The sequence below is a fragment of the Bacteroides sp. Marseille-P8574 genome (assembly GCF_902825465.1).
Taxonomy (GTDB): domain Bacteria; phylum Bacteroidota; class Bacteroidia; order Bacteroidales; family Bacteroidaceae; genus Bacteroides; species Bacteroides uniformis.
In genome coordinates this window covers 1,038,090-1,268,775 of record NZ_CADEBE010000002.1, presented here as the reverse complement: position 1 = coordinate 1,268,775, position 230,686 = coordinate 1,038,090, and the positions used below count along the sequence as shown (strand labels likewise).

At 46.0% G+C, this 230,686-nt stretch carries 172 protein-coding genes and 5 pseudogenes (2 of these 177 only partly in view); 79 read left to right on the top strand and 98 right to left on the bottom strand.

The window, feature by feature from the left end:
- The 6 genes from HUX74_RS17935 to HUX74_RS17910 form a co-directional block, all read left to right on the top strand.
- On the top strand, nt 1–574 hold the 3' portion of the coding sequence (locus HUX74_RS17935; protein ID WP_057097540.1) for a 6-phosphogluconolactonase. Its footprint begins 158 nt before the window's first position; only the last 574 of its 732 coding nucleotides appear in the window; the start codon falls outside the window, past its left edge; the stop codon is at nt 572–574.
- 53 nt (nt 575–627) lie between these two features.
- Nucleotides 628–1,893: an MFS transporter gene (locus HUX74_RS17930; protein ID WP_016272970.1), complete on the top strand. Its 1,266-nt coding sequence runs from the start codon at nt 628–630 to the stop codon at nt 1,891–1,893.
- A gap of 15 nt (nt 1,894–1,908) precedes the next feature.
- Entirely contained in the window at nt 1,909–3,633 is a 1,725-nt protein-coding gene (locus HUX74_RS17925) for a glycosyl hydrolase family 18 protein (RefSeq protein ID WP_117600062.1), read from the top strand.
- 253 nt (nt 3,634–3,886) lie between these two features.
- Nucleotides 3,887–6,997 (top strand): TonB-dependent receptor, encoded by a 3,111-nt coding sequence (locus HUX74_RS17920; protein WP_174647144.1) that lies wholly within the window; start codon nt 3,887–3,889, stop codon nt 6,995–6,997.
- 21 nt (nt 6,998–7,018) lie between these two features.
- Nucleotides 7,019–8,581 carry a RagB/SusD family nutrient uptake outer membrane protein gene (locus tag HUX74_RS17915; RefSeq protein WP_005827028.1) on the top strand — a complete coding sequence of 521 codons (1,563 nt, stop codon included), beginning with the start codon at nt 7,019–7,021 and terminating at the stop codon, nt 8,579–8,581.
- A gap of 627 nt (nt 8,582–9,208) precedes the next feature.
- Entirely contained in the window at nt 9,209–10,438 is a 1,230-nt protein-coding gene (locus HUX74_RS17910) for a site-specific integrase (protein ID WP_174647143.1), read from the top strand.
- Nucleotides 10,439–10,503: 65 nt separating this feature from the next.
- Here HUX74_RS17910 and HUX74_RS17905 read toward each other — a convergent pair whose 3' ends face one another.
- The 20 genes from HUX74_RS17905 to HUX74_RS17815 all read right to left on the bottom strand — a co-directional run bounded on the left by HUX74_RS17905 (nt 10,504) and on the right by HUX74_RS17815 (nt 38,068).
- On the bottom strand, nt 10,504–10,806 hold the full coding sequence (locus HUX74_RS17905; RefSeq protein ID WP_002562202.1) for a helix-turn-helix domain-containing protein: 303 nt from the start codon (nt 10,804–10,806) through the stop codon (nt 10,504–10,506).
- Nucleotides 10,807–10,809: 3 nt separating this feature from the next.
- The gene (locus HUX74_RS17900) at nt 10,810–10,974 is read right to left on the bottom strand and encodes a helix-turn-helix domain-containing protein (RefSeq protein ID WP_081768158.1); all 165 of its coding nucleotides are present in this window, start codon (nt 10,972–10,974) and stop codon (nt 10,810–10,812) included.
- Between the two features lie 306 nt (nt 10,975–11,280).
- Entirely contained in the window at nt 11,281–12,057 is a 777-nt protein-coding gene (locus HUX74_RS17895) for a DUF6047 family protein (protein ID WP_254592887.1), read from the bottom strand.
- A gap of 6 nt (nt 12,058–12,063) precedes the next feature.
- Nucleotides 12,064–12,384 carry a hypothetical protein gene (locus HUX74_RS17890; RefSeq protein WP_002562199.1) on the bottom strand — a complete coding sequence of 107 codons (321 nt, stop codon included), beginning with the start codon at nt 12,382–12,384 and terminating at the stop codon, nt 12,064–12,066.
- 11 nt (nt 12,385–12,395) lie between these two features.
- Nucleotides 12,396–13,112 (bottom strand): DUF6047 family protein, encoded by a 717-nt coding sequence (locus HUX74_RS17885; RefSeq protein ID WP_174647142.1) that lies wholly within the window; start codon nt 13,110–13,112, stop codon nt 12,396–12,398.
- Nucleotides 13,113–13,289 carry a hypothetical protein gene (locus HUX74_RS17880; protein WP_002562197.1) on the bottom strand — a complete coding sequence of 59 codons (177 nt, stop codon included), beginning with the start codon at nt 13,287–13,289 and terminating at the stop codon, nt 13,113–13,115.
- A gap of 5 nt (nt 13,290–13,294) precedes the next feature.
- The gene (locus HUX74_RS17875; protein ID WP_117917887.1) at nt 13,295–14,242 is read right to left on the bottom strand and encodes a DUF6047 family protein; all 948 of its coding nucleotides are present in this window, start codon (nt 14,240–14,242) and stop codon (nt 13,295–13,297) included.
- Between the two features lie 110 nt (nt 14,243–14,352).
- Entirely contained in the window at nt 14,353–14,988 is a 636-nt protein-coding gene (locus tag HUX74_RS17870; protein ID WP_117917886.1) for an RteC domain-containing protein, read from the bottom strand.
- A gap of 185 nt (nt 14,989–15,173) precedes the next feature.
- Entirely contained in the window at nt 15,174–16,472 is a 1,299-nt protein-coding gene (locus HUX74_RS17865) for a sigma-54 dependent transcriptional regulator (RefSeq protein WP_174647141.1), read from the bottom strand.
- A complete protein-coding gene (locus HUX74_RS17860; RefSeq protein ID WP_174647140.1) occupies nt 16,444–18,852 on the bottom strand; it encodes a hybrid sensor histidine kinase/response regulator in 2,409 nt (802 codons plus the stop codon). The genes HUX74_RS17865 and HUX74_RS17860 overlap by 29 nt, the downstream gene beginning before the upstream one ends.
- A gap of 85 nt (nt 18,853–18,937) precedes the next feature.
- Complete coding sequence (locus HUX74_RS17855) at nt 18,938–19,291, bottom strand: sensor histidine kinase KdpD (RefSeq protein WP_256379973.1); 354 nt, start codon at nt 19,289–19,291, stop codon at nt 18,938–18,940.
- 691 nt (nt 19,292–19,982) lie between these two features.
- A complete protein-coding gene (locus tag HUX74_RS17850) occupies nt 19,983–22,325 on the bottom strand; it encodes a glycoside hydrolase family 3 C-terminal domain-containing protein (protein WP_254592912.1) in 2,343 nt (780 codons plus the stop codon).
- Nucleotides 22,326–22,432: 107 nt separating this feature from the next.
- Nucleotides 22,433–26,140 (bottom strand): glycoside hydrolase family 2 TIM barrel-domain containing protein, encoded by a 3,708-nt coding sequence (locus HUX74_RS17845; protein ID WP_174647137.1) that lies wholly within the window; start codon nt 26,138–26,140, stop codon nt 22,433–22,435.
- Between the two features lie 141 nt (nt 26,141–26,281).
- The gene (gene xyl3A / locus HUX74_RS17840) at nt 26,282–28,885 is read right to left on the bottom strand and encodes a xylan 1,4-beta-xylosidase (protein WP_174647136.1); all 2,604 of its coding nucleotides are present in this window, start codon (nt 28,883–28,885) and stop codon (nt 26,282–26,284) included.
- A gap of 324 nt (nt 28,886–29,209) precedes the next feature.
- A complete protein-coding gene (locus HUX74_RS21095; protein WP_371808736.1) occupies nt 29,210–29,608 on the bottom strand; it encodes a DUF4469 domain-containing protein in 399 nt (132 codons plus the stop codon).
- A 96-nt stretch (nt 29,609–29,704) separates the two neighbouring features.
- Nucleotides 29,705–30,010 (bottom strand): DNA-binding domain-containing protein, encoded by a 306-nt coding sequence (locus HUX74_RS21090; protein ID WP_371808735.1) that lies wholly within the window; start codon nt 30,008–30,010, stop codon nt 29,705–29,707.
- Between the two features lie 280 nt (nt 30,011–30,290).
- Entirely contained in the window at nt 30,291–31,967 is a 1,677-nt protein-coding gene (locus tag HUX74_RS17830; protein WP_174647135.1) for a DUF5010 domain-containing protein, read from the bottom strand.
- A gap of 119 nt (nt 31,968–32,086) precedes the next feature.
- A complete protein-coding gene (locus HUX74_RS17825; protein WP_174647134.1) occupies nt 32,087–32,851 on the bottom strand; it encodes a DUF3823 domain-containing protein in 765 nt (254 codons plus the stop codon).
- Nucleotides 32,852–32,873: 22 nt separating this feature from the next.
- Nucleotides 32,874–34,901: a RagB/SusD family nutrient uptake outer membrane protein gene (locus HUX74_RS17820; RefSeq protein WP_174647133.1), complete on the bottom strand. Its 2,028-nt coding sequence runs from the start codon at nt 34,899–34,901 to the stop codon at nt 32,874–32,876.
- Between the two features lie 17 nt (nt 34,902–34,918).
- Nucleotides 34,919–38,068, bottom strand: a complete 3,150-nt coding sequence (locus HUX74_RS17815) for a TonB-dependent receptor (protein WP_174647132.1) — start codon at nt 38,066–38,068, stop codon at nt 34,919–34,921.
- Nucleotides 38,069–38,335: 267 nt separating this feature from the next.
- Between HUX74_RS17815 and HUX74_RS17810 the strand changes: the two genes are divergently transcribed.
- Nucleotides 38,336–39,397 carry an IS5-like element IS1169 family transposase gene (locus HUX74_RS17810; RefSeq protein WP_174647131.1) on the top strand — a complete coding sequence of 354 codons (1,062 nt, stop codon included), beginning with the start codon at nt 38,336–38,338 and terminating at the stop codon, nt 39,395–39,397.
- 235 nt (nt 39,398–39,632) lie between these two features.
- Here the strand turns inward: HUX74_RS17810 and HUX74_RS17805 are convergent, their stop codons facing one another.
- The 7 genes from HUX74_RS17805 to HUX74_RS21085 all read right to left on the bottom strand — a co-directional run bounded on the left by HUX74_RS17805 (nt 39,633) and on the right by HUX74_RS21085 (nt 55,405).
- A complete protein-coding gene (locus HUX74_RS17805; protein ID WP_174647130.1) occupies nt 39,633–41,180 on the bottom strand; it encodes a family 43 glycosylhydrolase in 1,548 nt (515 codons plus the stop codon).
- Nucleotides 41,181–41,361: 181 nt separating this feature from the next.
- Nucleotides 41,362–43,983, bottom strand: a complete 2,622-nt coding sequence (locus tag HUX74_RS17800; protein WP_174647129.1) for a BTAD domain-containing putative transcriptional regulator — start codon at nt 43,981–43,983, stop codon at nt 41,362–41,364.
- A 316-nt stretch (nt 43,984–44,299) separates the two neighbouring features.
- Nucleotides 44,300–46,555 carry a GH92 family glycosyl hydrolase gene (locus HUX74_RS17795; RefSeq protein ID WP_174647128.1) on the bottom strand — a complete coding sequence of 752 codons (2,256 nt, stop codon included), beginning with the start codon at nt 46,553–46,555 and terminating at the stop codon, nt 44,300–44,302.
- Nucleotides 46,556–46,834: 279 nt separating this feature from the next.
- Nucleotides 46,835–47,854, bottom strand: coding sequence for a family 43 glycosylhydrolase (locus tag HUX74_RS17790; protein WP_174647127.1), 1,020 nt, complete (start codon nt 47,852–47,854; stop codon nt 46,835–46,837).
- Nucleotides 47,855–47,888: 34 nt separating this feature from the next.
- Nucleotides 47,889–51,503 carry a glycoside hydrolase N-terminal domain-containing protein gene (locus tag HUX74_RS17780; RefSeq protein ID WP_371808734.1) on the bottom strand — a complete coding sequence of 1,205 codons (3,615 nt, stop codon included), beginning with the start codon at nt 51,501–51,503 and terminating at the stop codon, nt 47,889–47,891.
- A gap of 39 nt (nt 51,504–51,542) precedes the next feature.
- The gene (locus HUX74_RS17775) at nt 51,543–54,794 is read right to left on the bottom strand and encodes a glycoside hydrolase family 2 protein (protein ID WP_174647126.1); all 3,252 of its coding nucleotides are present in this window, start codon (nt 54,792–54,794) and stop codon (nt 51,543–51,545) included.
- 479 nt (nt 54,795–55,273) lie between these two features.
- Nucleotides 55,274–55,405 (bottom strand): hypothetical protein, encoded by a 132-nt coding sequence (locus HUX74_RS21085; protein WP_371808750.1) that lies wholly within the window; start codon nt 55,403–55,405, stop codon nt 55,274–55,276.
- A 560-nt stretch (nt 55,406–55,965) separates the two neighbouring features.
- Here HUX74_RS21085 and HUX74_RS17770 point away from each other — a divergent pair.
- From HUX74_RS17770 to HUX74_RS17745, 6 genes are all read left to right on the top strand, one after another.
- A complete protein-coding gene (locus HUX74_RS17770) occupies nt 55,966–56,982 on the top strand; it encodes a sensor histidine kinase (RefSeq protein ID WP_174647125.1) in 1,017 nt (338 codons plus the stop codon).
- An 11-nt stretch (nt 56,983–56,993) separates the two neighbouring features.
- Nucleotides 56,994–57,740, top strand: a complete 747-nt coding sequence (locus tag HUX74_RS17765) for a LytTR family DNA-binding domain-containing protein (protein ID WP_174647124.1) — start codon at nt 56,994–56,996, stop codon at nt 57,738–57,740.
- 154 nt (nt 57,741–57,894) lie between these two features.
- Nucleotides 57,895–59,007, top strand: coding sequence for an efflux RND transporter periplasmic adaptor subunit (locus HUX74_RS17760; RefSeq protein ID WP_254592886.1), 1,113 nt, complete (start codon nt 57,895–57,897; stop codon nt 59,005–59,007).
- Nucleotides 59,004–62,126, top strand: coding sequence for an efflux RND transporter permease subunit (locus HUX74_RS17755; RefSeq protein WP_174647123.1), 3,123 nt, complete (start codon nt 59,004–59,006; stop codon nt 62,124–62,126). The genes HUX74_RS17760 and HUX74_RS17755 overlap by 4 nt, the downstream gene beginning before the upstream one ends.
- Nucleotides 62,127–62,149: 23 nt before the next feature.
- On the top strand, nt 62,150–62,794 hold the full coding sequence (locus HUX74_RS17750; protein WP_174647122.1) for a flavodoxin: 645 nt from the start codon (nt 62,150–62,152) through the stop codon (nt 62,792–62,794).
- Nucleotides 62,795–62,798: 4 nt separating this feature from the next.
- Entirely contained in the window at nt 62,799–64,157 is a 1,359-nt protein-coding gene (locus tag HUX74_RS17745; protein WP_174647121.1) for an efflux transporter outer membrane subunit, read from the top strand.
- 184 nt (nt 64,158–64,341) lie between these two features.
- Here the strand turns inward: HUX74_RS17745 and HUX74_RS17740 are convergent, their stop codons facing one another.
- From HUX74_RS17740 to HUX74_RS17725, 4 genes are all read right to left on the bottom strand, one after another.
- Complete coding sequence (locus HUX74_RS17740; protein ID WP_174647120.1) at nt 64,342–64,548, bottom strand: 4Fe-4S binding protein; 207 nt, start codon at nt 64,546–64,548, stop codon at nt 64,342–64,344.
- Nucleotides 64,549–64,628: 80 nt separating this feature from the next.
- Entirely contained in the window at nt 64,629–65,471 is an 843-nt protein-coding gene (locus tag HUX74_RS17735) for a helix-turn-helix domain-containing protein (RefSeq protein ID WP_174647119.1), read from the bottom strand.
- A 31-nt stretch (nt 65,472–65,502) separates the two neighbouring features.
- Entirely contained in the window at nt 65,503–66,348 is an 846-nt protein-coding gene (locus tag HUX74_RS17730; RefSeq protein WP_174647118.1) for a GNAT family N-acetyltransferase, read from the bottom strand.
- Nucleotides 66,349–66,368: 20 nt separating this feature from the next.
- The gene (locus HUX74_RS17725) at nt 66,369–66,821 is read right to left on the bottom strand and encodes a GNAT family N-acetyltransferase (protein WP_174647117.1); all 453 of its coding nucleotides are present in this window, start codon (nt 66,819–66,821) and stop codon (nt 66,369–66,371) included.
- 634 nt (nt 66,822–67,455) lie between these two features.
- Between HUX74_RS17725 and HUX74_RS17720 the strand changes: the two genes are divergently transcribed.
- The 6 genes from HUX74_RS17720 (at nt 67,456) to HUX74_RS17695 (ending at nt 72,563) form a co-directional block, all read left to right on the top strand.
- Nucleotides 67,456–67,710, top strand: a complete 255-nt coding sequence (locus HUX74_RS17720; protein WP_174647116.1) for a hypothetical protein — start codon at nt 67,456–67,458, stop codon at nt 67,708–67,710.
- Between the two features lie 32 nt (nt 67,711–67,742).
- A complete protein-coding gene (locus tag HUX74_RS17715; RefSeq protein WP_174647115.1) occupies nt 67,743–68,759 on the top strand; it encodes a fusion protein in 1,017 nt (338 codons plus the stop codon).
- A gap of 64 nt (nt 68,760–68,823) precedes the next feature.
- Nucleotides 68,824–69,414, top strand: a complete 591-nt coding sequence (locus HUX74_RS17710) for a hypothetical protein (RefSeq protein ID WP_151265490.1) — start codon at nt 68,824–68,826, stop codon at nt 69,412–69,414.
- A 25-nt stretch (nt 69,415–69,439) separates the two neighbouring features.
- Nucleotides 69,440–71,374, top strand: coding sequence for a ParB/RepB/Spo0J family partition protein (locus HUX74_RS17705; protein ID WP_174647114.1), 1,935 nt, complete (start codon nt 69,440–69,442; stop codon nt 71,372–71,374).
- 128 nt (nt 71,375–71,502) lie between these two features.
- Nucleotides 71,503–71,742, top strand: a complete 240-nt coding sequence (locus HUX74_RS17700) for a hypothetical protein (protein ID WP_060386384.1) — start codon at nt 71,503–71,505, stop codon at nt 71,740–71,742.
- A gap of 359 nt (nt 71,743–72,101) precedes the next feature.
- The gene (locus HUX74_RS17695) at nt 72,102–72,563 is read left to right on the top strand and encodes a hypothetical protein (protein ID WP_117899539.1); all 462 of its coding nucleotides are present in this window, start codon (nt 72,102–72,104) and stop codon (nt 72,561–72,563) included.
- Between the two features lie 21 nt (nt 72,564–72,584).
- Here HUX74_RS17695 and HUX74_RS17690 read toward each other — a convergent pair whose 3' ends face one another.
- The 22 genes and pseudogenes from HUX74_RS17690 to HUX74_RS20960 all read right to left on the bottom strand — a co-directional run bounded on the left by HUX74_RS17690 (nt 72,585) and on the right by HUX74_RS20960 (nt 86,711).
- Nucleotides 72,585–73,496 (bottom strand): M48 family metalloprotease, encoded by a 912-nt coding sequence (locus HUX74_RS17690; RefSeq protein WP_174647113.1) that lies wholly within the window; start codon nt 73,494–73,496, stop codon nt 72,585–72,587.
- A gap of 156 nt (nt 73,497–73,652) precedes the next feature.
- On the bottom strand, nt 73,653–74,114 hold the full coding sequence (locus tag HUX74_RS17685) for a TraQ conjugal transfer family protein (RefSeq protein WP_174647112.1): 462 nt from the start codon (nt 74,112–74,114) through the stop codon (nt 73,653–73,655).
- 26 nt (nt 74,115–74,140) lie between these two features.
- Nucleotides 74,141–74,731: a conjugal transfer protein TraO gene (locus tag HUX74_RS17680; RefSeq protein ID WP_008781898.1), complete on the bottom strand. Its 591-nt coding sequence runs from the start codon at nt 74,729–74,731 to the stop codon at nt 74,141–74,143.
- A gap of 18 nt (nt 74,732–74,749) precedes the next feature.
- Complete coding sequence (gene traN, locus HUX74_RS17675; protein ID WP_174647111.1) at nt 74,750–75,649, bottom strand: conjugative transposon protein TraN; 900 nt, start codon at nt 75,647–75,649, stop codon at nt 74,750–74,752.
- 4 nt (nt 75,650–75,653) lie between these two features.
- On the bottom strand, nt 75,654–76,040 hold the full coding sequence (traM, locus tag HUX74_RS21080; RefSeq protein WP_008781896.1) for a conjugative transposon protein TraM: 387 nt from the start codon (nt 76,038–76,040) through the stop codon (nt 75,654–75,656).
- A gap of 30 nt (nt 76,041–76,070) precedes the next feature.
- Nucleotides 76,071–76,907: a conjugative transposon protein TraM gene (locus tag HUX74_RS17665; protein ID WP_174647110.1), complete on the bottom strand. Its 837-nt coding sequence runs from the start codon at nt 76,905–76,907 to the stop codon at nt 76,071–76,073.
- A complete protein-coding gene (locus HUX74_RS17660; RefSeq protein ID WP_174647109.1) occupies nt 76,891–77,181 on the bottom strand; it encodes a hypothetical protein in 291 nt (96 codons plus the stop codon). The genes HUX74_RS17665 and HUX74_RS17660 overlap by 17 nt, the downstream gene beginning before the upstream one ends.
- Nucleotides 77,171–77,794: pseudogene (gene traK / locus HUX74_RS17655) on the bottom strand (conjugative transposon protein TraK). The gene HUX74_RS17660 and the pseudogene traK overlap by 11 nt, the downstream one beginning before the upstream one ends.
- Before the next feature lie 49 nt (nt 77,795–77,843).
- Entirely contained in the window at nt 77,844–78,857 is a 1,014-nt protein-coding gene (gene traJ / locus HUX74_RS17650) for a conjugative transposon protein TraJ (protein WP_117988503.1), read from the bottom strand.
- A 27-nt stretch (nt 78,858–78,884) separates the two neighbouring features.
- Nucleotides 78,885–79,514 carry a DUF4141 domain-containing protein gene (locus tag HUX74_RS17645; protein WP_174647108.1) on the bottom strand — a complete coding sequence of 210 codons (630 nt, stop codon included), beginning with the start codon at nt 79,512–79,514 and terminating at the stop codon, nt 78,885–78,887.
- A gap of 3 nt (nt 79,515–79,517) precedes the next feature.
- The gene (locus HUX74_RS17640) at nt 79,518–79,793 is read right to left on the bottom strand and encodes a hypothetical protein (RefSeq protein ID WP_070752222.1); all 276 of its coding nucleotides are present in this window, start codon (nt 79,791–79,793) and stop codon (nt 79,518–79,520) included.
- Nucleotides 79,794–79,925, bottom strand: a complete 132-nt coding sequence (locus tag HUX74_RS20930; protein ID WP_005655090.1) for a hypothetical protein — start codon at nt 79,923–79,925, stop codon at nt 79,794–79,796.
- Between the two features lie 6 nt (nt 79,926–79,931).
- Nucleotides 79,932–82,451, bottom strand: a pseudogene (locus tag HUX74_RS17630) (TraG family conjugative transposon ATPase).
- Nucleotides 82,452–82,454: 3 nt separating this feature from the next.
- A complete protein-coding gene (locus HUX74_RS17620) occupies nt 82,455–82,775 on the bottom strand; it encodes a DUF4133 domain-containing protein (RefSeq protein WP_008781886.1) in 321 nt (106 codons plus the stop codon).
- A gap of 23 nt (nt 82,776–82,798) precedes the next feature.
- A complete protein-coding gene (locus HUX74_RS17615; protein ID WP_005682322.1) occupies nt 82,799–83,098 on the bottom strand; it encodes a DUF4134 domain-containing protein in 300 nt (99 codons plus the stop codon).
- Nucleotides 83,099–83,345: 247 nt separating this feature from the next.
- Nucleotides 83,346–83,792 carry a hypothetical protein gene (locus tag HUX74_RS17610; protein WP_174647107.1) on the bottom strand — a complete coding sequence of 149 codons (447 nt, stop codon included), beginning with the start codon at nt 83,790–83,792 and terminating at the stop codon, nt 83,346–83,348.
- Between the two features lie 21 nt (nt 83,793–83,813).
- Nucleotides 83,814–84,269 (bottom strand): hypothetical protein, encoded by a 456-nt coding sequence (locus HUX74_RS17605; RefSeq protein WP_008781884.1) that lies wholly within the window; start codon nt 84,267–84,269, stop codon nt 83,814–83,816.
- 325 nt (nt 84,270–84,594) lie between these two features.
- A complete protein-coding gene (locus HUX74_RS17600) occupies nt 84,595–85,506 on the bottom strand; it encodes a hypothetical protein (RefSeq protein ID WP_008781883.1) in 912 nt (303 codons plus the stop codon).
- A 3-nt stretch (nt 85,507–85,509) separates the two neighbouring features.
- A complete protein-coding gene (locus tag HUX74_RS17595; protein WP_118433623.1) occupies nt 85,510–85,938 on the bottom strand; it encodes a DUF3408 domain-containing protein in 429 nt (142 codons plus the stop codon).
- A gap of 2 nt (nt 85,939–85,940) precedes the next feature.
- Nucleotides 85,941–86,351, bottom strand: coding sequence for a ParA family protein (locus HUX74_RS17590; RefSeq protein WP_165854361.1), 411 nt, complete (start codon nt 86,349–86,351; stop codon nt 85,941–85,943).
- Nucleotides 86,352–86,414: 63 nt separating this feature from the next.
- Nucleotides 86,415–86,609: a hypothetical protein gene (locus HUX74_RS17585; protein WP_025867500.1), complete on the bottom strand. Its 195-nt coding sequence runs from the start codon at nt 86,607–86,609 to the stop codon at nt 86,415–86,417.
- 9 nt (nt 86,610–86,618) lie between these two features.
- Nucleotides 86,619–86,711 carry a ParA family protein gene (locus HUX74_RS20960; protein WP_138342084.1) on the bottom strand — a complete coding sequence of 31 codons (93 nt, stop codon included), beginning with the start codon at nt 86,709–86,711 and terminating at the stop codon, nt 86,619–86,621.
- Between the two features lie 740 nt (nt 86,712–87,451).
- On the opposite strand from HUX74_RS20960, the pseudogene mobA reads away from it, so the two are divergent.
- The 8 genes and pseudogenes from mobA to HUX74_RS17540 all read left to right on the top strand — a co-directional run bounded on the left by mobA (nt 87,452) and on the right by HUX74_RS17540 (nt 98,780).
- Nucleotides 87,452–87,886 (top strand): annotated as a pseudogene (gene mobA, locus HUX74_RS20845) (conjugal transfer protein MobA).
- 106 nt (nt 87,887–87,992) lie between these two features.
- Nucleotides 87,993–89,207, top strand: coding sequence for a conjugal transfer protein MobB (mobB, locus tag HUX74_RS17570; protein WP_272713394.1), 1,215 nt, complete (start codon nt 87,993–87,995; stop codon nt 89,205–89,207).
- Nucleotides 89,208–89,254: 47 nt separating this feature from the next.
- Nucleotides 89,255–91,276, top strand: a pseudogene (gene mobC / locus HUX74_RS17565) (conjugal transfer protein MobC).
- 265 nt (nt 91,277–91,541) lie between these two features.
- The gene (locus tag HUX74_RS17560) at nt 91,542–92,837 is read left to right on the top strand and encodes a DUF3945 domain-containing protein (RefSeq protein ID WP_117870317.1); all 1,296 of its coding nucleotides are present in this window, start codon (nt 91,542–91,544) and stop codon (nt 92,835–92,837) included.
- Between the two features lie 104 nt (nt 92,838–92,941).
- Complete coding sequence (locus HUX74_RS17555; RefSeq protein WP_117917775.1) at nt 92,942–93,385, top strand: DUF1896 domain-containing protein; 444 nt, start codon at nt 92,942–92,944, stop codon at nt 93,383–93,385.
- Nucleotides 93,375–93,554 carry a hypothetical protein gene (locus HUX74_RS17550; RefSeq protein WP_008781871.1) on the top strand — a complete coding sequence of 60 codons (180 nt, stop codon included), beginning with the start codon at nt 93,375–93,377 and terminating at the stop codon, nt 93,552–93,554. Before HUX74_RS17555 ends, HUX74_RS17550 begins: the two co-directional genes overlap by 11 nt.
- 153 nt (nt 93,555–93,707) lie before the next feature.
- Nucleotides 93,708–97,676: an N-6 DNA methylase gene (locus tag HUX74_RS17545; protein WP_254592911.1), complete on the top strand. Its 3,969-nt coding sequence runs from the start codon at nt 93,708–93,710 to the stop codon at nt 97,674–97,676.
- An 81-nt stretch (nt 97,677–97,757) separates the two neighbouring features.
- The gene (locus HUX74_RS17540) at nt 97,758–98,780 is read left to right on the top strand and encodes a hypothetical protein (protein WP_174647106.1); all 1,023 of its coding nucleotides are present in this window, start codon (nt 97,758–97,760) and stop codon (nt 98,778–98,780) included.
- Between the two features lie 110 nt (nt 98,781–98,890).
- Here the strand turns inward: HUX74_RS17540 and HUX74_RS17535 are convergent, their stop codons facing one another.
- From HUX74_RS17535 to HUX74_RS17520, 4 genes are all read right to left on the bottom strand, one after another.
- Nucleotides 98,891–99,220 (bottom strand): hypothetical protein, encoded by a 330-nt coding sequence (locus HUX74_RS17535; RefSeq protein WP_005655143.1) that lies wholly within the window; start codon nt 99,218–99,220, stop codon nt 98,891–98,893.
- Nucleotides 99,217–99,522, bottom strand: coding sequence for a DNA-binding protein (locus HUX74_RS17530; RefSeq protein ID WP_005651667.1), 306 nt, complete (start codon nt 99,520–99,522; stop codon nt 99,217–99,219). Before HUX74_RS17530 ends, HUX74_RS17535 begins: the two co-directional genes overlap by 4 nt.
- Before the next feature lie 626 nt (nt 99,523–100,148).
- Nucleotides 100,149–100,952, bottom strand: coding sequence for a ThuA domain-containing protein (locus HUX74_RS17525; protein WP_005827023.1), 804 nt, complete (start codon nt 100,950–100,952; stop codon nt 100,149–100,151).
- A gap of 35 nt (nt 100,953–100,987) precedes the next feature.
- Nucleotides 100,988–103,453: a glycoside hydrolase family 9 protein gene (locus HUX74_RS17520; protein ID WP_174647105.1), complete on the bottom strand. Its 2,466-nt coding sequence runs from the start codon at nt 103,451–103,453 to the stop codon at nt 100,988–100,990.
- A gap of 421 nt (nt 103,454–103,874) precedes the next feature.
- On the opposite strand from HUX74_RS17520, the gene gdhA reads away from it, so the two are divergent.
- Both gdhA and HUX74_RS17510 read left to right on the top strand, forming a co-directional pair.
- Nucleotides 103,875–105,212, top strand: coding sequence for an NADP-specific glutamate dehydrogenase (gdhA, locus tag HUX74_RS17515; protein ID WP_057097530.1), 1,338 nt, complete (start codon nt 103,875–103,877; stop codon nt 105,210–105,212).
- Nucleotides 105,213–105,350: 138 nt separating this feature from the next.
- Nucleotides 105,351–106,514, top strand: a complete 1,164-nt coding sequence (locus HUX74_RS17510; RefSeq protein WP_005827001.1) for a Xaa-Pro peptidase family protein — start codon at nt 105,351–105,353, stop codon at nt 106,512–106,514.
- Between the two features lie 195 nt (nt 106,515–106,709).
- On the opposite strand, the gene HUX74_RS17505 is transcribed toward HUX74_RS17510, so the two are convergent.
- Both HUX74_RS17505 and ruvA read right to left on the bottom strand, forming a co-directional pair.
- Nucleotides 106,710–107,702 carry a DUF3843 family protein gene (locus HUX74_RS17505; RefSeq protein ID WP_009038001.1) on the bottom strand — a complete coding sequence of 331 codons (993 nt, stop codon included), beginning with the start codon at nt 107,700–107,702 and terminating at the stop codon, nt 106,710–106,712.
- 19 nt (nt 107,703–107,721) lie between these two features.
- Nucleotides 107,722–108,324, bottom strand: a complete 603-nt coding sequence (ruvA, locus tag HUX74_RS17500; RefSeq protein ID WP_005833022.1) for a Holliday junction branch migration protein RuvA — start codon at nt 108,322–108,324, stop codon at nt 107,722–107,724.
- A 195-nt stretch (nt 108,325–108,519) separates the two neighbouring features.
- Here ruvA and HUX74_RS17495 point away from each other — a divergent pair, with 195 nt between their 5' ends.
- Nucleotides 108,520–109,419 (top strand): diaminopimelate dehydrogenase, encoded by a 900-nt coding sequence (locus HUX74_RS17495; RefSeq protein WP_044467617.1) that lies wholly within the window; start codon nt 108,520–108,522, stop codon nt 109,417–109,419.
- A 132-nt stretch (nt 109,420–109,551) separates the two neighbouring features.
- On the opposite strand, the gene rseP is transcribed toward HUX74_RS17495, so the two are convergent.
- From rseP to tsaB, 7 genes are all read right to left on the bottom strand, one after another.
- A complete protein-coding gene (rseP, locus tag HUX74_RS17490) occupies nt 109,552–110,883 on the bottom strand; it encodes an RIP metalloprotease RseP (protein WP_117600508.1) in 1,332 nt (443 codons plus the stop codon).
- 112 nt (nt 110,884–110,995) lie between these two features.
- On the bottom strand, nt 110,996–112,141 hold the full coding sequence (locus tag HUX74_RS17485) for a 1-deoxy-D-xylulose-5-phosphate reductoisomerase (RefSeq protein ID WP_117600507.1): 1,146 nt from the start codon (nt 112,139–112,141) through the stop codon (nt 110,996–110,998).
- Between the two features lie 36 nt (nt 112,142–112,177).
- Nucleotides 112,178–113,035 (bottom strand): M23 family metallopeptidase, encoded by an 858-nt coding sequence (locus HUX74_RS17480; protein ID WP_117600506.1) that lies wholly within the window; start codon nt 113,033–113,035, stop codon nt 112,178–112,180.
- On the bottom strand, nt 113,032–113,568 hold the full coding sequence (gene rimM, locus HUX74_RS17475; RefSeq protein ID WP_005826980.1) for a ribosome maturation factor RimM: 537 nt from the start codon (nt 113,566–113,568) through the stop codon (nt 113,032–113,034). Before rimM ends, HUX74_RS17480 begins: the two co-directional genes overlap by 4 nt.
- Before the next feature lies 1 nt (nt 113,569).
- A complete protein-coding gene (murA, locus tag HUX74_RS17470) occupies nt 113,570–114,877 on the bottom strand; it encodes a UDP-N-acetylglucosamine 1-carboxyvinyltransferase (protein WP_117600505.1) in 1,308 nt (435 codons plus the stop codon).
- A gap of 98 nt (nt 114,878–114,975) precedes the next feature.
- On the bottom strand, nt 114,976–115,596 hold the full coding sequence (locus HUX74_RS17465; RefSeq protein ID WP_117600504.1) for a DUF4290 domain-containing protein: 621 nt from the start codon (nt 115,594–115,596) through the stop codon (nt 114,976–114,978).
- 121 nt (nt 115,597–115,717) lie between these two features.
- Nucleotides 115,718–116,410 carry a tRNA (adenosine(37)-N6)-threonylcarbamoyltransferase complex dimerization subunit type 1 TsaB gene (gene tsaB / locus HUX74_RS17460; RefSeq protein ID WP_174647104.1) on the bottom strand — a complete coding sequence of 231 codons (693 nt, stop codon included), beginning with the start codon at nt 116,408–116,410 and terminating at the stop codon, nt 115,718–115,720.
- Nucleotides 116,411–116,501: 91 nt separating this feature from the next.
- Here tsaB and HUX74_RS17455 point away from each other — a divergent pair, with 91 nt between their 5' ends.
- The 5 genes from HUX74_RS17455 (at nt 116,502) to HUX74_RS17435 (ending at nt 121,126) form a co-directional block, all read left to right on the top strand.
- Complete coding sequence (locus HUX74_RS17455; RefSeq protein ID WP_174647103.1) at nt 116,502–117,386, top strand: YicC/YloC family endoribonuclease; 885 nt, start codon at nt 116,502–116,504, stop codon at nt 117,384–117,386.
- Between the two features lie 10 nt (nt 117,387–117,396).
- Nucleotides 117,397–117,960 (top strand): guanylate kinase, encoded by a 564-nt coding sequence (gmk, locus tag HUX74_RS17450; RefSeq protein ID WP_117600502.1) that lies wholly within the window; start codon nt 117,397–117,399, stop codon nt 117,958–117,960.
- The gene (locus HUX74_RS17445; protein WP_117600501.1) at nt 117,957–118,193 is read left to right on the top strand and encodes a hypothetical protein; all 237 of its coding nucleotides are present in this window, start codon (nt 117,957–117,959) and stop codon (nt 118,191–118,193) included. The genes gmk and HUX74_RS17445 overlap by 4 nt, the downstream gene beginning before the upstream one ends.
- Before the next feature lie 25 nt (nt 118,194–118,218).
- Nucleotides 118,219–118,788, top strand: a complete 570-nt coding sequence (nadD, locus tag HUX74_RS17440; RefSeq protein ID WP_174647102.1) for a nicotinate (nicotinamide) nucleotide adenylyltransferase — start codon at nt 118,219–118,221, stop codon at nt 118,786–118,788.
- A gap of 133 nt (nt 118,789–118,921) precedes the next feature.
- Nucleotides 118,922–121,126, top strand: a complete 2,205-nt coding sequence (locus HUX74_RS17435) for a beta-N-acetylglucosaminidase (protein WP_174647101.1) — start codon at nt 118,922–118,924, stop codon at nt 121,124–121,126.
- 95 nt (nt 121,127–121,221) lie between these two features.
- Here the strand turns inward: HUX74_RS17435 and HUX74_RS17430 are convergent, their stop codons facing one another.
- Nucleotides 121,222–122,460, bottom strand: a complete 1,239-nt coding sequence (locus HUX74_RS17430; protein ID WP_117600499.1) for a GTP-binding protein — start codon at nt 122,458–122,460, stop codon at nt 121,222–121,224.
- A gap of 36 nt (nt 122,461–122,496) precedes the next feature.
- On the bottom strand, nt 122,497–123,225 hold the full coding sequence (locus HUX74_RS17425; protein WP_009038010.1) for a GntR family transcriptional regulator: 729 nt from the start codon (nt 123,223–123,225) through the stop codon (nt 122,497–122,499).
- Between the two features lie 157 nt (nt 123,226–123,382).
- Here HUX74_RS17425 and HUX74_RS17420 point away from each other — a divergent pair, with 157 nt between their 5' ends.
- From HUX74_RS17420 to HUX74_RS17370, 11 genes are all read left to right on the top strand, one after another.
- Nucleotides 123,383–125,110 carry a class I mannose-6-phosphate isomerase gene (locus tag HUX74_RS17420; protein ID WP_174647100.1) on the top strand — a complete coding sequence of 576 codons (1,728 nt, stop codon included), beginning with the start codon at nt 123,383–123,385 and terminating at the stop codon, nt 125,108–125,110.
- 33 nt (nt 125,111–125,143) lie between these two features.
- Entirely contained in the window at nt 125,144–126,247 is a 1,104-nt protein-coding gene (locus tag HUX74_RS17415) for an ROK family protein (protein WP_174647099.1), read from the top strand.
- Between the two features lie 72 nt (nt 126,248–126,319).
- Complete coding sequence (locus HUX74_RS17410; protein ID WP_227203895.1) at nt 126,320–129,457, top strand: GH92 family glycosyl hydrolase; 3,138 nt, start codon at nt 126,320–126,322, stop codon at nt 129,455–129,457.
- Between the two features lie 33 nt (nt 129,458–129,490).
- Nucleotides 129,491–131,842, top strand: coding sequence for a GH92 family glycosyl hydrolase (locus HUX74_RS17405; protein WP_174647097.1), 2,352 nt, complete (start codon nt 129,491–129,493; stop codon nt 131,840–131,842).
- A gap of 10 nt (nt 131,843–131,852) precedes the next feature.
- Nucleotides 131,853–133,442 carry a sulfatase gene (locus HUX74_RS17400; RefSeq protein ID WP_174647096.1) on the top strand — a complete coding sequence of 530 codons (1,590 nt, stop codon included), beginning with the start codon at nt 131,853–131,855 and terminating at the stop codon, nt 133,440–133,442.
- Between the two features lie 25 nt (nt 133,443–133,467).
- Nucleotides 133,468–134,643: a sugar MFS transporter gene (locus tag HUX74_RS17395; RefSeq protein ID WP_174647095.1), complete on the top strand. Its 1,176-nt coding sequence runs from the start codon at nt 133,468–133,470 to the stop codon at nt 134,641–134,643.
- Between the two features lie 511 nt (nt 134,644–135,154).
- Nucleotides 135,155–138,640: a glycoside hydrolase family 38 C-terminal domain-containing protein gene (locus HUX74_RS17390; protein WP_174647094.1), complete on the top strand. Its 3,486-nt coding sequence runs from the start codon at nt 135,155–135,157 to the stop codon at nt 138,638–138,640.
- A gap of 31 nt (nt 138,641–138,671) precedes the next feature.
- Entirely contained in the window at nt 138,672–141,755 is a 3,084-nt protein-coding gene (locus tag HUX74_RS17385; protein ID WP_117600491.1) for a TonB-dependent receptor, read from the top strand.
- A gap of 12 nt (nt 141,756–141,767) precedes the next feature.
- The gene (locus HUX74_RS17380) at nt 141,768–143,726 is read left to right on the top strand and encodes a RagB/SusD family nutrient uptake outer membrane protein (protein ID WP_229034688.1); all 1,959 of its coding nucleotides are present in this window, start codon (nt 141,768–141,770) and stop codon (nt 143,724–143,726) included.
- Nucleotides 143,727–143,750: 24 nt separating this feature from the next.
- The gene (locus HUX74_RS17375; RefSeq protein ID WP_117964149.1) at nt 143,751–144,482 is read left to right on the top strand and encodes a DUF3823 domain-containing protein; all 732 of its coding nucleotides are present in this window, start codon (nt 143,751–143,753) and stop codon (nt 144,480–144,482) included.
- A 91-nt stretch (nt 144,483–144,573) separates the two neighbouring features.
- Entirely contained in the window at nt 144,574–145,416 is an 843-nt protein-coding gene (locus HUX74_RS17370; protein ID WP_118696548.1) for an endonuclease/exonuclease/phosphatase family protein, read from the top strand.
- 214 nt (nt 145,417–145,630) lie between these two features.
- Here the strand turns inward: HUX74_RS17370 and HUX74_RS17365 are convergent, their stop codons facing one another.
- Both HUX74_RS17365 and HUX74_RS17360 read right to left on the bottom strand, forming a co-directional pair.
- Nucleotides 145,631–146,968 carry an NADP-specific glutamate dehydrogenase gene (locus HUX74_RS17365; protein ID WP_174647092.1) on the bottom strand — a complete coding sequence of 446 codons (1,338 nt, stop codon included), beginning with the start codon at nt 146,966–146,968 and terminating at the stop codon, nt 145,631–145,633.
- A 363-nt stretch (nt 146,969–147,331) separates the two neighbouring features.
- Complete coding sequence (locus tag HUX74_RS17360; protein ID WP_005826960.1) at nt 147,332–149,620, bottom strand: NADP-dependent malic enzyme; 2,289 nt, start codon at nt 149,618–149,620, stop codon at nt 147,332–147,334.
- Nucleotides 149,621–149,795: 175 nt separating this feature from the next.
- On the opposite strand from HUX74_RS17360, the gene HUX74_RS17355 reads away from it, so the two are divergent.
- Entirely contained in the window at nt 149,796–152,300 is a 2,505-nt protein-coding gene (locus HUX74_RS17355; protein ID WP_174647091.1) for a family 20 glycosylhydrolase, read from the top strand.
- A gap of 64 nt (nt 152,301–152,364) precedes the next feature.
- Here HUX74_RS17355 and HUX74_RS17350 read toward each other — a convergent pair whose 3' ends face one another.
- Nucleotides 152,365–153,645 (bottom strand): O-acetylhomoserine aminocarboxypropyltransferase/cysteine synthase family protein, encoded by a 1,281-nt coding sequence (locus tag HUX74_RS17350; protein WP_009038038.1) that lies wholly within the window; start codon nt 153,643–153,645, stop codon nt 152,365–152,367.
- 137 nt (nt 153,646–153,782) lie between these two features.
- Here HUX74_RS17350 and HUX74_RS17345 point away from each other — a divergent pair, with 137 nt between their 5' ends.
- Nucleotides 153,783–154,799, top strand: coding sequence for an N-acetylmuramoyl-L-alanine amidase (locus HUX74_RS17345; RefSeq protein ID WP_009038039.1), 1,017 nt, complete (start codon nt 153,783–153,785; stop codon nt 154,797–154,799).
- A gap of 6 nt (nt 154,800–154,805) precedes the next feature.
- Here HUX74_RS17345 and HUX74_RS17340 read toward each other — a convergent pair whose 3' ends face one another.
- Both HUX74_RS17340 and HUX74_RS17335 read right to left on the bottom strand, forming a co-directional pair.
- Nucleotides 154,806–155,702, bottom strand: coding sequence for a DMT family transporter (locus HUX74_RS17340; RefSeq protein ID WP_174647090.1), 897 nt, complete (start codon nt 155,700–155,702; stop codon nt 154,806–154,808).
- 340 nt (nt 155,703–156,042) lie between these two features.
- Nucleotides 156,043–156,900 carry a GyrI-like domain-containing protein gene (locus tag HUX74_RS17335; protein ID WP_034529538.1) on the bottom strand — a complete coding sequence of 286 codons (858 nt, stop codon included), beginning with the start codon at nt 156,898–156,900 and terminating at the stop codon, nt 156,043–156,045.
- A 193-nt stretch (nt 156,901–157,093) separates the two neighbouring features.
- On the opposite strand from HUX74_RS17335, the gene HUX74_RS17330 reads away from it, so the two are divergent.
- Nucleotides 157,094–157,801: a TIGR02757 family protein gene (locus tag HUX74_RS17330; protein ID WP_005832997.1), complete on the top strand. Its 708-nt coding sequence runs from the start codon at nt 157,094–157,096 to the stop codon at nt 157,799–157,801.
- A 4-nt stretch (nt 157,802–157,805) separates the two neighbouring features.
- Here the strand turns inward: HUX74_RS17330 and ung are convergent, their stop codons facing one another.
- Nucleotides 157,806–158,468 carry a uracil-DNA glycosylase gene (gene ung, locus HUX74_RS17325; protein WP_005832994.1) on the bottom strand — a complete coding sequence of 221 codons (663 nt, stop codon included), beginning with the start codon at nt 158,466–158,468 and terminating at the stop codon, nt 157,806–157,808.
- A gap of 213 nt (nt 158,469–158,681) precedes the next feature.
- Between ung and HUX74_RS17320 the strand changes: the two genes are divergently transcribed.
- Entirely contained in the window at nt 158,682–159,032 is a 351-nt protein-coding gene (locus HUX74_RS17320) for a helix-turn-helix domain-containing protein (protein ID WP_005832992.1), read from the top strand.
- Nucleotides 159,033–159,201: 169 nt separating this feature from the next.
- Here HUX74_RS17320 and HUX74_RS17315 read toward each other — a convergent pair whose 3' ends face one another.
- Nucleotides 159,202–159,486 (bottom strand): YtxH domain-containing protein, encoded by a 285-nt coding sequence (locus HUX74_RS17315; RefSeq protein ID WP_174647089.1) that lies wholly within the window; start codon nt 159,484–159,486, stop codon nt 159,202–159,204.
- 166 nt (nt 159,487–159,652) lie between these two features.
- On the opposite strand from HUX74_RS17315, the gene HUX74_RS17310 reads away from it, so the two are divergent.
- Nucleotides 159,653–159,928, top strand: a complete 276-nt coding sequence (locus tag HUX74_RS17310) for a putative quinol monooxygenase (protein WP_005826936.1) — start codon at nt 159,653–159,655, stop codon at nt 159,926–159,928.
- Between the two features lie 78 nt (nt 159,929–160,006).
- Entirely contained in the window at nt 160,007–161,866 is a 1,860-nt protein-coding gene (locus HUX74_RS17305) for an SLC13 family permease (protein ID WP_005832990.1), read from the top strand.
- 147 nt (nt 161,867–162,013) lie between these two features.
- Here HUX74_RS17305 and HUX74_RS17300 read toward each other — a convergent pair whose 3' ends face one another.
- The 12 genes from HUX74_RS17300 to HUX74_RS17245 form a co-directional block, all read right to left on the bottom strand.
- Nucleotides 162,014–162,976, bottom strand: coding sequence for a TIM-barrel domain-containing protein (locus HUX74_RS17300; RefSeq protein ID WP_254592885.1), 963 nt, complete (start codon nt 162,974–162,976; stop codon nt 162,014–162,016).
- A gap of 619 nt (nt 162,977–163,595) precedes the next feature.
- Nucleotides 163,596–164,801, bottom strand: coding sequence for an ABC transporter permease (locus HUX74_RS17295; protein ID WP_117964159.1), 1,206 nt, complete (start codon nt 164,799–164,801; stop codon nt 163,596–163,598).
- Nucleotides 164,802–164,812: 11 nt separating this feature from the next.
- Nucleotides 164,813–165,457, bottom strand: a complete 645-nt coding sequence (locus HUX74_RS17290) for an ATP-binding cassette domain-containing protein (RefSeq protein ID WP_119961338.1) — start codon at nt 165,455–165,457, stop codon at nt 164,813–164,815.
- Between the two features lie 41 nt (nt 165,458–165,498).
- A complete protein-coding gene (locus tag HUX74_RS17285; protein WP_131225378.1) occupies nt 165,499–167,052 on the bottom strand; it encodes a DUF4836 family protein in 1,554 nt (517 codons plus the stop codon).
- 22 nt (nt 167,053–167,074) lie between these two features.
- A complete protein-coding gene (locus tag HUX74_RS17280) occupies nt 167,075–167,773 on the bottom strand; it encodes a 16S rRNA (uracil(1498)-N(3))-methyltransferase (protein WP_117964162.1) in 699 nt (232 codons plus the stop codon).
- A 1-nt stretch (nt 167,774) separates the two neighbouring features.
- Nucleotides 167,775–168,359 (bottom strand): bifunctional nuclease domain-containing protein, encoded by a 585-nt coding sequence (locus HUX74_RS17275; protein WP_117964163.1) that lies wholly within the window; start codon nt 168,357–168,359, stop codon nt 167,775–167,777.
- A gap of 26 nt (nt 168,360–168,385) precedes the next feature.
- Nucleotides 168,386–169,642 carry a nucleoside permease gene (locus HUX74_RS17270; protein ID WP_117964164.1) on the bottom strand — a complete coding sequence of 419 codons (1,257 nt, stop codon included), beginning with the start codon at nt 169,640–169,642 and terminating at the stop codon, nt 168,386–168,388.
- Between the two features lie 314 nt (nt 169,643–169,956).
- Nucleotides 169,957–171,138 (bottom strand): class I SAM-dependent rRNA methyltransferase, encoded by a 1,182-nt coding sequence (locus tag HUX74_RS17265; RefSeq protein WP_057252363.1) that lies wholly within the window; start codon nt 171,136–171,138, stop codon nt 169,957–169,959.
- Nucleotides 171,139–171,177: 39 nt separating this feature from the next.
- A complete protein-coding gene (locus tag HUX74_RS17260; RefSeq protein ID WP_005826911.1) occupies nt 171,178–171,801 on the bottom strand; it encodes a 3'-5' exonuclease in 624 nt (207 codons plus the stop codon).
- 3 nt (nt 171,802–171,804) lie between these two features.
- Nucleotides 171,805–172,359, bottom strand: a complete 555-nt coding sequence (locus tag HUX74_RS17255; protein WP_057252409.1) for a DUF5063 domain-containing protein — start codon at nt 172,357–172,359, stop codon at nt 171,805–171,807.
- Between the two features lie 64 nt (nt 172,360–172,423).
- Nucleotides 172,424–174,514 carry a BT4734/BF3469 family protein gene (locus HUX74_RS17250; protein ID WP_174647088.1) on the bottom strand — a complete coding sequence of 697 codons (2,091 nt, stop codon included), beginning with the start codon at nt 174,512–174,514 and terminating at the stop codon, nt 172,424–172,426.
- Between the two features lie 96 nt (nt 174,515–174,610).
- A complete protein-coding gene (locus tag HUX74_RS17245) occupies nt 174,611–175,216 on the bottom strand; it encodes a hypothetical protein (RefSeq protein ID WP_229135054.1) in 606 nt (201 codons plus the stop codon).
- A gap of 199 nt (nt 175,217–175,415) precedes the next feature.
- On the opposite strand from HUX74_RS17245, the gene HUX74_RS17240 reads away from it, so the two are divergent.
- Nucleotides 175,416–176,285, top strand: a complete 870-nt coding sequence (locus HUX74_RS17240) for an IS982 family transposase (protein WP_117600471.1) — start codon at nt 175,416–175,418, stop codon at nt 176,283–176,285.
- A 180-nt stretch (nt 176,286–176,465) separates the two neighbouring features.
- Here HUX74_RS17240 and HUX74_RS17235 read toward each other — a convergent pair whose 3' ends face one another.
- Nucleotides 176,466–179,342 carry a transcriptional regulator gene (locus HUX74_RS17235; protein ID WP_117600521.1) on the bottom strand — a complete coding sequence of 959 codons (2,877 nt, stop codon included), beginning with the start codon at nt 179,340–179,342 and terminating at the stop codon, nt 176,466–176,468.
- Nucleotides 179,343–179,592: 250 nt separating this feature from the next.
- On the opposite strand from HUX74_RS17235, the gene HUX74_RS20840 reads away from it, so the two are divergent.
- The 7 genes from HUX74_RS20840 to HUX74_RS17200 all read left to right on the top strand — a co-directional run bounded on the left by HUX74_RS20840 (nt 179,593) and on the right by HUX74_RS17200 (nt 193,269).
- The gene (locus tag HUX74_RS20840; protein WP_254592884.1) at nt 179,593–180,060 is read left to right on the top strand and encodes a hypothetical protein; all 468 of its coding nucleotides are present in this window, start codon (nt 179,593–179,595) and stop codon (nt 180,058–180,060) included.
- Nucleotides 180,061–180,126: 66 nt separating this feature from the next.
- Nucleotides 180,127–181,188, top strand: coding sequence for an IS5-like element IS1169 family transposase (locus HUX74_RS17225; protein WP_174647087.1), 1,062 nt, complete (start codon nt 180,127–180,129; stop codon nt 181,186–181,188).
- Nucleotides 181,189–181,392: 204 nt separating this feature from the next.
- Complete coding sequence (locus HUX74_RS17220) at nt 181,393–182,796, top strand: DUF5125 domain-containing protein (protein ID WP_117964167.1); 1,404 nt, start codon at nt 181,393–181,395, stop codon at nt 182,794–182,796.
- Between the two features lie 46 nt (nt 182,797–182,842).
- On the top strand, nt 182,843–186,037 hold the full coding sequence (locus tag HUX74_RS17215; protein ID WP_117600469.1) for a TonB-dependent receptor: 3,195 nt from the start codon (nt 182,843–182,845) through the stop codon (nt 186,035–186,037).
- A gap of 31 nt (nt 186,038–186,068) precedes the next feature.
- Nucleotides 186,069–188,042, top strand: coding sequence for a RagB/SusD family nutrient uptake outer membrane protein (locus tag HUX74_RS17210; RefSeq protein WP_117600468.1), 1,974 nt, complete (start codon nt 186,069–186,071; stop codon nt 188,040–188,042).
- 200 nt (nt 188,043–188,242) lie between these two features.
- On the top strand, nt 188,243–190,840 hold the full coding sequence (locus HUX74_RS17205; protein ID WP_174647341.1) for a glycoside hydrolase family 2 TIM barrel-domain containing protein: 2,598 nt from the start codon (nt 188,243–188,245) through the stop codon (nt 190,838–190,840).
- A gap of 23 nt (nt 190,841–190,863) precedes the next feature.
- Nucleotides 190,864–193,269, top strand: coding sequence for an alginate lyase family protein (locus tag HUX74_RS17200; protein WP_174647086.1), 2,406 nt, complete (start codon nt 190,864–190,866; stop codon nt 193,267–193,269).
- A gap of 121 nt (nt 193,270–193,390) precedes the next feature.
- Here HUX74_RS17200 and HUX74_RS17195 read toward each other — a convergent pair.
- Nucleotides 193,391–194,019, bottom strand: a pseudogene (locus HUX74_RS17195) (transposase).
- A 150-nt stretch (nt 194,020–194,169) separates the two neighbouring features.
- Between HUX74_RS17195 and HUX74_RS17190 the strand changes: the two are divergent.
- The 5 genes from HUX74_RS17190 to trxB all read left to right on the top strand — a co-directional run bounded on the left by HUX74_RS17190 (nt 194,170) and on the right by trxB (nt 199,828).
- The gene (locus HUX74_RS17190; protein WP_081028737.1) at nt 194,170–194,439 is read left to right on the top strand and encodes a hypothetical protein; all 270 of its coding nucleotides are present in this window, start codon (nt 194,170–194,172) and stop codon (nt 194,437–194,439) included.
- 359 nt (nt 194,440–194,798) lie between these two features.
- Nucleotides 194,799–195,410: a winged helix-turn-helix transcriptional regulator gene (locus HUX74_RS17185; RefSeq protein ID WP_057252352.1), complete on the top strand. Its 612-nt coding sequence runs from the start codon at nt 194,799–194,801 to the stop codon at nt 195,408–195,410.
- A 271-nt stretch (nt 195,411–195,681) separates the two neighbouring features.
- Complete coding sequence (locus HUX74_RS17180; protein ID WP_174647085.1) at nt 195,682–198,186, top strand: DNA translocase FtsK; 2,505 nt, start codon at nt 195,682–195,684, stop codon at nt 198,184–198,186.
- A gap of 3 nt (nt 198,187–198,189) precedes the next feature.
- The gene (locus HUX74_RS17175; RefSeq protein ID WP_081028736.1) at nt 198,190–198,840 is read left to right on the top strand and encodes a LolA-like putative outer membrane lipoprotein chaperone; all 651 of its coding nucleotides are present in this window, start codon (nt 198,190–198,192) and stop codon (nt 198,838–198,840) included.
- Nucleotides 198,841–198,877: 37 nt separating this feature from the next.
- Nucleotides 198,878–199,828, top strand: coding sequence for a thioredoxin-disulfide reductase (trxB, locus tag HUX74_RS17170; RefSeq protein WP_138345285.1), 951 nt, complete (start codon nt 198,878–198,880; stop codon nt 199,826–199,828).
- Between the two features lie 83 nt (nt 199,829–199,911).
- On the opposite strand, the gene HUX74_RS17165 is transcribed toward trxB, so the two are convergent.
- Nucleotides 199,912–200,613: a Crp/Fnr family transcriptional regulator gene (locus tag HUX74_RS17165; protein ID WP_005832010.1), complete on the bottom strand. Its 702-nt coding sequence runs from the start codon at nt 200,611–200,613 to the stop codon at nt 199,912–199,914.
- A gap of 292 nt (nt 200,614–200,905) precedes the next feature.
- Nucleotides 200,906–203,095 carry a glutamine synthetase III gene (locus HUX74_RS17160; protein ID WP_005832915.1) on the bottom strand — a complete coding sequence of 730 codons (2,190 nt, stop codon included), beginning with the start codon at nt 203,093–203,095 and terminating at the stop codon, nt 200,906–200,908.
- 416 nt (nt 203,096–203,511) lie between these two features.
- On the opposite strand from HUX74_RS17160, the gene HUX74_RS17155 reads away from it, so the two are divergent.
- Nucleotides 203,512–205,833 carry a DUF5686 family protein gene (locus tag HUX74_RS17155; protein ID WP_117964174.1) on the top strand — a complete coding sequence of 774 codons (2,322 nt, stop codon included), beginning with the start codon at nt 203,512–203,514 and terminating at the stop codon, nt 205,831–205,833.
- Nucleotides 205,834–205,976: 143 nt separating this feature from the next.
- Nucleotides 205,977–206,807, top strand: a complete 831-nt coding sequence (gene coaW / locus HUX74_RS17150) for a type II pantothenate kinase (protein ID WP_117600456.1) — start codon at nt 205,977–205,979, stop codon at nt 206,805–206,807.
- Between the two features lie 3 nt (nt 206,808–206,810).
- Here coaW and HUX74_RS17145 read toward each other — a convergent pair whose 3' ends face one another.
- Nucleotides 206,811–207,632 carry an alpha/beta hydrolase gene (locus HUX74_RS17145; protein WP_174647083.1) on the bottom strand — a complete coding sequence of 274 codons (822 nt, stop codon included), beginning with the start codon at nt 207,630–207,632 and terminating at the stop codon, nt 206,811–206,813.
- Nucleotides 207,633–207,828: 196 nt separating this feature from the next.
- On the opposite strand from HUX74_RS17145, the gene rpsA reads away from it, so the two are divergent.
- The 6 genes from rpsA (at nt 207,829) to HUX74_RS17115 (ending at nt 213,143) form a co-directional block, all read left to right on the top strand.
- The gene (gene rpsA / locus HUX74_RS17140) at nt 207,829–209,625 is read left to right on the top strand and encodes a 30S ribosomal protein S1 (protein ID WP_174647082.1); all 1,797 of its coding nucleotides are present in this window, start codon (nt 207,829–207,831) and stop codon (nt 209,623–209,625) included.
- Nucleotides 209,626–209,800: 175 nt separating this feature from the next.
- A complete protein-coding gene (locus HUX74_RS17135; protein ID WP_174647081.1) occupies nt 209,801–210,592 on the top strand; it encodes a hypothetical protein in 792 nt (263 codons plus the stop codon).
- A gap of 34 nt (nt 210,593–210,626) precedes the next feature.
- Entirely contained in the window at nt 210,627–211,541 is a 915-nt protein-coding gene (locus HUX74_RS17130; RefSeq protein ID WP_117964177.1) for a ribonuclease Z, read from the top strand.
- Between the two features lie 135 nt (nt 211,542–211,676).
- Entirely contained in the window at nt 211,677–212,231 is a 555-nt protein-coding gene (locus tag HUX74_RS17125; RefSeq protein ID WP_117964178.1) for an RNA polymerase sigma factor, read from the top strand.
- A 47-nt stretch (nt 212,232–212,278) separates the two neighbouring features.
- Nucleotides 212,279–212,644, top strand: a complete 366-nt coding sequence (locus tag HUX74_RS17120; RefSeq protein WP_008665222.1) for a hypothetical protein — start codon at nt 212,279–212,281, stop codon at nt 212,642–212,644.
- Between the two features lie 25 nt (nt 212,645–212,669).
- Nucleotides 212,670–213,143, top strand: a complete 474-nt coding sequence (locus tag HUX74_RS17115) for a hypothetical protein (protein WP_009038074.1) — start codon at nt 212,670–212,672, stop codon at nt 213,141–213,143.
- A gap of 130 nt (nt 213,144–213,273) precedes the next feature.
- On the opposite strand, the gene mazG is transcribed toward HUX74_RS17115, so the two are convergent.
- The gene (mazG, locus tag HUX74_RS17110; protein WP_117964180.1) at nt 213,274–214,095 is read right to left on the bottom strand and encodes a nucleoside triphosphate pyrophosphohydrolase; all 822 of its coding nucleotides are present in this window, start codon (nt 214,093–214,095) and stop codon (nt 213,274–213,276) included.
- Between the two features lie 11 nt (nt 214,096–214,106).
- Entirely contained in the window at nt 214,107–215,153 is a 1,047-nt protein-coding gene (locus HUX74_RS17105; RefSeq protein ID WP_117964181.1) for a DUF3810 domain-containing protein, read from the bottom strand.
- 101 nt (nt 215,154–215,254) lie between these two features.
- On the opposite strand from HUX74_RS17105, the gene HUX74_RS17100 reads away from it, so the two are divergent.
- The gene (locus tag HUX74_RS17100; RefSeq protein ID WP_174647080.1) at nt 215,255–217,888 is read left to right on the top strand and encodes a valine--tRNA ligase; all 2,634 of its coding nucleotides are present in this window, start codon (nt 215,255–215,257) and stop codon (nt 217,886–217,888) included.
- A gap of 78 nt (nt 217,889–217,966) precedes the next feature.
- Here the strand turns inward: HUX74_RS17100 and HUX74_RS17095 are convergent, their stop codons facing one another.
- From HUX74_RS17095 to HUX74_RS17080, 4 genes are all read right to left on the bottom strand, one after another.
- The gene (locus tag HUX74_RS17095; protein WP_174647079.1) at nt 217,967–220,381 is read right to left on the bottom strand and encodes a glycoside hydrolase family 9 protein; all 2,415 of its coding nucleotides are present in this window, start codon (nt 220,379–220,381) and stop codon (nt 217,967–217,969) included.
- A 5-nt stretch (nt 220,382–220,386) separates the two neighbouring features.
- Nucleotides 220,387–221,316 (bottom strand): ThuA domain-containing protein, encoded by a 930-nt coding sequence (locus HUX74_RS17090; protein ID WP_174647078.1) that lies wholly within the window; start codon nt 221,314–221,316, stop codon nt 220,387–220,389.
- Nucleotides 221,313–221,807: a hypothetical protein gene (locus HUX74_RS17085; protein ID WP_174647077.1), complete on the bottom strand. Its 495-nt coding sequence runs from the start codon at nt 221,805–221,807 to the stop codon at nt 221,313–221,315. Before HUX74_RS17085 ends, HUX74_RS17090 begins: the two co-directional genes overlap by 4 nt.
- A 354-nt stretch (nt 221,808–222,161) precedes the next feature.
- Nucleotides 222,162–222,740: an RNA polymerase sigma-70 factor gene (locus HUX74_RS17080; protein WP_008665234.1), complete on the bottom strand. Its 579-nt coding sequence runs from the start codon at nt 222,738–222,740 to the stop codon at nt 222,162–222,164.
- A gap of 137 nt (nt 222,741–222,877) precedes the next feature.
- Between HUX74_RS17080 and HUX74_RS17075 the strand changes: the two genes are divergently transcribed.
- The 5 genes from HUX74_RS17075 to HUX74_RS17055 form a co-directional block, all read left to right on the top strand.
- The gene (locus tag HUX74_RS17075) at nt 222,878–223,891 is read left to right on the top strand and encodes a FecR family protein (protein ID WP_057255723.1); all 1,014 of its coding nucleotides are present in this window, start codon (nt 222,878–222,880) and stop codon (nt 223,889–223,891) included.
- Between the two features lie 235 nt (nt 223,892–224,126).
- Nucleotides 224,127–227,528, top strand: a complete 3,402-nt coding sequence (locus tag HUX74_RS17070; protein ID WP_174647076.1) for a TonB-dependent receptor — start codon at nt 224,127–224,129, stop codon at nt 227,526–227,528.
- Between the two features lie 12 nt (nt 227,529–227,540).
- Nucleotides 227,541–229,532: a RagB/SusD family nutrient uptake outer membrane protein gene (locus HUX74_RS17065; RefSeq protein ID WP_174647075.1), complete on the top strand. Its 1,992-nt coding sequence runs from the start codon at nt 227,541–227,543 to the stop codon at nt 229,530–229,532.
- A gap of 25 nt (nt 229,533–229,557) precedes the next feature.
- Nucleotides 229,558–230,274, top strand: a complete 717-nt coding sequence (locus tag HUX74_RS17060; RefSeq protein WP_117964186.1) for a DUF3823 domain-containing protein — start codon at nt 229,558–229,560, stop codon at nt 230,272–230,274.
- A gap of 71 nt (nt 230,275–230,345) precedes the next feature.
- On the top strand, nt 230,346–230,686 hold the 5' end (the start) of the coding sequence (locus HUX74_RS17055) for a glycosyl hydrolase family 28-related protein (protein ID WP_174647074.1). Its footprint extends 2,674 nt past the window's final position; 341 of the gene's 3,015 nt are visible here — the first part of the coding sequence; the start codon lies at nt 230,346–230,348; its stop codon lies beyond the right edge, outside the window.

Here is a 230,686-nt window from a genome sequence, read left to right as displayed (position 1 = left end):
ATATCCGTTTAAGGTGGATACCGTTACTTTCTTCGGATTGGATGAGGTAACGAATGTGCCGCGCGAATATGCCGGAGCATGCTACACGATGCTGAAAACGGAGTTGATGGATACATTGGGCATCAAGGAAGAGAATTTTTTGATGCTGCCTACCATTTCTGGTGATTTTGAACAGTCATGCAGGGATTTCCAGCAGAAAATTGCGAACCGTGGCGGTATTGATTTGCTGATTTTAGGGTTGGGTGAGAATGGACACCTGGGGTTCAACCAGCCGGAATCTCCCTTTGGCGGTGAAGCATGGGTGACCCGGATGAATGTGGAACTGGAAGAACGCATCCGTAGAGAAACGGGTACTCCTCCCGATAAAGAGTTGGGAGGGGCTACTTTGGGAATAAAGAACATTATGCAGGCACGCCGGATTGTACTGGTTGCCAAAGGGACTAATAAAGCGGATATTGTCAAGCGGATGCTTGAAGGGCCTGTGACAACAGATGTTCCTGCTTCCATCCTTCAGCTTCATCCCAACTGTGAATTTCTGCTGGATGAGGCGGCGGCAAGCATGCTTAACTGCTAAGTCGCCTTGCAGGCGACTGATAACTAATTATTTGAATTAATAATCAAAATACTATGACACAACAAGAAAAACAAATAAACTATATGGGGCCCTTCATCACGATGGTGTTCTTGTTCTTTATTGTAGGTTTCCTTACGACTGCCAATACTCAGTTTCAGGGTCCTCTGAAAGAAACTTTTCTTTCGGAAGTGGGCGGGTTGAAAAATACTTTTGCTACTTTGATTACTTTCTCCTGGTTCCTTGCTTATCCGGTTTGTGGAGGGGTAGGCTCGTCGTGGATTAGCAAATACGGATATAAAGGAACATTGATGCGTGGATTGCTGGTGATGATTGTGGGACTTGGTTTGTTCTTTGCCTCTTCCTATTTCACAGTACACTTTCCTGAAGCGAATTGGCATGCAGGAAATAATGTTATCCCTGGAGGGTTCTTGATTTTCTTACTGGGTTCTTTCGTGGTAGGGGCTTCGGCTACCATTCTGCAAGTGGTTATAAATCCTTATCTGACGGCTTGCCATGTCAAGGGTACCCAGTCCATTCAGCGTTTGGCTATAGGCGGTTCTGCCAATTCTGTGGGAACTACGCTTGCTCCTTATTTCGTGACTGGTGTCGTGTTTGGCGGTCTGTCTATGGAGGACATTCAGATTGACCAGCTGATGGTTCCGTTCCTTGCCTTGATGGCTGTTATTTCTTTGATTGTATTGTTGTTGATGAAATTGTCTTTGCCCGATATCCAAGGAACCAGGGTAGAGAAGGGAGAGAAGCTGGAAAAAAGTGTATGGTCCTTCCGTCATCTGACATTGGGGGTAGTGGCTATCTTCTTTTATGTGGGAGTGGAAGTCTGTATCGGAGCCAATATCAATCTGTACGCCATTGAGATGGATTATGCTTCTCCGGCACTGATGGCTACGCTCTATTGGGGTGGTATGCTTGTGGGCCGCCTGGTGGGGAGCAGCCTGAGCAGAATTTCTCCCCGCGTGCAGTTGACGGTTACTACGGTATCGGCAGGACTACTCGCCCTACTGGCCATTCTTCTGAATAATCCGTGGCTGCTCACGGCAGTAGGTCTGTTCCATTCCATCATGTGGGGAGCTATCTTTACTTTGTCCGTTGCCCATTTGGGAAAATACACTTCGGTGGCTTCGGGTGTGTTCATGATTGGAGTGGTAGGCGGTGCCATATTGCCCTTGTTGCAAGGAGTGCTTGCCGATGTTCTTGGAGGCTGGAGATGGTCATGGTTCATCGTTCTTTTTGGAGAAGCGTTTATGCTGTATTATGCATTGATAGGTTCACGGGTCCGTCAGACCTGCGATAATTTGTAATTAAAGATAGTACTTATGAAAAAAATTAGAATGATGATGGCTGCCGCTTTGGGCGTATTGGTTTCATGCGGTAGCGTTAAGCCGGGAGAAGAGGTCGTTGCGGCTTCCCGCGATTCGAAGGTTGTGGTTGCTTATGTTACTTCGTGGAGTGAGGTGATGCCCGACCCGCAGTACATGACGCATATCAACTATGCGTTCGGTCATGTAAACGAGAGCTTTAACGGTGTCAAGATTGATAATGAGGAACGTTTGAGACAGATTGTTGATTTGAGGAAACAGAAGCCGGAACTGAAAGTGCTGCTTTCCATCGGTGGCTGGGGAAGCGGACGTTTCAGTGAGATGGCTGCCAATGATGAATATCGCCGTGCTTTTGCCGCGGACTGTGCCCGTGTGGTGAAGGAGTTCGCTTTGGATGGCATTGACATCGATTGGGAATATCCCACCAGCTCTATGGCAAATATATCTTCGTCACCGGACGATACGGAGAATTTTACACTTCTGATGCAGGATATCAGAGCTGCCATCGGCAATGAAAAGGAACTGACACTTGCCACCGTAGCTTCTGCCCGTTACATTGACTTCAAGGCTATCTTGCCTTCCGTCGATTTTGTGAATATCATGGCTTATGACATGGCTTCTGCTCCCAAGCACCATTCGGCGCTTTATCCGTCGGGACATAGCGGTGACATTACTTCGGACGGTGCCGTTACTGCACACTTGAAAGCGGGCGTACCGCCTTCCAAGCTGGTGATGGGTATGCCCTTCTATGGTCGTGGAGGTGACGGTTATCCCAGCTTCCAAGACTATAATAAGGTAGGGAATACGGATACCCAATATACTGAAAAGTGGGATGAGGTGGCTCAAGTGCCTTATCTGGCCGATAAGAATGATACGTTGGTATTTGGTTTTGAGAATCCCCGTTCACTTGCCATCAAGTGTCAGTATATTCTGGATAAAGATTTGCTGGGAGGCATGTATTGGGATTATAGCGGAGACAATGAGCAGGGTGATTTGCGCCGTACAGTAGCAGAAAACCTGTTGGGCAAGCCGCACAAGGCGAAGGTACTGGTGTTGACGGAACGTGGCGGACAGCACGGAGGATTTACGGATGCCGGTTTGAGGTGGTTGGCGGCCGAAGGTGCAAAGGGGAATTTCAGTATTACCGAGATAAACAATGCCAGGAACATAACGGAGGCTTACTTGTCGCAGTTCAGCCTGGTTATTCAATTGGATTTCCCGCCTTATACTTGGCCGAAGGAAGCGGAAGATGCGTTCGTCAAGTATATAGAAGAAGGGCATGGCGGCTGGATTGGTTTCCATCATGCCACTTTGCTGGGCGAGTTTGACGGTTATCCCATGTGGCAATGGTTCTCTGATTTTATGGGTGGCGTGCGTTTCAAGAATTACATAGCTCCGCTGGCCGACGGTACGCTGATTGTAGAAGATGAGCAGCATCCGGTAATGAAGGGTGTTCCGGCCTCTTTCGTTGTGCCCGATGACGAGTGGTATATTTATGACAAGAGTCCGCGTCCCAATGTACATGTACTGGCCAATGTGGATGAGTCGAGCTACACGCCTGCGTCGGACATCAAGATGGGCGATCATCCGGTGGTTTGGGTCAATGAAAACAAAAAGGCACGCAATGTTTATTTCCAGATAGGGCATAGTAGTAAGTTGTACGAAACGGAAGGGTTTACGACCATGTTCAGAAATGCCATTAACTGGACTTTAGAAAGGTAATACTTTTTATAATCAATGGATTTGGAAGAAAACGGGTACGTACAGAAACGTATCCGTTTTTTTATGGGTTTAAACTTTATCACTTTAAGTTTAAAATAAAACGTTTTTTATGGATGTGTTAGTAAATGAACTCCTTATGAGAAATATTCAACTTCCATTTCTTGTTTAGTACGTAATTTCGCTTATCGAAGTATTGGAATTTGTATCAATACAATATGAATAACTTCCTATTTTATAAACTAATACTATTATCATGAAAAGAAAAAGAGTCCTTTTGCTGCTTTGCATTCTCAGTTGCACTTTGCAGCTCTTCGCACAACAAATTAATGTGCAGGGTGTCGTTTATGACCCTTCCGGAGAAACGGTTCCGGGTGCTAATGTCAGTATGAAAAGTAATCCGGCTGTGGGTACTGTGACGGATATTGATGGGAATTTCAGTCTGAAAGCTTCTGTGGGTGATGTGTTGGTCTTCACCTTTATCGGTTATGAGCCTATTGAGTATAAACTGACTGCTGCAGATACAAATCTGAAAGTCCGTTTTACTGATTCTTCTGAGTTGCTGGACGAGGTAGTTGTAGTAGGCTATGGTGTACAAAAGAAGAGTGTACTTTCGTCTGCTGTGAGCCGTGTTACCAGTGAAGAGTTGGATAAAGGTAATCCTACAAATATTCAGAATGCTTTGAAAGGTAAAGTTTCCGGTGTACAGATTATCTCTAATTCAGGTCAGCCCGGTGCGGAATCAAAGATTCGTATTCGGGGTACCGGTACGGTCAACAACTCCGATCCGCTTTATATAGTAGACGGCATGCCGTCTGAAAGTGGTATCAGTCATTTGAATCCTTCTGATATTGAGTCTATTGAAGTGTTGAAAGACGCAGCTTCCGCCGCTATTTACGGAGCCCGTGGTGCTAATGGTGTTGTACTGATTACTACGAAGAAGGGTACTAAAGGAAAGGCTACTTTGAACTATGAATTTACGTACGGTATTCAGAATCCTTCCAAGAAGGTGGATTTGCTGGGTAGTGCGGATTATCAGATGTTGATGAATGAAATGGCTGCCAATGCAGGTAAGGATCCTTATTTCCCGACTGTTTCCAGCGTCAATACCGACTGGCAAAAGGAACTGCAGAACAAGAATGCTCCTATTATGAACCACAAGGTTTCGTTGAGTGGCGGTACGGACAACTCTACCTATTATGCTTCTTTCGGTTATGTAAAGCAAGAAGGTATTTATGCTAAAGGACATGCTGATTATGAACGCTACAATGTACGCTTGAATTACAATAATGTATTACTGGACACGAAATCACGAAATTGGTTGAATAAGATTAGTTTTGGTGCAATTGCAAGCTATTCCAAGTCAATCCAGACAGGTAATACTATTGGCAACAGTGAAGCAGCAGGCTTGATTACTTCCATGAATATGTTGCCTCCTACCGAACCGGTTTATCAGACCGACCCTGCTATACTGGAGCAATATGCCGTAACTTATCCAAATCATGTCATTGCTCCCAACGGCCTGGCATACAATATCATCGAGATGCGTGAAATAACCAATCCGCTGGCAGCCATGCAGGTCAGTCATAACCAGAGGACTATGCCTCAGAATTTCGGTGCGAACTTTAACCTTGATGTGGACTTGTTACCGGGTTTGAAGTTCAAGACTACCTATGGTGCGGAATGGGTGTTCAATTCCATTAAGAATGTGACTCCAGTCTACGAGCTGAATGCTACCAGTAAGAATGCCACTTCCAAGGTAGAGGATAAGAAAAGGGAGTCTTCCTATTGGCAGTGGGAAAATGTACTGTCGTATACAAAGTCTTTCGGCCGTCATAATATAGGTGCACTGTTCGGTACGAGTATGTCTTCCTACCATTACTCCAATTTGGAAGCGGAAGATTATAATCTGCTGGTGGTGGATATAGACAAGGGATATATAGACACGGCCACAGCACCCGAAGAACAGTCCAAAGTATGGGGTGGGGCGGAAGACCACCGCATTGCATCCGTATTCGGACGTATCAATTATAATTATGATGAAAAGTATTTGTTCGAAGCGGTAGTGAGACGGGACGGTTCGTCAAACTTCAGTCGTGACCACCAGTATGCTACATTCCCTTCGGTTTCTTTGGGTTGGGTGTTGACCCGTGAGAAGTTCATGGAGAACAGACCTTCCTGGTTGGATTTTGCCAAGATACGTCTGAGCTGGGGACAGAACGGTAACGAACGCATCGGCTCCTTTGCCTATACAAGTATGATGAGTCAGGGTAAGAATGCAGTCATAAATGGAAAGGTATATACGGGCATGCTGCCCAGTGGCTATGCCAATGCTGATTTGAAATGGGAGACCTCCGAACAGACCGACTTGGGTATTGACTTGCGTTTCTTCAACAGTGCATTGACATTCTCTGCCGACTATTTCGTGAAGAAGACGAAGGACATGCTGCTTTCCATGCCGATTCCTCTTTATACCAGTTATGGCAGTATGACGGTCAATTCGGGTACAGTGAAGAACGAAGGTATCGAGTTCGAAGCGTCCTATCGCTTTAAGGTGGGTGAAGTGAATCTGGGTATCAATGGAAATGCTTCTTATGTGAAGAATACCGTAACAGACCAAGGCCCCGACCGCGTCGGTCTCAATAATATCGGTGGTGGTATGGGCGGTCAGGTCAGTTGGAGAGAGAACGGGCGTCCGTACGGCTTCTTCTACGGTTACTTGCATGATGGCATTTTCCAGAATCAGCAGGAGATAGACAGCTATACTTACGTAGATTCTAACGGAAAGACTCAGTTGATACAACCGAATGCCAAGCCCGGAGATATCCGTTTTAAAGATTTGGACGGTAAAAATGGTCTTAATGGCGATGACCGTACTATGATAGGTAAGCCGAATCCCGACTGGACATATGGATTTACGCTCTCTGCCGATTGGAAGGGGCTGGATTTCAGTGCATTCTTTCAAGGAAGTATCGGAAACGATATTTATAAACTGTACAGACGTTCCAACGTGACTTTTGGTAACTACGACAAATCCTGGTTGAACCGTTGGCACGGTGAAGGAACTTCCAATTGGGTACCACGTATCATAGATGGTGACAACAATAACTATCAGGTTTCAAACTTCTTTGTAGAAGATGGATCGTATATGCGTTTGAAAGTGTTGCAGATAGGTTACAGTCTGCCCGGCCAGATGTTGCAGCGTGTCGGCATCAAGGGACTGCGTTTCTTTGTGCAGGGCGAGAATCTGTTTACAATCACCAATTATAGCGGTTATGATCCGGAAGTGGGTACTCGCGACGGATTCGACGGTGGAACATATCCGCAAGCACGTACTTATACTATCGGTGCGAATATTACATTTTGATTAACCTAAAAATTAGATACAATGAATAAGATATTAAAGGTATTGGCTTTGGGTGCGATGGCTTTGTCGACCACAGCTTGTTCAGATTTTCTGGAAGTGAATCCGAGAACTCAGGTGTCAGAAACCGAATTCTATAAGACGGAAGACGATATGATGAAGGGCTTGTATGCCGTGATGAATGAAATGCAGACCCGTATGCCGGAGGTTTGGTCTTACTCTTCTTTGCTGGGTGATGAGTCCGAAACCGGTGGTGGTATCGGTGAGGGGTCTTACAAGACGAAATGGGATACTTTTACCTATGACGCGACTTCTTGTTTCGGTGCATGGGGATATGGTTCTTGGTGGAATGAGTGGGATTTTGGCTTGTTCAATGGAGTCATTGCTGCCAATCTGTTGATTGACAAATTGGCCGGATGCAACCTCAGTGCAGACTTTGTCAATTCCATTTCTGCCGAAGCGCGCTTTTACCGTGCCATTTTCTATTACCATCTGTTTATGGGGTATGAGCAATTCCCGCTTATCAAACATTATCTGGCAGCCAGTGAAATGTATAGCGTTGCCAAAGGAACCCGTGAAGAAATTTATGAGTTTATGATGGGTGACTTGGATGACGAAGTGACTAAGTATCTGCCCCAGCGCAGTGCTACACAGCAGGGACGCGTTTGCCGGGATGCTGCCAAGCTGCTTCGTGCCAAAATTATTTTGTTCCATCGTGATGAGACTAAATATCAGGTGGCATTGAATGACATGAAAGAAATAATCACCAGTGGAAGATACCGGTTGAACCCTGATTATCAAAACTTATGGGTGAAAGACGGAGAATGGTGTGCGGAATCTATCTTTGAGGTATGTTATGCCGGCAATAACTCCGGTGAAGGGTTTGGTCTTGCACGTTCTTTGGGTGGTCGTAACATTGTTGACCCGAGAAGTGCCGAGCAGGGCGGCTTGGGCGAAGGTTATGGGCAGAATACCATGCCGAGTACTGTTTACAACATGTTTAAGGAAGGTGATACGCGCCGTGAGGGAACAGTCATTGTCTATGCGGACGAGGCTAAAAAAGTGGCAGAAATGGTGGCCAAAGGTGAACTACCGGCAGGAAGTGCTTTCCAAGTCAGTGACCAGCAGGAAAATTACGAAGGCCTGGGGCACTATAAGATTCATCCGAGAAAGGAGACGACGTCTACGGTGAACCCTACGGATAACTATTATAACTCTTGGCGTATTTACCGTTATGCCGATGTTTTGCTGCTGGCTGTGGAGCTTGATGTACGCATCAACGGAACTGCCAGTGCCGATGCGCAAGGCTGGTTCGACCAGGTCAGAGACCGCGCTTTCAAAGACAAAGAGCATCGTATCAACTTGGCGGGAAAGAGCAAGCAGGAGTTGTTGGATATTCTTTTTGAAGAGCGTGGGTATGAGTTTATGGATGAAATGCAGCGTTGGTTTGACATTCTGCGTTTCGATAAAGGAACAGAGATTTTAGGTAATAAAGGTTGGACGGAGAAGTTCAGGTACTTCCCGATTGACCAGTCGGAAATGGATAGAGCTAAAGGTGGCTTGACACAGAACCCTGGCTGGTTATAAGTTTTGATTGTTTTTTTCTGAAGAGTCCCCGGTATTTCCTTGTGAATAATATCGGGGATTTTTTGTTCCTTCACAAAGTTTGTTTTGGCAAAACATCTGTCATGCTATCACGCAAATGGGTGTATTGTTTTGATTATAAATCAATTAAAGCGTGATAGATACCCGTGACAGATAAAAAACGTTACAACCATCTATCACGCTTTCCAATCTTTCTAAAAGATGATGCCTCCTATTTATTGGGTGAATCTAAAAGTGGCTATTGTCTTAGTTCTCAGCATGAAACTTTTAGTTTTGAGACTAAATACGAGAAGTTTTGATTGGGAAAATAATTGGTTTCATTGAGGGAAACCTTTAGTTTCTAATAGAAAAACACAATATTTCAATACGATGCGCAAAGATAATGTAACCATGCTAAAAATCAAGTGGTTATAAAACATCTTTTTTTAGCGAGGCCGGAAAAGGAAGCAAGAAAAAGCATATTTGGACGGGAGTTACGTTACCAAATCGTAACTCACTCCAAATGCCTCAAATGGAATCGTAATGGATTATATTACAATCATTTGCACACTTCTGCATAACTATAAATAACTCAGCAGTAATTAAATTTGTAACTAAAAAAGTTGAGTTATGAAAAGTACATTCAAAGTATTATTTTACGTAAAGAAACAGTCTGTAAAAAACGGAAAGGCACCGATTATGGGCCGTATCACCATCAATGGAACCCAAGCCGGTTTCAGTTGTAAGAAAGAAGTGTCCCTCGCTTTGTGGGACGTTAAAACCAACCGGGCCAGAGGCAAGTCCGAAGAAGCCCGTGCACTCAATCAGGAGCTTGATAATATCAAGGCGCAAATTACCAGACACTACCAGTACATTTGCGACCACGACAGTTTTGTCACGGCTAAGAAAGTCTACAACCGCTATGCCGGTTTCTCAGAGGAATGCCATACCCTTATGAACCTTTTCAGGGAACAGTTGGAATCGTATAAAAAGAAAATCGGCATAGAGAAAGCAGAAAGCACTTATCGCGGTCTGGTTGCCGATTACAAGAACCTTCTGCTTTTTATGAAAAGCAAAAAGAATACAGAGGATATTGTTATCGAAGAACTTGAAAAATCATTCATTGAGGATTACTACAACTGGATGCTCGGTACCTGTGCTTTGGCAAACTCCACTGCCTTCGGGCGCGTCAATACCTTGAAATGGCTGATGTATATCGCGCAGGAAAAAGGCTGGATACGAGTTCATCCGTTCGCATCATTCGAGTGTATGCCCGAATACAAGAGGCGATCCTTCCTTTCCGAAGAGGAACTGCAAAGGATAATCCGTCTGGAACTGAGATACAAACGCCAGCGTGCCATGCGCGACATGTTCCTGTTCATGTGTTTCACCGGTCTTTCCTACGCAGACCTGAAAACTATAACCTACGATAATATTCATACTGACTCCGATGGCGGTACATGGCTGATGGGCAACCGTATAAAAACGGGAGTGGCGTATGTCGTAAAATTGTTGCCCATTGCCATCGAGCTGATTGAAAAATACCGGGGTACGGATGAAAAGAAAGACTCTCCCGAATGTGTCTTTCCGGTAGGCGAATACAATGCCATGCGGCTCAGTCTTGGAATCATAGGCAGGAAATGCAACTGCCGGGTCGAGGTCACCCCGCACATCGGACGCCACACGTTTGCCGTTCTGGCCATACTCAAGGGGATGCCGTTGGAAACCCTTCAGAAAGTGTTGGGGCATAAGTCCATCCTCTCCACGCAGGTTTATGCCGAACTGATTAACCCGAAGGTAGGCGAGGACACCGACAGGATTTGCGAGAAAATCGGTCACGTTTACAAACTTGCCATGTAACACGACAATAAAAAAAGCGTCCGGAAGCCGATAGGCCGAAGGACGCTTTTTTATTACCTACTTGTCTATTTTCTGAACCGTCTGAAATCCCTGTAATTCTTTTTCAACACTTCGTATAGGGCACTCTCCGGGTAGAGCAGTTTCCCCCCGATAGTGGTATAAGGCACCAGCCTTTCATCTCTCAACGTCTGCAACGTCCGTCGTGAGATATGCAATAGGGTGCATATCTCATCCCCCGTCATGTAATGCTCGTCCGCAACCGTCGGGCGTATCCGTGCCGTAGCCTCTTCCACCGCTTTCCCCGCTTTTTTTATCCATCCGGCCAGTTCCTTGAACTCTTCCGAATCCCTTGTGATAATCTCCGCCATATCTTACTTCCTTTTGAACAGTCCGTTTTCCAGTATCTCCTGAATATCCGTTTCCCGGTAGAAGAATTTTCCCCCTACGTTCGAGTGGGGGATTAGCCCGTTGTCCCGGTAGTTTTGCAGGCACCGTTTCGATATGCCCAAAGCCAGACATACGTCCTGCGCATCCATTCACTTGTCCGGCGCAGGCGGTGCAATCTTTTTCTGGAAGTCACTCATTTGTACGGCCAGCGTACTGACCAGTTTTCTCAACTCCTGATACGCGCTTGTTTCAATAATCGTCAGTTCCATACTAAAATTCTTTTTAAGTTTCTGAATATGCGGCAAAGTAAAGCATATCCTATATCCTATCCAAACAGATCGTATCAGAGTCTTCCGTTGGCGTGCATTGGCGTATCCAACGATAAAAGAGAAGGGCCCGTCACCTGCATCTATGCGGCAACAGGCCTTCCATCCCCTTACTTGTTTTCCATAATCCTACATCTTCATGCCTTTGCTTTTCCGCACAGCCGCCTTTTCCTTCATGTCCGCTTTCTGCCGTGTTTCCGGAAAGTGCTCTTTCAACAATTTCCCTGCCAGTTTCTTCGCCTTCTCCTGCATCACATCATACACATCCCATCTGTTGCGGCCCAGCAGTTTGTTTTCTATCTTCTCGAATTTATCGTAAAAACTGAAGTTGTCCGGGTATTCATCTATCAGTCCGTCTCTCGGATAGCCTTTATCCATGATATACAGCAGTGTCATCCGGTCATAATTATACGGACTCCGAGTAAGGCCCAACCCCTTTCCGGAATCAGTCAGCCTATAATAGTTCTCCCATGTAGGAGCAAGATCATAACGCTCACTGTCCGTTATACTTTTCAATGCCGATTTGTCCACAAAAGCATCTGCCGGAATCTTCTCCAACGGCAACAAACAGCCGTAATCATCGCAACAGCGGTTTACTTTCCCTTCCATCAATGAAGGCCATCCCCGTAACTCATACACATTCAGATACTTTTCCTCAAAGTCCGGTTCAAAAAAACGCTTCTCTATATTCGTTGCCATAAAATCCCCGTATTGACGGTTTCCTACATAATCCCTACCGAACAGCAGCACCCCTTTACCCGTCTCAACACCTGTATAATACGTGTTCCCATGCTTCAAATCATCCTGCATCTCCGCTATCACTTCGGGTGGTGCGGACTTTATCTCCCGCCACATCTCCGGTGTAAGTTGTCGGGGATAGTTCTCGTCCCTTGAAAGCGGGTCCATGTACTTTCACAGGCAATACACCACTTCCGACAGAGCCAGGTATCTATGCGGCTTAATCCCATGTCCGTCCATCGCCTTTTCCAGTCTTCGCAGATAATCATCATTATTCCCTTCCCGCAAACGCGGAATAATCCTCATATCAGGCACATTATAGTACATCATGCCCATGGTAGGCATTTCCGTTTCCTTGAGCGCCTTCTCCACATCTTCCAGCATAAACTCCAGAAAACCTTCCTCACCCGTACCTTTCATACTGACATGCACCGGGTTGAGATGTCCGTCCACTGTGACATACACACTGCCACTGTTCGTATTCTCTTTTTCCATTCATCAAAAAATTAAATGTTCATTCCTTGTCCTTTTCTCTTTGCCGGAATCCGCACCCTCATTTCCACGTTCGGGAACCGTACATTATCCGGTCGTGCCACCAGTGACGAGACTATCCGTTCCTGTTCTCCGGTCAGCGGCATAGGCTGCCGTTGCAATTTTCTCAGCCTGTTAAAGTTCCTCAGCGTAGGTGCCATGTCGCAACATGCCACACAAATCCCATATCTCACCATATCCGAAGAAACCGTCTGCCCGTCACCTATTTTTGCCCGGAATGCGGCATTCAGCGGAGCCACCTCATAAAACCTCAAGCTCTCAGGTTTCCGCTTGCCGTCAAAAAAACGTTCGGCCAGCCCACTCAGAAACTCATCCAGCATCCTGTCCCCACCGTCTGTCTTGTCAAACAGCAATACCTTCCGCCCGTGTTCCACCGCCATGTAGGTGGGAAAAGCAGCCAGCCCACTGCGTATCACATCCCCGTCCATTCCGAAACGATGTCGCAGCCGCCTGTAATCCTCATTTTCCAGCAAAGCCGTATGTTCCGCTGATAATGACAGATGTACAATCCCCCGTTCCTCACAGAATGCCGCATCCCGGAGTCTCACCACCCCCGACGGATATATATTCTCCCGTTCCAGTACAGGACAGAGCCGTTCCAGATAATCCGCATTGTCCGTACCGAATATGGGAGGAATCAGACTTTTGTCTTTAAAGTCGAAACGGAACATTCAGTGGTCGGGAATAAATTCCCGACCGGTCGTATGAGACCGCACGTTGTTACTGATATAACGGGAAAATCCCTCTTCCCCCTGTCCGCGCATACTCAGATACACGGGTCTGTAAAAGGCGTCCAATGTCATATACAGACTGCCGCTTTCCACCGCTTGCTTTTTCTTTTCTTCCATAGATTTTATAGGATTAATTGTTTCTTCTCCTTCTTCTGTGGGGTAATGGAAGCTGCATGCTTCACCTGCCGTTGGCTGTCAGACATCCGCTGTTCAGGAGCTTCCTGCCTGTAGTGTGTTTCCGGTAACCCGCCGGTCTGTTCCTCTTCCGAATGCGGATACGACACCGGATGTGACATTTCCATCCTTTCTATTCGGCTTATCCGTGCGCCCAACCTGAACTCTCCATCCGTAATATGGAACTCCGATTGTAACAAATCCACCGCCATCTCCTTTGCCTCTTTCTGTAAGGCCGCATAGCCGAAGTCGTGTGCCGACAAAGGCGCGTTCATCCGTGCCCTCATGCTGTCTCCCAGCTTCTCCGCCAGTTCCCTGAACTCATACTCATAGCTGAACGGATGCACCTTGTCTGCCGCAACAATCCCGGCGTACCCGTTTTCCGAAATATACAGCAATGACGCTACATCATAGTTCCGGGGCGAGATACCCAAACCGAATTCTTTTGTCAGCCGGTCGAAGTTATGGAAATCGGGCCGCAGGTCGAACTTTGCCCTGCACACCCCGCCGTCCAGCACACTTCTATCCGCAAACTTGTCGGAGGTGAAGTTCACCACCGACCTGCGCAATTGTGCGTCTGTGCTTCGCAAATCCGCTTTGGACAGCTTTTCGATACAGTTGTCCGCCATCCCGGCCACCCGTTTGGTAGGCAGGTCAATCTCATATATCCGCAAAGTTTCGGGTACTTTGGTCACGTTGAAGAAGCCGTCGGCCAGATGTTGCAGATAGCTGTTCCGTGCCTTCATACCCTTGGGGGTGTCGGAAAACAGCATCACGCCCTCTTCCGTAACCACCGCATATACCCGGTTTTCCGTCCCGGAAGTTTCCGTTGCCGCCGCTTTCCGCCTGTCCGGTTTCCGGGCAATGCGGTTCCAAATATCATTCAAGATTGACATAGCTTGTATTTTTAGACATGATAACCGGCGACAAAGAAAAACATTCAGCCGCCAATCTGCAATACCTCATACATACGAGTCATCCGTTGGCGGCTGTTGGCGTACAACCTTTACGCCAGTCGTGCGTCCAGCATCCGGTTATAACTTTTGCGCAGGGAGTCGATGAACGGAGTGGTGTCCGTACAACGGTCGAACACTTTGCCACGCTTGGTGTACAGCGCATTGATTTTCAGATGGAACACTTCCTCGAAAACGCGGATAACATCCACAATTTTCAAATCCCGACCTTCGGCCGTACCTATCGCACCGGCTGCCATCAGTGCAGCCACCAGTTCAATCAGGTCGCTGTCCGTACCGTTCCATGTCAGTGTGACGGAAGTTTTCCTTCCGCTTCCACGCACCGCTTCCGCATGGAATCCGGCAGACACGGTACCATGACGAAGCATCTCCTTCAGTATTTCCGCTTCCGCATCCAGCAATGCCAGCGTCTTGTCGATGAACACGTCATACAGGATATTGCGGCAATCTTCAGCCATTCCGTTGCAGGCCTGCCGCATAAAGGCCAGCTCTATTTTTGTGTAGTTCAGACGACGTAGCTGTCCCGTCAGGTCCCCTGCCGATGAAAGCGTGGCAAGGCAGTTCACGAAATCGTTATAGGCGGCCGGCAACTCACCTGCCGCAGGTCCGGCACCGTTTGTATAAGAGGCGAACAGATTAAAAAGAGAGGTTTCCACCAATGTCTTCATCGTATCATGTTTTTAGGTTCCACAATTCAACTCTCCACTCATCCTGCCGGAATAAGGACAAGTGCCATGCCTGAAACAGTACACAGATAAAACATTGTAAATAAACCATATAGAAAGCAGTAAAAATGATGTGTACATAAAAGCATTGTGGATTGGACATGATGTGTCCGAATTTCGGACATATTCTAATCCAGACGATACTTCCTCAATTTCAGATAAAGCGTGCTCCGGCTGATGCCCAATAACCGTGCGGCAGCTTTCCTGTCATTGCCCGTTGCCTCCAATGCTTTCAGAATGGTTGTCCGTTCCGTCCGCTCGTCATTAAGTGAATACTCTCCCGGGTGCCTGCCTTTATCGGGAATGTCTATCTCCCCGGTGGTTATCCAATCATCTTTCGCCAATAAGGTGGCCCGTCTGACAACCATCCTCAGTTCCCGTATGTTTCCCGGCCACGAATAAGATTTCAACCGTTTCTGTACTTCGCGGTCAAAGCCTTTCACTTTCCTTGAGAACTCTTGATTGGCGGCATCCAGCATGAATTCCGCCAACGGGATAATATCCTCAATGCACTCTGCCAGCAATGGTACATGCAACGGAAATTCATTCAGACGATGGAACAGGTCTTCCCTGAAACGTCCTTCGGTTATCGCCTTCTCCAGGTCCTCATTGGTAGCGGCTACCAGACGGATGTCCGTCTGAATCTCTTCTTTACCGCCTACGGGACGGTAGCGTTTTTCCTGCAAGGCACGCAACAGTGCCCTTTGTACCTCGGCATTCAGATTGCCCACTTCGTCCAAAAACAGTGTCCCATGGTTGGCGGCGGCAAACATGCCCGTCTTGTTTTCCGTCGCTCCGGTAAAGGCACCCTTCACATGACCGAACAGTTCCGATGCCGCCAGTTCCTTCGGAAGTACCCCGCAATCCACTGCGATGAAAGATGCATCCGACCGACCGCTCAACACATGTATCTGCCGGGCCACATACTCCTTGCCTGTCCCTGATGCGCCACGTATCAGCACGGCTAGCGTATCCACCGGAGCCACCAGCCGGATATGCTCCTGCAATCTCAATGCCAAAGGGCTTTTGCTTGTATAGAATCTTTGTTTTGTATTGCCGTCCCTTCTCTTACGTTCCAATGCTTTCCGGATAATACCGAGTACCTTTTCTGTCTGTACAGGTTTGGGCAGATAGTCCACGGCACCTTTTTTAACCGCTTCCACGGCACCGGGTATATCCCCGTAACCTGTCATGATGAGGAAAGGAATACGATAGCCATGTGTATTCATCCATTCCAGCAGTTCCATGCCATTGCCGTTGTCGAGACGAAAATCCGACAATACCAGATCCACATCATGATTGTCCAAAAACTCCTTTGCATTGTTCACGGATAATACATAACGGGCATTGATACCGTTTTTCACCAGCCAGTTTGTGGTAGCACGTGCATACACACGGTCATCCTCTACTATCAATACAGTTTCCATATACTCTTTTCTTTATTCTTTTTGCTTTCTCTACAGCATGTTCCACAGCTTTAATCAGTTCCTCTATCCTTTTATCCGATAAGCCACCCCATTTTTCGAAAGGCATGGAAGCCATTTCCCTCAGTTCACTTTGGGGAATGTTTATACGGATCATTTCCCAAAGCGGTGCGGCTTTGTGTATGATACTCCCCAACTTCTTATAATCTCCCGTGGAAAAAGCGTCCCTTATTCCGGCAAGTTCATCCATGGTATCCTTTATGAACAGGTCCAGCATCTCTTCTACGTTTTCCTCTCCTTCCATGATGGCAGCAAAATCAGATCGATCCATCTGTGAAACTGCCGCCAGCAACTCTTTCTCAGAGAAAGGCTTATACAGACAGTCGGCAAAACCTGCGGTAAGATACTCTCCCTTTTTATCGGAACGTGCCGTGATGGCTATGACGGGAATCTCCCATGCCCGGGGAATGTTCGAGGTCCTCAACAGTTCAAGGACCGAGAAGCCATTCGCACCAGGCATCTGTATGTCGGTCAGCAGAAGGTCGTATTTCTGTTTGTTCAAACAATTCATCAGCTCCCGGACATCCGTGCAGCAGTCACAGTGAATCTGACTGCGGGAAAGCATTTTACTGATGACTTCCAGCTGGATACGGTTGTCATCAATGACCAGCACACGGATATCAACAGGCAATTCACAAACAGGAGAAAACTTCTCTTCCGGACAGACGGGGTGTCCGGCCGGTAGCATAGGCAGGAAAACAGAAAAACGGCTGCCCTCACCGGGTACACTCTCCACTTCCACATACCCCTGCATCAAGGATACGAGCCGGGCCGTGATTGCCAACCCCAACCCGAAACCGGGAATATTACGCGCATTGTCGAGCCTTTCGAAAGCTCCGAATATCCGTTTTTTCTCCTCAAGGCCTATTCCCATACCCGTATCCAGAACAGAAATGTGGAGATTTCCCGGCCGGTATTCCACCTCAAGGAGCACCTTCCCGTGGAATGTGAACTTCAAGGCATTGGACAGCAGGTTGCCGACTATCTGCCGGATATGCGAGCTGTCACAGTTGACCATAACATCCAGACCGGAGAAAGATACGGTGAACGCAAGTTTTTTCTGCCGGGCGGCAAGACGGTGGCTGTCCGCTATTTCTTCAAACAGAGTTTTCAAGCTGAAGAGTGTGTTTTTGGAGTACACCTCACCTTCATCCATCCGGTGATATTCCATCAGCGTGTCTACCAGAGAGAGCATATAATCGGACGAATGCAGGATATTGTTCAGATAACCGGCCCTGCAACTACCATCGCTTTCCGAAGATAACTGTTCCGCACAGCCTCTGATAGCTACCAGCGGAGCACGCAGGTCATGGGCCACCGAGGCCATCAGCTCCTTACGTGAACGGAGTAATTCTCTATTCCGATTGTTGGACTGTTCAAATTCCCTCTCATACCGGAGATGACGGTTCAAATCCCGGTGGATGAGGATATACAATACAATTGCCAGTAAAGAGATAGACAAAGCCAAGCCGGCTACCACATAGTAGGAGTTATTCCGTTCAAGGACAAAGGTTCTGTAGCGTGCAGTAAAACATTCGTTATTCTCCCGTTCAAATTCAGAGACTATGCTGTTCATCCTTTCGTTCAGTTCCATGCCGCCAACGTATAAGCTGTCCATCTGTGCCAGCAGCCGGGCCTGTCTTTCGGCCTGTTCCAGAGTGACCTTCTCATCCAGGGAGTGAAGCATGCGTGTTGTCATTCCAGCTGGAGAAGCGGAAGACAAGGACTGCCGTTTACGTTCGGCCTCTTCTCTCTGTTGCAGGTAAATGGACTTGTTCGCTCTTCTACGGAAAATGCTCCAGATATTTCTTTTCTTTTTAGGAGTATCTTCCGTACCGGGTCTCGGGGAAGTCATCTTTTCCTCTTGCTGTACAATTTGTTTCTGCACTGTCAAGATAATGGGCGGGATGCTTTCCTGTACAATACCACCTATACCTTGTAATTCATCAAAGGTATGCATCGTCTTGGAAAGAAGGATTTCTTTGTTCCAAAGCAGAAAGCACAACGAGTCGATATGGCTTTTCTGTAACGGAGTATGGACATATTCCTTTAGAAGTTGCAGACTGTCACAGACTCTGTGGCGTTTACGGCTGTATTCCCTCAGGGCGTCATCATCCCATGTGATGGCAATCTCCGCATGGGTGGAGAGGTCCAGCAGACCGATGTAACTCTTTTCCGTCAGACGGTGTATAGCCACCAGTTCCTTTTCCTCCTTACGCAACATATGTCTTTGCATCTGTTCCTGACGGTACTGATAGACAATGAAGACCGACAGCAGGACCAAGATGACATAACCGAAAAATATTTTTAACTTTAACCCCACGTTTCTAAGCATCTATATATCAGTTAATATTAAGTTGAAACTTTCATGACGCATTGCCTATATGTCATATTTTAAATATTACATATCAAACATTCCATTCCAACATTTCTTTGACTATTTCCAATCGTATTGAATCATCATCAATAATTATTTTTTGTGAGAGGCAAGAAATGCTATCAGTAGTATTTTCTATTTCTTCCACGATTGTCTTATTTGTTTGTGATATAGGCAATTGAACAGTAAAAATACTACCTTCCTTTAACTTACTTTCAACTATTATTGTTCCACATAGTAAATTTACCAATCCTTTTGTTATAGAAAGTCCTAATCTAAAGCCTTCCATATTTGTTGTATTGGAAGCTTTTTCAAAAGGAATAAAAATATTATGTGTGTTTTCTGTGTCCATACCTATACCGATATCATGAATAATAAGAATCAACTTATTGTCATCGCATTTTGTGTAAATTCAATTATTCTTGTATCCGTGAATTTTATAGCATTTGACAATAGATTGTTTATTACTTGCTTTATTCGATTTATGTCACCATAAAGATAGAAATCCGTTTGAGTTTTTTCTCTAAAGAATATTAGTCCTTTGTTATTAATAATTGAAGTAAACTCTATAATAATGTAATTGATAGGTCTATATAGTTTGAATGGAACATTATCTGCCATCTCTTTAGATTCACCCAATCGAAGAATATGTTTACCAGATGCTATGATATTTTCTATATATAATCTATTCTTTTTTGGGGCAATAATTCTAATACTAATTCAGCATTACCATCAATAATTGTCAATGGGTCTCGTATGTCATAAGATATGGTTAAAATCATTTTTTCGTATTTTCAGAATTTCTTTGTTCTGCATATTAATTTGTTACAGTAATATCCAACCTTTTTGATTGCTGTTTAATGTATCATTGAATGACAACAGATGAGAGTATTAGTAAAATGGCGGTACAAAACAATTCGTTTGTCATCCCAAAAGAAGTGGAATTATGCTATCAATCGTTCCTTTTGTGCTAAAGTTATTTTAATGTTTTAAGCATATTGGTGTCTGATAAGCATATTCAAATGCTTTATACTATGGTGTGGTAAATATTTTTAACGAACCTATACTCCTTACACTTATTTTACTTCAAATTTTCCACATAATCGAATATCTTCTGATGAGCTACCTGCCATCACAGTAAATATACCTGGTTCCACTACAAAATGGTTATCTTTGTTCCAGATTCCCAAATCTTGCGGTGTCAGTCTGAAATATACTTCTTTCTCCTCGCCGGGTTGCAAATGGATGCGTTCGAAACCACGCAATACTTTGACATAAGTAGTGACAGAACTTTGCTCGTCATGAAGATAGAGTTGCACCACTTCGTCACCTGCCATAGTGCCTGTATTCTTTATTTTGCAACTCACTTCTGTATTGCCCTGCCCCCCGATGACAGGCGAAGAAATCTTCAGGTCGGAGTAGGCAAAGGTAGTGTAGCTCAGACCATAGCCGAAAGGATATAAGGCGTGCGCCACACGGATAAAGCCACCCGTGTCGGAACCGGGCTTGAAGGGGAAAGCAAAAGGTATCTGACCGACGGATTTTGGGAATGTAACCGACAGTTTCCCACCGGGATTATAATCGCCAAAAAGAACTTTTGCAACAGCATCTCCCATAAACTCGCCCGGAAACCAAGCATGAACGATGGCAGGTACATGCTTCTCCGCCCAGTTGATAGAAGCGGCACGGCCATCAACCATGACTAAGACTATCGGTTTGCCTGTGGCATAGACAGCTTGTAATAGTTGTTGTTGGCGGCCGCAAAGGTCAAGATTAGTACGAGAATACTCCTCACGTACCGTTTTTTCGTTACCACCCAACACTATGATTACAACATCCGATTTCTGTGCCAATACAACAGCCTCGTCCTGCATCCGTTGTTCGTTAAAGTCCAACGGAATATCATACAGTTCGCTTTCAGGAAAATAGGGGTCAATAATGTCGGCTCCTTTGGCATAACGCACTTCCGCTTGAGGGAGATACTCTTGAATGCTTTTGTAAATACTCTTGATTGGAGCGTTGGCAGGACCGTAACGACAAATCAAATTGTTGGTTTCATCTGCGTTGGGACCAATGACCGCCACCCGTCTTATCTCTTTGGAAAGCGGCAACAGATTATCTTGGTTTTTCAGTAGGACAATTGATTCCAATGCGGCACGTAGAGAAACCTCCTGATGCTCTTGGCTGTGTACAATCTTTGTCACCGTTTGGGGATTACCTTTATAGGGATTATCGAAAAGCCCCAACTCGAATTTGACACGCAACACATCTCTAACACGGCTGTTCAAGGTCTGTTCTGACACCCATCCTCTACGGATAGCTTCTCGCAGAGGCAAGATAAAATTTTCTGGTGCGGTGAAGTTGGTACGCACATTGAGTCCGGCATTGATGACCATTGCGGCACCTTCTACTGCATCAGCTGCCACCTTATGCTTGCTGTACATAAATTCCACCGCTTCGCTGTCTGATACAACATAACCTCGAAAGCCCCATTCGTGTCGCAAAATTTCGGTCAGGAAGTGATAACTACCAGTAATAGGTATGCCGTCATAGTCATTATAAGAACTCATGATACCCTTTACTCTGGCCTCACATACCGCTTTACGAAATGGCTCCAGATAAAGTGTACGCATCTCACGTGGTGCCACGTGTGGGTCGGTGCGAGTCTGTCCGTCTCGACCTCCTACGGGGACACTATAGACGGCAAAATGCTTGGGGGTAGAAACCAATCCGTGCTCTTGCAATCCTAAAATCATCTGTTTGCCAAGTTCGCCCACCAAATAGGGATCTTCACCGTAACATTCCACAACGCGTCCCCAGCGTGGATCTTGCGCAATGTCCAGCAGTGGAGCATAGATATTGGTGTATCCCAAGGCATTGGCCTCTTCGGCGGTAACCCGGGCTATTTCTCGGATAAGGTCCTTGTCCCATGTGCTTCCTTGTCCACATTGTGCCGGGAACATCGTGGCACGATCATGATTCAATCCGCGGATGCCCTCGTTCGTGAAGTCCACGGGAATACCAAGACGCGTTTCTTCCACGAACCATCGCTGAATGACCTGTCGGTTTTCTATGCTGTGGATATATGGAAACGAAAGAGAAGAGCCGAAAGTCCCCAGCCCGTTTGCTTGTTCATCAATGTTGGCAATGCCGTCTTTCCAAATCTCATTTTTCCACTGTGGAGTGGGTAACGAGTCTTTCAGTACACGTCCCGAGCCGTAGAGGGTAACAAGCTGGCAGGTTTTCTCCTCTAAGGTCATTTGCGCAAGCAGATTGTCAATACGGGTTTCAATGGGCGCATGGGGATTTTCATAAATATCCATTACACCGTTTTTGTTGAAGTCTATCCATCCTTTTCGGTAGATGTCTTCCGATTTGTGTGCTTGTAAGTTTAAAACAGTTCCAAGCAGAAAAAACATACTTATTTTCCTATTCATACTACTATGATTAATTAATCTATAAAAAAAGAGGAAGAGACATTTGCTGTTCCAATGCCCTTCCTCTTTTCCTTATTGGACAAATGTTATTATTTTATCAATTCTTTCAGCATATTTGCCAACAAGTGGCCTGCTACGGGGTCGGTGTGTGCCTTTTCCGTACACATTGTGGAAACAATCGCTTCCCCTTTGCCGTCACGGATGCCGAGCAGTGTTAACCCGCGCATGGATTCAATACGAGCGATACGGTCTTCCGGTTTGCCTCCGTCAATGTAGGCATGAATTTTCATCTGACTTGCCAGCTCAGTAACATTTTCGTGTCGGATAGCTTTCAGGACGGCATTGCACGCTAACGGTATTTCACGGCGGTTGTTGTTGAAGTAACGCAATTCCAGTGTGCCGATACCGTCGAATATCGGTGCTTCAAGGCGTTCCGGAACAACGATGTCTCCTTCTGTGGGAATAAACCGTCCGATGATGTATTCGGGATACACTTTCAGAATGACATCTTTGCAATTGAGGAAAAGGAGTTTGCCTCCTTTGGCTTGGTAACCACGAAGCAGAGCGACTTCTTCATCGCTGCAATCGTCCAGACCGGAAACTATGCAAAGTGCGGCTTTTTGTTTCGGGTTTACCAACTCTTGGACGGAAGCTACCGGAATAGTAGGTATATTCAAGAAGTCGAGCACCGATTTCTCTCCATCTTTGTCCAGTATAAGTACTTTATTGCTTTGGGCAAAGGAGATTTTTCCGATGTTCCATTCCTTGCGAGCAAGCAACAGCTCATACTCGTTCTGCGAACGGACAGTACCATTTTCGGTAAGTGTCAGTTTCAGCTTGGCATTTGTCTTATCGGCAGGCAGGAACGCTGGCAGCTGTATGTCCGGTTCTATATATTTACGGCCATAATATGGAACAGCCGGGAAGGCGGTACTGCCCGATGCCAGTACTTTACCGTTTTCGTCTGTGACGCTCCAGCCTAAAGTCATGTCGGCAAGGTCGCGTCCTTGTTCGTCATCATTTACTACATAGATGCGAACGGGCAGTTTCTCACCGGCATAGAGATTGCGTCCCCATAGCTCGGCACTGACCAGTACTGGCTGCAAGGCACGTTGTAGGGCATAGTAAGTGGGCCAAGGCTGGATATTCTTGGAGTCGTAGCACTGGCGGAACCAGGTCATATAAGCAAAGTGCATGATACCCGATGTTTGGTCACCTGTGCGGCGTAAAGTTTCAGCGAGTTCGCCGGTAATGAATGATTGTACTTTCAGAAACGAGGCTGGGTCTGCCCAGTCGTAGGCTTCGTAGCCTATCAGCGTATATGGGTTCTGATGGATCAACTGGTAAGAGCGTGTCGGGTGCCCGGTTTCACCGTTGGGATAACCGGTACTCATTTCTTGGCTGATGAGCGGACGTCCCGGTGTCTTGAACTGCTTTTGAAATTCACCGTTGAAAAAGCGGAACAAGGAGAAATCATACCAATTGTAGTAAGCATGATTGTCATCTATATCCCCATCATCCACTGTCGCCATAAACTCTGCTCCGAAACGGTTCAGACCGTTGCGGCGCATATAGTTGGAATCAAAGCTAATGGGACGTGTGGGGTCTAATCCGCGCATCCGCTTCACGACATCGGAGATGATGCGGAACTTCTGCATGGCACGTTCCTTGTCGGCATCGAGGTCGTAGAACTTCATTTCATTGTTAATGGTCCAGAAGAAGAGCGAAGGGTGGTTCTTGAACTTGTTCATCACCTGCAACCACTCGTTCGCCCAAAGGTCGAGTACCCCTTTGTCTGGTATCGGTGTGGAGTGAATCATCAGCCATGACCAAGTGCCTTCAAAACTGATGGCAATGCCGTTGCGGTCGGCGGCAGACATCCACAGTTCGTTCCAAGGAGTCGTATGGGTACGGGTGGAGTTGACATTGCCAGCCCGCATCAGTTGCATGAACTTATCTGCCAGTTCCTTGTCGTTGGGACGAAGGGCAAACGGAATGTGATTGCCTCCGCGCAGCCAGTAGCGACGTCCGTTCAGATAGAAGAAGCCGTCTTCACGAGCTTCGAAAGTGCGGAATCCCGAAGTGATGATCGTGCAGTCCGCTTCTTTCTTCTTGCCTTCAATCAGACGGAACGTGAAATCATATAAGTTTGGAGTGGCTGGCTCCCACAGTTTGGGTTTCAGGCCATCCACACTGCACGTATAAGTCTGTTGCTGTCCGGCTGCAAGCAGATTTTTCACAGCCAGCGTACCGCTATAGAGATTTTCGCCCGTCTGTTTGTCGGTGATATCGGCATGGATGGTAAAAGTCCGTTTTTTGCTGTCTTTGTTTTTTACAGTAATGTCAAAAACTGCTCCTTGCAGGCTGGGTTTGATGAAGACATCCTCCACCTTCAGCGGGTCGCTGACGGTCAGCTTTACTGGTTGCCAGATGCCGGCAGGATTATCACCATAGAAACCGTGGGGAATATCGGTCAGCACAGCTTTGTTGGCCTCCTTGTCTTCCTTATTATCGTTTATGTCCCGACGTACAGAACCGTAATAGTTTTCCATTGCGTCGCTGGTCTGTGCGGCAGTTCCTTTGATGTCGCGTGTCACTTTCAAGGTGATGAGGTTGCGGCCTGCCCGGAGGTAGGGAGTGGCGTCCACCTGCCATTCGCCGAACATCCCGATGTGTGTAGCTACCTGTTTGCCGTTAATGTATATTTCGGCCATCTTGGATACAGCGTCAAAAGTCAAAGTCAGGTGTTTGCCTTTTACTTCAGCTGGCAGTTCCAGCCATTGCCTGTACCAGGCGGCACTCGTCTTGCGATAGTCGAAGGTGTAATTTTCGCAACGGCTGGTTTCCTGCTGGTAGTAAGTGTCGCTCACACCTTTGGGTTGTGGCCCTTTGGGCGAAGGCATCGTCTCGCCGTGCAGCCAAATGCGGATGGGCGTCCAGAAATTGGGGACGGACATCACGTGCCAATCTTGGTCATCGGCCTGTGGAGAGGTGGCAACGGTCTTGTCGCCCTGCTGGTATTCGGGCATGAAGAGCCAGTTGCCGTCCAGCGAAATCTCCGTACGGCTTCCTGTCAGGGTTGTCAGTCTGACGGGCGTATAGGCAGAACGTTCCCGGCGGCGTTTCTCCTCCTTTTGCTGGGGGGTAAGTTGTTGCTTGTATTCAGTGTCTTTGATGTTGGCAAAGGCATTGCTTGACAATGGAGTAACAACAAGATCATCGTATTCCGTTTCAATCCATCCTCCTCCCAACGAGATTTCACCTGTCGGAACAAGGTCACCGCCGTTTTTATCCGTCACATCGATGTGAGGCAACTGTTCGTCGCCTACAAAGACGCGGATACGATTGCCACATACTTCCACGCGCAACTTATACCACTCACCCGGCACGGGATGAAAGCCCAACGGACGAACCCCCATGAACTCGTCTGTGCCCATATATCCGGTGCGCATCAGATAAAGATCGTCTTGCAATCCTCCCTTGATGCCCACCACGTAGCGGTCGAAACGGTTGCGGGTGCGGAAACCTGCCCAAATTTGTACTTGCTCGGCATCTTTCGGAGCGCGGGCGCGGAAAGAAAAAGCATAGTCTTTCATTTCGGATGTACCGAACAGGGCGTATGAACCTTGCGAGCGGAACACCCCGTCGCGGATACTGCATGACCCTTGTCCTACGGTTCGGAATGTTTCGGTAGGATTGGAGAAATCATTGCTCCATTTGCCATTCTGTTGTGCTTGTGCCGCCATACTTATAGAGAGGACGGTACAAGCCAGTAGTTTTTTATTCACTAAATTCATGATATGATTTATAATTTAATTCTGAGCCCAAAAATAGTCGGTATTACTAAAAATAGCGTGAATATTTTGATTAATATAGAATTAATTTCCGCTTAATCAAAGGTAATTGAACAGATGCCGCTTTTATGGCTTGCCAGAAGTTTATAACAGCGTAATGGTCATTCGTTTTAGTTTGTTATTATCAGAGGTTCCACCGTACAGCAGTTCATACTGCCCGGAACGGATTGCCATTGCTTTTGTCTCTGGATCGTAAAACTCAAACGTATGTGCAGGGAGTTGTATTTGTATCGTTGCACTCTTTCCGGCTTTTACCGAAACCCGACGGAAGGCACGCAATGACTTGGCTGGTCCTTCGCTGTCAGATAATTGCCGGATATATATTTGTATCACCTCGTCACCGTCACATTTACCGGTATTCTGCAAGGGAATTGTCAATATAACTTCCTTTCCGGCTTTTATTTCAGTTGTTTCGAGAGTGGCATTGCCATATTCAAACGTTGTATAACTTAATCCGTGCCCGAAAGGAAACAGAGGTGTTCCTTTAAAATAACGGTAAGTGCGGTTTGCCATGCTGTAGTCTTCAAAGTCGGGCAAGTCGTCGGTCGAGGCATAGAAAGTGACGGGCAACCGTCCGGCAGGATTGTAGTCGCCAAAGAGTACATCGGCAACGGCAGTACCACCCGCCTGTCCCGGATACCACGCTTCCAATATGGCATCCGTATGCTCCACCTCCTGCGGTAAGGCTATCGCACTACCGGAGCAAAGCACGAATATCACGGGTTTTCCAATCTGCTTCAATGCTTTCAGCATCTCCTTCTGCACCTTTGGCAGGTCAATGTTCGTGCGGTCGCCTTTCCTGAATCCCGGTAGGTCCACCGGCATTTCTTCGCCTTCCAAGGTGGGAGAGATACCGCCTGCAAACAGAATAACGTCTGCATCGGCCACACGCCCGGCCACAGCCTGATAATCCAGCTGTTGCTTGTAGCCAAGGTCGAAAGCCAGTTCACCAACACCTCCGGCATTGTAATAATCTATTTGGATAGGATAGATTTTCCCTTTTTCGACAGTCAGTTTGCAACACTTTTCAGAAGCAGGACCATTCTTCCAATCGGAAATCAGTGACTCGTCGCCAACGGACAGACGGCAACCGTCGTCGGCAGAGAGGTAGAAGGTCACCTCGCCCGAACGGTCGGGCACAAAGAGAGTTTCAAAGCGGGCAGAGATATCGTGCAGCTCCACCCCGGCAGCAAAAGGAGTGCCCCCCGCTGTGTTCAGCCGGAGCGGATCGGCAAACTGTTGCACCAATACCGGTTCGCCCTCCATATCGCGATTGTTCCAGAAGGTTGCCTTCATGCCTTTCTTCCCATCCAGCGAACACTGGTCGAAGAAACTGTACATCACCTGGTCGTCCACGTAGTCGCACCCTTTCTCGTACACCACTTCGGCTTGCGGCACTTTGTCTCGGATGCCCTCCAGGATGGTTACGGTGTGGGAAGGGGTTCCGTTGTAGTTGCCCCACATCATTACGGAATCGGCGGCATTAGGCCCCACCACGGCAATCTTTTTCAACGTCTTGCCAAGCGGAAGTATTTGATTCTTGTTGGTAAGCAGTGTCATGCTTTTGCGTGCCATCTCCAGTGCTTTTGCCTGGTGTCCAGCAGAATTGACCACGGAGTAAGGAATCTTGTTCCAAACAATTGTGGCGGGGTCGTCGAACATTCCCAGTTGAAAGCGGGCACGCAACAGGCGAAATACCGATTCGTCAATCTTGGACTCGCTGATGATGCCTTTCTCCACCGCTTCTTTCAGCGAGCCATACGAACCGCCACAATTCAGGTCGGTGCCCGACAGGACGGCATCGGCCGAAGCCTCGGCAGCTGAAGCATGGGTACCGTGGTTCTTGGGTTGCGGACGATAGAAGTCGGAAATGGCTCCACAATCGGAAACGACGATATCGTCATAGTTCCACTCCTCACGGAGGATACGGATCAGCAGTTCCTTGTTGGAACAGCAAGGCTCTCCCTCAAAACGGTTGTAGGCACACATCACCTCTTTCACTTTTCCCTCTGTCACCAGTGCCTTGAAAGCAGGCAGGTAGGTTTCGTACAGATCGCGTGGGGCAATGTTCTTGGCATCGAAGCTGTGGCGGTTCCATTCCGGACCGCTGTGTACGGCATAGTGCTTGGCGCAGGCGTGGGTCTTGTCATACTTCTGCGTTCCGTCGCCTTGTAATCCCCTGACTACGGCGAGTCCCATCCGGGTGGTCAGATAGGGGTCTTCACCATAAGTCTCTTGGCCTCGTCCCCAACGTGGGTCGCGGAAGATGTTGACGTTCGGTGTCCAGAAAGTCAGTCCCTTGTAGCCGGTGCGTTCCCCCTTTTGCTGGAAATCGTTGTACTTGGCACGGGCTTCGTCGGACACCATGTCAAATGTTTCGTACACCGCCTGTTCGTCGAACGTGGCAGCCAGTCCGATAGCTTGCGGGAAGACAGTAGCGAGTCCGGCACGTCCCACGCCGTGCAAGGCTTCGTTCCACCAGTCATATTGCGGGATGCCCAGCCTTTCTACAGGGTCGGCACCGTTTTTCATCTGGTTGATTTTTTCGTCCAGCGTCATGCGTTTCAGTAAATCCCAAGCTCGTTCCGAGGGGATGAGGTCAGGATTCCGGTATGCCTCCTGCTGCGTACAGGCAACTAAGGCGAGCGAACTCAAGCAGAGAGTTCCGATAAAATGTTTCAGTTTCATGATATGGTTCGGTAATATCAATGAAGGTGTGTCAAAACATACTTATCGGTTTCTTTTGGCACGGATTACACGGATTTTCACGGAGAGGATAAAGAAAACTCTATGATTTTCCGTGTAATCCGTGCCTAAAAAGAAACAAAAAGTAAGCTGGGTTATGTTATGACACATCTTCATTGTATGGTTTAAAATGCAAATTAATGATGGATTAATTGCTTCTGAAAATTTTTAGTTAGTTCATTATTCATTGCGTTGTATTTGCATGGCACGCGCACGACCCAGTTTAGCGTTAAGCAACTCCGCTGTTCGGAATTCGCCTTGCACGTATCAGCCCAATGGATTTTCGCCTTGATCGCCATCACCGTCCGTAGAACCGCCACCGTCCGTGAAGCCACCGCTGTTCTGACCGATGTAGAGAGTCTGCGTGACGCTGCATGGCGCTTTCAGCAGACCACTGCCATTGAATTGCGTTGTCACCTTCAGCTCGTATGCACCGTCGGCCAGTCCGGAGGGGATGATGAACACCAGCTTGGCTGGCGTGTTGACGGCAATCATTTCGTCTGTCACGTGGGTCACGATGCCGCTCTGCGAAGTTAGGGTGATGCCCACCGAGGGGTCGGTATCTGCCAGTTTCAGTTTGGCACCCGTCAGCGTGTAGGGGCGTCCGGCAGTAGCGGTGAAACCTGGTGCACAGGTAGAGGCATCCTCGCCTCCTGCCACGTACATAGCACTGCCTTTCTCGCCGATGATGTTTACCGAGGTCTGACCGATGGCTTCGCGCAGGTCGGCACCTTGGGTGAAAGAGGCATAGATGCCGTTCTTCTACGAATCCCAGACGTTGCCTTCTACTACGCCTGTCAGCTTGGCAGCCACGCTATAGAGGCCTGTGTTGACACGGAAGCCTGTCAGGATGAGCTTCTTGAGTACACGCTGTTCAAGGTTGATGACAGCCTCCACCGTTTCGCGTTCCAGGCCGGGGTTTACTTCCATGATTTCGGAGATGAGACGCTGCTTGTCGGCGGTGCCTGCCGAAACAACAACGGCAATCTTCTCGTTCTTGTTGTCCACTGTCACCGTGTTGTCTGCCAATTGGGCGTTCAGCCGATATTTAATGTCTGCTGTTGCCATAATTCTTATAGTTTTAAAGTTAAATGATAGGGTGTCCAGTTCTACGTTCTCGTTTTCGACATTGATTTAACAACTTAATACGTTGATTATAAACTAGAACAGTGTTGTATTTAGGTGCAATTTTAACATGCGAAAAAGTGTTGCTAATTCATTAGATTAATATATCTTGAAGAAATATGATTATCAGTGCTTTGCAACTTGTATCATATCTATTTTGATCTAAAAACTGGAACATCAAACTGGACACCCTAGTTAAATGATGAGTAAAAAGAAATGATTGCTACTTGCTTTCTATGGTAAGACAATTCAAGTCAGGATGTCCGCTGATGATGTTCAGCACCACTTCGCGCCATCTGTTCGTGTCGAAGGAGACGGTAAGACCATCCGCATCGGCCCAATTGTCACCGGTGGCGGGCAGGGTGACGGTCGTTCCGTTTTCACCATCCACGTCTATCCGTACTTGTGCGGCTTCTTGTGCCGCATAGCGCAACTTGATGACCGTTGTCCCGGCACGGAAGGGCAGTTCAACCCATCGGAGCCATTCGCCAGCTTCGGTATCGGTGACGCACCATCCGTTGAATCCGTCGGTACAGCGTTTCACGTCCAAGTCGCCCACACGATATTGTGCTCCGCTGTTGCCTACCGAATTGTCCTTATAGTAGTCGCAACTCTCGGTTTCCACGCGCAGGCGTTCGGGATAAGCCTGCGTGCTGCTGTATCGGCGCAGGATGTTCAGCCGCTGGTTGGGATAGTCGTAATATTTGGTATCGGTACTGCGCCAGTAGGCCGCATTTTCCAGCATATCGGTGAATCCTTCGAGGAAAACAAGGTTGGCTTTGTATTTTACAAAGTAGTCCAAGGCATCGGTCAGCGTCTTGCCATGTTGGGGGTCGAAAAGCATCCTGTTGCCTTGTTTGTCATTTGTCAGAAAGCCAGGAACGGCTACGCCGACATTTACTCCATTGAAAGAACGCATCGTATAGGAACTGCGGTTGCTTGCCTGTTCGGAAGCGGTGAACCAGTCGTTCATGGCATCGACTACCGTGCGGTCCACCTGCGGGTCGCGGTCGGCAAACGCCTTGTCCACACAGATGAAGACTTCTTCACCGAATGTGTCTTTGAAGTCCTGATGCAGTTTGTCGAAGATAGCTTTCAACCGGCCTGTGCAGTCCGGTTTCTGACCGCCGTATTCTACGTTCAGGAAACTGTTCGGACTCCAAATGTAGAGCAATGGTTTGTCTTGGAAACGGAGCAAGTATTTGTTGTTTTCTTGATTTTCGCCATAGAAATTGGCAAAAGCCAGTTTGATGTTATAGTCCCAGATATATTTGTAGATGTCATCCAAATCTTCGATAGGATATCTGTCGGCGGCAGTATTTCCTCTTTTCGCTGTGTAGCTGCCGTATAAGTCCAAGTTGCGTGCTGCGGCCCATGACGCCGGTGCGTCGTCGAAGATGGCTATTTTCAGCCGTTCTGCTTCCGTACCGCGACGCTTCAGGGCGGCAATCAGTTCGGCAATACGGGTAGGGTCGCCGTGGTCGGTATAGTAACGGGCATCGGTATCGGCTTTGGGCAGTCGTCCCCGGCAGTTGGGAACCATATAGTCCATGCCACTATACAGGAATTCTTCCACCAAGTTGTCCCACCAGTCGGCATCGGTAGCTTCAAAAGCACCTGCCTCAAATAGGGGCTTGTTGTAATAAGTAGTGGCAGCGCTTCCTCCTTTGGCGGCACTGACCCCGTTGCGGATGTCTTTTTCAAAACCAAAGAGTGAACCCATCAGAAAATCGTGAGAAGGAATTTCCGGGTCGGGTGTAGGATCGGGAGTAGGGTTCTCCGGGACAATAGGCTCCGGATCGGGCAGCGGATTGTCTGAGTCTGAGCATCCAGTCAGTAATGTCATGCATACGGCTAATCCGTATTGGGCAAGACAGCATAATCTGTTTTTCTTTTCCATGGATAGTTATTTTAGAGTCTTGATAAAAAGAAGGGGGAAGTCTTTTCCCTTGTAGGAAACACTCCCCCACACACATTTAAATTGTCCTTGCTTTTTTGCTCCGAAAGAGCATCAGACTTTTATTGTTTGCCTTTAGCTTCTATTGTCTTTACATTGCTGTAACAATATTTATCCAATACACCGTGTGAAGTATCATTCTTGGGCTTTACTCCGATACGCAGCCAGAATTTCTGCGAGAAGTCGATAGCTGCTTTGGTTTTAACCGATAGAATGTTGCCTTCATCGTTGGCTGTGATGATCATGTCATTGTCCGTGTAGCGGCTGTCTGAGTTGTCGCCCACCTTCACACTGGTGGAGATAAACAGTTTGGCCTTTTCGGGCACAGCCTGCGTATAACTGTCATCGGGCAGCGGGTTGCAAGTGAATTTAAAACGGGCACATACATATCCGTTTTCATCCTGCCAAGGTTCATCCACCCATTCCACTTGGAAGTAAGGGGTTACTTCAAAGTTGACTGTTGTGCTCTTGCCTCCTCTCAGCTCGACAGTCTGCATCACTTGTGTACTTTCATAACAGCAACTCTCGTAGGGCCACATCTCGTATGTTCCGGCAAACAGTTTGGTGTTTTGGAAAGTACCGTCCTGCATGATGTTCAAGTTCTGTTCTGTCACAACGATACTTTCATCGCCATGTGCATAACTGATTTCCTTGATGCGCAGTTTCATGTTTCCCTGGCCTTGCGATGTCTCCAGGTTTTCACCTGTCACCTTGTTGATGAACTTTCCTTGAAGGGTTGCGTCCGGAGCGTCATAGTTATCCATTTCGCAAGCAGCAAATCCTACAGTCAGGAAAGATAAGGCCAATATGTTCAATATCTTTTTCATCTTATTCTATACGTTTAATGGGTTAATATCTGTTGTTCTGTTCCAGCAAGTAATTCACTTTACGTTCTGAATCGGGTATCTTCTCATAATAGTACTTGGAATCAAAGTTGTGTTGGCCTCCGTAACTGTCACAGACACGGGTATCGAAAATGTATTTGCCGTGAGGAATACCTGTTTCATCATCTTTCACGGCTGTGCTGAGGAAGAGATACGGGGCAAGCATACGCCAACGGAACTCCTTGATTTGTGTGTCGGCTGTGAACCAGCGGCGCAAGTCCCAGTAAAGCTTATGTTCTACCGCCAACTCTTTGTAGCGTTCCACACGTACGATTTGAAGGCCTTTGGTGGGAGCGAACACCATGGAGTTCTTGCCTGTACCACGTACATTGGTCGGGGCAGTCAGGTCGGCCAGTTGGTCTGTGGAGGTCAGCAAGTCGGCACCGGCACGGTCGCGTACATCATTGATGCAAGCCATGGCATCGCTCAATAAACTTCCGGCATCCGAAGCACCATTCTGTGCTAATTCGATAGCAGCCTCGGCACGGTTCAGCAATACTTCTGCATAGCGGATATCAATCCAAGGTTGTGTGCTGCGATGCAGGTCAACGGGAGCCTGGTCGCGTTGAATCCATTTTACACCATAGATACCCGTGTTACAATGGTTGCCGCCGGAAGTTGAAGGTCCGTTAAATCCTGCGATGGCAATGCCGGTATCTTCGTAAGTTTGTCCTTCCGAAGGCTTTTTGGTGGATCGAACGGCTACCACTTGTCCGTTTACCTTAAATTCCTTCACGCCGTTATCCCAGCTATAAGTGGTTTTACCGTCGTCTTTGATTGTTTTGAGAATCTTCTGGTCAGGCGTAACGCCAACCAACAAGCCGCAACGCATATCAAGTTCGTGTCCGCCTTTATAAAGGTCGCCCGGAATCATGATGCTGGCAAGCAGTCGAGGTTCGGCACCGTCAAAAATTCCGTGCGAACTGTCATATACTTTGTAATAGCCGTCGTCATCAGTAGTTTTTAAATGGCCGGTTGCCGGGTCGAGCGGCAGCCCGTCGAATAATTCTACCCAGTCTAGGGGAACGAAGTAGCGTCCACCGTAACCACCTGTCCATGCCTCGGGTGACATCAGTTTGTCCCAACTGTGCACATAGTTGTTGATGTCGTATTCGCGAATGAATATCGACTCTTCGCTGCTGACAGCCTTGTCGAATACTTCATAGAAAGCTTGTCTCTTATCCGAACCTTTATGCAGTGCATAACCGCCTTCTTCCACTATTTTAGCAGCATCGTATGCCTGACGGAAGTAATCGTTTGCCAAAGATACCGGGATACCGGTCAGCATGGTTCCGCTTTCGCCTGTATAGACGGCTGCCTCGCCATAACGGGCAATAGAACCTGCATAGAGTGCCACGCGCGACTTGAAAGCAGCTGCTACATATTTATTGGCACGTCCGTTTGTTTTTGTTTTGGTCATACCGTTAATGGCGTCGTCCAAGTCTTTCAAGATGAAATCCACACAGTCCTGATGGCTGCTACGTGGCATAATCAAGTCATCATCAATCCCTTGCGGTTCTTCCAACAAAGGCACGCCGCCATAGCGCTTCACCAAGGCAAAGTATGTGTAGGCACGGATAAATTTAGCTTCAGCAATCCAGCTTTCGGCACCTTGCAAGGTTCCTACATAGTTCGATAGGTCTTGAATAAGCACATTGGCCTGGCGGATAATCTGATAGCCATCTTTCCAATAGCCTTTGTCGCCGTATATCACACTGTTGCCACATTGGTTGTTGGCAAATTCACCGGTAGAACCCAATGTCGTCTTTTCAGAATTCCAGTTGAAGAAGCCTCCCCGGTCTCCACCATCACCCATGTTGAAATCTTCCATCGGCAGGTGGTTGTATAGTCCTGCCATGTATGCTGTGATACCACCTTCGTTGTAGATGTCTGATCCCGAAAGAATGTTCTTGGGCGGGATGTCCAAATCTTGGCAAGCGGCCAAAATGCCACTCAGTGCGACACCTGTAATTATGTTTTTCCAAATTTTCATAATAATTCCTCCTTTACTTAAAATGTGATGTTTGCACCAAAGTTATATGTCCTGTTCATTGGGTACATATATCCGTATTGCTGTGTCGGCTTTTCAGGATCTACACCTCTTACACCAGTGAAAGTCAGCAGGTTGTATGCGTTGAAATAGACCCTGAGATTCTTGACACCCAGTGATGACAACCATTGCTTGGGCAATGTATAGCCTACTTCAAGTGATTTCAGACGCAGGTAGTTGCCTTTTTGAATCATGAATTCCGAATTTTCATCGGCATTTGTAGCACCGTAAGAGTAGTAACCGCCAATCCATTCGGTTGCAGGATTATAAGGATGTGCGTTAGGATCCACCGGACGCCAGCGGTCGAGGAACATATCCAAGGCATTACCATTGAACTGCAACGGAGCTTTCAGTTGCTCGCCGTATGAGATGTAAGACATGGCGGCTCCCTGGAAGAGCAGGTTCAGGTCAATCCCTTTCCAATTGGCACCGATGGTGAAGCCAAAGTTCATCAGCGGATAGTTGTTTTTGTCTTGCCAGTTACTATTCGGATTGGTAGTTGTGGCGATGGGATGTTTGTCCATGTCGTCGATAACACCGTCACCGTTCCAGTCTTCATAAATATAGTCACCGGGCAATGTACCATTGTTTGAATAGAACGAATTGTAGATTTGATCGTAGTTAGTATAACGTCCGGCAGCACCATAACCGAACCAGATGTCATTGTAGCGGTTCAAGCTTCTGTTTCTCCAGTAGTCGTACGAATTTCCGGCAGGATTTGTCTCATAATAGCATCTCATTCCACGGGTCATGGAGAGTTGGGCAGCTACGTTATAGCGTAAATTACCAATCTTATTGTTATGACGTACCTCCAATTCAAAACCTTTGGTACGATCGCTGTTCAGATTCTCCTGCGGCATCTTCGAACCGAATGTTCCGGGCAGAGTGGTCAGACGGTCGGCCAGCAAGCCGTCCCGGTCACGTTTGAACACCTCGAAAGTAAAGCCCAACAAGCCGTTCCACATATCTGCATCCAAACCGATATTGAGTGTTTTTACGGTGTACCAAGTGATGTTCGGATTGGGTACGGCACGGAAACCTAAAGAGTTGATATAAGCACCACCGAACATATATCCTGTAGGATAGTTGTTATTAGTTCCACCCGATGTGTTCGGATAGTCGTAACCGGAAATAAACTGATAATCGGAAGCACTGTCATCACCCATCTTACCGTAGGAAGCGCGTAACTTCAGATTGTCCATGAACGTAAGTTTGTCCTTGATGAAACTTTCTTCGGAGATTCTCCAACCGATGGAAGCTGCGGGGAAGAAGCCCCAACGGTTATCGGCCGGGAATTTGGAAGAGCCGTCGTAGCGGAATGAAAACTCTGCTAGATATTTGCCTTTGTAGTCGTAATTGAAGCGTCCGACCAGACCTTGTGAGGCATTTTCCCGTATGTTGTTGGGATTGGCGGTACCAATCTGCCCGTCTGAGTCGCCGGCAAACAGATAAGGCAGGGGAATGGAAAAGTTGCGTGAGGCTGTGATATTGTCGCCCACACCGTGCGCTTCCTCAAACAGCATCAGACCTGACACATGATGACCGGCAAAGGTGTTGTCGTAATTGATAGATGCCTGCCACAGGGTACTCCATGAGTTGTTATAAGTGCGCTCTAAATTGGTCGGTCCCAAACGGGTAGCTCCCGTATAAGAGTCAGCAGCTTCATTGTATTCGTAATAAGAATATTCTTTCGTCCATTTGGATTCGTCATTAATCTTTGTGTCATAACTGAACAGGGCTTTCAGTTTCAATCCTTTTACTTTAGGAACCGTATATTCGGCTTCGAATGTAGATTGGAACAATTTGTTTCCACGTTTCTTGTATCCGGTAACGTCCTTGTCAATCAATGCCATCGGGTTGTCATCGGCACTTTCTGGCTTCTGAAAATAAGGAGCCGTATTGTTGGCATAAATAGGCTGGTCGGGAGCCGAACGCCACAAGTTTTTGAACACTTCCCAAGCATCTTTGGAGTTGCCTTCGCGGTCGTCAATCATACCGGACAGCTTCACGCCTAATTTCAGGTTCTTGGTAACCTGCGCATTGATGTTAGAACGGATATTGTAACGATTGTAATCCAAAGCATCGGAAGTGAAGAAACCTTTCTGGTCCATATATCCGAAACTTACAAAGTAATCGACTTTCTCACCGCCACCGCTGATGGTTACGTTGTGAGATTGCTGTGGAGCCGAGTTCTTCATGATAGCATCATACCAATCGGTTGATTGGCGTTCGCCATTCAAGAAGGCATTGATTTGTTCGTCCGAATATTTGTGCGACGGATTGACAAGGTCACGCATTTGCTTCTCGTTGAATAAGGTCATACGGTCCACTGCCCCTACGGGTTTCAATACTTCGGCAGGAGTCTGAAAACCGTAATACATATTATATTCTATCTTGGTTTTGTTGCGTTCACCTTTTTTGGTGGTTATCAACACTACACCGTTTGCAGCACGTACACCGTAGATGGCAGCCGAAGCATCTTTCAATACAGTCATTGACTCGATTTCGTTCGGATCCATACGTTCCATGTCGCTACGGGGTACACCGTCAATCACAATCAACGGGCTACCGAAACCACGGATATCAAACTGGTTGTTGAATTCACCCGGTTCGGATGTTCTTTGTATGACGCGCACACCCGGTACTTTACCGGTTAGCATATTTTGGGCATTCTGGTTTTTAGTGGCAATCAACTCATCGCTGGCAATGGCCGAAACGGCACCAGTCAAAGTTGCTTTCTTTTGTGTACCATATCCTACCACAACCACTTCATCCAACGTCTTGCTGTCTTCTTTTAACACGATGTCATAAGTAGAAGCGTTTGTGACAATCACTTTTTTCGTAACATATCCTATAAAGGAGATTTCCAATGTACCTTTGGCTGGTATACTCAATTTAAAGCGTCCATTAAGGTCGGTAATTGTTCCGGTGCTCCCTTCTGTCAATTTGACGTTGGCTCCGATAATCGCTTCACCATTCTCATCTTTCACTGTACCGGAAATACTCTTTTCCTGAGCATAGACGGAAGTGACGGAGAGAAGCATCAGCATGCAAAACCATGCAACGGAATTCCGTACGAGAGACTTTCTCTGTTCTTTAAATGTAGTCATAAATTTGATAGATATTAGATTATTAGATAATTCTTTTGTCTTTAAGGAACATAAAATGATGCTTTTCCTTCTCTTTTTTGTAGGGGATTTACGAGGTAGTGTTTAACTGGTATTCATAGCCATTAATTTATTAGTTTTTTAAGGATTGTTTTTCACCTGCAAAGAAATCTATAGTCTATTAAGAGGAGTTCTATAAATTAAAATATTGTAGTACAGTTGTTTATATGGTTCCAAGAGCGTAAATTTGCAGAAAATAAGAATTTTATAATGAACAAGTTATCCCGATACCGTAAGCTTCGTTATAATCAACTATTTGAGTCAGAGAATCGTGAATTGCGTTTGAATGAAATGGGCAATCCTCTTGAAGTGTTGTCTCAGTATGTTGATTTTGAGATCTTTCGTCCTACTCTTGAATCAGCCCTTTTTACCGGAGAGCGCAAAAGTAATGCCGGTCGTCCGCCGATAGACTGTGTGCTGATGTTCAAGGTCTTGTTTCTTCAGCGTTATTATGGTTTGAGTGACCATCAGATAGAGTATCAGATAGTTGACCGTACGAGTTTCCGCAAGTTTCTTGGTATTGAATGTGTTGACGATGTTCCTGACGAGAAGACGGTGTGGAAGTATCGCGAACTCCTGACAAATACAGGCGTTTATGACAAGCTTTTTTCGGAATTTCATAGTTTCATGGAAAGTAAGGGTCTGCAATTCAATGAGGGACGCATCATTGATGCCAGTTTTGTTATTGCCCCTCGCCAACGTAACACCCGTGATGAAAATGAGCAGATAAAACAGGGAGCGGGTAATAAGTTGTGGAATGACAATCCCCACAAGAAGTGCCACAAGGATGTAGATGCCCGCTGGACAAAGAAGCGTGATGAGACTTTTTACGGCTACAAGCAGCATACTAAAGATGAGAAACGCAATAAGATCATACTTTCTTATGATACCACGTCGGCAGAAGTGCATGATTCCAAAGGCTTTGAAGGACTGCTGGATGAAAAAGACGCAGGCAAGGACTTGTATTTGGACGCCGGTTATGTCGGACAAGAGGAGATTGTAAAACAGCATAAGATGAATCCGATAATTTGCGAAAAGGGCTACCGTAACCGTCCGCTTACCAAGGAGCAGAAATCAGACAATAGGAAAAAATCCAAGACACGTTGCCTTGTCGAGCATGTATTCGGGTTTGAGGAACAAACCATGCGTGGACTTGTGGTGCGTACAGTAGGGCTTATTCGTGCTAAAGCCAATGTAGCACTCACCAGTCTTGTGTATAACATCAGTCGTTACACGCAAATAATCAGGCTGAAACCTGAGTTGTTGGGGTGAATTATGCCTGCACATCCAATTTTTACAACAAACACAAGTTAATTATTGTAAAAATTGGGGGGGGTAGAAAATATTCGCTAAATTTGAAAGACTAAAGCTCACAAATTGGGCAGTTAAAGAGTTCTGCTGTCTGATACAAGAGGATAAATTGAATTGATAGAACTCACCTTAAATTTGTTAGAATATAATAATTAAATAGCAATTAAAAAACAATTAATTCAATAAACCTTAAAAATTAATCGGTATTATTGGCAATTTGCCGTGCAATGTATCGGAGTACTATCTTATCTACGTTAATTGTCCCTGCATCGATACGTAAATCCAAGTATTGCTCTCCTTTCTGTAATTCTATTTTTTCCAGACGGATGGTTTGCCAGTCGGCGTTCGCTCCATCCACTTTTACTTCTCCTGTGAGGTTGTTTCCGTTGGCACAGATATGGAAGCGGGCTTCTTTTCCGTTGACAGAAGCTACAAAACAATCTAAATAATATTGACCTGCTTGCTCTACATGGATGGTGTAACGTGCCCATTCGCCTTTTTGCATTCCATCAAGGCATGTAATGCCGTTTTGGGTAGAAATGTCCATCAGTTTGTCTGCAGGACGATACGTGTGTTTATTTTCGGTTTGGGTGTTGGAGTGTTTGAAATATGCATAGTGGTAACCACCTTCGTTGTAGTGCTCTGCTTCAAGGATTTGCCCGTTTGCCGATGGTATAATTGACAAGGGAATGCCTTTGTAGGGAATACCAAAGTTCTGTACGATTTTCAGTGTTCCGTCTTCATTATATTCTATTTCATCCACACAGACGGAACGCAGATTACCACGTCCGGAATAGTTGCCTGTATGGTAGAAAGCATACCATTTTCCTTTGAACTCTACGATGGAACCGTGGTTGGTTTCCACGCCTGTGGGATACATATAAATGCCCATATCTTTCCATGGGCCGAGGGGAGTGTCTGAAATGGCATATTTCATCCGATTGCCATCGTGATGATTGTTGTTATCCGAGTGTGAAAGGTAATATTTTCCTTTGTATTTGTGAATCCAAGTTGCTTCGTGAAAGTCACCCAAGCCTGTCATCTCCACCATTTCTCCATCTAACCGTGTCCAGTCGTTACGCTGTAGTTTGCCTCCAAAACATCGATGAGAGCCACCGCCTACATAGATATAAGGTTGCCCGTCATCATCTACGAATATACAAGGATCTATCAACGAGGGAGTTCCTTTTATATAGCCTTGCAACTTAAAATCACGGTCAGGATAATGGCTGGTGGCTACCCCCACACGCCAGATATGCGTTTTACCATCAGCAGCATATTCCGGGTGCGGAAAGTAGAAATAGTAAGTTTGGTTTGCCGGATTGTAGGCGCAATCAGGTGCCCACATGAATCCTTCGATGCCCCAACCACCCTCACGACGGACATCGTCAGCATTGAGTATCTCTCCATGGTCGGTCCAGTTCACCATGTCGTCAGTGGAAAATACGTGATAACAATCCATGCGGTCACATCCACGTGCAGGTTCCATATCGTGCGAGGCATAGACGTAAAGCCGTTCTTTCCCATCTACAGTCCATACATGAGCCGAAGGATCGGCGGTATAGAGATGCCCGATGGAATCAATACCGTACATCGGTGAACTGAAGTCAACAAAGAGCGGGTTGCCCATTTTCTTTGTGACGGGATAAATCAACTTGTTTTGTGGTGTAGATGTCTTTTGAGCGGTTACTATAGTAGTGCTAAAAGTGACACCTAATGACAATAATAACATCATTCTTTTCATGGTACTTTCTTTTGTTTAATTAATATGAAGCAAAAGTAGTATGCGGCAGTTAATAAGGAAGAAATGAATGAATTAATTGCAACTTAATTTTTACTTAATATGGGAGTAATTCATTATGTAACAGAGGCACATCTCCTTTTTCAAGAAATGTGCCTCTGTACAAAGTATAACTTTTGTTGGTTTATAGATCTGCAAATTCAACCTTGTATTTTTCACCCATCGACTCGTGATACTCTTTACAGAAGCGGTCGTAAACATTGCGGGCAATACCTTTTTTACCTTGTGCGGAAAGGACGGCGCATTTAGCGGTGAGTGCTTCTTCGTTCAATGGATCGTGCAGGAACATGATGTCGGCCAAGCGGAGAACTATTTCTTGACGACCGTGCTGAAGTTCCAGTTCCAGCAGATTACGCAGCAAGTCAATGGCATTGCTGGAATAGGCATCTTTGAAGTTGTCCAACCAATTGAGAATTGTATTGGGGAGCAACGGACCGTAAAGCAGCAATTCCAAAATACGGTTGAGTAGCTCTTCATCTTCCTGTCCGTGGAAGTCACGGATGCAGGCAAGGGTGGTATGATAGTCGCAGAACACGTCTTCTCCCCAACGGATATGCAGGAAATTGTTTTCGGTGATGATTTCCACATCGCCTATGCTTTCCAACAGGATGCGGAGTTTGCGCAAAGTAACGTTACGGTTGTTGCGGGCGGCCGTTTCTTCCTTGTCAGGCCAGAGTATTTCGGTCGCTTTGGAGGCAAGAATGCCTTGCGAATATTTTTCAGAATACAGGACTAACAGGATAAGCAGCTGTTTAAGGCGGGGGGTAAAGTTAGCAGTAATGTCGCAGCCTTTCTTGTCTCGTACATTAAAACACCCCAGCAATGAAATGGCTCCTTGGCTGCGGTCATAGTAATTCGTAGTCGGTTCGACCGTTTGTGCTGGTAGAACTGTTTCTTTTTCTTGTATTGATTGAACGATGGAGTCCAACGATGGCATATCCCCTAGTTGCTCTTCTTGGTCGGATTCGCAGGAATGAAGGGTGCTTGTTGTTTCTTCTGTCACAGCCACAGCTTCTTCATTCTGTTGGGGAATATTCTTATTCTCTTTTTCTGATTTACGGCGTAAGTAGAAAATAGCCCCTGTCAGCAACAATACTATTAAAACCGAGTAAATGTAAATGTGTTGAAAACTGCCAGAGGTTTCATTAGGAGTCGCCTGGCGAATGTCAGCTTCGTCCAACAAAGGCATATTGATGGAATAAATAAAAAGCATATGTGAACGGTCATTCTGTATTTTGTCCATGACAAGAAAGAATTTGCTGTGTGCAGGTGAAGCATATAAACTGAAATCCATGTCTTGATAACCTGTTAGGTTTTTTATGGGCTTGGATACTTCGGAACAGATAGAATCTTTAATAGAGACTTTCCATAATGTACCTCCTTTTTCCAAGGAAACTGCATAGAAGGAACTGTCTGCCGGATTAAAGTACATGGAAGAGGCCATGATAGTATTCTCTTGAGCTTGCAGACGTTTCCATACCAAACGTGACTCTTTAGTTCGCAGGTTTAATGCACATAGTCCGTAGAAGTATTCGGAGGTTAGTTCCTGTTTGCCATATTTATTGCCACGCCCGCCGAAAATATACAGTTCATCACCCACCACGGCCATTGCCGATGAAAAGCGAGGATAGAACGGACGTTCGTATTCCACTTGTTCAACTCTTTCGGAGCCGGATTTCATGCGGAAAAGGTCACTGCGGTATTGGTAGAAACCATAGCCACCAAAAAAGTAGAAAGAGGAGTCTGCCGGATTGAATGTACGTGCATGATTGCTGTATCGCGGCTCGTCAGTGCACGGCTCCTGATTGCTCCACATTCCTATACTGAATGAGAACGAAGATTTTTTTCCTTGCCGTAGCGAATAGGAAACCAACTCGTTTCTCAATGTGTCATATACAATGTGGTTGGAATAGTTAATGGCAGGATAACCTCCATTTATGGAAATTTCCCTTTGGACAATGCCGTTTTCATCCAATTCTTTTATTTTTCGTTCATCCACCAAAAAAAATCGAGCTTCGCGAGCATCGAAAGCTACATTTAGTTTTCCGAAAATGTGTGTCTGGTAAATGGGCTTCCATTCGATATGATTGTCTATCAACCAAAAAGGGAATTGTGCACGGGCTATGGCTCCTATCTGTTCATCATAGCAAAGGTCATCGTTATGTTTTTGCAGTTTCCATTCACGGGTATGTTTGCCATCTTGTGATATACGAATGTTCTTAATGTTGACGGGAGCCACATCTGCTTGATAGCCTTCCATCCTTCCGAAGAGTGCCATTACATTTTCTAATCTTTGTAGCGGGATCGTGGCGGAAGTATGTGTACCGTCATAAATAACTTCTACTATGTTATCTTTTCGCCGTAGTTGCACAGATACATCAATCCAGCGTTCACGTTCAATGGGATGGTCTATATGATTAATACCGTCATTGAGTACTAATGCCGGTTGGTGTTCTCCTTCACCACCAATGAGGGATAAGTGGATAATCTGTCCGTTATTGAGTCGCAGATGGAGGATAGAACCATAATCAGGTTCGTTTGAACGAATATACATCTGAAAAGAGATGGAAAATTCTTGTTGCACTATAAAAGGATGATTGTCATCCAGAAAAAGGCAAGTCCGTTCAGGTCCTCCTACAGAGTGCGAACGCAAATAAAGCCCGTAATCGCATGACGATGATGCTTTTACTTTGCCACCAAGGATAATCCCGGCAATAAGGCTGAATGTGAAAAACAGATATTTCATGGTATTATTTGCAATCAAGATTAAAATCAGTGCAAAAATACAAAAAAATGTAGATATTTCAAGTCGTTAAGTGTATAAATAATATTGAGATAAATTGTTCTTTAAGAATGTATGAAAGCACTTTTTATATGAAAAAACAGCTTGTATTCTGTGGACAAATACAAGCTGTATGACAATTATCCTGATAAACAATCTTTTTCTGATATTAACCTAATTTTAGCCAGGACTCTCCTATTAAAAAGGTCTGTCGTCTTCCTGATTTATATTGAGATTTCTTTTTACCTGTCATTTTTAATTGGACACCATGAAAACAATATTAGTTGTTGTTTGCCGAAGGCGGCACGTTGTCTGCATTGATACCCCATGCCTTGTTCGGATGATTCCCCATGACGAGTACAAGTTTACCGCCCTCTTTTAAGTCATCGTGACTGAACCAAGGTTTGTTCCATTCTTTCCCGTTCATCGTGGCTGATTGGATATATTTGTTCTCGTCAGATGCTCCTTGTGCTTCGATTTCAAATACTTTGCCGTTGCTCAGTGTAATTTGGGCGCGGGTGAAAAGTGGACTACCTATGTTATAGGCTGGGAAACCAGGGGTGACGGGATAGAATCCCAAGGAAGAGAAGACAACGAACGATGTCATGCCACCGCCGTCTTCATCGCCAGGAATGCCCATCAAATCGTTTCGGAACCAAGTACGAAGCATTTGGCGGATGCGTTTCTGTGTCTTCCAAGGTTGTCCGGCATAGTTATAGAGATAGGGAACGTGCAATGAGGGTTCGTTAGCCATGGAGAACTGTCCTACATTGCCGGTGTGGTCGGGAAGTTGGGCATAAAATTCATACTTGCTACGTCCTAACGGTTCACGGAACATCTGGTCGAGGTTGGCTATAAACGCTTCATTACCGCCCATGAGGTTGATGAGGTCGGCAATGTTATGTGGAACATCCCAGCGATACACCCAACCGTTATTTTCACCGTAATATTCACGGGCGCCCATTCCACCGGGGAATCGATAGTCAAAAGGTTCTATCCAGCGACCATCCTTATCTTTGGGATGGAAAAAGGATGTCGTGGGATTGAAGAGATTGCGGTAGTTGTAGGAACATTGTAGGTAATGTGCGGCTTCTTCTGCCTTGCCCAGTGCCGTGGCAATGCGTGACAAACACCACTGGTCGTAGCTGGTGCCTAGTGTGACGGCTACGGGTTGACGTTTTTCGAAAGGATGCACATTGGGGTCTGTTTCCGATTCATCCGGACGAAGGGCAGGAATATAGCCGTGGTCGCGGTAGAAAGTGTCAATCCATCCGGCTGGTTTACCCGACCAAGGTGCAAGTGTTTTTTCTTCCATACCTCGGCGACAAGCTTCATAGGCTTTGACAGTATCCACATGAAGCCCTTTTACCAGTGCATCAGCCACTGTGGCTACAGCATGGTTAGAGTTCATGCGCCGCGTATCACCCGTAGTTTCAGGGAAAGTAGGCATCCATAGGTTGCCCATTTGTTCAGCCATACGCAGGTAAGAATCTATAATATTTTCTTCTTTCTGTCGGTCGATAAGTACACGTAAGGGATGGGCGGCACGGTAAGTGTCCCAAATCCAATCATCAGTATAAAAAGGTGTACCGTTGTCATTGTGTACTTGTCCGTCGAAAGCACTGAAGTAACGTCCATCCTCGCTCATGCAGACTGGGCGCTCAAAGGTGCGGTAGAAAGAAGAATAGAAAATAGTCCTCTCGTCTTCTGTACCACCTTCTACCTGAATGCGTTCCAACGTTTCGTTCCAAATGTCCCGTCCGGTTTGGGCAAGTTTTTCGAGGTTGTACTCTTTTTGTTCACGACGCAGGTTCTTTTCAGCCTGTTCCTCACTGATGAAGGAAATACCATAACGCAGGTTGACGGTGTAAGTGCCTTCGGCAAAACGCCATGCGGCACAGACGTTTGTTCCTTCTGCCAGATCTTTACTTCCATCGATGACACCGTTTTCCACGACACCTGCCTCTATGGCTTCTTCTTGTGGTTCGATATATAAGTAGATATTTGTATTGTTGCTTAACTGTTGCTGCCCGCAAATAAAGTTATGTCCGACACGGATGGCTCCGTTACGTGAGTTGACTATTACATAAGCGGGTTTGTCTGGTTCGAAGGTAATCCGATATTGGGCTGATTGGTGTGAGAGGGCGTATTCAGCTTTTATGCGGTTGTCATCCAGTTCTACGCTATAACTGTAGGGAGTCAGGCGTTCATTATCATACGTATATGCCATGACGGGGCGCAGGCTGTCTCCTTGATAAGGACTTAGATTGAATGCCGAGCGTTCGCGATGGTTGGTGACGATAATGGGCAGACCATTCAGTAGTTCGGATGTATAGTCTGCGCGTTCGGGATAAACTCGCAGCATACTGTTAGGTAACTGAATGGTTGGAAATGTTGGAACAAGCAAGTGGCTGATATTCCCTATGTAGGGATCCACGTAGTCTATTGGTGCTTTGTCCGGCATGTCTTGTTGTACTCCGCATGCCCCCAATGTACAAGCAATTGCTACGGAAAGTGTTAAATGTGTTATTTTCATGATTCTGTTATTTGTTTTTTCTGCTGCAAAGATAATTCTGTATGATTGTTTTTCTGCTTAAATTCAGATTAACCATGAATTAAAATTCGATTAATTGCAGTATATTCTGTGTATTGTTACTTTTTTTGTCTGTATTGAGATAGAAAAACAATTAGAAACGGCATCGAGAAATCTTTTTAAATGCAAGCACGGATTATGCAATTCTTCAAAAGAAAAATGTGCATAATCCGTGTGTGTTCTATAGCTATGATTTTTTGTGTGGCAGATACGCAGTTATTGTTATTCTACGGTATTAGTTGATATACATTTGCGTTGTGCTACTTCTTGAATATTACCATTCCCATCGTAGAAGAGGCGGTCTGCGCATATAGAGCGCAAATTACCTTGTCCTGAAAGGAACTGATTGTGGTAGAAGGCAAACCATTGGCCTTTGTACTCGACGATGGAGCCGTGACTGGTGTCGCATCCCGTAGGTTGGAGGTAGATGCCTTTGTAAGTCCAAGGACCTAGCGGAGAATCACTAATGGCATAGTTCAGGCGATTGGCACCTCGTCCAGTTTTATCTACATGATTATCAGCATACGAGAGATAGTATTTCCCGTTGTATTTATGTACCCAGGCGGCTTCATGGAAGTCGGTCAGTCCTTCCATCGGGCGCAGAGGTTCTGCCAATTCTGTCATGTTATCTTTCAACGGAGCACCTACCAGACGGCCTCCACCTCCGTAATAGAAATAAGCTTGTCCGTCATCATCCATAAAAACACAGGGGTCTATCATGGCGAAACAGTCATCTTCCATGCCCTTCATTTCGAGGTAGGTATCCAGTACGGTGAAATTCGCAGCAGGTTCCTGACTGGTAGCGATACCTACACGCCAAGTGTTGTTCCAGTCATCACCGCTGGGATGGGGAAAGTAGAAGTAATATGTGCCGTTCTTGTAAGCGCAGTCGGGTGCCCACATGAATCCTCCATCCTGACGTCCCCAAGACACTTGCGAGGAGTTGAGGATTTCGCCATGGTCAGTCCAATGTACCATATCATCGGTGGAGAAAACGTGGTAACGATCCATCAAGTCGCAACCTCGTGGAGGATTCACGTCATGTGAGGCATAGATGTAGAGTCGTCCGTCTTCCCATACATGTGCCGAAGGATCGGCAGTGTAGATGTGAGTGATAAACGGGTTGGGGGCGAGCGAGTCAATGCCGCTCTCTGTTGTTTGTGCTGATTTGCCGGAGGAGTGGCAAGCCGTCAGAGTGGTTGCTAAGGCAATATAGCCGAAAATGGATTTCAAAGGTTTCATAATTGTTCTTTCTATTTTAATGAATTACTTGTTTTCAATTGATTCGTGTGGGCATCTCTTCGCTTAACGGGATTTCCCGCCGTAGCATCTGCGCCGCCTGACCTACCAGCCAAAGGTAGTGGTCACTGCCTATCCCTTCCTCAAGGGGAACGAACGTACTACCAGGATGTGGAGTCGGTACATGGCGGGCACATTTAAAGATGGCTGTTCCTTCGTCAATTTCATCAAACATGGCGACATAGAGCATTTCTGCTCCCAAACCGATGGCACCGGAAAGTTGCTGCCAAAGAAATACTCCTTTATTACGGTGAATCTGCTTGCTTTGTTCGTTTCCAGGCATATTGCGCCATGAGAAGCCGGGAAAGCAGAGGGGAGCATAGTCCACGCCATTATCCTTACACCAGCTGATATTGCGTTTTATTAGGTTACGATGAGCAGGATATCCCGTTTCGTCATAACGTGCCACAAACCAAGGCATAACGATGTCACATTGACGGATGAGGTCGTGCAGGCGTGGATCTTCCAATGTATCATCAGTCAGTTCTTGCCAGTAGGTAGGAACCCCCAGCATGATACTAAAACCTTGTGCTTTTAGTTCTTGGATGATGGTTTCCGCTTCGTTAAAACCATAACGTCGATTGTCATCAAAGCCAACTCCCCAAATACTTACCAATGGTTTGCCGTTATGATAGAGGTAAGAAGGGTTCTTTCGATGGTCTTTCAGTGCGTGACGTTCGGACAATTCTGTTATATCCTTTAATACAATTTGTTCGTCTCCCGGCTTCATGCCGCTTAGGTCGTACATTACGCAGATGGCACGTTCATATTTATTGGCGGCGCGCATGGCGGAGTCCAGTACTTTGTTGAAGTGTGCCAGTCCGCTTTTACCTGCTATTTCGGCAACGAAGCGTTGCATGAACACACCGTCCAATCCGTATTCCTTCATCCAGCGGAAGTGGGTATCGACGGTCGATTCGTCGTAAGAAGAAAAGACACGGGCAGGCGTTCCGTCATCAAAGCGGAATTCCGTTTCGTAGGTCTTTTCATATTCTGACACGTCGGGCCAAAAGTCGATGGTGCACGAGCCGGGGCGAAAGCCTTTCGGACCAGTATAATGATGCCATTGACGGTTGGCTCCGTCGCTGGGGGCGTTGAACCAGCCCTGATAACCGGCCATGACCAATCCTTTGTAAGAATTATACATCTGGGGAGCATCCGACACAGCACGTTCGACTACATACTGTTGCCCTGCTGTCGTTTCAAGGTCATATTCATAGACTTGATAGAGTTTAGGATGTTGCGGTTTTAGTCCAGGTGCTACCAGTGGTTCTTTGATGTCGGCTGATTGCATCAAGGGGTTGGTACTTTCACCTTTGGCTGGTTTTAGCCCGTTCCCTTGTAACGGTGTGTAAGAACGTAAACGTAATGGACCGCCAATGCGTGAGTTGATAACGGCTCGTGATAGTTCACCATCGTTCCATTTTATCTCAACTTCGAAGGCTCCACGTGCCATCAATCCTGTCACACATCCTGTGGGCCATGCATCAGGCAGGGCAGGTAGCAGATGCAGGGCACCGTCGTGGCTTTGTAACAGCATTTCGGCTATTCCGGCAGTAAAACCGAAGTTTCCGTCGATTTGAAAAGGTGGGTGTGCATCGAATAGGTTCGGATAGGTACGTCCGTCAGTATTGTCTTTCTCCACCAGATTCAGCATGTTTGTAATGATACGGTAGGCATGATTTCCGTCCAGTAACCGTGCCCAAAAGTTGATTTTCCAACCAATAGACCATCCAGTAGCCATGTCGCCCCGATAAAGTAGCGAACGTTTGGCTGCTTGGAAAAGTTGCGGATGAGTATAAGGAGAAATTTGGTTACTTGGATAGAGCCCGTAGAGGTGGGAAACATGTCGATGTTCGTTTTTAGGGTCATCTACATCAGCAAGCCATTCTTGAAGTTGGTTGTGGTGGCCAATTTGCATGGGGGGCAAACGGTCGATGGTATGGCGCAGGCTATCCATATATGATTTCTTTTCCGGATGTAACAATTCAGTGGCTTGCATAACAGATGTCAATGCATCAAATACAATCTGGTTATCCATTGTGCATCCGGCTGTAATTGTAGTACCTGTGCCTGCCGGGCCATGTTCGGGCGACATGGAAGGAGCACAGACTAACCAACCGTAACGAGGATCTTCCACTAAGAAGTCAAGATAGAAATCAGCCACACCTTTCAGTGCCGGATAAACTTCGGCAAGGAATGCACGGTTTCCAGTATAGAGGTAATGTTGCCATAGATGTTGACTCAACCAAGCTCCTCCTAATGGCCAAACGTAAAGTGCTGCATCCACCGGACCTGCCATACGCCAAATGTCTGTATTGTGGTGTACGACCCAACCGTTACAATTGTAGAGTGTGCGGGCTGTACTTCGGGCAGATTCGGAAAGTTCTTTCACCATTTGGAACAATGGTTGGTGCATTTCTGATAGGTTGGTTACTTCAGCAGGCCAATAGTTCATTTCTGTATTGATGTTGATGGTATATTTGCCATCCCATGGGGCACGCAGGCTTTCATTCCATATACCTTGCAATCCGCCCGGCTGTCCACCCGGTTGCGATGAACAGATAAGCAGGTAGCGTCCGAATTGGAACATTAGCGCAGCCAGTCCGGGGTCGTTCCCTTCACGGAAATGCTTTATGCGTAACGGAGTTTCTTCTTCGGATGAAATACCTAAGTTAAGGGTCACGCGATTGAAGTAGTGTTGATAAGCGCTCTTATGTGCAGTCAGTTCCTGTTTGTAGGGAACATAGAGCGCTTGTTTCATGAAGTTGGTGGCGCGTCGTGATTCATCGCCGCTTACATCATGATAGTTTACGAAGTTGGTGGCTGCTGTCACATAGATAGTTGCAGCATCAGCTCCTTTAACTTCCAGTTTGTCGTCACTCAAAACACTTCGACCTTTTTCAGTCTTTACCTGCGTATGTGTTTCGAAGCGGACAACTCCAGGTATTCCTTCATGATCGGAACCCTGTCCGCCTAATACCAAACTTTTGCCTTTACGTTTTACTAAAGCATTTTGGTGAGGAGTGCTATAATGCGCCGTAAAACTAACGGAACCTGGACGGTCAGCTTCTATGCGTATAACGATGGCATTGTTTGCAAAAGACGTGAAAGATGTCCGGGTATAGGTCACATCATTCACTTTGTAAGTCACGATGGAAACAGCATTTTCTAACTGAAGTTCCCGGCGGTAGTCCGTATAGTTTTCTTGTCCGGCAAATTCTAACCGTAGGCTTCCAATGGTTTGATACGGCATTCCGTGTTGTCCGGTGAAAAAGTTTGCTTTTAGTAATTCTTCCGCTTGTTTCTCTTTTCCGGCGAAGATCAATTGTCGTACTTCGGGCAGTACGGTTAATGCTTTTTCGCTGTTGTTATGATGCGGTCCTCCGCCCCATAGGGTCTCTTCGTTCAACTGTATTTCTTCGGAAGTGACCCCACCATAAATCATTGCACCTAATTTAGAATTGCCTAATGGAAGGGCTTCCGTCCAAGTGGTGGCAGGACGGCTATACCACAACTTCAAGCCATCGGCTTGAAGTGTGGAAATAACAGTGAACAGTATAAATATAATTAAGAAAGGTATTCTTTTCATGTTATTACAATTAGTGATAATCGAATGTCACACTCTTGCTTATTTAACCTCTGGATTTACAAACCCTGCTTTCAACATTGTTAGGAATTCCTTTTGGTTATCACATTTGAAATAAGCGGTAAATTCATTGTTATGATAATCACCATCGCCCACTTTCAGCACCAGTTTGTTCCAACCTTGCAACAAGGGAAGTTCCTTGTAGATTACCTCGTTACGTCCATTGTGTGAAACGATGTCATACGCTTTGTCGTTGATAAGCAACTGACGTTGCTTGGCTTTGACGAAGAGCGAGAGCTTCGGCATATTGGGCTCTATCAGAAGATCATCCAATGGACGGGGACTGAATACGTAGAGTTCTAATATCCATTGGTCACCTTCTTTCACCATCTTGTTTCGGGTATCAACAGGGAAATTCATTTGTTCGTCGCGCAGAAAAAAGACTTCATCAATATTGGTTTCCGGTTTTTGATAGGGGATGCCGGCATTGGTCAGAATAACGGCCAGTGTATTGTAGCCTTTTTCGGAGTTGGCGAATTCGGTCAACGTGCTAACGTAAAAAGCGGAATTGCCGCGCTGGCACTTCACAAAGACCGGTGTCGCTGCGGTACATTCATTCTCGCTGCGGAGTGTTCCGGCTGTCTTGATTTCCTCGGCACGTTTGTTCCAACGGCGCCAGTCGGTCTTACATGCATTGAGCAGTACATCTCCTTCTTCTACGAATGCATTTTTTAGGGAGTACTGGGAAGCATTGGCTTTCTGAAGCTCGCAGAAGTAGAAGTCAGAGTTGTTCAGTCCACGCATCCATGATTTCTGTACAGGTAAGAAAGAAGACCGTTCCAATTCGTCCAAGGCGATAGGAAGAGGTAATAGTTCGTTGTAGCTTTCTACCGTAGTCGGTACGAGTCCCCAAATCCACACGTCAGCACCTTTGGCAGTTTGTTTCTTTATCTCTTTCTTTATGTTTTCGTCCAGTATGCGATTACCATCTATAATGTAAAGTGCCTTGGTGGGATTGTTTATTTTAGTTGTAAACTTCACACCTTGTGCATCCAGCAATTGCTTTACGCGGCTTGTATGTTCTCCTATGAAAATGACTTCCTGATATTGTTTGGCTGGTGCTATCGTTTTTGGGGCTTCATATAGTTTTTTATCTACTGTAGCATATTCACAGTATGCCGGACCTGCAGGTGCATTAGCAGCACGCATGGCAGCATATAAAGGCCACTCTTCAAAGAGAGGCAGACTGGGATCATAACCAGGGTTGAAAGTGGTACAATAAGGACCTACTCGTTCAGGTTGTATGCCCGGTACGCCTTCTTTATAATCGGTAAAGAAGATGCCATCTTCCAGAGTGGGTGCTGTTCCTATATTGCGTTTGCCCAAAGGGAGAGGTTTCAATGCATACCATACCATATTGAATACAGTGCTGTAAGAAGCGCCCATACGACGTTGATTGGCAATCAAGTCATAACATTCATTGGCTAAACCTTCCATACGTCCTTCTTGCGATTCGTAGGCACGCTCACCATTGTATTTTGACACCTGTTCGGGTGTGCCGTAATAAGCCATGCTATGTTCTCCTATGCCCCAAGGTTTACCGATTTCTATCCAATGTTTCATGGAATTCATGTCACCATAATGTCCTACTGTAACAGGCAAAATGCCATCACCGTCATCTTCTCCATCGGATGAAATCCAAGGACGAGTCGGGTCATATTGACGGACGATGTCGCGCCATTCTTTCCATGCTTTCATTTGCATTGGCATCAATTCGGGTTTGTTATATACGTGCAGGATGACCGGTTTATTTTCGTTACTGATACTCCAGCCAAAAACAGAAGGATGATTGCGGTCACGCAAGACGAAACGCTTCAAATGTTCTTTGGAAGTATCCCAAAAACGGTCGGAATCAAGTTTGGGTCCACCATCACTAGCCCAATTAGCAGTTTCATTCAATACACAGATACCCATTTCATCGGCCATGTCCAAATAAAAACGGGGATAGACTTGTGCATGAGGACGCACTGCATTACCGTTCATACCTTTGATGGCAGTGAACCATGCCCAAGCATAACGGCGTGTTAACTGTGGAACACCCATGAAGTGCCAAGAGTCGCTGCGCAATGCGTATGGCTTTCCATTCAGGCATTGTGTGGTACCTTGTAATGTCCATTCTCGCCACCCAAAACGTTCAAATTTTAAATCCAGTATCTGTCTCTTATCTTTGATTGAAAGCAGCAAAGCATAGAGGTTGGGATGTTCCGGAGTCCAATATGCCAATACATTGTCGTTGACAGGTACTTGTAGTATTACCTTTTGTGACGTTCCGGCTGCTATAGATACTTTGATTGGGGCAACTTGCAGTGCTTCCGTTCCTAATGTCCAAGCTGGTACGGGAGCCGAATTAATATCTGTCCCCGCCTGATTGATCCATTCACGGATGTTACCTTGCAATTGCAGGTCTGTTTTTCGGTCCGTGTGGTTTTGTACTGTTACTTCCACTTCCAATTTGTTCTGTGAAACGAGTGGTTTTACATATACATCTTCTATATGTATTTTAGGAAGAGCTAACAGATATACATCTTGCCAAATACCGTTGATGTGATATCCCCACATGGAACCTGCAGGCACGATACGGCGGCCTATAGTACTATTATCTTCAAACAACTGCTGGCTGCGCACACCTACCAAAACTTCTGCAGTTTGTCCTGGCTGAACCTTGTCAGTAATGTCGAGGCAGAACGGAAGGAAGAGATCGAAGTTTTCACCCACTTTCTCCTTATTAACATATATTTCGGTGAAGCCAGCTACAGCCTCAAAATATAACTTGATTTGTTCTCCTGCCCAGTCTGCCGGAATTGTGATGTTTTTTTTCATCCATGCCATCTTTACCTGTTCCCATTCTTTGGGATAGGAGGGATAGTTACGGTGATCGGGACCTTCAAGGTCACGGTATGCAAAGGAATTGATGTTCCAAGGTGAAGGTATTTTGATACGGGTTGTACTCCATGTACATCCTTCTGCCGGGAGAGGCAATTCGGGTGCTTTCCCTTTTCCTTGTTCGTATTCTTTAGGTAGTGTTATCGGCAAAAAGTCCCAATAACCATTTAGGCAAATCTCTTTTCGATACTCTTTTTCAGTTTTGTTCACTAAGCCTTCAGAGGGGGCATATGTGTAAGGATAGACCACTTTTTCGTTGTTTGCTCCTTTTGGCATTTGTGCATACGTTTTTGTAGGCTGCATAGTAAAACTTGCCAAAAGGCTGCATAATAAAATAAACCTTTTCTTCATATTCGTTAATTTTTTAGTGAGTTTTCTAGTATTTCGTTTCGAGGACAAAGTAAGGGAGAAGATATTAAAAAGAAAGATGAGAAAGACTTAATTTAGAATTAAAATGCAATTAATTCAGAAGAAGATTATGGTCGATTCCGTTCTTGAATGCTTTCAGGTTAAGGAGCATCCTCTTTTCCAACGATTTGTTGCCAAAGTGTTTCCCAAGACAAGAGTTTTTGAGTAGGGAAGTGACCACCTTATTGGTATCATCCGTTGTTACATAAATAATGCTAGTATAAGGTACACCGCTGTATTCCCCCTGACTTATTTGGTGTCAATATTGAAGAGGGAAAGTTGAACAGTAATTCCCCGAATTTCTGGAAGAAGCACCCGATACCTTGTCATATATGATAAGTTTCCCAATACTCGCCTCCGAATTGGATGTATACCTTTCAGCCTATCTGGCTCTCCACTAACTCTCCACTAACATTGTCAATCTAAAACGTTCCATGATGTATCTTTTGATGACAGCTACCATAAATACCTATAGTCTTTCGATGTCTGGCAATCATTAGTTTTTCCAAATTCCCTTTGCCTTTCAGTTCTCCGAGTTTATGTATATGGTGCATAACCAGATTGTTCGTAGCACCCGTATAACTCACTTTTCCGAGCTTTTTGTCTGTCTATAAGACTGATGCTGCTGACGCTGAGCATTGAATTTGGGCATCTGTCAATTGACCGGTCATAGAAAGACTTTTTCTTTTGACCTCTTCATGCTAGAAGACATTCCCTGTTTTATTTCTTATTGAAATTCAATAGTTTACAGTATTTTTTTTAACAGGTAACGATTTAGAAACGAGCGAAGTTCTCAAATTCGTTATGTTTTGCATTAGATTAAAAGAACACTTTATATAAATATAAAGTTACAATTTATATTCTAAAACCAATGCAAATATAGATATTGGATATTTTTTGCTGTAATCAAAGAATCAATCAAAAAATAGTCTTTCTGTTTAATAAAGGATAGATCTTACAAATATGATTATGATAATAACCAGACGGGAATAACTATAACCATCACCATTGTATCAATCTCTATTTTTCTTCTTAGAGCATTGAGATTTCGTTTTAATGCCCAAAGACTACCTGCCAATGAATAATTGTTGTAATTTTGCAGAAAACATAGATTATGAATGCATTGAATTCTTATATACCACAAAAATTACCGATTATAGCCTTAATCTGCACATTGTTTGTTACCTATCCGAATGTGGTGTGGATTCCATGGAATTTGGCACGGATGAATGCCGGTGAAAGCTTTGGATTTTGGGTATTCTTTGTCTTCCGCATGATTTATTTCTACGGCTTGTTTTACTTTCAGTTGAGATATAACGTGCGCAAGATTGGCAATATGTCGTTTATGGCACGTTTCGGGAGGAACTTTATTTATACACTTGTCGGATGTGCCGCATTTGTCGGACTGTCATACGGCTTGCCGCTGCTGGGTATTCAAACCGGATATGTGGGGAACATTCTTCTGTTCCAGTTCTTTGTGATGTGCCTGCTTTGCACGTTCATCGGGTACATTTCAGTGCTGTACGACAGCCAGCGGGAGAAGGAACAGGAGATAGAGCGACTCCGCTTTGAGAATCTGCAAAGCCGTTGCGATGCCCTAGCCAACCAGATTAATCCGCATTTTTTTTTCAATTCGCTCAACGGAATATCCTCGTTGATAAGAAGAGAAAATAATGACAATACCTTGCTTTATGTAACGAGGTTGTCAGACATTTTCCGATATATTCTGCAAAGCGACAAGAAAGGGATTGTATCATTGGGTGAAGAACTGATGTTCATCCGCTCTTTCATGCACGTTATGGAAGTAAGGTTTGAAGGTAAACTGACCTGTTCGATTGAAGTTCCAGAACAAGACTACGGCCTGATGTTGCCTGTACTATCGCTACTGCCGCTTCTGGAAAACGTAACCGTACACAATCAAATAGACAGCGACCACCGGATGAACATCTCTATCCGGATGAACGGTGACGAACTGGAAATATCCAATCCGGTATATCCCAAACTCGCCCCGCCCGACACGAACGGTATCGGGTTGCAGAACCTGCGCAACCGTTTCGGTCTGATGATGAAGAGAGAAATTCGTGTAGAAACAGACGGTGACACATTTAACGTATATCTCCCATTAAGGTAATAGAAGAAACTATGAAAGTATTGATAGTAGAAGATGAAACGGCGGCTTACAAGAATATGGTAAACGCCTTGCAGACAATAGATTCCACGATTGAGATTGCCGGTAATACGGAAAGTGTGAGCCGGACTGTGGAGTGGTTGCAAAACAATCCGCAACCGGATTTGATATTCATGGACATACAATTGTCCGACGGTTCGGCTTTTATGGTTTTCGACCGCATGAAAATTGAGACACCGATTGTCTTTACCACGGCATACGACCAGTATGCCATAGATGCTTTTCGGGTAAACAGTATCGATTATCTGCTGAAACCCATCAAACCCGATGAACTGCAAAGAGCATTGGACAAGTTTCGCCACTGGATACCCGCCGATATGGGCGGCTATCTGTCCCGTTTGATGGCGTTGGCTCCCAAGCCGGTATACAAGGATAAAATATTGATTCCCTTACGGGATAAACTTTTGCCGGTAGCACTGGACGATGTAGCCTGTTTCTACACGACTAACAAGCAGACGCTTGTCTGCCTGAAAAATGGTATGCAATATGCTTATGTCAAGACGTTGGAACAAATCATGACGATGCTTGACCCTTCTTGTTTTACCCGGGCGAACAAGCAGTATATCATCGCACGGGACAGCGTGAAGGAGATTACTGTATGGTTTGACAGCCGTCTGTTGGTAAAACTGAATGTAGAAACTCCCGAACCTATCTATATCAGCAAGAACAAGGCGCCAGAGTTCAAAGCATGGGTTGTATAGGAACAATAAGTTTTCTTATCCTAAAATTATGACAGCTTCTTTCGGGAAGCTGTTTTTCGTTTTCATACGGCACTTTTCCGCGTTAATGCCGTTTTCTATATAATGTATATCATACCGCTGTATCTTTGTATTCAAATAATTGATTATAAAGTTTATGGCAATGAAGAATCGTATCTATTTCAGATTTGTTGGAGCGGTCGTACTCCTCTTGCTGCTCTCCTCATGTAAGAAAGGGAAAGAGGGAAATGCTGCTTCTAAAGTTTACCCGACAGAGGTTCTCGCTCCCGTCAGCAGGACGGGGCAAGTGCAGTATCCGGCAGTTCTCAAAGGCCGTCAGAGTGTGGAGATACGCCCGCAATGCAGCGGACTTATCACACGGATTTGCATAGAAGAAGGGGCTTGTGTAAAGAAAGGACAAATCTTGTTCGTCATTGACCAGGCTCCTTATCTTGCCGCCTTGAAAACCGCTTCAGCCAATTTGTCGCAGGCCGAGGCACGACTGGAGACCGCACGGCTAACACTAGACAGTAAGGAAACGTTGTTCAATGAAAATGTCATTTCCGATTATGAATTGCAGACAGCCCGTAACGACCTGAAAGCAGCCGAAGCGGCACTTGAACAGATGAAGGCGCAGTGCGACAATGCCCGGACGGAATTATCCTATACCGAAGTGAAAAGTCCGGTGGACGGTGTGGCAGGCATGATTCCTTACCGGGTGGGCGCACTGGTGGACAGGAATATCACCGAACCGTTGGTGTGCGTGTCGGACACGGAAGAGATGTTCGCCTATTTTTCCGTTTCGGAGAGCGATGAACTGGCGAGGAGCACGAGATTCGGGACACAAGAGATTTCTTTCCGTTCCGTCAATAAGGCAATCCCCATTATAAGCGGAATCATAGATGCCCTCAGTGGTACTGTGGATGCCCGAACCGGAACGATCAGCGTCCGGGCGAGAATCCCAAATAAAGACAAAATACTGTATGACGGAAGTACGGGTACAGTTCTCGTTTCATCGAAAAAGACTAACTGTATTGTCATTCCCCAGACGGCTACCTACGAGATTCAAAACCGCATGTTCGTTTATAAGGTCATGGACGGACGTGCCGTTTCCACGTCGGTCGAAGTGGAAGACATCGGTAACGGCAAGGAATATATCGTCCTGTCCGGTCTGAAAGCCGGCGACAAGATTGTGACAGAAGGTGCAGGTCTGTTGCGCGAAGGAACGGAAATCTCAGAAAGTATAACCGCCAAAAACGCTTCACTATGAATTTGCAAACCTTTATCAACCGCCCGATATTGTCAGGCGTATTGTCAGTGTTCGTTGTCCTCCTCGGTATCATCGGATTAGTGCAGTTACCAGTCGAACAGTTCCCGGAAATAGCTCCGCCAACAGTCAGAGTAAGTGCCACCTACACAGGTGCCAATGCTGAAACATTGCAGAAAGCCGTCGTTGCCCCGTTGGAAGAAGCCATCAACGGAGTGGAGAATATCAACTATATGACCTCTTCTGCCACCAACAACGGCACGGCCTCCATCAACGTTTATTTCCGTCAAGGTACAGACCCCGACATGGCAGCAGTGAATGTGCAGAACCGCATCGCCTCGGCACAGGGTGTACTGCCTGCGGAAGTAATCCGCTCCGGCATTACAGTGCGCAAGAGTCAGAACAGCACGGCGAAGATTGTGGCGCTGTATAGCCCCGACAACAGCTTCGACCAGAAATTCCTGTACAACTACTTCAAAATAAACATCGAACCCCGTCTGGCGCGTATTCCCGGTGTGGGCGACATTACGGTGTTCGGGTCCGACTACTCGCTGCGCATCTGGCTGGATGCGGAAAAGATGACGGCTTACGGCCTTGTCCCTGCTGATATAACTGCTGTATTAGACGAGCAGAATGTGGAAGCCCCCACCGGAACATTGGGAGCGGATATGGACAATACCTTCCAGTATGTACTGAAATACCGGGGACGCTATGAAGACGAGGAAGATTTCGGCAATCTCGTTATCAAGTCGCTGTCCGACGGAAGCGTCCTGCACCTGAAAGACGTGGCGGAAGTGGAACTCGGTGCATTGAATTATGCAACGAAAAACGAATTGATCGGACATCCGGGCACGAACTGCATGATAGCGCAAGCACCCGGCTCGAACGCCAACGAAATCGTAGAGGCGATAGACGAAGTGATACGGGATGCCTCTGACGAACTGCCCAAAGGAATGGAACTGGTCGATTTGATGAGCATCAAGAGTTTCTTGGACGCTTCCGTACACAATGTGATAGAAACCTTGATCGAGGCCGTCCTGCTGGTTATCTTCATCGTGTGGCTCTTCCTGCGCAACTTGCGTTCCACAGTGATTCCCGCCGTAGCAATCGTCGTGTCATTGATTGGGACATTCGCTTTCCTCTATTTTGCTGGAATGTCCATCAATATGCTGACGCTTTTCGCGTTGGTTCTCGTTATCGGTACGGTGGTGGATGATGCGATTGTCGTGGTCGAAGCCGTGCAGAGCCGCTTCGACAGCGGTTGCCGATCGCCCCATCAGGCAACGGTGGAAGCCATGCAGGGTATCGGTCGCCCGTTGGTTTCCACTTCATTGGTGTTCATGGCCGTATTCATCCCGGTCTGTTTTATCAGTGGTGCGACGGGCAAGTTCTACACGCAATTCGGTCTGACGATGGCAGTTGCCGTCTTGATTTCCACGTTCAACGCACTCACGTTCAGTCCTGCGCTGTGTGTACTGCTGATGAAACCGACCGCCGTCATGAAAAAAACGTCTCGTTTCGCAGCCGCTTACGATGCCGCCTTTCAGGGAATGACGCGCAAATACAAAAGCTCCGTGGTGTTTCTTCTCCACCGCAAATGGCTTTCCGCCACACTGCTGTCAGCTGCCACCTTTGGCTTTTTCTGTTTGTTACATGAGACAAAGACGGGGCTTGTGCCCGATGAAGATACGGGAACTATTGTGGTGGATGTGCAGGCTGCTCCCGGAACAAGTCTTGCCCGGACGGAATGCATCCTCAAAAACATCGAAGACCGGATAAAGGACACTCCGCAATTCCAGATCTATTCCAAATCGATAGGAATGGGGATGCTTGCCGGACAGGGTCCCTCCAACGGTACGTTCATCATCCGCCTGAAGCCGTGGAACCAGCGGACAGGCAGTCAGGACGACAACCGTTCAGTGATCAATGACCTGTACCGCCGTCTCTCGGACATCACCGATGCACGCATCATGATCTTTGCCCAACCTATCATTGCCGGTTATGGTGTAACAAACGGCTTCGAGGTACATGTGCAAGACAGACGCGGAGGTTCGGTAGAAGAGCTGCAACGTCATGCACAAGCATTTATCGAGGCTCTGAACGGACGACCGGAAATAGCGCGGGCGCAGACCTCTTTCGACAGCCGCTATCCGCAGTACCGGGTAGAGGTGGATGCTGCCGTGTGCAAGCGGGCGGGCGTGTCGCCTTCAGAGGTGCTTAACGCTCTGTCCGGCTATGTCGGAGGTGTCTATTCCTCGAACATCAACCGTTTTTCCAAACTCTACCGAGTGATGATGCAGGCATCGCCGGAGTACCGGGCAGATGTCCGTTCGCTCGACGGGCTGTTCGTGCGCACCGCATCAGGCAAGATGTCGCCTATCAGCCGCTATGTCTCGCTGACCCGTGTCTATGGTTCGGAGTCCCTGTCGCGTTTCAACCTCTTTCCGTCCATCGCGGTCAATGGTGCACCCGCCGCCGGATACAGTTCCGGACAGGCTTTAAATGCCATCCGTGAAGTAGCGGCACAGACACTTCCGGCGGGATACGGCTTCGAGTTTGGGGCGATGTCGCGAGAAGAGGCTTCGGCAGGCAACACATCGGTTTGGGTATTCGGCATCTGCATTGTTTTCATCTATCTGATTCTGTGTGCTCTCTATGAGAGCCTGCTCATACCGCTTGCCGTCATTCTCGCCATTCCTTTCGGACTGTTCGGCAGCTTCCTTTTCGCCAAACTGTTCGGCATCGAGAACAACATCTATATGCAGACCGGTATCATCATGCTCATCGGTCTGCTTGCCAAAACCGCCATACTCCAGACGGAGTACGCTTCCGAATGCCGCAGCAGAGGCATGAGCATCACGGCATCGGCTGTCGCCGCAGCGGTTGCCCGGCTCCGTCCCATATTGATGACCTCGCTGACCATGATATTCGGACTGCTTCCGATGATATTCTCCACCGGAGTTGGCTGCAACGGCTCGCGCTCGCTGGCGGTGGGTACGATAGGCGGTATGCTGGTGGGTACGGTGTCCCTACTGCTTTTTGTGCCGCTTCTGTTTATCGTGTTCCGATACATGGAGGAAAATATTATAACGGGAAATAAAGTTCAAAAGCACATACAATAATCATTATTAAAATTCTTACGGAAATGAAAAAGTTGATATTCATTTTAGCAGCCATATTCGGGCTGAGCCTTACGGTCAGTGCTTGCAGTACCCATGATGGCAGAATAGAGAAGTCAGAAACGGAACGACCGGATGAACCGTCTGATTCAGATACGGATTCCGGAATTATGGGGAAGACTCTTATCGTGTATTATAGTTTTACCAACAATTCCCACGTCATCGCCACAGAACTCCAAAAACAGACCGAAGCCGATATGCTCCGGGTCGAGCCTGCTGATGAGAACGTGGACTACAATGACTATTCCATCGGTTTGCCCATGATGAATCTCATCAAGGCACATCCGGACGATCCGGCATCTTATCCGGCTATTAAAACCACATCCGGTAATTTGGGTGATTATGACAATGTGATTATCGTAGCCCCGTTGTGGTGGAACAATATGGCCACACCGCTTCAAACATTCCTGTTCAAATACGGTGCTGAAATGGAAGGCAAACACATCGGACTGATTGTGTCAAGCGGCGAAAGTAGCATAGAAGGTGTTGAAGCCGACGTAAAACGACTTGTCCCGAAAGGAAAATACCTCAATCCTTCTTTATGGATATTGCGTTCGCGTACCAATCAATGCCGTACATTGATTGAAGAGTGGTTAAAGACAATACATTGAAAAAATGAAACGACTGATTTTTCTTTCAATGGCAGCCTGTCTTCTGACGGGCTGTGGAATATACGGAAAATATACACGTCCGGACATGGAAATCGAGGCCAAATACCGCCATGCGGAAAATACGGCTGATACGGCAACGATAGCCTCGCTGTCATGGCGTGAGTTCTTTACCGATACCTGTCTGCAAGCCCTCATTGAACAGGGCTTGCAGCGGAATACGGATTTGCAGATTGCACGTCTGAAAGTAGAGGAAGCCGAAGCGGTGCTGATGAACGCCCGACTTTCCTACCTGCCTGCGTTGTCTCTCTCACCGGAAGCCGATGTCGGTCGTTACGTCGGAAACACATCAAAGACTTACCGTATCGCAGCTTCGGCCAGTTGGGAACTCGATATATTCGGGAAGAATACCAACGCCAGACGAGGCGCAAGTGCGGCTCTTGATGGAAGCCGAGATTACGTCCAAGCGGTTCAGACCCGGTTGATTGCTACGATTGCTGACAGTTATTATACACTGCTGATGCTTGACAGACAATTCAATATCGGCAAACAGACATTGGAAAGCTGGGAAAAAAGCATCCGCACGCTTGAAGCCTTGAAACGTGCCGGTAAAGCTAATGATGCCGCTGTACTACAGGCATGTGCCAATCGTATAGCGCTTGAAAGTTCAATACTGGCTTTGCGTAAAAGCATCGCCGATACGGAAAATAGTCTTACGGCATTGCTTGCCCTGCCGTCACAACACATAGCACGGGGTACATTGTTGGAGACGACATTACCTGAATCGGTTTCTGTGGGCATACCGGTACAGTTGCTTGCCAACCGGCCTGATGTGCGACAAGCGGAGCGCAATCTGGCACAAGCATTTTATGCTACCAATGCTGCCTGTGCGGCATTTTATCCGAACATTTCCTTATCTGGTATGCTCGGTTGGACAAACAACAGCGGAGGATCAATACTGAATCCCGGCCATTGGCTGTTAAATGCTATTGGTTCGTTGACGCAACCGCTGTTCAATAAGGGTACTAACATCGCCAATCTGAAAATCGCTGAAGCTCGCCAGGAAGAAGCCAAACTGCAATTCCGGCAATCTTTGTTGGATGCAGGAAAGGAAGTAAACGACGCTCTTGTGCAATGCCAGACATCAAAACGGCAGATCGAATTAGGAGAACGGCAAATCACGACATTACACGAGGCTGTACGCAAAACGGAGTTGCTGATGCACCATTCTTCCAGCACCTATCTGGAGGTGCTGACAGCACAACAATCATTGCTCGATGCCCAACAGAAGCAGTCACAATACTGCTTTGATTATATACAAGGTTTTATCAACCTGTATCATGCGTTGGGAGGAGGTGTAAACTAGTTTTTGGCTAAGAACTTTGACAATAATAATGGAGAACAGATTGTGTACTCTTTATTATTGTCGAAGTTAACATTTCTTTTTTAAGGATTGCGGTTTTATTTTAGTTTGACTCTGCGATATCAGGGCAATACACCTCATTATTTAGAGCAAAATACCGCATAATCTGAAATTCCATTTTAGACTATCATTTTTCAGCAAACACTTGTTGCTTACATGTTTTAATACATTTTTTGCAACCGATGCAGGCATCAGCATCTTTAAATACTATATGTTTATGCCATAGAATTTGTACTTTACCGATGACTTGTTTGGGACATACGTCAACGCACTCCCAACATGCAATGCAGCGATGCGGGTCTAACAAGATAAATTTAGTCTGTTTCTTATTCATTGTTTATTGTCTTTAATTCGGATGCAAAATTAGGACTTCGATTTAAATAAGAAAATGGCTTATCCAAGGCAAGTCTTGCACTATTCAAGGTTTCTATTTCTGAAAGACGAAGGAGAAACACCAGTAAGCTTGGTAAACAATTTGGTAAAGTAAGCACTGTCGGCAACCCCCAGGCGGTTTCCAATCTCCTGAATCGTATCATGAGAATATACCAGTTGCCTTTTGGCCTCCAAAACCCACTCATTTAGGATATATTGTGTAGCACTCATTCCTGCGGACTTGTTGACTATTTCGTTCAGATAAACAACTGATACATGTAACCGTGAGGCATAAAATGATGGCTTTCTGTTAGTATTGACATGTTCTTTCAAATCCCTCCTGAATTTCAGCATAAGTTCTGTTAGCCTTGTATTCTTCATCACGTTCTTTGATCTTGAATGTTCAACGGCTTCGGCTATGATACAAGTTGCAGCTGTAGCGAGATGAGCTGATATATACTTTGTCTGCCCATCTGAATTACTCTGAAGCCGTTGGCTCAATATATCAAATATACATATAAGTTCTTTCTGTTGACTTTCATCCAGTAATATCTGGCTTGGGCACAATGAATATTCGTCAAAAATCTTTTTGCAATTCTCATTTACCAGGACACTGTCAACTATCATAACATATGCCTCCAGTTCTCTTGCATCCACAAAAGAATGGACCTGTCCGGGCTGGATAAACATAACTTCACCTTCCTGCAGTTGCCAATCTTTGAAGTCTACGTGCAATTTACAGGAACCCTGTATTATGATGCCAAACATATAATAATCATCCCTGTGTGCATAATGCACTGCATCCTTGATTTGTAATGATATTTTCCGAATCTGCACTCCGCAGTCGGAAATTTGTATAATCTGATGTAAGGGTATCTGTGTCACTATTCTTTTTTATGGACTATATCATTATAGTTTAAAGTGACAATATCATTTCAAACTGCTTGCTCGCCAAAGGGATGTTCCTGCTTTGAAGGAAAGCTGGCATTGCCGATGTTTCGGAATCAACATTCAGGACTTTGATGAAATTGGTTTTCATCTGTCGGCTTGCTTCCTGCAGCAACCTGGAACCGATGCCTTTCCGTCGGTGTTCGTTCTGAACAGCTATCTGGGACAAATCTCCCGTATGTACGTCAAACACACAATAACCAACCAACTTAGCATCCAGAAAAGCACCGAGGCAAGTCAGTTCAGAGATGCCTCTTTCTATGGATTCGATGCTGTTTTGCCACGAAGGAGTAAAGTCGCAAACCTGCTGTGCCTTTCTGACGGCTTCAAAATGTACAGGCTCTACCACACAGTCGGTGTTTGCTTTCCGAAGATTGATTTGTTTGATGGATTGCCTGAAACAGTCAAACTCCCGGGTTACGGCAAAGTTCATCCGGCGGTAAACCGTAATCGCCTTCTCATTGTTCTGCAAAACTTCAAGCAGGTATTGGCGAATGCCTGCTTCTCGGAGAAATGGTATAGAATGGGTGAAAATGGTTCCGGCAAGGTTCTGTCCTCTGTATTCCTTCACTGTTCCAGTTCCAGTGTCATAAGCCGTAGGAAGGCCGTTGAATGTTCCGGTTCCGTTCAGCGTAAAAGCCACAATTTCGTCATTCACAAAGGCTGCAAAAGAGAGTTTCGGGTTATATCCGCGCCGTTGGAGCATGGAGCGAACCTCCTCCTTTTCGAAAAGTATCTCATAGTCAGCGAATGCTCTTTCAAAGGCGTAAAACAGCGTATCAAAATCGGTGTGTTCTAAATTCCGTATTTCCATCTGAATGTGATTGAATGAAGTTAAAGTTGAATCTGATAAACCCGGGTACTCTCGCCCCAGGGATGATAACAGTAGCCAATGTACCGGAAACCGAACTTCTCATAATAGCCGACATGGTCTGTACACAGGTTCAGTTGGCTGAAACCATATCCGGCAGCATCCTGCATGGCTCTTTCAATGAGGCATTTGCCTAAATTTTTGCCTCGATGGGATTCTTCAATATACAGGGCTGCCAACCAGGGGTATAGATCCATCCGTGAATTGAAATCATTGGTGACCAGTCCTGCACAGCCTGCAATGGTGCCGGAGTCAAGCAACAGATACCATTGGGGCAATGGATTCTCGGCATTCAGGCAGCAGCGGAAGCAGTCGTCATATACCATCCGGGATTCTTCCGTGGCCCACTTGTCCTGAAAGTAGGCAATTGCTGCTTCGAGGTATTCCGGTGATTGACGCAGGGATATTATTTCCATAGGTGTTTGCTCTAAAAAGTACATATTAACTGCAAATATACCACAGTTTTACAAAAATAGGCAGGCTGACGATCTAAAACCCATAAAAAACATAATTTTGAAAAAACGGAAAATATCAGAACTTTTTTACTTTCTATCCATATAACAAACTCAGCTAAGATAATATAGACATGAAGACGTTATGGGCATTTGCAGCAGGGAAAAATACATGAATTAACCTTTCGAACTTAATCAATAGCAGTAAATCTTAGAAACTATTTGGCAATTAATATATAACCCTGTCAAAGAATACATACCCATATATGTCTTTTTTATATATGCTGCATGGCAAAATCTTCCGAATCCCGCCGTATTTCAATTCTCTTTTTCCCATATAACGATTTTCCCATTTTTATTTATCCCGTCAGTAGCTCCACCTTGCGTGGTTCAGGGTGCGAAGCTACGGACGGGACCCCTAAAAATCTGCAAGGCCGCTTCGCGCCCTGCGGGTTTTGGCGAAAATTTTTCAATCCGTCCAGCCGGGCGGTTGAAAATTTTTCACCAAAAGCCTTGCATATTTTCTCCCCGTCCGTATCTGCCCCCTGAAACGAGCAAGGTGAAGCCACCGACAAGGCATAAAAAAAAAGTCAATGTTATGAAAAAGAGAATTGAAATACGGCAGGATTGGAAACGAGGCTTCGGCTCCGCTCCAACCGGCATTAAAAATTTGGTGAAGTGGTCGCCGGTCGGTTTCGTGGTCTATGTGGCGGTGCGTTTCGTGTGTGCCTTTTTGGGTGGTATTCTGCCCATGTTGGCAGTTTTGGCGGTGGTGATCTTCCTCATCCGTGTCGTGTGGCGCATTCTTTGCGTGCTCGCCATTTTCATCCTTGCGCTTTGCGTGATACTCTGACAGAATATGAATCATTTTAAAATCAAATCATTATGAACAAAGTACATTTATTGGGAGCCAACAGAAGTTACGACAGAAGCGTTCAGACCGTTTCAGTCAACCAAGTGGTAGTATTGGAAGGCTACAGCTATGACAGCTATGTTGTGTATGAAGTAAGCCGCAACGGGTGGGGAATAACCTATCATCTTATCAATTTGCGGACATACGAGTTTCATACATCCGACCTTATCCGCCCGTTATCGGAGAAATTCGGGATAGGAATCTATTACGATGATGCGAACCCCAGGTTTTTAGATCCGTTGGAAACAGCCGCTTTACTCACCAAGGCAAAAGAGAAGAAAGCCGAAGAAGAAAAGAAAGCGAAGGAAACAAGAGAGGAATACGGACGTATCGCCAAAATCGGTGCGGAGCGTTTGCGCCCCCTTGTCCCGACGGATGCAAAGGCGGTCATTATCGGCACGTTACGGGTAAACGAGTGCGACAGCTATACGGACTATTATGGCTACAGTATAGCAAGAACCGTCATTTTAGGCTTTTCCAAACATACACGCAACCTCTTTTCAGAAATGCGCAAGCATGCCGCCAATTTTGAGGGAACGGCCTATTTGGCGGAATATAACGCAGATTACGAACACCGTGAAAATTACAGCATGGGAGACGGTATGTATTTGGGCAGGAACAAGTACAGCGGTTGGACGGTTGAGAAAGAGCCTATCCACGACCTTGAAAAATTCATAGAACGGTATGCGCACACCGCAGGGGATGAAGCCAACCTTTGCATGAAAGCACCGCAGAGAAACAGCGATACGGCAGAACAATCCACAGCAACCGCAGACCTTTCAACCCTCAGTCTTGAAATCGTGGAATACAGCGAGAAGGCGATTGCCGTATTCGGTGACACCAGGCCGATAAAGGACATTCTGAAAAACTTGAACGGTTTGTTCCGTGCGAACCTCACCTATAAGGGCGAAAGGCGTGCAGGGTGGATATATTCCAAGAAGCAGGAAACGAAAGTAAGGGAAGCACTCGCCACGTGCATCCGTGTATGACAGCATGAACGGCAGGGCGGAACAATCCGCCCGCCTATCAACGAACCCATAAAAAAGTAACGACATGAGAACGGAAACAAGAACATACACCCTCTATCGGATAACCGAGTTATCCGAGGAAGCCAAAGAGAAAGCACACAACGAATGGTTGTGCAACCGATATTTTTACGGTTGGACACACGAGAACCGTCAGACCCTTGATACCTTTTGCGAACGCTTCGGCATTGTGTGCCGTAATTGGAGATATGACGCATGCAATTACAGCTATGACTACCGCAGCAGGCAGGAAGACTGCATAGACGGGCTAAACGGTTGGCGGTTGGCGGCCTATCTGATGAACAACCATTGGAACGACCTGTACACGCCAAAATATTTTTGGAAAGGGACGAAAGGACGAAAAAGCAGGATATTTGTAGATGCCTGTTGTCCCCTTACGGGCTATTATATAGATAACTGTATTCTTGATCCGATTTATCAGTTCTTGAAATCCCCCACCGAAAATATCACGTTTGACTGCCTTATGAACGAATGTCTCGACAGTTTTTTCCGTGCTTGTCGGGATGATATGGAAAGCACCCGGACTTTGGAATACTTCACGGAAGAAAGCAACGCCAACGGTTGGGAATACCTTTCAGACGGAAAACTATTCAATTAATTATCAACATTTAAAACTTATCATTATGAAAACGAACAAGAAAGTACAGACGAACAGCGTACAGAAATCAGAGAAAGAAAATGCAGTAAAGGTGACCGCTTTGGCAATCATCCCGAAACCGATTACACTACTCACACCGCAGGACGTGCCCACGGCTACCGAAGTGACAGAAACACCCGAAACGGCAACCGTTCCCACTGTTACGGAAGAAGCACCGCAGCAGGCCACGTTCAAGACACCGCTTGCAACGGCCACAGCCGAAACAGACCTTGACATCACCACCGTACACCCAAGTAGGGACAACCACCGCAAGACGTTCAATGACGCATCATTGCAGGAACTTGCGGAAAGCATTCGGGAAGTGGGAATCCTGCAGGCCATTGCAGTACGCCCACGCACGGAAGGCGGTTATGAAATCATATACGGTGAACGCCGTTACCGTGCCTCATTGCTTGCAGGAGCAAAGACCATAAAGGCAACCATATATAACAATGTGACGGACGATGAAGCGGAAGACATGTCGTTAAGCGAGAACTTGCAGCGTGAGCAGGTACGCCCCACCGAAGAAGCAAAAGCGTTCAAGCGGTTGCTTGAAAAGGGCAGATATGACATGTATTCACTGACCGCCCGTTTCGGACGGAGCGAGAAATATATCTATACCCGATTGAAACTGAACGAACTCTATGCGCCTATCGGTGAACTGTTGGACAATGAAACAATCACTGTCAGCATAGCCGAGGAGATAAGCACCTATGAGCCCGATATACAAAAGGACGTGTACGAGAAGCACCTCAAAGAGGGGAACGGTGAGGATTGGACGGGATATACATTGAACCTCTTCAAAAGGTACTTTGAAAAATACTATACCACCGACCTTGGGCAATACAAGTTCGACAAGACGGAATGCAATACATGCGTACACAACGCAGCCAATTACAACCTTTTTGCCGAGCATAACGGGTGCGGACACTGCACCAACCGCAAATGTCTGGAAGCCAAGAACGCAGCCCATGTGGCAAAAGAGACGGAGAAACTTTTGAAATCCGATCCGAAGCTGGTTGTCGCACGCCCCTACTACGGAAGCCGTAACGATATGGCACTACAGAAATTGGACAAGAAAGGGCATGAAATCAAGGAACTTGACTACAACGTATCGGCAAGGGAATTCCCCAAAGCACCCGAAGCACCGAAGAAAGAGCAGTTCACCCAAACGAAAGAGTACGAACAGGCGGTGCAGACATTTGAGCGCAGAAACGAGGAATATGCCCGAAAGGTGGAGGAACTTGACCGCATGAAGGAGGAAGGCAGGATAAAGACCTATGTAAAGGTAGGACAGACGGAACCCGAACTCTGCTACGTGGAGATAAACAGGAAGGAAACCGCCCCCGTCACTATCGGGACATTGCAGGAAAGGGACAAGCGTTTCAAACAGCTTTCCATCGAAAAGACCGTTGCCGATACGAAAAAGATTGTCCGTGAGAACGACTATCCCGAAAGCCCGTTCACGCAGTACGAAGACGGTATGGTTTATTTTGCCATGCTTGCCCAACTTCAAAGGAGACATTTCCCGCTTTTCGGCATCAAGGACCAGCCTTTCGCATTGGACGAGAAACAGCGGATGAAAATCGTTGCCAAACTGACGGACGCACAAAAGACGGTAATCAAACGGGACTTCATCAGCCACTTCCTTTGTGAGAACGGCCACGGAGACAACAACGCATCCAAGCTGCTGAGGGACTTCGCAAACATGCACTTTTCCGACCTGTACGGACTTGTCAAAGCCACCCACGAGGAAGAATATCAGAAACGGCATGAACGTTTGGAGGAAAGGATAAAGGAAATGAAGAAAGCGGAAAAGAAAGCTGCCAGGGAAGCCGAAAAACAGCAGACGACAGAAAAGACGGAAAAGAAGACCACCGCCCCGAAAACAGAGAAGCCCGAAAGCGGAAAAGCCGCCTGATCCCAAGCGGAAAGCATGTGCCGGAAACAACATCCGGCACATCTTTTTCACCGCCCCAAGAGAACAGAGGGCAGGGCCGGACGACCCCACCCACACCGCCACCGTAAAACCTTTTAAAATATCAGCGAATGAAATATATAAGAATGTTCCCGGACGTGGAATATTCCACCGACAGGGATTTTTTCCTTGAAAATCAGATTGTCTGCATTGTAAGCAGGGAGGGCACGAAGTTTTGCAGCCTGATAGAGAACCGTCTGTTCATGCGTTCCCAAAGCCGCCATATCAGCAAGCGGATGCAGCTGCATATCATGTGTGAAATCCACAAGGAAATCTGCCGCCTTCGCTATGGCGGCGAGCCGGTGGAATGACCTGCCACACCCCACACCTGAATACTTCCTCTCAAAAAAGTCGGGCAATCCCTATGCGGTTGCCCGGCTTTTTTCTATTTTTGCAGGGTTGAATCAAAAAAAGAAGGTTATAAGATTAAAGAATTTGAATGATAACATATTAGAATAGCTTTTAGCTGTTTATTCCCGAACACGAAACGACCAATTTTAATGCAGGAGAATAAACGAGCGGAGTCCTTGTCATATCCATTGGCACGGACTTAACTCGTCTCCTGCGAGGCGCTTGGTCGTGCCTGTGTTCGGACTTGTTAAGTTCCGTGCTTTTTTCGGTACTTAACAGTAATTACGGACAAGGCATTAACAAAAAAACTCATGGAAATATGTATGACAGGAATGTTGCCGTTACAGGCTGTACCATTGAAAAGACAAGCCGATACGACCGGTTCAGGGAAAACAATATCCGTATGGAACTCTACCGTATTATTCTTGCACTTTATGATGAAGGATACCGCATGTTCTCCTGCAATCTGAATACCTATATCGGATTATTGGCGGCAGATACGGCCATCATGCTCCGTGAAGCGGACAAATGCCCGGAGATACATCTTTCAGCCGTCATCACCGGCACACGCTATCCGGCAGATACCGACAAAGTGTATTGCGCCTTATATGATGACCTGATAAAGAAGGCGGACAGCAAGGAGACGCTTTCTGAGAAAGACAGCCTCACCGGTGCGTTTGCCGCAGGCCATATCATCTGTTATTACGAGGACTTTTCTTTGGAAATGCAGCGGATACGCATGTCCGCCACTCCTTGTACCAATATCCGCAAAATGATATAGGCATCTATTCTTTATCGCAGGTTACAACAACTTTTCCAGCCGGACAATCCGTTTTTCGGTTGATGGATGCGTGCTCATGATATATTCGGTGAACGAAGGCCGCTTCCCACCCGTTTCCGCCACCTCCAGCCGACGCAGGAACGAGAGCAGGCCCTCCCCGCAACCGTAACGTACCGCATACGTGTCGCAACGGTATTCGGCATATTTGTTGATATTCACGTCTGCTATCCGACTGATACCGTAAATCGTATGATGCAGCAGTTTATAAAGGCTCCACCAGAGCTTTGCCATCCCCGCTACGGCAAAACGGACAGCCGGAACCACGGCGATTACCAGATTGCCTGCCAATCCGAAAAACAGGGCCGGAATCAGGAACAGCCCGTACAGGCAGCGGTAGCCCAGCGACTGCATAGAGAAAAGAAGCACCTGATAGACAAAATCATAATGCGAGATGTGTCCCACCTCATGGCTGATTACCCCTTTGAGTTCCTCGTCCGATGCCGTCTGAAGAATACCGCCTGTCAGCCCGATTGTATGGAAGCCGAAAGTCACGGCATTCGTGCGTGCGTCCCTGTTGCAGTAGATATTCAGCTTCCTCTCCATCCCCATTTCCGAAAGCAGGCGTTCCAACCGTATCCGTTCCTCACCGCCCAGCGGTCTGTAACCCTCTTTCATCCGCATCAGCCATACGTTCAGCGGTGAAAGGCTGTACAGAATATAAAGCAAGACCATATAGAAAGGCAATGAACAGACCAGATGATGCGCAAAGCCGTATCGGGCAAACAATCCCGGCAGGAAGGAAGGGGACACCCATTCCACGACAGCCAGCAGCAGGACATAAAAGGCCGATATAAGAATAATGTTTACCACCGCCACATAAGAGAACAGAAGCAATTTGAATAAAATGCGGAATATCCTGAGTGTTGTTTTCATACGTATCTGATTGATTAATAAACTTCCGGCTAAATATAGAAACAAATTCCGTGCAATAGGAAACAATTACTCATTCCTTTGTTTTCATTAAGCAAATTTCATAAAATCAAGAACGGCGGGATACCCCACCGTTCTTCCTGACCGGCCTGACAACGGCTATTCTCCAGCCATATCATTCGCAGTGTCAAATGTTACTGTCAGTTCCCTTTCCTGTCCGAAATTGTCCCGGACAAAGAATTTCAGTTCCGAGCGTCTGGCACTTGTCGAACGGTAAAAGAGGGTGAATACCTGCCTGACCGGATTTTCCCTATCCAGTTCCGGCACTTCCGCCAACGGCCTCACTTCCCGGTTGACGAGTCTTACGCCTTCACTGTCCGTCACCTCTCCCTTGCCTTCCATCTGGATATAACCGATTTCATACTCCGCCTTTTCATAGTCCCCTTCACGGTCAAGATAAAAGCGTATCTCCACCGTTTCACCCGTTTCAATCTGTTCTTGCAGATACCATGACGAGAGGCTGAAATCATAATCCTGCCGGATGTCTATAGCATCGTTGCAGGAACCGAAGGCCAGCACCGCAAAGAGTGCGCCTATACATATATATAGTACATTTTTCATTTTTAAGTTTCTCCTTTCTCTTTTCATTAGTTAATGATAAGGCGGACTCCCAGTCCTACCTGCGTATGGAAATTACCCGCATCGGTTCCGAACAGGGCCCTTTCCTTGACTTGCAGCAGGAGCATCACCCGGTCGGTCAGATAAGTCTCAAAGGCCGCAGTCAGCCCACCGCCATAGATAAAGCAGTCACCGTTTGTCACCGTCGCCCCGTCAGGAAGCAGGGAGGTTCCCCGGTTGACCGTCTCGAAACCGCCCAATGCCGAGAGTCCGATACGCAGACATACATTCCGGCCCTTGTCCCACAATACGGGAATAAAGTAACCGAGTTCCCCCGTGAACTGCGCTTTGGGTATCGCCTTATTTTCATAGGTGTACTCCTTTATCTGATAATCCAGGCCATACAGCCAATAGGTACGGTTACGGTTGGTATGTGTAAAGGCCAGCGAGGTGAAGTAGTGGCGTTCACCGCCACTCTTCCATGAAAGGAAATGATTCACCCCGCCCGTCGTAAACTGTATGCCCGTCTGCCCCGGCAAGTCACGCTGCGCGTATGCTTCGCCCGCAAGGAGCGACAGTACAGCAGCTGTCAATATGAATAATATTCTTTGCATATACATTATATTATATATAGGTTATTATTTCAGGTGCAGCTCACTGATTGGTTTTGCCGCCACAAGGTCTGTATTCTCTATGCGGAACGACTGGTGACGGGCACCACCCTTTTCGTAAATCTCCACTACCAGCAGCTTGTCATCCGGCAGTGTCAGCTTGGGCAACACGAAGATGTTGCGTACCGTGGCCTTGCCGTCCACCGTTGTCAGACGGTTGTAAGTCCTTACCGGCTCTATAATATTCTCCTGCATGGCCGTGCGCCTGGCCACCTTCTTGTCGATCACCTTGAAACGGATATGGTCAATGTCGAACGATATGTCCGAGGTGTTGCGCAGGGAAGTATGCAGGTACAGCAGGTCATTGTTGATATAGATTCCTTTGAGCAGGGTCTGTATGCCGTACTTCTTGCAGCCGATATGCCTGATGTCCCTTTTGTTCTTCTTATACAGCGTGTACATGACGCGGTTCACCACCAGCGGTGTCTCCCCGCCGAGTTCCTTCAGTTTCACGAACATGCGGTCGTCAGCCGCCCCGCCCATCGGGTTCTTCCGCAGCCAGTCTTCCATCTCAATGGAAAGTTGTGCCGGTTCATTCTTATATACCACATTAAAGGAATAGAAGCAGCCGTCAGCCGTAATGACCGAGAAGTTCGTCTCGCCCTCAAAGCCCTTTACGGCAGACTTGATACGTACCACATTCTCCGCCCCCGTAGCTTTGTCGGCAATGATGTCGTAGGAGCCCAAATCCACATATTTCACTTCCGAAGGGAACAGGATATGTACGGTCTTCGAGAAAGTCACCTCGATGAGGTGCGGTGCGATAATCTGATTGGTGGGGAAAATCCTTGTTTCCACGGATTCCTGCGCCTTTACCGACAATACGGTCAAAAGCATTACTAATGATAAAATAATTCTTGTCTTCATCTGATTACTGTTTTTTTGAGATTAATAGAAGTTGATAATTTGCTTTCACGGCCACCTTCACCTCACGCATCTTTGTGGCCAGGTATTGCGACCCGCCGCCAAGCACGCCCCTTGTCACGTCCATGACCAGTTGCTGCGAGGCACTGCGTGCGAATGAGATGCTTGTCCCGAAACTGCCCCCGATATTGGCGGCGGCTTCCTTCATGGCGGTACGTTCCGCTGTGTTCGGGACGAAAAGTCCTTCCTGCCCGTCCATATCGTAAGCCACCAGTTCCACCGGCAGGATATTGCCGCCGCTCTCTATGGAGTTTACCGTGACCGCCATCCGTTGCCCCTCGATACGCACCGTGCCATATAGCGGAGTATTGGCAGGCACAGGCACGCCGCCCACTTGCAGCGGTTCCAGCAGCCGGAACTTCAGTCATGCCCCGGTGGTCACCGTCTGGTCTTCAGCCACGCAGGCACGTATCGTATTGGTTCCGGCAGGCTGTCCGGCACCTACCGCCGTGGCAAAACCGTAATTGCGGGGTACCGTGTCGGGAGCCGGTGGCGCAGCCAACGACGAGACCACGCTTTCCGTGGCACGTCCGGCGGCTATGGCGGCAGGGTTGCCGGACGGACCGCCCGACTGTATGCTTTTCACCTGCCCGCCCGCCTGACCGGGAAAATAGCGTGCCGCCATCTCATACGACTTTTCCATCAGTTCCAGCGGATCTTGTCCCTTCCGTTCCCGTTCCAGCTTTTCATTAAGCTCCTTCACCTGCCGTTCCAGATCGCTTACCCTGGGATTGTCTTTCGGTTTCTGATAGAACGAGGCTATCTGTCTTGATATTTGTTGTTGCTGTTGCCGTGACTCCCGGATAGCGTCCTGTTCCGGTGCCGCCTTTTCCGGCTTCAGCCCGTCCGACGTGTCCGGTATCAGGTAATCGTCCGCCATGTCCTGCAAGGTTCTTACCTTTTCCTGCCTGCGCTTCTTCATCCGCTCCAGTTCGTAAGCCTTCTGTTTGTCGGTCATCGTTTCCGGTGCGATAGCGTCGGGTATCGTTGTATTGATGCCTGCCGTCCCTTCCACCGTTTCCGTTGTGTCCGGCTTGAAGATAAACCAGATGAACCCGGCGCAAAGCAGGGACAGAACAGCCGCCACGCCATAGAATTTCAGCTTGTCGGCAGCCTTGCGGCTTAACTGTTTCCCCTTTTCGGGTACGGACTCCGCTTTCCGCATTTCCTTCTCCTTTTCTTTCTTATCGGATTGTGTCATTGGATATATTGTTTTTTAATGGTTGGGTACTGTCCGTCTGAGGAAACGCAATCCTTTGGAGATGCCGTACCTCAATCGGAAATTTGTCTGTTCCGCAGAAACCGCCCACGATGCAGGCAAGGTCGATGGCGGCGAAGAGTCCGAGCAGGTAAAGGATGACAACCTTTTGCTGCCGGCAGCTCAACCGCAGCCAGCGTCTGCGGAGTCCGGCCATATGGCGGTCTATCCCCGTTCTGAACGGGTGGAAGACCTTTTTTATCCCCTTATCTTTCATACTGTCCGATGTCCCTGTTTTCGATGATGGTAAAACTCTCTATCAGAAAGCCCTGCGGGTTGTTGTCACTCCGGGTGACGTTCCTCAGACGGCAGGTGGTGACAAGCGACCTTTCGGTAACGCTGCTCGAACGGATGATGTGCTGCCGGCAATAAGCCTTCATCCGGTAGGGATAACTGTCGAAGTTCCCCCTTATGCTGTCCACCGTCAGCGTCTGCGAGATGTTTCCCGCTATCATCCGGTTGAAATAGCCTTTTTCCTGCAAGTTCCGGTAGTAGCCGATGGCGCTTTCATCCGAAAGGTAAAGGGCACGCTGCACATTGCTTTCAATGGCGCTCTTGTCCGGTGACAGGGAGAAGAACAGCTCGTGGAAACGCCTGATATGTTCCCTCGCTTCCACCGGACGGTTCTGCTGCACGTCCTGCGAAAGGGCCAGCATCAGTGATTTTCCGCTGTCCAACACATAGATTTTCTGTCGCTGCGCCTCGGCGAAATCATAAGCCTTTCATACGGCAAATACCGTTACCAGCGTACACGCCCCCAGGAATATCATCCCGAACAGCCGTAGCTGCCGGAACGATGTCTCGATGTTTTTTAATGATTTGAATTCCATTTTCTTCTTCTGTTTTTAATGTTGTCGTTATACAATCATTGATGTAAGGTTAGAACATTTTCCTGATACGTCCGGCTATCGCTCCGCCTGCTGCACCGCCTACCGCCGCGGCACCGTTACCGGCCATCTTTCCGGCACCGTTTGCCTTCTGCCCGTAAGCTCCGGCACCGCCCGCCTGGATAATCCACGATGAAACGGTGGGGACACAGAAGTAACCGATGATACCTATAATCATGAAAATACAGTATACTTTCCCCGACGAGTCCGGTATGAATGCCGGGTCCTGCATATTCTCTATGTCCTGCTGCAACATCAGTATCTGTATGCGTGAGAGGATCGCTCCGAACAGGTCACTCACCGGCAGCCACAGATAGATGCAGATATACCGGGACAGCCAGGTGGTCAGCGTGCTCTGGAATCCGTCATAGACGGCCAGCGCGAAGGAGACAGGTCCCAGGATGGACAGTACGATCAGGAAGAAGGTCCTCAGCGTGTCTATCAGCAGCGAGGCCGCCTGGAAGAAGAGTTCCAGCAGTTCGCGGAACCATCCCCGGATTTTCTCGCCGAGCTCGTATATCTTCTTCTGTCCGTACATGTTTATCATCGTGTCCATGTCCCCCAGCGACCAGCCCAGTTCGTCCAGCCTCTTGTCATACGCCTCGTCGCTCACAAGGAAGGCCTTCGCCGGGTCACGCAGCATCGCCTCGCGTTTCAGCCTGTCTTTCTCTTCCTGGTATTTCCTCATGTCAAAGGTCTGCTGTTCGACCAGAGAGGAAGTCGCTTTGCATACGGGAGAAAGAATCCCGTTGATTGTACCCAGTACCATAGTGGGAAAAAACATGATGCAAAGGCCCAGCACGAAGGGCCGGAACAGGGGGAACACGTCTATCGGCTCGGCCCGGGCAAGGGACTGCCATACCCGGTAGGCCACATAGAACAAGGCACCGAGGCCCGCCACTCCCTTCGCTACCGAAGCCATGTCTTCACACAGCGGCATCATTTCATCATACAGCGAGCGCAGAAGCTCGTGAAGGTTTGTCCAGTCTATTGATAATAATAACATAGTCTTCTTGATTTAACGGATGAATGATTACCAGTAACGCTGCCCGTGTGTCCCGTACAGGGAGAGCACCCGTGCGGCATCCCCCTTTTCCTTGCTCCGCAGGTACGACACGCCGATGTTCTTGCGGGTATAGTACCATGTCAGGTTCTTGTATTCCAGCACCTCGCCGTATATCCGGTTGATGATGTCCAGCCGTTCCTTGTCCGTCATCGAGAGTCCGGTTGCCGTGGTCACTTCCTTCAAGTCCAGCAGCAGGTCGCTGCTTTCCTTGAGCAGTCTGTTGTACCCGAAAGCGATGGCCGATAGCTCTTCCACCGTAAAGTTGGGGTCGCCCGTCATCGTGTTGAAGTTCGTCACGTAGATGTCGCTGATGTCACCCACCAGAAGGATGGTCTGCTGCACCTTGCGGGCGCCCTTTACCAGGTCATGCACCGACTTCAAGGCATCATAATAAGCCTTCCCTTGCTTATAAATCTTTACAGTCTCCTGAAAATTGCTCCACATGTTCTGTGCAGTTGTGGAAGTCTGTACGATTTCATTGGCCGAGTTCACGATACTCTGTGCGAGGTTCGTGGGGTCTATCACCGTCCATTGCGCCTTGCTTGTCACTGAAAGGGATGACAATGCCATAAACAAAATTATCGTTCTCTTCTTCATGCCCTATCTCCTTTCTTTAGTCAGTAAATACCGGCTGTCGTCGTCACGGGCAAACAGACCGTAACTGCCGAACAGCAACACCTCGCTGCCTGAAAAATACCCGATGCATCCGGCATCCCTGTTCCCGTGCAGGAAAAGGTCGTCACCGCCGCGCAGCGGGATATTGATTTCAACGTAGGCCCTTTCTCCGGCGAACAGCGTGGCCTTGTATCCCTTGAAGCCGTCCGTCACCCGGTTGGATTTACGGATGGTCAGCGTCGAGCCGCCTTCCCTGTTCATTCAGTGCCCGCAGATGCGGTCATGTTCCAATTCCTTTCTCATCTCCCCAATCAGGTTCAGCAGGTCCAGATTGGTCAGGGTGGCGTCTCCGAGCGCTTCCCTGCATTGGCTTAATAAATCTTTCTTACTCATTGTGTTTTATGGATTAAAGGATTGTTTGTTTTCCTGCCGCTTGTTTTCGGCAAGCTGTCTGATAGCCAGCTCGATGTTTCCATCCAGCTTTTCCGTAAGCCTGGTAAGTTCCAGTTTTTCAGTCTCTTCTGTGGTGTAGCAAAGGTATTCTTCAGCCGAAACTTCTGTCGCATATACCGCACTTTGTGTACCGCCAAGCCCTATCCAGACCTCTTTATAAAGCCGGTTGGCCGCATTGGCAAGATTGATGGAAAGTATCTGTGAGCGTTCCTTGTCCGTCAGGCCGAGCAGGTTCTGTATCTGGTCGAACTTGTTCTGGTACTTTCGTTGGTCAAGCAGTATCTTGCAGTCCGAATTGTTGATGATTGTCTCCTTTACAACCGGACTCGATATGATGTCGTCCACTTCCTGCGTCACCACAACCGCTTCGCCGAAAAATTTTCTGACCGTCTTAAACAAATATTTAATATAAGAGGCCATACCTTCCTTGGCGATTGCCTTTCATGCTTCCTCAATCAGTATCATCTTGCGGATGCCCTGCAAGCGTCTCATTTTATTAATGAAAGTCTCCATGATAATGATAGTCACCACCGGAAAAAGGACGGGATTATCCTTCACGACATCCAGTTCGAATACGATGAACCGCTTGTTCAGTAAATCCAGTTCCTTGTCCGAGTTCAGCAGATACCCGTATTCGCCGTTCTTGTAATAGGGTTCCAGCACGTTCAGAAAACCGTCCACGTCAAAGTCCTTCTCGCGCACGTTCTTGTCCGCCAGCACCTTGCGGTAGTCTTTCCTTACAAAGTCATAGAACGAGTTGAAGTTCGGCTTTATCTTCCGGTTCTTCTTTATCTTCTCGATATACAGGCTGACTGCGTTCGAGAGCGCCACCTCTTCCGAGCGCCGGGGCGGTTCGTCCTCCCTTTTCCATAAGGTCAGAATCAGCGTCTTGATGCTGTCCCGCTTCTCGATGTCATACCGGTAATCCTCGGTGAAGAACGGATTGAAGGAAATCGGGTCATTTTCCTGGTAAGTGAAATAAACTCCGTCATCCCCGTTCGTCTTCCGGCGGATCAGGTCGCACAGCCCCTTGTATGAATTTCCGGTATCCACCAGCAGGATGTGCGTGCCCTGTTCCCAATACTGCCTCACCATATGGTTGGTGAAAAAGCTCTTTCCGCTGCCCGACGGGCCGAGGATGAACTTGTTCCGGTTGGTCACCACCCCCTTTTTCATGGGCAGGTCGGATATGTCGAGGAAGACGGGCTTTCCCGTCAGCCGGTCCACCATGCGCAGCCCGAAGGGGGAGAGCGAGTTCCGGTAGCAGGTTTCTGCCGTAAAGAAGCATAGTGCCTGTTCGGTGAACGTGTAGAAGCTCTCTTCCGAAGGGAAGTCCGCCTCGTTTCCCGGTATGCCCGCCCAGTAAAGGACCGGCAGGTCGGTGGTATTATGGCGGGGTGTACATTCCATCAGCGCCAGTGCGCTGCCCACGTCGTTCTTCACCCGCCGCAGCTCATCCCCGTTTTCGGCCCATGCAATCACGTTGCAATGGCAGCGGACGGATTGCAGCCCGTTGGTATGTGCCACGTTCAGGTATTCGTCCAGCCATTCCTTGTTTATCTGGTTGCTCCGGCTGTAGCGTGAAAGCGACTGCATGTTCTTCGCCGTCTTCTCGAAACGGGCGAGGTTCTCGCTGCTGTCGTCTATGAATATCCACTGGTTGTAGATATGGTCGCAGGGAAGCATGATACCCACGGGCGAGGCATAGCTCAGGCGGCAGTCCGAGCGGTCCGTGGAAAGACGCTCATAGCGTCCGTCGGTCCGTACCCTGCCCGGCAGGTCGTCGAGGTCGGAAAGGGTATGCAGGCAGAGCCGTTTGTCGCCGATACGCATCCCGTCCGGGTTCAGCTGCATGTCCTGCAACATGACGCTTCCGTCCGAAGACAGGGTCAGGTACCTCTCGATGATGCCCGGTCCGTCTTCCGTTCCCGTTATCTCTTCCGTGGACAGCCGCTCCAGCCTGGCAAGGCCGCTGTCATTCACGATACTCTCGAACTGTCCCACCGACTCCATGAAACGCTCCATCGTCTCCCTGTCCTGTATCTCCTTCGGCACCAGAAATTTCCGGCACAGCGTGTTCCAGTTGCTCTGCTGCCGCGAGCGTTCCCTGGTGGTCTTGGTGAGAAACAGGTAGCAGGTGTGGTTGAGGTAGGGCCGTTCGTTGAAGTGGCGTTCAAAACTGCGGGAGAGGAAGCCCGGGCCGTCTTTTCCGATGTCGGGCCTGTATTTCTCCGTGATGAAAATATCCTGTTTGTGGATGATTGAATAGTTCGGCAATACCTTGATTGCCTTGGCTCATGTGGCGTGCATCGCCTCATATTCCGCGGATGATACCGAAAACACTTCCGGCAGTGTCACCCGGAAAGCCACCGTGATGTCGGCGTCCTTGCTGACGATGCAGCCGTGCTCCACCGCCATGATGGGGAATTTGCTTTCCAGTGTGGATGTTGTCAATGTACTTCTCATGATTTACGATTGTTGTTTTTTAATCAGACGTGTGATACGTTTGCGTGAGAGGATTCTCCTGGGATGCTGCCGGGCGGCAAGGAGCTTCATCAGTCCGTGGCTGCCGAAACGCCGGTTCAGCGAAAAGGTCAGCCAGACCACTGCCGTGGCAGCCGATACCCCGAAGCCGATACACGTCCATTGCCCGATGCCCGCCGTGTACATGATGACGAACACCACGAACACGGCAAGCAGCCCGAAAGCAAAAATAAAAAGGTACTGGGCACGGAGCCCTTTGAACTCCACCTCACGGCCCACGCCTTTGTTTATCTCAAAGTCAGACATAAGCTGTTGTCTTTTATCTGTTCTTAGAGGAAGAATGACCTCAGGATAGTGGCGGCCACTATCAGGAAAATGCAGGCTCCGAACCATGAGCTGGCGGTTTTCGAGGTGTCGGGGTCGCCCGAACTGAATTTCTGGTAGACCTTGACGCCGCCTATCAGGCCGATAATGGCCCCCACCGCATACACCAGTTTCGTGCCCGGGTCAAAATATCCCGTCACCAACTGCGTGGCTTCCGTGATGCCCGCCTGTCCGTTTCCTTGTGCCATTGCCGCACCCGCTGCCGCCAGTACGGCCAGCATCATAATCAATCTTTTCTGTTTCATTGAATTACGAGATTTCTAAAGTGAATAAAAATCCACGGGCTGCCCCCTTTCACTATCCCCATAAGGCAGCCGTGGCCGTTTATGGTTTAATAGTTCAGGGGGTAAGTGCCGGCAGGTAATCAGCCGGAGTCATAATATGCCATTTGCATTGTTACATGATTTGGTGGTGAAACTTCATTGTTAATTCTCTCTTGAAAGCGAGATGCGAATCATCCCGAATCGTAATAGCCGTTTGTTCCCATTGTCTTTAACTGTCTTTATCGGTTTTTTTCAGATATTCCCCACACTTGAATCCCTTGCGGGGTGCGTAGTTTTCAAAAGAGGTGGACTTGAACAGCCACATCCGGTTCGCCCACCGGGCAAGGTCACGCTCGTACCTCGTAGGCGTCCGTTCATTTCCATAATCCCGGAAAGGGATGACAAAGGGGGTAATTCCCAGTTCCCTGAGTACATTTAACCGGAACAGGTCCTGCTCAATGGTCGAATTGAATCCTATCAGTACGTAACAGGTTATCTTGTAGGGCTTCACATGCTTTACCATTTCTTTCAGGCGGTCCCTCAGGTCAAGCTGCGGCAGGTCCCATGCGATATGGATGTTCTGCTTCATCCTGAGCCTGTTCAGGTGCCAGGCCTGTTCCTCGTCCATAATCCTTACGTCCACGCCGTGCAGCTTCACGGGCTGGCCCGCTTTCATCAGATAGCTTACCGCACTCCTTCACTGCGGGTTCGCAAAGAAATTGTTGTCCAGCACCTCAATCCATTTCCCTTTCGGGTTCAGTTCCACCGGTTCCACGGTCTGAATGTATCCTTCTTTCTCACGGACGAGGCAGAAAGGACACTTGCGGATGCAGCCTCTTGAAAAGAACTGGAGCGAAAAAGGGTATTCGGGGTAAATGGAATAGTCCATCATCCGGCTGTTCTCCACAGCTTCGGGAAGCCTGCCGGCTATGTCATACCCGGTGCCGCCCCTTACCACTTCCCCCACATCCAGCAGGTCATAGTCATAATCAGGCGTGAAGGTGAATACCTTGCTTGCCAATACCTTGTCATACCGCTGTCGCGGTGCCGCCCATTCCACCCGGTGCCCTTTTGCCTTGTAACAGGCCGAAAGGCGCATCAGTGCGAAATTGGGGAAGTTATGCCCGTCCACATCTACCAGTCCTATGTTCATACAAATAAAATTTAATGGTGAATAGTTCCTGTTGTCTTACCGGGTGAATGCCGCAAGCGGTCTGTCATCCCGAATCGTAATGGACTTTTGTCATTGCCGCTGTCGTTTTATGGATAAGTTAATGGAATGATTGTCTCTCCGGGAGTCGGTACGTTTCCCCCATAAGGGGAAGCCGCCGTTTGTCAACTTGAATCGAAATACGTCATAAACATGGATGATACGTTTTGTTGTTGGTATTCCTGCCGGTTCTCTCTTTTTACAGTGATACGGGCATCAACCCGTATCGAAATAGCCTCTTGCCATTGTTACCTCCTTTTTTAATCGGTTAGTCACTGTCCGGAGCAGCCCCGCCCATTTGCTCGGCTTCATCCAGAAATTTGCTGATACGGCTGTCGCTGCCATTGATACTTTCCAGTATCGAGCGTTCAATCTGCGTATCCCTGATATGGTGGATCGCCCTTAAAAGGGACAATCGTCTGTCTGTCGGAATCTCCCTGCCGTTGCAGAGGTCGATGATTAAATCAAGCTCTTCCGGCCCTATGCCGGTTGCCCCGTCCGAATAATCTTCGCGGACACAGTTCAGATCTTCCAGTTCCTCGTTCAACTCGTCGGTATCCACTCCGTCACCGTTTCCTCTCTGTCCGTCATCGCCTTCATGTCCGCCGGAACTCCCGTCCGGGGAAGCCCGCCACTCTTCCACACGCTTGTCCCGGAACAGATCCGGGATGCGCTCCGGCGGCACTTGTGCAACCTTTGGCGGTGCCGTGTCCCCGTTTCTGCCAGCAAAAGTAGAGGCATTTTCCTTACCTGCAATAGCCCCGGAACCGGTGGCGTTCATTGGCGGCTGCTGGCGTGTCCCATAGCTTTTCGTGACGACAAGGCTGTCCGTTTCCGACTGTTTTTCCACCGTTTTTTCACTGCTTCTCTCCGCAGTCTTTTCTGTGGGCCTCATCTCCGCCTTGACAGGTGGAAGCTCTTTCTCCTGTCTTTTCACGACTGCCGGAATCTCTTTCCTGCCCGTTTTCCCTTTCGCCTGTCCACGTCCTTTCTTCCGTTCCTCTTTCACCGGATCGAACCAGCCTGCCGCACCCCGCAGGGCTTTCGCCATGCGGCGGCGTGCCTTCCCGAAACATATCTCGCCAAGCTGTCCCCTGAACAGGAACTTGTCCATGAACAGATAGGCAAACAGCAGCCAGAACAGAACCGCTCCGGCTTCATAACATAATCGCATATCCATAGCTTAAAAAATTTTGTTGTAACTCTTCTGGCAGTATGTCTTCACCTCATCCGAATGTTTCTCGAAATGTTCCCGCAATACATTGTCAATGTAATTGCCCACCGTCAACTGCCGTTTACCGGCAATGCCGACGATGACCGATATTTTCCGGTGCAGTTCCTTGTCTATATAGACACCCTGCCTGCCTTCGCATTTGTAAGGGGTGAGGAATCTCCTCATAAATTCGGTCTGTGCGGCTTTCAACGTTTTGGATGCGGCCTTTTCCGGCATCTCTTCCGCTTCAGATTCCGTCTTTGCCTTTTCAGCCGTTTCCCTGTCCGTTTCCTCTTTGGGGGGAATGGACGGTGTTACCTTTTCCGGCGGGCTACCCGCCATCAGGCTGCGCAGGTAGGCTTCATCCACCGGATTCTGTCCACTCGTTTTCCTTGCCATGACTATACAATTTTGATTATCCGCATGATTTCATTCATAAGCGCATCAAAGCCGCACTCCTTCGTAAAGCCCGCATCCGGTGCAAACAGGGTGCTCCGGTAAACCGGGCCGCCCGTAGTGGAGAGGTCTTTGGTGAAGTTACTGCGCACGGGGACACGGGTTTGGAGACAGTCCAGTCCCAAGAGAGAGAAACCTTGCTGGTAAATGTCATACAAAACGGTACGTTCCCTGCGGTCCACCATATTCCAGAACATGCACAAGGCTTTCAGATTGGAGATGCCGGTCTTTATCAGGCGGTCATTGACAGTCGTGGCAAAGTTCAGCGTACTTTCCAGCACAAGGCGGTCTGCCTTTATCGGTACGAACAGATAATCGAGCGCACTGATTGTGGCAATCACCCCGTCACTGCCCATTGTTCCGGGCAGGTCGAACAGCACCACATCATAATGCACGTCCGCCTTTTCCTCAAACGCCCTTCAGTCCGTCATGCAATCCGCCGGGGTACTGCCGATAACAGGGTAAGCCTTCTTCTTCAACCGCCCGGCCTGTTCCACCAGAAGATTCTGATAGACGGGTGTGGTCTTTACCACTTCCATATCCCGTTTTTTCTGTTTGATGATTGAATGCTGCGGATAGTCACAATCCACTATCGCCACATTCAGACCTTTCACATAATGCAGTCACGACGCCGCATAAATCGCAAAGGTTGATTTACCCACGCCGCCCTTCTGGGAGGCGAACGAAACGAACACGGTTTTCTTTCTCTTTTCCATTGTTACTAATTTAAGTGAATAAATTGATTTATAGACAGCCGGATGAACAGCCGTCTGTCTTTGGGGCTATCTGTCCGGTTACTCATTCTGTTATCTGTTCATCCGGTTAGCTATATAGTTATTTAATTATGCGGCTACTTGGCTATCCGGCTATCTACTTATATGGCTACCCCATTACATGGCTATTTAATTATGTAGCTATTCAGCTATCTGTCTATTCGGCTATGTAGCTATATGGCTATGTACATATTCGGATAACTATTCACATATCCGATTGCATAGCCATTTATCCGAATAGCTGTTTATCCGTCTATACATTTATATATATGTATAGCTATATATCCGGATAAATGCCTGTTTGAATATCTGCCTGATTGCATATCTGTTTATCCGTTCAAATAGCTATCCGGCTACAAATAAACCTCAAAAAGAGCATCCATGAAGTACCCCCGGCTCCAAAGTCATTCATTGGCGGGTGTTGGCGTGACACGCCATGATGCACGGACAGAAAAAACTATCTACCTTTGTCGCCGGGAGGGCGGAGCCCGTTCTCGGTAAGAGAACGTAAAACAAATCCTTCAGACCTTTAATCCGGCCCAGCCGGATTTTAATATGCGTCAGCATATAGCGAGGTGTACTTTCAGCGGTTGAAAATATTTCCAACCGCTGAAAGTACCGCCCCGAAAGGCCTTTCGGGGATGTCAGTTCTCCCAAGTCGAACTTCCTAAATTATTCATGTTATGAAAGATGAAACAAGAATCCGTAGCGCCGCAGGGCGCAAGGTGCTGGCGGACCCGCGTACGCACCGCTATTATCTCTGTCTCAATGACAGTGAGAACGAGAAGTTTCTCACGATGTTTGAACAGTCCGGCATGAAGAACAAGGCCGAATTTATCTTTGCCCGCATCTTCGGCTGAGAGTTCAAGGTAGTGAGGATTGATAAGGAAGCGCAGGAATATTATGCCCGGCTGACCGCTTTCTATCAGCAGTTCCGCCGTATCGGAAACAACTACAACCAATGTGTAAAGACCATCCATACCATTTATGGGGAAAAGAAATCGCTTGCCTTCCTTTATAAACTGGCCGAAGAAACCCGCAAACTGGAGGAACTCTGCAAACAGATTATCGAACTGACAAAACGGTACGAAAAAGAGTATCTCACTAAAAAGGAATAACATCATGGTGCCGAATATCACATCCGGCAGTTCATTCTATGGAGTGATTGCCTATAATAAGATAAAGGTGGACGAAGGTATGGCAAAGGTATTGTGACATCCCAAAATTGCGGCTGACACTTCGGGCAATGTGCCGATTGAACACTGCGTGCAGGCTTTTGAGCCTTACATCGCACTCAACTCGCACGTCCGGAAACCGGTTATCCACATCTCCCTGAACCCGTCCCCGAAAGACATTCTTTCGGAAGAGCAGATGACCGTATTGGCTCAGGAGTTCATGGAAAACTTCGGTTACGGGAACCAGCCCTATATTGCATGGCTGCATGAAGACATAGACCGCAAGCACATGCACATCGTATCGGTACGTATTGATGAAACCGGAGAAAAAATAGACCATAACCGGGAAGCTATCCGGGCACAGAACATCTGCCGTGAAATGGAAGTGAAGTACGGGCTTCATCCCACACTCGGAGAACACGGTGAGAGGGAACTGTCATCCCTACAAAAAGTGGACTATGCGAAAGGAGACGTGAAAGCACAGGTAAAGCATACCGCCCGAACCTTGCTGGAATGTTACAACTGTCACTCGCTTGCCGAATATGGCACTCTTCTGAACCTGTATAACGTAACCGTTTATGAAGTCAGGGGAAGTGTGGACGGGAAGGAATACCACGGTATTATGTACGGAGCTTTGGATGATAACGGACAGCAGGTGGGAACACCTTTCAAGTCCAGCAAGTTCGGTAAGGCATTCGGTTATGAAGCACTGCAAAAGAAGTTTGCCGCTTCTACTGAAAAGGTGAAAAGGAACAGCCTTGCCGAAAGGACAAGACAGGAAGTCATTAAAACCATGCAGGACATCGGCACGAAAGAGGATTTCGCCCGAAAGCTGAAAGAGGCGGATATAGAGACGGTTTACCGTATCAATCCCGAAGGACGTCTGTACGGCATCACTTTCATAGACCATACCAGCCGGACAGTGCTTAACGGCTCGCGTCTGGGCAAGGCCTTTTCAGCCAATGTGTTCAACGAATTGTTCAACAATCCGGATGCGGACCGTACAAGGCTGATACCACCGCCGGAGCAGGATACACCCCGGCCGGAACAAGATACGGAAGAAAGACTGGAAAGGAAGGAATACCGGCAGCAGGAAAATCAAGGCTATCAGAGTGAACTGTCCGGCAGTCTGATTGATACGTCCGCACTCGGTGCCATTGACATTTTCTCCCTACTCATGGAAGATGACCATACGCACGAGTACATCGATCCGGCCTTCCGCTTCGGACGCAGGAAAAAGAAGAAGCGCAGGCGCAAATTATAATATAATTAAGGTATAGAACAAAAAGTCGAATTTTAACAGTTACAATTATGCAGAATGAAGATGATTTAAGAGGTCTTGCCAAAGTCACGGACTTTATGCGGGCCGTCAGTTTTCTATTTTTGGCGATACACATCTATTGGTTTTGTTACGGCTGGCTACACGAAATGGGCTGGACGCTTGATATTGTGGACAGGATACTGTCCAATTTCCAGCGTACCACAGGACTGTTCTCGTCCCTTCTTTACACCAAACTGTTTTGTGTCCTCTTCCTCGGTCTGTCCTGCATGGGCAACCAGGGGGTAAAAAAGCATGAAATCACATGAAGGAAAATAATTATTGCGGCCATAGCGGGTGCCATACTCTTTTTCCTGAACTGGTGGTTACTGTCCATTGACGCATCATCCGGTGTATGCGCCATACTTTATACCGTGACATTGGCCGGCGGTTTCTTCTGCCTGTTGGCATCCGGTTTATGGATTAGCCGTCTGTTGAAGAACAATTTGCTGGAGGACGTTTTCAATACCGAGAATGAATCGTTCATGCAGGAAACCCGCCTTATGGAAAACGAGTATTCCATTAACCTGCCGACCAAATTCTGGTACGGGAGAAAGGAATGGAAAGGCTGGATAAACGTGGTGAATCCTTTCCGGGCCAGCATGATTTTAGGTACACCGGGTAGCGGAAAATCGTATGCCGTGGTCAATAATTACATAAAGCAGGCAATAGAGAAGTCCTATGCTCTTTATATATACGACTTTAAATTTGATGACCTGTCGGTTATTGCCTATAACCACCTGATTAAGTACAGACACCGCTATAAGATACCGCCCAAGTTCTACGTGATAAATTTCGATAACCCACGCAAGAGCCATCGCTGTAACCCGCTGGCACCGGAACTGATGACGGATATTTCAGACGCTTACGAGTCGTCGTACACCATAATGCTTAACCTCAATAAGTCGTGGGTGCAAAAACAAGGGGACTTCTTCGTAGAATCCCCGATTGTCCTGTTTACGGCGATAATATGGTTTTTGAAAATCTATGAAGGCGGCAGGTTCTGTACATTCCCCCATGCGATAGAACTACTAAACAAAAGGTACGAGGATGTATTCACCATTCTGACAAGCTATCCCGAACTTGAGAACTATCTGAGTCCGTTCATTGACGCATGGAAAGGCGGGGCGAGCGAACAGCTCCAGGGCCAGATTGCAAGTGCTAAAATCCCGTTATCCAGACTGATAAGTCCGCAACTCTATTGGGTAATGTCCGGCAGTGACTTTACGCTGGATATTAATAATCCCAAAGAACCGAAAGTGTTATGTGTGGGCAACAATCCCGACAGAATTTCAATCTATGGGGCAGCATTGGGACTTTATAATTCGAGAATCGTTAAACTGATAAACAAGAAGAGGCAACTCAAAAGTTGTGTGATTATTGACGAGTTACCCACGATTTTCTTTAAAGGTTTGGACAATCTGATTGCCACGGCACGAAGCAACAAGGTGGCGGTTGTATTGGGTTTTCAGGACTTCAGCCAGTTGAAACGTGACTACGGTGACAAGGAGGCCGCCGTTATCATGTCAACTGTGGGCAATGTATTCAGTGGTCAGGTAGTAGGTGAAACGGCCAAAACATTGTCGGAAAGGTTCGGGAAAATCCTGCAAAAGCGGGAGTCTATGAGTATCAACCGCAGTGACACTTCCACTTCCATCAGTACGCAATTGGACAGCCTGATACCCGCCAGCAAAATCAGTACACTTTCACAAGGTATGTTTGTCGGTGCCGTAGCAGACAACTTCGGAGAGACAATCGAGCAGAAGATTTTCCATGCGCAGATAGTAGTGGATAATGATGCAGTACAGAAAGAGACAGCCGCCTATCAACCCATTCCTGAAATCAGCAGCTTTCTGGACGAGGACGGCAATGATACAATGGAGCAGCAGATACAGGCCAACTACCGACAAATCAAACAGGATATTGTCGAATTAGTGGAGAACGAATTGCTCCGCATAGAGAATGACCCGGAACTCAAACATCTGTTGGGCAGTGACGAAGGTGCGCAGGCATAGCCGTTCCTCAGAAAAGGATAACAGCATGGGCAGGCAGGTTCAAATATAGACATTTTGAAAATTCATTATGACAGTTCTTCATTTATTCGTAATTTTTATCGGAGTGAACAATTATCCATAACGTCATTTTCCGCCAAATCCCGCCATTCATTTCCACCATTCCCGGAACTGTAATAACCTATCAATTAAACCTCTACATTCGCACCGACGGGCTAAGGTTTACCCGATATTGATTAATTATTGTATCACTTAAACTATTAATTTTATGGCTAAGAAAAAACAAGAGCAACAAGAGCAGAGTCAGGACGAGCATGTAATGGCAGTCCTTGACAAGAGAACGAACAAGACCGCAGTCATCTCCAAGATGAACGAACAGGACGGCAGCATCGAAGTCGTACCGCCGGACAAAAAGAACAACAACAGTTTTCTCAAACTGGACCGTACCACACCTCTGGAACTGTTCTTCACGAATTTCAAGAACCAGTACCAAAATCCTACAAGCTTCAGTTTCTTCCTTGTACCACTTGCCGTTTTGGACAAGACACTGAACGCGGTCATCCAGATTCGGAAAGGGGAAGACCCCGGACCGGACGGCAAGAAACTGGTAGAAAACAGCGAACTCAACGACGAGGGACGTATCGCCAAACTGGCCCGGCGGTATAAGTTTGATGAGCACCAGCTGCCGTGGAAAGATCTGAACGCACTCGGTCTTGACAAGGAGACTCTGTTCAACAACCATTGCATGGGAGAACTTCTCAAAGGAAGAATCACTTCCACCGCACTGCCCATCAGCAAGGAGATAAACGGAGAAAAGAAAGATTTGGGCGAGGCCTGTTTCATGTGTGTGAAAGGTGCGGACGGCAAAGTGGAACTCAAGACACTCACCCGTCTGGACAAGCCCCAATATGATTTGCCGGTCTATAAAGGCGTATTCACGGATGAAGAGAAGGACAAACTGGCCGAAACGGGTACGTTGGGAGGAATCAAAGAAATGAAGGACACGCTTACCGGAAATGTATGCAAATGCTATGTCAGTTTCCACGAGTCCACCAACCGCATCATCACCATGCCCGTGGATGCCATCAAAATCCCGGACTACATTTATGGGAAGAGACTGGACGACAAGCAGAAGCAGATACTCGCTTCAGGTGGCGAAGTCCCCATCAATGACATACAGCGCAAGAACGACACCATGCTTTCCGGTGTGGCCTATGTCGATCCGACCATAAGGGACATCGCATTCAAACAGTCCGACAAGCAGCTGAAGGTCAGCGATACGATTTTAGGAGCCAAGATAACCCCCGAACAGAAAAAGATACTGGAGAATCACGGCATGGTATTCATTGAGAACATGCGCAATCCCAAGACCAGACAGCTGTTCTCGGATGATGTGCGTTTCAGCAACAAGAGCAACAACCTGCTCATAGGACGCAATGCCCGTGAATACAAGCCGGCGGTTGAAACCCCCAAAAACGACAGGAAACAAGAAACAAAGCAGACGGCCCGCCATGTCGTATCTCCCAGACCGCAGGCCAGAAAGAACAGCCTCTCGTTCTCGTAATCCGGCAGCAGGCGGAACGTTTACCGAATCCATATACCCGGTTTCCTCTCAGGTTACCGGGTATGTCACAAATTATTTCCCCATTCAAAATCCAATGACAACAGATGATGATTACACAACATGACAACAACGGAGAACTGTCCTGCTTCAAGTCAGCTCTCCTTTTTTATTTAAGAGAAAGCCATCCGCACATGGCCGATGACAAGGCATTCATCCGGGAGCGTGCGGACAGTGCCGCAGAGGCTTACGAACATGCCATACGTGACGGTCTATCCGTCAGGCAGGCTTTGGAACAGGCTGACGCCGTTCTCTATCAGGACTTGCGCTTTTCCCGGTTCGATACGGTTTTCGAGGCCGTATCGGAGTGGTTTCCCGAAGTACGGCCCGAAAGACGGACGGATTTCTGCCTGAAGGTATTGTCACCCGCAGAGGCGGTATTCGGCAAATATTCCATAGACGACAGGTTTGAATCATCCCCGGCCTGTCATACACTTACCGTTGAACTTACAGGTTTCATACAATCTTATATAGAACAATATGGCGTATAACAGACGACAACATCTGGCGGACAACATAGCCGCACTTGAACTGATATTCATGCGTCCGGAGTTCTCTCTTACAGAACAGGGACGCAAGGTCTTGAACGGTTATTCGGGTTTCGGAGGACTGAAGTGCATCCTGAATCCGGCGGAGAAAGATACGGACATAGAAAAATGAAGATCGGACAAAGAACTGTTTCCCCAGGTCCGGCTGCTGCATGAACTTCTGCGTGAGTATTCCAAAGACGAGAAAGAATACAAGTCATACGTCCAAAGTCTTAAGAATTCCGTCCTTACAGCCTTTTACACACCCGAACCGGTGGTAACGGCCATGCAGGAAGCCCTGCTGGTACCGGAAATCCGCCCGGAACGTTTTCTTGACCCTTCCGCCGGAACGGGCATGTTCATCAGCACTCTGAAGGATGTCCCCGAAATCCATTGTTTCGAGAAGGACAGGCTGACGGGAAGGATACTCTCATCCCTCTATCCGGAAAGCAAGGTGAACATAGAGGGTTTCCAGTCCATACAGCCTTATTATAACGGCTACTTCGATGTTGTTTCTTCCAATATCCCGTTTGGGAATACCAGGATTTATGACCGGGACTTTGACCGGAGTGACGACCCGGTGCGCAAATCCTCACTCGCTGCTGTACACAACTATTTCTTTCTCAAAGGCATGGATACGCTGCGTGAAGGCGGGATACTGGCCTATATCACGACTTCGGGCGTCATGGACTCGCCACAGAACCGTCCCGTCAGGGAGTGGCTGGTAAATCATGCCAATCTCGTTTCTACCATCCGTCTGCCGGACAATCTGTTTACCGATGCGGGTACGGAAGTGGGCAGCGACCTGATCGTATTGCAGAAGAATACCCGAAAATCGGAACTGACCGAAAAGGAACGGAACTTTATTGAAACCCGTCTTATATCGGGCAGTATCAATATCAACAACAGCTATGCCGATTTGGACCATATCATCCATACTTCCGTATCCATGGGTAAAAACATGTACGGACAACCGGCCATGAATTTTATCCATGAAGGGGGTATCGGAGCCATTTCCGAACATCTCAGGCTATTATTGGCGCAAGATGTGGGAAACCATCTTGACCGGAAACTTTATGAAGAAAACCTGTCCCGTTCCAGTGTTTCCACTGCCCTGAAAACCGGACCGGAAGTCGCACCGGAAACAACAGCAGTGGAGCACCGGCAGGAGATGCAGGAAGAAAGTCTCCTTTCCACCAAGCCTTATGAACCCATGCTTAATCTGTTTGCCGCCTATGCGGACGAGGAGGAAACGGAGGTACAGATGATGGAAAACCGGCCATCACCGGGCCGGACAGCGTCGGCATCCCGCAAAAGAAAAGGAAACGAACCGGAAATGTTCAATCTGTTTTCGCAAGAGAACATGTATGATGAAGCCGTCTCACAAGAAGAAATGACCGGGGAACAGGTGGCAGCGGAAGCGAAATGGCAGGAACGCAGACTACGGTTCGAGGAAGAACGGAAAAAAGAAACGGAACCACGTCCGTTTACCGGAGAAATACGCCCCGAATACAAGAACGGCTCTCTCGTGAAAGCCGGTGAGCAATACGGATATTTGCAGGGATTGGGTACTCCCGAAGTACAGTTCCATCCGCTCAGGCTGACTGTCACACAACAATACCGGGCCGCCTACTATATCCCGCTCCGTGAAGCCTACCACAATCTCTACAATGCGGAAGCCGAAACGGAAACCGAACAGCCGGAACTAAGGGAGGAACTGAACCGGCAGTATGACCGTTTCCACCGCATGTTCAGGGAGCTGAACGGAAAGGACAACGCCAAGTTCCTGCTGTTGGATGCAGGAGGACGGGAAATGCTCTCATTGGAGCGTTCCGTCGACGGGAAGATACAGAAGGCGGACATATTCACCGTGCCCGTATCGTTCAACGCCAACGAGGTGACACATGTGGATACACCGCAGGAAGCCCTTGCGGCATCCCTGAACAAGTTCGGCGAGGTCAATCTGGAATATATGGAGAATCTCTGCGACATCGGCAGGCAGGAACTGCTCGAACAGCTGGAAGAGCGCATCTTCTACAATCCCATGATGAAGAGCCATGAAATCAAGGACCGTTTCATAGCGGGCAATGTGATCGCCAAAGCAGAATGGATAGAGAACCACCTGAGAGACTATCCCGATGACGGAGCGAGCAGAAAATCATTGGAGGCCCTTCGGAAAGCCATACCGGAGCCCATAAGTTTTGAACAGCTTGACTTCAACCTGGGGGAACGGTGGATACCCATGTCCGTATATGAGGAATTCGCCGGATACCTCTTCGAGACAAAGGCCCATATCCACTATACGGAATCCATCGACGAATTCAGCGTAAGCTTCGAGAGCACCAACGCGAACATCACCGACAGATATTATGTGAAAGGGGAAAAGAGAGGCTATTACGGAAACGACCTGCTGAAACATGCGCTGCACAACACCGTACCCGACATAACCAAGACCGTACAGGACAAGGAAGGCAATGACATTAAGGTACGGGATGCGGAGGCCATACAGCTTGCCGACACCAAAATCAACGAGATACGTTCCGCCTTCACCGGCTGGCTGAATGAACAGCTGCCCGAGTTCAAGCAGAACCTTGCGGACATGTACAACCGCAAGTTCAACTGCTATGTACGTCCCGATTACGACGGTTCCCTGCAAAGCTTCCCGTTCCTTGACCTGAAAGGGCTGGGCATACCGTCCCTGTACGACAGCCAGAAAAATGCCGTATGGATGCTGAAGATGAACGGAGGCGGGATAATCGACCATCAGGTAGGTACGGGCAAAACCCTTATCATGTGTATAGCCGCCTTTGAGATGAAACGTCTCGGACTGGCGAACAAGCCGATGATTATCGGACTCAAAAGCAATGTGCATGACATAGCCGACACGTTCAAGAGGGCCTATCCGAATGCCAGAGTGCTGTATCCGGGCAAGGAGGACTTTACGCCGGAGAAGCGTGTCGGAATATTCCATGACATCAAAAATAATAACTGGGACTGTATCATCCTGACACACGACCAGTTCGGGAAAATACCCCAATCCCCCGAAATACAGCAGAAAATATATACGCAGGAAATAGACAGCATCGAAGAGAATCTCGCCGTATTCGAGCAGCAGGGCAATGAAGTGACCGGCTGGATAAAAAAGGGGCTGGAAAAAAGAAAGGAAAACCTTGAGGCCAAACTTGAAAAGCTGGAACAGGATATAAAGGACCGGACGGATGATGTTACAGATTTCAGACAGATGGGCATCGACCACCTCTTCGTTGACGAATCGCACAATTTCAAGAACCTGATGTTCAACACACGCCATGCAAGAGTTTCCGGTCTGGGCAACCCCGAAGGAAGCATGAAGGCCATGAACATGCTTTTCGCCATCCGTACCATACAGGAGCGTACGGGCAGGGATTTGGGGGCCACTTTCTTGTCCGGTACGACCATCTCCAACAGCCTGACAGAACTCTATCTCCTTTTCAAATATCTCCGTCCGAAGGAAATGGAGCGGCAGGGGATTACCTGTTTTGACGGTTGGGCGGCCGTCTATGCGAAGAAAAGCACGGACTTTGAATTTTCAGTGACCAACCAGGTGGTGCAGAAAGAGCGTTTCCGCTATTTTATCAAAGTGCCGGAACTCGCCAATTTTTATGCGGAGATAACCGATTACAAAACGGCCGAGGACGTAGGGGTTGACAGGCCGGAACTCAACGAGCAACTCTATCACATACCGCCCACTCCCCAGCAGGAGATTTTCATTCAAAAACTGATAAAGTTCGCCGAAACCGGGGATGCGACCTACATAGACAGGGAGCCTCTGTCCGAAGCGGAGGAGAAGGCACAGATGCTGATCGCCACCAACTACTCGAACAAGATGTCGCTTGACATGCGGCTGATAGACCAACAGTACGGTGACAGTCCGGGAAACAAGGCGTCCCATTGCGCAGCCAAGATTGCGGAATATTACTATAAATATCTTGACCAGAAAGGCACACAGTTCATTTTTTCAGACTTGAGTACCTATAAACCCGACCAGTGGAACATCTACAGTGAAATCAGGCGCAAACTCGTGGAAGACCATAATATCCCGGAAAAGCAGATAAAATTCATTCAGGAAGCAAACAGCGACAACGCACGCAAGGAACTGTTCAAGGATATGAACTCCGGGCGCATCCGTTTCCTTTTCGGTTCCACACAGAAACTGGGAACGGGTGTCAACGCGCAGGAACGGGCCGTGGCCATCCATCATCTGGACATACCCTGAAGGCCGTCCGACCTGGAACAGCGCAACGGACGGGCGGTAAGAAAAGGCAATATCATCGCCAAGCAGTACGCCGACAACAAGGTGGACTGCTATATCTATGCGGTGGAGAAGTCACTGGACAGCTACAAGTTCAACCTGCTGCAAAACAAGCAGGTGTTCATCAACCAGCTCAAAAGCCGCAATCTGGCCGCCCGTACCATTGACGAGGGGGCGATTGACGAAAACGGAGGCGGCAGTTTCAGCGAATACGTGGCCATCCTTTCGGGCAACGACGACCTGCTGGAAAAGGCCAAGCTGGACAAGAAACTGGCGGTCCTCGAAAGCGAGAGGCAGGCATTCTACCGTAACAAGGGAAACGCGAAAGGCAAGCTGAATGAAAGGACTTCGGGAATAGAAAAAAACAACACCTTTATCGGGCGTTTCACCAGGGACTGGGAATATTTCAACAAGGTGATACCCGCAGATACGGAAACCGGACTCCGTCCCAATCCCCTGAAACTGGACGGTGTGGATTCGGACAATGTGGAGATACTCGGCAACCGGCTTGCCGCAATCAACCGGAATGTCCGGACGGAGGATGACTATATGAAAATCGGAACCCTGTCCGATTTCCGCATCCTTGTCCGTACCGAGAGGATTTGTGACGGGGACACACAGACCTTGCAGAACAAATTCATGGTCGAGGGACTGGACGGTATCAAATATACCTACAACAACGGTTATATAGCCAAAGACCCGAAACTGGCCGTCATGAACTTCATCAATGCGCTGGAACGCATTCCCGCCATGATAGAGAAACGGGAAAAGGAGAACGCAGAGCTGTCGAAGGACATCCCGGTCCTTCAGGAGATTGTGGCGGCTTCATGGCCCAAGGATGCGGAAATCAAGCGGCTGAATGAGGAACTTGCCACGCTGAACCGAAAAATACAGCTTACCATAAAACCGGCAGGCGGGCATGAAAGCGGAACGGATGACGGAACGGAAATAAAAGGAGAGAAAGCGACAGGCGAAAGTGACGATACACCGGACCTGCCACGGAAGGCAAGGCATGTCCCCCCAATGGAAATTGCCGCCCCGTCAAACGGACTGAAAAAAATATCCTAAGTTTGCCGTAAAGAGCCGCTTTTCAGGAAATGACAAAGGTATGGCCGGCACCCGGATAAATCCGGTCTGCCGGCCATACTCTTATCTGTAATGGGAAGAAGGGCACTCCGTCATTCCTCTTCCTCAAAGGAAAGGCTCTCCACCTGTCTGTTAATAACCTTCCAGTCAATGGAATCCTTCAGATTGATTATATCCACAATCGAATAATGCCTGGTCCCGTTTTCCTCTTCCGCAAAACGCAGCCGTCCGCTCAAACGCTGCTTCTCAATCTCTGCCGGATCGAGGTTTATCAGCTCACAAACCTCATCGGGCAGCATGGAGAGTTCTACACAGTTATCCTCGCAGATATGTTGCAGCACGGCCAACATGTTGAGGGACTTCTTGTAACTTCTCACGAGTGCGGCGAACGAGCCGCTTTCAACCTTAATCATCTTTCTCATAACCTTTTATTTTTAGAGTGTTCTTCTTTTTCCAGCAGCATGGCACGCAGCACGTCCGAACGGCGATAGTAAATCTTCCCCTTGTCACGGTGGAAAGGCAACGAACCGTCATTGCGGCGTCTTAGAAGTGTCCTGTCGGACATTTTGGTAAGCAGGCGCACGCCTTTTGAATCCAGTATCTCGCTGTCGGGCAAGTTATGTATGGCAGGAGCCAGTAACTTTTCAATGTTGGTTACTTTGGCGAGTATGGTACTGAGCATGTGGGTCATCTGCCCACCAGGTGCAGTTCTTCTGTTATTCATAATGACCTTGTTTTTATTGTTTATGGTGCAATATTACGGAGATATTATAAAGCCATTGGTTACTCAACCGTTGAGCAACCGCCAAAAAAAGACAGAAAACGCCAAGCCGGGACAAAAAAATAGCCGGAAGGCTCTGTTCCCGGCTATTCTATGACAGGTAGGTATCAATAAAAGTACAACTGTGCTTATTAATACTTTAATAATCAGATTTATATAAAAAAACAAACAAGAAAAAATTTTGTTATATCCCCAATATTTCCTACTTTTGTATATGAGTTATTTGAAACTATGCAAAGCAGTGTAATCCGAAGCAGGACTTCCATATCTAAATCGTTACCTGCATCTTTTAAACTCTCTACATTCATCTCATCTTCAGAGAGTTATATTGAAATATTTTGTTTTCTTTCGTAAAACTAAAAGTTTCAGCAAGTGAAACTTTTGGTTTCAACGATATGAAACTGTCATTCCGGCCCGTTGGGAACCGGCAAGGGTATCTATATAAAACGACCGAAACAGATACTTTTCGAAGGAAAAGTATCTGTTTCGGCATAAAAACGTAGTGTTAACATAGGAAATAGGGGAATTATCCCCTATTTATTCTCTTGATTGCTGTTATGGAAACCGTTTTATTTGAGGAACGGGTTGCCGCTTTTGTCTTTGCTCACTACCCAGCGGAAAGCATTAACCAATAGCAGGTTCTGTGTACCGTCGATAAACTCTTCGTCACCATGCCCCATATTCAGGTAAATCATTCTGTAATTCTTGTTGGACCATACGATGGGGAAGTCGCCAAAATTCACTACATCCTTGATACCCAGTGGATAGTTCTTGGGAGATAGGGACAAGAGTACCTCTACGTCCTTGTTCTGGCGGGGGCTGGGAGTCCATTGGTACCATTCGCTGGCGGGAGCCACGAATGATGCAGGCAGATTCTTGGTAACGGGATGTTCTTCGTTGTCGACTTCGACCAATACCGGCTGGGGAGGCCAGTTGTTGCAATAGAACACCCCACCACCAAGAAACTTAACGAACCAGGGCCAATGCGTGTTTTTGTCGTTGTAGGCTGCTGCGTGGAAACCTACCCAACCGCCTCCGTTTTCCATGTATTGCTCAAAAGCATCGCGTTCGGCCTTGGTGTTGGGGGATGTGTTAAGCATGATAATGACATTGTATTCTTTCAGTTTCTCGTATGGGTATTTTGAAAAATCGGTAGTAATATCCAGAACAAAGCCGTCACCGTAATTGAGCTTCTTGAAGAAAGTGGTTGCTTGTTCTGCAAATTGTACGTGTGCTTCTTCCGCATGTTGCGTGTAATAAATCAAGGCCTTGAAGCGAGGAGCTTTGGCATAGTTTGCCGGATAACCTTCGGGGACTTGTGCGTACGTCAGCAAGGTGCAAGCCGTAAACAATAAAATAAGCAGATGTTTCATAATTTGTAATTTATAAGTTATTAATTCTCCATTATCTAATATTCCGCAGTCAGAGACAGCCATTTGCCTGCCGAGGTAACCCATACCTCTTTATAACAGGCATTGTTGGTTTGCGGCCAATAGGGGACATCGTCGTTACCCAGGGTACGGATACCAACGGGCATCTCTCCTGTCATTTCTCCCGAAGAGAAGGTATTCAGTTGCGGATAGTTGTGTCCTTCTCCATAAATCAAGGATTGTCCGAAAGGATTCTTGCCTACGGTCCAGTACAACTGTTCCAGACCGATGTTGAGCAGTTCCTTGTCCTTCAGGAAGTTTCCGCAGATGGCGGCGGACTTTCCGTTGGAAAGATGGATGGCGGTATTGCCGTTGAAAATGTTGAACCACACGGGGAAGCGTTTCATGTAGTGCTCTTTGTCCAGTTGTACTCCTCGTTTAATCTGTTCCGTGTACAGTTCCTTGGCATTGGCAGGTGGAAACAGATGGAGGGCGTAGAAGTTGGTGGTATCCTTATATTCCTCTGCATGGTAAACACCGCTTGGAATCATGCCGTAGGGATGGGTATACTTCATCATTCCTTTCAGATACTCTCCATATAGTTGTATGGAATTCACCCATTTAGGATAATCGGGGTGCTCCTTCTGGGTTTCGCAAAGCATCACCATGGCCTGCATATAGACCTGCTCGCGCGACTGGTGTATGTAATGTACGATGGATTTGCGGGATTTGTCCCGGTAGAAGAATCCGCGTGTCCCGTCTTGGTCTTTCAGCGGTTCCGTACGCTGGCAGTCGAGGGTATAGCGGATGTATTCGGCGGCGATGTCCGCATAAGAAGGCTTTCCGGTCAGCTTGTATAATTGGCTTGCCGACCAGGAGATGGTAGCCATGTACTGGCTTTTTGAAGTATTGTAGCTGTGTTCGTAAGGCTGGACGAACTGGTCGAAACCGTCTTTCTTGAATTTCTCCATGGCGAAAGCGAAATCTTCTTCGGCCACGCGCAGAAGATATTCCTGCTGCATCGGGTCGTTGTCTAGCGTCATGGAGGCATACGCCTCATATCCGGCATAGAGGAAATTGTCGAATGCCATGTTCTGCACGCGTACAGAAGATATGTCGTCCAGTGTGTTGAATACACCATCCTGCCAGATTAGCAATCCCATGCTGCTGGCGCGGTAGCCGTCTCCATAGCGGTTCTTTAGCATAAACTCCACTCCCCATTCCGCTTCTTCGCGCAGGCGGGCGGCGAGGGTGGGGTTGGGGTTTCTTTGTTTATTATAGGCTTCGAGCAGGGCGAAAGCCACATCTCCCGTCTGCAGGGTCTGCTGGGACAAGTCGCCCGCATCGTGCCATCCACCGGAGTAGGAGATACTGCGTCCGTCATGCCGGGACATCAGGTCTGCGTGGCAGGAGGCATGCTTGCCGGGAACTGGATGCCCGCAGCGTTGGCAAAAGATGAAATTCAGCACTTTCCATTGTGAATCTTCCCAAAGCCGTTCTCCAATCCGAAAGGCAGGGGTCAATGAATTGCCGGCTTTCAGCCGATACTCTCCGGGAAGGTCGAAGGAGGTGAAGTCGATGAGACCGAATCGTCCGAGGGTGGTTGTCTCTTCCCGGATGTCTCCTTCGTAAGCCACTTTTCCGTCCGTGGTAAGCAGTTGGAAGCGTTTACCGGCATCTATGGTGACGTTTGTGTTGATAAGGGCGGTTTTAGGGTGATTGATGGCATAGCCGGTTGTCGAATAGGAGATTTTTCCATCGGCAGGTATCCATCCGCTGACTTTCTCGGGGGCTTTCACTGTTTGCAACTGGAGGTTGTCTAAGTAGTAGGTTGCTGAATCTCCCGTTGTCCGGTCCTTGCCTTTGAGGGCTGTGCTGAAGCTTATGGACATTACTTTGTCGCGCTGATACTCGTCTATTTCGAGGAAGCATTGGTTCCACTTCTTGTTGACAAGGTTGATAAGATGCGAACCCGAAGGTGGATTGTACCCTTTCTTGGCAGGAGTATCTGCATTATGGAATGTGAGGTTCATGTTGACGATACGTGCCCCGTCGCAGTCGGGGTAGATGGAGAATGCAATGCGGTTGTACTTTTCCAGGTTGGCACCGTCCAGATGATAAGTGACACCGCTGTTTCCATAGGTGGCATAGTCGGGGTCGGAAGGAGAGCCGGTCGCTCTTTTTCCGGTGAATGTAGGAAATTGCAGTTTGATGCTGCCTTTTCCGGAAACGGTCTTTTCCGTACTGAAGGACATGCTTCCTGCGCCGGAATGACTCCATCCCTCTGTACCTGCCGAGCGGGTGAGGGGAGCGTTTTGCAGGACTTCCTTTTTCCATCCGTTGGCTTCGAAAGAGTGCTCGATGTTTAGGGGTAGGGGTTGGTGTACCAGCCCGCTTTCATGGAGCTGCCGTTCCAGTTCGGGGTCTTGGGTCAGGCGAGTTTGCCCGTATGCGGCAATGCTACCGGCAGATAGAAGATATAAGAATAATAGTGTCTTTCTCATGTGGATGTCAACCTTTGGTTTAGGTTGCAATGTTAGCCATTATTAGGCAGAATAAGGTTTGAAAACTGCCATAAAAGCTCTAAAAACTATCCGAAGTAGCGAAGTTTGATGGAAGGTGAACCTCGGAAGGTGTTTTTTAAACCCGGAATTATGACATTATTGTCATTTTGCTTGTTCTCTTTTTATATTTTTTCTATTTTTATACCGTTATAGCGAATTGTTGGCTGAAAAACGGAAGAATGGAACACTTTTGGCTGAGGAAAAAATGCCGGGGATTTGACATTTTATCATTCTTTAATCAAAATATAACCGTAAAATTTAGCTGTTTTGAAAAGTTTTCCTATATTTGCGGTGTTATTCATTGACATTTTGTTTGAATAGCGTGAAGTCAACAAGGTAATAACCTTTAAAACGTAATATTATGAATATCGAACGTATCATGGCCTCTTTAGAGGCAAAGCACCCCGGCGAGTCTGAGTATCTTCAAGCCGTAAAGGAAGTTCTTCTTTCCATCGAAGATATCTATAACCAACATCCTGAGTTCGAGAAAGCGAAAATTATAGAACGTCTGGTTGAACCTGACCGTATCTTTACTTTCCGTGTAACGTGGGTGGATGATAAGGGTGAAGTTCAGACGAACCTCGGCTATCGTGTGCAGTTCAACAATGCCATTGGCCCGTACAAAGGCGGTATTCGTTTCCATGCTTCCGTAAATCTTTCTATCCTCAAATTCCTGGGATTTGAGCAGACTTTCAAGAATGCTTTGACTACATTGCCTATGGGCGGTGGTAAGGGTGGTTCCGACTTCTCTCCGCGCGGAAAGAGCGATGCTGAAATCATGCGTTTCTGTCAGGCCTTCATGCTGGAATTGTGGCGTCACCTCGGTCCGGATATGGATGTTCCTGCCGGTGATATCGGTGTAGGCGGTCGCGAAGTGGGCTATATGTTCGGTATGTATAAGAAGTTGACTCGCGAATTTACGGGCACATTTACCGGTAAAGGATTGGAATTTGGCGGTTCGCTGATTCGTCCTGAAGCAACAGGATTTGGTGGCTTGTATTTCGTAAACCAAATGTTACAGACAAAAGGCATTGACATCAAGGGCAAGACCGTGGCTATCTCCGGTTTTGGAAATGTGGCTTGGGGTGCTGCTACCAAGGCTACCGAATTGGGTGCCAAGGTTGTTACCATCTCCGGTCCAGACGGTTACATCTACGATCCGAATGGTATCAGTGGCGAAAAGATAGATTATATGCTGGAACTTCGGTCGTCGGGCAACGATATCGTGGCACCGTATGCCGACGAATTCCCCGGCTCTACTTTCGTGGCAGGCAAACGCCCGTGGGAAGTGAAAGTGGACATCGCTCTGCCTTGCGCTACTCAGAACGAGCTGAACGGCGAAGATGCACAACATCTCATTGACAACAAGGTGACATGTGTAGGAGAAATCTCCAATATGGGATGTACGCCCGAAGCTATCGATCTTTTCATTGAAAATAAGATTATGTATGCACCGGGCAAGGCTGTCAATGCAGGTGGTGTGGCTACCAGCGGACTGGAAATGTCGCAGAACGCCATGCACCTCAGCTGGAGTGCAGCCGAAGTGGATGAAAAACTCCACGCCATCATGCACGGAATTCATGCTCAATGCGTAAAATATGGGACAGAACCCGATGGCTACATCAACTACGTGAAGGGAGCGAATATCGCCGGTTTCATGAAGGTGGCTCATGCCATGATGGGTCAGGGAATTATCTAAGAGAGAAACTTTGTTTAGTTGTATTTGTATTTGTGGTTTGTGCTGCTCTACGCCTGTGAAGGTATCGGGCAGTACTTTTTTTATTCTCAATTAAAAAAGTTGTATCTTTGTATCCGAGAAACCATAAATGACAAAGAGATGTTACTACCTGAATTGAAACTGAGACGTGATAAAATACGCTCTCTCATGGCTCAACAAGAGATTGATGCCGCTCTTATCGCTTGCAATGTAAACTTAATCTATACGTACGGACGTGTCGTCAGCGGTTACTTGTATCTGCCGTTGAATGCTCCCGCCCGTTTATTCATCAAACGTCCTAACAATATTGAAGGGGAACATATTCATCCTATCCGTAAACCGGAACAACTGCCTGACTTACTAAAGGAATGTGGTTTGCCCATACCTGCGAGGTTGATGCTGGAGGGGGATGAGTTGTCTTTTACGGAATATAACCGTTTGGCTGCGTGTTTCCCTGAAACGGAGGTGCTTCCTTGTGGTACGGCACTTATCCGGAAGGCCCGAAGTGTCAAGACTGAAATAGAGATTGAGATGTTCCGTCGTTCTGGCATTGCACATGCTAAAGCTTACGAACAAATACCCTCGGTTTATAGACCAGGAATGACAGACCGCCAGTTATCCATCGAAATAGAGCGCCTGATGCGTCTGGAAGGTTGTCTGGGTATTTTTCGTACCTTCGGACAAAGTATGGAGATTTTTATGGGAAGTCTGCTGGCAGGAGACAATGCCACTGCGCCTGCCCCCTATGATTTTGCTCTGGGAGGCGAGGGACTTGACCCGTCACTGCCTATCAGTGTGAACGGTGCACTGTTGCAGCCCGGTCAGAGCTTTATGGTTGATATGGGGGGTAACTTCTATGGCTATATGGGAGACATGAGCCGTGTATTCTCTATCGGAAAGCTGCCGGAAAAGGCATATGTTGCCCATCAAGTTTGCCTGGACATACAAGAGGCTGTTGTAGAAAAAGCGAAACCGGGTGCTGTTTGTGAGGACCTTTACAATCTCGCTATCGATATTGTCACCAAAGCGGGCTTTGCCGACAACTTTATGGGAGCCACTCAAAAAGCCAAGTTTATCGGTCATGGCATCGGACTGGAAATCAATGAAATGCCGGTGCTGGCTCCACGCATGAAGCAGGAGCTGGAACCGGGCATGGTCTTTGCTTTGGAACCGAAGATTGTTTTGCCAGGCATTGGTCCCGTCGGTATCGAAAACTCTTGGGTTGTAACAGCAGAAGGAGTGGAGAAACTGACGTTGTGTAAGGAAGAGATTGTGGAACTTTGAAAATTGATAATGGATAATGGAAAATTGCCATGCGGTTTCAATAAATACGCTGCACTGTTTATTTTTCCATTATCCATTTTCAATTATTTTACCCTTCTGTTAAGCTGATTATTCGCTTTCGAAGGTTTGGATTTACCAATCCGTTTTCCGGTTGGCTTGGCCTTGTTGCTCCGTTTGGGCTTTATGCCGGAATGGTTACTCGCCTTCATAATATTCACATAAGTAGTAGCGGGCTATAAAGTCCCAATATTGATGCAGTGTTTCTTTTCCTTTCAAGAAGGGAAGTTCCACATCGGGTAGAATTCCTTTGGTCATTCCGTATTTCAGCAGGTCGAACGGACACTCTCCAGGTTGGCAGAACATCTTGTAACCCTCTGCAGCAGCGCGTTTGGCATCGTACATCGGGTTATGTTCTTCACAGAAATAGGCGGCCACGTTGTGGGCTACGAGCATACCTTTGGCGTTGGCATAAATCACGAACTCTTTTTTGTATTCCAGGTCGGGCAATAATGCGGACCGTTTGTTTTCCCATCCCAAGACATTGACAAAGAAAGTGCAAAGCTCCTTGTAATCGGTGAAGTATAGCAGCGGTTTCCCCTGGCTGTATTCCAGACAGTGGGCGGCATCTTTGCTCAGTTTGGTTTCCGGAGTGACTTCCGGCAGCGGAGTAATGGGTATATCCAGTAAATCAAGTCCCATTACCCAAAGGAAGGAAGATTCTCCCTTGCTGATGGGAGCTTCTTCGAAACGTGCATCCATCAGTTCATAGGCGCTTTGGCTTAATGCAAGCAGGTCTTTGTCATAAGGACTGAACAAGGTGTATTCCTTGTCAAAAATGCTGAATTGTGATTTCAATGTCCACAGTACGAATGCAATGTCTTCCTGATTTATTTCATCGGGCGTATAATCGTCACTCAGCGGATAGAACGGCAGGTAAGTTCCGTATACTCCCTGAAAGGCTTCGGAGAAAAGTTTCCAGCCTCCGCTTTGGGCAATGGCATCTTGAAAGTACATGCCGAGGGAGATGGCTGCGTCAATTTGGGTACGCAGCTCTTCCTTGTTGAACAGAGGAGAGGCTTTGACGAGGGGCAGGATGCTTGTGGCGAAGTCGAGGTACCATTTGTCTGTTGGCAGTACGCGGGTGCGTTCATTGGCCCCCAACCAATATTGCATGTTGATTGTTGTCATGATTTGTTTTAGATAAAGGTTATAGTCTTTTTAATGCCAATTTGATGACTTGTTCCACCGGTGCACTTGGTTCTTCCTTCAAAATGGCAAGCACTACTTTTTGTGAGGGGGCTTGTGCAAAGCCCAGCATGGTAAGGGCGGCTACGGCTTCTTCTTGTACTTGTGCGTTGGCTGCCGATACCAGTGTACCTATGGTCCCTGCGTTGCCGGCTACAACGCTGCCGGTCTTGATTTTGTCTTTTAAATCCACAATTATCCGTTGGGCTGTTTTCAGCCCGATACCCTTGACTGTTTTCAGTAGAGTGGCATTTTCCGTGCTGATGACATTTATCAGTTCGGATGGCGAGAGTGCCGAGAGAATCATGCGGGCTGTATTTCCGCCGATGCCTGAAACGGAGATGAGCAGCAGGAATAGTTCGCGTTCCTGCTTGTCGGCGAATCCGTAGAGGACATAGGCGTCTTCACGGATAGCTTCGTATATATATAGTTTGCATTCTTTCTTGCCCTGGATGGCGGCATACGTGTTCAATGAAATATTGACGCCGTATCCCAATCCGTTGCAGTCTATTATTGCGGTTGCCGGACTTAGTTCGGCAATTCCGCCTCTGATGTATTCTATCATAATTCTTTTACTTGTCGGCCCAAAATGCGCCTTGCATACATATCATCTGCGAATGTATGAATTATTATTGGACTTTCACTCACTAAAAAAAGAAAAACTGTGTGAAACAGCAGGGAGTTCTGCCGATATAATAAATTAAAATGCTTACTTTTGCGCCGATAAAGTAGAAAACTGATAAATAAATTCATAAAAAGAATGAAAAAAGTAAGAGCGGCCATCGTTGGCTATGGTAATATCGGGCATTATGTGCTCGAAGCCCTGCAAGCAGCTCCCGATTTCGAAATTGCCGGTGTAGTACGCCGTGCCGGAGCTGAAAACTGTCCTGCGGAACTGAGTGCATATCCCGTTGTGAAGAATATCAAGGAACTGAAAGACGTGGATGTTGCTATCCTTTGTACGCCTACCCGCAAGGTGGAAGAGTATGCAAAGGAGATCCTTGCTTTAGGCATTCATACTGTGGACAGTTTCGATATCCATACGGGTATCACTGCCTTGCGCCGCACACTGGATGCAGAGGCTAAAAAGCATAATACGGTATCCATCATTTCTGCCGGCTGGGACCCGGGTAGTGACTCCATTGTCCGCACTATGCTGGAAGCCATTGCTCCGAAAGGCATTACCTATACTAATTTTGGTCCGGGTATGAGCATGGGACACACCGTGGCTGTAAAGGCCATCGAAGGTGTGAAAGCAGCTCTTTCCATGACTATTCCTACAGGAACCGGCATTCACCGTCGTATGGTGTACATTGAGTTGAAGGATGGTTACGAATTTGATAAGGTGGCTGCAGCCATCAAAGCCGACCCGTACTTCGTGAATGACGAAACACATGTAAAATTGGTTCCGAGTGTGGATGCACTGCTCGATATGGGTCATGGGGTAAACTTGACCCGTAAGGGTGTGTCCGGCAAGACGCAGAACCAGCTATTTGAGTTCAACATGCGTATTAACAATCCTGCCCTCACGGCACAAGTGCTGGTATGTGTGGCGCGTGCCGCTATGCGTCAGCAGCCGGGTTGCTATACAATGGTTGAAGTTCCGGTAATAGACCTGCTTCCGGGCGATAGAGAAGAGTGGATCGGCCATTTGGTATAAGACACAGAAAAAACAGATGATGTGTTTGGCTCAAACGCATCGTCTGCTTGCCCCGAACACATCATCTGTTTGATGTAAATGCATCATCCGTTCTACTGCGAATGGATGATGCGTTTTTTTATGTCTTGTTCTTTAAAAGAAATACCTCAGTATATCGTTGAAGTTTGCCCAAATCAGCAAACCGAACAAGAGGAACATGCCCACCATCTGCGCACGTTCCATAAACTTGTCGCTGGGCTTGCGGCGTGCAATGATTTCGTAAATGAGGAATAACACGTGTCCGCCGTCCAGTGCGGGGATGGGCAGAATATTCATAAAGGCAAGGATGATGGAGAGGAATGCCGTCATGTACCAGAACTGGTGCCAGTCCCACGTGGCGGGGAAAATACTGCCGATGGTTCCGAAACCTCCGAGTTGCTTGGCTCCTTCCTTGGAGAAGAGATATTTCATCTGGCCTACGTAGCCTTTCAGAGTCTTTACCCCCAAAGATACGCCGGCAGGGAAAGAGGAAAGGAAACTGTATTCCTTACGGACAACGGGCAGCAGCTTGTCGGTTGCTGTACGTGCTGCCACGCCTATTTCATAGTCGGCATTGGTTATCATGCTCAAAGTATCTGTTACACCGTTACGGACGTATGTTAAGGTTACCTCATGGGATGCGTTGGCTTTCTTGCGCTTCAGCATCTCTTCTTTGAAGTCGTAGTAGCTTATTGACTTTCCATCCAAGTGGGTGATGCTGTCGCCCACTTGCAGACCGGCGGAAGCGGCAGGGTATCCTACAATCAGGCTGTCGACTACATAAGGGAAACGGAAACTGGCGAAACGCACACTGTCTGCCAGCAAGCGGTTCATCATGTCTTCGGGGATGTAGACTGAAGCAGCTTCCCCGTCACGCAATACGCTTACCTGGCGGGCATCGACAATACTGGTCAGCAGGTCGCCGTCATAGCGTTCGAACGGTACCCCGTCGGCAGATATTAGGATATCGCCGTCGCGGAAGCCTATGGCTTTGGCTGTTTCGTTAAAATCCATACCCAATGTGGCTTTTTGTACTGGTATATATTCGTCGCCCCAAGTAAAAAGTATCATGGAATAGATGAACAATGCGAGCAGGAAGTTGAACAATACACCGCCTACCATAATCAGCAGGCGTTGCCATGCCGGTTTGGCACGGAACTCCCATGGCTGCATGGGTTGCTTCATCTGTTCGGTATCCATAGATTCGTCTATCATACCTGCTATTTTTACATAGCCGCCTAAGGGTAGCCATCCGATACCGTATTCCGTGTCACTGTGTTTGGGCTTGAACTTGAATAATGTGAACCAAGGGTCAAAGAATAAGCAGAACTTTTCTACCCGCGTCTTGAACAAACGCGCAAAAATGAAGTGCCCCCCCTCATGAACAATAACGAGCAACGAGAGGCTCATAATGAGTTGCAGGGCACGAATCAAGAATGTTTCCATCTAATTATTTGCTGTTTTACGATTTTTATAATTTTCGCAAAGGTACGTTTTCTTATTTAACGTATCAAATGAGTAGATGTTTTTTATAATTCTTTTCATTCCGGTGTATCTATCAAATCAGCTCTTCTGCTATCCGTCGGGCTTCGGCATCCGTAGCCACATAGTCTTCATAGGTGGGCTTCTGTAAGTAGGATACACGCGACATGGTCTTTTCTATTACTTCACTCATGCCAAGGAACGAAATTTTGTCCTGCAGGAAGGCGGCTACCACCACTTCATTGGCGGCATTGACAATGCAAGGCATATTGCCTGCACGATGTAGCGCTTCGTAGGCCAGGGCGAGGTTACGGAAACGGGTGATGTCCGGTTGCTCGAACGTCAGTTCCGTGCACAGCTTGAAGTCCAGGCGCGGGAAAGAGGCTTTCAACCGGTCGGGATAGGAGAAGGCGTATTGGATGGGCAGGCGCATGTCCGGCATTCCCAGTTGTGCTTTCACGGCACCGTCCTCAAACTGTACCATGGAGTGGATGACGGATTGCGGGTGTACCACGACTTCTATCTGGTCGGGACGTACACCGAACAGCCATTTGGCTTCGATTACCTCGAACCCTTTGTTCATCATGGAAGCAGAGTCTATCGTGATTTTGGCGCCCATGTCCCAATTGGGGTGTTTCAGTGCTTGCGCTTTGGTGACGGTTGCCAGTTGCTCCATGGTGCAGGTGCGGAACGGACCTCCGGAGGCAGTCAGTATCACTTTTTCTATTTGGTTGCCTATCTCGCCGGCCAGGCACTGGAAAACGGCGGAGTGCTCGGAGTCGACGGGCAGGATGGGGACACCGCTGAAGCGTGCCAGGTCATTGATGAGCTCTCCCGCCACCACCAGCGTCTCTTTGTTGGCAAGGGCTATCGGCTTACGGGCGCGGATGGCATTCATGGTGGGCTTCAGTCCTGCATATCCAACCATGGCGGTCAATACCATATCAATGGGATTTTCGGTCACAATTTGGCAGAGGGCATCTGCACCGGCATATACCTTGATAGGTAGGTCGGCAAGCGCTTCTTTCAGTTGCGTGTATTTCGATTCGTTGGCTATTACCACTGCCTCAGGCTTGAATTTGCGTGCCTGGGCTATGAGTTCCTCTACGCGGTTATTGGCGGTCAATACGTATGCTTCGTACTGGTCGGGATGTTCTTCGATGACCTGCAATGCTTGTGTACCGATGGAACCGGTAGAACCGAGTATGGCAATCTGTTTCATTTACTATTATGCTATTTACAGTTTACTATTTGGAGATTAAAATACGATGTAAAGCTCGGGATTTACGGCCCTGCCCTTATGCCACAGCTCGAAGTGAAGATGGGGACCGGTGGACAGCTCGCCGGTGTTTCCTACCAGTGCGATGGCTTCACCCCCTTTCACCGCATCGCCTTCCCGCCTCAGCAGAGAGCCGCAGTGCTTGTAGACTGACACGAAGTCCTGGTTGTGCTGTATTTCTATCAGATAACCCGTCTCGGCAGTGTAGGTACTCAGTATGACGGTACCGTCTAAGGTGGCCAATACGCTTTCGCCCGGATTGGCGGCAATGTCCGTGCCGAAGTGTTTTGTTTCGGCATTGAAGGGAGATGAAATCATGCCGCGTGTGGGGCGGTAGAAAATCAGTCCGTCTATTTCGGGGCGGGCAGTGATGCTTGTCAGGTTGTACTTTTCTGTCTCCTCGTACTGTTTGCGGAATTCGGCTTCCCGTTGTGTGCGTTCCATGAGCGAATCTTCGCGCAGGTGGGTTAACGAGTCGATGGAGTGTATGGTATCTGCCTTTATCTTGCCCTGGAAGATGTCCTGGATATTCATGATATAAAGGTTCTGTCTGTTCACCAGTTGCTGGAGGGAATCTACGCGTAAGGCATTCTCCACTACCTGGGCGCGGATTTCACTGTTCATATATCCGGGCAGGTAGTTGCGCAGCGGGGTGAAGGCTACAATCAAGGAGGCGATGAGAAACAATACGAACAACACGGAGAGTAATACGGACAGTCCGTTCAGCTTGGATACGCGCAACGTGATGATATCCTCAAGGGTATTTTCGTTCGTAATCGTCAGTCTGTACTTAAACTTGATGTTACTCCAAAATGCTTTTCTTCGTTTCTTTTTCATACCTCTTCTGTTTCGTCCAAAGCTATCAAACCTTCCGGCAGGTCTACGGTGATGACCTTGTGCTTCTGGTCAATGTCTATGATAAACTCTTCTTGTGCCGGCACCAGCAGTTCTTCTCCCTGATAGTCCACCACAAACAGTGTGTTGATGGTCGATGTGTCCACGTCCGTCACTTCTCCCAGCGTGCCGTGATGTACTTCCTCCATACGAAAACCGACGAAGAAGTCCCAACTCAGTTCACCTGGTCCTGCCTCTTCTGCATGCTTTACGGGGAAGTAGACCTCAATATTAGTGAACATGCGGGCGCGTTCTGCCGTGTCCACACCTTCCAGTTTGACAAGGGCGGTGGTGTCGGAGCGGAAACGGTATTCTTCCAAGAAGAAAGGCACCAGTATACCATCCAGCAGGCAGATTAGGTATTCGGCTTCCACCCGGTCGAAGATGTCATCCGTAAAAGTGAACGATAGTTCTCCGTGAATGCCGTGGGGCTTGTTGAATATACCTATCTTATATACTTCTTCTCTCTTTATCATCTTATTCTATTCTTGTTATTCTTGCTCCGAGCGCATTCAGTCGCCCTTCGATGTTCTGATAGCCACGGTCTATCTGCTCTATGTTGTGGATGCGGCTGATGCCGTCCGCACTCATGGCAGCTATCAGCAGGGCGATGCCCGCACGGATATCGGGCGAGGTCATGTTGCCGCCACGTAGTTTAAAGCCGTGGTCGTGACCGATGACAACGGCGCGGTGCGGGTCGCAGAGGATAATTTGCGCTCCCATATCTATCAGCTTGTCCACAAAGAACAAGCGGCTTTCGAACATTTTCTGGTGAATGAGTACACTGCCTTTTGCCTGGGTGGCAACCACCAGCAGCACACTGAGCAAGTCTGGTGTCAGTCCGGGCCAGGGTGCGTCGGCAATGGTCATGATGGAGCCGTCGATAAAGGACTCTATCTGGTACGTCTCTTGTGAGGGCACGTAAATGTCATCTCCTCGCTGCTCCATCTTGATGCCGAGGCGGCGGAAACTGTCGGGGATAATTCCCAAGTTCTCGTAGGAGACATTCTTGATGGTCAGTTCGCTACGGGTCATGGCTGCCATGCCGATGAAACTACCCACTTCAATCATGTCGGGGAGGATGGTATGCTCGGTTCCGTGCAGCTCGTCCACTCCTTCGATAGTCAGGAGGTTGGAGGCGATGCCTTCTATCTTAGCTCCCATCCGGTTCAGCATTCTGCAAAGTTGCTGCACGTAGGGTTCGCAGGCGGCGTTGTAGATGGTGGTCTTGCCTCTGGCAAGGACTGCTGCCATTACAATATTGGCGGTTCCCGTTACAGATGCCTCGTCGAGTAGCATATAACTGCCATGCAGTTGTTTGGCTGATATTTCGTAGATGCCACGTTTCTCATTATAGATGAAGTTGGCTCCTAAATTTTGGATACCAATAAAATGTGTATCCAGACGGCGGCGTCCTATCTTGTCTCCGCCCGGCTTGGAAATCATGGCCTTGCCGAAACGTGCCACCATCGGCCCCACCAGCATGACGGAACCGCGCAGGCTGGAACATTTTTTCAGGAACGCGTCACTTTCCAGATAGGCAAAATCAATGTCGGCAGCTTGAAAACTGTAAGTGTCAATGCCTTTTTTAGATACGCTGACTCCCATATCCCGCATCAATTGGATAAGGTTGTTGACGTCCAGTATGTCCGGGATATTGTGCACAGTCACCTCTTCGGCAGTGAGCAATGTGGCGCAGATAATTTGCAACACCTCGTTTTTTGCTCCTTGGGGGTAAATGTCACCGGAAAGTCTGTGTCCTCCTTCGATTACAAATGATGCCATGAAGTTAGTGATTAGGGGTTAGTGATTAGTAATTAGTGGTCTGCATGGTGATGCCACATGACATTCATCACTAACCACTAATCGCTAATCATTCAATTTTAGTATTTTCGTTTATTGTTCCGGTTGTTATTCCGGTTATTTTGGTTATTCACCTTCGGACGGTAGTTCTGGTCAATACGTTCGGCCATGAGTCGGACGATGCTGTCTGTCATTTGCAGTTTTCCGTCAGAGAGTTCGGTGAGGTCATCTGAAATTTTACGGTCATCGACGGTATCTTTATTCCATGCCATGTAATCTTTCTTCATGTGATTGCAGATGAGGGCTATCAAGTTCTGTTTCTCGTCTCCTTCCGGGAATTCGATAGCTTTCTTTATCAGTACTTCCAGCGTACGGCCGTAGTGGCGGTAACGGATTTTGGTACTGGGGTAGGGGATACTCTCCGGCTTAGTGTTCAGATTGTCCTTGCGGATAATCTCGTACGGATAATCTATATCCAGTTGGAAGTTGGCCATGATGGCAAGGTGGTCCCACAGCTTATGTTTGAAGTCGGGCACATCGCGCAAATGGGGAAACATGTTTCCCATGATGTTGATGATTGTATTTGCGCAACGCTGGCGTTCTGCGCGGTCTTCGATTGTCAGCGCGTGGTCTACCATATTCTGGATGCTGCGACCATATTCGGGCAGGGGCATCCGTTTTTGTTGGGTGTTATATTGCATCTTTAATTAGTGATTAATGTTCAATGATTAGTGATTAGGGTTTAACGATTAGTGGTTAGTGATTAATGGGCTACGCAGTGATACCGCATGGTATTCATCCCTAATTCCTAATCGCTAAACCCTAAATAAGTTTCTTTGGCGTGCCGGCTACAAATTCCTTCAAATAGAAGGGCTCGAAATAGGCCACATCCTTGAAGTCTTGTTCGGCTATTGCCTTCTCTGCCAACGGAAACATCATGCTGGCAAGAGGTTGGATGCCGTCGATGAAGTGTGCATTGGGATGCGTGATTTTCTCTTTGCATTTGGCCGCACCGTCACCGAAGAAGTAGACGGGATGTTGCTCTAAGAATTTCAGGTAGGAACTTTCGTCCACAATATCGGCTCCAATGTCGCGCACCGGTTTCAAGGCACGGTCGTAGATGGCAGCATAGACTTCCATGCGGCGGGCGTCAATCATGGGACAGAGCAGTGCGTCGTCGGGTAGCTCATCGTGGTAGAGTAATACCGGTACACACTGAACTTTCAGGGTTTCCAGTCCGATAAGTGGCAGGTTACGTCCATAGCAGACACCTTTTGCCATTGACACGCCGATACGCAACCCGGTATACGAACCTGGGCCGCAGCTTACGGCGACTGCATCCAACGGCATGGCATGGCTATCGGCAAAGGATAGCGCCTCGTCCACAAAGACTCCCAATGAAACGGCGTGTGAAGGGCCATTCAGGTCCTCTTTCTTGAAAACGTTCTGTCCGTCCTCGCTCACGGCTACGGAGCAGGTAGAAGTGGACGTTTCAATATGCAAGATACATGACATAACTTTTATTCTTGATTTTATTGTGGCAAATTTACGTGATTATTTTCACTAATTAAAATAATCGTGTAATTTTGCGCAAAACTATAACATTATGATACAATCCATGACAGGCTACGGCAAAGCAACCGTCGAACTGCCTGATAAGAAAATCAACGTTGAAATAAAGTCGCTCAATAGTAAGGCAATGGACTTATCTGCTCGTATTGCTCCGCTTTATCGTGAGAAAGAGATGGAAATCCGTAATGAAATATCACGGAAACTGGAACGCGGAAAGGTGGATTTCAGCCTTTGGATAGAAAAGAAAGAGAGTGCGGAAAGTGCCACTCCCATCAATCAGACATTGGTGGAGGGATACTACAAGCAGATTCGTGCCATATCCGAAAATCTTGGAATACCTGTACCGGATGCGACGGACTGGTTTGCCACGTTGCTCCGCATGCCGGATGTGATGACCAAGAATGAAACGCAGGAACTGAGTGAGGAAGAATGGACTGTGGTTTATTCGGCTGTGGAAAAGGCTGTCGGTGCGCTGGTGGACTTCCGTAAGCAGGAAGGAGCTGCCCTTGAAAAGAAGTTCCGTGAGAAGATCTCCAACATCTCCCATCTGTTGGAGACTATCGCTCCCTATGAGAAAGAGCGTGTAGCCAAAGTGAAGGAACGTATTACAGATGCACTGGAAAAGACCTTGAGTGTGGATTATGACAAGAACCGCCTGGAGCAGGAACTCATCTACTACATCGAAAAGCTGGATGTGAACGAAGAAAAACAGCGTCTTGGCAATCATCTGAAATATTTTATCAATACGCTGGAAACCGGAACCGGCCAAGGCAAGAAGTTAGGGTTCATCGCTCAGGAGATGGGACGTGAAATCAATACCTTGGGCAGTAAGTCCAATCATGCGGAGATGCAGAAGATTGTCGTTCAGATGAAGGATGAACTGGAGCAAATCAAGGAACAAGTATTGAATGTAATGTGATTTAAATTTCATGGCAAAACTTATCATATTTTCAGCCCCTTCGGGTTCCGGAAAGTCGACGATTATCAACTATCTGCTGACTCAGAATCTGAATCTCTCATTTTCCATCTCGGCAACCAGTCGCCCGCCTCGCGGAACGGAGGAAGATGGAGTGGAATATTTCTTTCTGACTCCCGATGAATTCCGCCACCGCATAGCCAATGATGAATTCTTGGAGTATGAAGAGGTGTATCAGGACCGTTTTTACGGGACACTGAAGGAGCAGGTGGAAAAACAATTGGCTGCCGGGCAGAATGTTGTGTTCGATGTGGATGTAGTGGGTGGTTGCAATATTAAGAAATTCTATGGTGAACGTGCATTGTCTGTTTTCATTCAACCGCCTTCGGTGGAGGAATTGCGCAAGCGCCTGGTAGGACGCGGAACAGATGCTCCCGAAGTGATAGAGAGTCGCGTGGCGAAAGCCGAATATGAATTGGGCTTTGCATCGAGATTTGATACGGTGATTGTGAATGATGACTTGGAAACAGCTAAAGCGGAAGCCTTGAAAGTAATTACTCAATTTTTGAACTCATGAAGCAAAATGGAGGACTGCATAACCAGTTGGCACCGAAAAAGAAGAATAATCCGAAGCTCAATAGGGCATTGCTGATTATTAACTGCATCTTATTTCTTTGTGCCCTTGTTGTCGGTATCTTGTATATACATTATCAGGAATCTCGGACAAGCATTCCGATGTTTCTTATTGCTGTGGTGACGGCTGTCAATTCATGGACTGCCTGGCGTGCGTTGAAAGGACACCCTTTGTGATTTTCTTGTTTAAATTAATAGAATAGTGGATATAGGAATCTTCAGCGGCTCATTCAACCCGATACACATCGGACATTTGGCCCTCGCCAACTATCTTTGCGAATACGGGGACCTGGATGAAGTGTGGTTTATGGTCACCCCCCACAATCCGCTGAAGGAAGAAAACGATCTGATGGATGACAAGTTACGTTTGAAGCTGGTGCAGCTAGCCACTGAGGGTTATCCCAAGTTTCGCGCTTCCGATTTTGAATTCCATCTGCCTCGGCCTTCTTATACTGTTCATACGTTGGACGTGCTGAAACGGACTTATCCCCAACACACTTTCCATCTTGTCATTGGTTCGGACAACTGGAAGCTGTTCCACCGTTGGTACGAGTCGGAACGCATTATTGCCGAAAATCATCTTCTGGTTTATCCTCGTCCCGGCTATCCGGTAGAGACTGCCTCTTTACCGCAGAATGTACGGACTGTTTCTTCTCCGGTATTCGAAATCAGCTCCACTTTTATCCGTCGAGCCATGGAGGAGGGAAAAGATGTACGCTACTTCCTGCATCCGGCAGTGTGCGATGAACTCAAACGGATGCAGAATAAATGAATCTTTAAACTGAAATAAATGTCTGTATTTGTACGTGTTTTCATATTTATTTCTTATTTTTGAACGTATCAACCTTGAATGCATGGAAGAGTTTTCTTAATACATAGATATTCCTTAATTTAATAATCCGCTTATGAGAAAAAAATTACTATTACTGGGAGCATTCGGTATGTTGACGACAGCGACGCTTTGTGCGCAAGAATTTCATTTGCAACCTACTCCCCAAGAATATATTACGCAAAAAGATTCTGTTGATATTCCCCAACAATACCAGATCCTTTCCGGCAATTCCGTGCAGGACGGACCTGCGTTGCCTTTACTCCGTTCATTGATGCCGGAAGAGGTGCTTGGCGCTTCTTTCCGTGTATATATAGGAGTGAAAGGAGATAAGATTATCAAGAAATACCAACATAGGATTCCACGCAAATCCGAAGGTTATTTCCTGAAAATTGAAAAAGACTGCATCGTCATAGCCGGTGCTGACGAGCGGGGAGCGTACTATGGTGTACAGACTCTTGCGCAGTTGCTTGCTTTGGGTAAGCTGCCTTTGGCTGAAGTGACGGACTATCCCGATGTTCCCTATCGGGGTGTGGTGGAAGGGTTTTACGGTGCTCCTTGGAGTCAGGAGGCGCGTATACGCCAGCTTGATTTTTATGGTCGGAACAAAATGAATGTCTATATCTATGGACCGAAAGACGACCCTTATCACCGGACTCCCAACTGGCGCAAGCCTTATCCTGCCCAAGAAGGAGAACAACTGAAGGTATTGGTAAATAGGGCGAAGGAGAACAATGTCATTTTCTATTGGGCCATTCATCCGGGTCAGGATATTCGCTGGAATGAAGAAGACCGCTCGTTATTGTTGCAGAAGTTCGAAAGCATGTACCAGTTGGGTGTGCGTGGTTTTGCCGTTTTCTTTGATGATATTTCGGGTGAAGGGACAAAGGCGGACAAGCAGGCTGAACTGTTGAACTATATTGACGACCATTTTGTAAAAGTCAAGCGGGATGTTGCACCATTGATATTGTGTCCCACAGAGTACAACAAGTCATGGACCGATGTAGAAGGAGGCTATCTCACTACGCTTGGTGATAAGTTGAACGAGGGTATCAAGGTGATGTGGACCGGTGATATGGTAGTTGCTACTATAGATAAGTCTACGCTGGACTTCGTCAATCCGCTGCTGAAACGTAAGGCGTATATTTGGTGGAATTTCCCCGTTTCGGATTATGTACAAGACCATTTGCTGCTAGGGCCGGTTTATGGAAACGGGCTTGATATAAAAGATGATATGTCTGCTTTTGTTTCCAATCCGATGGAACATGCCGAGGCTTCCAAAATCTCTCTGTACAGTGTAGCTGATTATACTTGGAATATGGAGAATTATGATAGTGAAACTTCTTGGAAACATGCAGTCAGAGACCTTATGCCACTTCATGCCGAATATTTGGAAATCTTCGCTGCTCATAATTCCGACCCGGGACAGAATGGACATCGTTTCCGCCGTGAAGAGTCCCTTGCCATTCAGCCTGCTCTCTCTGCCTTGTTGAAAGCTTATCAAGAGAAAAGCGAGATAGATGAAGATGCCTATCGGCAGGTAGCTGAGGAATGCCGGAAGATAATCGTTGCCGCTGATGGATTGCTTGCATCGGGAAATGAGAATCGTCCGTTGATAACTGAAATAAGGCCTTGGCTCATTCAGTTCAAACAAGTGGGAGAGTATGGTGCGGAGGTGTTGAACATGATACGCCTGCGCCAGCAGAAGGATGCATTTATAGGTAGCTACGAACACGCCCGCGCCCTGCTGGTGCTGATGGGTGAGACGGATGCCCAATATAAAGCGGGCATAAAGAGCGGCAGCCTGCATCTGATGCCTACTTTCAATGCTTTGTTCGAAGCGGCGACAACGGGCTATAATGCAGCGTTCCATGCCGGGCTTGATACAAAGGCTGTTTATTCTCCCTACACGTTGAAGAGCGACGTGAATCAGTTGGCTTCGCTTCCTATTCAGCAGAAGGGAAAGGTGAATACAATTATTCCGTCCAATGAAGTCATCAACTGGCAGGCAGGCGGTGTGCTGACCATTTCGATGGATTATGCCCGCCAGTTGAATTCGGTACTTATTGATTTGGGAGATGCGGAGGTGGCTAATTCTAAGTTTAAACTGGAAGTAACTTCGGATGGTACAAACTGGCAGGCGGTGGATTTGAAACCGGGATACAGAACGCAGGTGAAGGCATCTCTCAAGGAGTTGAGTGTTGCGAAGATGAGGTTGGTGAATGTATCCGACACAGAGCAGAAGGTGTATTTCAAAATGTTCCGTTTTACGGAGAATTGATATGGTTCCTGATTCTTAAAATAGAGTTACGCGCGTGGGACGATGCTCCCCGTTGTTCTTAAGATCGGAATGACGGGGAGCACTTTTTTAGGAAGTTATTCAAGGCATTTGTCCAAGTCGCGGATGATTTGCTCTTTATCCATATTTTGTCCGATGAATACTATCTTCAGCATGCGGTCGCCGTATTGTTCGTCCCAGTCTCTTAGCAATCCCGGTTCTTGGCGCATCAGTTCTATCATGTCTTCTTCGGGAGCGGTGGCATACCATTGTCCGGCTTCAGTTATTTTCTTCTGTATACCTGCTTGTTCAAAGAGGAAGGACATGTCGCGGTTGTGGCTGAAGTAGCAGACACCCTTGGCGCGGATAACGCTGCGGGGCCATTTGGTAGCGACATAGTGGTCGAACTTATGAATGTCGAATGCAGGACGGCGGTAGTAGACAAATGTGCCAATACCGTATTCTTCTACTTCACCTCCTTCGTGATGGTGGTGATGACATTTCTCGTGATGATGTTCGCTTTCATGATGATGTTCATCTTCGTGATGGTGATGATGACCCTCTTCATGATGGTAATGCGCCTCTTTTTCCTCCTCTTCGCTTACTTGTTGCTCTATGCCACGAATCCATCCGGCAGAAGTTGCGGCACGCTCAAAGTTAAAGAGGTGGGTATGGATAATCTTATCCAGGTCTACATCTGCATAGTTGCACTCTATAATTTCGGCACCGGGTTGCAAGGTGCGGATAATCTGCTTGATACGTTTTAATTCTTCGGGCTGTACTTCTGCTGCTTTGTTCAGCAGGATAATATTGCAGAACTCAATCTGCTGAATGATGAGGTTTTCTATATCTTCCTCATCAATGCCTTTGCGTGTCAAATCATCTCCGCAAGAAAATTCACTTTGCAGACGTAAGGCGTCCACCACGGTGGTAATGCAGTCTAAGCGGCAAATACCGTATTTAGTATACGCTCCTCCCATATGAGGAATGGAGCAGAGTGTTTGGGCAATAGGCTCCGGTTCACAGATGCCACTCGCCTCAATCACTATGTAGTCGAAGCGTTGCATCTTCATGATTTCGAACATCTGCTCTATCAAGTCTGTCTTCAGCGTACAGCAGATACAACCATTCTGTAGAGCTACCAGACTTTCCTCTTTCTTTCCCACCACGCCACCTTTCTGTATAAGGTCTGCATCAATGTTCACCTCGCCTATGTCATTGACGATAACGGCAAACTTAATGCCACGTTTATTAGAAAGGATGTGATTTACCAACGTCGTTTTGCCACTACCCAGATAACCGGTCAACAGCAGTACGGGGATTTCTGTTGTATTCATAGTCATTTCTGTTATAGATTAAACTTTCTTGTATATTTATCTTTCTGCCTCTATGGTGTAGGTAAAGCTGTCTGCACGATAGTATCCTATATTGTATTCAATGGGAGTTCCATTGATATCATAAACAAATCTTTTCCTTATTAATATAGGGTCGCTGGATTTGATGTCCAGCTTTTCTGCGATATATTCTCCGGCCAACCGTGCGGATACTTCCTCTTTACTGGTTTTTACGATGATGTCATATTTATTTTCAAGTATTCCATAAAGAGGTTGGGTGAAGTCCTCATCACCGGTCAGTGGTATACTCGGATTGAAATAAGAGATGAAGGAGACAAAAGGATATTCTTTATTACCGCGTACTCTTTCCAATACCATACATTTTGTTCCCTTTTCAGGGTCTATATTGAAAAAGGTACATATTTCTTCGGATGCTTTCTTAAAACTGACATGCAATTCGAAGTTTTTAATTTCGATACCTAGCATTTTCATTTCTTGTGAGAAGCTCAACCAGTTCTTTACTCCTCCTATAATACCTTTTTTTACAACCTTTGTACCATGCCCTTTTTTTCTGACCAATAATCCCTCGAATACCAGTTTGTTGATTGCTTGGCGAAGTGTATTTCTCGATATGTTTAATTGTTCAGACAATAAAACCTCATTGGGAAGAAGTTTCCCATTTTTGTATTCCTCTGATTCTATAAGTTTTCTCAGCACTTCTTCTGCTTGAATGTGAAGAGGTTTTTCTGAGTTTGGGTCTAATTTCATGGTTATACTTTTTCTGTTATTTTTTTAATATTGCAAAGATAATTCTTTTTTTATCAAAAAAATATGAGAAGATTCTTTTATTTTATTTTTAAAGAGTATATATTTGCACAAAATACCAGTATGTTCATACATATAATAAAATCAAGTATATATAATTATGAGAAAAGTAAATTACGACAAGTTCCCTTCTACAAAGATTTCGGGAACGATTCTTCGGGGATGGAATGATATTCATACCTTACTGATGGAGTGCTTTAAGAGTAGAAAGGTACTGGCTGTTGAACTCTATGCAGGAGTGTGTGAAGATGAAGTTATAAATGAATTGAAATCGCTGTCACCTACCTTACTTATTAATACACGTGACTTGATGAAGCCGGAGAATGAGATTAAGGAAATGACAGAACGTTTTATGACAAAGGATGTTCTTTTTGGTTATGTGACGAACCTATCTCTGAAAGACTACTTTGATGCAGGTAAGCTGGAGGTAGCCCGGAAGCTGGTAGCGGCAAATGATAGAGTGATTGTGGTCGGTTCGGGTGCTGCTATGATAGCTCAGGCAGAAGCAACGCTGGTGTATGTTGATATGGCCCGTTGGGAGATACAACAGCGTTTTCGTGCTCACGAAGTAAAGGCTTTGGGAGTGGATAATCGTGAAGATGCTGTGTCTTTACAATATAAGAGAGGGTATTTTAATGATTGGAGAGTTCTTGATAAGTATAAGGAAGGCTTGTTTGATAAAGCCGATTTCTGGTTGGATACGCACATTGCAAACGATCCGAGAATGATTGATAGGGAGACTTTCTTTAAAGGAATAGAAGAAACAATTAAGACTCCTTTTCGCGTAGTGCCTTTCTTTGACCCGGCACCATGGGGCGGACAATGGATGAAAGAAGTGTGTGGATTAAATCCTGAAAAAGAAAATTATGGTTGGTGTTTCGATTGTGTGCCCGAAGAGAATAGTCTTTATTTTGAGGTGAACGGTGTACGTTTTGAATTGCCGTCGGTAGATTTGGTTTTGTTGAAATCTAGAGAGCTTTTAGGTGAACCGGTAGAAGCGCGTTTTGGTAAGGATTTCCCGATTCGTTTCGATTTTCTAGATACGGTAGGTGGTGGAAATTTGAGTGTACAAGTGCATCCTACCACACAGTTTATCCGTGAAAACTTTGGTATGTATTATACTCAGGACGAAAGCTATTATCTGCTGGATGCTAAAGAAGGAGCTTCGGTCTATCTTGGTTTGAAGAATGGTATTAATAAAGATGACATGATTCGTGATTTGCGTGAGGCTCAGAAAGGTGAAATCGTTTTCGATACAGAAAAGTATGTAAATAAACTGCCTGCTAAAAAACATGATCATTATTTGATTCCGGGAGGTACGGTGCATTGCTCAGGTTCGGAGGCACTTGTATTGGAAATCAGCTCAACACCCAATTTGTTTACATTCAAACTCTGGGATTGGCAACGTTTGGGGTTGGATGGCAAACCGCGCCCCATTAATGTGGAAAGAGGTAAAGAAGTAATAGACTGGAAACGTAATACGGAATATGTAAAAGAATATCTGGCAAATCATTTCACTCAGATTGCCGAAGGAGAAGGATGGAGCGAGGAGCGTACTGGATTACACCCGAATGAATTCATTGAAACACGCCGTCACTGGTTCTCCAAATCTGTTACACATCATACGAATAATAGTGTGAATGTACTGAATTTGGTGGAAGGTGAAGAAGTGGTTGTTGAAAGTCCGACAAACGCTTTTAAACCATTTGTGGTACATTATGCTGAAACCTTCATAGTTCCGGCAAGTGTGGGTGAATATACAATAACTCCTTGTGGCAAGTCTGTGGGAAAAGAGTGTGGAACCATCAAGGCTTATGTGAGGTTTTAACCGGAAAATGGTATTAATTAAATCTGATATAATATGTATAGACATGACCAACGTACAGTAATGACCTTGGATGCAGGAGGCACGAATTTCGTTTTTTCAGCTATCCGGGGAAATCAGAATATTGTGGAAACTATTTGTTTGCCAGCGGTTTCGGACAATTTGAATGGATGCCTGACTGTTTTGAAAAAAGGCTTTTCTGCAGTGAAAAGACAATTGGAAAATGAGCCGGTAGCTATCAGTTTTGCATTTCCTGGTCCAGCAGACTATAAGAATGGTGTGATAGGCGATTTACCGAACTTTCCGGTTTTTCGTGGAGGTGTGGCTTTGGGAGCTTTTCTGGAAGAAGAATTTGGTATTCCGGTATATATAAATAACGATGGTAACTTGTTTGCTTACGGTGAAGCGTTGGCCGGAATATTACCTTCCATTAATGAGGAACTTAAGGCTGCCGGTAATCCTAAACGTTATAAAAACTTGTTAGGCATTACGTTGGGAACCGGTTTTGGAGCGGGAGTGGTGATTGATAATTGTTTGCTGACCGGTGATAACGGCTGTGGTGGTGATGTCTGGATTATGAGGAATAAAAAATATACCGACTTGATAGCCGAAGAAAGTGTCAGTATCCGTGCAGTACGCCGTGTGTACGGAGAACTGAGCGGTGAGGCGGTTGATAATCTGACTCCAAAGGATATATATGACATTGCCGAGGGCATACTCACGGGGAATCGTGAAGCGGCTGTGCGGAGTTTTGATGAATTAGGTGAAATGGCGGGTGCTGCCATTGTCAGTGCACTTCATATTGTAGATGGGATGGTGGTTATAGGAGGAGGAGTTGCCGGTGCAGCTAAATATATTCTGCCAGGTATGATGCGTGAAATGCGTCGTTCCATATCGACTTTCTCCGGACGGGATTTCGATTGTCTGCAGATGGAAGTTTGTAATTTGATGGAGCCGGACGAATATAAGAAGTTTTTAGAAGATACAAGTTCTTGGGTTGAGGTACCTTTTACTGACAAGAAAGTATCCTATGATTGTACTAAACGTATAGGGGTGGCGATTTCAACTTTGGGAGCAAACAAGGCTATTGCACTGGGAGCATATGCTTTTGCTTTACAACAGATAGACAAGAAGATATAAGGGTTAGTTTGCTTTTTAAGTAGATAAGATTGTTTTCACGGATAACAAAAAATAATAAGACTCATTATGAATATGAAAAAAATAATATCTTTTTTTATCGTTGCTTGTTGCGCTATGTGTGCAACTGCTGCAAAAGTGGTATGGCAAATTGGCGTTGCGGATAATTCCGGAACAGAACTGGCTTTGGGCCCTTCTGAGTATAAAAAGTTCCTGGCTCATGATTTTGGTTATGAAGATCGTTACTTTTTAGTGGGGACTTCTATTGACAAAAATGATTTCCCTTATGTGTTGCCAGGGCCTGATGATACTTGGGGAGGTACATGGAGTACTTCCGGTTGGAGAACTCATGATGCAAATATATTGTTTGGCATTAAAAAATTGCCGAAACATGGCAAATGGAAATTGGTGGTAGACTTGGTGGATGCCAATCCGAGCCGTTCGGTGGTTAAAGTTATGGTGAATTCTGCCGAAAAGAAGTTTGAAATTAAAGGGCATTCGAAAGGAGTACTGGAGGGTAATCTTCAAGATGCCAAGGAACAAATTCTTGAATTTCCAATTTCAGCCGATGATTTGAAAAAAGGTGGAAATATGGTCACTGTTTCTGTTCTTGAAGGGGGCTGGATTGTTTTCGATCAGATACGTTTGGAAGGTGCTGACGAGCTTGTTCTGGAAAAGAATAATGAATATGCTTTCTTGCGCAATGTGGCTCCGGCAGAATATGAAATGGAAATGGATGGAGCAAAAATACAGCCTTTATTGGTTGATGTAGAGCATCTATCCGGTAACCCGAAATTGAGTGTAAAATTAGACGGTATAGATGTTTTTTCTGCGCAGTTGGACACGGCACGTTATGTATTTGAAGTACCTATGCCTGCTGTGAAAAAAAGTAGAAAGAGTGAATATCAAGTGTTTGTAGATGGACAATTGCTGGAAAAGGGTATTATTATACGTTCTCCGCAAAAGATACAGACATTTGCCGACTATGTAGATACCAAAATAGGTACGGCACATTCTCGATGGATGATTGCACCGGGACCTTGGATGCCTTTCAGTATGGTGAAGCTGAGTCCGGACAATCAAAATATGGGCTGGCAGGCCGGTTATCAACCAACTTTTGAAACTTTGGGTTGTTTCAGTCATATCCATGAGTGGACAATGGGCGGATTAGGGTTAATGCCTACTAACGGCAAGTTGTTTACTCAGGTTGGCGATCAGTTCCGTCCAGATGAAGGTTACCGTTCGCGTATTGACAAGAGGACAGAAGAAGCTCCGTTAGGATATTATAAGGTCTTCTTGACCGATACAGAAATCTGGGCGGAGGTGACAGCTACAGAAAGAGCAAGTTTCCAGAAATATACCTTCCCGAAAGATAAAGATGGACGTGTAATGATTGACCTTCATGTGCAAGCTGAATATGATTATAATCTGCTGGATGTAGATATTAAGAAGGTAAGTGATTATAGAATTGAGGGACGCTCTCATCAGATTTCTCCTCGTCCTTATGTGTGGAGTAATGACGCTGATCAGGAATATGTAGTGAACTTCGTAATAGAGTTTGATGCACCGATTAAGAAAGTAGGTGGCTGGAAGAATAAGCAAATATTGGATGGAGGCCATATATTGGGTAAGAACTTGAAAGATGCAGGACTTTATGTCGAATTTGATACGAAAAAGCATCCGGTGGTGCAGGCTCGTGCCGGTATTTCGTTGGTGAGTATTTCAAATGCTTCTGAAAATCTGCAAAAGGAAATCTCTGATAGATTTGGTTGGGATTTTGATGCGGTAGTGCAAAATCAGAAAGATGTATGGAATGGTATTTTCAACCGTCTGGATATAACTACCTATGACCGTCTGGAGAAGGTGCGCTTTTACACTAATATGTATCGTGCACTTTGCCGAAATTTGTGGAGTGATGTGAATGGCGAATGGGTGTCTCCGGACGAAAAGGTACGTAAATTTACAAATCCTGAACATGTAGCTTTAGGATGTGATGCTTTTTGGAACACTTTCTGGAATTTGAATCAGTTCTGGAATTTAGTGACACCCGAATGGAGCTCCAAATGGGTGAACTCTCAGTTGGCATTGTACGATGCAAACGGGTGGTTGGCAAAAGGTCCTGCCGGAATGGAATATATTCCGGTAATGGTGGCCGAACACGAAATTCCACAGATGGTATCTACCTATCAGATGGGTATTCGTGATTATGATGTGGAAAAGGCATTTGAAGCCATGAAAAAAATGCAGACTACTCCAGCTACACATGTTGCAGGTGGTTTTGCCGGTAATCGCGATTTGGTGTCTTATATGAAATATAAATACGTACCTATTGAATTGGGACGTTTTTCTAATACATTGGAGTATTCTTACGATGATTGGACTGTGGGACAGATGGCGAAAGCATTAGGTAAATTCTCGGAATATGCTACATTCAATGATCGCGGATATTGGTGGAAAAATGCTATTAATCGGGAAAATGGATATGCTCACATGCGTGATTCGGTCGGTAACTTTATCCCTGATTTTGATGCATTTCAAACCGGACGTAATCACCACTATGTAGAAGGTAATTCTTGGCAGCTTAGCTACTTTGTGCCTCAGGATGTACCGGCCTTGATTGACATAATGGGAGAAAAATCATTTGTGGATCGTCTGAACTGGGGTTTTGAAGTAAGTGAACCTTGGAGATACAATGCTCCCAATGACCAATATTGGGATTATCCGGTGGTTCAGGGCAACCAGCAGTCCATGCATTTTGCTTTCTTGTTCAATTGGGCCAATAAACCTTGGCTGACACAAAAATGGTCCCGTTCCATTATTGATAGATATTATGGTTGTGGCGTTGCCAATGCCTATTTGGGTGACGAAGATCAGGGCCAGATGAGTGCTTGGTTTGTGATGGCGGCTTTGGGACTGTTTCAGACTGATGGCGGTTGCAGTGTCGAACCTATTTATGAAATTGCCAGTCCATTGTATGAGAAAGTGGTTATTGATTTGGGCAAACGCTATAATCGTGGTGAAACATTTACAATTGAGGCTAAAAATGTATCCAGAAAAAATAAGTACGTTCAGAGTGCCACTCTGAATGGTGAGAAGTTGGAACGTTTCTATTTCCCCGCTGCAGAATTGCTAAAAGGTGGAGAATTGATACTGGAAATGGGTGATAAACCGAATAAGTCATGGGGGATTGCTCCATGCTCGGAAAATAAATAATGTTAGTGTCTACCGTCTTAATAAATTAATATCATGAAACGACTTTGTTTTTTGGTGATATGTATGAGTATCATTATGGGGTGTTCAACAAGTACTTCAAGCACTAAAGCTTTGGTGGACTATGTAGACCCAAACATTGGAACTGCGCATTGTCGTTGGTTCTTTTATACACCGGCTGCTATTCCGTTTGGCATGGCAAAACTGGCTCCTTCTACCGATGCGCATTTGGGAAATCCCGGTGGTTGGCAAGCAGTGGGGTATGATTTTCGTCATACTTCCATCGAAGGCTTTGCCAATTTTCACGAGTTCCAGGTAGGCGGTGTCGTATTTGCACCGACTGTCGGAGAATTGCAGACAGTACCGGGTGAGTTGGAAAATCCGGATGGCGGTTATCGTTCACGTTTCGATAAGAAAGATGAAGTGGCAGCTCCCGGGTACTATTCTGTTTTGTTGAAGGACTATGGAGTAAAGGCTGAATTGACTGCTATGAAACGAGTGGGATTTCATCGTTATACCTATCCCAAAACAGAACAGGCAAACCTTATCTTCGATATAGGTAACAAGCAAGGAGAAAGTGGTGAGGTGAAAGATGCCGAAGTACAATATTTTGAAGATGGCCGGGTGGAAGGTTATGTAATCACTTCCCCCGTATATGTTAATATTTATCAGAAAGGGGCGGATGTACGTATGTATTTCTCGGCTGTTCTTAATAAGAAGCCGGTTCAGGTAGGTACTTTTGTAAAAGATGTGGTTAATCCGGGTAAATATCAGGAAAAAGGACCAGGCGCGGGTCTTTACATGACATTCTCTACAGAAGAACAAGAGGCTGTGGAAGTCAAAGTGGGCCTATCCTATACTTCCATAGAGAATGCTCGTTTCAACCGGGAAACCGAGGCTGCGGATGTTACCTTTGACCAAGCCAAGAAGAATGCGACAGATGTGTGGAATGAATCTCTGAGCAGGATTTATGTGGAAGGAGGGAAGGAAACTGATAAAGTGAAGTTTTACACCGGATTGTTCCATGCGCTTTTGGGACGTGGATTGGCTAGTGATGCAAATGGATATTATCCTAAAAATAATGGAACGGTCGGTCGTATTGCTCTTGATGAAGAAGGTAATCCGGTACATCAGCATTATAATACGGATGCCATTTGGGGTGGTTTCTGGAATCTGACGCAATTATGGTCATTGGCTTATCCCGAATATTATTCTGATTGGATAAAAAGTCAGTTGTTGGTTTATCAGGATACCGGTTGGTTGGGTGATGGAATCGCATGCAGTAAATATGTGTCTGGAGTAGGGACGAATTTTACTAGCTTGGCTATTGCTGCTGCATATAATTGCGGTATTCGTGATTTTGACGTACAGCAGGGATATGAAGCTGCTTTGAAGAATGAAGTGGAATGGCGTGGAAGACTTGAAGGTGCAGGTAAGATGGATGTACGTCAGTTTGTGGAACGTGGATATTCTCCTTATGAAAAACGGTTTGATATGGTGACTCGTGAGGAAGGATCTGGGTTTGGTGCTTCACATACAATGGAATACAGTTTCAGTAGTTTTGCTGTGTCCCAATTTGCCAAACATTTGGGTAAAGAGGATGATTATAAGTTACTCTCTAATTTGTCGAATGGCTGGAAGAATCTTTATGATCCGGAGACCCGTTTGATTCGTCCCAAGGATACTAAAGGAAATTTTCTGGAAGATTTTAATCCATTGGCTCCTTGGAAGGGATTTCAAGAAGGAAATGCCGTGCAATATACATTTTATGTCCCTCACCAGATAGACGAATTGGTAGATTTGGTAGGGCAAGAAACGTTTAATAATCGTCTGGATAGTATCTTTTTGCTTTCACAGAAAAATATTTTTGGAGGTGGGAAAGAAGTGGATGCGTTTGCCGGATTGAAGACGGTGTATAATCATGGTAATCAGCCTAATTTGCATATTTCTTGGTTGTTTAACTTTTCGGGTAAACCATATCTGTCTCAAAAGTGGGTACGTGCTATTTTGGATGAGTTCTATGGCCTCGAAGGTATACATGGCTATGGTTATGGACAGGATGAGGATCAAGGACAATTGGGGGCTTGGTACGTAATGTCTGCATTGGGCTTATTTGATGTAAAGGGATTGACGGAGATTGATCCGAAATTCCAGATAGGTGCCCCTTTGTTTGACAAAGTCACTGTCCGTTTGAATAAAGATTATTATCCGGGAGAGAAATTTGTAATCGAAGCTAAGAAGCAGGCGGTAGGTGATTGTTATTTGCAGGATATATCTTTGAACAACCGTCCGCAAGATACTGTACAATTGCCCTTTAGTGAGGTCGTAAAAGGAGGAAAATTGGTTTTAGGTTTGGGAGCTTCACCTAATGAGGAATTGACTCACTGAGAAATATGTTATGAAAAATAATCTGTTTTCCACTTCTATGGTTGTACTGCCGATAATATCGGCAGTACAACCTATTTGGGCCCAGAAAGTGTCCAATAAACCGTTGAATATTGTTTGTATTTTTACGGATGACCATGCTTTCCAGACCATAAGTGCTTACGGACATCCTATTTCAAAGTTGGCTCCGACACCTAACATTGATCGTTTGGCTGGGAATGGCATGCTTTTTACGCAATCTTTTGTAGAGAATTCCATTTCAGCTCCAAGCCGGGCGACCCTTTTAACGGGCTTGTATAGTCATCAGCACGGACAGACGAGGTTGGGGTGCTGTTTGAATCCACAGAAACAATGGTTTACTGAGCTGCTACAAAAAAAAGGATATGTAACTTCAGTCTTTGGAAAGTGGCATTTGAATGTTGAGCCGAAGGGGTTTGACCATTATGACATTCTTTTTGATCAGGGTGAATACTATAATCCCAAGTTCCGTCGTCCTGATACAAACGGAGAATATATAAAAGAAAAAGGATATGCTACCACGTTGATAACCGATCATGCCATAGAGTGGTTGGAGAAAAACATCTCCGATGAGGAGCCTTTCTGTGTCCTTGTAAATCACAAGGCACCTCATCGTAATTGGATGCCTGACTTTCCCAATATGCATTTATTTGAGGATGTGGATTTTCCGGAACCTGAAACGCTATTTGATGACTATACGACACGTGGTCCGCAGATGAAAACTCAGGAGCTGACAATTGATCGGCACATGGGATATGCGTTCGATTTTAAGGTGAGAGAATTGAAGAACAAACCTACATTGCAATATATTAGAGACAGTTGGCTGATGGCAATGGCTGAGATGGATAGCGAACAGCGTGCTACATGGGAAGCTATTTATGACAAGAAAAATGAAGAATTCCTGAAAAATCCTCCGGTTGGAAAGGATTTGCTTCGGTGGAAATATCAACGGTATGTAAAAGAGTATTGTCGGACTATCCGTTCGGTAGATGAACAAGTGGGCCGTTTGCTTGATTATTTGGAAGAAAAAGGAGTTCTGGATAATACAGTGATAGTTTATACCTCTGATCAAGGTTTTCTGTTGGGAGAGCATGGACTGTATGACAAGCGCTTTATGTATGAGGAGTCTTTCCGTACACCTCTGATTATTTCGTGCCCTTCTTTAGTCAAGAAACATTCGGTATGCAAAGAGCTGGTGCAGAATATTGATTTGGCACCGACTTTCCTGAGCCTTGCAGGAGTGGAGGTGCCGAAAGAGATGTCTGGGCGCTCTTTATTACCGTTGTTTAAAAATGGAAAGGCGGAAAATTGGCGAAATGAGTTATACTATCATTTTTACGATTATCCGGCAGTGGGTAGTGTACGCAAACATGATGGCATTCGCACTAAACGCTACAAATTGATTCATTGGTATGGAGAGGGTAGTGGGAATGATGAAGCTATTGACTTTTGGGAATTGTATGATTTGAAAAAAGATGTGATGGAGGTCAATAATGTATATGATAACCCGAAGTATGTAAAAGTACGGGAAGTACTGACTGTTCAATTGGAAAAACTGCGTAAAGACGTGGGAGTGACAGAATAGACATTTTATATAAAAATCCATGAAAATGAAAAAACAAAACTCTATAATGACAGCCTTTCCGGTACTTTTCGGTTTCTTTGTGATGGGCTTCTGTGATATTGTCGGTATTTCATCAGACTATGTTCAGCGTAGTTTTAACTGGTCACCTATGATGACCGGGTTTGTACCTTCAATGGTGTTTGTTTGGTTCTTGTTTTTAGGAATTCCGATAGGTAATCGGATGAATAAATGGGGACGTAAGAATACCGTACTTGTTAGTATGGTGATTACAATTGTAGGTATGATTCTGCCATTATTGGCGTATGATGGTGTAACTTGCATGGTGGCTTATGCCTTGTTGGGTATAGGAAATGCTATTTTACAAGTTTCTTTAAATCCGTTGCTTAATAATGTTATAACTAACAAAGCTTTCCTGACAAGTAGTTTGACAGTTGGGCAGGTAATAAAAGCGGCTTCTTCTTTAGTCGGTCCGGAGATTGTATTGCTGGCTGTCCATTATTGGGGGATGGATAAATGGTATTATTGCTTCCCCATTCTTGGCTTCATCACTTTATTGTCGACAGTTTGGCTGATTGCAACCCCTATTGAACGGGAAAGAAATGTTGTGTCGAACAGTGATCTTTCCATGAGGAATACGTTTGCTTTGCTGCAAGACCGGACTATTCTATTACTGTTTTTAGGAATTTTCTTTATTGTAGGCGTGGATGTGGCGACAAACTTTATTAGTTCGAAACTTATGTCTATCCGTTTTGGATGGTCTGATGAGCAAGTAAAATTTGCTCCTCAAGTCTATTTCCTCAGTCGTACGATTGGCGCTTTGTTAGGGGCGTTCTTATTGACCCGTATTGCAGAAATGAGGTACTTTCGTATAAATATTGTAGCTTGTGTTGTTTCGCTGCTAGTTTTAATAGGAGTGGAAAAGGATGTGGTGAATATAGTTTGTATTGGTGCAGTAGGCTTTTTTGCTTCATCAGTTTTCTCTATTATTTATTCAATGGCTTTGCAGGCGCGTCCGGAGAAGGCAAATCAGATTTCCGGTCTAATGATTACAGCTGTTGCCGGGGGGGGAGTGGTAACTCCAGTTATCGGTTTTGCCATCGGTACTGTAGGTATTATCGGTGGTGTTGTGGTGACGTTGGCCTGCGTATTATATCTAACGTATTGCGCTTTTGGTATAAAAGTAACTTCTTGTGTAAAGTGATTCGTTTTTTGATACTATTAATACATCATCATTTTTATTTTTTAAGCGTCTTCGTTTTCGAAGACGCTTTTTTTGTGTTGTATGGTTTCTTTGGTATGATGATTTAATGAAAATATAATTTTATACCTTATAATTAATGTATGAACATTAAAGTGTGTTGTGTAATCATTTTGATAAATACGGGCTTTGCTGGGATGTTATTTTTTGAAATGTTTGTTTTTTAATATTGTATTTAAAGATATTTTTAAACATAATTAGTTAATTGTTAGTTGTTTAAGTTTTAATGTGTATTCTTTTATAAATAATTTAGTGATAAATTAATTTAAGTTTAGTTTGACTTTTAATTTATTACATCTCATTTTTTTATAAAAAAAACTTTGTTTTACTTTTGCTTTTTGAATTTATTATATATATTTGCTGTGTCTATATGTTCATACATATAATGAGGTTTGTTTTTGTTGAGACTACTTTATATGTTTAGCAGTTTTATTAAAAACTAATATTTTGTGGAATGAAAAAAATCATTACCGTTATTTTGTTATTAATGATGTTCATTACCGGATATGCACAACGTATTGTTGTGTATAAACAGTTGGATGAGAGCTTAATTAAAGTATCTGCCAGCAGCGAATTGAATAAAGGAACTATTTGTTCCGTAGTTAATGGAGATGGAATGCAGGGGTGCTATCATGTGGCTAATAACCTGGGACATGGCATGTGGTTGTCTGAAGTTTCTAAAAAGCCAGTTCGTTACAATAAGTCTACTCATGAAGGAGTTGTCTGGTTTTTGTGTGATTTTGGTAAAAGTAGAAAATGTCCTGAAGTAGATTTGATTCAGATATGGAACTATAATCAGAATGAGCATACTCGGCGTGGACTCAATAAGGTATATATAGAGTACTCAGAGGATGGGAATAAATGGCAATTACTAAAGAATGGTGATTTGGAATATTATTTAATTCCTGAATCGGTAGGACGTAATCCTGGATCCGTGGATTTTTCTTTGGATACTAAAGGTATAAAAGCACGTTATATATGCTTTACGGCTGCGTTGGATGGAGAAGGTAATCATTATGATCGTAAGAATCCGGTTGTGATACAGGAAGCTGCTGATATGCATCAGAATGTGGATTACTATGGTTTGAGCGAAATTCGTTTTTATAAAAAAACAGTGGTTTCAGTACAATCATTGGGAAAGCTTGATGATATTTCTTTTGTGGCTGGGCAAGGCTATCTAAAGAGTGCTGAAGGTCCTAAACGAGAATTCTTATTACGTTTTAATACTCCATTGTATGCTGGGGCTACCTTAACGTGTCAATTAGGTGATAAAATATGGAATGCTGAAATAGAGGCTTCAAAGACTGGGGTGGATGAGTACAAAGGATGTTTCCCTGCTGGATATATGGAAGAGACCTCTTCTTTAGAGATAAAGGTGAATAGCCGTCAAGGTTGTGTGAAACGTAAATATGAAGTGCCAGGAGCAAGAAAGTGGACTGTTTGCTTTTTTCCGCATTCTCATTTGGATATCGGATATACACATCGCCAGGATGATGTGATGAAACTTCAATGGCGTAATTTGGAACGCGCACTCGATTTAGCTGAGCGTACTAAAGAATATCCGGAAGGTTCACGTTACTGTTGGAATACGGAGGCTACATGGGCAGTTGCTGCATATTTGAAAAAATATGCAGCAACTGAAAAGGCTGAACGTTTGAAGCAGGCCATTCGCGATGGTATTATTAATGTTGATATGTCTTTGGGAAGTATTTTGACTGGGATTAGCCGACAAGAAGAATTGATGCATATTTTTGATGATGCACATTGGATTAGTGATGAAGTGGGAGTAGAGCTGAATACTGCAATGATGAGTGATGTGCCTGGGCAAGCTTGGGGATTGGTCACTGCAATGGCTAAGAATGGAGTGAAATATTATTCACCCGGACCAAATTATGTACCTTTTTATGGGAGGATAGGAAATGACCGTGCTGCTGCTTTACATGTCAGATGGGGTGATAGACCTTTTTATTGGCAATCTCAATCAGGTACTGATAAAGTACTTGTATGGCAGGCAGGGCGCGGTTACTCATGGTTTCATGGCTGGTTGGCTAACCGTATCGGAGTTTGTGGACTTGAGCCAATCTGGGACTATTTAACAGAATTAGAAACTGAGGAGTTTCCATATCAAACTTGTTATTTACGTTATACAGTTCATGGTGATAACGGCCCTCCCGATCAATCAATGTCTGATGTAATCCGTGAGTGGAATGAACGTTATGAGTCTCCTCAATTCCGTATATCAACTGCCCGTGAGTTCTTTATGAAATTCGAAGAACAATATGGCGCTGAATTACCCGTCTTTGCTGGTGACATGACTCCCACTTGGGAAGACGGAGCGGCTTCTACTGCTTGTGAGACAGCAATGAATCGTACTACTGCTGCACGCTTGGCACAGACTGAAACTATTTGGAGTATGCTTCATAAAACAGACGCTTTCCCAGATAAAGCTTTTAAAGAAGCATGGAAAAATGTGATACTGTTTTCTGAGCACACTTGGGGGGCTTCTGCTAGTGGAACTGACCCGCATTCTAAATTTACAAAAGATTTGTGGGAAGGGAAAAAAGCTTATGCTGATAATGCAAGTAATCAGTCTCAAATATTATATAAACAGGCTTTAAGCCCATTGCATGTCGACAAAGGTGGGGATTTTGTACATGTGCTGAATACAAATCTTTGGAATCGTACGGATGTAGTGTTTTTGGATTCAATGGTCAATTTGAATGAAAAAGAATTGATAACCAGGACTGGTGAAAAAGTAGAGACACAGCGTCTGTATGATGGCCGTTGGGCTTTTGTTGCTGAAAATATACCAGCACTTTCTTCTGAGGTATATCAAATCGTCTCGAAGAAAAAGAGTTCAAGACGTTTCGTTTCCATGATTGCAGAGAATAAAATATTAAATAATGGAATTGTACGCGTTGAAATTGATGAGGTGAAAGGTACAATTAGTTCTTTCAAAAGAGTTGGTGACTCTTATGAATATGCTTCGAATAGCGGTTTGAATGATTATTTATATACTGGAAGATATGCTTCTGACCCACAGGGAATCGAACAGATATTAAATATAAGAGTGTTGGATGATGGAGCGGTTGCTGCTACACTGCGTATAGAGTCTAAAGCTCCAGGATGTAATACTTTATGGCGTGATGTGACAGTTTACAAAGGGATAGATAGGGTAGATATTTGTAATACGTTGGATAAGCAGGATATTTTAGATTTTGAAAATGTGCGTTTTGTTTTTCCATTCAATATTCAGCAACCTGAAATTACAATGGATCTTGCCATGAGTGAAATTCATCCTGAGCGTGAGCAACTGGAGGGAGTAAACAAACATTATTATTCATTGCAAAACGGATTGGCTGTGGGAGATTTGGAGCATGCAGTCTGCCTGACCACCGTTGATGCGCCTTTTGTTGAACTGGGTTCGCCCTCAGGGCTTGATTATCGCCTGAATCCCCGTCATGGATATGGCTGGTGGCAGTCTGCCAAGATATCGCCGATTGTCTATTCATGGGTAATGACGAATACATGGAGGACTAATTATAAAGCATCACAAGGAGGCACAGCGAAGTTTCGCTATTCTTTGCAGCCTTGTAATCCGCTTGACCTGAAATTGAAACAGCGAGGAGCTGAACGTGAGATGGAATTGGTGGCTGTAGCCAGTCGTTCTTCTCAGAATATAGAGCAGTTGTTTCGGTTGAAAGGACGCCATCGTATTGCATTATCCAGTATCAAACCTGCTGACGATGGAAAGGGATATATTGTCTGCCTGCACAATATGGGTAAGCAGAGTGTTTGTTCATCATTTGTTTGGGGTAGTATAAGGCCGCGTGAAGTAAGTGTATGTGATTATCGTCAGAAGGCCTTCAGACCTTTTAATGACGAGATGTTTTGGATGAAGCCTTATGAATATATCATGTTGAAAGTAATAATAGAATAATCATCAAATTGCAATTTTAAATTTAATAAGTATGAAAAAGTTAGTGGTACAGAATCTTTTAAAGGTTTGGTTGTGTGCAATGGTGTCGTTCATGACAGTGACGTTGTATGCACAAGGGAACTCTTTTAAGGTATCGGGTACAGTAAAGGACAACACCGGTGAGCTGGTGATTGGCGCCACTGTCATTGATACCAAGACAAAAAATGGATGTGTGACGGACGTTGATGGAAACTTTTCTTTAGAGGTGACGCCAAATTCGTCGATTAAAGTAAGTTTTATTGGATATAAGTCACAGACGATTGCCATCAAGGCAGAACAGAAGGTTTATAATGTCATCCTTCAAAGTGACAATGTTTTGATTGATGAACTGGTAGTGGTAGGCTATGGAGTGAAAAAGAAACAGACATTGACCGGTGCTGTGTCTGCCGTAAACACGAAGGACATTGTTTCTACAAAAAATGAAAGTTTACAGAATATGCTGACTGGTAAGATTGCCGGTTTACGTGTGGTTCAAAATTCAAGTGAGCCGGGAGCTTTCAATACATCGATGGATATTCGTGGACTGGGGAATCCACTGGTGATAATTGATGGTATTCCTCGCGATAATATGGCACGCGTTGATCCGGAAGATGTTGAGAGTATTTCTGTTTTGAAGGATGCCTCTGCTTCTATCTATGGTGTACGTGCTGCCAATGGCGTAATTCTTATTACCACCAAAAAAGGTGCGCAAGGGAAACCGGAAATTAATTATTCGGGTAGCTTTACTTGGCAAATGCCTTCCAATTTCCCAGATTTGGTTACTTCACAAGAATGGATGACATTGGCTAATGAAAAGGGACGTCATAATGTAGATGGTGGAGGAGCTTCTTATTCTGATGAAGAAATAGCCGCTGCACAGACTACAGATTGGAAATCAGCAGTATTACGTGGTTCTGCGCCTCAGACACAACATTCCATCAATATTTCAGGTGGGACGGAACGTGTAAATTATTATGCGAGTGTTGGCTATCAAGCGCAACAAAGTTTCTTGCAGACAGATGATATGAATTACGATAAATGGACAATGCGTAGTAATCTTTCTGCCAATATTACTAAGAATCTGAAATTGGATGTTAATCTTTCAGGTTTGATGGATGAGCGTAATACACCGCATTATGGTGCTTATGATATTATTCGTGGTCTTTGGTTGATGCAGCCGATGGATCCCATTTATCAGGAGAATGGCGGTTTTACCCAGCCTTCAAACTCTACTTTGATGAATCCGGTGGCGATGATGGATAAGGATGTTGTAGGATATAAAACTTATAAGAGCAAATGGTTTCAGTCAAGTTTTTCATTGAGTTATGATGTACCTTGGGTAGAAGGATTGAAACTAAAGGGGTTATATAGTTACGATTATATAATGAATGATAATAAGGAGTTTGAAAATACTTGGAAATCATATCGAGATAATCAGGTATGGACACGTAATGATCCTCCTAAAGTAGGTCGTACATTCTATTCAAAAGATAATACTTTATGGCAAGTACAAGCTAATTACTCTCGTGAGTTTAATGGGCATAATATTGATGCGATGCTGCTGTTTGAGGAATCGACTTATAAGGGGGATAACTTTAATGGTAAAAAGGAACTTTCTATTCCTATAGATCAAGTTTTTGCCGGAAATGCTGATAACCAGCAATTTGGACAGAGTACTGCTGCTTCTGCCTTGTTTGATAATGCCAATCAAGCATTGGTAGGGCGTGTAGCTTACGATTATAAGTCCAAATATCTTATTGAATTTGCTTTCCGTTATGAAGGTTCTTCAAAATTCCCTGCAAATTCACGTTGGGCTATGTTTCCTTCAGTGTCAGGGGGATGGCGTGTCTCTGAAGAAAAGTTTTGGAAAGAATCTTCTTTGAATTTCATTAATAACCTTAAAATACGTGCTTCTTGGGGTAAGATGGGTGACGATGGTGCTTTAGCGTATCAGTTCCTTAATGGTTATACGTATCCGGTAGGTGGGGCAGCATATGCGATGCCGGGTGGTGCCATTTTTGATGGCTCATTTGTCAATGCTTCTGCAACAAAGGGATTGGCTAATCAAAGCATCTCATGGATTGAAGCTAAAACTTTTGATATAGGTTTTGATTTGGAAGCATGGGATGGCCTATTGGGATTGACTGTTGATTATTTCCGACGTGATCGTGATGGATTACTGACCACTCGGGCAGCGAGTCTTCCGGGAGTAGTGGGAGCCGCATTGCCACAAGAGAATCTGAATGGAGATATGACCCGTGGATATGAAATAGAAATAAGCCACCGTAATACCATCAATGAGTTCAGTTATGAGATAAAAGGAAATTTTGCGTATGCCCGTTCAGAAAATAAACATGTGGAAGGTGCGCGGAAAGGTAATTCTTATTTGAATTGGAAACAAAATTCAAACGATCGTTTTACAGATCTTTGGTGGGGATATGGGGCCGGCGAACGTTTTACTTCATGGGATCAAATTTATTACAATTCTATTTATATAGGACGTGGTTCTGTACTCGGTGATTATAACTATGAGGATTGGAACGGTGATGGTTGGATTAATGAATTGGACGAACATCCTTTGACGAACACGGGAGACCGTCCTTTGATAAATTTTGGTTTGACGTTTAATGCAAGTTGGAAAGGTTTTGATGTAAGTCTGTTGTTGCAAGGAGCTGCCAAACGTCATATCTCTTATGATGAGTTGCTTTACAATCCATTGTGGGCTAATACAAATGCTTTGGATCAATTTATGGATCGTTGGCGTCCTGCTGATAGTCATGCAGATCCTTACGATCCGGCAACTAAATGGATTAGCGGTCATTATGCTTACACTGGTTCACTGCCGAACCGGAATTCAGAATTCAATATGCAAAATGCTGCTTATCTGCGTTTGAAAACAATTGAAGTGGGATATAGTCTTCCTAAATCATGGTTGACTAAAATTGGTGTACAAGGGCTGCGTGTTTATTTAAGCGGTTATAACTTGTTTACCATTACCGGATTGAAATATTGTGATCCTGAATTCCCGTCAGGAAATTATGGATATAACTATCCTTTAAATAAAACAGTTACTATTGGAGCAAATCTTAAATTTTAAATGAATATCAACATGAAAATTAAAAAATATATCTTCGCATTTGCATTATGCATGGGGTCATTGACTTCTTGTGTAGATCTGGACATCCCACCAATGAATATTGTTGGTGATAATGATATTTTTGGAAGTACGGCGGGGGTTACAAGCTATATGGCCCGTTTGTATAGTACGTTGCCTGTAGAAGACTTCCGCTATTCGCATGTAAACATGTTCTTTTCGGGAGGTTCTAATTTTGCGCAACCTTCTTGTTTGACTGGTGAAGCTATTAGCCGTGACACGAAGGGGGCAGAAGTTGAAACAGCAAACTATTGGGATGCTGCGTATGCCTTAATACGTGAAACGAACTATTTTATAGAAACACTTCCCAAATATGCTGATTCACATTCTGCTACTGAAATTGAAAGTTTGTTGGGCGAAGCGTATTTCATTCGTGCTTATACTTATTTTGCATTAGTTAAGCGTTATGGTGGTGTACCTATTGTTAACACAGTAATTGATTATCCGGCTACAGTAAGCATTCCTGAAACACAATTGTTCCGTGATTCGGAAGAGGCTGTCTGGGATTTTATTTCCAGTGATTTGGACTACGCTATTGCGCATTTGTCTGCAAAGAACCAAAAAGGACGTGCCAATAAATATGCAGCTGCAGCTTTGAAATCGCGTGCTATGCTTTATGCTGGAAGTATTGCCAAATATAATGATGTGAATGAAGTTTATAATGATGCGCGTATTTGCGGAATTCCAGCAAATCGTGCTGCCGATTATTTTAAACAGGCTTATGAAGCATCGAAGATTGTTGATGAAGGAGGTTATGCTCTTTACAAAGGGGACTGGGCAGCTAATAATAAGGATGCACAATATACTAATTTCGTGAATATTTTCTTGAAAGATACGGAAGAGAATATTTTCGTGAAATATTTTGATTATCCGGACTGTGTACATTCATATGATTGTTTTGCACAGCCTACGCAAACCTCTACCGGTGGTAGCAACACAGAAATTTGTCCTACATTGGATTTTGTAGAAATGTTTGAAGGTTTTGAGAAAGATGCCGATGGGCATTTTGCTAACATGAACACGGAAGGTTATTATAAATTGTATGAAACAACAATGGAACCTTTCAAGAATGCCGAACCTCGTTTGCGTGCTACTGTATTGCTGCCGGGTGACGAGTTCAAGGGTGAATCCATTGAAATCCGTCGTGGTATTTGGGTTGGAGAAGGTGATAAAATTTCTCCTCTTCTTCCTTCAGAAGATACCTATGGCTTTTATGATGATTATAGTGCTTACGCTAACGATGCGACGAGCTTGCTGAAATTAGCCAGTCGCGAATCGCAAAATACGGATGCTAATGCAATTCTGTTAAAGGATGGTACAATGATGAAGCGTGCAGGGAAAAGTGGTACAGTGAAGAATCAGGAGATAGGCTGTACGGTTTCCGGTTTCCTTATTCGTAAGTATTTGAATCCTGAACAGAAGAATACAACTTGGAATCAGTCTGTTACAGATTGGATTGACATCCGTTATGCAGAAGTGTTGCTCAATCGTGCCGAGGCGGCTATGGAACTTGCAGCTGTGGGTAGTGTTACCGATGATGCCGATAAGAATTATGTAGAGGAGGCTTTCCGCTGTGTGAATCTCATTCGTGAACGTGCAGGTGCTACGTTGCTTGCTTCTTCTGCAGAAACTTCAATTGATGTAGTGCGTATAGAGCGTCGTAAAGAGCTTGCTTTCGAAAATAAAACTTATTGGGATTTGAAGCGTTGGCGTATTATTGATGATGAACAGTCTACACGCAGATATCGCACTTTGCAGCCATTCTTTGCAGCAGATGCCATGAAGTATTTCATGGATATCAAGGAGCAGGAATATGGATATACTTATACTTATGATACACGTAATTATTATCAGCAGATTCCGACTGGTGAAATCACTAAGAATCCGAATTGTAAACAAAATCCAGGTTATTAATTATAAGAAACGAAACATTCAATTATGAAAAAGTTAACATATATTTTGTTGTCCTTATGCTTATTGGTAAATTTTACCTCTTGCGATGTGGATAATTATGGAGAACCTGAAGAAACTTTCCGTGGTGCTTTTATTGATAAGGAAACTAAAGAACCTTTCCAAACAGCTATTGGTAATACCGGCATTCGTATCCGTATGATGGAATATAGCTGGAGTGATACTCCGGAACCTTATGATTTTAATTGTATGCAGGATGGTACTTTCCAGAATACCAAAATATTTGCAGGCAATTATGGTATTATTCCTGAAGGTGCTTTTGTGCCATTGGATGAAGAGATTATTGATATAAAAGGTACTGTAGAGAAAACTTATGAGATTGAGCCACTGTTGCGCGTGAAATGGGTAAGCGAACCTCAGGTCAATGCAGATGGTACTGTGGAGGTGAAGGTTATAATTACTCGTGGTACAAATAATCCGGATTACCAACAACCGCTTACCGAAGCTTGGTTATTTGTGAGCGAAACGAGTTATGTCGGAGATTTCAACTTCAGTCCGCGTTTTTCTACTCAGTTGTTAGGGGCAGCTTTAACTGATGTTTTAGGTAAAGAAATTACTATTAAGACAAAAGGCCAATTCCCTGATTATTCGCGTAAATTCTTTTTGCGTGTAGGTGCTCGTACTACAAAAAGCTTTAGCGGTACCAATCGTTATAACTATACAACAATTAAAGAAATCACAACTATAGCACGTAATTAGTAATAATCTGGATGAGAGTGTATTGGAACCTTGATAAGCACATTGTTTGGTCTGGGTTTTGTACACTCTCATCTCTTTTATAGATATTAATATGAAACAGTCCTTTTTTATTTTTATGGTAATTACCCTTATGTTACCTCAGTTCGTTTCTGCAAAAAGGGGGAAAAATAGTTCACAACTTACTGTTATTTCTTATAATATGCGGTATGGTACGGCAGAGGACGGTGTTAATGCATGGGAATTCAGAAAGCCAGCTACTATAAAAATGATTAAAAAGCATAAGCCTGATATTTTGGGAGTTCAGGAAGCTTTGGATTTTCAGCTGGCGTTTATTCTTGAGAATTGCACGAACTATGAGGCTGTAGGTGTTGGACGCATTGATGGTAAGCACAACGGAGAGCATGCTTCAATAATGTATAATAAGAAAAAAATAGAATTGTTGGAGTGGGGTAATTTTTGGCTTTCTTCAACTCCTGAAATTCCTTCTATAGGGTGGGATGCTGCATGTACCCGTACTGCTACATGGGCACTTTTGAAGGATAAAAAGACAATGGAGAAATTTTATTACGTTAATACTCATTTGGACCATGTCGGAAGAGTGGCACGGAAGGAAGGTCTGAATCTCATTTTAGAAAAGATACAGAAGATTAATCCTGATAATTTTCCATTAATTTTAACCGGAGATTTTAATATGGAGCATACGGATTCTTCCATACAAAAACTGAATGAAAAAATGATAGATGCTAGAACTTCTGCTAAAAAAACGGATTCTTTTGGTACTTTCAATGGATGGGGGACCCGTAGCTCCATTATAGATTATATTTATTATAAAGGGTTTAAAATGTGTACGGAATACGTTACAATTCGAGAAAAATATGCAGGAAAAACTTTTATTTCTGATCACTATCCGATTAAGGGGGTACTGAAGTTTTAATTATGTGAAAAATCATGATGTATTCTGGTTTTCTCACGATGTGTTTGCTAATGGAGGGCTGTTAGAATTATGGATGAGTCCGAAACCGAATAAAAAATGAGGGAAGGACAAGGAAATTCTTAATATGTCCCTACTGACTAGGTTACTATTATGAAGAAAGGCGAAGAGGTACAACTCCCTTCGCCTTTCTTCATAACAACTATGGCTTTTATTCTTACACAATCCCTTGTGCCATCATAGCCTTTGCCACCTTCATAAATCCGGCCACATTGGCACCCTTCACGTAATTTACATAACCGTCGGCTTCCGTACCATATTGCACGCAAGCTTCGTGAATGTTCTTCATGATGCTCTTCAATTTCTCGTCCACTTCCTCTGCACTCCAGCTCAACTTGATAGAGTTCTGAGTCATTTCGAGACCAGATACTGATACACCGCCAGCATTGGCTGCCTTACCCGGAGCATACAGAATCTTTGCATCCTGAAATACCTTGATGGCTTCCGGTGTAGAGGGCATGTTGGCGCCTTCGGATACTGCCATTACCCCATTAGCTATCAACTGACGGGCATGGTCGCCATTTAATTCATTCTGAGTGGCAGAAGGCAAAGCGATATCAGCCTTTTCGCCCCAAGGCTTGGCTCCTTCCACATATTTCACACCCGGATATTGTTCAGCATATTCGCGGATACGTCCACGGTAGAGGTTTTTCAGCTCCATGATGTAATCCAACTTTTCGCGGTCAATGCCGTCCGGATCGTATACATAACCGTCAGAATCAGACATGGTCAATACCTTACCACCCAATTCCAATACTTTCTCGGCCGTATATTGAGCTACGTTACCGCAACCGGAAATCAGACAAGTTTTGCCTTTCAAGTCAGTACCCTTAGTCTTCAACATTTCCATCAAGAAGTAGATGTTACCGTAGCCGGTAGCTTCCGGACGAATCAGCGAACCGCCGAACTCACGGCCCTTACCGGTGAAAGTACCCGTAAATTCATGAGCCAGCTTCTTATACATACCGAACATGAAACCTACTTCGCGACCACCTACACCGATATCACCGGCAGGTACGTCTGTTTCAGGACCGATATGACGCCACAACTCCAGCATGAAAGCCTGAACGAAACGCATAACCTCAGCATTCGACTTGCCGCGCGGAGAGAAGTCCGAACCGCCTTTACCGCCACCCATAGGCAGAGTTGTCAATGAGTTTTTAAATGTCTGCTCGAAAGCAAGGAATTTCAGGATGCTCAGGTTTACAGAAGAGTGGAAACGAACACCGCCTTTATAAGGGCCGATAGCGTTGTTGTGCTGCACACGATAGCCCATGTTGGTTTGTACGTTACCTTTATCGTCTACCCAAGTAACACGGAATTGGTAAACGCGATCGGGGATGCAAAGACGTTCAATCAGATTGGCTTTGTCAAACTCCGGATGCTTGTTATACTCTTCTTCAATCGTAGAAAGAACTTCTTCTACTGCTTGATGATACTCCGGTTCGTTGGGGAACCGTCTTTTCAGGTCTTCTAATACCTTAGCTGCATTCATAATCTATTTCTTTTATTGGTTGCTACTATATATTACCTAAAACAATTCGATTTTCGGTTTGTTTCCTTTTCCTCTCATTGCGGTTGCAAAAGTACACATAAAAATGAAACGAGCAAACATTTTATAAAGAAAATGCGGTATAAAACAACAATTTTATTGTTTTATACCGCAAAATGGAATAAAAAGATATTATTTATCCTCTTTTTAGAGACTTTATGACGGGAATAAATACTAAAGCCGCCGAAATGGTAAGCGTTAGGATGATTGGACCGTCAATTCGTTCGACAGATATCAAAACAATGTAGCAAAGTGCTGCCCAAAGCAGCATAATGCAAACTATTTGGAATTTTGATAACGGTCGTTTCATTTGGCTGCTTTCTTTTTGTCTACGATAGCATCGATAACTGCCACTGCGGTGATATTCACGATATCTCGCACGGAGCTTTCAAAATCGGTGAAGTGGATAGGCTTGTTCAGCCCCATTTGGATAGGACCAATCAGTTCGGAGTCCGTATCCATCGCCTGCAACAGCTTGTAAGCAGAGTTTGCAGAACTCAAGTTCGGGAAAATCAGTGTGTTTACGTCTTTTCCTTTCAAGCGCGTAAACGGATACTTGGCATCACGCATTTCGCGGTTCATGGCGAAATTCACCTGCATTTCTCCGTCAATGGCAAGGTCAGGATAGTTTTGTTGCATATAATCCACAGCTTCGTGTACACTTACCGGGCTGCCTTCTTTATCCGCACCGAAGTTGGAGTAACTCAACATGGCCATTACCGGTGTATGATTAAAGAAGCGGACGGTATATTCCGATAGCTTGGCAATATCGATTAGCGTTTCGGCATTGGGATGACGGTTAATCAGCGTATCGGCCAGGAAGTATGTACCTTTTTTGGAGTTCAGGATATGCATGGTGCCGAAATGCTTGTATTCCGGACGGATGCCGATGACTTCCTTGGCAACCTTGATGGTATTGCTGTATTTGGTGTAAAGACCTGTGATGAAAGCGTCTGCTTCACCCGTCTCCACCATCATCATACCGAAGTAGTTACGTTCGAACATTTTGTCGTTGGCTTCTTCGTAAGTGGCTCCTTCGCGGGCACGTTTTTCAGATAGAATGCGGGCATAGCGTTCACGGCGCGGCGCTTCATCCGGATGACGCAGATTTACTATCTCGATACCTTCAAGGCTAAGGTCTAGTTCTTTTGCCAGCTTCTCGATGGCTTCGTCGTTGCCCAATATAATAGGATGGCAGATACCTTCAGCCTTGGCTTCCACAGCAGCTTTCAGCATATTGGGGTGGATGCCTTCGGCAAATACCACACGTTGTGGGTTGCGGCGGGCGGTGTCGTAGAGTTGGCGGGTCAGTTTGCTTTCGTAACCCATCAGCTCGCGCAGTTGCAGGCGGTAGGCATCCCAGTCTTCGATGTCTTTGCGAGCTACACCGCTTTCCATGGCAGCTTTGGCCACAGCGCAGGACACTTCGGTGATGAGGCGCGGGTCAACCGGTTTCGGGATGAAGTATTCGGGACCGAAGGTGAAGTTGTTTACATGGTATGCTTCATTCACAACATCGGGCACGGGCTGCTTGGCAAGGTTGGCAATGGCGTGCACGGCAGCAATTTTCATGGCTTCGTTGATGGCTTTTGCCTGCGTGTCGAGGGCGCCGCGGAAGATGTAGGGGAAACCGATTACATTATTAATCTGGTTAGGATAGTCGGAACGACCGGTGGACATCAGTACGTCCGGACGTGCTGCCATGGCGTCTTCGTAAGAGATTTCCGGAGTAGGGTTGGCAAGGGCAAACACGATGGGATGGTCTGCCATGCTGCGAACCATGTCCTGGGTCAACACATTACCTTTTGACAGTCCGAGGAATACATCGGCGCCTTTGATGGCTTCTGCCAGAGTATGTACATCGCGACGGTCGGTGGCAAAGTAACGTTTCTGCTCGGTCAGATTCTCGCGATCGCTGGTAATGACTCCCTTACTGTCCAGCATCAGGATATTCTCACGGCGTGCGCCGAGCGCTTCATACAGTTTGGTGCATGAGGTGGCGGAAGCCCCGGCACCGTTTACGACGATTTTCACTTCCTCTATCTTCTTGCCTGCCACTTCCAGGGCGTTCAGCAATCCTGCGCTGGAGATGATGGCGGTGCCGTGCTGGTCGTCGTGCATCACGGGGATGTCCAATTCCTCTTTCAGGCGGCGTTCTATTTCGAAACATTCGGGTGCTTTGATGTCTTCCAAGTTGATACCTCCGAATGTTGGGGCAATAGCCTTGACAGCTTCGATGAACTTGTCGGGGTCTTTTTCATTTACTTCGATGTCGAATACGTCGATACCGGCATAAATTTTGAACAACAGACCTTTACCCTCCATGACGGGTTTGCCGCTGAGGGCGCCAATATCGCCCAGGCCGAGCACGGCGGTTCCGTTGGAGATGACAGCTACCAGATTGCCTTTTGCTGTATATTTATATGCATCTTGCGGGTTTTTCTCAATTTCGAGGCACGGTTCTGCAACGCCCGGAGAGTAGGCGAGAGAAAGATCGGTTTGTGTACTGTAAGGCTTGGTGGGTACTACTTCAATCTTACCCGGTTTGCCTTGCGAATGGTAGAGCAAGGCTGCTTCTTTGGTTATTTTAGCCATGGTAGAATAGTTAAATTGGTTATAATTTGGCTGCAAATGTAGGTATAAAAGTTCTAAATTGTAGCTCGCTGTCAATAAAATCTATTACTTTTATCAGTTAATTAGCTTAAAATGCTTATTTTTGGCATCAGATTTTAGAGATTACCCCCATTTATTAACTTAACACATGAGTTGCATGAGAATTTTGAAACTTCCTCTGGCAGGATTATTATTTTGTGTAATGGCACTATTTGCTGGATGTAAAACGAGTAATGAACCTAAGGCACCGGTTGCTCTGACCTGGGAAATGGGTGCAAGTGACATCGAACCCGGATATTATGAGAATACCTTTATTCTCAAGAATATCTCTCAAAAACCTCTAAAAAAGAACTGGACGATTTACTATTCACAGCTTCCCCGAGGGGTGAAGCAGGAAGGAGCCTCTGAAGTGAAGGTAGAGGTAGTGAACGGTAATTTTTTCAAAATGTATCCGACAGACGAATTTGCTCCGCTGGCTCCCGGTGATTCCATGCGGATCACTTTCCTTTGCACTTACAAGCTGGACCGGAACTCCCATGTACCGGAAGGAACTTATTGGGTGGAGACTGTGGATGGTAAAGAGGGCAGTCCGTTGCCCGTGGCTTTGAAGGCGCTGCCGCTTCCTTCTCCCGAGTCAATGAGCGGCTATCCGGATGCGACTAAGATTTATGAATCCAATCTTCGCTTGGCTGGTGCTCCTGCTTTGGTGCAGTCAGACATTCTTCCGTCTGTAAAGAAAGTGGTAGCCATTGAAGGCGATAATGTCGTATTGGAAGGTAAGGTAGCTTTGGCATTTCCGGAGAACTTTGCCGGTGAAGCCAAGTTGCTGAAAGAGAAACTGACTGGTTTGTATGGTTTGGAAGTTGTCGGAAATGCTTCCGTGAAGATTGTGCTGGAAGAACTGCTTGATAGGAAGGAGGCCGTAAATGATGAATATTATACTATCAATATAGGTGACAACCTGATAAAAATCAGTGCTGCCACTCCTCATGGCATTTTTAATGGTACACAGACACTTTTGTCAATGTTGAAGGGCAAGCAGACACCTTATTTGCTGGAGGCAGTCTCCATTCGGGATTATCCGGACTTGGCATATCGTGGACAAATGATAGATATTGCCCGTAATTTCACCGCTCCGGAGAACTTGAAGAAACTGGTGGATATTTTTGCATCTTATAAATTGAATGTCCTGCATTTCCATTTTTGTGATGATGAAGCCTGGCGTTTGGAGATTCCTGGTTTGGAGGAACTGACTGCTGTGGGTAGCCGTCGCGGGCATACCACTGACGAAAGCCAGTGCCTCTACCCATGTTATGACGGTGGCTATGACCCTGATGTAAAGACTGTAGGCAATGGATATTATAGCCGCGAGGAATTTATTGATTTGCTGAAGTATGCTGCCGAAAGACATGTCCGCATTGTTCCGGAAATAGAATCTCCGGGGCATGCCCGCGCTGCCATTGTCTCCATGAAGGCACGCTATAACAAATATTTTGAAACTGATCCGGGGAAAGCTACAGAATATATGTTGAGTGAACCGGAAGACACTTCACGTTATGTTTCTGTACAATATTATACGGACAATGTGATGAATGTCGCCTTGCCTTCTACCTACCGTTTTATGGAGAAGGTGATTCAGGAACTTAATGCGATGTATCAGGAAGCCGGTCTTTCATTGTTTACAGTGCATTTAGGTGGTGACGAAGTGCCTCGCGGCGTGTGGATGGGCTCCCCGAAATGTCAGGAACTGATGAAGAAAAAAGGCATGACGAAAGCTCATGATTTGTCGGAGTATTTCATTACGCAAATGGCGGATGTGATGCAGAAGAACGGACTGAAATTCAGTGGTTGGCAGGAAGTTGCTTTGGGGCATACCGAAGAGACTCATCAACAGTTGAGGGGCCAGGCTGCCGGTGTGTATTGCTGGAATACTGTACCGGGCTCTGATGAAGTGGTTTATCAGACAGCCAATAACGGTTACCTGGTCATCCTTTGCAACGTGGGCAATTTCTATATGGATATGGCTTACAATGGTCATCCGGACGAGCGTGGACTCGATTGGGGAGGTTATGTGGATGAGTCTGTCTCTTTCTCTATGCTTCCTTTCAGCATTTATCGTTCGCTGCGTGTGGATATGGCAGGCAATCCCATTGATTTGGGTAATGCGGAAAAGGGGAAGACTGCTTTGACAGAGATAGGCAAGAAACATATTATGGGTGTACAAGGACAATTATTCGCCGAAACTATCCGTAGTTTTGATGGCGTGGAATATCTTCTCTTCCCGAAAATCTTAGGGTTGACAGAACGTGGCTGGAATGCTCATCCGGTATGGGAAAATCTGTCCGGCGTGCGGGAGCAGCAGGCTTTCAATCAGGCTTTGGCACTTTATTATGAGAAAATCAGCAAGAGTGAAATGCCTTATTGGGCAAAGAATGGGATTAACTTCCGCTTGCCTCAGCCGGGATTATTGGTAAAAGATGGAAATCTGTATGCTAATGTGGCCATTGATGGTGCTGAAGTACGTTACACAACTGATGGTTCGGAACCTACTGCCCAGTCAACCTTATGGAAAGAACCGGTGAAGTGTGGTTCCCTGGTAGTGAAAGCAAAGACCTTCTACCAAGGCAAGGAAAGTTTGACGATTATATTGAATGTTGAGTAATAGAGAATATTGAAATGAAAAGGGAGTGCATTGTCCGAAAATGCACTCCCTTTTGTTTATTCCTTTAGGCGTTCAGCGCTTGTTCGATGTCGGCAATAATATCCTCTGCATTCTCTATACCTACCGAGAAGCGAATCAGGTCGGGGCGTACACCTGCCTCCATCAGTTGCTCGTCTGTCAACTGGCGGTGTGTATGACTGGCTGGGTGCAGCACACAAGTACGTGCATCGGCCACATGAGTCACGATGGCTGCCAGTTTCAGTGAATCCATAAACTTGATAGACTCTTCCCGTCCGCCCTTCAAGCCGAAGGTGACAACGCCGCAAGAGCCGTTCGGCATGTACTTCTGTGCCTGCTCGTAGTATTTGTCGCCCGGCAGACCACAATAATTCACCCAAGCCACTTTGTCGTTCTGGGCAAGATACTCGGCTACCGCTTGTGCATTCTTGCAATGTTGGGGCATACGCAGGTGCAGTGTTTCCAGACCCAGGTTCAGCAGGAATGCGTTTTGTGGAGACTGGATGCTGCCAAGGTCGCGCATCAGTTGGGCTGTAGCCTTGGTGATGTAAGCCATTTTGCCGAAGGCTTTCGTATAAGTCAGTCCGTGGTAAGACTCGTCCGGTGTGCACAGTCCGGGGAATTTGTCGGCGTGTGCATCCCAATCGAAGTTGCCGCTGTCTACAATGGCTCCGCCTACGCTGGTGGCATGTCCGTCCATGTATTTGGTAGTAGAGTGTACTACGATGTCGGCACCCCACTCAAACGGGCGGCAGTTGATGGGAGTAGGGAAGGTGTTGTCCACAATCAAGGGCACGCCGTGGCTGTGGGCAATGCGTGCAAACTTCTCTATATCGAGCACTTCGAGCGTAGGGTTGGAGATGGTTTCGCCGAATAGGGCCTTGGTATTGGGGCGGAAAGCAGCGGAAATTTCTTTCTCGCTGGCATCCGGGTTGACGAAAGTGACGTCGATGCCCAATTTCTTCAAAGTTACTCCGAAGAGGTTGAATGTTCCGCCATAGATGGTAGAGGAGCAAACAAAATGGTCTCCTGCCTGGCAAATATTGAAAATGGCATAGAAGTTGGCTGCTTGTCCGCTGGATGTCAGCATAGCGGCCACACCACCTTCGAGGGCGGCAATCTTGGCGGCTACTGCATCGTTTGTAGGATTCTGCAGGCGGGTATAGAAATAGCCGCTGTCTTCAAGGTCGAACAAGCGTGCCATCTGTTCGCTGGTATCATATTTGAAAGTTGTACTTTGATAGATGGGGAGTACACGGGGCTCGCCCTTTTTAGGAGTCCATCCGGCTTGTACGCACAGCGTCTCCGGCTTGAATTGCTTTGCCATAATGTTATCTGTTTTAAAAGTTTCTTATCTATTATCGCGTAAGTTGTCGCAAAAGTAGGGAAAAAATTATAATTTTGTGCTTAAGTATGGTAAAATGCTATAAATTAGCGGCTGGAAATTTGTAGCGAACCGAATAAATGATGAATAATTGGAATATGAAACGCATATTTTGTTTACTGACCATCTTCTTTTGTACTTTGTTTGCTTTTAATGCTTCGGCTCAGGAAGAGCGGGATAGTCCGAGACGTGGAGAAGGAATCTCTGTTTTCCTGGAACGTAACAAGCGCCCGGGGAGAGCCTATTATAAGGAGTTTTTGGAGCTGAACAAGAAACTTCTTAAAGGGAAGGAGGAATTGCGGCTGGGAGTGAAGTATGTACTGCCCCCATTATCAAAGCCGGTTGGCAATGGGAAGAAGACAATCAATGAACCTTTGTTCGGGAAAGCGCTTGCCAGTGTAAAAGTGACATCTAACCGTTTGCAGGGCGCTTGTTTTTATGTAGTGAGCGGACATGGAGGCCCCGACCCCGGAGCTATCGGCAGAATCGGCAAAATAGAACTGCATGAAGATGAGTATGCGTATGATGTGGCTTTGCGCCTTGCCCGTAACTTGATGCAAGAGGGGGCGGAAGTCCGTATCATTATCCAGGATGCTAAAGACGGAATCCGTGATGACAAGTACCTTTCCAACAGCAAACGTGAGACGTGCATGGGAGCTCCCATACCCTTGAACCAAGTGGCACGTCTCCGGCAACGTTGCGCCAAAATCAATGAGTTTTACAAGAAGGATCGCAAGAACTATAAATATTGCCGTGCCATTTTCCTTCATGTGGACAGTCGCAGCAAGAGCCATCAGACCGATGTGTTCTTTTACCACTCTAAAAGCAAGCCCGACAGCAAGCGTCTGGCTAAGACCATGAAGAAAACTTTCGAATCGAAATATGACAAGCACCAGCCCAACCGTGGGTTTACCGGAACTGTCAGCGCACGCAATCTTTATGTGTTAGCCAATACTTCTCCCGCTTCCGTATTCGTGGAATTGGGAAATATCCAGAACACTTTTGACCAGCGCCGTTTTGTAATCAGTTCGAACCGCCAGGCCTTGGCCAAGTGGATGATGGAGGGTTTCATCACGGATTATAAAAAGGCGAAATAAGGACAATCAACTCTCACTCTCCTTTTTCTTTTCGTGTACCACCACGACTGTAACGGCCGTTATTATCAGCGCCATGCCGACGACGCTGGCCGGTGTGAAGCTTTCATTGAATATCAGGCAACCGATAACTACGGCTGTCAGAGGTTCCAAGGCCCCGAAAATGGAAGTCAGTGTAGGCCCTATGTATTTAATGGCTTTTACCAGGGTGATGTTGGATATAGCTGTTGCCGGCAGCGCCAGTCCGAGAATGTTCAGCCATGTGTGGGTATCATTGGCCAGCCGGATGCCTCCGGTCAGACATCCTCCTATAATAAAGAACAAGGCTCCCAGCCCCATTACGTAGCATGTCAATGCAGTGGAGGGAATCTGCACGGCACGGCTCTTCCTTACTCCTACGATATATCCTCCATAAAAGAATACGGACAGACCGGCAGCAATCAGCCCGATGGTCGTGTTTCCTCCTTCAAAGTCTATTTTGCCGGATGACAAAAGTCCAGCTCCGCTTAGTGACACCAACACGGCAAACAGAATGGCGAATGACCTCTTTTCTCCGAAAAAGCCCATCATGGCCAGTGCCACGGCCAGCGGATACATGAAATGAATGGTGGATGCCACTCCGCTGGCTATGTTCTGATAGGCGATGACCAGACTGAAGGAGGTAGCTGCCCGAAGCAGGCTGAGGATGAACACCGTTCCCCAGTCTTTCCCGCTGATGCGGAATGTCTCGCCTAGCATAATGCCGAAAACGACCAGGGTAAGTGAAGCTATTCCCCATCGGTAGGCCAATACTTCGAAAGAGGAGAAGCCCGCAAGGAGTAATGAAATGGTGAAGAAAGGAGCCAGCCCGAAGGTGGCAGAGGAGAGAGCTGCATATATAAACCCTTTTATGGAAACATTTTGCATCTTTTATCTTGATTTTGATGGAGGTTTTAAAATTATCTGTTTGCATCAATTGCTTGATTCGCATTGCGTCGTGCAAAATTAGTGAATAAAAACAAGCATACAGACAAAGGAATGTCCCTTTTTTACAATACAGTATAGATATGGGTATCTAATAGTATCGACCGGCTTGCCTGATATTTATTCGTTCCACCATGAGATAAAAATCATTCCACCGCGGAGTAAAAATCGTTCCACCATGGTGGAACGATTTTTACTCCATGGCGGAACGAATACTTGTTCGCTGTCCGGCTCCTAAACTCTTCCGGGGAGAAAGCCTGATGGCGCCGGCAGAACAGTTTGCCTACTCTACCGGAATATAAATTTCTGTCAACAGTTCCTCCGGCGCCGTATCTGCGGGGTTGTTTAGGTAACGTTCCGCACTGGACTCATCCCGTAAGCTACATTCCATTTCGGGGATATACTTCCCGTAGATGGTGTCGTATACGGCCTGCAGATGTTCGTATGGACCTTTGTATAGGAATATGGCATAGCGGCCTGCCGCGAGCTGTTTAAATCCTATGTCTCCTTTGGCCGTTGCAAATGAGGGTAGGACCATACATACATCGGTACGCAGCTTTTCAGCGGGTGTCACTTTGGGGTCATCGTGATAGATACAGTAGGGCATCACTTCTCCCATAGGCAGTTTTTCTTCTTGGATGAACTGGCAAAGGCGCATCCATGCGCTGCAATAGTCGTTCAGTTTATAGTCGCCAAAGAGGCGGATGTAAATCACATTGCGGGCAGGAACTTCTTTGATTTCGTGTTTCAGTTCCAGTTCCGGACGAATAATGGCTGGTTTCATAATTACAAAGTTTTTATTGTTACGGTATTCTAATGGTGAAATGCCATAGAACTGCTTGAATACTTTTGACAGTGACGAGGGCGAAGAGTAGCCTATACGGTAGGCTATGTCCGCTATCGGCATGTCCGAGTAACGAAGCAACCGGGCAGCGGCTTCGGTACGCGTCCGGACAATGAACGTACCGACGGGTTCACCCAGGAAAGCTTTCATGATGCGGTGGAAGTAGAAGGGAGAGAAATGGGAAATCCTGGCCAAAGATTTCAGGTCAATTTCTTCTCCGAGGTGCAGATTTATATAATCCACTACTGCGTTCACGCACTTTTGGTATTCCTCCTGGGTTGTCTTTTTCTGTTGCATGGTTCTATTGGGCTTTTTCATGTTGCAAAAATAGGAGGAAAAGAAATAGGTTACTTGTCCGATGTTGCTATAAATGCAATATCTTTAAATAAGATAAACTATATCCCGGCACAACTTTTTCGTGCAAGCATGAAAGTTTTGCATTCGATTTGCAATATCTTTGCATTTCAGATGAAAAAACAAATGCTTGCAGATGACCGAGGAGATTAAAAGACAACTTTGGGAGTGGGCGGCGGCCTATCATTGCGCCGGCTTCATTCAGAACGACCCCGTACAGTTTCCACATCGCTATGAACGGAGGCAGGATATTGAAATCAGTGGGCTGCTGACTGCTATCATGAGTTTCGGCAACCGTAAGCAGATATTGAAAAAGGCTGATGAGTTGCATAGGTTGATGGGGGTATCGCCTCATCAATACGTATTATCTTGCCAATGGAAGAAAGACTTCCCTGCTACGGACAGAAGCAGTTTTTACCGAATGCTTTCTTATGCTGACTTTCATTCCTATTTCAGGCGTTTGCATGCTGCCTATTCTGCTTTTGACAGTCTGGAGGATGCCTTATGTACGTATGCCGGTAATCCGATGGAAAGGTTATGTGCGTTTTTGGAAGTCTCGGCAAAGAGTCCCCAAAAGAAACTGAACATGTTTTTGCGCTGGATGATAAGGAAAGGTCCGGAAGTGGATTTTGGTATTTGGGAGAGATTTGATTGCAGGGACCTGATTGTGCCTTTGGACACGCATGTCTGCCGTGTGGCCTATGCTTTGGGACTCACCGAGACAGAAACATTTTCTTTGAAGAATGCCCGCCGGATTACTGAAGCTCTGGCAGAGGCCTTTCCGGACGACCCGTGCCTGGGGGACTTTGCTTTGTTTGGAAGCGGAGTCAGCGGAGTATTGTAGCGTGTTACCAGTCAATTTCTTGTATCCCTCTGCTCCGTAAGAAATCGTTGGCTTTACTGAAGTGCCTGCAACCGAAGAATCCGTATTCGGCAGAACGTGGGGACGGATGGACGGTAGTCAGAATCAAGTGTCTGCTGCTATTGATTAAAGCGGCTTTCTCTTTGGCGTACGCCCCCCAAAGCATGAATACAAGATTCTCCCGTTCATCACTCAGTTTCTTGATAACAGCGTCTGTGAAGGTTTCCCATCCCATGTTCCGGTGCGAGCCGGTTTCGTGGGCACGTACTGTGAGGACGGAATTCATAGGAAACACGCCTTGCGCTACCCAACGGTCCAGATTTCCGGAAGTCGGAATGGGCTTTCCCAAGTCCTGATGTATTTCCTTGAATATGTTTGCCAGAGAACCGGGAATGGCTATTCCTTTCGGTACGGAAAAGCAGACTCCATAATACTGACCGGGATTAGGATAAGGGTCTTGTCCGAGGATGACGACTTTCACTTTCTCGAACGGGCAAGAGTTGAAGACGTGGAAAATTTGATGGCCGGGAGGTAGCACGTTGGCATGTCCATACTCACTTTTTACAAATGCTACCAGCTTCTCAAAATAAGGTTTGTCAAACTCCTCTTGTAGGCGTTTTCTCCAGCTTTCTTCTATTTTTACGTTCATAAGAGTCTTGCAGTTACATATGAATAGGAAACGATGTTGCAAAAATACAAATAATCCGGATGAGGCAGATGCATTTACGAGTATAAAGAATGTTTTAATTATCGTATGAAACGATAGTTATTTTGAGTAAGTTTATTACTTTTGTGGTGCAATGCCGGACACTAAGCATAGAGTCGCCATTGCTGAGGTTGAACTGATTGGTAAAATAAAGGAATGGAAAATTTTCATCGTATGGATGCTTGTCCGGTACGGGATGTACTGAGCAGGTTGGGAGACAAATGGACAATGCTTGTGCTGGTCACACTGAAAGCGAATGGAACGATGCGTTTTTGCGATATACAGAAAACCATAGGGGATATTTCCCAGCGGATGCTGACGGTTACATTGCGCTCATTGGAGACGGACGGGCTGATTGTTAGGAAAGTCTATGCGGAAGTTCCTCCCCGTGTGGAGTATAACCTTACAGAAATCGGATGTAGCCTGATGCCGCATATTGAATCTTTGGTAGGATGGGCATTGGAGCATATGAATGATATTTTGAATCGGCGCAGTCTGCAGAACTGATGGGTCGATATGCAAAGAGGGTGTGTCGAAACTGGTATTCACCACAGATTACACAGATTTGCACAGATAAGCATCTTTGATTATCAGTAGATTAAGCTCATTCTGTGTTAATCCGTGTAATCTGTGGTGAATTTTGACACACCCCTTCAGAAGTTTCCAAGTGCTTGTTTTATTTCTTAGCATCGGCAAAATTGTGAACCTTGTTTTTCAGATTGTCAGCTTTCTCTGCGGCCTCATGGGCCATCTTGTCTGCTACTTTGGTGCCAACGTGCAATGCTTCTTCTTCAGCAGTGTTGATGAACTCCTTGGCTTCGCCATTTGCTTTGTGGATGGCACGGCATATGGCATCTTCCAGCTTTTTAGCTTTCTCCGTACGGGAGAAGTGGTAGGCCAATGCACCGGCAACCGAACCTATTCCCAGTCCGATCCAGAAATTAGAATCTTTACATTTCATAATCAAGTCAGTTTTTAATAGTTAAAGTTAGAATCAATTCTGATGAGACAACATACTTGCCAAAGATTGGTTCATCCGGCGGGAAAGGAATTAATAACAATTTACTTTTGTTGGTGGAGATATTTATTCTGCTTAAATTTGCGATGCACTTAAAATTTATACAAGTATGATTAGATTAAATGTTTTTATTCAGGTAAGTGCGGAGAACCGTGCCGCAGTATTGGAATCTGCCAAAGAACTGGTCGCATATTCCTTGAAGGACAATGGATGCATTGCTTATGATGTGTTTGAGAGCGCCACTCGCAGCGATGTTCTTATGATTTGTGAAACATGGAAAGATGCAGAGTCATTGTCTGCCCATGAAAAAGCAGACCATTTTGTGGCCCTGGTGCCCAAAATCCAGGGGCTGGCTGCCATGAAGTTGGAAAAATTCGAGTTCTGAATCAGTAATTTGAGGTAGTAAGGGGTTGTGTGATCATGCGTAAATAAGTATATTTGTGCATTCTTAATATACATATTTATGCTGATTACCCTTATTATCCTTGTTCTCTCCGCTGCCTTTTTTGTAGCAGGCAAAGTCCGTTCGGACATTGTGGCGCTTTGTGCGCTGATTGGTTTATTGATATTTCAGATTCTTACTCCTGAAGAGGCCCTTTCCGGCTTCTCCAACTCGGTGGTGATTATGATGGTGGGCTTGTTCGTTGTGGGCGGCGCCATTTTTCAGACCGGGCTGGCTAAAATGATAAGTTCGCGCATTTTAAAGCTGGCAGGCAAAAGCGAGCTGAAACTCTTCTTGCTGGTTATGCTGGTTACCTCTGCCATTGGTGCTTTTGTGAGCAATACGGGAACGGTGGCTTTGATGCTGCCTATCGTGGTGAGCTTGGCACTGAGTGCCGGAATGAATCCTAGCCGTCTATTGATGCCTTTGGCTTTTGCCAGCAGCATGGGCGGTATGATGACACTTATCGGTACGCCTCCTAACTTGGTCATTCAGAATACATTGACGGGAGCGGGCTTTGAACCGCTGTCTTTCTTCTCCTTCTTGCCGGTGGGCATTGTGTGCGTGATAGTGGGAACTTTGGTTTTAATGCCTCTGACCAAATGGTTTCTCTCCAAGAAAGGCAAAAAGAATGACGGAACATTGTCGGGTAAATCATTGGACCAACTGGTACAGGAGTACGGACTTTCCAGCAACCTGTTCCGTTTGAGGGCTGTCAATGACTCCCGTCTGATAGGAAAAACCATCATAGACCTGGATGTACGCCGCAAGTATGGTCTGAATATCATTGAAGTACGGCGTGTAGACTCTTCCCAACATAGATTCCTGAAAACTATTACCCAGAAATTGGCATCACCCGATACGACTATTTGGGTGGGTGACGTGCTTTATATTACGGGAGAGGTATCGAACGTAAATCGTTTTGCTGAAGACTTTTTAATGGAAATGCTCGACGGGCATACCACTGAAGAAGCCTCTAAAGCCGACAAGTCCCTTGACTTTTATGACATCGGAATTGCCGAAATCGTGTTGATGCCCTCTTCCAATATTGTGAACCGGACGGTGAAGGAAGCGGGGTTCCGTGATAAATTTAATGTAAATGTATTGGGCATCCGTCGTAAGAAGGAATATATATTACGTGAATTGGGACGTGAGCGTATGCATAGTGGCGATGTTTTGCTGGTGCAGGGTGCGTGGCAGGACATCGCACGGATAAGCAGGGAAGATTCCGATTGGGTGGTATTGGGGCAGCCTTTGGCAGAAGCCGCCAAAGTGACGCTGGATTATAAAGCGCCCATAGCTGCCGCTATCATGGTGCTGATGGTTGCCATGATGGTCTTCGACTTTATTCCCGTGGCCCCGGTGACAGCGGTGATGATTGCCGGCTTGCTGATGGTGCTGACGGGATGTTTCAGGAATGTGGAAGCCGCCTATAAAACGATAAACTGGGAAACAATTGTACTCTTTGCAGCCATGCTCCCCATGTCTCTTGCACTCGAAAAAACCGGTGCCTCGGAATATATATCCAACAGTCTTGTAAGTGGGTTGGGCAGTTATGGTCCTATTGTGTTGATGGCAGGTATCTATTTCACCACTTCATTGATGACCATGTTCATCAGCAATACGGTGACGGCAGTGCTGATGGCCCCTATTGCTCTTCAAAGTGCGATTCAGATTGGAGTAAGTCCCGTTCCGTTCTTGTTTGCCGTGACGGTTGCGGCAAGTATGTGTTTCGCTTCTCCATTCTCTACACCGCCCAATGCACTGGTGATGCCGGCAGGACAATATACATTCATGGATTATATAAAAGTGGGGCTCCCGTTGCAGATTATTATGGGAGTGGTGATGGTATTTGTGCTGCCGTTGTTGTTTCCTTTTTAGCAAAGTATATGACCACTTCATTATGCTGTAATATTAGGCGCGGATTACGTGGAGTAACGCGGACTATGCAAATTGGATTCTTGAAATCTGCGTAATCCGCGCCTAAAAAATAGTAAGGTAGTTTTGACACGTTCCTCCTTTTTACTGTTACAGCTTTATACTCTTTTTCTTTCCTGCATAGCTTATTGTCTTTCTGCCTTTCATCGGCCGGTTTCTCGTATCGGAGTCCTGACCGACCAGGACAACCTTGAACTTGCGGCTTTTCAGCATGTTCGGAAAACTGCTTTCCCGCTCTTCTATCGTCAGAGGACGGGCCTTGTCCTCCCAAGATACACTGCGGTTCAAGGTCTGTCTGTCCTGCTGCTTTTCGTTACTCCAGAAGTCCCACCAGTCTGCGCCTTGAGGGAGGTAAACCGGCGCAAAATCCATTACTAAAGGACGCATGAATGTACCGTCATTGTGGAACACATCCCAGGAAGTGCTGTAAACGTAGGGCAGAAGGCGATAGCGCAGATTAATCACCTTCTCCTGGGCATCGAAACACCACTCGCCACGCTTGCCGAAGTTCCAGATTTCACGGGGCAACTCCGTACCGTGCGAACGCATTATCGGGCAGAAAGTGCCGAACTGCATCCAGCGTCCGGCAAAGAAGCCACCTATGTCACTGTTCCAGTTCGGGATGTTCATCAAGCTATAGTTCAGTGCGGCAGGAATCTGTTTCTCCAGCATGTCCCAAGTGGAGGTCACGTCACCACTCCAGGTGTTGCAGCCGTAACGTTGTTGTCCGATAAATCCGGAACGGGTCAGGATGATAACGCGTTTGTCTTTGCTCAAAGCCTTTTGATGCGAGGCTATTCCGCTGTTGTGCATCAGTGAGTAGACATTTTTTACACTCCGGTAAGACCCCAAGTGAGTGGAGAGGTCATAGTCCGATTCTTGTCGGTTGATATGGTCAGTCTCTGTAGAATCGAGCCACCAGTCGTCGTTGCCGATGTAACTGAAAATGCCTTTATTCAGATATTTCCAATAAATGTCCCTTGCTTCGGGATTGTAGACGTCGTAGGGGCGTGTGCCACTTTTGGGTGGCCAAGTGTTGAAGTTGATAATCATCCCTTTGGCATCCAACTCCTTGCGTTGCTCTGTGTGGGTGCCAAAGCCGGGTCATGCCACAATCATCAGCTTGGCATTCAGCTTGTGACCACTACCAGACTTTCTTTGTTGTAGGGTTTGCCTTCGGGAGTTTTGAAACCTGCACAATGGAAGGCGAATAGAATTCCACACGGATGTCCATTCCTTATGTGGTGCATTTCATTCCTTGAGGTGTGCGTTCTGTGTTCTGGGCGGCACACAAGTTTGCAAGCATGGTTGCACAAGTCAGCACGAAGCCGGCTCTTTTCATAAAATTCATTTTCATGGTTCTTTTAAAATTATGCTGCAAAAGTAGTCCTGAATCCTCTTTAGACGGCAACAATCTTGTTGAAACGGAACAACACTCAGGTTGATTTCTGCATTTTTTCCGCATATTCCGAGGGGTGGCAACCGTACATTTCTTTTGTTCCGCTTCATAACGGCTGCACTGCTTTATCAAGTTGCGGATGCGGAGCAAAAGGATTTCTTCTTTGTGTTTCCGTTCTATCTCCTTTCGGGTGCGGTATATGTAGAGGCGGATGCTTGCTGTAATGATGGCATATCATGAACTTTATATTTGCTGGATGGAATTTTTCCATCTTTATTTTCTCCCTTTCCAGATACTGATAATTTTTTTGCCTATTGCCAAAATATTCAGCAGTGATACAGCAAAAAATAATAGGCAACCGATCAATATACATGGAAGCAGTGATCCGCTCTCCAATTGCGGGAAGAGGCTTTGGACTACTTCTATATAGTAACTGCGCACCCATGCCACGCAGCCGATGGCGAGGAGCAGTACCAGTACATTCAGCCCTACTGTCAGTATATAATAAGGTGTGGCTACCTGCGTCGGGCTATATCCTATCAGCAGCAGGTTTTCCAGTTTTACCGTATTCTTTTGGAGAAGCAGGAAGATGCTCAGCATCAGGATGTAGAATGACAGAATGCTGATGAACAATCCTACTCCCATGACGATGGCCGTAATGAGGCGCAGGAAATAAGTTGTCTTCCCGGCATCCAGATTGTTGCCTTCAGTTTCGTAATTCTTTTGCTGGAAATAGTCGGTGATGGCTGTGTCGGTAGGATTCTTTACTTCCACAATCAGCCGGGACGGTTCCGCTTCTTTCTCCGGTGCGAAATTCTTATTGGCCCAGTCCATGAAGGATTGGGGAACGAGAATGGTATTCAGCCGGTTGGAGAATCCTACAATGTTGCCTTTATATTGTTCCACACGTCCGTTACCCCGCATCATCACATCCATTTGTACCAGACTCATCAGGCCTTCGGAGAGTTTCGGCAGACTCCGGCTTTGTGCAAAGCCAAAGTTGTAGAGGTTCAGATAGTTACGTGGAATGATGATGGGAATTACCCGGGCATCTTCGTCAAAATGCCATTTGTCCAGACTGACATCCACATATTCGTCGGGTACAGACTCGAAAAACATCTCTGTTGACAGACGGATACCGGCTTCCTGCATACCGAGTCCGGCAGAAACCTTGAACTGGGAAGGAGTGAACGCGCCTACCCCCTTAGTAAAAGGTTGGGCTTTCAGGTCCTTTATCTCCTCTTTGGAGAAGGTATTGCTTTTCCCGGCAAAGCTGCCCAGAGTACTGATTTTTTTGGTAGCAATGATATACTCCTTCTTCATGAAACTATCCCCTTCCGTAAAAACGGGAAGGACATCACGATAGAATTGTACGCTCAGCAATACAATCATCATGCCGAAGAGATTGGCGAGGAAAAAGCCTGCCAGCTGTCCGACACTGATGTGCTGGCGGAGAAGTTTCCAAACAAGTCGATTCATATTAGCCACATTTATAATTTATAAATTTCGTCATACTCTAGTTCCAGATGCTTACCTATGGAAGTCACTATGATTCCCGCTTCTTGGCGGCTGGCTTCTTCTGTCAGCAGTCTGCCCATGATTGTTCCGTTCTCGTTATCCAGATGGCTGATGGGTTCGTCCAGGAAGATGAAGTCGAAAGGCTGGCAGAGGCTGCGGATAAAGGCGACTCTTTGTTGCTGGCCAAAAGATAGCTTTCCGGCTTTTTCGTTTACCTTGTCGTCAATGCCGATGGCCTCAAAGAGGGTAAGGACTTCTTTCCTTTTTTTGAAATTGGTAAGCCGGTTCTTCAGTTGTATGTTCTCGATGGCGGTAAGTTCGGGAAAGATACGCAACTCCTGAAAAAGAATGCTGAGAGAGTGTTTGCGTATATCTATCCAGTCATTGACGGAGAGTGAACGGATATTGCGTTCATCAAAGTTGATGATTCCCTGATAATCGTGCCGATAGCCGTAAATATAGCTACAAAGCGATGACTTTCCGGTACCCGAAGCGGCTTCTATGAGATAACGTTTCCCTTTGTGGAACGTAATGTCCCGATGCCATACGTCTGAGGTAATGGCATCACGGTCGGCAAACACTTGAGGTAGTGTTTGCCGTAGGTGAATCCTATTCATGAGTGGTATTAATCCTTAATCTCTAATCTTTAATCCTTAAATTACATTCCTGCAAACTGCTTGATGAAGTCCACAATCTGTTTCAACGCATTTACATCCTTATTCTTCAGTTGCAGGGTAACGGTTGCCTTGTCCTCGTTACCGACAGCTTCCAGATACGAGATATTGCCGAGCAGCGAGTAATAGGTGCTATACTCTTGTCCGCCGAACCCAACAAGCAATTTTATAACGGGCAGGTCGAGTACGGCTTCCGCATTGATGACAAAGGCTGTACGCTTGCCTTTCAGACTGGAAGCGAAGTCTGTTTCTTTGGCAGACGGGTCAGCGGTCTTGCAGGCATTCTTATACAGCAGTTCGTCGTTGGTGGCGTACATTTGTTTGTCTCGTATGCCGAAGAAAATGTTGATAGCGCGTGATTTATAGACATATTCATTCTCATTCAATTTCACGATGTCTTCGCCGCGTTTCAGTCCCAGTTCGGACTTTTTCTCATAAAGGGCTTTCAGAGGAGCATCGTTCTTTACGCTGGCGTAGGCAAGGAAAGAAGGATTACTGTTCATGGTTACATTGATAAGGCCTATGGTCAGGTCGTTGTGGAAAGCACTGAACAAGTCCTTTACTTCAGCGGCTTTGGTAATGGAGAAATCGTTGCGGAACTGCTCATTCTCTTGCAGTACATTGTAGAACTCCTCTCCATTGATACCTATGCTGAGCAGTGCCAGCGTAGATTTGGGGAAATATTTCAGAAATGTGTTTTCGATGGGGCAAGTGCTTTTGGCCTGCTTTTCGAAGAGAGCTTTCAGTTCTGCATTCTCTGTATAGTTATCTATCTTCAGCTCAATTTTTCCTTTTTCGAAAGAGAGGCTTCCCAGCATCTTCAAATCTTTCAAATCAATACTTTGGGATATTCCGTAATTCAGCGGATTGGCATAGGCACTCAGCAGGCTGGAGGGAGTAATGAGCATGTTGACGTCTCCGTTCTGCTTTTGCATCTTCTTGAAAGCAGTATTGCTGTTGATACTGTTCTCTTCCGTCTGTTTCAGTAGGGCGGGTATTTCCTCCTTGACTTTTTCCAATTGCGATGTGCCGGTGTAGTTCACCACCATAAGCGTGGTGGGAGTGAAAGCGAGCAGTGCCTGCTTGTTGATTTGTGCAAAGCTGTAGCCGTCCGCTTCTGACACGTGGCTGATTATCTGTTCTTTCTCCGTAACTTCCAGCAGTTTCAGCAAGTCATCCTTGTTCTGAACCTTGGCTACCATGGTGGTGTAGGGGAACGAGGGAGCATTGAAGATATAGATGGGCGCATGAACGTCCACTCCCGATTTGGCAGGGTCTTTCAGTACAGCCTCCAATTGTTGGAAAGTGGCTGCATTCATATCGCTTTTCAAGGCATCTGTCAGCTTTTGCAGTGCTTCTTTAGTCTCTTTATCTTTGGTACCGGCCTTGTCTGCCAATGATTTTAAATTGACAGCGATGACTTGCGAGGCATCGGAGGGAATCACATTGGTATATTCCGACTTTTTGGACGAACAAGCGCTTATCAGCACGATGAGCATTGCCAGTACTGAGAAGTGGAAGAATAGGTTCTTTTTCATATAGTTTTTGTTTTAGTGAGTATCATTGATTCTGTAAGTTGAGGATGTGGCAGGCAACCAGTGCCGCCGTCTCTGTGCGCAGCCTTGATTTTCCCAGGCTGATGGGGATAAACCCGTTTTCCGCCGCCTTCCGGACTTCCTCTTCGCTGAAGTCTCCTTCGGGACCGATTAGTACGAGGGCATCCTCTCCGGGATGTACCATATCCTTCAAAAGCGGTTTTTCGCCTTCATAACAGTGGGCGATGAATTTCTGGCCCGGAAAAGGCTGTGTGATGAACTTGTTGAAGTCTGTCATCTCATTCAGTTGGGGCAGGCGTGCCTTGAGCGACTGCTTGATGGCGGAAACCAGTATTTTGGAAATGCGCTCCGTCTTGATGACTTTCCGTTCCGAGAAACGGCAGTTCAGGAATGTCAGTTCGTCAAACCCAATTTCCGTCGCTTTCTCGGCAAACCACTCTGTGCGGTCCATATTCTTGGTAGGCGCCATGGCAATGTGCAGATGACCTTTCCACAAGGGGGCTTGCGGAAGGGTTTCCAGGATATTCACCAGACAGCGCTTGTTTGTAGCCGTACTGATTTCGGCACGATAAAAGCAGCCTTTTCCGTCTGTCAACATGACCTCGTCTCCAGCCTGCAAGCGCAAGACGCGTACGGCGTGTGCGGCTTCCTCTTCGGGCAGCTCTGCGTGGGCTTGTATGTCGGGGGTATAGAATACGTGCATATTACAAATTGTTCTTGAGTTGGTTAATCTGGTCTCTTAGCTGTGCGGCACGTTCATAGTCCTCTTCATCGACTGCTTTTTGCAGGGCCGTTTTCAGTATGCCTATCGTGTCTTCCTGCAGCAGTTCGTCTTTGTCCGGTTCGCTGCCTTCCATCGGGTCGATGGAACCTTCGACGGTTTTCAGACATTCTGCTTCGAGGATGTCTTCGTAGACAAAGATAGGGGCATTCATGCGCAATGCCAGGGCAACGGCGTCGCTGGTACGCGCATCAATCCGGAGAATGGTTTCTTCGGCTTTCATATAAAGGTAAGAGTAGAATACTCCGTTGTCTACTTTATAGATAAGAATACGCATCAGTTTTACGCCCAGCACTTCAAGAACGGAAGCGAATAGGTTATGGGTCAGCGGACGGGGCGGTACAATACCTTTCATCTCGATGACCATAGCTTGTGCTTCGGTGGCACCTATAATAATCGGAAGCTGGCGCTCGCCGCCCGCTTCACCCAGTACCAGGGCATAGGCGCCCGCTTGCGCCTGGCTGTTGGAAATGTTTAGTACTTGTAGTTCTATCTTCTTCTTATTCATACCTATTAAATCAACCTGATTCTCAATCAGTTTTTCTCTATTTTCTCCGGATTATGCTTATAGCGGAATACTATTCCAAATAACAGACCAATGACTAAGGCATATCCTGCAAAGATAAACCATACCGGTGTCCAGTCGCGGCTTACCAGTCCTCCGCCTTCGGCATATACCGAGAAGGCATCCACCACGGCTCCGCTGGCATAACCTCCGATGATGGCTCCCACACCGTTCGTCATCATGAAGAACAAGCCTTGTGCGCTGGCACGGATACTGGGATGTGCCTCCATTTCTGTAAACAGCGAGCCCGATACATTGAAAAAGTCAAATGCCATGCCGTAGACAATCATCGAGAGAATGAGCATCCAAAGTCCGCTTCCCGGGTCTCCGAGGGCGAAAAGCCCGAAACGGAATACCCATGCAAACATACTGATTAACATAACACGCTTGATTCCGAAATGTTTCAGGAAGAAGGGGATGGCAAGGATAAACAGCGTCTCACTCATTTGCGAGATGGAGAGCAGGATGACGGAGTGTTTCACACCGAACGAATCTGCATATTCCGGTATGGAAGCAAACGAACCCAGGAAAAGGTCACCATAGGTGTTTGTTATTTGGAGGGCGGCTCCCAGCAACATGGAGAATAGGAAGAAGATGGCCATCTTCTTGCGCTTGAACAGCACCAGTGCATCCAGTCCGAAAGCGGAGAGCATCGTTTTTCCTTCGCAGCGCATGGGAGGGCAGGCAGGCAGGGTGAAGGCGTAAAGCCCCAGCATGGCTGCCGAGATGGCTGCCACATAGAGTTGTGCCGCACTTGCCTTGAACCCGGTAAGGTCCACAGCCCACATGGCACAGATAAAGCCTACCGTTCCCCATACACGGATGGGGGGGAAGTCTTTTACCAAATCCATTTTATATCTTTCCAGCGCATTGTAGGACACGGTGTTGGCCAGGGATAGCGTGGGCATATAAACAAGCATGTTGAGCAGCATGGCCCAGTACATGTGGGTGTACGTAGTGGCAGTGGAAGCATAAATCAGAGCACCGGCACCGATAAGGTGGAGTATGCCATAAAGGCGTTCGGCGTTTATCCATTTGTCGGCGATGATACCGGTCAGTCCGGGCATTATCAGTGAGGCTATACCCATGGTTGCAAAGATTGCTCCGATTTGTCCGCCTTCAAAATGTAACGTACCGCCCATGTAACCACCTAATGAAATCAGCCATGCTCCCCAAACGAAGAATTGCAGGAATTGCATGGCAGTGAGTCGGAATTTGATGCTCATAATATTAGCTTTTTATATTTTAAATTATGTAATAGATGCAAATGTACAATGAGACTAGGAGAAAAACAAGTTCTGTACGGCTTTTTCTTCAACGAAAGAGATTAATGAGGGATGGATTTTGGGAAGGAATGTATTATAAAAAAAGAAGGGTATCTATCCCAGACACCCAATCTTTATTAACCTTAAATCTAATACCATGAAAAACACAGTGCAAATATATATGGTTTATGTTATATAACATGCTATTTTGGCACTTTTCTACTTTTTATTAACTCTATTTAAGAAAAGAAGGCCGATGAGGCCTTCTTTTTCCTTTATTCTACATATAGAACCAGCCCTTTCAGGTATTCCCCTTCCGGATGATAGATGCTTACCGGGTGGTCGGCAGGTTGTGTCAGTTGGTGCAGGATGCGTACGCTGCGGCCGGACATGGCAGCGGCTGTGAACACGGCCGTGCGGAAGTTCTCTTTACTGACGGCTTGCGAGCACGAGAAAGTGAAAAGAATACCTCCGGGCTTGATTTTTTCGAAAGCCTTGACATTGAGTTTGCGGTAGCCTTGCAGGGCATTACGCAGGGCATCGCGGTGCTTGGCAAAAGCAGGAGGGTCAAGAACTATCAGGTCGTATTGGTCGCCCATGCGGTCAAGGTATTTGAAGGCATCTTCTGCATAGGCGGCATGGCGGGTGTCACCCGGGAAGTTCAGTTCGATGTTCTTGTTGGTCAAGTCGATGGCTTTGGCGGAGCTGTCCACGGAATGCACCAGTTTGGCGTCTCCACGCATAGCATATACGGAGAAGCCGCCGGTATAGCAGAACATATTCAGTACGCTGCGGCCTTTGGCATAACGTTCCAGTAGCGAACGGTTCTCGCGTTGGTCTACGAAGAAACCGGTTTTTTGGCCTTTCAGCCAGTCGATGTGGAACTTCAGGCCGTACTCCATGGCTACATTGTCCGTGCTGCCGCCTTTCAAGAAACCATTCTCCGGATAGAGGTCGGCCTTGAAGGGAAGGGTCGTCTCCGATTTGTAATAGATATTGTCAATCTGGCTGCCCATCACTTCGGTAAGGGCATCGGCAATGGCCATGCGGTCGAGGTGCATGCCGGCAGAATGTGCCTGCATCACTGCGGTGCGGGCATAAATGTCGATAACCAGCCCCGGCAGGTTGTCTCCCTCCCCGTGCACCAGGCGATAGGTGTTGTTTGTCGGGTTTCCGGCTATGCCGATACTGCGGCGCATATCGTATGCTATGCTGAGTTTGTGTTTCCAGAAGTCCGCATTGATTTCTTCGTCTTGGCGGAAGGTCAGTACGCGTACGGCGATACTGCCAATCTGAAAATGCCCTTTGGCTATGAATTCCTTTTTGGATGTATAGATTTCAACTACTTCCCCTTCTTCGGGTTCTCCGTCGAAATGTGCGATGGCGCCGGAAAACACCCACGGGTGAAAACGCTTTAATGACTCCTCTTTATTGGGTTTAAGGTATACTTTGTACATATATATAATGTGATTAATGTGGTAATGTGATAATGTGCATCACATTACCACATTATTATTGGCTTCTATCTCAAAATCTCCTGTCCGTTTCAGTTCTTGCAGCTTGTTGTAGATGTTGAGGCATGCCCAGGCATCGGTGGCGGCATACAGTTTCTGCGGTTCGGTCAAGGTTTCGGCTTCCCAGTTGGAAAGGCGCTGGCTTTTCGAAATCTTTTCCCCGAAGAGGATGGCGTATATCTTCTGCAGGCTTTTGTCCTGGATGCCGAAAGCGCGGACATATTCCTGCAATTCGATGCAGGCATGCTGTTCGAAGGGCGCGCGTTTGTGCAGCATCATGAAGTCGTCCCGCAAGGAAAGGCCTACTTTCGTTACACTCGGGTTTTCCAGCAATGTGATAACCGGCAGAGTCAGTCCCGTCAGGTTGAGGCGGAACAGAAAGCAATGTTCCTCTGAAGAAATCTGCAGCAGGGCTACCTTGTGTATCTGTCCTTTTGTGAACGACGGACGGGTTTCGCTGTCTATGCCCAGCAACGGGCAGGACTTCAGATAGGCAACTGCCTTCTCCGCTTCCCACGGTGTCTGTACGACATGTATCTGTCCCGGAAAGGCGGCTTTGGGCAGGTCTTTCACTGTTTCTTTATCTATTGTTCTTTTGATAACCATAATTTAATATTCAAAGTCTGTGGTTTCCTCCTCTTCATCCTCGCCTTGCGCATACTTCACCTCGTGCAGGGCACGCAGGGTGTTGACAAGCTTCTGTCCCCAATGGAGGCGGAAGTTTTCCTGGCAGATGGCAAGCGAATCGTTCATCGTCTCGTTGAAACCCAGCTGGAATACGAAGATAAAGTCCTTGATGTCCTGGTATATGTCGGCCAAGTCTTCGGAAATGTTCCTGGTGATGGGCTGGTCACTATACTTCATGTCAGATACGAATACGTCCAGGTAGTCGTCTTTCTCGGCCAGGATATTGGCGAGGTTCATGCGGAGTACCTCGTAGGTCTCTTCGGTGACGAATGTCTCCGGTGCCTCGTCTCCTATGGTTTCGCATTCGGGCAGCATGGAGGCCTTCAGGTAGAGCAACGGAAGTATTTTTAAGGAGGTATCGACGAACGCGGAACGTTTCACCCCTTCCGCTTGTTCCAGAAACTTGCAAAACTCGGCGGCTACGGTCACAAACTCTACGGCATTCCGGTCGAATATCACTTGACTTTCTTTTTTCATATCTTCTTGATTTGAAACGCAAAGATAGCGCAAACCGAAAGTAGAAGCAAATTAATTGGCAGGATTATTCTTTTTTCACTACATGATATTCTGTTCCTCTTGTCTTCCGGCGGCTGCTGATGCCCAGTTTGTGGAGTGCACGTCCGAACAGAGCCACTTTATTGATGGACAGCCGGTCTTTGGTCTTGGTTTGCAAGAAGGAGAGAATCTCCATAGGGGTCATCCAGTCTCCTTCCTCTTCATTTTCGGCGGGATGGAAGTGGCAGAGGAAGAGCTGTTCCAACGGTGTGGGCTGTTCAAACTCCCGGTTGGTCTGTTTCAAGATGGCTTCGTCGGAATCGTCCAGCCAGTAGCGTTCACCTTTGGCTATGGTATCCATGGCTTGTGCGTAGAGTTGCCGGTAGTTGATGGTGACATTGGTATGGATGGGGCCGGTGACTTCGATGCAGATGAAACGGCGGCTGCCGCTGGGGTCTGTCAGCAGGTCTTTCTGGTTGCTGGTGGCTATAAAGGAGGCGTAGCGTCTTATTTCCTGGATGGCGGTGCCGTAAGGCTTGCGCAGGTTTGCCACGGGTTTCTGCAGCAGATGCTTTAGAAAACCTTGCTGATTGACGCTGATTTGGTCGAATTCGTCGATGTTTATCAGGAAAAAGCGGCCGAGGCTCCGCTCTGCGTCCTGCTTGCTTTTGAAGTCGATACTGTCGGTATATCCGAAGCGCAGTTCGGGTGGCAGCAGGATGCGGCAGAAGGTACTTTTACGATAGCCTTGGGCTCCGACCAGTAGGGGAGACGTGTTGTTTCCATGCTGGCGGTCGATGTTTTGCCAGTGCGCCGTCATGCTGAGAAACCAGCGGTAGAAGAGTTCCCGCCAGTACGGATTGTTGCAGGGGACGAGGTCGGCCAATGCGCGGATACGGTCCTTGCCGTCCCAATGTCCGGTGCTGTTCAGATATTCTTCGACGGGGTTGTACAAGGGAATGGCGTCCGAGTTGAGGTAGCGTGCCACATCTCTGTCCCATACGCTGATTCCTTCTTTCAGGGCATTCTGTCCGATACTGCTTCTTACCCGCTGGTCGGCAGGGCGGAAGTGGAAGTGTATGGAGTCCCGTTGGCGGAATTCCAATTCTCCCAGCACGGTGTTCCAGCGGAACTCATAGCGTCTGTTCATGAATTCTTCCAGGCGGAAGGCGGTGATTTGGTCGCGGGTCATGCTGCTGCGGGTGCCGAAGCCTTTGCATTCGCGGTAGAGGTTGTGCAGGGTCATGCGCACCAGCTGTTCATCCGCTTCGCGGTAGTAGTGCATCATGACTTGGCGTACTGCCTCTTCTTCGGGAATGCCGGCTTTGTAGCAATGCCCTGCAAGCAGGTAGAGCAGGGGGCGTAGGTCATCGCCCCGTTTCCAGTTTTCCAGCTCTTCGAAGGTACGGTTCAGGGCGGCTTCGAAGAGGATGGAGAAGGTTTGGGAGGCCGGATAGCCGGGGGCAATGCGCATCAGCGGGTTTGCTTCGGTCTGTTTCCGTTGGCCGAAGGTGGGCTCGTCGGGCACGGACAAAGGCTGTTCCAGACAGAAAGGGACGGCAGACGGATTGTAATAGGGACGGTCATCGAGCGTCATGCGGCAGCTTTGCTCCACGGCAGGTTCTTTCAGCGTGACGGGGTAGGGGAGCAGGGGCTGGTAACAGTTTACGGCGAGCCGGTAGGCAGCGGTATGAAACAGCCTGATTTTTTCTTCCTGCCTGGGGCGCGAACCGTCGGGGGTGGCAAACAGTACCCATATTTTTACGCTTCGTCCGCTGCTTCCGCAAAAGGCGGCAAAAGTTTGCGGCAGCAGGACCGCCTGGCGCTTTACTTGCTCCACTTCCACGGCATTGGCCAGGTGGTTGACTTCAATCTGTACCAGTCCGTTATAGGTTTTCAGGTATCTTTCCCCCTCTTTGCTGCGGGCATATTCTGCGGCAGGGCAGATGCGTGGCAGTTTGTCTATGCAGGGGTAGTGTCCGTTGCTTCCGGTGATGTGGGGAATGAGGCTGCGCAAGGCGGATATGTGTCCGGCTTTGTTCTCGGTTTTCATCTTCTCCATCAAGGTGTCGCTGGGCCATGTGCTGAATGTCTCTTTGCCGGTTTCACGAGCGGTGCGTATAAGGGTAAGTTTCATGAGTTGCTTGCTGTATTAAAGTCCGCAAAGCTACTGAAAAATGACGGGACAGCCGAGGAAAAGTGGAATTATGATGAAACTTCTCATACTTATTTTTTATTCTGGCTGTACGTCGTAATCCGACTGGTTTTTCACGCCGACAATGTCTTGCTTCTTCACCTCGGTTGTTAATATGTGCTGCAACTGCTGTGAGGTCAGCGTCTCGGTGGGAGAGAACTCAGCCGACTTCATATAGCTTAAAATGGCATTGCGCAGCTGACCTCCTTCCGGAGTGTGGCGAATTGCTTCGAGGTTGCTCATACAAACCAATACCTTACCGTTGTCTACGGCAAATTCGAACAGCAAGCCTAACTTGTGGTTCCGTTCCACATTGTCTACTACTTGGATAAGCGGCTTGTATTCGTGGCGCGTAGCATTCAGAATAAAGGGGCGGGCATGGCGTACGATGCTCCACCATTGCCAGTTGCTATGGCACTCGGTGGGGAACTGCCGGAACAAGGGATGTTTCTCGTCCATCAGCAAGGAGAGGGTGCCCGGCGAAACTTCGCGGCCGGCATTTTCCGAAATGCTTTTGAACATGGCATAGTTCCAGTAGTCAGGAGTAAAAAGTCCGCCTACACTCTGTTCTTCAATGGCTTTGTGGTCGGGTATAAGCAGTATCTTCCCTCCTTGGCTCAGTCTCTTTCGCGCCTTATCATCCAAAGATTGACAGATGAAGATGTCCGCTTCGCTTTCCGGTGTCCGGTCGGGGTATACCCATAAGTTAACGTGAATTCGAAATAAGAATAAATATATTTTTCTGACAATTAGAGATATAGCGATAAAATCATTAAATTTATAGTGTCCAATTATAACATTTAAACGATTACCACTATGTTTCCAGAGTCTAAAGTTACATTGTATGGCCGATGATTTTTGCAAGGAATTTACATTTCAACAGGAAAAATATATGATTGAGGATAAGAAGACCAAGCATCGTAACAAACCCAACTGTATGAGTGATGCTGAGATTATGGTTATTCTAATCCTGTTTCACTCCAGTGGTTTCCGTTGTTTCAAGCATTACTATAAGGAATATGTCTGTAAACATCTGAAACACTTTTTTCCGCGTCAGGTTTCTTATAACCATTTTGTGGAACTGGAGAAGGAAGTATTGCTTCCCGTGACCATCTTCATCAAAAAAGTCCTGCTAGGAACCTGTACCGGCATCAGTTTTGTCGACTCCACTCCCTTGCGTGTTTGTCGTAACCAAAGAATCCTTATTTATAAGACATTTGAGGGACTTGCCGAGCGTAGAAAATGTTCAATGGGATGGTTCTTCGGATTCAAGCTGCATCTGATAATCAATGACAAGGGTGAGATTCTCAATTTCATGTTTACGTCTGGAAACGTGGATGACCGGGAACCGTTGAAACAGGGTAAGTTTCTGGAAAACATCAAAGGAAAACTATGTGCAGACAAAGGATATATAGGTCAGGCTCTGTTTGAGAACCTTTTTCTTAATGGGATACAGCTTGTCACTAAAGTTAAAAACAATATGAAGAATTCACTGATGAGTATTGCCGACAAGATTTTGCTCAGAAAAAGAGCCTTGATCGAAACGGTCAATGACGAATTGAAGAACATTGCGCAGATAGAACACTCCAGACATCGTTCATTCAATAACTTTATAGCCAACTCTTTGTCGGCTATAGTAGCATATTGCTTTTTTGAAAAGAAGCCCGCCATTGACGTGAATTTTGTCAATGACGGACAACTTGCTATTTTTTGATTTTATATTGAATTCACGTTAATGATAGTAAATTTATAATCAATATTTTTAGGAATTCGTTGATTTTCTGACTCATTCCTGCATCATTGATTTCTTATTAATATGAGGCTAGAAAGCCTATTAGTATTATAAAAATCCATTTGTAACGGATAAAGCAGTAAGCACCGCTACTTTTAGGCGTCACTTTGAGAACTTTTGCAGAAACTCCGTAAGATTACTTCCCTTTTCTAGACCTAATTTTTTGCGCAGGCGATAACGGCTGATTTCAACTCCTCGTAAAGAGATGTTCAGCAATGGAGCTATTTCCTTAGAAAGCAAATTCATCTTGATATAAGCACAAAGTAACTTTTCTTTATTGCTTAGTTCGGGGAATTCCTCCTCTAATTTTTTAAAAAAATCATGATATACTGAGTCAAAACTACTCTGAAAAGCCTGCAAATCATCATCATGCTCAATATTTGTATCAATCTCTCCTAATAATCGAAGTGTCTTCCGGCGAAGCAAAACAAGATTCTCTTCACTGATGGAATGGGAAATATTTAATACTTCTTTTTTGATATTCAATAGGGTTTCATTCTTACGTACAATATTGAGCGTAGTACGAATCAATTCTTCTGATTTATGACGCAACTCCGACTGCAAGTTTTCTTCCTTCAGAATGTCTATTTTTTTATCTTTCAAATCACTCTCCTTTTGGAATTTCTGTTCTTGCTGGTAAAGTTCCGATTCTTTTTGTACCAGCAGACGTCTACGACTTTCTGAAATATGATAATACATATAATAAAACAGCGACATTACAACTATCAAATACATCAAATAACTCCACCATGTACGATACCAAGGTGGCAGGATTTCAAAAGTAAAAGCAGTCTTTACCGGATCTTGATCCCCGTCGGTCAGTAATTTCACACTAAATACGTATTTGCCTTCATGTAACTCTGTGAATTCTTTCACATTATTCTCACTGTATTCACTCCAGACATCTTGCTTACCGTCTACACTTAGCTGATATGAATATAGAGCCGTCCGTGATTTATTATAATTATTCACACTATATTTTATTTTAATCGAATTCTGAGAATAAGGAATCACCACTGGAACTGTATCATACAAATAACTGCGGCCATAGATAAGCGAATCACGAAATCCAGTCAGATATACTTTTCTGATTTGTAAGTTCAACGGTGGGCGCTGTATTTGCGAGCTATCCATTTTTATCAGTGAAAAGCCATCTTCAGTTCCAACAATTGCTTGGTCAGTTTTATAAAGACATACATCTTCAAAATTTTCTATTAACATCCCTTTCAAAAACAATTCATTATTCACTTGATAGTACTCCTTATTGGTGGAATCATAATGCAGCACCTTCAATGTTCCGTTCACCACATACCAGATATTCTGCAATGAATCTATCTTCATATAGGTATAAGCAGTCTTGCCTTCTAATAATTGTTCAAGTCTAGTATACGCCTCCAAACAGTCACGGCTCTGGTCATAGTACCATAAGCCATAATGTGAAGCTATAGTTACTTTGTCATTTACTCGCAGCAGGCATGCATCATAGCCACGAGGGAACCTTCTGTTATTGTAATCCTTAATTTTTTCTATTTTCCGCAAATCATCTGACAATGTCAGGCGGGAAACCCCATTTTCCTTATTTCCTACCCACAGAATATTGGTGGAATTCTCCATCAACATATCTTTGCACGAGCGGCTGAAGCCCTCTATATAGCTTTCCACAGTCCAATTCGCCCCTTTTTTCGTAAGTAAATACAATCCGCTATAAGTTCCTGCAATCAGCGCATCTTTGCGTGCATCTACCGATACCATCCCCCATACCCCTTTAGGATTATTGAGATGCTCCACATGATCTCCATCTATTATAAAAATACCATTATCTGAGCAACAGAAAAGCTTATTGTCGTATTGGTGAAGCGACCACATTTGTCCACCCGTATCTGGCACAAAATCAATAGGACTTTTCTGATTTAATAGTTCTGGAGGAGTAGACCGATATAAACCTTGATTCGTTGCAAAATAGAATTTGCCTCGGTAGTTGCAAGAAGCATATCCTGAACCAATCATCGGTTTACCACCATATAGTGAAACAAGCTGTTCATTTAAATGGATGCAATCGATGCCATTGTCCAAACCTAACCAAAGATTGCCAGTCTTATCAAACATCATGCTTAAGACTGTTTTATTTTGCAAGCCATTCTCTGTAGATATCACCTCCATTTTATTTGTCTTCAGATTTAAAAGACAAACTCCACCTTGAATACTACCTAAAGCCAGCAATGAGTCTTGTAACGCTGCACAGAATATCTTATTCTTACGGCAGAATTCTTCAGCGCTGTTAGGAAATTTTCGGAAAGAAGTAGCATCATGAATGAAAAGACCGTTATCTCTGGTTACTGCCAGCAAGTTGTCCTTATAAGGTAATAGCCCTCCAATCTTCACCGTAGCACCTATTGCCGAAGAGTTGGACACTTGTTTGAATTTTGTTCCATTCAGCACTAACAACCCTTTATCGGAAACTATATATAGTTTGTTTTGTAAAATCAATGAAGTATAGATCTCTGATGTATGGTCTACCTTATTCATCACGCCTTTCTCTATATAGAAAAAACAGCGGTCTGATTGAAAATACACACGGTCACTATCCGGCAGAATATTCCAAATGACCCCCACATTTACATTGGGCGATAAGCTATCAGAAAGGCAGGTATACTCCAATCCACCCAAATGATTTGGGGTAAAATAGCCAAATTGCCCCATTCCACCGATATAGATCCGTCCATCATGCCCCATTTTTACCGTACGTGTTTTAGCATTATGAATCGGATATGTATTCCACTCCACCCCGTCAAACTCCAATAACCCTTTATTGTTAGCTGAATATATCCAACCATTATCGTGTTGTTGAATATGCCAATTCTGATTGCCAGCCTTATAAACATGTCGAGTGTAATTTGTCACTTGACGTTGCCATCCGGCATTTATAGGAATAGATATAAAGAAAAGAAGAATATAAAAACAAGTGAGCTTTTGTTTCATAGCAGTTAACATTTTATTTTTAAAACAAAGATAAAATATTTTATCTACAAATAAAATAATAATTTATAGATGTACTTGAATTATTATAATAAATATTTAATTATCAGCAAAATAATTAAGAAGTGAGAAGGTTTTGATGTAGTTAAGACTAATTAATGAGAAAGTTTTGATGTAATATTTTTTTAAGCTTCCTTTTATTACTCACATATATTTGCAGCATCTTTTTGTTAAACCTATATATTGCATACTAATGAGAAAAGCATCTTATTTATTCCTATTCAGCTTATTGATTAGCAGTAGTGCATGTGGATCAGACAATGATGGAACAATTTCTTCCAAAATACCTGACGGAGAAAATCCGGTGACTTCGGCCGGTTTGCAAGCCTACATGCTTACTACCACTGACACCCGTACCTATGAGCTAAAAGAGTCTACAGCGAAATTTGAATCCCAAGTCAGCATGTCACCTAAAAACATTTTGTTGAATCCGCAACAGACTTTTCAGACTATGCAAGGGTTCGGAGCTGCACTTACTGGTTCATCTGGAAGCTATGCCTTTGTCATCATCAATAAAAGCAATACAGCCAAGAATATTGTACTTACCGCTCCAGACAATTCTGGGAAAAAGCACTCGGCAAATTGCATCTTGCAACCCCGTTCGGTAAATTCTTTCAAATGGGATGATAAAAACAGAGATAAGAGGAGTTCTATAAATTAAAATATTGTAGTACAGTTGTTTATATGGTTCCAAGAGCGTAAATTTGCAGAAAATAAGAATTTTATAATGAACAAGTTATCCCGATACCGTAAGCTTCGTTATAATCAACTATTTGAGTCAGAGAATCGTGAATTGCGTTTGAATGAAATGGGCAATCCTCTTGAAGTGTTGTCTCAGTATGTTGATTTTGAGATCTTTCGTCCTACTCTTGAATCAGCCCTTTTTACCGGAGAGCGCAAAAGTAATGCCGGTCGTCCGCCGATAGACTGTGTGCTGATGTTCAAGGTCTTGTTTCTTCAGCGTTATTATGGTTTGAGTGACCATCAGATAGAGTATCAGATAGTTGACCGTACGAGTTTCCGCAAGTTTCTTGGTATTGAATGTGTTGACGATGTTCCTGACGAGAAGACGGTGTGGAAGTATCGCGAACTCCTGACAAATACAGGCGTTTATGACAAGCTTTTTTCGGAATTTCATAGTTTCATGGAAAGTAAGGGTCTGCAATTCAATGAGGATCGCATCATTGATGCCAGTTTTGTTATTGCCCCTCGCCAACGTAACACCCGTGATGAAAATGAGCAGATAAAACAGGGAGCGGGTAATAAGTTGTGGAATGACAATCCCCACAAGAAGTGCCACAAGGATGTAGATGCCCGCTGGACAAAGAAGCGTGATGAGACTTTTTACGGCTACAAGCAGCATACTAAAGTTGAGAAACGCAATAAGATCATACTTTCTTATAATACCACGTCGGCAGAAGTGCATGATTCCAAAGGCTTTGAAGGACTGCTGGATGAAAAAGACGAAGGCAAGGACTTGTATTTGGACGCCGGTTATGTCGGACAAGAGGAGATTGTAAAACAGCATAAGATGAATCCGATAATTTGCGAAAAGGGCTACCGTAACCGTCCGCTTACCAAGGAGCAGAAATCAGACAATAGGAAAAAATCCAAGACACGTTGCCTTGTCGAGCATGTATTCGGGTTTGAGGAACAAACCATGCGTGGACTTGTGGTGCGTACAGTAGGGCTTATTCGTGCTAAAGCCAATGTAGCACTCACCAGTCTTGTGTATAACATCAGTCGTTACACGCAAATAATCAGGCTGAAACCTGAGTTGTTGGGGTGAATTATGCCTGCACATCCAATTTTTACAACAAACACAAGTTAATTATTGTAAAAATTGGGGGGGTAGAAAATATTCGCTAAATTTGAAAGACTAAAGCTCACAAATTGGGCAGTTAAAGAGTTCTGCTGTCTGATACAAGAGGATAAATTGAATTGATAGAACTCACCATAACTAATTACTTTTTAAATTAAAAAATCACAGATTATGAGAAATCGATTTTTGCTCGGCATGATGACATTCTGCCTCGTCGGAACAACATCGTGCAAAGACGAGATTGACCAATTTGATGATCACGGTAACTCCTCAATTGTCTCCTTTCAAGGCTCCGATAAAGCCTACATGGGCGACAGTATCTCTTTTGACTTTGAAGTAAAGAGCAGTAGCGTGAAAATCAACCAGGCCAAAGTACAACTCTATTATGGAGAAGAAATGGTATCTGAAGCACTTTACATGTTGAAAGCCGATGGAAAGTATAGCGGAAAAGTGTTGGTTCCGTTCTTAAAGAATACCCCGGACGGAGATGCCAAAGTAATCCTGCGTGTACAAAACGAACGCTTTGCTGCAGACAGCCGTGAAATGACGGTAGCAATAGAGCGTCCCAAGTATCAGACACTTCGTTTAGTAGCGGCAGATGGAACAGAATATGCCATGATGCCTGTGAAAGGAAAGGAATACGAGTACAGTGCGCGCGCCAAGTTTCCTGCTGAAATGGAAGCATCCATTGTACTCCCGGCTTATTCCGACGGAAGCAACAATCCTTATCTAACAGGCAACGAGATTCGTTTTGGTATGGACAACGGTCGTATTTCAATGAATGCTCCAAAAAATATCAGCTTTGAGACTACCGGATATGGCGATGATGGTATGTATGACATTACATTCAACACCTTGACTTTTGAGGGAACTCCTTTCCCTAAATTTGGTTTACGATTTGATACGCAGAATAAATTTGTGGAATTCGAGGGTTCGGGCAATGTGTTTACGGTTGAGACGGAATTTAAAAAGGATGACATTATCAAAGTGAGCGGCATCAAAGAAGAGTACCCCGAGCTTTGGAAAAACCCCACTTGGTTCAGTGGTGTAAAAGGAGATGAACAACTGCTCCATTTCCGTGGTAGAGATGGCAAATATCGCTTCACCTTGGATAAAGGGCTGAAAGCCATCATGATGGAACAGTTGGAAAATGCGACCGCCTCAGGTAACCAAAATGCATCTGCCGTATGGGTTATCGGAAATGAGAGAATAGGGTTTCCATCATATAGCAAGAACAACATCAATTGGAATACAAACAAAGGGTTCAACCTCGTTCCACTGACCGGCACTAAGTACGAACTGGTGATGTTGGTGGGCCAGAACATTGATAGCGGCAATGTCAACTTCAAATTTTTCGGCCAAAAAGGATGGGGATTGGAATGGGTAGGTCCTGGCGCATATACGCTGAAAGAAGGTGGTAACTATATAAAATATGCCAGTGACGGTAACTTCCAAAGTGCAGAGATGTGGCCTACAGGCAAGTACATGGTAATGACCATGGAAACTGCCACCAAGCCCGCTGGATTGTGGGTGAAAGCACTGGAGGAAATGCCTGTTTACGAGGCTGCAGAATAAGGTAAGGAATACAAAGGGATAATTAATTTAATTAAATGACAATCAAATGAAGAAGAGATATTATCTTGCGGCGCTATTTGCTATTTCACTGGCAATACAACCAGCGCTTGTAAAGGCCGACACTGCCCGCAAGACAGATGGCATGGAAAACATGCAACAACAAAAAACGCGTATCAAAGGTTTGCTGACCGATTCTAACGGCGATCCTATTATTGGGGCAACTATCATGGTAATGGGCACTACCGGACGGGGCGTGATCAGTGACATCAACGGACGATACTCCATCGAAGTAAATCCTGGCGAAACACTTCAATTTAGTTACATAGGATTCATCACCGTAGAACACAAAGTAAAAGCAGAGGAGACCACCTTTAATCTACGCATGGAGATGGATGCTATTTCTACCGAAGAAGTGGTAGTAGTGGGTTACGGTAAACAGAAAAAGGAAAGTGTGGTGAGTTCCATGTCTACCGTAGGACCGGCTCAGTTGAGCGTAAAGAGTGCTAATCTCACCAATAACATTGCAGGTAAATTGCCCGGACTGATTGCAGTGCAACGCTCGGGCGAACCAGGATGGGACGATGCCCAATTCTTTATCCGAGGTATCAGTTCTTATGCCGGTGGCACAGACCCTCTGGTATTGGTAGATGGCGTGCCCCGTAAGATGAACGATATTGATGTGGATGAAATCGAGACCTTCTCCATATTGAAAGATGCGGCTGCCACAGCTGTATATGGTGCAGAAGGTGCCAATGGAGTTGTATTGATTACTTCCAAACGAGGTAAATCTCAGAAAACGGTCATTAACATGTCTGCTGAATATGGTTACTCTACGCCGCTCCGTTTGCCCAACCTGATGAGCTCTTACGACTATTTAAGCTTGTATAACGAGGCTGATTGGAATAGTAATGGTAATCCGCGTGCCAACTATACTGCTCCGGTAAGCGATGCTGACTTGGAAAAATACCGCACCGGAGCTGATCCTGATCTTTATCCGGATGCCAACTGGATGAATATGTTGCGCGACCATACCAGCAGCCAGCGTTATACCATTAACTTTCGGGGAGGTGGTGATCGTGTACGCTTTTTCGTATCCGGCGCCTATTATACACAAGACGGTGTATATAAGGAGAAAAAAAATGCCGACTATGACTCCAATATCAGCTTCAAGCGTTATAACTTACGCTCCAATATTGATTTCGAGTTAAGCAAAACTACTCGTATGTCTGTGGATATGTCCGGTCAATATATAAACCGGGTAGCCCCCAGTAAGACAGCTTCCGATATTTTTGGTGGCATGACACTACAACCAGTCCACCTTTATCCACAAATCTATTCAGACGGTTCAGCCTCACAGCACCCAAACTACGACAATTCGGGGCTGCGTCAGAACCCTTATAATTTCTTGTACTTCAGCGGTTACAGCAAGAGTTGGGACGCAACCTTTCAAAGCAAGGTCTTGTTGGAACAGGATTTGGATTTCATCACCAAAGGACTTTCTGTAAAAGGCAGTGTGAGTTTCGATGCTAACTCTAATCAGTACATCAACCGAACCATGTCACCAGCAACTTTCACAGCTACTGGCCGTGATGCCAACGGCAATCTGATTTTCAAAGCACTGGAAGCTGGGTCTGCACTGAGCAATCCTTCAAGCGGAGCTTCCGGTGGTAACAAAAAGATCTACATCGAAGCCTCTTTCAACTACAAACGCAACTTCAACGATAAACACGATGTTACCGGTTTGTTGCTCTACAACCAAAAAGAGACTCAAAATCAGAATGCAAGTGGGCTGAATTTATTGCCCTATCGCAAACAAAGCATTGTGGGACGTGGCTCTTACACATTTGACAACCGCTACACCCTTGAAGGAAGTTTTGGTATGACAGGTAGTGAGAATTTTGCTCCAGGACACCGTTGGGGTATTTTCCCCGCTGTGGGTGGAGCCTGGTATGTGAGCCACGAGAAGTTCTTTGAACCAATACAGAAGGTTATCAGTACCTTGAAAATACGTGCCTCCTACGGACGTACCGGTAACGATCAATTGGGTGGAACCCGTTTCCCTTACCAGGAGGAGATGAACAATGGTGCTGGTGGACTTAATCTGGGCATTTCGGGAGGATCAAATGGGAATGCCGAGAACTGGTATGGTAATTTAAGCGAAAACCGTGCATTCTACCCCAACCTGCGTTGGGAAATTGAAGACAAGAGCAACTTCGGCTTCGATCTCGGCTTGCTGAACGGACAAATCGATCTGACTATGGATTACTTCTCCAACCGTCGTAAAGATATCTTGGTAAACCGTAATACCATCCCGTCCATGAGCGGTTTGCAATCTACACCAATTCAGAATTATGGTGTGGTGAGCAACAAGGGTATAGATGGCAACTTGACCTTCAAGCAACACGTGGGCGACCTTAATCTAACTTTCCGTGCCAATTACACGTATGCAAAGAACAAGATTATAGAAACGGATGAGATCAGACATGTCTATAGCTACCAAGACCTTACGGGAATGTCATTATGGACTCCGTTCCTCTATATTGCCGATGGTCTTTATACACCTGATGACTTCAACATTACCGTCGATCCCGTAAGTGGCGCCGAAAGCTACCAACTGAAATCTGACCGTCCCAACCCCGGTGCGGCGGTTGCTCCCGGTGATATCAAGTATTGCGACTTGAACAAAGATGGTATTATCAATGACGATGACAAGACATACCACAATGGACATTTGGATAAGACACCTCGCAGCGTATATGGACTGTCGTTCAACGCGGATTGGAAAGGCTTCTTTGCCGGAATCTTCTTCCAAGGTGTATCAGGCGCTTCCATCAATCTAATGAGCAAAGCATCCAACTTCATGCCGTTCAATCAGGGCAAAGATGCCTCATCCGCCCGTATGGAAGCTATGAGTCGTTGGAAAGCATCCGATCCGTACAATGACAACGTGCTCTATCCGCGTTTGCGCAACAATACCTTTGCACACAATCTGCAGCCGAGCACTTGGTGGTATCGTGATGCCAGTTTCATTCGCTTGAAGAACGTGGAATTCGGTTATCAGTTCAATAGAAAGCAGCTTAAATCATTGCGCCTCACCAACTTGCGTCTCTACGTGCAGGGAACCAACCTGAAGACTTGGGACCATGTGAAATATTGGGATCCAGAACTGGGCGATGCGAACTCAGGAGCCAAATACCCTATATCAAGTACTTGGACTTTCGGAGCAGAGGTAACATTCTAACTAAACAAAAGAATTAAAAGATATATATTATATGAAACTTAAGAATTTATTATATACAACTGTTAGCTTTGCCGCTCTTGCACTCGGCACCGTATCCTGCTCAGACTACCTGGACATCTCTGGCGAGTTTAATGCTAGCTTGGGAGTGGATGAAGTTTGGGACAACGCAAACTATACCCGCGATTGGTATGGAGTGATTTATCGCGACTTGATGGAGTATTCTGAAACAGGTTCGGAAACCAATGCCTTTAAAAATCCTTGGTCAAACCTATGTGGTGAGATTGCATCCGAAAAAGCCAGTTCACGCGATGTGATGACGGCTGGCTTCACGGCGGCCAGCGGAAGCTATCATCGTTGGGCTGCTTTCTATAAAGACATCCGTCAAGCCATGATTTTCATAGAACGTGCCCACGATGAAGGCGTAGGTGACCCCAGCAGCAACAACAAAATCACAGCTGACGAAATAGCCCGCATGAAAGATGAATGCCGATTCATGATAGCCTACTATTATTTTTCTATGTTTGAACTTTACGGTCCCGCTTGTATCGTTACAGAAATAGATGATGCGGCAGAGCCTCATGTGACAGATTACGATCGTGCCACTGTGGACGAAATGGTGAATTACATTGATGGTATATTGGAGCCGCTATGCGATCCGCTACAATCCAAACTGCCAGAATCAGCCATCACCTCGTTTGCCGATGGAAACTATAGTTATAACTTCCATGAAATAGTACGCCCCACCATCGTAGTGGCTAAGGCCCTGCGTGCCAAGCTGTGGATGTATGCCGCCTCCAAGCTTTTCAATGGTGGTGATGGCTCTGAATACTACCAAGGACTGCAAAAACTCCAAAATGCTAAAGGAGAATACATCTTCCCCCAAAGCAAAGACCCGCAGAAATGGATTATTGCCAGAGACCGTGTAAAAGACCTGATAGATTATGCTGAAGCACATCACCATGGACTCTACCGTGTAATGGCAAACGGGGTGGAAGCTCCAGACCGTTCGGTGTACAACCTTTTTCAGGAATACAATCAAGAAATTCTTTGGAGCAGTACGAACAATAGCTATTCCGATCAATATAAAATGGAAAAGCGTACCAACCCACGTGATGTGAACTCCTGTTACGGAACCATTGGACCGTCCCAAGACGCAGTGGATATGTTCTTCATGTCCAATGGATTGACAATCAATGACGACAATAGTGGATACAATGAAACTGGATTCAGTGAAGTGGAAAACCGCTGCTACGACCCCGCATACAAAGCCACCAAGATAGACAAAAACATTTACAATATGTATGCGAACCGCGAACCTCGTTTCTATGCCAACGTGGTTTATCAAGGAAGAAGTTGGTTCAAGAATTGGATGGACGGTAATCCGAACTACGTCGTAGACTTCTCTGCCGGTGGTGGCAATGACCTCTCCAACGGTGACAATGTAAAAACTGGATATATGCTTGGTAAGTTCAAGAACCGTACAGTAAACCATGCTAACGGCTACACGCAAGCTTGGAAGCGTGTTTCCATCATTTACCGTATGGCCGAGTTCTATTTGTTCTATGCCGAAGCCTTGAACGAAATTGACCCGAGCAATCCGGAAATTATCAAATATGTAGATATGATACGACACCGCGCAGGCATCAACGGCTACCAAGACTTGCAGGAAAGCGGTATGAAAACAGGGGTTATCGGCAATTACGACAGACAGTTTGAAGCTATACAGCACGAGCGTTATGTTGAACTATACTGCGAGGGTCAACGCTACTTCGACATTCGCCGCTGGATGATATGTGACAACGGGCAAATAGGCTGTGACCAGACACGCTTCTACGGCATGAACATGAAGGGTTCAAAAGACAAGACTCCTGGTGACCCGGCTTCCTATTATACCCGTACTCAGTTAGAGAACCGGCAATGGAGCGACAAGCTTTACTTGTATCCTATTCATCAGAATGTCATCAATCTGTCACAAGGACGAATTCCTCAAAACTATGGATGGTAAATGACCGACAGAAGATGAAAAAAAAGAGATTATGATATAAGGATTAACAAGCGGTGGGAATTCGTGCAAGAAAGAAACAGAATTTCCACCGTTCTTTTATAACTTTACCACCTCAACTCAACAACTATCAGATTATGGGATACCCTTACAAAAGAGGCCGTTTCCTTTTTGCCTTATGGACAGTGATCTGTTGCTTTGCCATGATTGTGATGCCAATGTCACTCCGTGCGCAACGAGAAACGAAGAGCCTCAACCACGACTGGAAATTTCTAAAAGGCGAATGTACTTCCGCTGCAGACAGTACCTTCAACGACAGCCAATGGGCAAACATCCACCTGCCGCATACTTGGAATACTGATGCCTATACCGAAAAAGACTATTATCGCGGAATAGGCTGGTACCGCCATCGTATCACCCTTCCCAAAAATTGGAAAGGCAAGCAGGTCTTTCTGAAACTGGATGCTGCAAACAAGGCGGCTACCTTCTTCATCAATGGCAAAAACATAGGTGAACATGCGGGAGGATATACTGCTTGTACGTTCAATATCACCCCCTTCCTCTCTTTCCATTCCCCCAACGTTCTGGCTATTCGCGTGGATAATGCCCGGATGGACATCCCTCCCATCTCCGGAGATTTCACTTTTTTCGGAGGTATCTATCGGGATGTATGGCTCACTGCCGTTCCCAACCAACATTTCAACTTAACCGACCACGGTTCGGACGGTATCTTCATCAGTACCCCCAAAGTGTCCGAGGAGAAAGCCACCCTCTCCATCCGTGGCGAAATTAAGAATGACGCCTGCGAAAAGGCAAACCTGGAACTCGTTCATTCCATCTACCAGCCAGACGGTATCTTGTTACAAACACTAAAGAAGTCCATACAACTGAATCCTGGGGAGACCTATGCTTTCCAGAATGTTGCATCGCCCATCCTGCATCCCCGGTTATGGACTCCCGAAACGCCTGCCCTCTACCGGATAGAAACCACCTTGCGTGACTGCAAGACTAAAGTGGTTCTGGACCAGAGTAACCATCATACCGGCTTCCGGTGGTTCCACTTCGATGCCAACAAAGGATTCTTCCTTAACGGTAAACCCTATAAGCTTCGCGGTATCTGCCGTCACCAAGACCAGAAACCTATCGGGGTGGCATTGACCGACGAAATACACCGCCGTGACATGAAAATGATGAAAGAAATGGGAGCCAACTTTATCCGTGTCTCCCATTACCCCCAGGATGACGCTCTCCTGGAGATGTGCGACAAACTCGGTATGTTGGCCTGGGAAGAAATCCCCATCATTGATATCGTGCCCGAGACTCCCGGATATGGAGACAATTGCGAACGAAACCTGCGTGAGATGATTCGCCAGCACTATAACCATCCCTCCATCATTGCATGGGGATACATGAACGAGATCTTACTTGTCACCCAACGGAAATATAAAACCGAAACCGAACTGAAGCCCGCTATAGAGCGTGCATCGTCACTTGCCAAAAGACTGGAGAAAGTACTCAAAGCGGAAGATTCTACACGCGTCAGTGCCATGGCATTCCATGGCAGCAACAGCTATAATGAGACCGGCATAAGCAACATCACCGATATTGTAGGATGGAACCTGTACCAGGGATGGTATGGCGGAGACGTCACTGGATTCGAAAAATATCTGGCACAACAGCACCGGGACTGTCCCGCCCATCCGATGATTGTCAGCGAATATGGTGCAGGATCGGACAAGCGGTTGCATTCACTCACCCCACGCGCTTTCGATTTCAGTATTGAATACCAGCAGAAATACCTTGAACACTATCTTCCGGTACTGGAGAATACACCTTATGTTTGTGGCGGTACACACTGGAATTTCATCGACTTCTGCTCGGCCCTACGTGACGAGTCCATGCCACGCATCAACAACAAAGGATTGGTGTATGCCGACCGTACTCCTAAAGATATATATTATTACTACCAAGCTGCCTGGCGTAAGGACATCCCCGTATTGCACATTGCCAGCCGTGATTGGACATACCGCAGTGGCGTACAGCAGGGAAATGCCCCTGTCTTGTTGCCGGTAAAGGTCTATTCCAATCTTCCCGAGGTAGAGCTTTTCATCGACGGGAAGTCCATAGGTAAGCAGCAAACAAAGAATTACACCGTCACCTTCGAAGTTCCGTTCTGCAGCAGGAAACCCTTTCTTCTGGCACAAGGCAACCATCAGGGAATAAGGGTGCAAGACGGTTTGAAAGTAAATTTCCACCCGGTTCCTGCCCGACTGGATGCAACCAACTTGAAAAATCTGGAACTGGCCATAAATGTGGGAAGCCGGTGCTTCTTCACTTCCGACGAAAGCCAACTGACTTGGCTTCCCGACCAGCCTTATACACCCGGCAGTTGGGGATATATCGGTGGTGAGGAACGGGGTACGGAGACTGAAATACGCAACACTGCTGACGGTCCCTTGTTCCAGACTCTCAGAAACGGCATCGAAGGATACCGTTTTGACGTGCCCAAAGGTGTCTATGAGATAGAATTCCTCTTCACGGATATCTTTCGCCAAAACTCCTCAGCAGCCTATCTGTTGGGACGTGACGGAGCACATGAAAACCGTGAGAGCACATTCGGTATTTCCATCAATGGAAGTACTGTTGAAGAGAGTCTGTCACCTTGTAAAGAAAGCGGTTATTTCCATGCCCTACGGAAGAAATATATCGTCAACAACGAAGCGGACAGTCTTGAAATACGCTTCCATACCATCAGCGGCAAATGCTTCCTGAATGGTATCAAACTCCGTAATATTTACTAATCCATATAAAACAGCAGAATATAATGAAACTGAAAGCAGTAAAATGGACACTTGCCATCTTGTTTATGGCACCCTGCATGCAAGCGCAATCCGTATGGAACACAACACACCTTGCCAATGTGAAACGTTCTATCCGGGAACCGTTCTACGCCACAGCTTACGAGGCACTGAAGAAGGAAGCGGACAAACTATCGGACGTACAGCCTCTTTCTGTCATGATGAAAGAAAAGACACCCGCCAGCGGTGACAAGCACGACTATATGAGCCAGGCCCGCTATTTTTGGCCCGACCCAGCAAAACCTGACGGACTGCCCTACATCAACCGCGACGGCATATCGAATCCCGAACTGAGCAAACTGGACCGCAACCGTCTGGGTACAACCGTTAGCCGCATCACCACCTTGGCATTAGCCTGGTACTTCAGCGAAGAAGAAAAATATGCCAGGAAAGCGACTGAGCTTATCCGTGTGTGGTTTTTGGACAAAGACACCCGAATGAATCCTAATCTGGAATACGCGCAGATGATACCGGGGCACAATAACAACAAGGGGCGCTGCTACGGACTGATAGATACCTACTCCTTCATAGAGATGCTGGATGCTGTAGCGCTGTTGGAACAATCACAAGCATTCACTGCCAAGGACAGCAAGCAACTGAAGAAATGGTTTGCCGAACTGACCGACTGGATGCTCACCAGCCCGCAAGGCAAGGAAGAGGCGGCTGGAGCCAACAACCACAGTGTGGCCTACGACGCCCAAATCATTGCTTTCGCCCTCTATACCGGCAACAAGAAACTAGCACAAGAGGTAGTCAATGCTTTCGCCGAAAGACGTATCTTCCCACAGATAGAACCCGACGGACGCCAACCGCAGGAATTGCGTCGTACCCTCGCTTTCCACTATTCCCAATATAACCTGACACATTTCATTGACATCATGCTGATGGCAAAGAAACTGGGCAGCAACATTGACAACGCCACATCAACCGATGGACGAAGCTTCTACAAAGCCATGGATTTTCTGGCATCCTACGTGGGAAAGAGCCTCGGTGAATGGCCTTACCAGCAGATCAGCGGGTGGGAACACTCCCAGCAAAACCTCTGCAAGGACCTCTACCGTACAGCCGCTTATCTGAACCCCGCACGCAAAGACTACCTGCAACTTTACTATGCGCACCGCATACTGGAACCGCAGGACAGTTTCAATCTTCTGTATGTAAAAGCTACCGAAACAGACCATGCCTATGCCTTTGCCGCCGGACAGCTGGATCTGGCCATGAAATGTGCCGATAAGGCCAAAAAGGAAGAGAAGAATGCCGCCAAGCGCCGTGTCATTCCCCGAAGTATCCATAAGGACGGTTCACTGGCCATGATACATCCCCACGACTGGTGCTCGGGATTCTTTGCCGGTTCTTTGTGGCAGATGTACGCCTATACGCACAACGACTATTGGCGCCAGTCTGCTATCTCATGGACTTGGCCCATCGAAGAGTCCAAATGGCACAAAGGTACCCATGACCTGGGCTTCATGATGTACGACAGCTTCGGCAAGGCATACGAGTTAACCGGCGAACGTTCCTACCTGGACGTGGTGCTACAGAGTGCCAAAACATTGATTACCCGCTATAGTCCGAAAGTGAAAAGTATCCGGTCCTGGGACCACAACCGCGACAAATGGAAATATCCGGTCATCATCGACAATATGATGAACCTGGAAATGCTGTTCCACGCTACCCAACTTACCGGAGACTCCATTTACTGGAAAGTGGCCGTGAACCATGCCAATACAACGATGAAAAACCATTTCCGCCCGGACTACTCCTCTTATCATGTGGTAGATTATGATCCGGAAACAGGTGAAGTCCGCATGAAGTGTACCCACCAGGGCAATTCAGACGATTCATTCTGGAGCCGCGGACAAGCCTGGGGATTGTATGGATTTGCTATGTGCTATCGTTTTACAAAAGATCCCACTTACTTGAAACAGAGCGAAAACATTGCCGATTTCTTCCTGAATCTACCCAACATGCCGGCAGACGGTGTACCCTATTGGGACATGAAAATGGATGTCATCAAGGACTGTACTCCCGAAAAGATCAATCCGGATGTGCCACGCGATGCTTCTGCCGCCGCCCTTATCGCTTCCGGCCTTTATGAACTATGCACGTATGTTTCTCCGGAAAAGGGAAAAAAATATAGGGCTGTTGCCGACAAAATCGTAAGCAATCTCCACAAGCACTACCAGGCAGCACCGGATACGCACTACGGCTTCCTGTTGCTCCACTCTACGGGACATCATCCCGGAGGAAGTGAAATTGACGTTCCTCTGAACTATGCCGACTATTTCTACCTAGAAGCATTGGCACGTAAAGAAGCATTGAATATGAAAATGAAGGATTGCCCTGGAAAGGCTCCGCAGACAAACAGTTAATGGAATAGCAAGTATTTGTGTCAACAAAGGAAATATTCAGGTATAATCAGTACTTACGAAAGGAAGAAGTTGTGCGTTTTAAGTATGCACAACCTTGTATTAACGTGGGTTCGAAATAAAATCAAAAAATAGCAAGTTGTCCGTCATTGACAAAGTTTACGTCAATGGCGGGCTTCTTTTCAAAAAAGCAGTATGCCGCGATAGCCGACAAGGAGTTGGCTATAAAGTTATTGAATGAACGATGTCTTGAGTGTTCAATCTGTGCGATGTTCTTCAGTTTGTCATTGACCGTTTCAATCAAGGCTCTTTTTCTGAGCAGAATCTTGTCAACAATACTCATCAATGTGAACATTTTCCACGCTCGGCAAGTCCCTCAAATGTCTTATGAATAAGGATTCTTTGGTTACGACAAACACGTAAAGGAGTGGAGTCAACGAAACTGATGCCGGTACAGGTTCCCAGCAGGACTTTCTTAATGAAAATGGTCAGTGGAAGCAGTACTTCCTTCTCCAGTTCTACAAAACGGTTATAAGAAACCTGACGCGGAAAAAGGTGTTTCAGATGTTTACAGACATATTCCTTATAGTAATGCTTGAAACAGCGGAAACCACCGGAGTGAAACCGGATTAGAACAACCATAATTTCAGCATCACTCATACAGTTGGGTTTGTTACGATGCTTGGTCTTCTTATCCTCAATCATATATTTTTCCTGTTGCAATGTAAATTCCTTGCAAAAATCATCGGCCATACAATGTAACTTTAGACTCTGGAAACATAGTGGTAATCGTTTAAATGTTATAATTGGACACTATAATTTTAATACTTTTATCGCTATGTTTCTAATTATAAGTGAAAGATATTTATTCTTATATCGAACTCACGTTAAAATAAGATAGTTATGGAATGTATTTTTTGTTTGAATGAGAATGCCTATTTCGATGGCGTGAATTATGTTTGTCCGGATTGTGGAAGAGAATGGCCATGTGATGAAATTGCGGACGACGACGATGATAACAATAAGTTGCGTTGCCCTGAATGTGGCTCGCATTTGGTCTATCCTGATTCAAGCGGTATTAATGATTATGCTTGTGATGCTTGTGGGTGTAGATGGGATGGTGACGATGATGACTACGATGAAGATTATGACGATGATGAAGAAGAAGATTAATTATTGCAATTATGGAGCTGGGCAAATAGCGCTATTATTACCGCATTATTACATGCTTCAATCTGAAAAAGATTAGCATTCCTTTGCCAAGCCCCCTGCTTTTCATTATCTTTGCCTCTGTAGTTTGTAGTTGCGCACAGTCGTGGAATGTCTTTCTCATAGTTGTGAAGAAGGTGTATCACAAATATGAAGAAGGTAAACCACAGCTGTGCGCATCTTTTTTTGATAAGCTTTCAGCAGAAGGAAGAACGCTTCTTTGCGTAAGGAAGACCTATGCTCTGCCTAATGAAAGCCGGTACTTTGCATGAGCGAAACCTGCAGACAGCAACAGAAATGAATCTAAAAATGGAGGAAAGAATATGGCAATTTTATTTGATTGGTACGAAAACCCGAAAACGAAGGATAAACAAGGGGAAGAGCTGACCCTGCATCCCCGGATTAAACTGAACGGCTCCACGACGACCGATGAGCTGCGCAGGCATATACAAGAATACTGCTCGCTGACCGAGACGGATGTACTGGCGGTACTCGATGCTTTGTCGCATTTTGTGGGACGCGAGCTGGGGGAGGGCAGGCAGGTACATTTGGACGGCATCGGTTACTTTGTTCCCACGCTGACCTGCACGGAACCGGTGACACTGGAGACAAAGCGGAAAAGTACTAAGGTGAAGTTGAAAAACATCACTTTCAGACCGGACAAGGCGTTGCGCAGTGAGATAGGAGTATTGAAAGTAAAGCCGCTGAAATTGCGGAATCTCATGAAAAAGAGGCTGACGGATGATGAGGTGAAGCAAAAAGTGGTGAACTATCTACGTAAGAATGAGTTCATCACCCGCAGTGTTGTACAGTCGATTTGCGGCATGACCCGCACGACTGCAACGCGGCAGATTCGTCGTCTTTGTGAGGAGAATGTGTTGGTAAACAAAGGGTTGCAGAAACAGCCGATTTATTTTTTGAAGGAAAAAGAGTAGGTTGATGCGTATAGGGCTTGCATGGATTGCGTCATGTAGGCAAAATCTGCCTGCATGCTTGCATGAGGTCTGCTTGCATGGCGCAATCTGTTGTAAATTAGTGCGCTATGTTATTTCATGCAAGCATGTAAGTAAAACATGCGATAAAACTACAGTTGTAGATTAGGAATACCTATAATCGGCAGACGAGAAATTAAAGAATGAAAACAACGCGGCAGAAGGATAGTTTTTATTATTTTTGCAATCAATTCTCAATAGTTATTTAAAAAATATGGCAAAGAAAAATTCAACAGCTAAAGATACGGAGCTGTCACTCTCGTTTTTTGGGAAAGTGGCAGCGTTATTTAGAAGTGAAACGGTTCATTTCGTTATCGGCTTGGTGCTGGTAATCTTTTCGGTTTATTTGTTGCTTGCTTTCACATCATTCTTTTTCACGGGAGCGGCAGACCAGAGCATCATTGACGGAGGCAGTGCGCAGGAGCTGATTTCCACCAACAATGGGGTGAAGAACTACGCCGGTAGCCGCGGTGCGCAGTTGGCCAGCTATCTGATAAATGATTGCTTCGGCGTATCGTCTTTCCTGATTCTCGTGTTCCTGGCTGTGGCGGGACTGAAGCTGATGCGGGTGCGTGTGGTGCGCTTGTGGAAGTGGTTCATCGGCTGTTCGTTGATGCTGGTGTGGTTCTCGGTATTTTTCGGTTTTGTGTTTGTAGACCAGTACAAGGACTCTTTCCTCTATCTGGGCGGTATGCACGGATACAATGTCAGTAACTGGCTTGTGTCTCAAGTCGGTGTGCCGGGAGTCTGGCTGCTATTGTTGGTAACTGCCATTTGCTTCCTCATCTATCTGAGTGCACGGACTGTCATCTGGTTGCGCAGATTGTTCAGTCTCAGCTTCTTGAAGCGTAAGGAGAAGGCGGAAAGCGTGCAGGGTGAAACGCCGGAAGAGTTCAAGACCTCTTGGGGTGCAAAGGAAAAGGCGGCTGCTCCGACACCGGAAGCTGCGGAGCCGGAAAAGGTTCTTGAAAAGGAGGAGGAGATTGCTACAGAGGAAGAAGAGGACGAACCGCTGAATGAAATCACCCTTGACTTGGGTGGAAGTGATGGAAAGATAAAGCCTGCCAAGTCTGCGGATGAGGACGTTACCATGACTTTTGAGACTCCTGCACCGGAGCCGGTGCCCCCTTTTCGGGAACAGCCGGTAGAGAAGGAGCCGGCATTCCAGGTTGAGAAGGCTGAAGAGGAGGAGTATGTGGGAACGGAGAAGGAGCCGTACAATCCCCGTCTGGATTTGGAAAACTATCATTACCCCACAATAGACTTGATGAAGCATTACGATGACAATGGTCCGACCATTGACATGGTAGAGCAGAACGCGAACAAGGATAAGATTATCAATACTCTGCGTAGTTTCGGTATAGAAATCAGTACCATTAAGGCGACGGTAGGTCCTACGGTGACGCTGTATGAAATCACTCCCGAGCAGGGCGTCCGCATTTCGAAGATACGCGGTCTGGAAGATGATATTGCCCTCAGCCTTTCGGCGCTCGGCATCCGTATCATCGCTCCCATTCCGGGAAAGGGTACGATTGGTATCGAAGTGCCCAATTCCAATCCGAAGATTGTATCCGGTCAGAGCATTATCGGCAGCAAGAAGTTCCAGGAGTCTACTTACGACTTGCCCATCGCACTGGGTAAGACGATTACGAATGAAGTATTTATGGTGGATTTGTGCAAGATGCCGCACGTGCTCGTTGCCGGTGCTACCGGTCAGGGTAAGTCCGTGGGGTTGAATGCCATCATCACCTCCTTATTATATAAGAAGCATCCGGCAGAGCTGAAGTTTGTGCTGGTAGACCCCAAAAAAGTAGAATTCAGCATCTACTCCGTGATTGAGCATCACTTCCTCGCAAAATTGCCCGACGGGGAAGATGCCATCATTACAGACGTCACGAAGGTGGTGCAGACCTTGAACTCTATCTGTGTGGAGATGGATACCCGCTATGACTTGCTGAAAGCTGCCCATGTGCGCAACATCAAGGAGTACAACGAGAAGTTCATCAACCGTCGTCTGAATCCGGAGAAGGGGCATAAGTTCATGCCTTACATCGTAGTCGTTATCGACGAGTTCGGTGACTTGATTATGACAGCTGGCAAGGATGTGGAACTGCCCATTGCCCGCATCGCCCAGTTGGCGCGTGCCGTAGGTATACATATGATTATCGCTACACAGCGACCGACAACAAACATCATTACGGGTACGATTAAGGCTAACTTCCCGGCGCGTATCGCTTTCCGTGTATCGGCAATGGTCGATTCGCGTACCATCCTCGACCGTCCGGGAGCCAACCAGCTGATAGGTCGCGGTGATATGCTATTCCTGCAGGGAGCAGACCCGGTGCGTGTGCAGTGTGCCTTTATCGATACCCCCGAAGTGGCGGAGATTACGAAGTTCATCGCCCGCCAGCAGGGCTACCCCACCGCTTTTTATCTGCCCGAATATGTGGATGAAAATGCAGGAGGTGATTTGGGGGATGTGGATATGGGGCGTCTTGATCCTTTGTTCGAGGATGCAGCCCGTCTCGTCGTTATTCACCAGCAGGGTTCTACGTCGCTCATTCAGCGTAAGTTTGCCATCGGTTATAATCGTGCCGGCCGCATCATGGACCAGTTGGAGAAAGCGGGGATTGTGGGACCGGCGCAAGGCAGCAAGGCGCGTGAGGTGTTCTGTATAGATGAGAGCGACCTGGAAATGCGGTTAAACAATTTGCAATAAGGAATGGTTATTTATAGAATGATGAAATTTGATAAGCTTTTACTTGGTGTGCTATTGCTGTTGTTTGCTGTGCCGATGTCGGCACAACAACCGGATGCCAAGAATATATTGGAGCGTACAGCCGAAGCCTTTCGGAAAGCGGGAGGGGTGAAGCTGGCGTTTACCGTGAACGAACAACAGGGCTCTTATGCGGGAGTTCTCTATCTGGAAGGTGAGAAGTTTGTGGTTGAGACTGAGGGAATGAAGACTTGGTTTGACGGACATACGCAGTGGAGCTATGTGGCTTCGGCAGATGAGGTGAATGTATCGGAACCTACGCAGGAGGAATTGCAGACTCTTAATCCGTATGCTTGGTTGTCCCTCTACAAGCAGGGATACAGATTGAAGTTGAGCAGTGTCGGTGGTAAGCAAGACAAGTCTGTTTATTACATCACCATGACTGCTGCCGACAAGAGGAAAGACCCTGAAAGTGTCTATCTGTTTGTGACAAAGGATACGTATCGTCTGCATCAAGTGGACTTGGCACCACGGGGGAGTAAGTATATGACTACTATCCTTATTAATAACTACCAGACCGGACAATCCTATCCGGATAGTTTCTTTGTCTTTGACAAAAAAGCCTATCCCACGGCTGAAGTCATCGACATGCGCTAAATAGTAAATTGTAAATAGTCAAATAGTAAATAATATAATGATGGAAACAGAAAAAGTAAAATGTCTGATTGTCGGTTCGGGTCCTGCCGGCTATACTGCCGCTATTTATGCAGGCCGTGCCAATCTTTCACCGGTACTTTATGCAGGATTGCAGCCCGGTGGCCAGTTGACAACCACTACTGATGTGGAGAATTTCCCCGGTTATCCCCAAGGTATCGGAGGTCCGGAATTAATGGAAGACCTGCGGAAGCAAGCCGAACGTTTTGGTGCAGATTTGCGTTATGGAGTTGCTACCGCAGCCAATCTTGCTGAAGCACCTTACAAGATTACGATTGATGACGAAAAGATGATTGAGGCTGAAACGCTGATTATTGCTACAGGTGCCGCTGCGAAGTATCTGGGGCTGGAGGATGAAAAGAAATATGCGGGAATGGGTGTCAGCGCTTGTGCCACTTGTGACGGTTTCTTCTACCGCAAGAAAACGGTAGCTGTTGTAGGGGGTGGAGATACTGCCTGCGAGGAAGCTGTTTACCTTGCCGGACTGGCTGCCAAGGTTTATCTGATTGTCCGCAAACCTTATCTTCGCGCTTCCAAGATTATGCAGGAGCGTGTGATGAAGCATGACAAGATTGAAGTACTGTTCGAACATAATGCCGTAGGTTTGTTTGGAGAGAACGGTGTGGAAGGTGTACATTTGGTACAGCGTATGGGTGAACCTGATGAGAAGCGCTATGATGTAGCTATTGACGGTTTCTTCCTGGCTATCGGCCATAAACCCAACTCAGATATTTTCAAACCTTATGTAGATACGGACGAAGTAGGTTATATCGTCACCGAGCCGGGAACACCGCGTACGAAAGTGCCGGGCGTATTCGCCGCCGGAGACGTTGCTGATTCTCACTATCGTCAAGCCATCACCGCTGCCGGAACTGGTTGCCAGGCAGCCATTGAAGCGGAAAGATATTTGTCTGCGAAAGGACTGATTTAGTGATTAGTGATTAGGGGTTAGGATGGTAACAATGTGTTTTTATTATGCTAACCCCTAATCGCTTATCCCTTGTCACTTATTCCTTATCCTATCTTGCTGATTTTCTTCAGCTTTTCTTCGTCTATGATTTTGATTTTACGTCCGTCGATGGTGATTAACCGTTCTGTGGCAAACTGTGACAACGTACGTATGGCGTTGGAAGTGGTCATGTTTGACAAATTGGCCAGATCTTCACGCGAGAGATAGATACTCAAGGTGGAGCCGTCTTCCTCCAAACCATAACTTTCTTTGAGGAACAGCAGGGATTCTGCGAGTCTTCCGCGGATATGTTTCTGCGTCAGGTTTACAGTGCGTTCATCGGCAATGCCCAAGTCAACGGACAATTGCTTGATGAAGAACATGGCAAGGTCGTTGTTTTGTGTGAGCAGAGTCATCAAGGCAGTCATGGGGATTTGGCAAACAAGAGACGGCTCGAATGCAGATGCTGCCGTGACATAGTCTGTTTTTGCAAAGTAAGGGCGGTAACCGAAATATTCGACAGGTTTAATCATACGGATAATCTGGCTTCTACCACCGACTCCGTCTTTATAGATTTTGACCTTTCCACTCAGCAGACACATCAAATGCGTAGGTGTCTCGCCTTCGCAATGGATGACTTCGTTTTTTTTGTAGTTCTGGAGTGTGAAGTGGTTGGCGAGGAATTCCCGTTGTTCGTCATTCAAGGGAGACCATATATCTGCAATCAACTCCGGAACATTAATATCAGACAAGTTTACTTTTACCATAACTGCTGCAAAACTGTGTTATACAGCACAAATGTAAAAAGAAAAAATTAAATATTGCACAAATATGACAAAAAGATGTCGTAGGGGGGGAGATAAAGGAAAATCTATATATTTACGATTAGACGATTTACGATTGAAGTTTGTATTGTTAAACAACTGCTCATTAGCAGGTGGGTTTATGATTGTATGAGTAACTCCAACCGTAAACCGTCAAATCGTAAATCGTAGTAACTTAATTGTTTATCGTAGTATCTCTATCCCCCTCCCTACGGGGGAGGGGCTAGGGAGAGGCCTACTTTGTAAACAGCAGCTCCCTATATTTCGGAAGCGGCCAGATTTCATCATCAATTTCCATCTCAAGGTGGTCGATGTGGTCACGGATACTTTCCAGATAAGGGCGTACGGTTTCTTCGTAAGCGAAAGCCTTGTCTTTGTAGTTATCCATGTGGTTGGCTACTTTGCGGGCTTCGGTCATTTCGCGTACTTGTACCTTGATGGCGGTTACGCGCTTGGAAATTTCGCGTACAAGCTCTTTCCGGTCGGCACTGAGGACTTCGTATTCTTCGGGAGAGAAGGTCTCGCGCAGGCCACGGAGATTTTCCAGCAGACGGTTTTGGTAGATAACGGCAGTCGGTACGATGTGGTTGATGGCAAGGTCGCCCAGCACACGGCTTTCTATCTGTACCTTCATGGTGTATTTCTCCAGTTCTACTTCCAGGCGGCAGGCAAGCTCCGTTTCGTTGAAGATACGTTCGCCGATGAGTACGGAACGGGACTGGTTATCCATGTAGTGCATCAAGGCTTCGGGAACGTGGCAGATGTTGGTCAGCCCACGGCGGGCGGCTTCCTGCTTCCATTGTTCGGAGTAGCCGTCACCCTCAAAGCGGATAGGCTCGGAGGCGATGATGGTCTCTTTCATAATGCGGAAGATGGCTTCATCCTTGCCGACTCCTTCTTCCATCAGTTTGTCGATGGATACTTTGAACTCGTTCAGCTGATTGGCCATAGCCGCATTGATGGCAATCATGGCGGCGGCGCAGTTGGCAGATGAACCTGCGGCACGGAACTCAAAGCGGTTGCCGGTGAAGGCGAATGGAGAAGTACGGTTACGGTCGGTGGTATCCAGTAATATTTCGGGAATACGTCCGATGCCTAATTTCAGTGTTGTCTTTTCTTCCGATGTCATCTTGCTGCTGCTTATCTGGCGGGCTATCTCGTCGAGGATGGAAGACAGCTGTTTGCCCAGGAAGATGGACAGAATGGCGGGAGGCGCTTCATTGGCTCCCAGACGGTGGCTGTTTCCGGCACTCATGATGGAGGCGCGCAGCAAGTTCTGGTTTTTGTATACCATCATCAGTACGTTTACCAGGAAGGTAAGGAACAGCATGTTCCCTTTCGGATTCTTGCCCGGTGCAAACAAATTGATACCCGTATCGGTGCAAAGCGACCAGTTGTTGTGCTTGCCGGAGCCGTTCACGCCGTTGTAGGGTTTTTCGTGAAGCAGTACGGCGAAGTGATGCTTGCGTGCGATGCGTTTCATCAGATCCATCACAAGCTGGTTGTGGTCGTTGGCAAGGTTGGCATTCTCAAAGATAGGCGCCAGCTCAAACTGGTTGGGAGCTACTTCGTTATGGCGGGTCTTGACCGGGATACCCAGTTTGTGACATTCGATTTCCAGTTCTTTCATAAAAGCTGTGACACGTGGGGGGATGGAGCCGAAATAGTGGTCCTCCAGCTGCTGGTCTTTGGCCGAGGAGTGTCCCATCAGGGTACGTCCGGTTAGACAAAGGTCCGGGCGGGCATTGTACAGTGCCGAGTCGACGAGGAAATATTCTTGTTCCCAGCCTAAATTGGTATAAACGCGTGTGATATTCTTGTCGAACAACTGGCATACGTCTGTCGCTGCTTTGTCTACGGCTGCCAAGGCTTTGAGCAATGGAGTCTTGTAGTCGAGCGCTTCGCCGGTATAAGAGATGAAGATAGTGGGGATGCAAAGTGTGGTATCTACCACAAAGGCAGGTGAGGAAACATCCCAAGCAGTATATCCTCGTGCTTCGAATGTGTTTCTGATACCCCCGTTGGGGAAAGAGGATGCATCCGGTTCCTGCTGGATGAGCAGTTTGCCGGAAAAACGTTCAATCACTTCCGTTCCTTCTCCGAATTCGATGAAGCCGTCATGTTTCTCGGCTGTTCCGTCCGTCAGAGGCTGGAACCAGTGCGTGTAGTGGGTGACGTTGAGGGACTTTGCCCAACTTTTCATGCCGTTGGCAATCAGGTCTGCCATTTCGCGGTTGATGGGAGTGCCTTTTTCGATGGCGTCGGTCACGGCTTTGTAGGCTTCACGAGGCAGGTATTCCTGCATTTTCTTACGGTCGAAGACATGGCTGCCGTAGTAGTCGGACAGTTTGTTTGAAGGGGTGGTCACTTCAAGAGGTTGCCGATTGGCAAGTTCTTGCAAAGCAAAAAATCGCATTTTTGACATATAAGTCTCTCCTTTTATTGGTTGTTGGGCGCAAAAATACATGTTTTTTCTGAACTACCCCCTCTTTTTTAGGGGGTATTCTCGAAAATATTAGTGTTTTTTGAGAATAGCCCCCCTGAAAAAGTCTGCTTGTTATGGAAAAACGACCCAAAGCTTACGTTTGTTCCATGCCATGATTAGTAATCTTTCCGCATCACGATTAGTAATCTTAGTGCGTCGTGATTAGTAATTTTCATGCGTCACAATTACGAATCATTCTGTACATGACACTTGTGGCGCCCTTTTTATAACAATTTATATAGGTTCGTATTTATCTTGCACAAACTATGTGTGCTTGTGTATTATTGTCTCTCGCGCGTAACATATGTTTTATAATAAAGGGTGTCACAAGTGTCATCCCTGCTTCTTTATGGAACATGTTTTTGCATTACACGAATTCTTCCGTATATTTGTCCCGATTCTATAAGGAGAAATTGCGGTTGAAACGTTTGTTGTTTATATGGATTTGGATTTGCTTCTTGTTTTCTTTTGTACAGAAGGCAGGGGCGGAGCGTGTATCTTATCCGGTTGACAAACATGTGAGTTCCGCAGACTCCATCATGGAGAAAGTCATCTTCTTTGCCCCCCTTTATGAACGTATTATTGAAAGTTACAAGGCTGAGCTTTACATAAAGGGCTGGGTGAATATTCGTAAGAAGAATCATATTCTCCGCTACATCCCTTCCATGTTCCGGCCCAAAAAAGGGGTGCGGGAATATATGATGGAAACTTATAGCGATTTGCATTTTACTGCTCCCGACATCTATGACCAGAAGGTAAAGGCAAGTGTCGGCACTGCTTCCGAGTTTTGGGAAATGGACGGACGATTGCCGGAATATTTTCACATCAATATCTATTCTTCTACCCTATTATATGACAAACTACTCTCTCCTTTAGCACCCAATGCCAAAAAATATTATACTTATCGGATTGATACGGTGATGGGGGAACGGCATGCTCGCCAGTATAAAATCCGTTTTATGCCGAAAAGCAAAAGCTTTCAGCTGGTGGGCGGTTATCTGATTGTGAGTGATAACGTGTGGAGTGTACGCGAGATGCGTTTTTCCGGACGTAATGAGATGGTGCGGTTCAATAATCTGGTGAAGATGGGTAATGTGGGCGATTCGGACGAATTTCTTCCGTTGCAGTATGATGTGGATGCAACGTTCCGTTTTTTGGGAAATGTGGTAGATGGTACTTATGAAGCTGTACTCGATTATAAGAACATCATTCAGAAAACTCCTGGAAGTGATATACGGAAGTCGGTGAAGAAAAGTAAATATGACTTGTCAGATTCATACACGTTGCGTACGGATACGAATGCTTTTCGGCGTGATACTGCCTACTTTAAAACTTTACGTCCCATTCCGTTGACCCCGCACGAGGAAACATTGTATCAGGATTTTTTCTTGCGTCGGGATACACTCATCCGGAAAAAGAAGCCGGTCAATAAGAATCTGGAATTCTGGGGACAGATTGGGGATGCTCTGATTAGTCGCTACACAGTAGACCTTGATAAATTGGGAAGTGTACGCTGTTCGCCGTTGATTAATCCTTTTCTTTTGAGTTATAGCGGCAAACATGGAATTTCGTATCGGCAGGAATTCAAGTACAACCGTATATTCAGGGGCGACCGCCTGCTGCGAATCGTTCCCCGGATAGGTTATAATTTTAAAGAGAAAGAATTTTACTGGAGGGTGAAGTCTGATTTTGATTATTGGCCTCGTAAGCGTGCGGCATTTCATCTGGAATTTGGTAATGGTAACCGGATTTATAGTAGTGATGTGCTGGATGACTTGAAAGCTATTCCCGACAGTATCTTTGATTTCAACCAGATACATCTGGATTATTTCAAGGACTTGTATCTGAATCTGCGCCATAGCTGGGAGATAGTGAACGGCTTGTCGCTGGAAGTGGGTATATCCATGCATAGACGTACGGAAGTGAACCGTTCCCGGTTTGAACTTAACTATCCGAGTATGCCATCGGTAAAATCTGTAACAAACGTAGGTTCCGGCGGCTCGTCGTTCTTTCCGAATTTCGACCCCAATGTCCTGAATAAGTTTCGGCATACTTATAACAGTTTTGCCCCCCGTGTCCGTTTGTCTTGGACTCCGGGACAATATTACTATATGAATGGTGACCGTAAGGTGAACCTTCACTCCAAATACCCTTCCATCTCGGTGGATTGGGAACGGGGCATCAGCGGAGTATTGCAGAGCAGCGGTTCGTACGAGCGTGTGGAGGTCGATTTGCAGCATCAGGTTTCTTTGGGATTGATGCGCGATATTTATTGGCGCTTTGGCTGGGGAGAGTTCACCAATCAGAAAGAACTGTACTTTGTGGACTTTGCCAATTTGCGGCGCTCCAATCTGCCTATGGGTTGGAGCGATGATATTGGCGGGGTGTTCCAATTGCTTGATGGGCGTTGGTATAACTCTTCCCGCAAATATATCCGTGGACACCTTACATACGAAGCGCCTTTCCTTCTGCTTCGCCATTTGATGAAATATACCCAGTATGTCTTGAACGAACGTCTGTATCTGAATGCACTGGTAGTACCTCACTTGAAACCTTATCTGGAAGTAGGGTATGGCATTGGTACGCATATTTTTGATTTTGGCTTGTTTGCCAGCTTTGCCAACTGGAAGTATCAGGAAATAGGTTGCAAATTCACCTTCGAGCTGTTTAACCGATAGTAATGTGCCAATGTGATAATGTGTCAATGACCTGCGGCGTGATGGCACAGCATAAACATATCGCAGCCAATTAGCATATTGACACATTAATCAATTGTCAATTATTGATTCTTTTGTAACTTTGCTGCAAATTACTTGGAGCTATGGGTATAGTAATAGGAATAGATGTGGGTGGAAGTACCACGAAAATCGTTGGAATCAATGGAGAACAGATACAGTCTCCAATGTTTATTACGGCTACCGACCCGGTGACTTCCTTATTCGGAGCATTCGGTAAGTATATTTATGACAATGGTATACAGCTGGTCGATGTGGAGCAGGTGATGCTAACGGGAGTGGGAAGCGCATTTGTCAACAGCCCTCTATATGGACTGCCTACTCGCAAAACGGATGAGTTTATTGCCAATGGTTTGGGAGCCAGACATGCAACGGATATAGACCAACTGATTGTAGTCAGCATGGGTACCGGCACTTCTTTTGTGAAAATTGACGGCGACAAGGTGCAGCATATTGGCGGCTTGGGGATTGGTGGAGGTACCTTGCAGGGACTATCAAGGTTGCTGTTGAAAACTCATGATATTCATCAAGTGTCCGAGTTGGCTGAGAAAGGGGATGTAACTCGTGTCAACTTGCAGATAGGTGATATTTGCAACACTGCTTTGCCTGACTTGCCTGTGAGTGCTACCGCCTCTCTTTTCGGGAAAGCAGATAGCAATGCTTCTCAAGAAGATATTGCCTGCGGTATAATTTATACGGTGCTTCAAACCATTGGAGGAGCTGCTGTACTGTCAGCTTTGAATAGTCCTATCAAGGATTTCGTTCTGATAGGGAATCTTACCCAACTGCCTCAGTGCCGGGAGGTATTTTCTAAAATGGAAGCCATCTATCATGTACATTTTCATATACCGCCCTATGCTGAATATAGAACAGCAATAGGAGCGGCATTGGCATACGTAAAAGAAAGGCAAGGGTAGTGGTTACTTCTTGCTTGCCTTCTTCATATAGCTGTTTATCAAGGTACATGCGGGAGCGGCCACCGTACCGTGGTCAAATCCCTCCATCTGATAGAGGGTGGTTTTTTGTCCCAGTGCTTTGAGGAGGGCATATAGATGAGCGTTTTCCTCATAGCGTGCCAGCATCTCCAACTCTTTGTCGCCAGTGATAAGTATCATGGGTGAAGCGTCCTTTCTTACGTTATTGGAAGGAGCATATTTATCTATAATCGGAGTGTCGGAAGGCAGCCCGCGTTCTTTGCGGATGGTGTAGTGGGTAGTAGTCTGTCCGCTGATGGGGAAAGCACCTGCCAGGCTGTTGGCGTCAATATTCCACTTTGCCAGGTAACTCTTGTCCAGATTGAGCATCAGACAGAGATAACCACCGGCTGAATGACCGGCTATGTATATTTTATCTTTATCTCCTCCGAATTCTTCTATGTTCTCGAAAGTCCAAGCAACGGCCTCTGCGGCATCTTCCGTGTAGGCAGGATTTTGGGCACGCGGGCTGAGTCGGTAGTTTACGGCTATCACGGCGTAGCCTTGATTCAAGAACTCCTTCGGGAAATGTTTCTCTCCGACTTCCAGTCCTCCGCCGTGAAACCAGACAAGGGTGGCAAATCCTTTTTTATCAGTAGGATAATGGAGGTCGAGCTTACAACGCTCCAGCTTATAACTGTCCTTTTCGCCGGGATGAAGATAGGAAATGTTCTTTTGCGTACGGTAGTTGTTGTCCGTTGTCTGATTTTGGCTATAACATAATAATGTATAGCAAATGATGGAAATGCATGCGATTATCTTTTTCATGATAAATTATTGAGATTATGTATAAATGAAACGATGCAAAGGTAACATTTTTTTTATTCTTTAATTGATTATTCCACTGCTGTTTTGAATGCTTTTTGTTTTGTAGTTCAAGAAAATACTTCTATCTTTGCGCCCGATTTACAATGAGTCAACATAAAGTCTCACTTAATTAACGAGTTAAACAATTTATTTATTAATGGAAAATTTAAAGAATGTAGCTCCTATTGAAGACTTCAACTGGGATGCTTATGAGAACGGCGAATCAGTAGCCAGTGCAAGCCACGAAGAACTGGAAAAGGCGTATGACAATACGTTGAACAAGGTTAACGACCGCGAGGTAGTTGATGGAACCGTAATCGCAATGAACAAGCGTGAAGTAGTTGTGAACATCGGTTACAAATCAGACGGTATCATTCCGATGAGTGAATTCCGTTACAATCCTGAACTGAAGGTTGGTGATACTGTTGAGGTATACATCGAAAATCAGGAAGACAAGAAAGGACAGCTCGTTCTGTCTCACCGTAAAGCTCGTGCTACCCGTTCTTGGGATCGCGTAAACGCAGCTTTGGAAAACGAAGAAATTATCAAGGGTTACATCAAGTGCCGCACAAAGGGTGGTATGATTGTAGACGTATTCGGCATCGAAGCTTTCTTGCCGGGTTCTCAAATCGACGTGAAGCCTATCCGCGACTACGATGTATTCGTTGGCAAAACTATGGAATTCAAGGTTGTTAAGATCAACCAGGAATTCAAGAATGTGGTTGTTTCCCACAAGGCTCTTATCGAAGCCGAACTGGAACAACAGAAGAAGGAAATCATCGGTAAACTCGAAAAAGGACAAGTTCTCGAAGGTACCGTTAAGAATATCACTTCCTATGGTGTATTTATTGACCTGGGTGGCGTAGATGGTTTGATTCACATTACAGACCTTTCTTGGGGCCGTGTCAGCGATCCGAAAGAAGTGGTTGAACTCGACCAGAAACTCAACGTCGTTATCCTTGACTTCGACGATGAGAAGAAGCGTATCGCTCTCGGTTTGAAGCAACTCACTCCGCATCCTTGGGATGCACTGGATACTAACCTGAAAGTTGGTGACCACGTGAAGGGTAAAGTTGTTGTTATGGCTGATTACGGCGCATTCATCGAAATCGCTCCGGGTGTTGAAGGTTTGATTCATGTATCTGAAATGTCTTGGTCACAACACTTGCGTTCTGCACAAGACTTCATGAAGGTAGGTGACGAAGTAGAGGCAGTAGTCCTAACTTTGGACCGCGAAGAACGTAAGATGTCTTTGGGTATCAAGCAACTGAAGTCTGACCCGTGGGAAACTATCGAAGAGAAGTATCCTATCGGCAGCAAGCACACTGCAAAGGTTCGTAACTTCACTAACTTCGGTGTATTCGTTGAAATCGAAGAAGGTGTTGACGGCTTGATTCACATCTCTGACCTGTCTTGGACGAAGAAGGTTAAACATCCGTCTGAATTCACTCAGATTGGTGCAGACATCGACGTACAAGTTCTGGAAATCGACAAGGAAAACCGTCGCTTGAGCCTTGGCCACAAGCAACTCGAAGAAAATCCCTGGGATGTATTCGAAACTGTATTTACAGTAGGTTCTGTACACGAAGGTACTATCATCGAAATGCTGGATAAGGGTGCTGTAGTTGCTCTGCCTTATGGTGTAGAAGGTTTCGCTACTCCGAAGCACCTCGTTAAGGAAGACGGTTCACAAGCTCAGTTGGACGAGAAGCTTGAATTCAAGGTAATTGAGTTCAACAAGGACGCTAAGCGTATCATCCTTTCTCACAGCCGTATCTTCGAAGATGCTGCAAAGGCAGAAGAAAGAGCTGAAAAGAAGGCTGCTACTAAGAAGTCAACCGGTAAGAGAGAAGACGTTGCTCCTGCTATCCAAAACCAGGCTGCATCTACTACTCTGGGTGACATTGATGCTTTGGCTGCCTTGAAGGAACAGATGGAAGCTGGAAAGAAATAATTACTCCGTTCTATAAATGAAGGAAGGGTACTTGCGCAAACAAGTGCCCTTCTTTTTTATGATTTGTCAATAGAATTTTATGGAATTAAGGATGGTTTTTCCATAAATGTTTATCTTTGCAGGGTGGTTACTTTTGCAATCATAGAAATATTCAATAATTTAATTTTCATTTATTATGAAAAACATGTTCAAAAATGCAGGGAAGATGGTGTTGTTCACTTGCCTGTCGCTGATGTTACTAACCGCATGCGGTCAGAAGTCTAAACTCAAGCTGGCTATTGCAGCAGCCAACAAACAATGTCCCATGGATATGGGAGCTTCCGGCGAAATATCCAGCATTACTTTTGATGGGGCGGATGTGGTATATGTGCTGCTTATGAATGAAAGTTTCCTCGATATAGATGCTTTGAAAAAGAATCCCGATGCAATGAAGTCTGCTGTGACTGTTATGTTGGGTAATCCACAAGGGGCTATTAAAGAGATGCTGGATTTGGTTGTCGGTACTGATTCCGGTATGAAGTTCATCTATAAAGGAAAGACATCCGGTAACGAAGTGGAGTGTTATCTGACTACTCAAGACTTGAAAGATATATTGAATGGCGGTTCAGCTGCTGAAAGCAGTGATAAGAAGAAATTGGAAGAGCAAGTGAAGATGACCAACGTATCATGCCCGATGCAGGTGGATGAAGCCACTTTGCTCAATAAACTGACAATCGAGTCGGATAAGGTGCTGTATCATTATACGATTGACGAATCTGTAGTACAGATGTCTGCTTTGAAGGAAAATGCAGAACAGATGAAGGCAAATGTGAAGAACTCTTTGAATTCCTCCGATCCAGCCTTGCGCATGTTCTTGGAAGTATGTGTGAAGTGTGATAAAGGGGTGGGCTATCTGTATAAAGGGAATAAATCTAGAGAAACTTTTGAAATATCCTTTGGAATTTCAGAGATAAAGGCTCTTCTATAAATCAAGGAGTAGAAATCAGTTCGGAAGGTTTGGAATGGAAAAGTTTGAGTTACATATTCTTGGTTGTGGTTCCGCTTTACCCACAACACGTCATTTCCCTACGTCTCAAATTGTGAACGTGCGCGACAAGCTGTTTATGATTGATTGTGGGGAAGGGGCACAGTTGCAGTTCCGTAAATCACATCTGAAGTTTTCACGTTTGAATCATATCTTTATCTCTCACTTGCATGGAGACCATTGTTTTGGCTTATTGGGACTGATTTCTACACTAAACCTTTTAGGACGTACAGCCGAGTTGCATATCCATTCTCCAAAAGGGCTGGAAACATTGCTGACACCTATGCTGGACTTTTTTAATAGACAGATGACGTACAAGGTCCTTTTCCATGAGTTTGATACGAAAGAACCGATGCTGATTTATGAAGACCGTTCGTTGACGGTTACTACCATTCCTTTGCGTCATCGTATGCCGTGTTGTGGCTTTTTGTTTGCAGAAAAGCAGCGTCCTAACCATATTATCCGTGAAATGGTCGATTTCTACCAAGTGCCGGTATACGAATTGAATCGTATAAAGAATGGGGCCGATTACGTGACACCGGAGGGAAAAACTGTTTCCAACAACTTGTTGACCCGCCCTTCTGCTCCGTCCCGCAGTTATGCCTATTGCTCGGATACCATCTATCTTCCTTCTATCGTAGAGCAGATAAAAGGAGTTGACTTGCTTTTTCATGAAGCGACATTTGCGAATGAGGATGCACCGCGTGCTAAAGAAACATTTCATACAACTGCTGCACAAGCGGCTGAAATAGCCAGGAGGGCTGAGGTGAAGAAGTTGTTGATAGGACATTTTTCGGCACGATATGAAGATGAAAATATCTTACTTCAAGAAGCATCCGCTATTTTTCCGGATACTCAGCTTGCCAAAGAAACACTTTGTGTATCGGTATGAATTAAACTTTTCGTATCTTTGCACAAGTGCGAAGATAACTGCACCTCGACATAAAAAATGAACTCGTTCATTTTGTTCTGCTTTCGGTTTGCATTATCTTTGGCAGTCTAAAATAACAAATGCGAATAGAAATTTATGACCCCTTCCTATAATGAACGCGAAGTGTTGGCCCTTCTGCAAGAAGAAAGCACACAAAAGCGGGGATTTGAGATGATTGTTGCCCAATATAGCGAGCAGCTGTATTGGCAGATTCGTCGTATGGTCCTCTCTCATGAAGATGCCAATGATTTACTTCAGAATACTTTCATTAAGGCATGGACCAATATAGATTATTTTCGGGCAGAGGCTAAACTCTCTACCTGGCTCTATCGCATAGCCTTGAATGAATGCCTCACTTTTCTGAACAAACAACGGGCTGCTTCCACAGTATCTTTGGATGATCCCGAGGCAGATGCACTTCAAAAGCTTGAAAGTGATCCTTACTTCTCCGGTGATAAAGCAGAGATGGCTTTGCAAAAAGCCTTGCTTGCCTTGCCGGAAAAACAACGTATGGTGTTTAATTTGAAGTATTACCAGGAAATGAAATACGAAGAGATGTCTGATATATTCGGTACTTCCGTAGGTGCCTTGAAGGCTTCTTATCACCATGCCGTGAAGAAAATAGAAAAGTTTTTGGGTGAGGAGTATTAAACCTTTGCCACAAAACAATGTCTAATTAAACAGAAAGGAGAAAGCTTATGAAAGAAGAAGATAAAATACTGAAAAAGATAGGGACGGAAAATCCTTTCCGCGTTCCTGACGGCTACTTTGAGAATCTTACTTCAGAGGTAATGAACCGGCTTCCCGAAAAAGAAAAACTCACTGCTGTACAGACAGAGCCTACAATGTGGCAGAAGGTAAAGCCTTGGTTGTATATGACCGCCATGTTTATAGGTGCGGCATTGATTATCCGCGTGGCTTCTTCGGAGCATACTCCATCTGTAGAGCGTATGGCTGCTGATGATACGGAAACAGAAATGGAATATATTAATATGGCTGTAGAGAATTCCATGCTGGATGATTATTCATTGTATGTTTATTTGGCAGACTCTGATGCAGAATAAGGTAACAACACTCAATTATTGAAAAATGAAAAGACTGATTGTTTTATTGGTTATGATATGTGGCATGATGCCCCTGCTTTGGGCTAGTGATGGATGTGATCAGCATCTGTCACCCGAAGAGTTTCGTGCCAAACAAAAAGCGTTTATAACGGAGAAAGCCGGGCTGACGAGTGAGGAAGCAGCCAAGTTCTTCCCATTGTATTTTGAATTGCAAGACCGGAAAAAGCAGTTGAATGACGAGGCTTGGAAATTGCTCCGGCAAGGGAAAGATGAAAAAACAACCGAAGCCCAGTATGAGGAAATTATGGAAGGTGTGTATGATGCCCGTATTGCTTCTGACCGGTTGGACAAGACCTACTTTGATAAATTCAAGAAGATATTGTCTTGTAAAAAGATTTATCTGGTGCAAAGAGCTGAAATGCGTTTCCATCGTGAACTGCTGAAAGGCATGCATAAAAAGGGAGATGGCCCCCAGCGAAGACCGCAAGGGAAAAAATGAGTAGTGAATGAATTACAAATAAGGAAGGTTGCCACGATGGTGTGAGCAACCTTCTTTTGTTAATGAGAGATACCTCGTTTTAGCCTTGTTAAACCTCTACTTTAGTTCCCTAAACCTCTACTTTAGCCAGTTAAACCTGACCTTTAGAAGAATCATCTTGTTTGCTTTCTTTTTCCAGTGCTTTCGCTTCATTCCATAGCTTATCCATTTCTTCCAGTGTCATGTCATGGAGATTTTTACCCTCCTTGATGCTGTGTGCTTCTACATAGTTGAATCGGTTGATGAACTTCTGGTTGGTGCGTTCCAGTGCATTGTCCGGATTGATTTTGTAGAGGCGGGCAGCATTGATGAGGCTGAACATGACATCGCCGAATTCGGCTTCAGCTTTCTCCTTATCCATATGGGCGACTTCAGCCTGGAATTCCTGGATTTCTTCTTTTACCTTATCCCACACTTGCTCGCGTTCCTCCCAGTCAAATCCTACATTGCGGGCCTTGTCCTGGATACGATAGGCCTTAATGAGTGAGGGTAGGGCGGCGGGTACACCGCTCAATACTGTCTTGTTTCCATCTTTTTCCTTTAACTTCAACTGTTCCCAGTTTTCAGAAACCTGACCTGCGGTTTCGGCCTTTACATCACCGAAGACATGGGGATGGCGGAAGATAAGTTTCTCACAAAGACGGTCGCATACGTCTTTCATATCGAAATCACCGGTTTCGGAGCCTATTTTTGCGTAGAAAGCTACATGCAGCAGCACATCGCCCAACTCTTTGCAGATGTCATTCTTATCATCGCGCATCAAGGCGTCACAAAGTTCATAAGTCTCTTCGATAGTATTGGGGCGCAGACTTTCATTGGTCTGCTTGCGGTCCCAGGGACATTTCTCGCGCAGTTCGTCGAGTATGTCGAGGAAGCGGCCGAAGGCTTCCATCTGTTCTTTTCTTGTATGCATGGTTTTGAAATTTAGTTTTTCCATTCTTCGTATGAGATAAGCAAGCCTATTACTTCCGAATAGTTCTTGCGTCCGCTTTGAATCTTGTTTCCTTTCAGGTACAAGTCATAAATCCAGTTTTGAATGTCCCCGATGAGCGGACTGTATTTTTCCATCCAGTATTGCTGGTTCTTTTGGGCCAGTTCTATGATTTCAGGACGTATCCGGCTGAAAAGCTCTGCGTATTCTTCTTCGCTCATCAGTTGGCGGGCGCTACCCAGCACATGTGAGAGTACGGAGAAATACCCGCTGAAACGAATCTCTTTCACTTGCGAACGGGTACAGACCTGATAAGCGTAAAAGTTTGCTTCAGCCTCGCTGGTGATACCCAGCAGGTGGGCCAGCTCGTGGGCATAAGTAGCGGGATATTGCGACGGGAGCAAATCACCGTTCAGTGTAAATTCGCAGAAGAAGGGTCCCATGCTTCCCGTAACACCGACCATGGAAATGAACGGGGTGAAAAGCATGGTTTTTACACGTGGAGAAGAGTGAGGAGGGCGGTGTACCCCCAGCGTATCACTGATTTGGTTGTATCCGTATACGCTTTCCCGGCAGACCAATGGTTCGTCAATAGAAGTAATGTCCGTATAAGAAGTGTTCAGTTTGTCGATATAGTTGTATACAAATGTCCGGAAGATTTCGGGAGTATAGGCAGTATAAGGTATGTTTGTCCTGCCGTAGAAATCTTTCTGTGAGTAGTTCAGTCCCCATGCCAGATAGAACCATACGTATATCCACAGCAAGTATTCCATCTCGTTCAGCAGAATCTGTTTCCACTTCTTTTTCTGAATATAGCGTGCCCTGATGGGATTGAAAAGGAGTCCGATGATGCTGAGGAAAATAAACAAGTCGCCTATGGCAAAAGGTATGAGTTTTGAAAAGGAGGACAGAATATGGGAGATTACCGGATATACAGACTGCGCATATACTTCTCCCAAACTTGGTATGAGCTGTGTTGCCCATGTGATAGACAGTAACACGATTAATATGACATACCGGATTTTTAGCTTCCCCCTCATTTTATATACTGTTTTGTAGGGACAAAAATATATATTTAAATTTTAATTCATTAATTTTGTCCCCGTTATTCGCAATAAATTAATTATAGAGATTTAAAAACATGGAATTAGCAAGTAAGTACAATCCCGCTGACGTGGAGGGAAAGTGGTACCAGTATTGGTTGGACCACAAATTATTCAGTTCGAAACCCGATGGTCGTGAGCCTTACACCGTCGTCATCCCGCCCCCCAACGTCACTGGTGTGTTGCACATGGGACACATGCTTAATAATACCATACAAGATATTCTGGTACGTCGTGCCCGCATGGAAGGCAAGAATGCCTGCTGGGTGCCGGGAACCGACCATGCTTCCATTGCTACCGAGGCCAAGGTGGTGAACAAGCTTGCCGCACAAGGCATCAAGAAGACGGACCTTACCCGCGACGAATTCTTGAAACACGCTTGGGAATGGACTGACGAACATGGCGGCATCATCTTGAAGCAGCTCCGCAAGCTGGGTGCTTCTTGCGATTGGGATCGTACAGCTTTTACTATGGATGAGAAACGCAGTGAAAGCGTGCTCAAGGTTTTTGTTGACTTGTATAACAAAGGTCTGATTTATCGTGGTGTCCGTATGGTGAACTGGGACCCGAAGGCACTGACCGCTCTTAGTGATGAGGAAGTAATCTATAAGGAAGAGCACAGCAAGCTGTACTATCTGAAGTATATGGTAGAAGGTGACCCCGAAGGAAGTTATGCAGTGGTTGCTACCACCCGTCCTGAAACCATCATGGGAGATACAGCCATGTGCATCAATCCGAATGACCCCAAGAACACTTGGTTGAAGGGTAAGAAGGTGATCGTTCCGTTGGTAGGACGTGTTATTCCGGTTATCGAGGACGATTACGTAGATATAGAGTTCGGTACCGGTTGTCTGAAGGTAACTCCTGCCCACGATGTGAACGACTACATGCTGGGTGAAAAGTATAACCTGCCGAGCATCGACATCTTCAATGATAACGGAACGCTTAGTGAAGCTGCCGGCTTGTATATCGGCATGGACCGTTTCGATGTGCGCGAGCAGATTGAGAAGGACCTGGCTGCTGCCGGATTGCTGGAAAAAGTGGAAGCCTATACCAACAAGGTAGGTTTCTCCGAACGTACCAATGTGCCCATCGAACCGAAGCTTTCCATGCAGTGGTTCTTGAAGATGCAGCACTTTGCCGACATGGCTTTGCCGCCGGTGATGAATGATGAGTTGAAGTTCTATCCTGCCAAATATAAGAATACGTACAAGAACTGGTTGGAAAATATCAAGGACTGGTGTATCAGCCGCCAGTTGTGGTGGGGGCATCGCATTCCTGCTTATTTTTTGCCGGAAGGTGGTTATGTAGTGGCTGCCACTCCCGAAGAAGCCTTGGCATTGGCAAAAGAGAAAACGGGTAATGCAGACCTTAAACTGGAAGACCTTCGTCAGGATGAGGACTGCCTGGATACTTGGTTCTCCTCCTGGTTGTGGCCCATCTCTTTGTTTGACGGTATCAACAATCCGGGTAACGAGGAGATAAACTACTATTATCCTACCAGCGACTTGGTGACCGGTCCGGACATTATCTTCTTCTGGGTAGCCCGTATGATTATGGCAGGCTATGAGTACGAAGGCAAGATGCCGTTCAAGAACGTTTACTTTACGGGTATTGTCCGTGACAAGCTGGGACGTAAGATGTCCAAGTCGTTGGGTAATTCTCCCGACCCGCTGGATTTGATTGAGAAATACGGTGCCGACGGTGTACGTATGGGCATGATGCTTTCAGCTCCTGCCGGAAACGACATCCTCTTTGACGATGCATTGTGTGAGCAAGGACGTAACTTCAATAATAAGATATGGAACGCTTTCCGTCTGATTAAAGGTTGGGAAGTCAGTGTGGAAGTTCCGGTACCGGAAGCTTCAGAACTGGCAGTACGCTGGTTTGAGGCCAAGCAGAATGAAGTAGCTGCCGAAGTGGCTGATTTGTTTAGCAAGTACCGTTTGAGTGAAGCGCTGATGGCTGTTTACAAACTGTTCTGGGACGAATTCTCTTCCTGGTATCTGGAAATGATTAAACCGGCATACGGCCAGCCCATTAACCGGAAAGTGTATGAAGCAACTATCGGTTTCTTTGATAACTTGTTGCATCTGCTCCATCCGTTCATGCCATTTATTACAGAGGAGTTGTGGCAGCATCTTTGCGACCGTACAGACGGTGAGAGCTTGATGGTAAGCCCGTTGTCAATGTCGGCATTGGTAGATGAGGATATCATCCGGGAGTTTGAAGTGGTGAAAGAGGTTATCAGCAATATCCGTTCCATCCGTTTGCAGAAGAACATCGCCCAAAAAGAGGTACTTGAGTTGCAGGTTATCGGTGAGAATCCGGTTGTGGCGTTCAACGCGGTTGTTACGAAAATGTGTAACCTTTCGTCCATCAATGTGGTGGAGAACAAGGCCGACGGTGCTGCTTCCTTCATGGTAGGTACTACGGAATATGCCGTACCTTTGGGTAACATGATTGACGTGGAAGCCGAGATAGCCCGTATGGAGGCCGAACTGAAGCATAAGGAAGGATTCTTGCAGGGTGTGCTGAAGAAACTGGGTAACGAGAAGTTTGTGAATAATGCTCCTGCCGCCGTTCTTGAGATGGAACGCAAGAAGCAGGCAGATGCTGAAAGTATCATCAAATCTCTCAAGGAAAGTATTGCAGCATTGAAAAAGGCATAACTGTCCGTCACATAAAAACAGAGAAAAAGCTCCGGAACCTTCAACTCCGGAGCTTTTTTTAGCGGTATAATGAACTGTTTATTTGAATAGTTCTGCTACGCACCACATTAGGCGTGCGGTGGTGTGAGTCCAAATTTCCTTATAGGTACAGTTGTTTTGCATCGGGAAGTAGGGTTCGTCCTCATTTTCGAATGTTTCGATTCCTACGGGTACAGCTCCCACCACATCTCCGGCATAGGCTCCGTAAAGTGGCGGGTAGTCATATCCGTCTCCATAAACGGTACTCATGGCAAACGGGTTGTAGCCTAATATGTATTCTACCTGGCGGGTTGCAATATCCCTTAACGCTTTGTCGTTGAATAGGCGTGCAAGAATAAAGGCTGCTTTGGCTTTACCCATGACAACAGCGTGGAATCCCCTGAACTGGTAGGCAACGGGGAAACGGCGCAGGTAGAAATTCTTTGAGAGAGGGATACCGTTGCGCACTTGTGCATTGTATTCTTCCAGACTGGGAAGCCCTACCTGCTCGCCTTCATGGTACAGATTCTTATAATCGGTATTATCCACCTCGTATATGGCGCTTGGCAGTATGCCATACGGCTCAATCAGTTGTGAAACCCCGCGTAGATAGTCTGCATAGGCTTCACAAGATGCCTGCCACAACGGGGCGTCCGGATGGGTGGGGGCATCTGTCAGTAGCATCGAGAGTCCTTCGGCCATCAAGTGCTCTTGGCTTTGGTGATAATAGGCCAGGATACGTTTTTTCCGGGAAGATTCATAGAAGAAACCTCGCAGGGGGATTTTCCAGTCGGTACGCTTTTCCAACTGTTGGCCCGCCATGACGGTACGTGCCAGCCGGGTTGCCCAGTCCAGATAGTAAACATCTTGTGTAAGGCGGTACAAACGCATGGCTGTGACGGTGGCAAGGGCATAAAGTTCGGTTTCGTTCTGTTCCGTCCTTTGTGTATCCAGCAGGTCGATGGCGAATTGGAAATCCTCAATGGCACTGTTCCGGCACCACCGTGCAAATACCGGGTCTTTCTTTTCAAAATGAGGGGCGGCGAGTGCGCAACTGGAAGCGGCTTTCAGATTGTCCGTAGGTGTATTTCGTGCTTCTGTCTGCATGTCGTCTTTGTCACCACGGATATTCTTTGTCCAAATGCCGATAATCAGTCCGCCCAGTCGGTAGCCGTCACCGAAGCGGGTACGCAGAATCCAGTTCACTCCCCAGCGTGCCTCTTCCAGCAGGCGTTCGTAGAAGATACTGTCTTTGCCTTGTACGGCACCGGCCATTTCGAGGAGGGCGATGCACGATTCGGCTGTATTTCCCGTTCCTTGAGTCAGGTCGGCTGCATCGTGCCATCCTCCGGCAATACTCATGCTCCGTCCGTCGGGATGATAGGCGAATACATCCTGATGGCATTCCTGATGAATGCCGGGCTGGTCGAAACCGCAACGTTCGGAAAAGAAGAAGTTCAGCGTGTGCCAGGCGGTAGACAGGTAGGCATCATTTCCGATGGGGAAAGGCTTTGATTGTACATCACCGATGGAGAGGAAGTATTGTCCGGGCGTATTGAAACTGCTGAAGTCCAGCACAAGAAATCCTTTGTCCTGCTTCTTGTCTTGATTCAGAGGACTGGCCTTACCTTGATAAACGGTTTGTCCCGTGGCGGCATCGTGTAGGCTGAAAGTCCTTTCCGGTACGTGCTGCACCAAAGCCTGCTTGCGTGCTCCCGGCTTGTATCCGCTGTGGCAGTAGGCCATTGCATCTTTTCGCAGGTCGAATCCCCGGCTGTTTTCCGCTTCTACCTTTTCGATGCGCATGTCATCTATGTATAGGCTCATGTGTTCGCTGGCTCCTGCAGGAGCACCTGCCAGCATGATGTTTACCGAAAAGCCGGTGACACAATCACGGTATAGGTCCGGTATTTCCCATATGATGTGCTGCCATTTGTTGGGATAGACAGTCTCGAAGTGTTGTCCTTCAAAGCGTCCGGGAGTCGGCATGATTTTCTCCCCTTCATTGTATAGGGTGAATCCGGCAAAGGTCAGATAAACGCCCGGTGCATCCACATATACCCAAACGGAAAAGCGGTTGTATTCCCGCAAGTCTTCCCGGTCGAGGGGACGGATAATCTCCGGGGTGGCGTAATTCCGGTTTGTTGGATTCTTCTTGCCCAGGGAGGCAGGAGTGTCCAGGCGGACACTTCCTTTGCCTGAGACAGTGACTTTACGGTCTACATGTATGGTTCCGGGTCCGGTGTGGCGCAGAGCGCCGAAATCTTCGGCCAGGGGGAGTACCCTGCTTTTCAATACCTCTTTCTTTTCCCACCGCGTCAGTCCGGCGTGTGCGGGATTGGCTTTCATTATGCGGTGCACATGATTGCTTTGCTGTAATTGTTTCTCCAGTTCCGTATCGGGTTTCCACGGAGCTTGTGCTTGTGCCTGCATGCAACAGCATGCCAGCAGCAGTGTTCGGATGATGTATTTCATGGTATTCAGTGTTTGGTTTCAGGGTAAGCATGAAAAGGAGCCTTGAACTCCGGACGTAATGTATAAATATCCTTCAGTGGGAAATCTGCGGGAACTTCTTGGGTGACAGCGCCGGTGGCAGCCCATTCGCATCCCCGGAGTAAAGTCACCTGGAAACCGGTGCAGCGCATGGAGTAAGTCATGTTCGGGTCGTTGCCGCAGTGCCCCAGGAGGTCGACGAATATGCGCCCTTTCCCGTAGCTTACTGTCCACATCAACGGTTCATGCCGTCCGCGTTCGTAGGCGGTGGCCAATATTTCCATGTTTCTTACCGGACCGCGTAGGCGGGGATATATCTCGTCCTTGAAGTGTTTCCATTGAGGAGGCAATCCTTGCAGGATAGGATGATGGGGGGCGCGGTGTTCTATGACGGTTTCGTGCTGCAAGCCGTGGTAGCCGGCATACCCCGGAGAGTAGTCGTAGACGTATTGTCCGTCTTTCCAGTACAGATACGGGCCGTCCTTTTCGTTTCGTCCGTCCCATGCCCCCATGCCTATTATCTCGTTGTATTCTTTCCAGTCGGTCATTGGGACGACGGAAGAATGTATCACTACCACACCGCCTCCATCGGCAACGTATTTCTCGAAATTCTTGCGTACGGGCTCTGTCCATGTAGCTCCGCCGTAGTTGATGACGATTAAATCATATTGGTGGAAATCGGGTTTGAAGGTAGCGATGTCTCCACCAAAGTCGGGTGTAAAGGCGAAGTCCACTTTGAACATTCCGCTGTTTTCCAATATCTGCTTCATGGCTTCGCAGGCGCCTTGCCAGTAATGGCTGCCGTCCTGCCCGGCTATCATCATGGTTTTGATTACTTTCTTTTGCTGTGCGTGTGTGTGCGAGGCAGCTCCTATATAAATAAGGAGTACCAGGATAAGTGTCAGTCTTGTTTTCATTTTCCGGAAGATTTAAAGTTTTTGCCAGTAGGGTTCCATTCTATACGGTCGTAGCAGCGTGTGGTGCGCAGATTGTAACCTTGTTCGTCTACGCTGAACTTTCCGTCTTTGAAGTAGGATATGTAGAGCTCGGAGATGCCGTCCTTGTTGCGGTCTTCTACAAGGAGATTGTACTTGTCGGTGACATAAATCTCGTCGGAAATGTATTGTACTTCTTTGGTATAGTTGTCTACGATTGCATAGTAGGCCTTGAAAAGGTCGAAAGTGGGGTAGTGTCCGTTGTCACGTCCGAAAAGCATTACTTCTTCAAGGGCATCGTCCCCGTCCATATTGGCAAGTACGGATTGCTGAAAGGAAAATCCCGGTTTTTGTACTTGTGGAGGAATATTGTCCCATCCTTCCTGATGGGCTGTCACTGAAAATTGCGCTTGTGCATGGATGACGTACACCAGCGCCGACAATAGGATAATCAGTTTTCTCATTGCGTGCATTTTGAGGTTATGATAATAATAGGGTTGCTTCTTGCTTATATGACCGGTGGCCCGGAGTTTTCCCTAACTTTTTTTAGAATAATTAATGAATACGGGATATATAGGGACTTAGTGCCTCTCCCATCAGGACTGAATCGGTCTGACCCGTATACTGAGAGGTCATAACATCCGCATCCTTTCCATTAAAACACCCGGATGTTTTTGGGTAATACATCCGGGTGTTTTGGGTGAAAACATCCCCATGTATTGGGGTAAAACATTCGGATGTTTTGACCTCTCAGTCCTATACTCTTTAGGGCTAAGTCCCGGTGTGTAGCCGGCACGGTATAGGGGACGTTCTGCTTGTGTATGGTCTTAATGCGAGGTGAGCAGGTGCATCAATATCAGTGGCAGATAATCTTTCAGCTTGACCCTTAATATCTTCAAAGCCTGCTGAATGCGGTAGTCTACCGTTTTGGGGGAAACGTTGAGTAGTTCGGCAGCTTCCTTGTAACTCAGATTCTGGAAACGATGCATGATGAAAGCTTCCCTATAAGTAGGCGGCAGTTCGTTGATGGCCCTTTGTATATGCTTGCTTAATTCGTTGATTTGATAGATATCCACCTCCTGCAGCATGGCGAACATTCGTTCATAGTAAGCGGTGTCTGCCCGTTGCTTCACTTCATTTTGGGCAATCCGGGTCATGCAACGATGGTAGACAGCCTTGAACAGATATTGCTTGAGCGAATATTCGATAATAGGTCTTTCGCGGTTTTCCCAAAGCCATAGCATGACGTCTTGAACAATCTCTTCTGCATCTTCCAACCGGACAAAACGATAGCAGTAGGTGCAGAGCACAGAATAGTACTTTTGAAATAACACATCAAAAGCACTTCTATCTCCTTTTTGTATGGCGGATAATAAAGATGTATCTTCTAATGGTATGTTTCTCATAGGGTGGGGGTTCATTATTGTTGGGCAAAAATAGCTTTTTTTCCCATTATAATCTAAGTATATAAAATATTTTTAGCTTTTTGTTTAGGAGTTCTTTTCACCCGTTTGTCTTTAGATTAAAGCTAGCAATAAAAATTATGGTAAAAAGAGAGGGAATGGAGAACCTGCTTCTCAAGTATTATGAAGGAGAGACAACGGAAGATGAAACTGCTCTGGTAGAGGAGTGGTTGGAGGCATCGGAAGAGAACCGCAGGACAGCCCGCCAGGTTCAGACACTCGGCCTGGCGGCGGACATGGCGCAGATTTCATCCAGGCTGGATGTAAAGAAGGCCTTGGAGGATGTACATCGTAAGATGAAACAGAAAAAGGTCAATAGGTATCGGGTATTATTTAGAGGGATGCAACGGGCGGCCGCCATTTTATTCATCCCTTTGATGGTATCGTGGTCTATCCTTTATTGGGACAAGGATAAAGAAGAGATACATATGATGGAAGTCAGGACAAATCCGGGAATGACTACTTCTGTCGAATTGCCGGATGGAACGGAAGTCGTTCTGAACTCGTCGTCGTCGTTGCGCTATCCTTCCCGATTTGCCGATGATAAAAGGGAAGTGAAGTTGGTGGGTGAAGCATTCTTTTCTGTCGCAAAAGATGAAAAGAAGTTCATTGTCGGCACGCTGAACAATTCCAAGATAGTGGTACATGGAACGGAGTTCAACGTAGAGGCTTACAAAGGGAGCAGGACGGTACAGACCACTTTGGTTTCGGGTAAAGTCAGTTTCTCCTATGTGAATAATGGCAGGAGGAATAATGTAATGATGATACCGGGGCAAAAGGTTATTTATGATATAGTGCGGGAAAAGGTCGTTGTGAAAGAAGTCAATGTAGACGTGGAAACATGTTGGAAGGACGGACGCTTGATTTTCAGGAACACTCCGTTTGAAGATATATTGAAGAGTTTGAGCAAAAGGTATAATGTGGAATTCATTCTGAAAAAGGCTTCATTGAAGCAGAATTCCTTTACGGCTACATTTACCAAACAACGTTTGGAGCGAATATTGGAGCACTTCCGAATCTCCTCGAATATTCATTTCAAGTTTGTTGAAGATGGTGATGTGAATGCCGAGAGACAGGTAATAGAAGTTTATTAACCCTTTAAAAAGTAGTATGATGAAACACAAGTCCGTTTAGAAAAACATGCAGGAAAATGTTGGCGCATTTTCCTGCATGAAACACAGTAACTTTTAAATATCTGTTTGGCGACAGATAAAGCAACTTTATTTTTTCACTAGAAATCAATACAAAATTATGAAAAAACACTATTGTATCCAATCATTTAGGGCAAAAAGTGTCCTGATGAGATGCATGAAAAAAATTCCTCTTGCTATGAGATGCACATTATTTATGTTGTTTTGTTTGGTTGGTATGACTTTTGCCAATGAAGGTTATGCTCAAAAGACAATGGTAAACATTGCTCTTGAAGACAAGACCGTTGATGAAGTACTGACAGAATTGGAACAGGGTACTGAATTCGTTTTCTTCTACAACAACAAGCAGATTGACGTTAAGCGCCGTGTATCGGTCCGGGCAAATAACAAAACCATATTCAAGGTTCTGAACGATGTGTTCAAAGGAACCAATATAGGCTATAAGGTATTGGACCGTAATATAATCCTTTATGATAAAGCTATAGGAGCTGATGGGATACAGGCAACCTTGCAGGCTGCGACAGTGAAAGGTTCTGTGGTCGATGCAACCGGTGAACCGGTGATTGGTGCCAGTATCTTGGTGCAGGGAACTACCAACGGTGTCATAACAGACATTGACGGTAATTTCATTCTGACCAATGTGGGCTCTGATGCTACTCTTATAATAAGCTATGTAGGTTATAAGACGCAAAACATAAAGGTTGCAGGCCGAAATTCGTTCAAGATAGTTTTGGTAGAAGATGCTGAGATATTGGATGAAGTGGTTGTTGTAGGATATGGTGTACAGAAGAAAGAATCACTGACCGGTGCCATTGCAGCCATTGGTGCTGATGAAATAGCTACGACCAAGACCGAGAATCTGATTAGCAATATTCAAGGTAAGATGCCGGGGTTATTGATTCGTCAGAAAACCGGAGAGCCGGGAACTTTCGACAATATGGTGAGCATTCGCGGTTATGGTGACCCGTTGGTGGTAATTGATGGTATCACACGTGAAGGTACTGAAGAACTTGCACAGCTGAATTCTGAGGATATAGAAAGTATCTCTATTTTGAAAGATGCTTCTGCCGCTATTTATGGTATGAATGCGGCTAATGGCGTAATCATTGTTACTACCAAAAAAGGTGTAGCCGAAAAGACCAGAGTATCTTACTCAGCATTGTTCGGTATGAAGAATGCCACGGGTATGGAAGAAACGGTAGATGCTTATACTTATCGCATGTTGGCCAATGAAAGGGCACGTAATGACCAGGCTGCCCCTGAATACACTGACGATATTCTGGAACTGTATAGAACCGGGGCTAAGGGTTATACAGACAATAACTGGATTGACATGTTTATGAATAAACTGGCGTTCCAGCAATCGCATACTGTTTCTGTGAGAGGCGGAACGGATAAGGTAAAATATTATGTGAGCTTCGGCTATAATGGCGATAATGGTTTGCTGAAGAGTGGTATCCAATACTATCATAGATATAATCTGAGAAGTAACCTGACTGCAGAGCTTACGAAAGGGCTGAAACTGAATGTGAATCTGTCCGGGCGTTGGGATGAAACCCAAAGGCCGAGAGAGGATTTTATGTGGACTTTTAAGACTTTGATGGTTAATGACCGTGGTATCGGTACTCATACGATTAATAATCCCAATCATTTGTCTGCAATCGGTCCTGAAAACAAGAATCCTTTTGCGTTGGTTGATCCGGATATAGACGGTTATCGCAAGAACAGAGGCCTGACGTATTCTGCCGATGTGGAATTGAATTGGCAAGTTCCTTTTGTAAAAGGGTTGGCATTGAGTCTTTTGGGGTCATTTGACGGTAACAATCGTAACAACTCTTCTTTAAATCGTTCTTATCCGTTGTATGATTATTATACAGATGCGCCTGCCGGTACGGGAGGTAGTACTGATGCTTATTCCAATACGATGAGAATATATCAGAAGATTTATGGTAGGTTGCAGGCTAATTATATGCGTTCTTTCAATCAGCACAATTTGAATGTGACAGCTGTGGCAGAGTTGAGCAGTACACGACGCGATGAATTATCCGGTTCCCGGCAATATTCAGAGTTGTTTACTAATGATATTTTGAATCAGGCAAGTCCGGGTACAGCTACCAATTCAGGGTATCGTAGTTTTGGCCGTTTGGCAGCCTATCTGATGCGTGCGAACTATGATTATGCCGGTAAATACTTGTTGGAGGTAGTAGGACGTTATGATGGTTCTTATCGTTATGCTCCTTCTAAGCGTTGGACGTTCTTCCCGTCGGTAAGTGCCGGATGGCGACTTTCGGAAGAAAGTTTCATCAAGGACAATTTGCCGTTCATTACTAATTTGAAAATCAGGGGTTCTTTTGGGCAAAGTGGATATGATGCCGGTGATCCTTTCCAATATGTATCTGCTTATAATTCAGCTTCTAATGGTTATGTTTTTGATGGTGCCAGCCAGATTATGGGTATGGTAGCTCCTGGTGTAGTGACTGACCGGCTTTCTTGGGTTACATCTTCTATTTCCAATGTAGGTCTGGACTTTGACTTATGGAACGGTAAGTTGAGTGGTACTATCGAGTGGTTCAATCGTAAGAATGAAGGCATTTTGGCTGACCGTGCACAATCTGCTCCTGATACATTTGGTGCAAGTTTCCCGAAGGAAAATCTGAATTCTAACCGGAACCGGGGGGTTGAGATTGAATTGGGACACAGAGGACAAATCGGTAAGGACTTCTCATATTCAGTAAGTGCTAATTTTACGTATGCACGTGAAAGAAGTCTGCATGTGGAACATGCCGAATATACCAGTTCTATGGATAGATGGCTGAATGGAAAGGAAAACCGCAACAGTAATGTGATGTGGTTGTATAAATACGATGGCCAATATACTTCTTTGGAACAGTATGAAACGGCTCCTTTGATTGGTGGAAACTTGGGTAACTCTAAGATGCTTCCGGGTAGTTACAGATTGCTTGACTTGAATGGTGATGGCAGGATTAACAGCAGTGACCGTGTTCCGGAGTTTTGGGCAACCGGTGCAAATCCTCCTATCCAGTATGGGTTGACTTTGGCGGCTTCTTATAAGAATTTTGATCTCAATATGCTGTTTCAAGGAGCTTCCGGTTACTCCATCGGATATGCCAATGATGATGTTTGGGGATATGGTGGCAAGACAAATAAATCTTATTTAATTGCGAAGTATGTAGATCGTTGGCATCCTGCAAATATAACAGATGATCCGTATAATCCTGCCACACAATGGGTAGCCGGTTATTATCCGGCATTACGCCACAATTTCTCCAATACTTCGGATAATGGTAGTAGATGGAATTATGGTATTTCCGTTTGGCTTCCGCAAGCTACTTATCTCCGTTTGAAGAGTATGGAGATCGGTTACAATCTGCCAAAATCATTTATGAAAAGAATCGGGTTGAACAGTGCCCGTATCTTTGTCAATGGTTCAAATCTGCTTACGTTCTGTAACAAGGCTTTGAAGGATGCTGACCCCGAACGTGAGGAAAGGGATTGGGGAGCCAACCTGGCATATCCGTTGATGAGAACTTATAACTTTGGGTTAAACATAAACTTTTAATTCTGAAATACCATGAAAAAAAATATTTTATCGATATTCTCATTATGTGCATTGATGGGATTGTCCGGTTGTAATGCCTTCTTGGAACTTGAACCGCTGGATAAAGTGTCCCCCGAGCAGTTATTGGAGACAGAAGGTGGTGTAAAGGCACTATTGGCAAACATATATACCATGATTCCTATGGAAGATTTTAATTATCGTCCGAACAATGGTTTTAATCAACGCGGTTATGATGGTGTGAATGAAACTACTAATTTAGCATTTCTCACCGACGAAGCTACCCGTAGTGACGGAGGAGTGGGTATAGGTTATGAAGGATTCAATTATTGGCCCTATGGAGATATTCGTCAAGTGAATATTTTTATGCAAAATGTAGAAAAAGCCAAAGAAGCTGGAACAATTTCTGTTGCAGATGCGGATCGTATGACTGGTGAAGCCCATTTTGCACGTGCTTATATGTATTATGGGCTTGTAAAAAGATATGGCGGCGTTCCTCTGATTGACAAAGTGCAGGACGATGATTATGCCGATGGTGGACCGGGTGCTGTAGCAGTTCCCCGCAGTACAGAGTTGGATACTTGGAAATTTGTATTGAATGAGTGTACCCTTGCTGCTGCTACCTTGCCCGATGCGACTTCTGGTTCGGATTTGTATCGCGTAACCAAGTGGGCAGCTTATGCGTTGAAGTCAAGAGTTGCACTTCATGCAGCTTCTGTAGCCAAGTATTGGAATCTGGCACCTTTGGCTGGTGAGGCTGTCACTCAGAAACTGGTGGGTGGAATGACTTCTGCCGATGCCGATGCATTCTATAAAGAATGTATTGAAGCATCTAAGTTCCTTATAGAGAATTCCGGTAAATCTCTTTATAAGCCTACTCCGGCTACTGTTAAGGAGGCTGCATCAAACTTCCAGGCCTTGTTCCTGAATGACCAGAATGAAGAGGTCATTTTCAGTAAAGCGTATCTTAATGGAACAACCAATACTAATCAGGGACATAGCTATGCTCAGTTTAATATCCTTCCTCAAGTCAATCCGGGCGCTCTGAAATATGGACGTTTCAATCCGATGTTGGAAATCGTTGATTTGTTTGAAGATTATACGGATGACGGTACGGGAAAAAGTGCAAAGATTGTAACTCGTACGGATGGGAATGAAGATGCTTATATCGCTAATTTCCATAATATGAATAATGCTTCTGTAGTGAACACCTTGATGTCGGTACCTTTTGTTAAATACAACGATTTGTATGAACCGTTTGCCAACAAGGATGCACGTCTGTTGGCAAGTGTGGTTGTGCCGGGTTCATCTTATGCCGGTACTGAGATTATTATCCAGGGCGGATTTATCAAGGACAATAATAGCTATGTGGCTTATTCAAACGAGTCTACTCAGAAAAATGGAACAACATATTATGCTTTAGGAGCCGAAGGTGAAACCATGTTCTCCGGATTTAATAATGTGAACAGTGGTGAGGATGCTAATTGGACTGCTACAGGTTTTGGAGTCCGTAAGTATATGCCCGAGGGCGAGAGCATGTCTCCCGACCGTCTTTCGTCCACTACCTCTTATATTGATATGCGTTTGGCAGAAGTCTACCTGAATTATGCTGAGGCTGTTGTGGAAAATGGTAGTGGATTTGGCGATAAGGAATTGGCTGAGAACTGTTTGAATGCTTTGCGACGTAGAGCCGGACACACCGACCGGATATCTTTGACATTAGAGAGTGTTTTGAAGGAACGTCGTGTGGAGATGGCGTTTGAAGGAAAGCGTTTTTGGGATATGAATCGTCGTAGGGAATTCCATACTGAGTTCAGCAATAATAGAATTCGTAAAGCTTTGGTGCCGATGCTTGACTTGCGTGGTGCAGAGCCTAAATATGTCTTTGCAAGGGTGAACTACTTTGGTGACGAAACAAGAGGAGGGCGTACTTTCCAGAACATCAATTACTATAGGGGCATACCTAATATTGCCACGAATGGTTTAGTTCAGAATCCTGGTCATTAATTTGAATAATATTAAGTAGAAAGTTATGAAAAAGATATTGTTATTTGTGTCATGCTTCTTATTCGCATTGACATCTTGTGAAATTGATAATTATGAGGGACCGGATGCTTCCATACATGGTTCTATCCTTGACGAACAGACTGGTGAACTTGTAGGTTCTGATATGGAAAACGGTAATGCAATTAAAGTGAGGGAGCATGGATTTACTAATGCTACGGATCAAACCTGGTACATCACAAATACTGGAGAATATCGTAACAATATGGTTTTTGCTGCCACTTATGATGTTCGTTTTGAAAATGGGAATTTTTATCCATTTGAAGTGAAGGATTTTGTTGTTAAACCGGGGGATAATGTGTATGATTTCAAGGTTATTCCTTATATTCGCGTCAAAAGTCCAAAAGTAGAAAAGAATGGCAATGTAATTACTGCTACATTCTCGTTGGAAGCTGGTAAACAAGAAGTGAAATTGAAAGAGATTCAGTTGTTTGCTTTTTCAGATATGTGGGTAGGTAACAATGTGAAATTGACGTTGAATGGAGGGACTGATAAGCAAGTGTTTAGTCCGAGTACTGCTATAAATAGCGCTGATATTTATACATTGTCCATCGATCTGGGACAAAATGCTGATGTCTTGAAATACAGCAAGAATTATTATTTCCGTATTGGCGCTCTGGCTGATGTTTCGGGTGTGGGCACTGTACGGCATAATTATGCGCCGGTAGTAGTTATAAAATTGTAATTTATAGCAGAGGGAGACGTTCTGCTTGACGGCAGAACGTCTTTTTTTATCCATACATTAAAAATAAGACCATGAAGAAATTGAACACGATTATTTTAATTTTGCTGGGGATGATATGTACTCAGTTGTATGCTGTACAATTGAATTCGATTTATCCTCTAAAACCCAATGACTCCGAAGCTTTTTATTTCACTCCCGAGAACTATCCTATAAAGGCGGATGGAAAGATGGATGTATCGGATGCTTTGCAGGCAGCGATTAATCAAGTGAAGAAAGAAAAGAATTTCGGAATCCTTTTTATCCCTGAAGGTAAATATAAAATCAGCAAGACCATTTATATTCCTACGGCTATTCGTTTGATTGGCTATGGAAAGAATCGCCCGGAATTTATTCTGGCTAAGAATTCTCCGGG

Coding starts and splice junctions, on each gene's coding strand:
- HUX74_RS17930 (WP_016272970.1), top strand. CDS start 628: ATGACACAACAAGAAAAACAAATAAACTATATGGGGCCCTTCATCACG.
- HUX74_RS17925 (WP_117600062.1), top strand. CDS start 1,909: ATGAAAAAAATTAGAATGATGATGGCTGCCGCTTTGGGCGTATTGGTT.
- HUX74_RS17920 (WP_174647144.1), top strand. CDS start 3,887: ATGAAAAGAAAAAGAGTCCTTTTGCTGCTTTGCATTCTCAGTTGCACT.
- HUX74_RS17915 (WP_005827028.1), top strand. CDS start 7,019: ATGAATAAGATATTAAAGGTATTGGCTTTGGGTGCGATGGCTTTGTCG.
- HUX74_RS17910 (WP_174647143.1), top strand. CDS start 9,209: ATGAAAAGTACATTCAAAGTATTATTTTACGTAAAGAAACAGTCTGTA.
- HUX74_RS17905 (WP_002562202.1), bottom strand. CDS start 10,806: ATGGCGGAGATTATCACAAGGGATTCGGAAGAGTTCAAGGAACTGGCC.
- HUX74_RS17900 (WP_081768158.1), bottom strand. CDS start 10,974: ATGGATGCGCAGGACGTATGTCTGGCTTTGGGCATATCGAAACGGTGC.
- HUX74_RS17895 (WP_254592887.1), bottom strand. CDS start 12,057: ATGGACCCGCTTTCAAGGGACGAGAACTATCCCCGACAACTTACACCG.
- HUX74_RS17890 (WP_002562199.1), bottom strand. CDS start 12,384: ATGGAAAAAGAGAATACGAACAGTGGCAGTGTGTATGTCACAGTGGAC.
- HUX74_RS17885 (WP_174647142.1), bottom strand. CDS start 13,112: ATGTTCCGTTTCGACTTTAAAGACAAAAGTCTGATTCCTCCCATATTC.
- HUX74_RS17880 (WP_002562197.1), bottom strand. CDS start 13,289: ATGGAAGAAAAGAAAAAGCAAGCGGTGGAAAGCGGCAGTCTGTATATG.
- HUX74_RS17875 (WP_117917887.1), bottom strand. CDS start 14,242: ATGTCAATCTTGAATGATATTTGGAACCGCATTGCCCGGAAACCGGAC.
- HUX74_RS17870 (WP_117917886.1), bottom strand. CDS start 14,988: ATGAAGACATTGGTGGAAACCTCTCTTTTTAATCTGTTCGCCTCTTAT.
- HUX74_RS17865 (WP_174647141.1), bottom strand. CDS start 16,472: ATGGAAACTGTATTGATAGTAGAGGATGACCGTGTGTATGCACGTGCT.
- HUX74_RS17850 (WP_254592912.1), bottom strand. CDS start 22,325: ATGTTTTTTCTGCTTGGAACTGTTTTAAACTTACAAGCACACAAATCG.
- HUX74_RS17845 (WP_174647137.1), bottom strand. CDS start 26,140: ATGAATTTAGTGAATAAAAAACTACTGGCTTGTACCGTCCTCTCTATA.
- xyl3A (WP_174647136.1), bottom strand. CDS start 28,885: ATGAAACTGAAACATTTTATCGGAACTCTCTGCTTGAGTTCGCTCGCC.
- HUX74_RS21095 (WP_371808736.1), bottom strand. CDS start 29,608: ATGTACGTGGCAGGAGGCGAGGATGCCTCTACCTGTGCACCAGGTTTC.
- HUX74_RS21090 (WP_371808735.1), bottom strand. CDS start 30,010: ATGGCAACAGCAGACATTAAATATCGGCTGAACGCCCAATTGGCAGAC.
- HUX74_RS17830 (WP_174647135.1), bottom strand. CDS start 31,967: ATGGAAAAGAAAAACAGATTATGCTGTCTTGCCCAATACGGATTAGCC.
- HUX74_RS17825 (WP_174647134.1), bottom strand. CDS start 32,851: ATGAAAAAGATATTGAACATATTGGCCTTATCTTTCCTGACTGTAGGA.
- HUX74_RS17820 (WP_174647133.1), bottom strand. CDS start 34,901: ATGAAAATTTGGAAAAACATAATTACAGGTGTCGCACTGAGTGGCATT.
- HUX74_RS17815 (WP_174647132.1), bottom strand. CDS start 38,068: ATGACTACATTTAAAGAACAGAGAAAGTCTCTCGTACGGAATTCCGTT.
- HUX74_RS17810 (WP_174647131.1), top strand. CDS start 38,336: ATGAACAAGTTATCCCGATACCGTAAGCTTCGTTATAATCAACTATTT.
- HUX74_RS17805 (WP_174647130.1), bottom strand. CDS start 41,180: ATGAAAAGAATGATGTTATTATTGTCATTAGGTGTCACTTTTAGCACT.
- HUX74_RS17800 (WP_174647129.1), bottom strand. CDS start 43,983: ATGAAATATCTGTTTTTCACATTCAGCCTTATTGCCGGGATTATCCTT.
- HUX74_RS17795 (WP_174647128.1), bottom strand. CDS start 46,555: ATGAAAATAACACATTTAACACTTTCCGTAGCAATTGCTTGTACATTG.
- HUX74_RS17790 (WP_174647127.1), bottom strand. CDS start 47,854: ATGAAACCTTTGAAATCCATTTTCGGCTATATTGCCTTAGCAACCACT.
- HUX74_RS17780 (WP_371808734.1), bottom strand. CDS start 51,503: ATGAAAAGAATACCTTTCTTAATTATATTTATACTGTTCACTGTTATT.
- HUX74_RS17775 (WP_174647126.1), bottom strand. CDS start 54,794: ATGAAGAAAAGGTTTATTTTATTATGCAGCCTTTTGGCAAGTTTTACT.
- HUX74_RS21085 (WP_371808750.1), bottom strand. CDS start 55,405: ATGCACCATATACATAAACTCGGAGAACTGAAAGGCAAAGGGAATTTG.
- HUX74_RS17770 (WP_174647125.1), top strand. CDS start 55,966: ATGAATGCATTGAATTCTTATATACCACAAAAATTACCGATTATAGCC.
- HUX74_RS17765 (WP_174647124.1), top strand. CDS start 56,994: ATGAAAGTATTGATAGTAGAAGATGAAACGGCGGCTTACAAGAATATG.
- HUX74_RS17760 (WP_254592886.1), top strand. CDS start 57,895: ATGGCAATGAAGAATCGTATCTATTTCAGATTTGTTGGAGCGGTCGTA.
- HUX74_RS17755 (WP_174647123.1), top strand. CDS start 59,004: ATGAATTTGCAAACCTTTATCAACCGCCCGATATTGTCAGGCGTATTG.
- HUX74_RS17750 (WP_174647122.1), top strand. CDS start 62,150: ATGAAAAAGTTGATATTCATTTTAGCAGCCATATTCGGGCTGAGCCTT.
- HUX74_RS17745 (WP_174647121.1), top strand. CDS start 62,799: ATGAAACGACTGATTTTTCTTTCAATGGCAGCCTGTCTTCTGACGGGC.
- HUX74_RS17740 (WP_174647120.1), bottom strand. CDS start 64,548: ATGAATAAGAAACAGACTAAATTTATCTTGTTAGACCCGCATCGCTGC.
- HUX74_RS17730 (WP_174647118.1), bottom strand. CDS start 66,348: ATGGAAATACGGAATTTAGAACACACCGATTTTGATACGCTGTTTTAC.
- HUX74_RS17725 (WP_174647117.1), bottom strand. CDS start 66,821: ATGGAAATAATATCCCTGCGTCAATCACCGGAATACCTCGAAGCAGCA.
- HUX74_RS17720 (WP_174647116.1), top strand. CDS start 67,456: ATGAAAAAGAGAATTGAAATACGGCAGGATTGGAAACGAGGCTTCGGC.
- HUX74_RS17715 (WP_174647115.1), top strand. CDS start 67,743: ATGAACAAAGTACATTTATTGGGAGCCAACAGAAGTTACGACAGAAGC.
- HUX74_RS17710 (WP_151265490.1), top strand. CDS start 68,824: ATGAGAACGGAAACAAGAACATACACCCTCTATCGGATAACCGAGTTA.
- HUX74_RS17705 (WP_174647114.1), top strand. CDS start 69,440: ATGAAAACGAACAAGAAAGTACAGACGAACAGCGTACAGAAATCAGAG.
- HUX74_RS17700 (WP_060386384.1), top strand. CDS start 71,503: ATGAAATATATAAGAATGTTCCCGGACGTGGAATATTCCACCGACAGG.
- HUX74_RS17695 (WP_117899539.1), top strand. CDS start 72,102: ATGTATGACAGGAATGTTGCCGTTACAGGCTGTACCATTGAAAAGACA.
- HUX74_RS17690 (WP_174647113.1), bottom strand. CDS start 73,496: ATGAAAACAACACTCAGGATATTCCGCATTTTATTCAAATTGCTTCTG.
- HUX74_RS17685 (WP_174647112.1), bottom strand. CDS start 74,114: ATGAAAAATGTACTATATATATGTATAGGCGCACTCTTTGCGGTGCTG.
- HUX74_RS17680 (WP_008781898.1), bottom strand. CDS start 74,731: ATGTATATGCAAAGAATATTATTCATATTGACAGCTGCTGTACTGTCG.
- traN (WP_174647111.1), bottom strand. CDS start 75,649: ATGAAGACAAGAATTATTTTATCATTAGTAATGCTTTTGACCGTATTG.
- HUX74_RS17665 (WP_174647110.1), bottom strand. CDS start 76,907: ATGACACAATCCGATAAGAAAGAAAAGGAGAAGGAAATGCGGAAAGCG.
- HUX74_RS17660 (WP_174647109.1), bottom strand. CDS start 77,181: ATGAAAGATAAGGGGATAAAAAAGGTCTTCCACCCGTTCAGAACGGGG.
- traJ (WP_117988503.1), bottom strand. CDS start 78,857: ATGTTATTATTATCAATAGACTGGACAAACCTTCACGAGCTTCTGCGC.
- HUX74_RS17645 (WP_174647108.1), bottom strand. CDS start 79,514: ATGAAGAAGAGAACGATAATTTTGTTTATGGCATTGTCATCCCTTTCA.
- HUX74_RS17640 (WP_070752222.1), bottom strand. CDS start 79,793: ATGAACAGGGAAGGCGGCTCGACGCTGACCATCCGTAAATCCAACCGG.
- HUX74_RS20930 (WP_005655090.1), bottom strand. CDS start 79,925: ATGAGTAAGAAAGATTTATTAAGCCAATGCAGGGAAGCGCTCGGAGAC.
- HUX74_RS17620 (WP_008781886.1), bottom strand. CDS start 82,775: ATGTCTGACTTTGAGATAAACAAAGGCGTGGGCCGTGAGGTGGAGTTC.
- HUX74_RS17615 (WP_005682322.1), bottom strand. CDS start 83,098: ATGAAACAGAAAAGATTGATTATGATGCTGGCCGTACTGGCGGCAGCG.
- HUX74_RS17610 (WP_174647107.1), bottom strand. CDS start 83,792: ATGAAAGCGGGCCAGCCCGTGAAGCTGCACGGCGTGGACGTAAGGATT.
- HUX74_RS17605 (WP_008781884.1), bottom strand. CDS start 84,269: ATGAACATAGGACTGGTAGATGTGGACGGGCATAACTTCCCCAATTTC.
- HUX74_RS17600 (WP_008781883.1), bottom strand. CDS start 85,506: ATGGATATGCGATTATGTTATGAAGCCGGAGCGGTTCTGTTCTGGCTG.
- HUX74_RS17595 (WP_118433623.1), bottom strand. CDS start 85,938: ATGGCAAGGAAAACGAGTGGACAGAATCCGGTGGATGAAGCCTACCTG.
- HUX74_RS17590 (WP_165854361.1), bottom strand. CDS start 86,351: ATGGGCAGTGACGGGGTGATTGCCACAATCAGTGCGCTCGATTATCTG.
- HUX74_RS20960 (WP_138342084.1), bottom strand. CDS start 86,711: ATGGAAAAGAGAAAGAAAACCGTGTTCGTTTCGTTCGCCTCCCAGAAG.
- HUX74_RS17560 (WP_117870317.1), top strand. CDS start 91,542: ATGGCTAAGAAAAAACAAGAGCAACAAGAGCAGAGTCAGGACGAGCAT.
- HUX74_RS17555 (WP_117917775.1), top strand. CDS start 92,942: ATGATGATTACACAACATGACAACAACGGAGAACTGTCCTGCTTCAAG.
- HUX74_RS17550 (WP_008781871.1), top strand. CDS start 93,375: ATGGCGTATAACAGACGACAACATCTGGCGGACAACATAGCCGCACTT.
- HUX74_RS17545 (WP_254592911.1), top strand. CDS start 93,708: ATGCAGGAAGCCCTGCTGGTACCGGAAATCCGCCCGGAACGTTTTCTT.
- HUX74_RS17535 (WP_005655143.1), bottom strand. CDS start 99,220: ATGAGAAAGATGATTAAGGTTGAAAGCGGCTCGTTCGCCGCACTCGTG.
- HUX74_RS17530 (WP_005651667.1), bottom strand. CDS start 99,522: ATGAATAACAGAAGAACTGCACCTGGTGGGCAGATGACCCACATGCTC.
- HUX74_RS17525 (WP_005827023.1), bottom strand. CDS start 100,952: ATGAAACATCTGCTTATTTTATTGTTTACGGCTTGCACCTTGCTGACG.
- HUX74_RS17520 (WP_174647105.1), bottom strand. CDS start 103,453: ATGAGAAAGACACTATTATTCTTATATCTTCTATCTGCCGGTAGCATT.
- gdhA (WP_057097530.1), top strand. CDS start 103,875: ATGAATATCGAACGTATCATGGCCTCTTTAGAGGCAAAGCACCCCGGC.
- HUX74_RS17510 (WP_005827001.1), top strand. CDS start 105,351: ATGTTACTACCTGAATTGAAACTGAGACGTGATAAAATACGCTCTCTC.
- HUX74_RS17505 (WP_009038001.1), bottom strand. CDS start 107,702: ATGACAACAATCAACATGCAATATTGGTTGGGGGCCAATGAACGCACC.
- ruvA (WP_005833022.1), bottom strand. CDS start 108,324: ATGATAGAATACATCAGAGGCGGAATTGCCGAACTAAGTCCGGCAACC.
- HUX74_RS17495 (WP_044467617.1), top strand. CDS start 108,520: ATGAAAAAAGTAAGAGCGGCCATCGTTGGCTATGGTAATATCGGGCAT.
- rseP (WP_117600508.1), bottom strand. CDS start 110,883: ATGGAAACATTCTTGATTCGTGCCCTGCAACTCATTATGAGCCTCTCG.
- HUX74_RS17485 (WP_117600507.1), bottom strand. CDS start 112,141: ATGAAACAGATTGCCATACTCGGTTCTACCGGTTCCATCGGTACACAA.
- HUX74_RS17480 (WP_117600506.1), bottom strand. CDS start 113,035: ATGAAAAAGAAACGAAGAAAAGCATTTTGGAGTAACATCAAGTTTAAG.
- rimM (WP_005826980.1), bottom strand. CDS start 113,568: ATGATAAAGAGAGAAGAAGTATATAAGATAGGTATATTCAACAAGCCC.
- murA (WP_117600505.1), bottom strand. CDS start 114,877: ATGGCATCATTTGTAATCGAAGGAGGACACAGACTTTCCGGTGACATT.
- HUX74_RS17465 (WP_117600504.1), bottom strand. CDS start 115,596: ATGCAATATAACACCCAACAAAAACGGATGCCCCTGCCCGAATATGGT.
- tsaB (WP_174647104.1), bottom strand. CDS start 116,410: ATGTCATGTATCTTGCATATTGAAACGTCCACTTCTACCTGCTCCGTA.
- HUX74_RS17455 (WP_174647103.1), top strand. CDS start 116,502: ATGATACAATCCATGACAGGCTACGGCAAAGCAACCGTCGAACTGCCT.
- gmk (WP_117600502.1), top strand. CDS start 117,397: ATGGCAAAACTTATCATATTTTCAGCCCCTTCGGGTTCCGGAAAGTCG.
- HUX74_RS17445 (WP_117600501.1), top strand. CDS start 117,957: ATGAAGCAAAATGGAGGACTGCATAACCAGTTGGCACCGAAAAAGAAG.
- HUX74_RS17435 (WP_174647101.1), top strand. CDS start 118,922: ATGAGAAAAAAATTACTATTACTGGGAGCATTCGGTATGTTGACGACA.
- HUX74_RS17430 (WP_117600499.1), bottom strand. CDS start 122,460: ATGAATACAACAGAAATCCCCGTACTGCTGTTGACCGGTTATCTGGGT.
- HUX74_RS17425 (WP_009038010.1), bottom strand. CDS start 123,225: ATGAAATTAGACCCAAACTCAGAAAAACCTCTTCACATTCAAGCAGAA.
- HUX74_RS17420 (WP_174647100.1), top strand. CDS start 123,383: ATGAGAAAAGTAAATTACGACAAGTTCCCTTCTACAAAGATTTCGGGA.
- HUX74_RS17415 (WP_174647099.1), top strand. CDS start 125,144: ATGTATAGACATGACCAACGTACAGTAATGACCTTGGATGCAGGAGGC.
- HUX74_RS17410 (WP_227203895.1), top strand. CDS start 126,320: ATGAAAAAAATAATATCTTTTTTTATCGTTGCTTGTTGCGCTATGTGT.
- HUX74_RS17405 (WP_174647097.1), top strand. CDS start 129,491: ATGAAACGACTTTGTTTTTTGGTGATATGTATGAGTATCATTATGGGG.
- HUX74_RS17400 (WP_174647096.1), top strand. CDS start 131,853: ATGAAAAATAATCTGTTTTCCACTTCTATGGTTGTACTGCCGATAATA.
- HUX74_RS17395 (WP_174647095.1), top strand. CDS start 133,468: ATGAAAAAACAAAACTCTATAATGACAGCCTTTCCGGTACTTTTCGGT.
- HUX74_RS17390 (WP_174647094.1), top strand. CDS start 135,155: ATGAAAAAAATCATTACCGTTATTTTGTTATTAATGATGTTCATTACC.
- HUX74_RS17385 (WP_117600491.1), top strand. CDS start 138,672: ATGAAAAAGTTAGTGGTACAGAATCTTTTAAAGGTTTGGTTGTGTGCA.
- HUX74_RS17380 (WP_229034688.1), top strand. CDS start 141,768: ATGAAAATTAAAAAATATATCTTCGCATTTGCATTATGCATGGGGTCA.
- HUX74_RS17375 (WP_117964149.1), top strand. CDS start 143,751: ATGAAAAAGTTAACATATATTTTGTTGTCCTTATGCTTATTGGTAAAT.
- HUX74_RS17370 (WP_118696548.1), top strand. CDS start 144,574: ATGAAACAGTCCTTTTTTATTTTTATGGTAATTACCCTTATGTTACCT.
- HUX74_RS17365 (WP_174647092.1), bottom strand. CDS start 146,968: ATGAATGCAGCTAAGGTATTAGAAGACCTGAAAAGACGGTTCCCCAAC.
- HUX74_RS17360 (WP_005826960.1), bottom strand. CDS start 149,620: ATGGCTAAAATAACCAAAGAAGCAGCCTTGCTCTACCATTCGCAAGGC.
- HUX74_RS17355 (WP_174647091.1), top strand. CDS start 149,796: ATGAGAATTTTGAAACTTCCTCTGGCAGGATTATTATTTTGTGTAATG.
- HUX74_RS17350 (WP_009038038.1), bottom strand. CDS start 153,645: ATGGCAAAGCAATTCAAGCCGGAGACGCTGTGCGTACAAGCCGGATGG.
- HUX74_RS17345 (WP_009038039.1), top strand. CDS start 153,783: ATGATGAATAATTGGAATATGAAACGCATATTTTGTTTACTGACCATC.
- HUX74_RS17340 (WP_174647090.1), bottom strand. CDS start 155,702: ATGCAAAATGTTTCCATAAAAGGGTTTATATATGCAGCTCTCTCCTCT.
- HUX74_RS17335 (WP_034529538.1), bottom strand. CDS start 156,900: ATGCAACAGAAAAAGACAACCCAGGAGGAATACCAAAAGTGCGTGAAC.
- HUX74_RS17330 (WP_005832997.1), top strand. CDS start 157,094: ATGACCGAGGAGATTAAAAGACAACTTTGGGAGTGGGCGGCGGCCTAT.
- ung (WP_005832994.1), bottom strand. CDS start 158,468: ATGAACGTAAAAATAGAAGAAAGCTGGAGAAAACGCCTACAAGAGGAG.
- HUX74_RS17320 (WP_005832992.1), top strand. CDS start 158,682: ATGGAAAATTTTCATCGTATGGATGCTTGTCCGGTACGGGATGTACTG.
- HUX74_RS17315 (WP_174647089.1), bottom strand. CDS start 159,486: ATGAAATGTAAAGATTCTAATTTCTGGATCGGACTGGGAATAGGTTCG.
- HUX74_RS17310 (WP_005826936.1), top strand. CDS start 159,653: ATGATTAGATTAAATGTTTTTATTCAGGTAAGTGCGGAGAACCGTGCC.
- HUX74_RS17305 (WP_005832990.1), top strand. CDS start 160,007: ATGCTGATTACCCTTATTATCCTTGTTCTCTCCGCTGCCTTTTTTGTA.
- HUX74_RS17300 (WP_254592885.1), bottom strand. CDS start 162,976: ATGATTATCAACTTCAACACTTGGCCACCCAAAAGTGGCACACGCCCC.
- HUX74_RS17295 (WP_117964159.1), bottom strand. CDS start 164,801: ATGAATCGACTTGTTTGGAAACTTCTCCGCCAGCACATCAGTGTCGGA.
- HUX74_RS17290 (WP_119961338.1), bottom strand. CDS start 165,457: ATGAATAGGATTCACCTACGGCAAACACTACCTCAAGTGTTTGCCGAC.
- HUX74_RS17285 (WP_131225378.1), bottom strand. CDS start 167,052: ATGAAAAAGAACCTATTCTTCCACTTCTCAGTACTGGCAATGCTCATC.
- HUX74_RS17280 (WP_117964162.1), bottom strand. CDS start 167,773: ATGCACGTATTCTATACCCCCGACATACAAGCCCACGCAGAGCTGCCC.
- HUX74_RS17275 (WP_117964163.1), bottom strand. CDS start 168,359: ATGAATAAGAAGAAGATAGAACTACAAGTACTAAACATTTCCAACAGC.
- HUX74_RS17270 (WP_117964164.1), bottom strand. CDS start 169,642: ATGAGCATCAAATTCCGACTCACTGCCATGCAATTCCTGCAATTCTTC.
- HUX74_RS17265 (WP_057252363.1), bottom strand. CDS start 171,138: ATGTACAAAGTATACCTTAAACCCAATAAAGAGGAGTCATTAAAGCGT.
- HUX74_RS17260 (WP_005826911.1), bottom strand. CDS start 171,801: ATGGTTATCAAAAGAACAATAGATAAAGAAACAGTGAAAGACCTGCCC.
- HUX74_RS17255 (WP_057252409.1), bottom strand. CDS start 172,359: ATGAAAAAAGAAAGTCAAGTGATATTCGACCGGAATGCCGTAGAGTTT.
- HUX74_RS17250 (WP_174647088.1), bottom strand. CDS start 174,514: ATGAAACTTACCCTTATACGCACCGCTCGTGAAACCGGCAAAGAGACA.
- HUX74_RS17240 (WP_117600471.1), top strand. CDS start 175,416: ATGGCCGATGATTTTTGCAAGGAATTTACATTTCAACAGGAAAAATAT.
- HUX74_RS17235 (WP_117600521.1), bottom strand. CDS start 179,342: ATGAAACAAAAGCTCACTTGTTTTTATATTCTTCTTTTCTTTATATCT.
- HUX74_RS20840 (WP_254592884.1), top strand. CDS start 179,593: ATGAGAAAAGCATCTTATTTATTCCTATTCAGCTTATTGATTAGCAGT.
- HUX74_RS17225 (WP_174647087.1), top strand. CDS start 180,127: ATGAACAAGTTATCCCGATACCGTAAGCTTCGTTATAATCAACTATTT.
- HUX74_RS17220 (WP_117964167.1), top strand. CDS start 181,393: ATGAGAAATCGATTTTTGCTCGGCATGATGACATTCTGCCTCGTCGGA.
- HUX74_RS17215 (WP_117600469.1), top strand. CDS start 182,843: ATGAAGAAGAGATATTATCTTGCGGCGCTATTTGCTATTTCACTGGCA.
- HUX74_RS17210 (WP_117600468.1), top strand. CDS start 186,069: ATGAAACTTAAGAATTTATTATATACAACTGTTAGCTTTGCCGCTCTT.
- HUX74_RS17205 (WP_174647341.1), top strand. CDS start 188,243: ATGATTGTGATGCCAATGTCACTCCGTGCGCAACGAGAAACGAAGAGC.
- HUX74_RS17200 (WP_174647086.1), top strand. CDS start 190,864: ATGAAACTGAAAGCAGTAAAATGGACACTTGCCATCTTGTTTATGGCA.
- HUX74_RS17190 (WP_081028737.1), top strand. CDS start 194,170: ATGGAATGTATTTTTTGTTTGAATGAGAATGCCTATTTCGATGGCGTG.
- HUX74_RS17185 (WP_057252352.1), top strand. CDS start 194,799: ATGGCAATTTTATTTGATTGGTACGAAAACCCGAAAACGAAGGATAAA.
- HUX74_RS17180 (WP_174647085.1), top strand. CDS start 195,682: ATGGCAAAGAAAAATTCAACAGCTAAAGATACGGAGCTGTCACTCTCG.
- HUX74_RS17175 (WP_081028736.1), top strand. CDS start 198,190: ATGGTTATTTATAGAATGATGAAATTTGATAAGCTTTTACTTGGTGTG.
- trxB (WP_138345285.1), top strand. CDS start 198,878: ATGATGGAAACAGAAAAAGTAAAATGTCTGATTGTCGGTTCGGGTCCT.
- HUX74_RS17165 (WP_005832010.1), bottom strand. CDS start 200,613: ATGGTAAAAGTAAACTTGTCTGATATTAATGTTCCGGAGTTGATTGCA.
- HUX74_RS17160 (WP_005832915.1), bottom strand. CDS start 203,095: ATGTCAAAAATGCGATTTTTTGCTTTGCAAGAACTTGCCAATCGGCAA.
- HUX74_RS17155 (WP_117964174.1), top strand. CDS start 203,512: ATGTTTTTGCATTACACGAATTCTTCCGTATATTTGTCCCGATTCTAT.
- coaW (WP_117600456.1), top strand. CDS start 205,977: ATGGGTATAGTAATAGGAATAGATGTGGGTGGAAGTACCACGAAAATC.
- HUX74_RS17145 (WP_174647083.1), bottom strand. CDS start 207,632: ATGAAAAAGATAATCGCATGCATTTCCATCATTTGCTATACATTATTA.
- rpsA (WP_174647082.1), top strand. CDS start 207,829: ATGGAAAATTTAAAGAATGTAGCTCCTATTGAAGACTTCAACTGGGAT.
- HUX74_RS17135 (WP_174647081.1), top strand. CDS start 209,801: ATGAAAAACATGTTCAAAAATGCAGGGAAGATGGTGTTGTTCACTTGC.
- HUX74_RS17130 (WP_117964177.1), top strand. CDS start 210,627: ATGGAAAAGTTTGAGTTACATATTCTTGGTTGTGGTTCCGCTTTACCC.
- HUX74_RS17125 (WP_117964178.1), top strand. CDS start 211,677: ATGACCCCTTCCTATAATGAACGCGAAGTGTTGGCCCTTCTGCAAGAA.
- HUX74_RS17120 (WP_008665222.1), top strand. CDS start 212,279: ATGAAAGAAGAAGATAAAATACTGAAAAAGATAGGGACGGAAAATCCT.
- HUX74_RS17115 (WP_009038074.1), top strand. CDS start 212,670: ATGAAAAGACTGATTGTTTTATTGGTTATGATATGTGGCATGATGCCC.
- mazG (WP_117964180.1), bottom strand. CDS start 214,095: ATGCATACAAGAAAAGAACAGATGGAAGCCTTCGGCCGCTTCCTCGAC.
- HUX74_RS17105 (WP_117964181.1), bottom strand. CDS start 215,153: ATGAGGGGGAAGCTAAAAATCCGGTATGTCATATTAATCGTGTTACTG.
- HUX74_RS17100 (WP_174647080.1), top strand. CDS start 215,255: ATGGAATTAGCAAGTAAGTACAATCCCGCTGACGTGGAGGGAAAGTGG.
- HUX74_RS17095 (WP_174647079.1), bottom strand. CDS start 220,381: ATGAAATACATCATCCGAACACTGCTGCTGGCATGCTGTTGCATGCAG.
- HUX74_RS17090 (WP_174647078.1), bottom strand. CDS start 221,316: ATGAAAACAAGACTGACACTTATCCTGGTACTCCTTATTTATATAGGA.
- HUX74_RS17085 (WP_174647077.1), bottom strand. CDS start 221,807: ATGCACGCAATGAGAAAACTGATTATCCTATTGTCGGCGCTGGTGTAC.
- HUX74_RS17080 (WP_008665234.1), bottom strand. CDS start 222,740: ATGAGAAACATACCATTAGAAGATACATCTTTATTATCCGCCATACAA.
- HUX74_RS17075 (WP_057255723.1), top strand. CDS start 222,878: ATGGTAAAAAGAGAGGGAATGGAGAACCTGCTTCTCAAGTATTATGAA.
- HUX74_RS17070 (WP_174647076.1), top strand. CDS start 224,127: ATGAGATGCACATTATTTATGTTGTTTTGTTTGGTTGGTATGACTTTT.
- HUX74_RS17065 (WP_174647075.1), top strand. CDS start 227,541: ATGAAAAAAAATATTTTATCGATATTCTCATTATGTGCATTGATGGGA.
- HUX74_RS17060 (WP_117964186.1), top strand. CDS start 229,558: ATGAAAAAGATATTGTTATTTGTGTCATGCTTCTTATTCGCATTGACA.